The organism is Acerihabitans arboris (assembly GCF_010131535.1).
GTDB classification, from domain to species: domain Bacteria; phylum Pseudomonadota; class Gammaproteobacteria; order Enterobacterales; family Enterobacteriaceae; genus Acerihabitans; species Acerihabitans arboris.
Map to the genome: position 1 here is coordinate 115,344 of NZ_WUBS01000007.1, position 176,881 is coordinate 292,224.

163 protein-coding genes, 1 tRNA gene and 2 pseudogenes are annotated in these 176,881 nt (G+C 59.5%); 84 read left to right on the forward strand and 82 right to left on the reverse strand.

Going from position 1 to position 176,881, the window contains the following annotated elements:
* The first annotated feature begins 117 nt into the window (after positions 1-117).
* Positions 118-1,545 (forward strand): M20 family metallopeptidase, encoded by a 1,428-nt coding sequence (locus tag GRH90_RS11220; protein ID WP_162366037.1) that lies wholly within the window; start codon positions 118-120, stop codon positions 1,543-1,545.
* Between the two features lie 52 nt (positions 1,546-1,597).
* On the opposite strand, the gene GRH90_RS11225 is transcribed toward GRH90_RS11220, so the two are convergent.
* The 8 genes from GRH90_RS11225 to yghX form a co-directional block, all read right to left on the reverse strand.
* Positions 1,598-2,458, reverse strand: coding sequence for a ketose-bisphosphate aldolase (locus tag GRH90_RS11225; protein WP_162366038.1), 861 nt, complete (start codon positions 2,456-2,458; stop codon positions 1,598-1,600).
* Between the two features lie 95 nt (positions 2,459-2,553).
* Positions 2,554-3,405 (reverse strand): class II fructose-bisphosphate aldolase, encoded by an 852-nt coding sequence (locus GRH90_RS11230; RefSeq protein ID WP_162366039.1) that lies wholly within the window; start codon positions 3,403-3,405, stop codon positions 2,554-2,556.
* A 12-nt stretch (positions 3,406-3,417) separates the two neighbouring features.
* Entirely contained in the window at positions 3,418-4,509 is a 1,092-nt protein-coding gene (locus tag GRH90_RS11235) for a PTS fructose transporter subunit IIC (protein WP_162366040.1), read from the reverse strand.
* A 24-nt stretch (positions 4,510-4,533) separates the two neighbouring features.
* Entirely contained in the window at positions 4,534-4,848 is a 315-nt protein-coding gene (locus tag GRH90_RS11240) for a PTS fructose transporter subunit IIB (RefSeq protein WP_162366041.1), read from the reverse strand.
* Positions 4,849-4,871: 23 nt separating this feature from the next.
* Complete coding sequence (locus tag GRH90_RS11245) at positions 4,872-5,342, reverse strand: PTS sugar transporter subunit IIA (protein ID WP_162366042.1); 471 nt, start codon at positions 5,340-5,342, stop codon at positions 4,872-4,874.
* Positions 5,343-5,363: 21 nt separating this feature from the next.
* On the reverse strand, positions 5,364-6,938 hold the full coding sequence (locus GRH90_RS11250; RefSeq protein WP_162366043.1) for a BglG family transcription antiterminator: 1,575 nt from the start codon (positions 6,936-6,938) through the stop codon (positions 5,364-5,366).
* A 432-nt stretch (positions 6,939-7,370) separates the two neighbouring features.
* Positions 7,371-8,453, reverse strand: coding sequence for a 7-bladed beta-propeller protein YncE (gene yncE / locus GRH90_RS11255; RefSeq protein WP_162366044.1), 1,083 nt, complete (start codon positions 8,451-8,453; stop codon positions 7,371-7,373).
* 163 nt (positions 8,454-8,616) lie between these two features.
* Positions 8,617-9,504, reverse strand: a complete 888-nt coding sequence (gene yghX, locus GRH90_RS11260; RefSeq protein WP_162366045.1) for a YghX family hydrolase — start codon at positions 9,502-9,504, stop codon at positions 8,617-8,619.
* A 531-nt stretch (positions 9,505-10,035) separates the two neighbouring features.
* Here yghX and GRH90_RS11265 point away from each other — a divergent pair.
* The 10 genes and pseudogenes from GRH90_RS11265 to GRH90_RS11310 all read left to right on the forward strand — a co-directional run bounded on the left by GRH90_RS11265 (position 10,036) and on the right by GRH90_RS11310 (position 19,572).
* Positions 10,036-11,532 carry a UbiD family decarboxylase gene (locus GRH90_RS11265; RefSeq protein WP_162366046.1) on the forward strand — a complete coding sequence of 499 codons (1,497 nt, stop codon included), beginning with the start codon at positions 10,036-10,038 and terminating at the stop codon, positions 11,530-11,532.
* A gap of 14 nt (positions 11,533-11,546) precedes the next feature.
* On the forward strand, positions 11,547-12,152 hold the full coding sequence (locus GRH90_RS11270) for a UbiX family flavin prenyltransferase (RefSeq protein WP_162366047.1): 606 nt from the start codon (positions 11,547-11,549) through the stop codon (positions 12,150-12,152).
* Positions 12,153-12,155: 3 nt separating this feature from the next.
* A complete protein-coding gene (locus GRH90_RS11275; RefSeq protein WP_162366048.1) occupies positions 12,156-12,872 on the forward strand; it encodes a DUF554 domain-containing protein in 717 nt (238 codons plus the stop codon).
* A 104-nt stretch (positions 12,873-12,976) separates the two neighbouring features.
* Positions 12,977-13,831 (forward strand): LysR family transcriptional regulator, encoded by an 855-nt coding sequence (locus GRH90_RS11280; protein ID WP_162366049.1) that lies wholly within the window; start codon positions 12,977-12,979, stop codon positions 13,829-13,831.
* A gap of 439 nt (positions 13,832-14,270) precedes the next feature.
* The gene (locus GRH90_RS11285) at positions 14,271-15,029 is read left to right on the forward strand and encodes an IclR family transcriptional regulator (RefSeq protein ID WP_162366050.1); all 759 of its coding nucleotides are present in this window, start codon (positions 14,271-14,273) and stop codon (positions 15,027-15,029) included.
* A gap of 144 nt (positions 15,030-15,173) precedes the next feature.
* Complete coding sequence (locus tag GRH90_RS11290; RefSeq protein WP_218586239.1) at positions 15,174-16,448, forward strand: MFS transporter; 1,275 nt, start codon at positions 15,174-15,176, stop codon at positions 16,446-16,448.
* Positions 16,448-17,467 (forward strand): amidohydrolase family protein, encoded by a 1,020-nt coding sequence (locus tag GRH90_RS11295; RefSeq protein ID WP_162366051.1) that lies wholly within the window; start codon positions 16,448-16,450, stop codon positions 17,465-17,467. Before GRH90_RS11290 ends, GRH90_RS11295 begins: the two co-directional genes overlap by 1 nt.
* A 9-nt stretch (positions 17,468-17,476) precedes the next feature.
* A complete protein-coding gene (locus GRH90_RS11300) occupies positions 17,477-18,172 on the forward strand; it encodes a 4-carboxy-4-hydroxy-2-oxoadipate aldolase/oxaloacetate decarboxylase (RefSeq protein ID WP_162366052.1) in 696 nt (231 codons plus the stop codon).
* 192 nt (positions 18,173-18,364) lie between these two features.
* Positions 18,365-18,541 (forward strand): annotated as a pseudogene (locus tag GRH90_RS11305) (ABC transporter permease); the annotation flags it as partial.
* Complete coding sequence (locus GRH90_RS11310) at positions 18,538-19,572, forward strand: ROK family protein (protein ID WP_246235995.1); 1,035 nt, start codon at positions 18,538-18,540, stop codon at positions 19,570-19,572. The pseudogene GRH90_RS11305 and the gene GRH90_RS11310, both read left to right, overlap by 4 nt.
* A 15-nt stretch (positions 19,573-19,587) precedes the next feature.
* Here GRH90_RS11310 and GRH90_RS26680 read toward each other — a convergent pair.
* From GRH90_RS26680 to GRH90_RS11325, 3 genes and pseudogenes are all read right to left on the reverse strand, one after another.
* Positions 19,588-19,683 (reverse strand): annotated as a pseudogene (locus GRH90_RS26680) (GntR family transcriptional regulator); the annotation flags it as partial.
* 6 nt (positions 19,684-19,689) lie between these two features.
* Positions 19,690-19,899: a Rossmann-fold NAD(P)-binding domain-containing protein gene (locus GRH90_RS26685; protein WP_376766070.1), complete on the reverse strand. Its 210-nt coding sequence runs from the start codon at positions 19,897-19,899 to the stop codon at positions 19,690-19,692.
* Positions 19,900-19,992: 93 nt separating this feature from the next.
* Entirely contained in the window at positions 19,993-20,319 is a 327-nt protein-coding gene (locus tag GRH90_RS11325) for an NIPSNAP family protein (RefSeq protein ID WP_162366054.1), read from the reverse strand.
* A 345-nt stretch (positions 20,320-20,664) separates the two neighbouring features.
* Between GRH90_RS11325 and GRH90_RS11330 the strand changes: the two genes are divergently transcribed.
* A complete protein-coding gene (locus tag GRH90_RS11330) occupies positions 20,665-21,573 on the forward strand; it encodes an alpha/beta fold hydrolase (RefSeq protein ID WP_162366055.1) in 909 nt (302 codons plus the stop codon).
* Between the two features lie 82 nt (positions 21,574-21,655).
* Positions 21,656-23,086 carry an EmmdR/YeeO family multidrug/toxin efflux MATE transporter gene (locus GRH90_RS11335; protein ID WP_162366056.1) on the forward strand — a complete coding sequence of 477 codons (1,431 nt, stop codon included), beginning with the start codon at positions 21,656-21,658 and terminating at the stop codon, positions 23,084-23,086.
* A 93-nt stretch (positions 23,087-23,179) separates the two neighbouring features.
* On the opposite strand, the gene GRH90_RS11340 is transcribed toward GRH90_RS11335, so the two are convergent.
* Complete coding sequence (locus GRH90_RS11340; protein ID WP_162366057.1) at positions 23,180-24,634, reverse strand: DASS family sodium-coupled anion symporter; 1,455 nt, start codon at positions 24,632-24,634, stop codon at positions 23,180-23,182.
* 528 nt (positions 24,635-25,162) lie between these two features.
* Between GRH90_RS11340 and GRH90_RS11345 the strand changes: the two genes are divergently transcribed.
* The 9 genes from GRH90_RS11345 (at position 25,163) to GRH90_RS11385 (ending at position 36,032) form a co-directional block, all read left to right on the forward strand.
* The gene (locus tag GRH90_RS11345; protein WP_312857181.1) at positions 25,163-25,867 is read left to right on the forward strand and encodes a DUF2461 domain-containing protein; all 705 of its coding nucleotides are present in this window, start codon (positions 25,163-25,165) and stop codon (positions 25,865-25,867) included.
* 72 nt (positions 25,868-25,939) lie between these two features.
* Positions 25,940-26,815 carry an EamA family transporter gene (locus tag GRH90_RS11350; protein WP_162366059.1) on the forward strand — a complete coding sequence of 292 codons (876 nt, stop codon included), beginning with the start codon at positions 25,940-25,942 and terminating at the stop codon, positions 26,813-26,815.
* 228 nt (positions 26,816-27,043) lie between these two features.
* Complete coding sequence (locus tag GRH90_RS11355; RefSeq protein WP_162366060.1) at positions 27,044-28,378, forward strand: MFS transporter; 1,335 nt, start codon at positions 27,044-27,046, stop codon at positions 28,376-28,378.
* Positions 28,379-28,555: 177 nt separating this feature from the next.
* Complete coding sequence (gene manD, locus GRH90_RS11360) at positions 28,556-29,770, forward strand: D-mannonate dehydratase ManD (protein WP_162366061.1); 1,215 nt, start codon at positions 28,556-28,558, stop codon at positions 29,768-29,770.
* Positions 29,771-29,784: 14 nt separating this feature from the next.
* Entirely contained in the window at positions 29,785-30,798 is a 1,014-nt protein-coding gene (locus tag GRH90_RS11365; RefSeq protein WP_162366062.1) for a Zn-dependent oxidoreductase, read from the forward strand.
* Between the two features lie 97 nt (positions 30,799-30,895).
* Positions 30,896-32,185 carry an MFS transporter gene (locus GRH90_RS11370; protein ID WP_162366063.1) on the forward strand — a complete coding sequence of 430 codons (1,290 nt, stop codon included), beginning with the start codon at positions 30,896-30,898 and terminating at the stop codon, positions 32,183-32,185.
* A gap of 44 nt (positions 32,186-32,229) precedes the next feature.
* Entirely contained in the window at positions 32,230-33,705 is a 1,476-nt protein-coding gene (locus GRH90_RS11375; protein WP_162366064.1) for a mannitol dehydrogenase family protein, read from the forward strand.
* A gap of 277 nt (positions 33,706-33,982) precedes the next feature.
* On the forward strand, positions 33,983-35,338 hold the full coding sequence (locus GRH90_RS11380) for an MFS transporter (RefSeq protein ID WP_162366065.1): 1,356 nt from the start codon (positions 33,983-33,985) through the stop codon (positions 35,336-35,338).
* A 1-nt stretch (position 35,339) separates the two neighbouring features.
* Positions 35,340-36,032 carry a cyclase family protein gene (locus tag GRH90_RS11385; RefSeq protein ID WP_162366066.1) on the forward strand — a complete coding sequence of 231 codons (693 nt, stop codon included), beginning with the start codon at positions 35,340-35,342 and terminating at the stop codon, positions 36,030-36,032.
* Between the two features lie 113 nt (positions 36,033-36,145).
* Here GRH90_RS11385 and argE read toward each other — a convergent pair whose 3' ends face one another.
* The 10 genes from argE to GRH90_RS11435 form a co-directional block, all read right to left on the reverse strand.
* The gene (gene argE / locus GRH90_RS11390) at positions 36,146-37,294 is read right to left on the reverse strand and encodes an acetylornithine deacetylase (RefSeq protein WP_162366067.1); all 1,149 of its coding nucleotides are present in this window, start codon (positions 37,292-37,294) and stop codon (positions 36,146-36,148) included.
* Positions 37,295-37,348: 54 nt separating this feature from the next.
* A complete protein-coding gene (locus tag GRH90_RS11395) occupies positions 37,349-37,756 on the reverse strand; it encodes a RidA family protein (protein ID WP_162366068.1) in 408 nt (135 codons plus the stop codon).
* A gap of 79 nt (positions 37,757-37,835) precedes the next feature.
* Positions 37,836-38,588, reverse strand: a complete 753-nt coding sequence (locus GRH90_RS11400; protein WP_162366069.1) for an amino acid ABC transporter ATP-binding protein — start codon at positions 38,586-38,588, stop codon at positions 37,836-37,838.
* Positions 38,581-39,243 (reverse strand): amino acid ABC transporter permease, encoded by a 663-nt coding sequence (locus GRH90_RS11405; RefSeq protein WP_162366070.1) that lies wholly within the window; start codon positions 39,241-39,243, stop codon positions 38,581-38,583. Before GRH90_RS11405 ends, GRH90_RS11400 begins: the two co-directional genes overlap by 8 nt.
* Positions 39,240-39,914 (reverse strand): amino acid ABC transporter permease, encoded by a 675-nt coding sequence (locus GRH90_RS11410; RefSeq protein WP_162366071.1) that lies wholly within the window; start codon positions 39,912-39,914, stop codon positions 39,240-39,242. Before GRH90_RS11410 ends, GRH90_RS11405 begins: the two co-directional genes overlap by 4 nt.
* Positions 39,914-41,368 carry an MmgE/PrpD family protein gene (locus GRH90_RS11415; protein ID WP_246235997.1) on the reverse strand — a complete coding sequence of 485 codons (1,455 nt, stop codon included), beginning with the start codon at positions 41,366-41,368 and terminating at the stop codon, positions 39,914-39,916. The genes GRH90_RS11410 and GRH90_RS11415 overlap by 1 nt, the downstream gene beginning before the upstream one ends.
* A gap of 141 nt (positions 41,369-41,509) precedes the next feature.
* Positions 41,510-42,295, reverse strand: coding sequence for a transporter substrate-binding domain-containing protein (locus GRH90_RS11420; RefSeq protein ID WP_162366072.1), 786 nt, complete (start codon positions 42,293-42,295; stop codon positions 41,510-41,512).
* An 83-nt stretch (positions 42,296-42,378) separates the two neighbouring features.
* The gene (locus tag GRH90_RS11425) at positions 42,379-43,347 is read right to left on the reverse strand and encodes an agmatinase (protein WP_162366073.1); all 969 of its coding nucleotides are present in this window, start codon (positions 43,345-43,347) and stop codon (positions 42,379-42,381) included.
* A 47-nt stretch (positions 43,348-43,394) separates the two neighbouring features.
* Positions 43,395-44,270 (reverse strand): MurR/RpiR family transcriptional regulator, encoded by an 876-nt coding sequence (locus GRH90_RS11430; RefSeq protein WP_162366074.1) that lies wholly within the window; start codon positions 44,268-44,270, stop codon positions 43,395-43,397.
* 265 nt (positions 44,271-44,535) lie between these two features.
* Positions 44,536-46,647, reverse strand: a complete 2,112-nt coding sequence (locus GRH90_RS11435) for a TonB-dependent siderophore receptor (protein WP_312857182.1) — start codon at positions 46,645-46,647, stop codon at positions 44,536-44,538.
* A gap of 595 nt (positions 46,648-47,242) precedes the next feature.
* Here GRH90_RS11435 and GRH90_RS11440 point away from each other — a divergent pair.
* The 12 genes from GRH90_RS11440 (at position 47,243) to treA (ending at position 60,516) form a co-directional block, all read left to right on the forward strand.
* On the forward strand, positions 47,243-48,139 hold the full coding sequence (locus GRH90_RS11440) for an ABC transporter ATP-binding protein (RefSeq protein ID WP_162366076.1): 897 nt from the start codon (positions 47,243-47,245) through the stop codon (positions 48,137-48,139).
* A 74-nt stretch (positions 48,140-48,213) separates the two neighbouring features.
* A complete protein-coding gene (locus GRH90_RS11445; RefSeq protein ID WP_246236007.1) occupies positions 48,214-49,185 on the forward strand; it encodes a FecCD family ABC transporter permease in 972 nt (323 codons plus the stop codon).
* Complete coding sequence (locus GRH90_RS11450; protein WP_162366077.1) at positions 49,182-50,216, forward strand: FecCD family ABC transporter permease; 1,035 nt, start codon at positions 49,182-49,184, stop codon at positions 50,214-50,216. Before GRH90_RS11445 ends, GRH90_RS11450 begins: the two co-directional genes overlap by 4 nt.
* A gap of 35 nt (positions 50,217-50,251) precedes the next feature.
* Entirely contained in the window at positions 50,252-51,217 is a 966-nt protein-coding gene (locus GRH90_RS11455) for an ABC transporter substrate-binding protein (RefSeq protein ID WP_162366078.1), read from the forward strand.
* Positions 51,214-52,362, forward strand: a complete 1,149-nt coding sequence (locus tag GRH90_RS11460) for a PepSY-associated TM helix domain-containing protein (RefSeq protein WP_162366079.1) — start codon at positions 51,214-51,216, stop codon at positions 52,360-52,362. Before GRH90_RS11455 ends, GRH90_RS11460 begins: the two co-directional genes overlap by 4 nt.
* Before the next feature lie 49 nt (positions 52,363-52,411).
* Entirely contained in the window at positions 52,412-53,314 is a 903-nt protein-coding gene (locus tag GRH90_RS11465; protein ID WP_162366080.1) for a MurR/RpiR family transcriptional regulator, read from the forward strand.
* 213 nt (positions 53,315-53,527) lie between these two features.
* Entirely contained in the window at positions 53,528-54,280 is a 753-nt protein-coding gene (locus tag GRH90_RS11470; protein ID WP_162366081.1) for an IclR family transcriptional regulator, read from the forward strand.
* A gap of 66 nt (positions 54,281-54,346) precedes the next feature.
* Entirely contained in the window at positions 54,347-55,936 is a 1,590-nt protein-coding gene (locus GRH90_RS11475) for an OPT/YSL family transporter (RefSeq protein ID WP_162366082.1), read from the forward strand.
* Between the two features lie 66 nt (positions 55,937-56,002).
* A complete protein-coding gene (locus GRH90_RS11480) occupies positions 56,003-56,932 on the forward strand; it encodes a DUF1177 domain-containing protein (RefSeq protein ID WP_162366083.1) in 930 nt (309 codons plus the stop codon).
* Positions 56,933-56,943: 11 nt separating this feature from the next.
* Positions 56,944-57,624 (forward strand): AroM family protein, encoded by a 681-nt coding sequence (locus tag GRH90_RS11485; protein WP_162366084.1) that lies wholly within the window; start codon positions 56,944-56,946, stop codon positions 57,622-57,624.
* Positions 57,625-57,736: 112 nt separating this feature from the next.
* The gene (gene pepE / locus GRH90_RS11490; RefSeq protein WP_162366085.1) at positions 57,737-58,441 is read left to right on the forward strand and encodes a dipeptidase PepE; all 705 of its coding nucleotides are present in this window, start codon (positions 57,737-57,739) and stop codon (positions 58,439-58,441) included.
* A 386-nt stretch (positions 58,442-58,827) separates the two neighbouring features.
* Positions 58,828-60,516 carry an alpha,alpha-trehalase TreA gene (treA, locus tag GRH90_RS11495; protein ID WP_162366086.1) on the forward strand — a complete coding sequence of 563 codons (1,689 nt, stop codon included), beginning with the start codon at positions 58,828-58,830 and terminating at the stop codon, positions 60,514-60,516.
* 120 nt (positions 60,517-60,636) lie between these two features.
* Here treA and GRH90_RS25910 read toward each other — a convergent pair whose 3' ends face one another.
* Both GRH90_RS25910 and GRH90_RS11505 read right to left on the reverse strand, forming a co-directional pair.
* Positions 60,637-61,833 carry a hypothetical protein gene (locus tag GRH90_RS25910; RefSeq protein ID WP_178113120.1) on the reverse strand — a complete coding sequence of 399 codons (1,197 nt, stop codon included), beginning with the start codon at positions 61,831-61,833 and terminating at the stop codon, positions 60,637-60,639.
* A 74-nt stretch (positions 61,834-61,907) separates the two neighbouring features.
* Entirely contained in the window at positions 61,908-62,666 is a 759-nt protein-coding gene (locus tag GRH90_RS11505; RefSeq protein WP_162366087.1) for a hypothetical protein, read from the reverse strand.
* A gap of 465 nt (positions 62,667-63,131) precedes the next feature.
* On the opposite strand from GRH90_RS11505, the gene GRH90_RS11510 reads away from it, so the two are divergent.
* The 11 genes from GRH90_RS11510 (at position 63,132) to GRH90_RS11560 (ending at position 70,339) form a co-directional block, all read left to right on the forward strand.
* Positions 63,132-64,130, forward strand: a complete 999-nt coding sequence (locus tag GRH90_RS11510; RefSeq protein ID WP_376766071.1) for a sigma 54-interacting transcriptional regulator — start codon at positions 63,132-63,134, stop codon at positions 64,128-64,130.
* Positions 64,131-64,294: 164 nt separating this feature from the next.
* Positions 64,295-64,546, forward strand: coding sequence for a hypothetical protein (locus GRH90_RS11515; protein WP_162366089.1), 252 nt, complete (start codon positions 64,295-64,297; stop codon positions 64,544-64,546).
* A 96-nt stretch (positions 64,547-64,642) separates the two neighbouring features.
* Positions 64,643-65,008, forward strand: a complete 366-nt coding sequence (locus tag GRH90_RS11520; RefSeq protein WP_162366090.1) for an EscF/YscF/HrpA family type III secretion system needle major subunit — start codon at positions 64,643-64,645, stop codon at positions 65,006-65,008.
* A 5-nt stretch (positions 65,009-65,013) separates the two neighbouring features.
* Positions 65,014-65,784 carry a type III secretion system inner membrane ring lipoprotein SctJ gene (gene sctJ / locus GRH90_RS11525; protein WP_162366197.1) on the forward strand — a complete coding sequence of 257 codons (771 nt, stop codon included), beginning with the start codon at positions 65,014-65,016 and terminating at the stop codon, positions 65,782-65,784.
* Between the two features lie 2 nt (positions 65,785-65,786).
* The gene (locus GRH90_RS11530; protein ID WP_162366091.1) at positions 65,787-66,395 is read left to right on the forward strand and encodes a serine kinase; all 609 of its coding nucleotides are present in this window, start codon (positions 65,787-65,789) and stop codon (positions 66,393-66,395) included.
* Positions 66,382-67,110, forward strand: coding sequence for a type III secretion system stator protein SctL (sctL, locus tag GRH90_RS11535; RefSeq protein WP_162366092.1), 729 nt, complete (start codon positions 66,382-66,384; stop codon positions 67,108-67,110). The genes GRH90_RS11530 and sctL overlap by 14 nt, the downstream gene beginning before the upstream one ends.
* The gene (locus GRH90_RS11540) at positions 67,107-67,331 is read left to right on the forward strand and encodes an HrpF protein (RefSeq protein ID WP_162366093.1); all 225 of its coding nucleotides are present in this window, start codon (positions 67,107-67,109) and stop codon (positions 67,329-67,331) included. Before sctL ends, GRH90_RS11540 begins: the two co-directional genes overlap by 4 nt.
* A complete protein-coding gene (locus tag GRH90_RS11545) occupies positions 67,318-67,695 on the forward strand; it encodes a hypothetical protein (RefSeq protein ID WP_162366094.1) in 378 nt (125 codons plus the stop codon). The genes GRH90_RS11540 and GRH90_RS11545 overlap by 14 nt, the downstream gene beginning before the upstream one ends.
* A 98-nt stretch (positions 67,696-67,793) precedes the next feature.
* Positions 67,794-69,812: a type III secretion system outer membrane ring subunit SctC gene (sctC, locus tag GRH90_RS11550; RefSeq protein ID WP_162366198.1), complete on the forward strand. Its 2,019-nt coding sequence runs from the start codon at positions 67,794-67,796 to the stop codon at positions 69,810-69,812.
* A 12-nt stretch (positions 69,813-69,824) separates the two neighbouring features.
* Positions 69,825-70,010 (forward strand): HrpT family type III secretion system protein, encoded by a 186-nt coding sequence (hrpT, locus tag GRH90_RS11555; protein ID WP_162366095.1) that lies wholly within the window; start codon positions 69,825-69,827, stop codon positions 70,008-70,010.
* On the forward strand, positions 70,010-70,339 hold the full coding sequence (locus tag GRH90_RS11560) for a hypothetical protein (RefSeq protein ID WP_162366096.1): 330 nt from the start codon (positions 70,010-70,012) through the stop codon (positions 70,337-70,339). The genes hrpT and GRH90_RS11560 overlap by 1 nt, the downstream gene beginning before the upstream one ends.
* A gap of 56 nt (positions 70,340-70,395) precedes the next feature.
* On the opposite strand, the gene GRH90_RS11565 is transcribed toward GRH90_RS11560, so the two are convergent.
* The 12 genes from GRH90_RS11565 to GRH90_RS11620 all read right to left on the reverse strand — a co-directional run bounded on the left by GRH90_RS11565 (position 70,396) and on the right by GRH90_RS11620 (position 83,128).
* Positions 70,396-72,123, reverse strand: coding sequence for a hypothetical protein (locus tag GRH90_RS11565; RefSeq protein ID WP_162365942.1), 1,728 nt, complete (start codon positions 72,121-72,123; stop codon positions 70,396-70,398).
* Positions 72,124-72,338: 215 nt separating this feature from the next.
* On the reverse strand, positions 72,339-73,421 hold the full coding sequence (gene sctU / locus GRH90_RS11570) for a type III secretion system export apparatus subunit SctU (RefSeq protein ID WP_162366097.1): 1,083 nt from the start codon (positions 73,419-73,421) through the stop codon (positions 72,339-72,341).
* Between the two features lie 15 nt (positions 73,422-73,436).
* Positions 73,437-74,228 (reverse strand): type III secretion system export apparatus subunit SctT, encoded by a 792-nt coding sequence (gene sctT, locus GRH90_RS11575; protein WP_162366098.1) that lies wholly within the window; start codon positions 74,226-74,228, stop codon positions 73,437-73,439.
* A 1-nt stretch (position 74,229) separates the two neighbouring features.
* Complete coding sequence (sctS, locus tag GRH90_RS11580; protein ID WP_162366099.1) at positions 74,230-74,490, reverse strand: type III secretion system export apparatus subunit SctS; 261 nt, start codon at positions 74,488-74,490, stop codon at positions 74,230-74,232.
* 7 nt (positions 74,491-74,497) lie between these two features.
* Entirely contained in the window at positions 74,498-75,151 is a 654-nt protein-coding gene (gene sctR, locus GRH90_RS11585) for a type III secretion system export apparatus subunit SctR (RefSeq protein WP_162366100.1), read from the reverse strand.
* An 8-nt stretch (positions 75,152-75,159) separates the two neighbouring features.
* Complete coding sequence (locus GRH90_RS11590) at positions 75,160-76,407, reverse strand: FliM/FliN family flagellar motor switch protein (RefSeq protein ID WP_162366101.1); 1,248 nt, start codon at positions 76,405-76,407, stop codon at positions 75,160-75,162.
* Positions 76,404-77,012, reverse strand: coding sequence for a type III secretion system HrpP C-terminal domain-containing protein (locus GRH90_RS11595; protein ID WP_162366102.1), 609 nt, complete (start codon positions 77,010-77,012; stop codon positions 76,404-76,406). The genes GRH90_RS11590 and GRH90_RS11595 overlap by 4 nt, the downstream gene beginning before the upstream one ends.
* A complete protein-coding gene (locus GRH90_RS11600) occupies positions 77,009-77,578 on the reverse strand; it encodes a hypothetical protein (RefSeq protein ID WP_162366103.1) in 570 nt (189 codons plus the stop codon). The genes GRH90_RS11595 and GRH90_RS11600 overlap by 4 nt, the downstream gene beginning before the upstream one ends.
* Entirely contained in the window at positions 77,562-78,929 is a 1,368-nt protein-coding gene (locus tag GRH90_RS11605) for a FliI/YscN family ATPase (RefSeq protein ID WP_162366104.1), read from the reverse strand. The genes GRH90_RS11600 and GRH90_RS11605 overlap by 17 nt, the downstream gene beginning before the upstream one ends.
* Positions 78,923-79,828, reverse strand: a complete 906-nt coding sequence (locus GRH90_RS11610) for an FHA domain-containing protein (protein ID WP_162366105.1) — start codon at positions 79,826-79,828, stop codon at positions 78,923-78,925. The genes GRH90_RS11605 and GRH90_RS11610 overlap by 7 nt, the downstream gene beginning before the upstream one ends.
* A gap of 9 nt (positions 79,829-79,837) precedes the next feature.
* Positions 79,838-81,949: a type III secretion system export apparatus subunit SctV gene (gene sctV, locus GRH90_RS11615; protein ID WP_162366106.1), complete on the reverse strand. Its 2,112-nt coding sequence runs from the start codon at positions 81,947-81,949 to the stop codon at positions 79,838-79,840.
* A gap of 9 nt (positions 81,950-81,958) precedes the next feature.
* Positions 81,959-83,128: an HrpJ domain-containing protein gene (locus GRH90_RS11620; RefSeq protein ID WP_162366107.1), complete on the reverse strand. Its 1,170-nt coding sequence runs from the start codon at positions 83,126-83,128 to the stop codon at positions 81,959-81,961.
* Positions 83,129-83,419: 291 nt separating this feature from the next.
* Between GRH90_RS11620 and GRH90_RS11625 the strand changes: the two genes are divergently transcribed.
* The 3 genes from GRH90_RS11625 (at position 83,420) to GRH90_RS11635 (ending at position 86,493) form a co-directional block, all read left to right on the forward strand.
* Positions 83,420-83,962: an RNA polymerase sigma factor gene (locus tag GRH90_RS11625; RefSeq protein WP_162366108.1), complete on the forward strand. Its 543-nt coding sequence runs from the start codon at positions 83,420-83,422 to the stop codon at positions 83,960-83,962.
* Positions 83,963-84,199: 237 nt separating this feature from the next.
* Positions 84,200-85,801, forward strand: a complete 1,602-nt coding sequence (locus GRH90_RS11630) for a PAS domain-containing sensor histidine kinase (protein WP_162366109.1) — start codon at positions 84,200-84,202, stop codon at positions 85,799-85,801.
* 53 nt (positions 85,802-85,854) lie between these two features.
* Positions 85,855-86,493 carry a response regulator gene (locus tag GRH90_RS11635; RefSeq protein ID WP_162366110.1) on the forward strand — a complete coding sequence of 213 codons (639 nt, stop codon included), beginning with the start codon at positions 85,855-85,857 and terminating at the stop codon, positions 86,491-86,493.
* A 363-nt stretch (positions 86,494-86,856) separates the two neighbouring features.
* On the opposite strand, the gene GRH90_RS11640 is transcribed toward GRH90_RS11635, so the two are convergent.
* Genes GRH90_RS11640 through GRH90_RS11660 form a run of 5 tightly spaced genes read right to left on the reverse strand, consistent with a single transcriptional unit; the run spans position 86,857 to position 91,954 of the window.
* Positions 86,857-87,459 carry a KpsF/GutQ family sugar-phosphate isomerase gene (locus GRH90_RS11640; protein WP_162366111.1) on the reverse strand — a complete coding sequence of 201 codons (603 nt, stop codon included), beginning with the start codon at positions 87,457-87,459 and terminating at the stop codon, positions 86,857-86,859.
* Between the two features lie 35 nt (positions 87,460-87,494).
* Positions 87,495-88,223: a 3-deoxy-manno-octulosonate cytidylyltransferase gene (locus GRH90_RS11645; RefSeq protein ID WP_162366112.1), complete on the reverse strand. Its 729-nt coding sequence runs from the start codon at positions 88,221-88,223 to the stop codon at positions 87,495-87,497.
* Positions 88,224-88,247: 24 nt separating this feature from the next.
* Complete coding sequence (locus GRH90_RS11650; protein WP_162366113.1) at positions 88,248-89,255, reverse strand: alcohol dehydrogenase catalytic domain-containing protein; 1,008 nt, start codon at positions 89,253-89,255, stop codon at positions 88,248-88,250.
* Positions 89,252-90,673: an aspartate aminotransferase family protein gene (locus GRH90_RS11655; RefSeq protein WP_162366114.1), complete on the reverse strand. Its 1,422-nt coding sequence runs from the start codon at positions 90,671-90,673 to the stop codon at positions 89,252-89,254. Before GRH90_RS11655 ends, GRH90_RS11650 begins: the two co-directional genes overlap by 4 nt.
* Before the next feature lie 18 nt (positions 90,674-90,691).
* On the reverse strand, positions 90,692-91,954 hold the full coding sequence (locus GRH90_RS11660; protein WP_162366115.1) for a sialidase family protein: 1,263 nt from the start codon (positions 91,952-91,954) through the stop codon (positions 90,692-90,694).
* Positions 91,955-92,647: 693 nt separating this feature from the next.
* On the opposite strand from GRH90_RS11660, the gene GRH90_RS11665 reads away from it, so the two are divergent.
* From GRH90_RS11665 to GRH90_RS11675, 3 genes are all read left to right on the forward strand, one after another.
* The gene (locus tag GRH90_RS11665; protein WP_162366116.1) at positions 92,648-93,694 is read left to right on the forward strand and encodes a LacI family DNA-binding transcriptional regulator; all 1,047 of its coding nucleotides are present in this window, start codon (positions 92,648-92,650) and stop codon (positions 93,692-93,694) included.
* A 232-nt stretch (positions 93,695-93,926) separates the two neighbouring features.
* Entirely contained in the window at positions 93,927-95,228 is a 1,302-nt protein-coding gene (locus GRH90_RS11670) for an MFS transporter (protein WP_178113127.1), read from the forward strand.
* Positions 95,229-95,259: 31 nt separating this feature from the next.
* Entirely contained in the window at positions 95,260-96,420 is a 1,161-nt protein-coding gene (locus GRH90_RS11675) for an L-talarate/galactarate dehydratase (protein ID WP_162366118.1), read from the forward strand.
* A gap of 92 nt (positions 96,421-96,512) precedes the next feature.
* On the opposite strand, the gene GRH90_RS11680 is transcribed toward GRH90_RS11675, so the two are convergent.
* Positions 96,513-97,229 carry a Crp/Fnr family transcriptional regulator gene (locus GRH90_RS11680; RefSeq protein ID WP_162366119.1) on the reverse strand — a complete coding sequence of 239 codons (717 nt, stop codon included), beginning with the start codon at positions 97,227-97,229 and terminating at the stop codon, positions 96,513-96,515.
* Positions 97,230-97,317: 88 nt separating this feature from the next.
* Here GRH90_RS11680 and GRH90_RS11685 point away from each other — a divergent pair, with 88 nt between their 5' ends.
* The 3 genes from GRH90_RS11685 (at position 97,318) to GRH90_RS11695 (ending at position 98,920) form a co-directional block, all read left to right on the forward strand.
* Complete coding sequence (locus GRH90_RS11685) at positions 97,318-97,665, forward strand: cupin domain-containing protein (RefSeq protein WP_162366120.1); 348 nt, start codon at positions 97,318-97,320, stop codon at positions 97,663-97,665.
* Positions 97,666-97,746: 81 nt separating this feature from the next.
* Entirely contained in the window at positions 97,747-98,511 is a 765-nt protein-coding gene (locus GRH90_RS11690; RefSeq protein WP_162366121.1) for a class I SAM-dependent methyltransferase, read from the forward strand.
* Positions 98,512-98,572: 61 nt separating this feature from the next.
* Positions 98,573-98,920, forward strand: coding sequence for a DUF488 domain-containing protein (locus GRH90_RS11695; protein WP_162366122.1), 348 nt, complete (start codon positions 98,573-98,575; stop codon positions 98,918-98,920).
* Between the two features lie 5 nt (positions 98,921-98,925).
* On the opposite strand, the gene GRH90_RS11700 is transcribed toward GRH90_RS11695, so the two are convergent.
* Together GRH90_RS11700 and GRH90_RS11705 are read right to left on the reverse strand one after the other, a co-directional pair.
* Entirely contained in the window at positions 98,926-99,960 is a 1,035-nt protein-coding gene (locus GRH90_RS11700) for an ABC transporter substrate-binding protein (RefSeq protein ID WP_162366123.1), read from the reverse strand.
* Between the two features lie 57 nt (positions 99,961-100,017).
* Complete coding sequence (locus GRH90_RS11705) at positions 100,018-101,055, reverse strand: ABC transporter permease (protein ID WP_376766073.1); 1,038 nt, start codon at positions 101,053-101,055, stop codon at positions 100,018-100,020.
* 560 nt (positions 101,056-101,615) lie between these two features.
* Here GRH90_RS11705 and GRH90_RS11710 point away from each other — a divergent pair.
* The gene (locus tag GRH90_RS11710) at positions 101,616-102,434 is read left to right on the forward strand and encodes an ABC transporter ATP-binding protein (protein WP_162366124.1); all 819 of its coding nucleotides are present in this window, start codon (positions 101,616-101,618) and stop codon (positions 102,432-102,434) included.
* 40 nt (positions 102,435-102,474) lie between these two features.
* Here the strand turns inward: GRH90_RS11710 and GRH90_RS11715 are convergent, their stop codons facing one another.
* The gene (locus GRH90_RS11715) at positions 102,475-103,065 is read right to left on the reverse strand and encodes a carboxymuconolactone decarboxylase family protein (protein ID WP_162366125.1); all 591 of its coding nucleotides are present in this window, start codon (positions 103,063-103,065) and stop codon (positions 102,475-102,477) included.
* Positions 103,062-104,414 carry an MFS transporter gene (locus GRH90_RS11720; RefSeq protein ID WP_162366126.1) on the reverse strand — a complete coding sequence of 451 codons (1,353 nt, stop codon included), beginning with the start codon at positions 104,412-104,414 and terminating at the stop codon, positions 103,062-103,064. Before GRH90_RS11720 ends, GRH90_RS11715 begins: the two co-directional genes overlap by 4 nt.
* Before the next feature lie 271 nt (positions 104,415-104,685).
* Here GRH90_RS11720 and GRH90_RS11725 point away from each other — a divergent pair, with 271 nt between their 5' ends.
* The 10 genes from GRH90_RS11725 to GRH90_RS11770 all read left to right on the forward strand — a co-directional run bounded on the left by GRH90_RS11725 (position 104,686) and on the right by GRH90_RS11770 (position 115,197).
* On the forward strand, positions 104,686-105,402 hold the full coding sequence (locus GRH90_RS11725; RefSeq protein WP_162366127.1) for a GntR family transcriptional regulator: 717 nt from the start codon (positions 104,686-104,688) through the stop codon (positions 105,400-105,402).
* Positions 105,399-106,181 (forward strand): ABC transporter ATP-binding protein, encoded by a 783-nt coding sequence (locus GRH90_RS11730; protein ID WP_162366128.1) that lies wholly within the window; start codon positions 105,399-105,401, stop codon positions 106,179-106,181. Before GRH90_RS11725 ends, GRH90_RS11730 begins: the two co-directional genes overlap by 4 nt.
* 1 nt (position 106,182) lies before the next feature.
* Positions 106,183-106,956, forward strand: a complete 774-nt coding sequence (locus GRH90_RS11735; protein WP_162366129.1) for an ABC transporter permease — start codon at positions 106,183-106,185, stop codon at positions 106,954-106,956.
* A gap of 5 nt (positions 106,957-106,961) precedes the next feature.
* The gene (locus tag GRH90_RS11740; protein WP_162366130.1) at positions 106,962-107,942 is read left to right on the forward strand and encodes an ABC transporter substrate-binding protein; all 981 of its coding nucleotides are present in this window, start codon (positions 106,962-106,964) and stop codon (positions 107,940-107,942) included.
* A 13-nt stretch (positions 107,943-107,955) separates the two neighbouring features.
* On the forward strand, positions 107,956-108,972 hold the full coding sequence (locus GRH90_RS11745; RefSeq protein ID WP_162366131.1) for a quinone oxidoreductase family protein: 1,017 nt from the start codon (positions 107,956-107,958) through the stop codon (positions 108,970-108,972).
* Positions 108,973-109,087: 115 nt separating this feature from the next.
* Positions 109,088-109,504 (forward strand): PaaI family thioesterase, encoded by a 417-nt coding sequence (locus GRH90_RS11750; RefSeq protein WP_162366132.1) that lies wholly within the window; start codon positions 109,088-109,090, stop codon positions 109,502-109,504.
* A 9-nt stretch (positions 109,505-109,513) separates the two neighbouring features.
* The gene (locus GRH90_RS11755; protein ID WP_162366133.1) at positions 109,514-110,299 is read left to right on the forward strand and encodes a VOC family protein; all 786 of its coding nucleotides are present in this window, start codon (positions 109,514-109,516) and stop codon (positions 110,297-110,299) included.
* A complete protein-coding gene (locus GRH90_RS11760) occupies positions 110,296-111,846 on the forward strand; it encodes a class I adenylate-forming enzyme family protein (RefSeq protein WP_162366134.1) in 1,551 nt (516 codons plus the stop codon). Before GRH90_RS11755 ends, GRH90_RS11760 begins: the two co-directional genes overlap by 4 nt.
* Positions 111,836-113,458 (forward strand): gamma-glutamyltransferase family protein, encoded by a 1,623-nt coding sequence (locus GRH90_RS11765; RefSeq protein WP_162366135.1) that lies wholly within the window; start codon positions 111,836-111,838, stop codon positions 113,456-113,458. The genes GRH90_RS11760 and GRH90_RS11765 overlap by 11 nt, the downstream gene beginning before the upstream one ends.
* Before the next feature lie 173 nt (positions 113,459-113,631).
* Entirely contained in the window at positions 113,632-115,197 is a 1,566-nt protein-coding gene (locus tag GRH90_RS11770) for an ABC transporter substrate-binding protein (protein WP_246236009.1), read from the forward strand.
* Between the two features lie 93 nt (positions 115,198-115,290).
* On the opposite strand, the gene GRH90_RS11775 is transcribed toward GRH90_RS11770, so the two are convergent.
* The 3 genes from GRH90_RS11775 to sodC form a co-directional block, all read right to left on the reverse strand.
* Positions 115,291-115,941 (reverse strand): ATPase, encoded by a 651-nt coding sequence (locus tag GRH90_RS11775; protein WP_162366137.1) that lies wholly within the window; start codon positions 115,939-115,941, stop codon positions 115,291-115,293.
* The gene (locus tag GRH90_RS11780) at positions 115,941-116,288 is read right to left on the reverse strand and encodes a type II toxin-antitoxin system prevent-host-death family antitoxin (protein WP_162366138.1); all 348 of its coding nucleotides are present in this window, start codon (positions 116,286-116,288) and stop codon (positions 115,941-115,943) included. Before GRH90_RS11780 ends, GRH90_RS11775 begins: the two co-directional genes overlap by 1 nt.
* A gap of 190 nt (positions 116,289-116,478) precedes the next feature.
* The gene (sodC, locus tag GRH90_RS11785; RefSeq protein WP_162366139.1) at positions 116,479-117,003 is read right to left on the reverse strand and encodes a superoxide dismutase[Cu-Zn]; all 525 of its coding nucleotides are present in this window, start codon (positions 117,001-117,003) and stop codon (positions 116,479-116,481) included.
* A gap of 349 nt (positions 117,004-117,352) precedes the next feature.
* Between sodC and GRH90_RS11790 the strand changes: the two genes are divergently transcribed.
* Positions 117,353-118,990, forward strand: a complete 1,638-nt coding sequence (locus GRH90_RS11790; protein WP_162366140.1) for an ABC transporter substrate-binding protein — start codon at positions 117,353-117,355, stop codon at positions 118,988-118,990.
* Positions 118,991-119,096: 106 nt separating this feature from the next.
* Here the strand turns inward: GRH90_RS11790 and GRH90_RS11795 are convergent, their stop codons facing one another.
* Positions 119,097-119,255, reverse strand: a complete 159-nt coding sequence (locus GRH90_RS11795; RefSeq protein ID WP_162366141.1) for a DUF3309 family protein — start codon at positions 119,253-119,255, stop codon at positions 119,097-119,099.
* A 143-nt stretch (positions 119,256-119,398) separates the two neighbouring features.
* Positions 119,399-121,546 (reverse strand): phosphate acetyltransferase, encoded by a 2,148-nt coding sequence (gene pta / locus GRH90_RS11800; RefSeq protein WP_162366142.1) that lies wholly within the window; start codon positions 121,544-121,546, stop codon positions 119,399-119,401.
* Positions 121,547-121,777: 231 nt separating this feature from the next.
* Here pta and GRH90_RS11805 point away from each other — a divergent pair, with 231 nt between their 5' ends.
* Genes GRH90_RS11805 through GRH90_RS11820 form a run of 4 tightly spaced genes read left to right on the forward strand, consistent with a single transcriptional unit; the run spans position 121,778 to position 125,212 of the window.
* A complete protein-coding gene (locus GRH90_RS11805; protein ID WP_162366143.1) occupies positions 121,778-122,086 on the forward strand; it encodes a PTS sugar transporter subunit IIB in 309 nt (102 codons plus the stop codon).
* A gap of 8 nt (positions 122,087-122,094) precedes the next feature.
* Entirely contained in the window at positions 122,095-123,405 is a 1,311-nt protein-coding gene (locus tag GRH90_RS11810; RefSeq protein WP_162366144.1) for a PTS sugar transporter subunit IIC, read from the forward strand.
* Positions 123,406-123,407: 2 nt separating this feature from the next.
* Positions 123,408-123,761 (forward strand): PTS lactose/cellobiose transporter subunit IIA, encoded by a 354-nt coding sequence (locus GRH90_RS11815; protein ID WP_162366145.1) that lies wholly within the window; start codon positions 123,408-123,410, stop codon positions 123,759-123,761.
* 11 nt (positions 123,762-123,772) lie between these two features.
* A complete protein-coding gene (locus GRH90_RS11820; protein WP_162366146.1) occupies positions 123,773-125,212 on the forward strand; it encodes a glycoside hydrolase family 1 protein in 1,440 nt (479 codons plus the stop codon).
* 62 nt (positions 125,213-125,274) lie between these two features.
* Here the strand turns inward: GRH90_RS11820 and GRH90_RS11825 are convergent, their stop codons facing one another.
* The 4 genes from GRH90_RS11825 to ppk2 all read right to left on the reverse strand — a co-directional run bounded on the left by GRH90_RS11825 (position 125,275) and on the right by ppk2 (position 128,140).
* On the reverse strand, positions 125,275-126,327 hold the full coding sequence (locus GRH90_RS11825; RefSeq protein WP_162366147.1) for a LacI family DNA-binding transcriptional regulator: 1,053 nt from the start codon (positions 126,325-126,327) through the stop codon (positions 125,275-125,277).
* Between the two features lie 200 nt (positions 126,328-126,527).
* The gene (locus GRH90_RS11830; protein ID WP_162366148.1) at positions 126,528-127,070 is read right to left on the reverse strand and encodes a glutathione peroxidase; all 543 of its coding nucleotides are present in this window, start codon (positions 127,068-127,070) and stop codon (positions 126,528-126,530) included.
* A 40-nt stretch (positions 127,071-127,110) separates the two neighbouring features.
* Entirely contained in the window at positions 127,111-127,374 is a 264-nt protein-coding gene (locus GRH90_RS11835; protein ID WP_162365943.1) for a hypothetical protein, read from the reverse strand.
* Positions 127,328-128,140 (reverse strand): polyphosphate kinase 2, encoded by an 813-nt coding sequence (gene ppk2, locus GRH90_RS11840; RefSeq protein ID WP_162366149.1) that lies wholly within the window; start codon positions 128,138-128,140, stop codon positions 127,328-127,330. The genes GRH90_RS11835 and ppk2 overlap by 47 nt, the downstream gene beginning before the upstream one ends.
* Positions 128,141-128,482: 342 nt before the next feature.
* Here ppk2 and GRH90_RS11845 point away from each other — a divergent pair, with 342 nt between their 5' ends.
* On the forward strand, positions 128,483-129,295 hold the full coding sequence (locus GRH90_RS11845) for a Cof-type HAD-IIB family hydrolase (protein WP_162366150.1): 813 nt from the start codon (positions 128,483-128,485) through the stop codon (positions 129,293-129,295).
* An 85-nt stretch (positions 129,296-129,380) separates the two neighbouring features.
* Here the strand turns inward: GRH90_RS11845 and GRH90_RS11850 are convergent, their stop codons facing one another.
* From GRH90_RS11850 to GRH90_RS11895, 10 genes are all read right to left on the reverse strand, one after another.
* Entirely contained in the window at positions 129,381-130,436 is a 1,056-nt protein-coding gene (locus GRH90_RS11850) for a bifunctional transcriptional activator/DNA repair enzyme AdaA (protein WP_162366151.1), read from the reverse strand.
* A 114-nt stretch (positions 130,437-130,550) separates the two neighbouring features.
* Entirely contained in the window at positions 130,551-131,111 is a 561-nt protein-coding gene (locus GRH90_RS11855) for an RBBP9/YdeN family alpha/beta hydrolase (protein WP_246236011.1), read from the reverse strand.
* 182 nt (positions 131,112-131,293) lie between these two features.
* Positions 131,294-132,121 carry a triphosphoribosyl-dephospho-CoA synthase CitG gene (gene citG, locus GRH90_RS11860; RefSeq protein WP_162366200.1) on the reverse strand — a complete coding sequence of 276 codons (828 nt, stop codon included), beginning with the start codon at positions 132,119-132,121 and terminating at the stop codon, positions 131,294-131,296.
* 157 nt (positions 132,122-132,278) lie between these two features.
* Complete coding sequence (gene citX / locus GRH90_RS11865; RefSeq protein ID WP_162366153.1) at positions 132,279-132,818, reverse strand: citrate lyase holo-[acyl-carrier protein] synthase; 540 nt, start codon at positions 132,816-132,818, stop codon at positions 132,279-132,281.
* Positions 132,819-134,345, reverse strand: a complete 1,527-nt coding sequence (citF, locus tag GRH90_RS11870; protein WP_162366154.1) for a citrate lyase subunit alpha — start codon at positions 134,343-134,345, stop codon at positions 132,819-132,821. It abuts the gene before it with no gap.
* A gap of 35 nt (positions 134,346-134,380) precedes the next feature.
* The gene (gene citE, locus GRH90_RS11875) at positions 134,381-135,256 is read right to left on the reverse strand and encodes a citrate (pro-3S)-lyase subunit beta (protein ID WP_162366155.1); all 876 of its coding nucleotides are present in this window, start codon (positions 135,254-135,256) and stop codon (positions 134,381-134,383) included.
* Entirely contained in the window at positions 135,253-135,546 is a 294-nt protein-coding gene (gene citD, locus GRH90_RS11880) for a citrate lyase acyl carrier protein (protein WP_162366156.1), read from the reverse strand. The genes citE and citD overlap by 4 nt, the downstream gene beginning before the upstream one ends.
* Before the next feature lie 63 nt (positions 135,547-135,609).
* A complete protein-coding gene (gene citC / locus GRH90_RS11885) occupies positions 135,610-136,674 on the reverse strand; it encodes a [citrate (pro-3S)-lyase] ligase (protein WP_162366157.1) in 1,065 nt (354 codons plus the stop codon).
* 68 nt (positions 136,675-136,742) lie between these two features.
* The gene (locus GRH90_RS11890; protein ID WP_162366158.1) at positions 136,743-137,624 is read right to left on the reverse strand and encodes a fumarylacetoacetate hydrolase family protein; all 882 of its coding nucleotides are present in this window, start codon (positions 137,622-137,624) and stop codon (positions 136,743-136,745) included.
* 53 nt (positions 137,625-137,677) lie between these two features.
* Positions 137,678-139,048 (reverse strand): 2-hydroxycarboxylate transporter family protein, encoded by a 1,371-nt coding sequence (locus tag GRH90_RS11895; protein WP_162366159.1) that lies wholly within the window; start codon positions 139,046-139,048, stop codon positions 137,678-137,680.
* A gap of 473 nt (positions 139,049-139,521) precedes the next feature.
* Here GRH90_RS11895 and GRH90_RS11900 point away from each other — a divergent pair, with 473 nt between their 5' ends.
* Together GRH90_RS11900 and GRH90_RS11905 are read left to right on the forward strand one after the other, a co-directional pair.
* A complete protein-coding gene (locus tag GRH90_RS11900) occupies positions 139,522-141,168 on the forward strand; it encodes an ATP-binding protein (RefSeq protein WP_162366160.1) in 1,647 nt (548 codons plus the stop codon).
* A complete protein-coding gene (locus GRH90_RS11905) occupies positions 141,158-141,871 on the forward strand; it encodes a response regulator (protein ID WP_178113122.1) in 714 nt (237 codons plus the stop codon). Before GRH90_RS11900 ends, GRH90_RS11905 begins: the two co-directional genes overlap by 11 nt.
* 93 nt (positions 141,872-141,964) lie before the next feature.
* Here the strand turns inward: GRH90_RS11905 and maeB are convergent, their stop codons facing one another.
* Positions 141,965-144,244 carry an NADP-dependent oxaloacetate-decarboxylating malate dehydrogenase gene (gene maeB / locus GRH90_RS11910; RefSeq protein WP_162366161.1) on the reverse strand — a complete coding sequence of 760 codons (2,280 nt, stop codon included), beginning with the start codon at positions 144,242-144,244 and terminating at the stop codon, positions 141,965-141,967.
* A 308-nt stretch (positions 144,245-144,552) separates the two neighbouring features.
* Between maeB and GRH90_RS11915 the strand changes: the two genes are divergently transcribed.
* Complete coding sequence (locus GRH90_RS11915; protein ID WP_162366162.1) at positions 144,553-144,822, forward strand: helix-turn-helix domain-containing protein; 270 nt, start codon at positions 144,553-144,555, stop codon at positions 144,820-144,822.
* Between the two features lie 253 nt (positions 144,823-145,075).
* A complete protein-coding gene (locus GRH90_RS11920; protein WP_162366163.1) occupies positions 145,076-148,975 on the forward strand; it encodes a hypothetical protein in 3,900 nt (1,299 codons plus the stop codon).
* A 316-nt stretch (positions 148,976-149,291) separates the two neighbouring features.
* Here GRH90_RS11920 and GRH90_RS11925 read toward each other — a convergent pair whose 3' ends face one another.
* Positions 149,292-150,314, reverse strand: a complete 1,023-nt coding sequence (locus tag GRH90_RS11925; protein ID WP_178113123.1) for a zinc-dependent alcohol dehydrogenase family protein — start codon at positions 150,312-150,314, stop codon at positions 149,292-149,294.
* A 146-nt stretch (positions 150,315-150,460) separates the two neighbouring features.
* Between GRH90_RS11925 and GRH90_RS11930 the strand changes: the two genes are divergently transcribed.
* On the forward strand, positions 150,461-151,372 hold the full coding sequence (locus GRH90_RS11930) for a LysR family transcriptional regulator (RefSeq protein WP_162366164.1): 912 nt from the start codon (positions 150,461-150,463) through the stop codon (positions 151,370-151,372).
* On the forward strand, positions 151,360-152,094 hold the full coding sequence (locus tag GRH90_RS11935; RefSeq protein ID WP_162366165.1) for a substrate-binding domain-containing protein: 735 nt from the start codon (positions 151,360-151,362) through the stop codon (positions 152,092-152,094). Before GRH90_RS11930 ends, GRH90_RS11935 begins: the two co-directional genes overlap by 13 nt.
* A gap of 17 nt (positions 152,095-152,111) precedes the next feature.
* On the opposite strand, the gene GRH90_RS11940 is transcribed toward GRH90_RS11935, so the two are convergent.
* The 5 genes from GRH90_RS11940 to GRH90_RS11960 all read right to left on the reverse strand — a co-directional run bounded on the left by GRH90_RS11940 (position 152,112) and on the right by GRH90_RS11960 (position 156,917).
* Entirely contained in the window at positions 152,112-152,870 is a 759-nt protein-coding gene (locus GRH90_RS11940; RefSeq protein ID WP_162366166.1) for an ABC transporter ATP-binding protein, read from the reverse strand.
* Positions 152,867-153,880 carry a FecCD family ABC transporter permease gene (locus tag GRH90_RS11945; RefSeq protein ID WP_162366167.1) on the reverse strand — a complete coding sequence of 338 codons (1,014 nt, stop codon included), beginning with the start codon at positions 153,878-153,880 and terminating at the stop codon, positions 152,867-152,869. The genes GRH90_RS11940 and GRH90_RS11945 overlap by 4 nt, the downstream gene beginning before the upstream one ends.
* Entirely contained in the window at positions 153,870-154,946 is a 1,077-nt protein-coding gene (locus tag GRH90_RS11950) for an ABC transporter substrate-binding protein (protein WP_162366168.1), read from the reverse strand. Before GRH90_RS11950 ends, GRH90_RS11945 begins: the two co-directional genes overlap by 11 nt.
* Before the next feature lie 175 nt (positions 154,947-155,121).
* On the reverse strand, positions 155,122-156,393 hold the full coding sequence (gene fabF / locus GRH90_RS11955) for a beta-ketoacyl-ACP synthase II (protein WP_162366169.1): 1,272 nt from the start codon (positions 156,391-156,393) through the stop codon (positions 155,122-155,124).
* The gene (locus tag GRH90_RS11960; protein ID WP_162366170.1) at positions 156,390-156,917 is read right to left on the reverse strand and encodes a winged helix-turn-helix transcriptional regulator; all 528 of its coding nucleotides are present in this window, start codon (positions 156,915-156,917) and stop codon (positions 156,390-156,392) included. The genes fabF and GRH90_RS11960 overlap by 4 nt, the downstream gene beginning before the upstream one ends.
* A 312-nt stretch (positions 156,918-157,229) precedes the next feature.
* On the opposite strand from GRH90_RS11960, the gene GRH90_RS11965 reads away from it, so the two are divergent.
* The 3 genes from GRH90_RS11965 to GRH90_RS11975 all read left to right on the forward strand — a co-directional run bounded on the left by GRH90_RS11965 (position 157,230) and on the right by GRH90_RS11975 (position 160,295).
* Positions 157,230-158,033 carry a winged helix-turn-helix domain-containing protein gene (locus GRH90_RS11965; protein ID WP_162366171.1) on the forward strand — a complete coding sequence of 268 codons (804 nt, stop codon included), beginning with the start codon at positions 157,230-157,232 and terminating at the stop codon, positions 158,031-158,033.
* On the forward strand, positions 158,033-158,500 hold the full coding sequence (locus tag GRH90_RS11970; RefSeq protein ID WP_162366172.1) for a FidL-like protein: 468 nt from the start codon (positions 158,033-158,035) through the stop codon (positions 158,498-158,500). Before GRH90_RS11965 ends, GRH90_RS11970 begins: the two co-directional genes overlap by 1 nt.
* A gap of 223 nt (positions 158,501-158,723) precedes the next feature.
* Positions 158,724-160,295: a sensor domain-containing diguanylate cyclase gene (locus GRH90_RS11975; RefSeq protein ID WP_162366173.1), complete on the forward strand. Its 1,572-nt coding sequence runs from the start codon at positions 158,724-158,726 to the stop codon at positions 160,293-160,295.
* A gap of 9 nt (positions 160,296-160,304) precedes the next feature.
* Here GRH90_RS11975 and GRH90_RS11980 read toward each other — a convergent pair whose 3' ends face one another.
* The 9 genes from GRH90_RS11980 to GRH90_RS12020 form a co-directional block, all read right to left on the reverse strand.
* A complete protein-coding gene (locus GRH90_RS11980; RefSeq protein WP_162366174.1) occupies positions 160,305-161,069 on the reverse strand; it encodes a molybdopterin-dependent oxidoreductase in 765 nt (254 codons plus the stop codon).
* Positions 161,062-161,706, reverse strand: coding sequence for a cytochrome b/b6 domain-containing protein (locus GRH90_RS11985; RefSeq protein ID WP_162366175.1), 645 nt, complete (start codon positions 161,704-161,706; stop codon positions 161,062-161,064). The genes GRH90_RS11980 and GRH90_RS11985 overlap by 8 nt, the downstream gene beginning before the upstream one ends.
* Before the next feature lie 71 nt (positions 161,707-161,777).
* Positions 161,778-162,404 (reverse strand): hypothetical protein, encoded by a 627-nt coding sequence (locus GRH90_RS11990; protein ID WP_162366176.1) that lies wholly within the window; start codon positions 162,402-162,404, stop codon positions 161,778-161,780.
* A gap of 323 nt (positions 162,405-162,727) precedes the next feature.
* Entirely contained in the window at positions 162,728-163,861 is a 1,134-nt protein-coding gene (locus tag GRH90_RS11995) for a glutathione-independent formaldehyde dehydrogenase (RefSeq protein ID WP_162366177.1), read from the reverse strand.
* Positions 163,862-164,385: 524 nt separating this feature from the next.
* Positions 164,386-165,369 carry an acrylyl-CoA reductase (NADPH) gene (gene acuI, locus GRH90_RS12000; protein WP_162366178.1) on the reverse strand — a complete coding sequence of 328 codons (984 nt, stop codon included), beginning with the start codon at positions 165,367-165,369 and terminating at the stop codon, positions 164,386-164,388.
* Between the two features lie 46 nt (positions 165,370-165,415).
* Positions 165,416-166,048, reverse strand: a complete 633-nt coding sequence (gene acuR / locus GRH90_RS12005; RefSeq protein ID WP_162366179.1) for an acrylate utilization transcriptional regulator AcuR — start codon at positions 166,046-166,048, stop codon at positions 165,416-165,418.
* A 206-nt stretch (positions 166,049-166,254) separates the two neighbouring features.
* The gene (locus GRH90_RS12010; RefSeq protein WP_162366180.1) at positions 166,255-167,874 is read right to left on the reverse strand and encodes a DHA2 family efflux MFS transporter permease subunit; all 1,620 of its coding nucleotides are present in this window, start codon (positions 167,872-167,874) and stop codon (positions 166,255-166,257) included.
* Positions 167,861-168,997: an HlyD family secretion protein gene (locus GRH90_RS12015; protein ID WP_162366181.1), complete on the reverse strand. Its 1,137-nt coding sequence runs from the start codon at positions 168,995-168,997 to the stop codon at positions 167,861-167,863. The genes GRH90_RS12010 and GRH90_RS12015 overlap by 14 nt, the downstream gene beginning before the upstream one ends.
* The gene (locus tag GRH90_RS12020; protein ID WP_162366182.1) at positions 168,994-169,482 is read right to left on the reverse strand and encodes a MarR family winged helix-turn-helix transcriptional regulator; all 489 of its coding nucleotides are present in this window, start codon (positions 169,480-169,482) and stop codon (positions 168,994-168,996) included. The genes GRH90_RS12015 and GRH90_RS12020 overlap by 4 nt, the downstream gene beginning before the upstream one ends.
* Before the next feature lie 233 nt (positions 169,483-169,715).
* Here GRH90_RS12020 and GRH90_RS12025 point away from each other — a divergent pair, with 233 nt between their 5' ends.
* The 4 genes from GRH90_RS12025 (at position 169,716) to GRH90_RS12040 (ending at position 174,942) form a co-directional block, all read left to right on the forward strand.
* Positions 169,716-171,434 (forward strand): ABC transporter ATP-binding protein, encoded by a 1,719-nt coding sequence (locus GRH90_RS12025; protein ID WP_162366183.1) that lies wholly within the window; start codon positions 169,716-169,718, stop codon positions 171,432-171,434.
* A gap of 267 nt (positions 171,435-171,701) precedes the next feature.
* Positions 171,702-173,042: an anaerobic C4-dicarboxylate transporter gene (locus tag GRH90_RS12030; protein WP_162366184.1), complete on the forward strand. Its 1,341-nt coding sequence runs from the start codon at positions 171,702-171,704 to the stop codon at positions 173,040-173,042.
* Positions 173,043-173,188: 146 nt separating this feature from the next.
* Positions 173,189-173,264, forward strand: a tRNA-Asn gene (locus GRH90_RS12035).
* A gap of 229 nt (positions 173,265-173,493) precedes the next feature.
* Entirely contained in the window at positions 173,494-174,942 is a 1,449-nt protein-coding gene (locus GRH90_RS12040) for a tyrosine-type recombinase/integrase (protein WP_162366185.1), read from the forward strand.
* A gap of 1,071 nt (positions 174,943-176,013) precedes the next feature.
* Here GRH90_RS12040 and GRH90_RS12050 read toward each other — a convergent pair.
* Positions 176,014-176,881, reverse strand: an 868-nt coding sequence (locus GRH90_RS12050; RefSeq protein WP_162366186.1) for a threonine ammonia-lyase, incomplete at its 5' end; no start/stop codon positions are given.

A 176,881-nucleotide genomic window follows, 5' to 3' on the forward strand; every position in this document is an offset into this window, starting at 1 on the left:
GATCCCTTATCCGTCGGCCGGGCATATCGGCGGCGATGATGATTATTGTTTGTCGCGTAACGCAAAGTTTGTTTAGATAACCGGCATTCCCCCCAACCCGTAAACAGCGAGCGCAACATGACCGGCGACGAAGCGGTACAACGGGCCACGGCGTATTTTGACCGTGGTGAATTCAAGACAATCCTGGCCCGGCGCATTGCTTTTTGCACCGAAAGCAACGATGACGGCCGCGTCGACACCCTGAACGCGTATCTTGATCAGGAGATAGCGCCGGCGCTGGCGGCCATGGGTTTCAGCACCCGCAAGGTCACCACCCCCGAGGCCGGGAGCCGCCCTTTCCTGCTGGCGGCGCGAATCGAGGATGCCGCCCTGCCCACCATGCTGTGCTACGGGCACGGCGATGTGGTGGCCGGCGACGGTGAACACTGGCGGGAGGGATTGTCGCCCTGGCAGTTGGCAGAGGAAGGCGACTACTGGTACGGCCGCGGCAGCGCCGATAACAAGGGGCAGCACTCCGTTAACCTGGCGGCGCTGGAGCAGGTGTTTGCCGCGCGCGGCGGCCGGCTGGGGTTTAACTGCAAAATCCTGTTCGAGATGGGCGAGGAAGCCAGTTCGCCGGGCCTGGCGCAGGTGTGCCGCGATCACGCCGCCCTGCTGAGCTCGGATCTGCTTATCGCCTCGGACGGCCCGCGCCTCAACGCCCGGCGTCCCACCCTGTTCCTGGGATCGCGCGGCTGCGTTAACTTCCGCCTGAGCATCAACGCGCGCGCCAGGGATTATCACTCGGGCAACTGGGGCGGAGTGCTGAGCAATCCCGGCACCCGGTTGGCGAATGCCCTGGCCTGCCTGGTCGACAGCCGGGGACAGCTGCTGGTCTCGGCGCTGAAACCGCCGTTTCCCGACCCGGCGGTGCGCCGGATCCTGGCGGATGTGGACGTCGGCGGCAATGACAACGATCCGGATATCGACCCCGGCTGGGGCGAGCAGGGGTTGTCACCGACCGAGCGGCTGTATGCCTGGAACACCCTGGAAGTGCTGTCGTTCCTCACCGGCAATCCGCAGCGTCCCATGAACGCCATACCCGGCCGCGCCACGGCGGTGTGCCAGCTGCGTTTTGTGGTCGGCACCGATTGGGACCGTCTGGCCGATCATCTGCGCGCGCATCTTGACGCCCACGGATTTCAGTATGTCGAGATCGAGGTGATCCGCCATATGGTCGCCACCCGTTTTGATCCCACCGACCCGCTGGTGGACTGGACACTGGACATCATGCGGCGCGCCAGCGGCAAAAAGCCGGCGCTGCTGCCCAACTTCGGCGGTTCATTACCCAACGATGTGTTTACCGATATCCTCGGCCTGCCCACGCTGTGGATCCCCCACTCCTACCCGGCTTGCGGCCAGCACGCCGTTGACGAACATATGCTGAAATCCATCGCCCGCGAGGGGCTGCAAATCATGACCCGGCTGTTTTGGGAACTGGGGGAACAAGGGTCACGGATAATACCCCGTTGCCGCGACGGCAACGCCCACGCCGGCCCCGGTTGACCACGGGCCGGGTTATCCAGGGTGGGCGGGCAATCGACGCCCGCCCGGCGCCTCAATACAGCAACGCTTTGCCGGTGGATCCGAATAACGCCATCTTATAACGGATCACCTCTTTCGCCGCGTTAATGGGTTCCGGATAGATAGCGTTCGGATCCCACCAGGTTTCGCGGCTCAGGACCTCGCGCGCCTTCTTGAAATAGGCGAATTTCATATCGCTGGAGATATTGATCTTGCCCACGCCCAGCGTCACCGCTTCGGCAATTTCAGTATCGGGATTGGCGGAACCGCCGTGCAGCACCAGCGGAATCGACACGCGCCGCGAGATGTCGCGCAGGATATGCATCTGCAGCTCCGGCTTCAGATCCTTTGGATAGATGCCGTGCGCGGTGCCGATCGCCACCGCCAGCGTATCGATGCCGGTACGGTTAACAAAATCCTCCGCCTGGACGGGGTCGGTATAGATGACCTTGCTTACCCCGCCTTCAATCGTGGTGCCGGTATCGCCGATGGTGCCCAGTTCGCCCTCGACCGAGATGCCGACCGCGTGGGCCAGCTTCACGACTTCGCTGGTCAGCGCCACGTTATCCTCGTAAGGCAGCAGCGAGCCGTCAATCATCACCGAGGTAAACCCGCACTGGATGGCGCGCTGGACATGGGCGATGGACGCGCCGTGATCGAGATGGATAACGAACGGCACCGGGCTTCGCAGCGTCCTTTCGCGCACGTAGGCAAAAAAGGCATCGGTGACGAACTCCAGCTCGCTGGGATGAATCGAGATAATCGCCGGCGTATGGGTCGCCTCCGCCTCCTCGACCACCGCCCGGATAAAGCAGCTGTCGGCAACGTTAAACGCGCCGATGGCAAAACGATGTTCGCGGGTGGGCTTGAGCATCTCATGCATGGAAATCAACATAAATCTTCTCCTTCGGGGGTTATCATGGGTAAAACTTTCCCGCACCAGTGAAACGTCGCTGATGTGGCTTGCGTTAAATGGGTGGCCGGAGGGCGTTACGCTTGGTTGGCGGCGCCGGACCAGTCGAGATAGTCGACCACCACGTCCCGGCAGGCGGATTCCATCATCGCCAGCAGATCCGCCAGTTCGGCGGCGGGATGTTGCCCCAGCGCCTGCTGCAGGGCAGTTTTGCCGGCGTCGAACACCGCCGCGCCGACGTTGATTTTCGCCACGCCGTGCCGGCTGACGCGGCGGATGTCGTCGGCCCGGGTACCGCTGCCGCCGTGCAGCGCCAGCGGTACCGGCGACTCGCGATGCAGCTCGGCCAGGCGCCCGAAGTCAATCACCGGCGTCACGTCCGGCGGATACAGTCCGTGCGCGGTGCCCACCGATACCGCCAGGAGGTCGATGCCGGTCTGGCTGATAAACGGGACCACGTCCGCTACCTGCGTCATCTTCACCGCCGCGTCGTCGAGATCGTAGACCGGCGCGTCGGCGATATGCCCCAGTTCTCCTTCCACGCAGACGCCGGCCGTGGCCGCCATCCGCACCACCTGGCGCGTCTGGCGGACGTTCTCGTCCAGCGGGAAACCGGACGCATCGATCATCAGGCCGGTAAACCCGGCGCGGAACGACCGGCCGATCAGATCGAAGGCGCGGCCGTGATCCAGGCTCAGCGCCACCGGCACCGACGCCTGCTGTGCCAGCGCGTTGACCAGCGGCGCGGCGATATGCGGCGGAAAGTGCCCACAGTGGCCCTGGTACAGGTTCAGCACCAACGGGGCCCGGCGCAGTTCGGCGGCGGCGATGGCGGCGCGCGCGGTCTCCAGGTTAAAACAATTGATGGCCAGCACGGCGTACCGCCGTTGATAGGCATCGTTTATCAGGTCCTTCATCAAGGCATACATAGCTGCTCCTGTTTATTCGAGGGTGAATTTAATGTCTTCGTCACGCACGCTATGGTCTTCAACGTCATCGAAATCCTCATCAGCCTGGGTCACCGGCTTTTTAATCAGCGACAGCATGACGCCGCAGATCGCCGTGCCGATACCCAACGCCAGGCAAAACATCAGCGGCCGGGTAAACAAGGGAACCACGAACATGCCGCCGTGAGGCACCGGCGCCTCCACGCCCCATACCATAATCAGCCCGCCGGCCACCGCCGAGGCTACCACGCAGCTGGCGACCACCCGCAGCAGATCGCGGGCGGCGATGGGGATCACGCCTTCGGTAATCATGCAGATACCCATGGGAAACGCCGCTTTTAACGCCTCTTTTTCGGCCCTGGTGTACTTATGGCGCGTCAGCAGGAAAGAGAGCGTAATGCCGAACGGCGGAATAATGGAGCCGACAAACTTCACCGCCTCCGGGCCATAGATGCCGTCAACCAACATGCCGTCGGCGAACAGCGACATGGTCTTGTTAACCGGGCCGCCAAAATCAAAGGTGGCCATGGCGCCGAGAATAGCGCCCATCATGAATTTCGAACCGCCCTGCATCGACTCCAGCAGATGGATCAGCGCCTTTTGCAGCCAGACGATCGGCTGGCCGATGAAGGTCATCATCAGCAGGCCGGCGATAAGGGTGCTGAGCACCGGCAGGATCATCACCGGCATCAGCCCCTGCATCGCCGCCGGCAATTTGATGGTCTTGCGCAGCGCCAGCACCGTGTAGCCCACCAGAAAACCGCCCAGGATGCCGCCGATAAAACCGGTCTGGATCTGGCCGCAGATAAAGCCGACGATAAGGCCCGGCGCAAAACCGGGACGGTCGGCGATGGAATAAGCGATCGCCGCGCTGATAAGCGGCACGATAAGCCCCATTCCCCAGCCGCCGATTTGGTTCAGCATCCAGGCGAAACTGCCGGTTTTTTGCCCCACGTCGGCGCCGCCCAGCACCTGGCCGAGGGCGATACAGATCCCGGCGGCGACGATAAGCGGGATCATCCAGGAAATACCGGTAAGCAGATGCCCTTTTATCTCCTGGCCCACTCTGTTTTTGCTCTGGTTCATCACATCCTCCCCATCAGGTTATCCTCAGGCGCGGGCCAGCGAGTCAGCCACTTTTTCCAGAAATTTAACCGGGGACTTAATCACAATATCCGTTGTGACCCGCACCACGGGTTTGCCGATGAAGCGTTCCTCGCCTTTTATCTTGATATCGACGGCCAGGATCACGACGTCGGCCGCGGCAATATCAGCCGCGGTCAGCTCATTTTCGGTGCCGATGGTGCCCTGCGTTTCCACCTGGATGGCGAAATTCAACGCTTTGGCGCCTTTGATTAATTTCTCCCGCGCAATGTAGGTATGCGCGATACCCGCCGTGCAGGCGGCTACACCAACGATTTTCATTTTCTGCCTCGTCTTGTTTGGGTTTAACAGAGGTTGGATTCGGCATATTGGCTGAACAGCCGGATAATTTTATCGGGGTCAGACTCCGCCAGCAGTCGGGCAATCACCCCATCGTCGGCCAGCGCGCTGGCCACCTGGGACAACAGGCGAATATGGGTGGTGTTCTGATCTTCTAGCCTGACGGCGAAAAGAATGATGCAGCGCACCTTGCTGCCGTCCAGCGTCTCCCACGGGATATCCTGGCGCGTGCGGCCGATGGCCAGGGTGGTTTGTTTTACCGCGGAGGATTTTCCGTGCGGAATGGCAATGTGATTTTCAAAACCGGTGGAGCCCTCGGCCTCGCGCAGCCAGACATCGCGAATAAAGTCCTCTTTGTTGGCAATCGTGCCGTCAGCGTATAAAAGATCCGTTAACTCATGAATGACTTCTTTTTTACTCGTCGCCGTCATGCTTAATTTCACACGATTCACATTGAGAATTTTATTAATATCCATCCGCTTTACCTCACCACAACGTTAAGGAATCCAGTGCTCGGCCGCCGATAATTTATCTACCGCCTGATGCAATTTATTGGCAATCGCTTTTTCAGTGACGTGCTTGATGTCATCGTCGTTGAAAAATGCCGAGACATAGACGATGGGAACCTGCTGTTCCTCTAGATGAATGGTGGAAATCACCAGGTCGATCTCTTCCTGGCGGCAAAAGGCGGCCATATTGCCGGCCGACACCACGCCGACGATGATCCAGTCGGGAAAGGCGCGCAGGATGCGGCTCTTGAGCAGGTGGGAGGTGCCGACGCCCGTCGAGCACACCACCAGGATACGTTTATGGGCAATATTGCGCTCCATGGATGCCTGGAAATGCACCGTCAGGTACCCGACCTCGTCTTGCGCAATATCCTGCAGCGCAAAGCGCCGGCAAAGCTGCCCTACCGCTTTTAACGTCAGTTGGTAAATCTCCTGGAATTCACTCTTGATATCCGCCAGCAGCGGATTACGGATGCTGATATGGTATTTCAGCCGATTGAGCAAGGGTTTTACGTGAATTAATAATCCGTCGTAGAGCAACGCATCACCGCGTAAATCCAGGTTGATCAACGTGGAAAAAATATCGATCAAACCTAACGTCAGCCGCCGGGTTTCATCATTGGAAAATTGATAGTGCGTGGGTTGGTTATCCGCGCGCTCTTCTATTACAATACCGGAGGAAATAATATATTGGTAAATAAACCAGACTTCATCGGACGGCAGCCGATTATTGACGCGCTGCTCAATGTGCGCCACCATCTTCCCGGCAATGGAGAATATACGCCCGTCCATTTGTTGCGGCTGGCTTTTCTCATCCAGCGTCAGGGCATTCCCCAGCGCCATGCGATGCATCATAATTAAGATATGGGTGAAGATATTAATATAATATGGCTCGCCCAAAGGATAGGAGAGCTGCTGTTCCATTTGCTGTAATAATTGCTGGACAAACAACACGTCCCCTTCGCCAAAATGACGGGTCAACGCCTTATAGCTGCCGGGATCGAGACGGGAATGACGGCACTCCCCCGGCTCCTTATGGTTCATCACGTCATTGATCAGCGCCACCATCGCCTGGCGCACATTGCTCTCGCTGCCTTCGATATGAGTGCCGCTCTGGCCGCGCACCAGCGCCAGCCCGCGCGGCTGCATCCAGTTTTCGATGATTTTCAGATCGTTGACGATGGAGGCGCTGCTGATAAAGTAACGTTCGGATAATTTGCTGATGGACGTTTCGCGCGGGGTATCGCTGAGCAGCTGCGACGCGATTTTTACCCGGCGGGCGTTGTTGGTTAATGCGTCGGAGACGCTGTCGTCGGCGACAATCCGTTGGCCCAGCAGCACCAGGCGCTTGCCGTCGTCAGCGGTTAATAAAATCCCGGCGCCGACCTTTTTGTCAGGATAGATATTCCAGGCAGAAAGGAAAGCCTCGACAAACTGCATATCGCGATGGATGGTTTTTTCCGAAACATCCAGGTATGACGCCATGTTTTTAACCGTGACATGTTCCTGATGTTGCAGCAGGTATTTGAGCAATCTGTTTTGTCGTAAGGTAAGTGGTTGCATTATATGACCCTTTTTTGAAGCGTCAGATTTTATGTGTTCAGGTTTTCATCGGTAATGTAAAAGCGTTTCCTTAATCCGTCCGGCAATAATGTATCCAGGCCGTGCTGTGACAATGCGTGATTTAGGCTAATCCATCGTTGCGTGATGATGAATAGTTCTGTGATGATGAATATAATGGCTGCGCTAAACACCAACAATACTAAAGATTGTCCACCGGATGGGACAAAATTAAAACATCATCGGGCTGGGCAATTAATTGCCGGCCGGATCACATTTTGCCGCATTCTAATTAGTGTGATATTGGTCGCAGATTAATATTGTTATCATCTACGGCCGCCGGCGCAATAACAGGTCGATACGCGCCGGGGTCCAGCAGTAAACGGGCATTATGGGTGCGCGGGCGGGAACCAGGGCGCCATTGCGCCCTGCTGACTATTTCTGCAATGCAATACGCATGACATCATCCGGGCTGGTAGCTTCCTGCTCGCGGCTGGAGGCCTGTTTTACGCTGACATACAACGTTTGTCCGTCCGGCGACAGCGCCAGGCTGTTCGGGTGGGCCGGGGTGGAAATGACGCGCAGCACGTTATAGGTCCTGGCGTCGATCACGCTCACCTGTCCCGCCTGGCGGTGGGTCACGTACACTTCATTGCGCGCCGGGTTAAACAGCACCGCCAGCGATGCCGGCACGTCGATTTTTGCCAGGATATTACCGTTGCGGGTATCCGCCACCAGCATCTGCGGCTGCTTGGAATCGGTGATAAACGCGCGATGCGTCGCCGGATCCAGGCTGAGGTTCAGAAAAAAGTGTTCGGTAGCGGATTCATCAAGCTTCTTGCGCATCACCACCTTGTTGGTCCCGGTGTCGATGGACAACAGTTCGTTGTCGGCATTGGTCACGTACAGGCGTTTCGCCGCCGCGTCCAGCGCCAGGCCGGTGCCCAGCTTGCCAATATCGGCCAGGGTGGCGCGCAGGGTCAGGCTGGTGCCGTCCACCGCCCATATCACGCTGGCCTCGCCCAGTCCGGCGATATAGACGGTATCGGTATCCTGATCCACCACCAGCTCGCGCGGCGCCAGCGGTTTCACGGTTTCGGCGCGTTTGCGCCCGTCCAGCACCAGGCGGCCTTTCACCTCGCCGGTTTTGGCATCGATGGCGGTCACGGCGCCATCGACGGTGTTGCCGAAGTATAACGTGTCGGTCCTGGTGTTGATGGCGGCGCCAAAGGGCTTGATATCGTTGTGGATAATCTGGGTGATATCAAGCGTCGTCGGGTCAAGGCGATAGACCACGCCGCCTTTGTCCAGCTTGCGGCTTTGCGAGGTCGCCAGGTAGAGCGCGTTGCCTTGCGTGCTATACGCCATCTCGTAGGCGCCCTTGCCGACGGGTTTGCGCAGCGGCGCCTGTTCGGCCCGCCCCTGCAGGGTCACGGCAAGCAGCATCGCGGCCAGCAACCATAACGGGTAAGCGGCCCGGCGCGTCATCCGGCCGCCGGCGGTGTTGGTAAGGTTCATAATCTCTCCATTTCAAACGATTGAAGTTGCCGGCGGGTCTGTGCCGGTCAAAAGGGTTTCACATTGAATAAAAAAAACAGGCAATAGGGACATCATGGCGTCCCCGCTTTTATTTGAGAATAATAATCATTATTTTTTGAAAAAGGGAGCAATTTTGTTGCGTTCAGGCCAAATAACGGCGGAACCAGGCGATGGTGCGTTCCCAGGCCAGATCGGCCGCCGCTTTGTCATAGCGCGGCGTGGAGTCGTTATGAAAACCGTGGTTCACGCCCGGATAGACATAACCCTCATAGATCTTGCCGGCGGCTTTCAGCGCCGCCTCATAGGCGGGCCAGCCCCGGGTAATGGGGGTATCTAGCCCGGCATAATGGAGCAGCAGCGGCGCCTTGATGCGCGGCACGTCTTCCGTTTTCGGCTGGCGGCCGTAAAAGGGCACGGCGGCGCCAAGCTCCGGATAGGCCACCGCCGCCGCGTTGGCGACCCCGCCGCCGTAGCAGAAGCCGGTAATGCCCACCTTGCCGGTGGTCTGCCCATGCCCCATCAGGTAGTCGATCGCCGCGAAAAAATCATTCATCAGCTTGACGGGATCCACCTGCTGCTGCAATTCGCGCCCTTTGTCATCGTTGCCGGGGTAGCCGCCGACCGAACTCAGCCCGTCCGGGGCCAGCGCCACGAATCCCGCCTTGGCGACGCGCCTGGCGACGTCCTCTATATAGGGGTTGAGGCCGCGGTTTTCATGCACCACCACCACGCCCGCCACCTTTCCCCCGGCCGCCGCGGGCCGAACGCGGTAAGCGCGCACCCGGCCGTGGCCGTTGGGCGACGGATAGGTAATATATTCCGGGATAATAGCCGGATCGGTAAATTCGACCTGCTGCGCCAGCGCATAGTTGGGACTCATCAGGGCAAGAATACTGGTGGCGGTCAGACCGCCGATGGCAAATTGAGCGGCCTTGGCCAGGAATTCACGTTTGGTAATCCTGCCGTGGACATAGTAGTCATAGAGTTCGAGCAGCTGCGGGTGAAAATCTTTCGCGGTAAGACGGGTCATATTATCGCTCCTTCCATCCTGTTCCCGGATTTCAATCTAGCAGATACCGCGCGCGAAACGAAAACAGTTTGACCATTTTGTAACCGGCCGGACACTCTGGCCCGGCGTGGCGCCACCCGCGTCTTCGTCCGCTTATCGCGCGGCATCCGGCCCGGTCTAGTTGCGCCGCGCCGGACCGATGGCGACCGGCATATTAACCATGTCATTATTGTGGGTAATAATAAATAAAACGCTCCCGCTTATAATTTAATTGCGGTGAATTGTGGCATTTAATTCGCTAAAATTTAGCGGTACAGCCATTCATCTGGATTTGAAAATAAATTTTTTAATTTTGACGCATATCACTTTTATAGATTTTATTCGTCACCTGGGTGTTAACGACAGGTTATCACCGTGCTTAGAATATTGCCGATTTAAAAAACGCCCTGAACCAAAAAGGTTTACCCGCTGAATATAAACGGTACTTTATCGGTTAAATTGCCCGGGATATATTCTACGCAGGATTTAAATTATCGTTTTTCTGGAGGAAATATGTCAGAACATAAAAATAAAATCGATCAACAGCCGGTACAGGATCTCCGATCCGCCATCGCTTTACTTGAATCTATCGACGGTGAATTTGTCAGCACCGATGTCGCCGTGGACCCCCATGCTGAATTATCCGGCGTCTATCGTTACGTAGGCGCGGGCGGCACCTGTCAACGCCCGACGCGTAAAGGGCCGGCGATGATGTTCAACACCATCAAGGGATTTCCGGGCGTACGTGTGGTCACCGGCCTGATGTCCACCCGTCAACGCGTAGGCTACCTGCTGAACTGCGCACCTGAAAAATTAGGTTTCCTGCTAAAGGAATCCGTCAGCAAAGCCATTGCGCCGGTGGTGGTCGGCAAAGAAGACGCGGTTTGCCAGGAGGTGGTGCATTTTGCCACGGATCCGGATTTTGACCTGAGGACGTTATTACCGGCGCCGACCAATACCGAAGAAGACGCCGGCCCCTATTTCACCATGGGCATGTGCTACGCCTCCGACCCGGAAACCAAACAATCCGACATCACCATTCACCGCCTGTGCATTCAAAGCCGCGATGAGCTGTCGATGTGGCTGACGCCGGGCCGGCATATCGACGCTTTCCGCGAAAAAGCCGAACGGCTGGGCCAGGCGCTGCCGATCTCCATCAGCATCGGCGTCGATCCCGCCATCGAAATAGCCGCCTGCTTTGAGCCGCCGACCACTCCGCTCGGCTTTAACGAGCTCAGCATCGCCGGCGCGCTGCGCGGCAAACCGGTCGAGTTGGTTAACTGCGTATCCATCAATGAACGCGCCATCGCCCATGCCGAAATTGTTATCGAAGGCGAACTGCTGCCGAACGTGCGCGTGCGCGAAGACCAGAATACCAATACGGGCAAAGCCATGCCGGAATTCCCGGGTTATACCGGCGAGGCAAAAGCCGCGCTGCCGGTAATCAAGGTCAAGGCGGTTACCTATAGAAAACATCCCATCCTGCAAACCACGCTTGGGCCAAGCGGCGAGCATGTCAGCATGGCCGGCATCCCCACCGAGGCCAGTATCCTGGATATGATTGAGCGGGCCATGCCGGGCCGCGTGCTGAATGTGCATGCCCATACGTCCGGCGGCGGTAAGCTGCTGGCGGTACTGCAGTTTAGAAAAGCCTCCCCGGTTGACGAAGGCCGGCAAAGACAGGCGGCGCTGCTGGCGTTTGCCGCCTTTTCCGAGCTTAAACACGTTATCCTGGTTGACGAAGATGTCGACATTTTTGATACCGACGATATCCTGTGGGCGATGCAGACACGCTACCAGGGCGACGTCGACACGATATTTATCCCGGGCGTGCGTTGCCATCCCCTGGATCCGTCCCAGGTGCCGGAATATAGCCCGAGCATCCTGCAACAGGGCACGTCATGTAAAACCATTTTTGATTGCACCGTGCCGTTCCATCTCAAAGCAAGTTTTGAACGCTCTAAATTCAAAGACGTCGACGTGCGAAAATTCCTTCCCGATTTTAAATAAATGTGGTTTTTCTGATGAATAAGCGGCGCATTATTGTTGGTATCAGCGGGGCTTCCGGTTTCCAGTACGGAATGAAGGTGCTGGCGCTTTTACATGAGCAGGATATTGAAGTGCATCTGGTCATCAGTAAAGGAGCGGAAATCACCAGGGCGCTCGAAACACAGTATGAGCGCCAGGATGTTATCGAACTGGCGGATGAATTCCATAACGTCACCCATCTCGGCGCCGCGATATCAAGCGGCTCGTTCAAAACGCTGGGAATGATAGTTGCGCCTTGTTCAATGAACAGTCTCGCCTCAATTGCCCATGGACTGGCCGGCAATCTGCTGACCAGGGCGGCCGACGTTGTGTTAAAGGAGAGGCGCAGGCTGGTGCTGATGGTCAGGGAAACACCCTTGAACCTTACTCATCTGAAAAATATGCAGTCGGTGACTGAAATGGGGGGGATAATATTCCCTCCCGTTCCCGCCCTTTATCAAAAACCACAAAGCGTTGATGAGATTGTTCATCACAGCGTGGCCCGCGCGCTTGATTTATTTGACCTGGATGTTGGCAATCTTAAACGCTGGGGTGAAAATAAACCCGGCAAAAAAGAAAATAGCGATAAATTTAAGGAATAAATGATGTTGATTGGACCATTCGTTAACGGCGCCGCCGTCCTGATTGGCGGGCTGGTCGGCGCATTTTTTGGCGACAGGATACCGGAACGGCTGCGAATTGCCTTACCGCTAACCTTCGGCCTTTCCTCAATGGGGTTGGGTATTGCGTTGATTGTGAAAATCCATAGCCTGCCGGTAGTGGTCCTGTCGCTTATCCTGGGCGCGGCCATCGGCGAGTTAATTTATCTGGAAAGACGTATCGGCATGCTGGGTAATTTAGCCAAGGGCATTGCCAATCGTTTTTCGGCTGATGATGGAAAGCTGGATCCGGCGGTATTTACCGAGAAATTCGTGGCGATACTGGTGCTGTTTTGCGCCAGCGGCACCGGTATTATCGGCGCCATGACCGAGGGCATGACGCACGATGCCAATATCCTGTTTGTAAAATCCATTATGGATATTTTCACCGCCGCGATTTTTGCCACCGTGCTGGGTTACGCCGTCGCCCTGATTGCCGTGCCGCAGCTGATTATCCAGCTGTGCATCGCCTCGGCCGCCGTGCTGATTCTGCCCCACACCACGCCGGAAATGATGGGTGATTTTACCGCCGCCGGCGGATTTATCATGCTGGCCACCGGCTTTCGTATTGCCGGAATTAAATCTTTCCCCGTGGGCAATTTATTACCGGCGCTGGTATTGGTGATGCCGATATCGCATCTTTGGACGTTGTTTATCCACTAAAACAGCGTTATTCCACCCACCTGTACCACCGCGGCGCGTCTTATCCGTAAAGGGTTTCCCTGCTATGATATCATCAGTCTGGGCCAGGTAGCGGGGAGAGCGGGATGGATCTTAAAAGGTTGCGGTATTTTTGTACTATCGCGGAGCAGGGATCGATCAGCAAGGCGGCCGAGCTGTTGAATATCGCCCAGCCTCCGCTGGGCAAAAGGCTGCGCGAACTTGAGACGGAAATAGGTTCGCCGCTGTTTATCCGCACCCCGAAAAAAATGCAGCTTACCGAGGCGGGCGTGTTTCTGTACCGGCATTCCTGCGAGGTGTTAAGCCAGGTCAACACGCTTAAAAAACAAACCATCAATATCGCCACCCGGCAAAAAAGAGTGGTCAAGATCGGCGTGTCATATTTGTATCTGCGTTATTTTAATAAAACCCTGCTCGATTTTTACCAGCGGCAACCCGATTGGGATATCAATGTGCTGGTATCGGATTCAAGCCATCTTGAATCATTATTGGTGAAAAAAACGCTGGATATCGCGCTGATCCAAAGCCCCAGTGAATGCAGCTCTTTTTATGTGCGCGAGCTGGCGCCGGTAAACATTATCGTCGTGGTATCAAAAATATTCGCCGGCCGGTTTACCGATAAAAAAATCAATTTATCCGATATAGGCAAGCTGCCCTTGATATTGCATCATCGTATCGACGGCGAAGGGACTTATGAGTTTTTATTGAAAAAACTGTATGCTGAAGTCGAGGATGTGAACATCCTGATGAAGGTGTCCGAGCCCCGGCTGATTCTCGAGATGCTCAACGCCGGCCTGGAGGGGGTGGCGTTTATGCCTTATTCAGAATTTATCGAAAGCCGGGATGGGCATTATCTTCCCTTTGAAATTGCCCAGGATATCTCGATGTATAAACCCGCCATCGTCACCCTGAATACCGCCAAGAATTCGCTTATTCCGTAGTGCTTAGCCTAGCGCCTCTCCCTCTCCCGTTAATAAGCCCGGTTGCAGCGCGGTATTGACGGCCATACCGCGCCATGGGTCGCTCCGTCGGCCTGAGAAGGCCGCCTCACGCCCTTTCTTAGCACCCCCGGTTTACGTCCGGTGTTTGCGCCAGTTGCGGCAGCACCGTCCTTAATGCCTGCAACAGGTCGTTGGCCCAGAAACGTCCCTTGGCCGTCAGGCGTAAACAGGGCGAATTGTCCTTGGAAAGGTGATGGCTGTCTGGCGGTCGGCGTTGCGTCGCATGCGACGGCGGACGCGGCCGGCGAAGGTCTGGTTTGTCCACCCGACTTCCCGTCGAGCCTGTGATGAAAGCCACAGAAATGTTCCCCGTCACTGACTATAGTTGTTCTATCAGACGATATTGAGTTCTATCAGATAGAACAATAGGTGGAATAGCATGGCGCGAGCAAACGGCGGTAATCCACAGCCCCTCGGCGTAACCCCGAGCGGCGTCGATGTGATCGATCGGGCCATGGCGCTGCTGTTCGCCTTTAGAAAGGAAGATCGATCGTTAACCCTGTCCGAGCTCGCCAAGCGCAGCGGCCTGTATAAAAGCACGGCGCTCAGGCTGGCGGCGGCGCTTTGCCATCACCGGATGATGATCCGCCTGGAAGATGGCCGTTACAGCCTTGGCTCCGCCACCTTCAGCCTGGGGAATCACTACTTATCCAACCTGAATCTCAGCGACGTGCTGCTGCCGTTAATGCGTGAATTAAACGAACGGCTCGGGGAAACCATTTCTTTCCATATCCGGGAAGACGACCACCGTTTGTGTCTGTTTCGCATCAATTCGCAATTTTCCGTACGCGTTAACGTTCAGCAGGGCGACGTGCAGTCACTGGAGCGCGGCGCCGGCGGCAGGATTTTGTTGGCGTTTTCCGGTGAGCCCGGCGAGATCTACGACCGGGTGCGAGGGGCGTATTCCTATGCCTCGCTCGGCGAGCGCGACGAGGAAACCGCCGGTATCTCCGCCCCGGTGTTCGGCGCCGATCTACAACTTATCGGCGCGCTGGGCATAGTGGCGCCGCTGAGCCGGCTGGACATGGCGCTGATGGCGCAATACCGCCCGGTCCTGCTGGATATCGCCGCCCGGGCGACAGAGCGGTTGGGCGGCGACGCGCTGCCGCTGCTGCGTGCAAAAGAGATAGCTGTTTAATACGCGCTTCATCGTTTGGAGTTCGGTACCAGGCGAATCCCATGCCGTCGATAAGTGAAACGATATTGCCTGTAAAAGCCCTTTTTATACCTGTGAGGCGGCCTATCACGCCGATACCGGTAGCGAAGGCATAAAGGGGACATAATGATGTTTCAATGGTTCACATCGCTTAACAAAGTCGAAAAACGCACCTTCTGGGCCTGTTTCAGCGGCTGGGGGCTGGACGCCATGGATACGCAGATGTACGCCCTGTCCATCCCGACGCTGATTGCCCTGTGGGGCATGACCAAAGGACAGGCGGGCATCCTGGGCACCACCGTGCTGATCATGGCGGCGCTGGGAGGGTGGATAGCCGGCATCCTGTCCGATCGTTATGGGCGGGTGCGGATACTGCAGGTGACCATTGCCTGGTTTTCCCTGTTCACGTTCCTGTCGGCGTTTACCGACTCGTTCTGGCAATTGATGATTACCCGCGGCCTGCAGGGCATCGGTTTTGGCGGCGAATGGGCGGTCGGGGCGGTGCTTATCAGCGAGACCATCAATCCCCGGACGCGCGGACGCGTGGTCGGCGCGCTGCAGGCCGGCTGGGCCATCGGCTATGGTATTACCGTTATTATTTCGACCATTATCTTTAACTCTTTTCCCGCCGACACCGCCTGGCGCATCCTGTTCGCCCTGGGGCTGCTGCCGGCGCTGCTGGTCCTGTGGATCCGCCGGCATATCCAGGAAGCGCCGCTGTATAAAAAAGAACATGCCAACGTCCAGGATCAATCCAACAGCATCTGGGATGTTTTTTCCTCCCCATACCGCGCCACCACCCTGAAGGCCATACTGTTGACCTTTGGTATCTACGGCGGTAATTACGTGATGATCACCTGGCTGCCGGCCTACCTGAAGCTGGCGCTGCATCTGTCGATTACCAACGTCGGCGGTTATCTGGCCATCAATATCCTCGGGTCGTTCGCCGGCGCCTTCCTTAACGGCTGGATGGCCGACGCGCTGGGCCGGCGGAAAACTTTTATGATTATCGCCTGTTGCCAGGCGCTGGCGGTGGGCATCTATACGCTGGCGCCTATTAACCTGACGGTGACGCTGCTGCTGGGATTTGTGCTCGGCACGCTGCAATCCGGCACCGCGGCGGGCACCGGCGCCTTTATCGCCGAACTGTTCCCCACCCGGGTGCGCGGTTCGGCGCAGGGCCTGTGCGGTAACGCCGGCCGGGCGCTGGGGGCGGTGATGCCGACCATGGTGGGTTTACTGAGCGTTAATATGGATTTGGGACCAGCCATGGGCATTTGCGCCTGCGCGTCTTACGTAATTGTGGTGCTTGCCGCCATGATGCTCCCGGAAACCCGGGGACGCGACCTGAGCCAGATTGTAATGGATGAAAACCGGCCCGCCGAGAGGGCAAAAATTTAATGATTATCGATATCCACGGACACTACACCACCGCGCCGGACGCGCTTGAGGACTGGCGCAAGCGACAGCTGGCCGCCGACCCCGGCGTCAGCATCAGCGCCGCCGAGTTGCGCATCACCGATGGGGAAATCAGGGCAAGCATCGAGCAGAACCAATTGCAAAAAATGCGTGAGCGCGGCATCGACGTCACTGTGTTTTCGCCGCGCGCCAGCTTTATGGCCCACCATATCGGCGATGCCGCCACCAGCGCGGCCTGGGCCGGCGTGTGTAATGAATTATGTTATCGGGTAACGGAGCTGTATCCGGCCTTTTTTGCCGGCGCCGCCATGCTGCCGCAGTCGCCGGGCGTAGACACCCGCTCGTGCCTGGCGGAAATGGAGCGCTGCGTGCGGGAGTATGGTTTTGTCGCCGTCAATCTTAATCCGGACCCTTCCGGCGGCCGCTGGACGTCGCCGCCCCTGTCCGACCGTTATTGGTATCCGATTTACGAAAAAATGCAGGAATATGATATTCCGGCGATGATCCACGTCAGCACCAGCTGCAACCCCGCGTTTCACACCACCGGCGCCCATTACCTGAATGCCGACACCACGGCGTTTACGCAGTGCCTGACCTCGGATCTGTTTACCGATTTCCCCCGGCTGCGCTTTATTATCCCCCACGGCGGCGGCGCCGTGCCCTACCACTGGGGCCGCTTCCGCGGGCTGGCGCAGGCGATGCATATCGATGATATTGCGCAGAAACTGCTGAACAATATTTTCTTCGATACCTGCGTCTACCACCAGCCGGGCATCGACCTGCTGACCGGCGTCATCCCGGTCGGGAACGTGCTGTTCGCCTCGGAAATGATCGGCGCGGTCAGGGGTATCGATCCGCAGACCGGCTTCGCGTTTGACGATACCCGCCGCTATATCGAATGCGCCCAGCTCGACGACGCCGAACGCCGGCTGATATTCGAGGGCAACGCGCGCCGCGTTTACCCTATTCTCGATCAACGACTTAAGGCCCAGGGCCGCTAAGGAGAGTGTATGCATACCCGCGTTAATGCATTAGGTATTGTCAAACGCAACATCGAGCGCACCGATTTGGCCCTGGTGAAACGGCTGGGGGATTATGGTGTCGCCACTGTGCATGAGGCCATGGGACGCACCGGCCTGATGCGCCCCAACATTCGCCCGGCCTTTGCCGGCGCCCGGCTATGCGGCAACGCGGTAACCGTACTTGCCCAGCCCGGCGACAACCTGATGCTGCACGTGGCGGCCGAGCAGATCCGGCAAGGCGATATCGTGGTGGTGGCCTGCACCGTGGAAAACGGCGACGGTATGTTCGGCGAACTGCTGGCGACGTCGTATCGCGCCCGCGGCGGCGCCGGCCTGGTCAGCGAGGCGGGCGTGCGCGATGTCGGCGCCCTGCGCAAGATGGGTTTTCCGGTGTTTTCCCGCGTTATCAGCGCCAAAGGCGCCGCCCGCGCCACTCCGGGCTCGGTTAATGTGCCGGTGATTTGCGCCGGCGCGCTGGTCAATCCCGGCGACGTGATCGTCGCCGATGACGACGGCGTGGTGGTGGTGCCGCGCGAGCTGGCCCGGCAGACGGCCGACGCGGCGCAGCGGCGCGAAGATAATGAACAGGCCAAGCGCGAACGCTTTGCCAACGGCGAGCTGGGCCTGGATATGTATCAGATGCGTGAGATGCTGGCGCGGGCCGGACTGAAATATATAGATTAAACCGGGCCAATCGCCGTTTTAGCGCCTGTTTACGCCCGGCGAGCCGCCAGGGCAGGCGTTTTTGCTCCAGGCGTCGCAGGGCCGGGTTATCCATTGTCCGGCCATGGGCTGATTCATCATGTCGTTGGACGGCGGGCCGGGCGATGGGCGCCAGTTCCGGCGGCAGGTAGCCGGTTTGACCACCACGATCTTCTCGGCCCGGGGCAGCGGCCGATGCCGGAATGGGGTACCATGATAAGCGACGGCCGTAACTTCCTCGGCATTGATATTTACCTGTCGCTGTTCCCCGGTCTGGCTACCATGCCGACCGTGCCCGGATTTAACCTTTTGGGCGACGGACCGCGCGACCTATTGGATACCCGTTCATGAGTTTTGATGTCATCAGCTCCGGCAATAATGCTGAAATCGGCACCGACGTTGGCGCTGGGGTTAACGCCGAAATGAGTGTTGAAACCAGCACCGCGGGTTCGGCATCCGCTGCGGCGGTATTTTGCGCCGATATCGGCGGCTCCTTTATCAAATTCGGCGTCTCGCGCCATGCCGGCGAGGTGGAGGAAGGCGAAAAAGTGCCGATGCCCACCGCGTCATGGCCAGGTTTTGTCGTCGCCGTGCAAGGCCTTATCGCCCGCTACGGCAACGCATTTCCGCCCGACACGCCGCTGGCGATCGCCACCGCCGGCCTGGTGTCGCCGCAAACCGGCGAACTGTTGTCCACCAATATCCCGGCGTTTACCGGCCGGGCCCTGGCGGCGGAACTCAGCTGGCAACTGGGCCGCCGGGTGACCGCCGCCAACGACGCCGACTGTTTCACGCTGGCCGAAGCCCACGCCGGGCATGCGCAAGGGCTGCCGATAGTCGCCGGCGTTATCCTGGGCACCGGCGTCGGCGGCGGGCTGGTGATCAACGGCCAACTGGTGCGCGGCCACGGCGGCGTGACCGGCGAATGGGGCCATGGCGCCATCGTGCGTACCGAACTGACGCTGGAGGGCCATACCTATGCTATTCCACGCCGGCCCTGCGCCTGCGGCCAGACCGGTTGCCTCGACACCCTGGGCGGCGCGCGGGGAATGGAGCGTTTGCACCGGCACTTCCACCGGCGGGACAGCACCAGCCGGCAAATTGTCGCCGGCTGGCGGCGGGGACAGCCAGAGGCCGCGCTCACCATCGCGGCCTGGCTGCGCCTGGTAGCCGAACCGCTGGCGCTGCTGGTCAATATCCTCGGCCCGTCAAAGATAGTGGTGGGCGGCGGGCTGGCCTCGGCCGACGGGTTAATCGCGGCGCTGGATAAGCGGGTGCGCGCCGGTGTGCTGCATCGCTATCCCGATCTGCTGGTCATCGCCGGCAAATTCGCCCATAACGGCGGTCTGGTGGGCGCGTCGGTATTGGGGCGGTTAGCCTGAATCCCCGACGCCTCAGTGCGTGATATCCGCGTCGCCGGCAAGCCGGGCGAACTCCCCGGCGGAAAAACCTTCCAGCAGGCCGCGCAGCGCATGGAGTTCGGCGGCCTCCTTGTAACATTATGGACCGGTCCGCCGGGCTGGCGCGCGCTCGACGATTTCCGAGTTGTGCCGCATGGTAATCAGCGCGTCCAACGACGGCGCGGTGTTGATATCAAGCGGCGCGGCGCCGAGCCGGCCCAGTTGGGATTGGCGGCGCGCGGGGTCGACATCGCCGAGGTATAGCGCAAAGCCGGCCCGCGCCAGGCGCTCCGACATGGGCGCGCCCATCACGCCCAGGCCGCAAAAGCCGATTCGTTGCAGCGGTGTCGTCTGGTTTACCTTATCGGTGCCGGGGCCGCGAACCCACGGCCGCGGTTATCCTTAGCGCAGGGCGGAAAAGTCCGTCGGCGCTAAAAAGGAATTTTCGATACGTTCGACAATCGGTTTATCCGCTTCGCTGGCCGTACGTTTCGCGATCCAGTCCTTATCCGACTGGAAGGCGTTCCAGCGGGTTTCGCGATCGGCCAGGCTTTGCCATTTCAGCAGATAGGTCAGGCTGTGGTTGCTGGGGCCGATAAGGGTGGTCCAGAAACCGACCGGCTCGATGCCGTATTGTGCGAAAAACGCCAGCGTGGTATTCCTGAAGCGCTCCTGCAGGGCCGGCAGGCGCCCCGGCAGGCAATGATAAACGCGCATTTCAACAATCATGTTTTTTTCCTCGTGATGTTTTGCCCGGCAAGCGGGATTCCCCGACGGCGGGAACCTCGCCCGCCCACCGGGCTAAATGGCCGGCGCATCAAGATGCCCGCGGCTCGACATCCAGGCGGACAATCCCCCCTTCAGTATCCCGATCCTAGGCCGGATAGCGCGTAAGCACCAGCGGATCGCGGTCCGGGATGACATGCTCCGGGGATTGCGCCAGCCGCGAAACGGCCTGGGAGTGGAGTATAAGGGCGGCGTTTTGCCCGCCGGATACCCGATATTTCGCGCATCGTTTTTTGCCGCGCGCCTATAATATTAACCAGCATCCCGGATAACAGTCAGGAACGGCCGATGAAAACCCGCGATATTCTGCACGTGCGTACCCCCATGCTCGATCTGGCCTACGAGGAACACGGGCCGGAAGACGGCGCGGCGGTCATTTTGCTGCATGGGTTCCCCTACGATCCGCGCGCTTACGATAACGTGGCGCCGCCGCTGGCCGCGCGGGGATATCGGGTGCTGGTTCCTTATCTGCGCGGCTATGGCCCCACCCGCTTTGTTGACGCCGGCGTCATGCGTTCGGGCCAGCAGGCAGCCCTGGCCCAGGATTTGCTGGACTTGATGGACGCGTTGTCCATTAAGCGGGCCGCCCTGGCCGGTTATGACTGGGGCGGACGCGCGGCCTGCATCCTGGCCGCCCTTTGGCCCGCCAGGGTGAGCGCCCTGGTTACCGGCGACGGCTACAATATCCAGGATATTGCCGCCGCCGTGCAACCGCTGGCCCCTGAGGCCGAGTACCGCTACTGGTATCAATATTATTTCCACACGCCGCGCGGCCGGGCCGGGCTTACGGCCAACCGGGCGGCGCTATGCCGCCTGCTGTGGCGGTTATGGTCACCCACCTGGCCTATTACGGACGCCGTCTATGCGCAGTCCGCCGAGTCCTTTGACAATCCGGATTTTGTCGAGGTGGTTATTCATTCCTACCGGCATCGTTACGGCTATGCGGCGGGCGATCCGCGGTTACAGGCGATCGAGGATCGCTTGCAGCGGCAGCCGGTTATCGCGGTGCCCGCCATTTCCCTGTGCGGACTCGACGACGGCGTGGGCGTTCCCGAAACCATCGATCCACGGCGGGCACAATTTTCGCGGTTTTATGAACGCCGCCTATTGCCCGGCACAGGCCATAATATTCCCCAGGAGTCCCCCGGGGCCATGGTGGACGCGGTGCTGGATTTGCTGTCCGGCCGTAACATCTGATGATTAAAAAGACTTTGCAAATTCACAGGTCTTTTACCATCATCAATAAGGCGCCCGTCCTCTTCTTACAGCTGGAACTATCTTGCAAAACATCACGGTAACTTTGCGGCACGCCATCGAGCGTACGGCGTGGTATCCCAAACGGCATTCCTATCGGGTGTTGTTCTGGCGGGAAATCACCCCGCTCGCGGTGCCGATTCTGTTCGAAAACATGTGCGTACTGCTGATGGGGGTGCTGAGTACCTTCCTGGTCAGTTGGCTGGGCAAGGAAGCCATGGCCGGCGTGGGATTGGCCGATAGTTTTAATATGGTGATCATCGCGTTTTTTGCCGCCGTGGATCTCGGCACCACGGTAGTGGTGGCCTTCAGCCTGGGCAAACTCAATCCCAAGCGGGCCCGGGCGGCCACGCGCCAGTCGCTGGCGCTGATGACGGCGATCGCGGTGCTGCTGGCGCTGGGCATTGAATTTTACGGGCGGAATATTATCGATGTCATCGCCGGCAGCGCCGCGCCGGAGGTAAAAGCGCTGGCATTGAGCTACCTGAAAATAACCGCCTGGAGCTATCCGGCCGCCGCCATAGCGCTTATCGGCAGCGGCGCGCTGCGCGGCGCGGGCAATACCAAGATCCCGATGCTGATCAACGGCGGGATGAATATCCTCAATATTATCATCAGCACCATTTTGATTTATGGCGTGTCCTCGTGGCATGGACTGGGTTTTATCGGCGCCGGCCTGGGGCTGACCATTACCCGTTATATCGGCGCGGCGGCGGTGATATATGTGCTGATGATTGGTTTTAACCCGGCGCTTAAAATCTCGCTGAAGAGTTATTTTTACCGGCTCGATACCGGCATCCTGAAGGAAGTCTTGGGCATCGGTATCCCCGCCAGTATTGAATCAGTGCTGTTTAACGGCGGGAAACTGCTGACCCAGGTGTTCGTGGCGGGCATGGGCACCGATGTGATCGCCGGCAATTTTATCGCTTTTTCCATTGCATCGCTGATTAATTTGCCCGGCAACGCGCTGGGCTCCGCGTCGACTATTATTGTCGGCACGCGGTTGGGCAAACGGCAAAGAGGCCAGGCCGAACGCCAGCTAAAACATATTTTCTGGTTATCGACCCTGGGATTGTCGCTAATTGCGTTCCTGTCGGTGCCGTTTGCCGGCCTGCTCGCCGCGTTTTATACCCGCGATGCGGATGTAATCCACGTGGTGAAAATCCTGATCTGGCTCAACGCCGCGTTTATGCCGTTCTGGGCCGCGTCCTGGGTGCTGCCCGCCGGCCTGAAGGGCGCCCGCGACGCGCGTTTCACCATGTGGATATCGATGCTGGGCATGTGGGGGGCGCGCATCGTGGCGGGTTATACGCTGGGGATCGCGCTGGGCTTCGGCGTAGTGGGCATCTGGATGGGGATGTTCCTGGACTGGATCGTGCGCGGCGCGTTTTTTTACTGGCGCCTGGCCAGCGGACGCTGGTTGCAGAAATACCCGAAAATCAGGACCGCCTGCTGAATCAAGGCCGGCCCCGGAGAGCGGCCGTATAACGCCGCGCCCGGTGCCGCCGGGGGTACGGACTGCCGGATCCGCGGGCTTATACTTATAGACTTAGTACAGACCGAGCACCCGCCACCAGGCCAGCCCGACGCCCATAAAAATAACCTGGTTGATCACGCTGACCACAAAACCGGTGCGCCACCAGATACGGGTCGGCACATAACCGGCGCCGAATAAAATCGGCCCGCGCGCATGGGTATACTGCGTTAAGGAGCAATACAGGCTGCTGGTAAACGCCAGCATAAAGGCCATCGGCAACACCGGGATGCCGAGGGTGATGCCGACGGCCAGGAATACCGCATACAGCGCCGCGATTTGCGCATTGCCGCTGGCGAAAAAATAATGGGTATAAAGATAGGCGGCATTAAGCAGCAACAGTACCCAGACCCAGCTGGTGCCTGCCATCAGGTGACCGATGTTCGTACCGATTAAATCGCCGAACCAGGTGGTGAAACCCAGGTTTTTCAGCTGGTTGGCCATCATCAGCAGCGCGGCGAACCAGACCAGCGTATCCCAGGCGCCCTTCTCGCTTTTAATCTCTTCCCAGTTCAGCACACCGGTCAGCAGCAAAAACGACAGGCCCACGAAGGACGCGGTGGTAGGGTCGATGCCAAGCCAGGTGCCGAAAATCCACAGCACCAGCAGCAGCAGCACCGTGGCCAGCATTAACCACTCGCCCTTGGCCAGCGGCCCCATTTTTTCCAGCTCGGCGGCGGCAAACACCGGCGCGTCAGGCGTCTTTTTGATTTCCGGACGCACCAGGTAATAAATGCACGGCGGGACGATAATCAGCGATACCACGCAAGGTAGCAGGGCGGCCATAAACCAGCCGAACCAGGTGATATGGATACCGGCGTTGGCCGCCAGTTTTACCGCCAGCAGGTTGCCGGTATAGGCGGTCATGAACAGCGCGGAGGTGATATCGTTGACATTGCCGATGCAGACGATCAGGAAGGTGCCGATTTTGCTGCGCGACGCGTCGTCCGGATGCGAATTAAAACTCCGCGCCAGGGAGTCGGCGATGGGGTAAATCACCCCGCCGCAGCGCGCGGTATTGCTCGGCATGGCCGGCGCCAGCAGCAGGTCCGCAAAAGCCAGGCCATAGGCCAGGCCGAGCGTGCGCTTGCCCAGCAGGCGAATCAGCATCAGCGCCACCCGGCGACCCAGGCCGGTCTTGATAAACCCGCGCGCAATCATAAAAGCGACCACGATAAGCCAGATCAGCGAACTGTTGAGTTCGCTCAGGGCCGTCACGATGGCGCCGCTGGCCGTTTTATCGCCCGCCGCGTAGGTCAGGGCAAAAATAGTGATACTGATAATGCCGATGGCGCCGATGGGCAGCACATTGGCGACAATGGCGACAATGGTGGCGACAAAAATCACCGCCGAGTGCCAGGCGGCCGCGCTGAGGCCGGTCGGCGGCGTAAGCGGCCAGAGCGCCAGCGCAATGGCGACGATAATCGCCAGGGGCAGCCAGCTCAGGCCATAAGACGTTTTTATCTTCACCGGAACGCTTCCTTCATTTGATTTAAATTGACGATTGTTAGAATTAATTCAGATAATAATTTTGTTGAGAACCATTCTTATTTAAAGAAGAGATAGGTACCGAAATAAAAACGGACTGCTAAAAGGGTAGCGAATGCCGCTCAAAAATCATTAATCCCCTGGTTCATTAATTTATTTACTTCGTATTTTTGAAAATTAATCCTGGAGACGGCTCTGGCAACATGATAATGCAGTATTATTTCAAATTAAAATGGAAAAACTCCCCTCAGCCGTTAGGTTGATCTGCATCAACCCTTATCCCCGCGCTAGTCGAATTTTGATTTTAATTAGCGATATTTTATTTTTTATTGTAACAACATTTAACGTTCTTTTCCCCGGCGCCGACCTTGCTAGCGGTTATTTTAATTAACGACGCGGTTCAGTTTATTTTAATCCACCTGAAAATTTTGTTGAAAGGTCATGCCCGACTCGCCACAATGTCAGCGCCAATCACGGGAAAACCGTCCATATAACCTTAGGGTATCCACTGTGTCGTCGTCTTCTTTCCAGGGTTTTACGCAGACCGGGCTGAGCTTTTTGCAACAGGTGGTCAGGGAAAACAGCAAGGACTGGTTTGAGTCTCACCGCGGGGTGTATCAGGCGCACCTGCTGCTGCCCTTCCGCGCCCTCGTCGAGGACCTGGCGCCGGCGATGCTGGCGATTGACGACCGCCTCGAGACGCGGCCGGCGGTGGGCAAAACCCTATCGCGCATGTATCGCGATACCCGTTTTTCCCATGATAAATCGCTGTTTCGCAACCGGATGTGGCTGACGTTCAAACGCCCGTCGAAGGAGTGGACCGACGCGCCGGTTTTTTTCTTCGAAATCGCTCCCGATTTTTTTCGTTATGGCCTGGGCTATTACTCCGCCAGCAAGGCGACCATGGACCGTTTCCGCCACCTGATGCTGCGCCAGCCGGAAGAGTTCGCCAGGGCCGCCGCCTGCGCGCGCGCGCCGTTTGAACTGGCCGGCGAGAGCTATAAACGCCCGCTGATCAAAGGCCAGGATGCGGGGCTGGCGACCTGGTACAATCGCAAATCCTTTGCCGTCATGGCCACGGACAACCAGGTTGAATCCCTGTTTACGCCGGCGCTGGCCACCCGGCTGCGGCGAGATCTCGCCCGGCTGCAACCGCTGTACGATCTGCTGATGCGGGTGGAAATCCTCAAGCAGATCCCGTTGGACGATCTCTGAATTGCCGCCTGTAAGGAAATATCCGCCGGCTCACGGCGCCGGGGCCGAATCATTTTAGAAAGGGAAAACCTCATGCCATCGTCCACCACCAGCAGACTCGTTCCCTTCCTGTTGGTATTGGGTTCCATACTGTCGTTAAGCGTCGGTTCCTCGCTGGCAAAAGACCTGCTGTTCCCGCTGATCGGACCCACGGGCACCACGGCGCTCAGGACCGGCTTTTCAGCTATCGTGCTATTGGCGCTGTGGCGTCCTTGGAAAGCATCGATTACCGCCCGCGAGTACAAATTTATCGCGTTGTACGGCGTGACGCTGGGGGCGATGAACCTGTGTTTCTACCTGGCCCTGGAGAGCATCCCCTTCGGCCTGGCGGTGGCGATTGAATTTGTCGGACCCTTGACCGTGACGGTGCTTTATTCGCGCAAACTCAGCGATTTTATCTGGATAGCCCTGGCCGTTACCGGCGTTTTGTTGCTGTTGCCGCTGCGCGGCAACGACAGCGGGCTGCCGTTAACCGGCGTGCTGTTCGCGCTGGGCGCCGCGCTGTGCTGGGCGCTGTATATAATATTCGGCAAAACCATCAGCCACCTGCATTCCGGGCAAACCGTGGCCGTCGGCCTGGTGTTCGCATCGATGGTAACCCTGCCCGTGGGCATGGCGAACGCCGGCGCGATCCTCACCCATCCCCATCTGCTGGCCATGGGGCTGCTTATCGCACTGCTATCCAGTTCGCTGCCCATGACGATGGAAATGGCGGCGTTAAAAAGACTGCCGCACAAGACCTTCGGCATCCTGGTCAGCATGGAGCCGGCCGTCGCGGCGTTGGTGGCGTTTTTCATGCTGTCGGAGACACTGACGCTCATCCAGGCCATCGCCGTGACCTTTTCCATTACCGCAGGCATGGGCAGCGCCATCACCGCCCGTAGCCGTATCGATACCCTGGCGACCTGACTGCCCTCCCGCCAGGCCCATGGGCGGATTTTCATTATCTCCCGCCCTACTCATGGCTGGGTTTTTCGCTATGCTTCCTCTACAACCGCGCCCTCTTTCGCAAAAACGTGATCCCACCCGGAAAATCCGCATGGCCGTCTTGTATGGTAGTAGGTTCAGGTCTATTTTTTGTCTGCTTACCTGCAAATCATAAAACCCGATATACCTTTAAACCCTCAAGGCGGAAAAATGGCGAGTCAAACGGACATCCTTACTGAACAAGACAACCGGTCGCTTATCCGCCGCGTTGCCAGCGCGTCGGCCATCGGCACGGCGGCGGAATATTATGACTTTTTTGCCTACGGCACCGCCGCGGTGCTCTTTTTCGGCCATCTGTTCTTCCCCAGCACCGATCCGCTGATCAGTACCCTGGCGGCCTTCGCCACCTATGCGGTGGGCTTTTTGGCACGGCCCATCGGCGGTATCGTCTTCGGGCATATCGGCGATAAGGTGGGCCGCAAGAAAGCCCTGGTTATCACCATTCTTATCGTCGGCCTCGGCACGTTTTGCATCGGGCTGCTGCCCACCTATGAAAAAATCGGCGTCTGGGCGCCGGTGCTGTTGATTCTGATCCGTATCTTGCAAGGGTTCGGCGTCGGCGGCGAGCAGGCCGGGGCGGTATTGATGACCGCCGAGTATTCCCAACCCGCCCGCCGCGGCTTTTTTGCCAGTTGGGTGCAAATCGGCGCGCCGCTGGGCTTTTTATTGCCGCTGGCGCTGTTTGCCGCGCTGAACGCCACCCTGTCGCCCGCGCAGATGATGGATTTCGGCTGGCGCATTCCATTCCTGCTCAGCCTGCTGCTGGTGGTGGTGGGGCTGTTTATCCGCCTGCGCATCGACGAATCGCCGGTGTTCGCCAAAATCCGCGCTACCAAAGCCATGGAATCGCGCCCGGTGGTGGAAGTGATCCGCGATTATCCGGGCATCGTCGTCAAGGGCGTATGCGCCAAGCTGATTGAAGCCTGCGTTTTCGCCATGTTTACCGTGATCGTTTTAGCCTACGTGAAGGTCAATAATCTTGATACCAACCTGCTGATGGAAACCATGATTGTCGCCGTGGCGCTGGAGATCCTCGCCATTCCGCTGATGGGGCATCTGTCGGATCGCGTCGGACGCAAGCCCATCTATATGGCGGGCGCGCTGCTGCAGGTGATCATGATCGTGCCGTTTTTCCTGGCCATTAACCATGACAGCTATTGGCTGACGCAATTGGTGATGATCCTGGTGCTGACCCTGGGCCATAGCATGTGCTACGCCCCGCAGGCGTCCTATTTCCCCGAACTTTTCCCCACCCATATCCGCTGCAGCGGCATCGCCCTTATCTGGCAAATCGGCTCGCTGATTGGCAGCGGCGTGCTCGGGCTGGTGGCGGTCAAAATCCTGCAGGCCACCGGCGGGCATTATTACGGCCTGGCGATATATGTCGCGGCGCTGGGGGTGGTATCGGTTATCGGCCTGGCCATGATGCCGGAGACCGCGCCGCTGCGGCTGAAAAAAGAGTACCAGGACTGGACCAAACGTTAAGAGGCGCGCGCCCTTTGAACGCTTGATTTGAGTCCAGCGTCGGCGGGCCTGGCGCCATGGAATATTATGAGATAAAGGTAAAAATGTGATCAATGTTGCAAAATCTCACTAGCGCAACTTGTATGGTAGTATACATTGCTTATAGGTTAACCTTGTTTGTTGTTAAGGGACATATTGATGAAAATTGTTAAAGCGGAAGTATTTGTAACCTGCCCCGGCAGAAATTTCGTAACGTTGAAAATCACTACCGACGACGGCCTTACCGGGCTGGGCGACGCTACGCTTAACGGGCGCGAACTGCCGGTTGCCTCCTATCTAAAAGACCATGTCTGCCCGCAGCTGATCGGCCGCGACGCCCATAGGATCGAGGACATCTGGCAGTTTTTCTACAAGGGCGCCTACTGGCGGCGCGGGCCGGTAACCATGTCCGCCATTTCCGCCGTGGATACGGCGCTGTGGGATATCAAGGCCAAGGCCGCCAATATGCCGCTGTACCAGCTGTTGGGCGGGGCCTCGCGTACCGGCGTGATGGTGTATTGCCACACCACCGGCCACACCATCGACGAAGTGCTGGACGATTACGCCAAACACCAGGAAATGGGCTTTAAGGCGATTCGCGTGCAGTGCGGCGTGCCCGGCATGAAAACCACCTACGGCATGGCCAAGGGCAAAGGCCTGGCCTATGAGCCGGCCACCAAAGGCAGCTGGCCTGATGAGCAGCTGTGGTCGACGGAAAAATACCTCGACTTTACCCCTAAATTATTCGCGGCGGTGCGCGATAAATTCGGCTTCAATGAACACCTGCTGCACGACATGCACCATCGCCTGACGCCTATCGAGGCCGCCCGGTTCGGTAAAAGCGTCGAACCGTATCGCCTGTTCTGGATGGAAGATCCTACGCCGGCGGAAAACCAGGCCTGCTTCCGCCTGATCCGCCAGCACACCGTGACGCCGATTGCGGTAGGCGAAGTATTTAACAGTATCTGGGATTGCAAACAGCTTATCGAAGAGCAGCTGATCGACTATATCCGCACCACCATTACCCATGCCGGCGGCATTACCGGCATGCGTCGGATTGCGGATTTCGCCTCGCTATACCAGGTGCGCACCGGCTCGCACGGCCCGTCCGACCTGTCGCCGGTCTGCATGGCGGCGGCGCTGCATTTCGATCTGTGGGTGCCTAACTTCGGCGTGCAGGAATATATGGGCTACAGCGAGCAAATGCTGGAAGTCTTCCCGCATAACTGGACGTTTGACGACGGCTATATGCATCCGGGCGACAAGCCGGGACTGGGCATTGAGTTTGACGAAAGGCTGGCGGCGAAATATCCCTACGAACCGGCTCATTTACCGGTTGCCCGTCTCGAAGACGGCACCTTGTGGAACTGGTAACAGGAGAAACCATCGTGAACAGCGTAGTCATTGAACAACCGGGTAAACTGGTGATACAGAAACGCGAACTCCCCCTGCCGGCCGTCGGCGAAGTGCGCGTACGGGTAAAATACGCCGGCATTTGCGGCTCCGATGTCCATATTTACCATGGGCATAATCCCTTTGCCAAATATCCCCGCGTGATCGGGCATGAGTTTTTTGGCGAAATCGACGCGGTGGGCGCGGGCGTGGACGCGGGCCGTATCGGCGAGCGGGTCGCGGTGGATCCGGTGGTCAGCTGCGGTCATTGCTATCCCTGCTCGGTCGGGCGGCCCAACGTCTGTACCGAACTGTCGGTTATCGGCGTGCACCGTGACGGCGGTTTCAGCGACTATGCCTGCGCGCCGGCCAAAAATGCCTATGTTATCCCGGAGGCCATCCCGGATCCGTTGGCCAGCATGGTGGAGCCGTTTACCATCGCCGCCAATATTACCGCGTTCCTGCAACCTACGCCGCGCGATGTGGCCCTGGTGTACGGCGCGGGTCCGATGGGGCTGACCGCGGTACAGGTGCTGAAGGGCGTGTATGGCGTCAGCCAGGTAATTGTTGCCGACCGCATCGCTGAACGCCTGGAGATGGCGCTGGAAAGCGGCGCCGATCGGGTGATCGACAACACCAGCCTTTCGTTGCAGGACGAGCTGGAAAAGCTGGGCATCCGGCCGACGCTGATCGTGGACGCCGCCTGCCACCCCGCCATCCTGCAGGAGGCCGTTAAACTGGCCTCCCCGGCGGCGCGCATCGGCCTGTTGGGTTTTTCCGGCGATGCGAGCAGCGTGACGCAGCAGAGCATCACCAGTAAGGAAATCTCCATATTCACCTCGCGCCTTAACAGCCATCGTTTTCCACAGGTTATCGAGTGGATGGTACAGGGCAAAATCGATGTATCGAAATTAATAACTCATTATATGGATGCTGCTGACGTGGAAGCCGCATTGACGCTGTTCGAAAAAGATCAGCGTCATTGCTGCAAAGTCATATTGAAATTCTAAAGTAGTCTTCCAGGCGATGACCGCCGGTCATCGCCGCCTCTGTTTATTCCCAGCCGACAGAGCACCATAAATAATCAGGATACTGATTGGGGTATTTATGTCCAAAAATTTACGATGGGTTATTGTCTTATTGTTAGCCCTGGTCTACATGATTAATTATCTTGACCGTGTTGCCCTATCTATTACTGTGCCGATGATTGAAAAAGATTTAATGCTGAATGCCGAACAGTTCGGTATTATTTTCGGCAGCTTTTTTTTCGGCTATGCCATATTCAATTTCATCGGCGGCCTGGCGGTGGATAAATTCGGCCCCACGGTGGTGATGGCGGCGGCGGTGGGTCTCTGGTCGTTATTTTGCGGCATGACCGCCATTGCTACCGGCTTTTATTCCATGCTGATACTGCGCGTACTGTTCGGCATGGCGGAAGGACCGATTTGCTCCTCGGCCAATAAGATGATCAACGGCTGGTTCCCCAAGAAGCAGGCGGCGACGGCGATGGGCCTGCTGAGCGCCGGTTCTCCGCTGGGCGGCGCGGTGGCCGGTCCGATTGTCGGTTACCTGGCGCTATCGTTCGGCTGGCGCCCGGCGTTCATGATTATCTGCGCCGTCGGTATTGTCTGGATGCTGGTATGGCTGTTTGTCGTCGCGGATAATCCGGCAAAAAGCAAACGCGTAAGCGCCGAAGAAAAAGCCGTTATCGAACAAATGAAAATAGAGACCCATTCCGCCGAGGAAGAATTAGCACAGGCGCAACATGGTCTTGGATATTATTTACGTCAGCCGATTATATTGGCCACCGCGTTTGCTTTTTTTTGCTACAACTATATTTTATTCTTTTTCCTCAGTTGGTTCCCTTCTTATTTAGTACAGGCGCATGGCCTGAATATCAAGGAAATGAGCCTGACAACGGTTATTCCGTGGATCGTGGGCTTCTTCGGGTTGGCGTTGGGCGGCATGGTGTCGGATAGGATATTTAAACTGACCGGCAAGCTACTGCTGTCGCGAAAAATCGTCCTGGTGACCTGCCTGCTGGCGGCGGCGGTATGCGTGGCGCTGGCGGGAATGGTTGCAAGCGTGGTGCCGGCGGTTATCCTGATGTCGGTCTCGATCTTCTTCCTTTATCTTACCGGCGCGGTGTACTGGGCCATTATCCAGGACGTGGTGCATAAATCCCGCGTCGGCGGCGCCAGCGGTTTTATCCATTTGGTCGGCAGCGTATCGGGCATCGTCGGGCCGGTCGCCACCGGCTATATCGTGCAGAATACCGGCAAATTCGACAGCGCTTTCCTGCTGGCCGGCGGCATCGCCGCGCTGGGCGCGCTGCTGGTGCTGTTTGCCATTAAAGCGCCCAAACAGGCCGCGCACATACCGTTGCAACAATCTTAAGCGCGTTGGGTAATCCTTTTAATTCAAACATTGAGCGTACGATTATGCAGACATTATCAGCAACAAGTCCCGTCGCGGACGGCGTCCTTACACCGGCTTACGACCGCGAAGGCGTCAAGACGCGTATCGTCCATCTCGGATTCGGCGCTTTTCACCGCGCGCACCAGGGCGTGTACGCCGATCGGCTGGCGACGGAACACGACAGCGACTGGGGATATTGTGAAGTCAACCTGATTGGCGGCGAGAAGCAGATCGCCGATATCCAGCAGCAGGACCTGCTCTATTCGGTCTCGGAAATGGCCGACACCGGCTGGAACTGCCGCGTGGTCGGCATCGTCAGGCAGGCCATGCACCAAAGCGTCGACGGCATCAACGCCATACTGGACGCCATGGCGGCGCCGGACATTGCCATCGTATCTATTACCGTTACTGAAAAAGGCTACTGCCATCATCCCGCCAGCGGCAAGCTTAACCAGCAGCATCCGCTGATCCGGCACGACCTGGCCCACCCGGATGAACCGCAGTCGGTGGCCGGCGTCATCGTGGCGGCGCTGCGGCTGCGCCGCGAACGCGGTTTGCCGCCCTTTAGCGTCATGTCCTGCGACAACATGCCGGAAAACGGTCATGTCACGCGCAACGTGGTGCTGGAACTGGCCGGACTGCAGGATGCCTCCCTGGCCCAATGGATCGGACGGCATGTCACCTTTCCCTCCACCATGGTGGATCGCATCGTGCCGGCGGTAACGGACGAAACCCTGCGTAAAATCCAGTCGCTGCTGGGGGTGGCCGATCCGGCCGGCGTCGCCTGCGAGCCTTTTTGCCAGTGGGTGATCGAGGATAATTTTGTCCAGGGCCGTCCCGCCTGGGAAAAGGTCGGCGCGGAGCTGGTCAAGGATGTGCTGCCCTACGAAGAAATGAAGCTGCGCATGCTCAACGGCAGCCATTCCTTCCTGGCTTACCTGGGCTACCTGGCCGGCTACCAGCATATCAGCGACTGCATGCAGGATGCGCACTTCGCAGCGGCGGCCAGGAAGCTGATGATAAACGAGCAGGCGCCGACGCTGCGCGCCCTGGATGTCGATCTGGAGGCCTACGCGGATTCCTTGCTACAGCGCTACCGTAATACCGCCCTGAAACACCGGACCTGGCAGATTGCCATGGACGGTACGCAAAAGCTGCCGCAGCGTTGGCTCGATTCCATTCGCTGGCACTTAAGCCATGGCGATAGCTTTGATTACCTGGCGTTGGGCGTTGCCGGCTGGATGCGTTTTGTCGGCGGCGTCGACGAACTGGGCAATCCCATCGAGGTTAGCGACCCGCTGCTCGACCAGTTGCGGCAACGGGTAGCGCAAAGCGGGCAAGGGGCGGAACGGGTTCACGCCCTGCTCTCCCTGCAGGCCGTATTCGGCGATGACTTGCCCGATAGCCCGCGGTTTATTGAACGCGTGCTGCAAGCCTACCGGGCGTTATTGACCCATGGCGCCCGCAAAACCGTCGCGCTCTGGCCGGCGGCGGGCTGAACGCCCGATCGATGACGATGGGCTAACCGGCCGGGGCACGACGCCCCGGCCATTTACCAACGCCGGACAATCAAGGAGATGTTGCGCGCCCACCAACCGAACAGGGCCGTCCGCCATAACTTATGTACCGCTGTTGACTCAATTTTTAACCCTATTCTGTCTATATTGATGTCCCCGAGGCTAACGACAGACAGGCGTCACAGGCAGAAACCGCAGTAATCCATGTTGAAGTATCGCCCTGCAACATAATAAAAAATCATCATGAGGATTATTCAGAATGCACTATAAAGACAGTGATGACGCCAATCTGGCGAACGATAATACCATCCCGGACCGGCGGCCCGATAATGACGGGAACGGCTATCGCCGTTTCCTGCCGAAAGCGCACCCGATATCCTGGTGGATGCTGGTCATTACCACACTTGCCATCCTGATGAACTCCATCGACCGGATTATCCTGCCCACGCTGCTGCCGGCCATTATGAAAGATTTCGACCTGAGCGAAATGCAGGCCGGCTGGCTTAATTCCCTGAGTTTTATCGGGACGTTATTGGGCGCGGTTATTTTCGGTATTTTTTCCGATTATATCGGCACCGGTTATAAGCGCTGCTATAGCTGGACCATGGCGGTATTATTCGAAGTGGTCGCCGGGGTCGCTACCGCCTTTTGCAAAACCCTCGGAGCCTTCCAGTTCCTGCGGGTGATGATGGGCATGGGCACCGGCGGCTCCGAGCCGATAAACGTCGCCCTGCTCGGGGAGTGGTGGCACAAGGAGAACCGTGGGTTTGCCATCGGCGTGCATCATACCGGCTTTCCGCTGGGGCAATTTATCGGTCCGGCGCTGATAGCGCTGATCCTGGCGCTCGGCACCTGGCGGCAGGCGTTCCTGTTTATCCCGTTGATTGGGCTGAGCATCGTGGTGCTGCAGTTTTTTGTCGGCACCCGCAAGAACCAGGACAAGGTCTATACCTGGATTAAAGACAATGACCTGACGGTGCCGATTGAGGAACACCAGCAAAGCCGGCCCAGCAGCCTCAGGCATACCCTGAGGGAATCCTTTTCATGCCTGAAAAACCGCAACTGCCTGTTGGCCATCGCCCTGATCTTCGGCTTTACCTGGGCTGAAATGGGCATCGCCAATTTCCTTACCCTGCAACTGACGCGCGAAGTGGGGCTGGACCTGTCCACCGCGGCGATCATTTCCGGCGCGTCCGGTATCACCGGCTGGATCGGGCAAATCCTATGGGGCGGCTATTCCGATATCAAGGGCAGGAAAATCTCGCTGTGCGTCATTATCCTGGGATGGATCCTGGCGGCGGCGCTGTGCATGTTTATTACCTCTTCCACCGTCGGCTGGGCGATCCTTATTTTCTGGGGACTGTTCCGCAATTCGCCTTATCCGGTGGCCTATGCGCTGCTGATTGATTCCGCGCCCAAGGCGGCGGCCTCCAGCATGGGATTGATGATCGGCCTGGCCGTCGGCGTCGCCGGCATCCTGGTGGCGCCCACCGCCGGATGGATTATCCATCACTTCGGCTTCAGCGTGCATTATTTGGTGATTGTCGGCGTGCTGCTGCTCTCGTGCATACCGCTGTTGCTGATAAAAGAAACGGTAAAAGTGAGGAAGCTTTAACATGAATACTGACCTGACAGGCGGCTTGCTTGATAAAGATATTGTCGAACTGAGCCATCTCTATGAGGAACTGATGCCGGTCTGGCCGACCCATCCCAAGTTCCATAAAAGCGTCGAGGAAACCATCGCCGGCGGCGACGGCAGCTATAACACCCTGCTGCATATGGGCGATCACTGCGGCACCCATGTGGATGCGCCCGCCCATTTTATCGCCGGCGGCCAGACCATCGAGACGATTTCCCCGCGCAGGCTGCTGGGACGGGGAATCAAAATTGATGTTTCCTTTCTTCAGCCTAATCAGGAAATTTCATTGGCGATGATCAAGGATTGGGAAGCGCGATCCGTGGCGATCGGGGCCGGCGATATAGTGATATTTCGCACCGGTTATGACCAAAAATGGCGTAACCGGCCGCGCCATCAGGCGTTTATCGCCGACTGGCCGGGACTGTCAGGCGAAGGCGCGCGCTATTTGATCGACAAGGGCGTCAACGCCATAGGCACGGATGCCATGTCATTGGATGCCTATACCAATTCCAGCTACCCGTCCCACCAAATCGTACTGGGCGCCGGCGCGTTGATTATCGAGAACCTCGCCAACCTCGCCATCCTGCCGGACGCCTTTCTGTTCCTCGCCCTGCCGCTGCGCATCAAGGACGGCTCGGCCTCCCCCATCCGCGCCGTCGCCCTGGTGTGATCCCGCCGCCGTATCAGGGGATAATCCCTGATACGGCGGCGATGGCGGTATTCAGCGCCGCGTAGGAGGCGAAACCGGCCCACCGCCTGCCGGGGAGCGCGACGGCGGCGGGCTCAGCAGCCCACCACCTTGCCCAGGAACGCCTGGCACAGCGCCAGCTGTTCCACCGTCACGTATTCATCGGCCTTATGGGCCTGAATGATGGAACCCGGGCCGCACACCACCGTCGGGATGCCCGCCTGCTGGAACAGCCCCGCCTCGGTGCCGAACGACAGCGAGTCAAACGACGCCTGCCCCAGCGCGCCGGCGCAGCTTTGCTTGAGCTCATCGAGCGAACCGTCGTCGCGCAGGCCGGGATATTCCGACTGTTGCTCCAGCCGGATATCCGCCCCGCCGGCCACCTGGCGCATTTCGGGCAGCAGCCCCCGTGCAAAATGGCCCAGATCGCTTGCCAGCAGATGATGATGGGTATGCGGCAGCGGGCGGATTTCAAAATCAAACTCGCAGCGATCGGGCACCACGTTGACCGCGCTGCCGCCGTGGATGGTCCCCACCTGTACCGTCGACCAGGGCGGATCGTAACGCGTGTCGTTTTCGCCGTTGCGCCATAATCGTCCCTGGTTGCGTAAAAACAACACCAGTTCGGCGGCATAATCGATGGCGTTAACGCCCAGGTGGTTTTGAGAAGAGTGCGCCGCCTGCCCCTGCACCTGGCAGCGCCAGGCGCTTTTACCCTTATGGGCGGTGGCCACCCGCATCAGGGTCGGCTCGCCGATAATGCAGCCGGTGGGACGGGCCTGGTCGCGCGACAGCTCATCGAGCAAACCGCGCACCCCGACGCAGCCAATTTCCTCGTCATAGCTGATGGCGATATGCACCGGGCGGGCATCGGCGGCGCGGGTCGCCTGGATAAACCGCGGCGCCATCGCCAGCACGCAGGCCAGGAAGCCCTTCATATCGGCGCTGCCCCTGCCGTACAGGCGGTTATCGCGCCGGGTCAGGATAAAGGGATCGCTGCGCCAGGGCTGCCCCTCGGCCGGCACCACGTCCGAATGGCCGGACAGGCAGATACCGCCCCGGTCCATGGGGCCGATGGTGGCGTAAAGATTGGCCCGGCCGCCGTCGGCGCTGTACACCCGGCGGGAGGCAATACCGTAACCTGCCAGATAGGATTCGACGAAATCAACCAGATCCAGGTTGGAATGGCGGCTCAGCGTTGGAAAACCCACCAGCGTCGACAGCAGTTCTATGGCATCGCTCATTACGGCTCCTTTGGTTTTCACGGCATCAGGCTCGGCGCGCGGCCGCGTGCCTGGTTATGATTTGACGGCGATAACGTCGATTTCCACCCACCACTCCGGACGCGCCAGCGAGGTAATCATCAGGCCGGTGGATACCGGGAATACGCCTTTCAGCCAGCGGCCCATGATATTGTAGACCGTCTCGCGGTAGCGGACATCGGTCAGGTAGACGGTGATTTTACAGATATCCTCCAGCCTGCTGCCCGCCTCTTCCAGCAGCATAGCGATATTGTGCATGGCCTGCTCGGTCTGAGCGGCCACGTCGCCTTTGCCGACCGACTCGCGGGTGTCCAGGTCCTGGCCGATCTGGCCGCGCAGGAATACCATGTTGCCGGCCACCACCGCCTGGCATAAATCATTATCCAGCTTCTGTTCGGGGTAGGTTTCCTTGGTATTAAACGGACGAATACGGGTGTGGCTCATGACGCTTATCTCCATTGGTGCGATTTAGGGTTGCCGGCCGGGATTCGCCCCGGCCGGATATAACGCAATCCCTGCCGGATCAGGCCAGGAACTGTTTTAATTCGGCGGTCCGCGGATTATCGAAAATGTCCTCGGGCGTGCCCATTTCATGGACGCGGCCCTGGTGCATAAACACGATGCGGTCGGCCACCTTGCGCGCGAAGCCCATCTCATGGGTGACCATGATGATGGTCATGCCGTCGGTGGCGAGGCCCTCGATCACCTGCAGCACCTCGCCCACCAGTTCCGGGTCGAGGGCGGAGGTGATTTCGTCGCACAGCAGCACTTCCGGGTTCATCGCCAGCGAACGGGCAATAGCCACCCGCTGCTGCTGGCCGCCGGAAAGATTGCCGGGCCAGGTGGCGAACTTTTCCTCCAGGCCGACGCGTTTCAACAAGGCGCGCGCCGCGCGTTCCGCCTGTTCGCGCGGCATTTTTTTCACCAGGGTCGGCGCCAGCATCACGTTTTTGCCCACCGTCAGGTGCGGGAACAGGTTGAAGCTCTGGAAAATCATGCCGACGTTCTGGCGTAGCTCGCGCATGGCGGCCGGGTCATGCTGGCGGATGACCTGTCCGTCCACCGTCAGCGCGCCTTCCTCAAAACTTTCCAGACCGTTGATGCAGCGCAGCAGCGTGCTTTTACCCGAGCCGCTCTTGCCGAGGATACACACCACCTCCTGGCGTTTAATCTGTAAATCAATGCCCTTGAGCACCTCGTTGTCGCCAAAGCGCTTATGCAGGCCGCGAATATCGACCACCGCGAAGGCGGTTTCATCAGGAGTAATATCAGTCATGCCTGTCGGCTCCCTGGGTGAGTTGCTGTTCTAAATGCCGACTCCACCATGACAGCGGAAAGCACAGGATGAAATACAGCGCCGCGACGCTGCCGTAGACCAGGAAAGGCGCAAAGGTGGCGTTGGAAATAATTTGCCCCGAGCGGGTCAGCTCGACAAAACCAATCACCGAGGCCAGGGCGGTAGCCTTGACCGCCTGCACCAGGAACCCCACCGTCGGCGCCAGCGCGACCCGCAGCGACTGCGGCAGGATCACGTAGCGTAGCTGCTCGCCAAATGACAGCGCCAGGCTGGCGGCGGCCTCCCATTGCTGGCGGGGAATACTCTCCACGCTGCCGCGCCAGATTTCGGTCAGGTAGGCGCTGGCGTAAAGCGTCAGGCACAGGCTGGCGGCAAACAGCGGCGTGGTCTCGACGCCGAACAGCGCCAGGCCGAAATAGGTCAGGAACAACTGCATCAGGAGCGGCGTGCCCTGGAACAGATTGACGTAGAGGATCACCAGCAGTTGCAGCCAGCGCCGGTGCGATAGCCTGAGCACCAGCAGGATGGCGCCGACAATGCCGCCGCCGATAAAGGCAATGGCCGACAGCCCGACGGTCCAGCGCAGCGCCAGCAGCAGGTTGCGGTAAATGTCCCATAAAGTGAAATCACTCATGATTTTTCCCCAAGCGCCGGCCCAAAGATAAACCGCGGCCCGAACCAGCCGAGGAACTGACGCACCATCACCGCCAGCGCCAGGTAAATCACCGCGGCGATGATAAAGGATTCAAAATTGCGGAAAGAACGACTGGCGATCAGGTTGGCGCTGAACGACAGCTCTTCGGTGGAAATCTGGCTGCATACCGCCGATCCCAGCATGATGATAATCACCTGGCCGATCAGTGACGGCCAGACGCGGGCCAGCGCGGGCGGCAGCACCACGCGGGAAAAGATCTGCCAGCGGTCCAGCGCCAGGCTCTGGGCCGCCTCAATCTGGCTGCGCGCGGTGGTGGCGATGCCGGCGCGGGTGATCTCGGCCGCATAGGCGCCGAGGTTCAGCACCAGCGACAGCACGCTGGCGGTGATGGCCGTCATATGCAGTCCCAGGGCGGGCAGGCCGAAGAAAATAAAAAACAGCTGCACGATATAAGGGGTATTACGCACCAGCTCGATATAACAGCCGACCGCAAACCGCAGCCAGGACGCGCCGTTGGCCCGCGCCCAGCCGCAGGCGATGCCCAGCAGCAGTCCCAGCAGCGTGGAGACCAGCGTCATGGCAAGCGTGACCAGCGTGCCGCCAAGCAACAGCGGCCATTGTTCCAGTACCGAGGAAAAATCAAAAACCATTACCCATACTCCTTCGGTGTCGGGTCGTCCAGGATAAGAGAATGTACGTCGGACAGCGCCCGTAGCCGCCAGAGGGTCGCCAGCAGTTGCCCGGCCTGCCCGGGCGCCGGGCCGCGGGCGGCGCAGCGCAGGAATTTATCGCCCAGCGCCCGGTCGTCCAGCGGGCGGGCGGCGCTGCCCGCGGCCTTGGCGACGAAACACCGCAGGGTTGCGCCGTCGCGCAGGGTGATGGTCACGTCCGCGCCTTCCGGCGCGTCGGCCAGTAGCGCGGGGTCGGCCCAGCGCGCGCCGCTGGTCATGCTGACCCGACCCATCAGATCGACCAGGGCATTATCGGTCATCAGCCGATCGTCCAGGTGATCAAGCGTCAGCTCGCCGAACGCCAGCGACGCCGCGATGGCGAACGGCAGGCTGAATTGCCCTTCCCGGGCGGTGCGCGGAAACGGATAAATCAGGTTCGCCGCCACCACCGGCGGCACGTCGCAGGCGATGCCGGCTATCTGGCCCGGATGCAGGCCGTGGCGCGCCACCAGCTCCAGCACCCCGTCCACCGCCGCATGGGAAGAGAGACAGACCGGGATGCGTTTCACATCCACGCCCGGCGACAGCAGGCACCACCGCCCTTGCGCGGGCGTCAGCCATCCGGCGTCGAACACGCCGTCGTTGGTAAGCGCCGCCAGCCCGTAATCATGTTCCAATGCGTTGGCGGGTCCGCCCGCGCCCTGCTCCGCCAGCAGCGCGGCCATTACGCCGCTTTCGGCGGCGCGTCCCGCCAGCAGGGGTTTGGCGTCGCTGCCGAAGACGCATTTCATGCCGCCGCTGCCGGCAATGGCCAACCCCAGCGCATGCCCGGTGGCGCCGGTATCCAGGGCCAGCAGTTTGGCCGTCGCCGCGCAGGCGCCGATAGCGCCCAGCAGGCCGGTGGTCCACCAGCCGCGATCGTAAAGGGCGCGTCCCAGCGCCATGCCGACGCGGTACTGGCACTCCGCCCCGGCCACCAGCGCCGTCAGCAGCGCCTCGCCGCCGGCATGGCGCGCCTGCGCCACCGCCAGGGCCGCCGGCACGATCACCGCCGAGCCATGGACAAAACCGGCATAACAATTATCGTCAAAATCGAGTGCGTGGGCGGCCACGCCGTTGGCAAACGCCGCCGACGGCGCCGCATAACGCCCGGAGGCGCCCGCCACCGCCGCGCCGCCGTCGGCCGCGTTAAGCGCCGCGACCCGCCGGGCCATGCCGGCGACCGGGGTGGCGGCACCCGCCAGCATCACGCCCAGGGTGTCCACCAGGCAGCGCAGCGCCACATGGTTTACCGCGTCGGGGATATCCGCGGGTGCCAGGGCCGCCAGCCAGTCAGCCAGGCGCCGGGCGCCGCCGGTTGCCATTCCCGCCGGGGCTGGCCTGGCCGGCCCGTTATCCGGCCCATGCCGTCGCGGCTTTTTTGTCGTCGTCATCAACTCCGCCTGTACCTTGACCTGATGGTCGCCATCTTCAACAGCTCCGCGCGCGGCCTGGCCTGCTGGTCGCCATCTTCAACAGCTCCGCGCGTGCCTTGGCCTGCTGGTTATCATCATGCCGCGCGCCGCGGCCGGGGGTTATTCCGGCAATTCGCCCGCCGGCGCGCCCAGCCATTTTTGCGAAATGTTATCCAACGTGCCGTCGGCCTTGGCGGCGCGCAGGATCTCATTAACCTTGGCCACCAGCTCCGGCTGGTCTTTCGGCAGGCCGACGTAGCAAGGCGCGTTGGACAGGATCACCTTGAGATGCAAATCCAGCTGCGGATGTTTTTGTTTCATCGCGCCGGCGACCGTGGTGCCGATGGCCACCAGTTGCGTCTGGCCGGACAAGAACGCGGAGATGGTGCTGTTGTTATCCTCGAAGCGTTTGATCTCCGCGCCAGGCGCCAGGCGGGTAAGCTCTTCGTCCTGCATCGAGCCGCGGGTGACGGAAACGGTTTTGCCGGCGAGTTCGCCGAAGTTGGCCGCCGGGGTTTTTTCACCGCCGAATACCGCGTCGAAAAACGGCGCGTAGGCGATGCTATAGTCGATGACCTTGGCCCGCTCCGCGGTTTTACCCAGCGACGAGATGGTCATGTCCGCTTTACCGGTCTGCAGGTAGGGCACCCGGTTCGGTCCGGTGACCGGCACCAGGGTTACCTTGGCGCCGAGCTTCCGGCCCAGCAGGTTGGCCACGTCGATATCCAGGCCCTGCGGCACCATGTCGCCGCCCACGTAACCATAAGGCGGGTAGTCCACCGGCACCGCCACGCGCAGCGTTTTCTGGCTCATGATATTATCGAGCGCGTTGGCGGCGTTGGCGGTCATCATGGAGAAGGCGGCCAGCGCGCCGACCAAAAGCGGTATCACGGAATGTCTTTTCATAACGGTTATCCTATGTAGTCGAAAAAGGAATCAAAAATGCGGGCGGAACCTCCGTGCCGTCGCCGGCGGCGGCGGCAACCGGGCTATTTCTTGAAATATCCCGCCCTGACCGCCATGCCGATCAGGTTGACAAAGAAACGGCAGGCGGTAATGGCGGTAATGCCGTTAAGATCTTTTTTCGGCGTGATCTCGACGATATCCATGCCCACCACACGACCTTTTTTCACCAGGCCGTGGATGATTTTACGCGCCTCGGAATAGGTTACGCCGCCCAGCGCCGGGCCGTTAACGGCAGGCATAATAGTAGGATCGATACCGTCCGCATCCAGGGTAATGTAGTAATTGCCGCCGTCGGGGATACGGTCGAGCACCGACTGGGCACCCTCGTCGTGCAGCTCATGGGCGGTAATCAGGTGTGCGCCGTAGGCCAGCGCGGCGTCCACTTCCTCCTGGCGGGCGGAACCGTTGGCGCGCAGGCCAATCTGGAAAATCTCGCCGATATGGTCCATTTCAGAGGCGCGGCGGATGGGGCTGGAATAACCGTCGGTGACGCCGTTGACCTCCTGACGCCAGTCAAGATGCGAATCGATATGCACCAGGGTAATCGGCCCCAGGGTATCGAGCGCGCGCAGCACCGGGATCGGCACCCCGTGGTCGCCGCCAATCACCAGCGGCATGCCGCCAAGGGAGATGATTTTGCGCACCACCGCCTCGGCGGCGTCATAATGGCCGCCCAGTTCACGCGCGTCGCCGGCGATATCGCCGCAGTCCACCATATGGATCGGCCGGTTGTCCATCAGCGGGCCGCCGATATCGAAATCATAACGCTCGATGCTGCGCACGGCGCGATCGGTGGCCTGGCGCACCGCGGTGGGGGCGTTGGTCTGATCGTTGGTGACCTCATCGATGGAGTACGGCGAGCCGTAGGGAATGCCCAGTACGGCGATATCCACCGACTCGAGGGTATTCAGGTCGGTGACCACTTCCGAATACAGCAGGCTTTTATGACCGTGTTTCGGCGCGGTGGTGAGTTCCGGTTTATAACTTGTCATCTTTATGTCCTGTACCTGTTGTCAAAATTCCGCAATACGGCGGCGGGTTAATCCACGCTCCACCATTCGCCCATTGCCCATAATTTTTCCTCGGTCTGGCTGACCAGGGCGCGCACATCCACCTTCGAGGTGGCCGCCATCAGCGCCGCCAGCAGTTCGCTCACCATAAACGCCGGCGTCAGGGTGTCGAAAAAAGAGGCGGTCTGTTTTTTCACCAGGATGGCCTCGCCGGCCAATCGCGCCACCGGCGAGCTGGCGTTGTCGCTGATGGCGACGATTTTTACCTTTTGCTGGGACAGATAGCGGGTCAGGGCCACCGAGCGCCTGGAATAGGGCGACAGGCTGCACACCAGCAGGGCGTCTTTCGGCCCCAGGGTGCCCATCAGCGCCATGATGCCGCTCTCCCCCGCCCCTTCCACCAAATGGACGTTATTCTTGAAATAGGACGCCACGTGGCAAAAATGAAACGCCACCGGAAACGATGAGCGCAGGCCGAGACAATAAATATCCCGCGCCCCGGAAAGGATTTTGGCGGCGCGCACCATGGCGGCCAGGTTGTCGTCCCGGCACGATGCCCGGATATGGTCGGTGGTGGTATTGGCCAGGTCCAGCAACAGGGAGGTTTCCCCTACCTTTTGTTTCATTTCCACCAGCGCCGGCACCCGCGAGCCATATTCATAGCCTTTGGCGCGCACCGCATTGACGAAAATGGCGCGGATATCGTCATAACCCTTAAGGCCGAGGCGTTTTGCCAGGCGCGTCATGGTGGAGGGCGGGATCCCCGCCAGCCTCGCCTGTTCGCGCATGGACATTACCGCCACCTCCTGCGGGTGATCCAGCACAAAACTGGCCGCCTGCCGCACCTGTTTCGGCAAAGATTCATACTGGGCCTTAATGGCCTGACAGAGCGCGAGCTGATCCATGGGCTGGGTCCGTGATGAATTCGTCTTCATCACAATTGCAACGCTTATGCCAAAAATGATTGCCTATGATTCATTTGATTCATTTCTGCAACAGGTCTTTTTGGACGGAGGGAGGCGCCGGTGGAAGGGGGTTAAACGGGATGGTTCATTTGATTCATTTTTGCGGAAAATTAATTTTACCGCGCGGTGCGAGACGGCGACAGGACCGGCCGGCCCTGCCGCCGCCCCGCACGCAATTGAGGCAACGGCGCACCGCAGCGGTGCGTCAGAGATCGACTTTCACGGTAAACTGCATCTGGAACGGCTCGCCGATCTGGTTGGCCAGGTTGTTGGTGCCGATGGACGAGGTGTAATACGTCTTGTCGAACAGGTTCTTCAGGTTGACCTGCAGGGTGACCGGATGATCGGCCTTGATATGGTAGGCGGCGAAAGCGTCCGCGACGATATATCCCGGCAGGTAATAATCCGCGCCGCTGGTGCCCGAGCGCTTGCCTACGCCTCGCGCCCCGCCGCCGATGGTCAGGTCGTTGCCGCCGATGATGTCGCCGACATCATAGGTCAGGAACAGCGAACCGGTATGGCGCGGCACGTTAACCAACGGTTTGCCGGCGTAATCCGGATCGTCGAGGATTTTCGCGTCGGTATAACCGTAGCTGGCGATCAGGTTGATGTTATCGGTCAGGGCGCCGGAGACGTCCATTTCCACGCCGCGCGACCGCACCTTGCCCGCCGTGCGGGCATAGGTCTCGTCGCCGATGGCCTCGTTATACAGTACGTTGCGTTTGTCGATATCGAACAGGGCGATATTGGACGTCACGCCGTTAAACAGCTCGAACTTGGCGCCGACCTCATAGGCCGTCGAGGTTTCCGGCGGCAGGCTGCCGATGTAGTTGGCGATGGAATACTGCGGCACCACCGAGCGCGCCACGTTGCCGTAGAAAGACAGCTGCGGGGTGGCTTTGTACACCAGGCCGAATTTAGGCACCCATTTGCTGTCGCTGCTGTCGGTATTGACGTTGAACGGACGGCCCTTGCCGGCGTATTCGGTGAAATACATATAGCGCATGGCGGCCACGGCAATCCACTTATCGGTCAGGTACAGCGAATCCTGCGCGTAGCCGGAATAGGTTTCCTGCTGAATGCGTTGATCGCTGTCCGACGCGCTGACGCTGCCGCAGGTGGAGGTATTGCCGTAGGTCGGGTGGTAAATATTAAAATCCTGTACGTTCTTGCAGCGGATCATATCGGTGCGCAGCAGATCGTAGTTTTCATAGGCCACGCCGGTGAGGATTTCATTATAAAACCCGCCGATCTCCACGTTGCCCTGCAAATCCGCGCGCGTGGCGTGCATGCGCTGGGTCGAGCCGTTGGTGGCGTCGACGCGGCGCGTGACGTTGCCGGTGGCGGCGTCATAAGCCATGACCCGCGACTGGTTATCGGTATATTTATCCTGGCTGAAGCCGTAATCAAATTTGGCTTTCCAGGCATTATTCAAACGATACTCCATATTCAGCTGGGCCACGTCCGAATAACCGTCGGTAATATTAAACGGCTCGTCTAGCCGGGTCTTGCGATCGATATCAATGGCATGTTTGGTGGTCAAATCAAATATGGTGCCGCGATCGAACGGGATTTGATAATCGCGGTGGGAATAAAAGACGTTCACCGTGGCGTTATCGCCGTAATAACTTAGCGAGGGCGAGAAAAACGTACTTTTGGATTTGCCGAAATTGCGCCAGTAATCTTCATGCTGGTATTGGCCGATCAGGCGATAGGCAAAGCGAGTGCCTTCGATCGGCCCGGTTAAATCCAGCGTGCCGTTGCCGCCGCCGAAGCTGGTGGCGGTGGCGGACACCGATCCGGCAAAGGCGGTCTGCGGCCGTTTGGTAATGACGTTAACCAGGCCGCCGGGGTCCATAATGCCATACAGAGTCGAGCTTGGCCCCTTCAACACCTCCACTCGGGAGGTGGCGGCGTTGAAACTGCGCGGCTGCACGGTCTTGAGGCCGTTGGTCAGGATCGATCCGTCGCGGTTATCGCCGAAGCCCCGGCGGGAAAAGGAGTCCTGCGTGCCGCCCAGCGTATTGGTTTGCGCTATGTTGCTGACATTATATAACACATCGTCCAGCGAGGTGGCGTGTTGATCGGTAATCACCCGATCGCTGACGGTATTCACCACCTGTGGAATATCCAGCAACGGCATATCGGTAAGCGTGGCGGTGGAAGAGCTCAGCGGCTGGTAGCCGAGCGTGGCGTTATCGGAGAACCCCGGCGCGTCGCCGGTCACGGTCAGCGTCTCCCCATCGGCGCCGCCGGTGTCATCGGCTTGGGCATTGGCGGCAAGCTCATCCGGTGAATGTACGGGATTAACGGCAATCTTGCCGGTATCCCGCGCGCCGGCGGTTTCGCCCGCCGCCGCCAGGGCCACGGGAGCTGAAAGCAGCGTCCCGGCTAAACATAAAACGGTTAACACAAGGTCGTTATTTCCCGGAGATGTTTTTGGTAACTCGATCATTTTCCCTATCCTGCTTAAATATCATCGCCCTGTTTGGCTGACATGAACGGCTTGTTTTCATTGCTCGGGGGCAACGCGGTTTAACGCCGCGTTTATTATTGTGGTTATTTTGAGAATGCGGTTGAAACTGATTATCATTCAAACATGGCAACCTGTAGTAGTAAACGCCGCGCGCAATAAAAGCCCGCCGCTATTTTCCGGGCAACGCCCCTGCCGGGAGTGGGCAAATTATTATGGCTATCCCGCTGATATAAGGCCTGTTTGTATCCAGCTGCCCACGTTTTCCCCACCGCTGTCCCGCTGTCGGTTATCCGGGCTGTCGTCGCTTCATGGCGCTTGACTACTACAGTAGTAATGCGCATTATCACGAAAACGAATGAGAGTTATTTGCATTTTTGGTCGCGTATACTCGCTGATGGGATAACATCAGTCAATTGATTCAACGTGGGAGCAGTCAATGCCGCAGTCAGTGGATGCCGATACGCCGCCGTCGGGGCCGGAAACGGCACCGGCCTTAACGCATGGCATAACGCCCGGAACCGCGCCGGAAAGGCTAAAAACCGCACTTTCCCTGGACAATATATCGGCGGGTTATGGCGGCGCGCTGATGGTGGAAAACGTCAGCATAATCATACCCGCCGGGAAAATGACCGTGCTGGCAGGCGCCAACGGCTCGGGAAAATCCACCCTGCTGGCCACCATCGCCAGGATGTTGCGCCCCGCCGCCGGCCGGGTGCTGCTGGACGGCAAGGCCATCCACCAGATACCTACCAAGGCCGTGGCCCGCAGGCTGGGCATCCTGCCGCAGGCCCCGCGCCTGCCGGAAGGATTGACGGTATTTGAACTGGTGTCGCGCGGTCGTTTTCCCCATCAAACCCTGCTGCGTCAATGGTCGGCGGCGGATGAGCGCGCGGTTAACGACGCCATGCGCCTGACCGGCACCCTGGACTTCGCGCATCAGCCGGTGGACAGCCTTTCCGGCGGCCAGCGCCAACGCTGCTGGATTGCCATGGCGCTGGCGCAGGAAACGGAGATTATCCTGCTTGACGAGCCGACCACCTTTCTTGATCTACGCTACCAGGTGGACATCCTCGAACTGCTGTTTGACCTGACCCGACTCCATGGCCGCACGGTGGTGGTGGTGCTGCACGATCTTAACTTCGCGGTTAACTATGCCGACACCCTGCTGTTCCTCAAGCAGGGGCGGATCCGGGGCGTACTGGCCGACAGCGGGTTATGCACCCCGGAGCTGATCAAAGACGTCTTTGACGTGGAAGTACAGATGTCGGTGAATCCGGTGACGCGAAAACCTTTTTTTATCCCCTTCCGCGCCCGGGGTCATGACCTACCATGACCATGCTTGACGACGCTGCAAAGCCGGCAAAACCCGCGCGCGGCAAACAACACGCCGGCCGTTTCGGACCGGCCATGGCGGCGGGCCTGCTGCTGCTGCTGTGCCTTGCGCTTATTCATCTCGGCCTGGGCGCGCGTTATATCGGCCCGCGAGAGCTTCTCCGCGCCCTGTTTTTTTATAATGCGCATAATTTCGATCATAAGGTGATTATCGAGCTGCGTTTAGTCCGCCTGCTGGCCGCCCTGCTCACCGGGGCGGCGCTGGGTATGGCCGGGACGCTGCTGCAATCCGTTATCCGCAACCCGCTGGGCGAACCGCATATTCTCGGCCTGAACGCCGGGGCCGCCCTGGCGGTGGTCGCGGCTTCGGCGCTCGGCGCGTCCTGGGGAGGCCTGACGGCGGCCCGTCCGCTGATTGCCGCCGGCGGCGCGGCGGCGCTGTTTACCCTGGTGATGACGCTATCCTGCGCGGGCCGCAGCGGCCTGACGCCGCTGAAGGTGACCTTATGCGGCGTGGCGTTGTCCTCGTTTGCCTCCTCGGTAACCGCCGCCATCCTGATCCTTGACGAGCAAACGCTGCTGGCGCTGCGCACCTGGCTGGCGGGCGATCTGGCCGGACTGGATTACCCCACCCTGCTCAGCGCCCTGGGGCCGATGCTGGCCGGCGCGCTGCTGGCGCTGGTTATCTCGCCGCGGCTGAATATTCTCGCGCTGGGAGACAGCGCCGCCATCGGGCTCGGGGTCAATATAGCCCGCACCCGCCTGCTGGGGCTGGCCGCCGCGGCCCTGCTGTGCGGCGCGGCGGTGTCGGTCGCCGGCCCCATCGGCTTTATCGGCCTGGTGGTGCCCCATATCGCGCGGCGGCTGGTTACCGGGGATATCCGCCAGGTTATCCCCCTTTCCGCCGTCGGCGGCGCGATACTGCTGCTGGCGGCGGACATTGCCGCCCGCGCCCTGATTGCGCCGCGCGAGCTGGCAACCGGCGTCATGACCGCGCTGCTCGGCGCGCCGGTCTTCATCGCCATCGCCGCGAGGCGCTTTAAATGAAAACCTTTTATCCCCTGCGGCTGGGGCCGCTTTCGCTGCTGCTGCGCCCGCCCGTCCTGATGCTGTGCGCGCTGCTGCTGGCCGGCGTGCTGCTGGCCGCCGCGGCGGGCGTGACCCAGGGCAGCCTGCCGGTGCCCGGCAACGCCATCCTGCGCGCCTTGTTTTATCCCGGCGACGGCGCGGCGGAACAGCGGTATATCGTCTGGGATATCCGTTTGCCGCGCATGCTGACGGGGCTGTTGTGCGGCGCCATGCTGGGCATGGCCGGGGCGGCGATGCAGTCCATTACCCGCAACGGACTGGCCGATCCCGGCCTTATCGGCGTCAAGGAAGGCACCAGCGCGGTGGTGCTGACGCTGGTGATCTTCTTTCCCGCGCTCAGCCTGATATGGCGGCCGCTGGCCGGCATGGCCGGCGGCCTGCTGGTGGCGATGCTGGTGATGGGGCTGGCGCGCGATTTTTCCCGCCCGCGGTTTATCCTGGTAGGCATCGGCGTCTCCTGGGCGTTTTCCGCGGCTATCGGGGCATTTATGACCACCGCCGATATTCGCGACGTGCAGACCGCCCTGGTATGGATGGCGGGCAGCCTGCACGCGGCCACCTGGGGCCTGCTCGGCATTACGGCTTTTTGGGGCTTGCTGGGCGGCGTCACGCTGTACGCCACCGCTCGCGCGTCGGATGTGGCGTTGCTGGGCGACGAGGCCGCCACCGGACTGGGCGTAAGGCTGCGCGCGCTGGCGCTGCTGCGTTTTACCGCCCCGGTATTGATCACCGCCGCCAGCGTCGCCTGCGTCGGCAGTCTGGGATTTGTCGGTTTGATCGCTCCGCATATGGCGCGCTTCGTGCTGCGCGGCGGACAGGTGTCATTGCTCAGCGGCAGCGCCCTGCTCGGCGCCCTGCTGGTGCTGGTCACCGATAATGTGGGCCGGCTGGCATTTGCGCCGTTGCAGATCCCGGCCGGTATCGTAATGTCGCTGGTCGGCGGCCCGTTTTTTTTACTGTTGCTATGGCGGCGCCGGGACCGGCTGTAGCGGCCGGCGGTGAACCCTTTAGAGAGATCGTGGATATGCGCAATGTGCTCCTGTTAGTCATGTTAATGCTGGCCGCCCCGCCGCCGGCGCCGGCCGCCGATGCGCCGCAAACCCAGGAATTCAAAGACGATCTGGGCCGTTCGGTACGGGTGCCGCTGCATCCCCGGCGCATCGTGTCGCTGCACGATCTGGATATCACCATTCCGCTGATCGAGCTCGGCGTGCCGCCCATAGCCAGCCATGGGCGCACCCGCGCCGACGGTTCGCACTACCTGCGCTCAAGCGGCATTTTGACCGGCGTCGATTTCGATAACTCGTCGATTGCCTTTATCGGCACCGCCGATATCGATATCGAAGCCATTGTCGCCGCCAAACCGGACCTGATTATCACCGAGCCAAGCCGCAATGTGCCTATCGAACAGCTGGAGAAAATCGCGCCGACCGTCAGTATCGATCATCTGATCGGCGGCGCGCCGCGCATCTACGCCAGGCTGGCCGTACTGACCGGCAGCCGGCCCCGGCTGGCCATCCTGGAAAACCGTTACCAGCAGCAGATCAACGCGCTGCGGCAGGTGATGGATACCCGGGGCATCACCGTCTCGGTGGTGCAGGCCAATAAAGGCAAAATCACCGTGCATCACACCTACCGCGCCCTGGGGCGGGTGCTGCGCGACGCCGGGTTCCGCTTTCCGCCGATCGTCGACGGCATCCGGGAGGGCGACAGGATCGATGTCAGCGCCGAACGGCTGCCGGAGCTGGACGCCGACTTTATCTTTGATACCTACCGCTCCGACGCGGGAGGCAAACCGCAGGATGAAATAGACGAGATGAACAAAGTGATGCCGCGCTATTGCGACTTCCTCAAGGCCTGCCGGGAGGGACGGTACATCGTGCTGCCGCGCGAGGAGACCATCTCCAACTCCTTTGCCTCGCTTAACCTGATGGTTTCCCTGGTGCAATCCCACCTGTCCGGCCGTCCTCTGCCCGCGCCGAAGCCATGACGGTATCCGGGAACGCGCCCGGGGCGTCGCCCACCCGCGCGCGCGTCTTCTACCGGTTGCACTGGTGGCTTGGCCTCGCCCTCGGCGCCTTCCTGTCGTTTATGGGCTTAAGCGGCGCCGTGATGAGCTTCGAGGATGACATCATGTTCGCATCCAGTCCGCAGGCCAGGGTGACGGCGCCGGCAAACGCCGCCGCGCTGCCGCTGGGCATGCTGATCGACCGGGTGATGAAACAACGGCCCGGCGACAGGCTGCTGTCGATACAGGTGGAACAGGCGCCGGACCGCGCCTGGACCGCGGCCTTTTTGCGCCCGGAGGGCGGGCGCAACCACCGGATATGGGTCGATCCCTACGGCGGGCAACTGCGCGGAGAGGCCACCGGCGCGGCGTTTTTCGCGACGGTGCGCAACCTGCACCGCTATTTGGCGCCGGGCGGCAACAAAGGCGGCATCGGCCATGCCATCACCGGCGCCGGCGCGCTGGGCCTGGTATTTTTTGCGCTGTCGGGGCTGTATTTGCGCCTGGGCCAGGGCACCCGCACGCTGAAGGACTGGCTGCGGCCCGATTTCCGTCTGCGCGGCAAGGATCTTTACCGCATGCTGCACCGGGTGTTCGGCACCTGGCTGGCGGCGGTCTATCTGGCGATCGCCTGTTCCGGCCTGTGGTGGTCGTATGACAGCTACCGGCAGGGACTGACCTGGCTGCTGTCCGACGGTCCGCTTAATCATGAAGCGCCCGTCCGGTCGAAAAAAGCCGCCGCGCCGGACGCCCCGCCGGTTGACTGGGACGCGGCGTGGCGGGTGGCGCGGCAACGTTATGGCGATAATTATCAATCGGCGCTGATTTTTTTGCCGCCGCCGGGGCGCGATATCCATATCCGCGTGCTGCCGCGCCACGCCGCCCATGACCGCGCCGGCGATGACCTGATCCTTGACGGCCGCAGCCTGGCGATAAGGCGCTTCACGCCCTACGCCGCCCTGAAACCAGGCCCCTGGATAATAAACAATATGGATCCCATCCATACCGGCATGGCGTTCGGCCTGGCGGGACGGATATTGTTCGCCCTGGCAAGCCTTGGCCTGCCGATGTTTTTTATTACCGGGCTGCTGCTGTACCTGCGACGGCGACGGATCGGGGATAGTTAGCCCAACAGGGTGGCGCTCGCAGCGGCGCCATACGACAGGAGACTGGTTTATGCACTCGAAAGCCCGTTATAAAAAATTACCGGCCGATCTGTTTGGCGATCGTTTCCGCAGCCGCGAGCACCTGTTATCGCCGCGCCTGCACGCCGTGGCCAGCTATATAAACCAGCACCGCCAGGTGATCATGGAGAATACCGCGCTGGAAATCGCCGCCGCCACGCAAACCTCGGACGCTACCGTGGTGCGCGCCATCCAGGCGCTGGGATTCGCCGGCCTGCGGGATCTCAAACGCACGCTGGAAAACCTCCATGGCCCGGTGCTCTCCTCGGCGCAAAAGCTGACCACCACGGTGCGGACCCTCTCCTATGATGTCGACTCCAGTATTGATTTCGTCATTGAGGGTCACCGGCGCGGTTGTGACGTCTTGGCTGAAAAGGACAACCGCCTGGCCATGGCGCAGGCAGTCGAACTGTTGATGGCCGCCGGCCGGGTCGGCGTCTTCGGCATCGGCGCCTCCAGCCTGCTGGCCGACTATGCCGCGCGCCTGCTTAACCGCATAGGCACGCCCGCCTATCCGCTGAACCGCACCGGCGTGGCCCTGGCGGAGCAGCTAATCGCCATCAAGCGCGGCGATGTGCTGATCATGATGGCGCAAAACAACGCGCACCGCGAAGGGCGGGCTACCCTGCGCGAAGCCAGGCGCCTGGGCGTGCCGGTAATATTGCTGACCTGGGCCGGCGGTTCGCAGTTTGCCCGCGAGGCGCATACCGTCATCCTGGTGCCGCGCGGCGGCGAAGGCGGCAAGGTGCCGCTGCACGGCACGGTGCTGGTATGCCTGGAGATGATCATCCTGTCGCTGGCCTCGGCGGCGCCGCAGGTGTCCATCAAGTCCATGGATCGCCTCCAGGGCCTGTACCAGGCCATCATGGGCGGCGCCCGATCGGCGGGCAAATAACGGCCCGGCGAACGGGTAATATGCCTTATTTTAGTGCAATGGCACCCATTTAGTGCAAAAAAATATTTTTTTCTTATTCACCCGCCGTCTCTCCCGGAAATATAGCCTTACTTATCAGTGCCGTTTCCGTGCCATTAACTATTAGCGGCACTGGCACGCCATTTGCTTAATAAACCACTATAACGGAACCGAGTTCCATTTTATGAGATCAGCATGAGCATACTGAACAGCACCGCCGCGATTTTACGCCTGATGAGCACCCTGAAACGCGGCGTGACGGTGACCGACCTGGTCGAACACCTGCAGTTTCCCAAAAGCACCGCTTCCAGGGTGCTCAAGCAGCTGGCGGAAGCGGGCTTTTTAGATCGCGACGCCAGCTCGCTGGCCTACCAGCCCGGCCTGATGCTGCTGGAGGTTACCCATCTGGTGCGGCGCAACTCCTCGCTGACGGATCTGATCGAGCAGGCGCTGCGCGATCTGTGCAGGCTAACCGGCCACACCGGCTATTTGTCGGTGCTTGACGGCAGCGATGTGCTGGTGCTGCGCGTCATACCGGGCGTTCACGCGCTGCGGGTGATCAGGAACGCGGGATCGCGTTCGCCGGCCTGGGGCACGTCCACCGGCCGCGCGCTGCTGGCCAGGCTGCCGGATACCCAGCTGGATGCCCAGTTTCGCGCCGCGCTTTCGCCCGCCAACGACCTGCCGATGCATTTCACCCAACTGATGGAACAGCTGGCGGGCGTGCGCCGCTGCCATTGGGCATCGGCGGTCAATGAGGCGGTGGCCGGCGCGGCGTCGGTGAGCTGCGCGGTAGGCGATCCCCACAGCGGCGAAACCGTGGCGTTTTGCCTCACCTTTCCGGCCTCGATGGCGGACGACGCTGAGATCCAGCGCCTGGCCCGGCTGTTATGCACGGCGGCCACGCAAATCGGCAAGAAGATTGGCGATCCCTACTGGTTTCGCTAATGCCCGCGCTACCTATCCCGGTTAATCCGTATCGGTCTGTTTTGTTTCATTTTCCAGGAGTTATTTATGTCACATCCTCAGCACCCCAGCAGTTTTAACCCGGGCACCTTGCTGTTCCTGACGGTACTTAGCATATTCGGCGCGGTCATCGGCATCCAGCTGCTGACCACGCTTGGCGTTACGCCCAATACCTCGATTATCGGCGCCCTGGTGGCAATGATTATCGCCAGGGTGCCGTTGCAGCTGTTCAAACGTTTCCGCTCCATTCATATCCAGAACCTGGCGCAAAGCGCCATTTCCTCGGCCACCTTCGGCGCCGCCAACAGCCTGCTGCTGCCTATCGGCATTCCTTATATCTTCGGCCGGCCGGATCTGGTGCTGCCGATGTTTATCGGCGTGTCCCTGGCGATGCTGCTGGACGGCTATTTGTTATACCGGATGTTTAACACCACGGTCTTTCCGGCCACCGGCGCCTGGCCTCCCGGCGTCGCCGCGGCGGAATCCATCAAGGCCGGCGATCGGGGCGGCCAGCAGGCGGGCATTCTCGGCGCCGGCCTGGCGCTGGGGGCGATAGGCTCCTGGTTTAAATTTCCCATGGCGGCGCTGGGCACGGCGTTTATCGGCAATATCTGGGCGCTGTCGATGTTCGGCATCGGCCTGCTGATCCGCGGTTATAGCGTGCCGATAACCGGTTTCGATATTAATAAGAACTATATCCCCCACGGCATGATGATCGGCGCCGGGCTGGTGGCGCTGTGCCAGGTGATCGCCATGATCCGGGGTAAAAAACTCGATATCGCCAGCTGCACGGCCGCCGACCTGAGCGCGGCCGAAGCCGATCGCCGCCATATCCTCGGCTCCCTTGGGCTGGGCGCGGTGGGTTATATCCTCATTGCCGCGCTGATTGCGCTCGGCGGCGGGCTGTACGCCGAGATGCCGGTGGGCATGCTGCTGGCGTTTATTGTCTACGCCGCCTTTGCCGCCTTTATCCATGAATTGATTGTCGGCCTGGCGGCCATGCATTCCGGCTGGTTCCCGGCGTTCGCCGTGGCGCTTATCACCCTGATCATCGGCATTATGATCGGCTTCCCGCCGGTGGCGCTGGTGATGCTGTGCGGTTTTTCGGTGGCGACCGGACCGGCGTTCGCCGATATGGGGTACGATTTAAAAGCCGGGTTTATCCTGCGCGGCAACAACGCCGATATCGCTTTTGAGCTTGAAGGGCGGCGCCAGCAGCTGTTCGCCGCCATGATTGCCTTTGTCATCGCCATTCCGGTGGTCTACCTCAGCTACCGGGGCTACTTCGCCCAGGGGCTGGTGCCGCCGGTGGCCAAAGTCTATGCCGCCACCATCCAGGCCGGCGTTTCCCCCGATATTGCCAAATCCCTGCTGATATGGGCGGTGCCGGGCGCGCTTATCCAATGGATCGGCGGTTCTTCGCGCCAGCTGGGCGTGCTGCTGGCCACCGGCCTGCTGATTGCCAATCCGCTGGCCGGCTGGGCGGTATTGATCGGCATCGCGATACGCCTGCTGGTGCTGCGCCTGGGCGGAGAAAAACGGCGCAACCAGCTGGAAATTTTCGCGGCGGGGCTGATTGCCGGCGACGCGCTGTTTAGCTTTTTTAATTCGGTATTTGCCGGCAAAAGCGGTAAATAACGGCGGCGCCGCCAGCCGCGGCGCCCTGTCACACAGATTAACCTGACAATTATTTGAGAGATATTTATGACTTTATTACAGACCCTGCACGTATTCGAAGCCTTTGACTCCGCCTTTGCCAGCGGACAGACCGTGGCGCAACTGCTGGCCGGCTATCCGGCGGCGCAGGTCAGCATCACCGAAATCAGCGGTCCCAAGGGCAAGACCGATTTTGTCAAGGTCGTCATCCCCGGCACCGATGGTAAACGCGGCGGCGGCACGGCCCCGACGCTGGGCATTGTCGGGCGGTTGGGCGGCATCGGCGCGCGGCCTACCCGTGTCGGCCTGGTCTCGGACGCCGACGGCGCCGTTGCCGCCATTGCCGCCGCCGTCAAGCTGGCGCATATGCAAACCCAGGGCGATAGCCTGCCCGGCGATGTGATCATCACCACCCATATTTGTCCCGATGCGCCGACCCGGCCGCACGAGCCGGTGGATTTTATGGATTCGCCGGTGGAAACCGAGGATATGAACGCGCAGGAAGTGTTGCCGGAGATGGACGCGGTGCTGTCCATCGACACCACCAAGGGCAACCGTATTATCAACCACAAGGGATTTGCCCTGTCGCCCACCGTCAAGCAGGGGTATATTCTGCGGGTCGCGGAAGATCTGCTGCGCATTATGGAAATGACCAGCGGACAGCTGCCGGTGACCTTTCCCATCACCACCCAGGATATTACCCCTTATGGCAACGGCGTGTTCCATCTGAACAGCATTTTACAACCGTCGATTGCCACCGACGCCCCGGTGGTGGGCGTGGCCATTTGCGCGCAAAGCGCGGTGCCGGGCTGCGGTACCGGCGCCAGCCATGAAATTGATATTGCCGCCACCGCCAAATTCGCTGTGGAAGTAGCCAAGGAATTTACCCGCGCGACCTGCAGTTTTTATGATAAAACCGAATACGACCGTCTGCTGGAGCTTTATGGTTCCCTGGCCCATTTACAGCAACGTCGATAAACGAGGTGATTATGTCCGCATCATTACTGGGTACCCTGACCATCGGCCAGGCGCCGCGCGCCGATATCACCCCCATCCTGGAGGAGCACCTGCCCGCCGGGGTTGAATGCATCCATATGGGGGTGCTGGACGGCCTGGATCGCGACACTATCGCCCGCCGCTTCCCGGTGCTGCCCGGCGAGGCGGTGCTGACTACCCGCCTGCTGGACGGCAGCGCCGTCATCCTGGGGAAAAGCGCGGTGCGCGAGGCGGTGCAGGCCAAGCTTGACCAGCTTGAACAACTGGGCTGCCGGACCATCGCGCTGCTGTGCACCGGTGAATTCCATGGCCTGGGCTGCAAACGCGCGTGGCTGATGGAGCCCGACCTGCTGGTGCCGCCGGTGGTGACGGCGCTGACGGTGGAGCGCCAGGCCGGCATCCTGGTGCCGCTGCCCGAGCAGATGGCGAGCGAGGGCGCCAAATGGCGAGCCCTGGCGCGTCCGCCGGTGTATGCCGCCGCGTCGCCCTACGGCAGCTCCGCGGCGCAGCTAACCGCCGCCGCACTGGAACTCAAGGCGCAGCGGGCCGACGTGATTGTCATGGACTGCATGGGCTATACCGAACATCATCGCCGGATAGTGCGTGAAGCCACGGGGCTGCCGGTAATATTATCGAACGCCCTGCTGGCCCGCCTGCTGGCCGCCCTGCTGTAGCGGTTGCCGCATGGCGGCCGCTTCGGTCGCGACCGCGCCGCCGTTATTTTTATCGCATGGCGGCCACGCCACATGCGGCGTGGCCGCCATGGTTTTGTTAAGGAGTGTATTTATGGAACTGCTGTTATTGAGTAATTCAGTGCTGCCCGGCAACGGATATCTTGACCATGCCGTCGACCCGATGCGCGCGCTGTTGAAAGATCGCCGCAAGGCGCTGTTCGTGCCCTTTGCCGGCGTAACCGTTCCCTGGGACGATTATACCGCCAGGGTCCGCCAGGCCATGGCCCCGCTGGGCGTCGAGCTGCAGGGCGTGCATACGCTGGACAATGCCGTGGACGCGGTGGGTCGGGCCGAGGTGATTATCGTCGGCGGCGGCAATACCTTCAATTTGCTGAAATGCTGCCGTGAGCGCGGCCTGCTGTCCGCTATCGCCGGCCGTGTGCGCGGCGGCGCGGCCTATATCGGTTGGAGCGCAGGAGCTAACCTGGCCTGTCCCACCATCTGCACCACCAATGATATGCCGATCGTGGATCCCGGCGGTTTTGAGTCGCTGGGGCTGGTGGATTTCCAGATCAATCCCCACTATACCAATCAGCTGCCCGCCGGACACCAGGGTGAAACCCGTAACCAGCGCCTGGCGGAACTGCTGCGCGCCCGTCCGGAAATGACCGTTATCGGCCTGCCGGAAGGCGACTGGCTGGAAGTCGACCACGGGCAAACGCGGCTGGCCGGGCCTTATGACGCGGTATTATTCCGCGCCGGCCAAGAGCCCGTCACGCTTAAACCCGGCCCGACCCCGTTGCCGACGACGTTCTGATCCTCGCTTGCGGACCGCTCCAGGCATGTAATGACTGGAGCGGTCCGCCGCCTCGCCTATTCCCGCCCGCCCCCCCAATAATAATCATTTATTCACTCTTATTATTAAAATAAATAGTGATTGTATTTATATATATTGAAGCAGTAACGATTGCTTAATAATTTCTTCATTCTGTTATTTTATATTTTAATAATTTATGTACTGGCGAAAATCCTAACTTAACCAATAGTTTGAACCAGCCCTCATTTCCAGCCAAATATATCCTCACCAGCGGGAAATGCGGCTAAAATCGCTAAACCTTGCGGATTCAATGGCATATCCATGCCGTCAAGCGCCATGTTCAGTACCTCGACGAAGGCGCGTCTATAGATAAAAAGGAGATACCCATGCTGGTGCCTTATTCTGGTCGATTAAGGAACATGCTGTTGGCCGTAGTGCTGGCGATCGCAAGCGGACCCGCCGTTACCGCCGTAGCCGCGCCAGCGCAGGCCGCGTCCGGCCCCCTGGTGCTGGCGGCCGCGCCGCAGCCGCCCGATATTTTGTTTGGGCCGCTGTTCGAGGCGGTGCAGCAGGCCAAGATTTTCCCGGATCAGAAAACCTTTGCCGATGCCGTGCCGCGCGAAAATCCGGCCACGATCCTCGCGCAATACCAACAACAGCGCGCCCAGGCCGGTTTCGATCTCAAGCGTTTTGTCGACACCCACTTTATCCTGCCCACGGAAGGCAAACCCTACCATCCGCCTGCCGGACAAACCCTGCGGCAGCACATCGACGGACTCTGGCCGGTGCTGACCCGCAAAACCGACAGCGTACAGCCCTATGATTCACTACTGCCGCTGCCGCAAAGTTACGTGGTGCCCGGCGGACGCTTCCGGGAAATTTATTATTGGGACAGCTATTTTACCATGCTGGGCCTGGCCGAAAGCGGCAACTGGCGGCTGGTGAAAAACATGACCGATAATTTCGCCCATGAGATCGAGACCTACGGTCATATCCCCAATGGCAACCGCAGCTATTACCTGAGCCGCTCCCAGCCGCCTTTTTTCTCGTTTATGGTTGAATTGCTGGCGACCCATGAAGGCGAGGCGGCCTACGCCCGTTACCTGCCACAGCTGAAAAAGGAGTATGACTACTGGATGCGCGGCGCCGACGGCCTGGCGAAAGGCGCGGCCGGCGAACGTCTGGTGCGCCTGGACGACGGCAGCCTGCTGAACCGCTATTGGGACGATCGCGACGTGCCGCGCACCGAATCCTATATGGAAGATATCACCACCGCCGCCAAGGCGAAAAACCGCCCGGCGGCGGACGTGTATCGCGACCTGCGCGCCGGCGCGGCATCCGGCTGGGATTTCAGCTCCCGCTGGTTAACCGATCCCCAGGATCTCGCCACTATCCATACCACCGACATTATCCCGGTGGATCTCAACGCCCTGCTCTACCATCTGGAGCAAACTCTGGCCCGCGCCAGCAGGGCGGCAAGGGCGCCGCGGGATGGGGAGCGCTACGCCCGGTCGGCCGATGAACGCCGCCAGGCCATTAATCGCGTGTTATGGAACCCGCGGGACGGTTATTACACCGACTATGACTGGCGGCTGAAAAAAACCAGCGGTCCGATTACCGCCGCCACGGTATTCCCGCTGTTTGTGCATATCGCGCCCCGCGAGCGCGCGGTCAGCACCGCGCACGCGGTACGCGAACAACTGCTCAAGGAGGGCGGATTAGCCACCACCACCGTCAATACGGGGCAGCAGTGGGATGCTCCCAACGGCTGGGCGCCGCTGCAGTGGGTAGCGGTGCAGGGGTTGCATAATTATGGCCAGGACGCCCTGGCGCAGTCCATCGGCACGCGCTTTTTGCAGAACGTGCAAAAGCTGTATGACGCGCAGCGAAAGCTGGTGGAGAAGTATGTGGTTGAAGGCGAAGGACTGGGGGGCGGCGGCGGCGGCGAATATGCGCTTCAGGACGGCTTCGGCTGGACCAACGGCGTCACGCTCAAGCTGCTTGACGCCTACTGCGGCGCGTTGACGGGCTGCAAAAATACGGACAGCGCCCCGGCGCCGCAGCCGGCCCCTTAACAAGCAAGGAGCGCGCCTGGCGGCGCGCTTCCCGCTACCAGCACATCCAACTCAAGGTCCCACGGCACGGCAGGCCCGCTAACTCCCGTGTTCAAACCCGGCGTGTTAAGGGAGCTTGCGTCAGGATTGCGCTTTTTTCTTCTTTTCGTCAGCCACTTCCTCCACCACGATTTGGGCGGTATCCGTCACCGCCGTCATCGCCCATCCTACCGGCCCACGGCTGACGCTTAACGCTCCTTGCGCCAGCCCCTTCAGGCCGCCGGAGAACACCTCGCCCAGGTTCCTCGCTTCGCCGATATTATTGAAGAACGGCGCGGCAATGGATTTAAGTATGGGAATATGGGACAGGAAATCGCCAATCCGGCCCATCGCCCACTGGAAGTTATCCTTATTGGTGCCGTCAAGCCGCACATGGGTATCCTTGGTATCCGGCAGTTGCCCGTTCTGCGGCAAAGCCGACAGCCCCTGCTCGGCAATATCCTTCAATACCCCGGCCTCGGTGCCGTGACGCGCGTCGCCGCTTTTGGTAATACCCTCAATCTTGCCGTTGGTATGCACCTTGCCACGATCGCCGTCCTCACGATTTCTCAACGCCTTGATACTGTTCAGCACCTTCGCCATATTATAAGCGGCATCGGCGCGGCTTTCCGCATCCTTATTACCCGCTGTCCAGTCGCCAAAGCGCGCCTTAAGCTGGTCGACCTTGATATCCTTTTGGTTGCCCAGGTTTTTCAGCACGTCGTTCTCGTTAATGATCTGGTCGGCCGAACGGTTATCCCCCGGCGGCCTGCCGCGTAGGTTCTCATCGGTCGGCGCGATGCTTACATTCTTCTCACTGGCGCGCGTCGTCGCCGCGCCGGCGCCGATCTGCCCAACCGCTCCGCCGCTCTCCGCGGCTGCCGGGCACGCATCGCCCCCGGAGCAGGATAACGTCGCCGCCGGTAGCGGCGGCGACGCCGCGCCGGTGGTTTCACCACCGGAGGATCCCTGGCCGGACCGGGACAACAGCTGCGCCAATAGCCGGCCGACATATTGGCCTATCAGCGCCGCCAGGTTGCTTTGCCGCGCCGCGCCGTCATCCTCCACCCCGCGCGACATATCCCCACTCCCGCGGAAAGAAGCTACGCCCGCCAGGTTGTCCAGGTTACCGGCACCGGATAACGACGGCATACCCGCATACCCCACCGCGGTATTGCCCGGCGCCCCATCGGCATGCGGATCGTTCGCGGCGCCGAACGTCAACATCCGTTCCGCCCCGGGCTTGGCGCCGCCCGTGGGCGCGGTGGCTGCCGGACCCGGCGCGGCAGTTGAGGACAAGCCGGTTTTCCCCGGACTCGCCGGCGGTGCAGCGCCGCCATCAGGTAATCTTACCGCCATCATGTGCTCCCGCGCTATTTGCCCTGGCCGCCCTGCAACGCCGATAACAGCGCGCCCAGCCCCATCATCTGCAATGCGCTGCCCAGTTTCGCCATCAGCCCGCCGCCCTGCTCTTGTTGCGACTGCGGCGACGACTGCTGCGCCGGGGCGCTATCGGACGAAGGGGTGGATGAAGACCCGTCGTCGGCTTGACCGGTGAGTTTCTTCAGCATGGTCATCAGTTGGTTAAGCAGGCCGGTGAGGGAATTGTCGCCAGCATCGGCGTTGCCGGCGCCGGCAACGCTGCCCTGGGACTGCGGCTGCTGGGTGGCGGCATCGCCGTCCCCGGCGGTGGACTGCCCGCCGAGCAGTTTTTGCAACAACGCCTGCAACTGGTTCAAAATGCCGTTATTCCCCGGCTGCGAGCCCTGCGCGGCGTTTCCCTGCCCGCACCGATCGCCCTGTCCCGCGCCGTCGCCGGTTCCCGAGCCGCCGATTGTGCTTTTAAGCTGTTGCAGCATCTCCATCAGGCTTTGCAGCAGTTGAGACAACTTGCCAAGCGATTGCGCCCCCTGATCCCGGTTATTGGCCACGCCTTCCTGCGCCACCGCCGACGCCCGATCGGCCAGCGCCGCGCCGCGCGAGACGCCGGTTATGCCGTTTGCCTGCCGCGCCAGGCCGCTCTCCTGGCCCGGCTCCGGCGCGGCGCCCGTTAAAGCGCGGGCCGCCGTTCCTTCCCGCCCCACCAATGCCCCGATGGCGCCCGCGGCATTGCCGCCGATTGATAAACTCATTTTTTTTGCTCCCGATTGATATTTGCCGACGACCCGGGGCGGAGGTCCACGGTTAATGGCCAAACCATCGCGTGCCGGGTCGATTCCGTACTCATCAGGTAGGTGGCCGGGAGCGAAGGCGGGTTCCATGCGCCGTTGCAAAAATACACACTTGGTAAAAATAAATTTACTAAATGCTTTCATTGCAAAGATTTTTTTACGTTGGTTTTGATGATGATTTTGCAGTTAAAAACGCTTAAATGTAGGCAAATTCCTACAAAAATATCCTATTTCCTCACCTCAACTTCAGATGAAACTGATAGCCGCTTTGCTATGACATGATGGATAGTGCCATCAAGGGCGCTTATCAATGGCGCAAAAAAATCCTGCGCATAGTAATCAAAACAATAAACATAATTTCGTTTGAAGGGGGCTTTTAAGCTGCATTGGGGTTTACAAATGCTTATTGAAGTTACAGGAGAAAGCATGGTCATGAAACATGAGTCAAAGCCGGGCGGCCGCGCCAAGATTGCCGTCGCCGGCCATCCCGGCACGCCATTCGCCACGGCAAAACCCGCGCATGCCCCCGATACCCGCGACCCGGGGTATATTGATATTCATGCCCACCTGAGCCAGATGGTCCATACCCTGGCCCCTCTTAAGGTCGATGTGCTGCTCGAGGGCGAAACCGGCACCGGCAAAGATACCCTGGCCCGCCGTATTTACCAGTTATCCACCTGCCGCGGCCCGCTGGTGCCGGTCAACTGCGCGGCCATACCCGAGAACCTGGCGGAAAGCGAGCTGTTCGGCGTGATGTCGGGCGCCTATACCGGCGCCAGTCATTCGCGCGCCGGCTACGTCGAGTCCGCCGACGGCGGCGTGCTGTTTCTGGATGAAATCGACAGCATGCCGCTCACGCTGCAGGCAAAACTGCTGCGGGTGCTGGAAACCCGATCCATTCAGCGGCTCGGCAGCACGCGTCAGGTCGCGCTCAATTTCCGGGTTATCGCCGCGTCGCAAAAACCCCTGCAGGAGCTGATGGAACAAGGCAGTTTTCGTTGCGATCTTTTTTTCCGCCTGTCGACGATAAAAATCGAAACCCCCACCGTGCGCTCCCACGCCGATCTGATCATTCCCATGTTCCGTCATTTCACCCAGGAGGCCGCGCTGCGCCTGCAGATGGTGCTGCCCCCCTGCCCGCCCGCGCTCGATCAGGCGCTGCTGCTGCACAGCTGGCCGGGGAATATCCGTGAGTTAAAAGCGGCGGCCGTGCGGTTTGTCCTGGGCCTGCCGCCGCTCTGCCTCGAGGCGCAGCCGGAGCGCGGCACCACCTTATTAAAAGAACGCATGCGGCAAATTGAACGCAGCCTGATTAAAGAATGTTTGCATCGGCATGGACACCGCATTGACGAGGTGGTCAATGAATTAGGCATTCCCCGGCGCACGCTGTATCACCGGCTTAAATCACTGAATATCGTCGGTTGAATTAAATCACGGTGACCCCGCCGCCGGATAAAACGGCGCCATTATCAATCCGGCCCGTTGTTTATAAAAAAAATCTTTTTGCCTGGAACCCAAGGTTCGCTATTACCACTTAACTAGCGAAGGTTAGCGAATTTATTTCCCATCCAAAGCAAAAGGAGTTAATTATGGCAGGTTCAGTCAGCGGCACAGCGTCCAGCGCAATCACCTCGGCGTCCAATGCAGTAAATACAGTGGAGACCGGCGTAAGCAATGCCAGCGCGGAATCGCAAATGCAGGATATTATGTCCGGCATGCGCCAGGACAGCATTGATAATATGAAACTGCAGCGCGATATGAACAAAGTGAAACAGTTCAGCGACACCATGACCCAGGGTGCCAGCGCCGCCGCTTCGCAAAAAATCAACTTCGGCAGTTAATATCGCCTTTACGCAGTTGATAAATAACGTCAGGCGGGCGCTCGATTTATTATGCCCGCCGCTCTCATCCGCATTATCACCAGAAAACCCGCCATTATGAAAATGACCGAAATACCGCAAACGGCCACGCCGCCGGCGATTACCGGCGACGCCGGCCTGCCGCATCAGCCCGGACAGGCCGATATCCAGTGGTTCGCCGCCGAGCTGAACCGCGCTGATTCCTCCACCGGCGCGCCGTCGGCGCAGGGGTTTATCCCGGAACTGGCCGCCGCCCTGAAACGCGGCGGGCAGCGCAGGAAAAATGCCTTCGACGACCTGCAAAAAGCGTCGCGATCCACCAATATCCTGGTTCTGAACCAGGCGACGGAATCCTTATCGGATGCCTATGTGGAAACCTTGATGAATGCCAAGATCGTGTCCAAGGCGGTACAAAGCATCGATAAACTGACCAACCTGCAATAATCATGATGATAACGGTCCTGGTGCGGAAATTCCTGGCCCCGCTGGCACTGCTGGCGTTACTTGCCGGCTGTGGCGACAACAGCGTGTTATTTAGCGGACTGGCGGAAAACGACGCCAACGATATTATCGCGGCGCTTAACCAGCATCATATCGCGGTGCAAAAACAGATCGAAAAAACCGGCGTGGCTATTACCATTGACGCCAATGATATTGAGCGCAGCGTACAAATACTTAACTCCGCCGGCCTGCCGCGTAAAGCGCGCACCAATCTCGGCGAGGTTTTCCAGAAAAGCGGCGTGATCTCCAGTCCCATGGAGGAGCGGGCGCGTTATATCTATGCCCTGTCCCAGGAAGTGGAATCCACCCTGGCGCAGATTGACGGCGTGGTGGTCGCCCGGGTGCATGTGGTCCTGCCCGAACGCATTGCCCCCGGCGAGCCGGTGCAGCCCGCCTCGGCATCGGTGTTTATCAAATATCACGACACCCTGGATCCGGACAGCATCGAACCCAGGATCCGCCGTCTGGTTGCCACCAGCATTCCAGGGCTGTCGGGCAAGAGCGACAAGGATCTGGCAATTGTTTTTGTGCCGGCTCAGACCTACGAGGATCGCATCGAACAGGTCAGGCTGGGACCGTTTCAACTGACGCCCGGGCAGTATTCGCTGGTGAAATGGCTGGCGGGCGCCATGGTCGCGCTGCTGCTGACGGGCCTTGGGATTGTATTATTCCGGCCGGGCAGGAAAAAACCCGCCAAGCCCGCGGCGGCGGGTAAATAACCATGTCCGACGCCCTGCCCTCCCGGGATGATCGCGCGGCGCAGCTGCAATGGCTGGCATGGTGGAGCCGGGCCTGCTGGCAACGCGCCGATCCCGGCTGGCGCGGCGCCGCCTTTTTTGCTTATTCCCCGGATCTGCAGGCCAGGCTGGGACGTTATCATGCTCTGGAGATCGGGCCGGCTTGCGGCATCAGCCGGAATGCGCTGCCGGGGCCGCCCGAACACCTGGTCCTGGCGCTGTCGGCGCTGTCGGCGGATGAGCTCGGCACGGCGCTGGCGCTGGCGGCCGAAACCTGCGCGCCGCAGGGCGCGGGGTCCCGGCTTGGCCCGGCGCGAAAAATAGGGTGCCGCCGCCTGGCAAAAGCGCTGCGCCCCGAAGGCTGGCTGCCGGAAGAGCCGGCGATAAGCGCGCGGACGGCGGGCCTGTTCCTGCTGCGCGCGGCCACCCCCGCCAGCTGGCCGCGCCTGCGGCTGCAATTTCCACCCGGCGAGGTCGAACGGGCGGAACGGATGCCCATGCGGCCGTTGCCCATGGGCCGGCTACGCGCCCTGTGGGCGGCGGCGATCTGGCAAAGCCAGCAACCAGGGGAGCCCCACCATGTGGATAGTTAAAAAGATCGCGCTGCCCGCCGGCGCGCTGGCCGGGGCCGGGCCGCTGCTGCGCGCCGGGCAACTGGCCGGACATCTGCGGGCGCTGGATATCCTGGCGCAGGCGAGTCAACAGGCCGACGACATCATACGGCAGGCGCGCTCGCAGGCCGACGCGCTGTTAGCGGACGCGCGGGATGAAGCGCGCGCGCAAACCCAGGCCGCCGTTGCCGAACGCCAGCAGGCGTTTTTGCAACAAGCCGACGCCCTGCTGCTGGACTGGCAGCGCCAGCGCCGGGAGTGGCAAGAGGCGCTGTTGCCCCGCGCCGAACTCTTGCTGGGCCAGGCCCTGGCACAACTGGGCGGCGCGCTGCCGGCCGGGGAACGGCTGCACGCCTTGCTGCATCAACTGCTGCGGGCGCAGGGCGACGCGGAGCAGGCCACGCTGTGGTGCCATCCGGACCAGCAGGCATCGGCCAGGGCATGGCTGGCGGCGCGGCCCCACCTTGACTGGCGGCTTAAGACCCGTGCGCGCCAGGACCTCCAGTCCGTGCTGCTGGTGACGCAGCACGGCGAACTGTCCCTGGACTGGGGACAATTGCTGGCCCGGCTGCCGGGCGGCGGCGGGACATTCCCTACGCCCCCGGTTACGGCGCGGGAAAATTTATCCGCGCAGGGAACCGGCGAGGCGCCCAGGTTACTCAATAGTACCCCGTTTACTGAGGAGTACCCGAAATGAGTTCCGATCCCATTCAGCGCCGTTTAATCCAGGAAGTGGTCAGCACGCAAAACAGCATGGCCAGCGTCGCCCAGCAGGACGCCGGCCAGCCCTATGATATCGGCGATATGTACGCGTTTAACTTCGCCTTGCAGGACGTCGCCAACGCCAACTGGGCCAACTCGCAGTATACGCAATATAAATATGGCATCAGCAAGGCCATTATTAATGCCATCAACTGAACTGGCGTCGGTTATCGACGCCTGGTTCGCCCGCGGCGATCCGCAGTTGGATATCACCGTCGACGCCGTGCCGCTCAGCCTGTTGCGCCGCGCGGGCGGTTTTTTTTGCGTTACCCGGCTGACCCTGGATCGCCCGGTGGACGATCGGGTTATCCAGGCCGCGCTGCACCTCACCGGGCCGGCGCTCTCCCGTTACCCCCGCGCCGGCGCGCTGTCGCTGCATGATGAAATCCACTGCCTGTGTCTGATTGCATCGCTGCCGCGGGACAACGGCCGGTACGCCCTGGGCCTGATGGAAACCCTGGTCAACCAATGCGAAGCCTGGCAGGACATCCTGCGGCGGGTGTTAAAAACCCGTTACTGACTGAAATCGTTTTATTTTCCAAGGAGAACAGCGTGTCCGTATCGCCTGACCGTTCGCCAAACCGGATCCTGCCTGCGCGCAGGCTCCTGCCGTTGCTGATGCTGCTTTGCGCCGGCGTGCCCACGGCGCGCGCCGCGACCCCGGAAGAGTGGAAGGACGGCGCCTACGCCTATTCCGCCGACAATACCCCGCTACAGGGTATCCTGCGGGATTTTGCCGGCAGCCACGGCGTCGATATCAACGCCGTCCATCTGGCGCAAACACCGGTAAGCGGTCGCCTGCGCGCCGACAATGCCGAGGCGTTCCTCAACCGGCTGGCGCTGGAATACCGTCTCCAGTGGTTTGTGTATAACAACACCCTGTATGTCAGCCCGCAGTCCGAACAAGTTTCCCGACGACTGAAAATCGGCCAGGACACCGCGGACCTCAAGCAGGCGCTGGAAGGCGTGGGCTTGCTGGAATCGCGTTTTGGCTGGGGCGAACTGCCGGACGACGGCGCGGTGCTGGTCACCGGACCGCGGCAATACGTGGATTTGATTGCCGATTTCAGCAAAAAATCCGAGCCGGAACCGGCCGAGGATACCAATAAAATGATGATGGCGTTTCCTTTGCGTTACGCCGATGTGGCCGACCGCACCATTAAATACCGCGATCAAACGCTGGTGGTGCCCGGCGTGGCCAGCATATTAAATGAACTGCTGGGCCAGCAGGGCGGCGTGGGCGGCGGGCAGGACAACCAGGGCGGCCAGAACGCCATGGCCGGCGAGGCCCAGGCGCAGAGCAAAGGCATCATGGACCAGATGCTGCGCCGCTATACCCGCCAGGGCAGCGCGGCGACGGCCGGTCCCACCGGCGACCGGCTCGCCGGCAAGGTCTCGGCGGACGTGCGCAATAATATCCTGCTGGTACGCGACGATAAAAAGCTGCGGGCGGATTACCAATCGCTGGTCTCAAGTATTGACGTGCCGCAAAAGCTGGTGGAAATAGACGCGATTATCGTGGATATCGACCGCAGCCAGCTGGCCCGTCTGTCCAGCAACTGGTCCGGTCAGGCCGGCAATGTGACCGGCGGCGCCAGTATGCTCACCGGCAACAGCACGTTATTCGTCACCGATTTCCAGCGTTTCTTCGCCGATATCCAGGCGCTGGAGGGCGAAGGCACCGCGGCCATTATCGCCAATCCGTCGGTGCTGACCCTGGAAAATCAGCCCGCCGTCATCGATTTCAGCGATACGGCGTTTATCAAGGCGGTGGGCGAACGCGTGGCGGACATCCAATCGGTCACGGCGGGCACCAGCCTGCGCGTGACGCCCCGATCGATTGCCGGCGCGGCGACCCGACCCGCCATCCAGCTGATGGTCGACGTGGAGGACGGCAAGCTTAATACCGATGAAAACAATACCGCCACCGGCACGCAGAACGGCGTGATCAGCACCCAGGCGCTGGTGCAGGAGAGCCGTTCGCTGGTAATGGGCGGCTTCCATACCAAACACAGCGGCGACGATGAGCGGCGCGTGCCGATCCTGGGCCGGATCCCGTTTATCGGCAAACTGTTCAGCGCCAATAACCGCACCATCTCCCAGCGCGAGCGCCTGTTTATCATCACCCCCCATCTGGTCGGCGATCAGGTCGACCCATCGCGCTATGTCGACGCGGAAAACCGTAACCAGGTGAGCGATACCCTGCGCGATATCGGCCGCCGCCACCAGTCCGGCGACACCAAGCGCCTGATAGAAAGCGCGATGCGCGATCTGGTGGAAAATCGCGTGCCGGCGGGCATGGAGACCAATGCCAGCGGGCCGGCGCTGAGCTCGCTATGCGCTATTCCGCTGACGTTTCGCAGCGGCAACCGCCACCAGTGGTATCACAACAACAGCCTGCGCCTGACGGCGGGGGTTATCACCAATACCGGCCGGCAAACCGCCCGCTTTGACGAGGCGTCCTGCCGCGGTGCCCGCACGCTGGCGGTGGCCGCCTGGCCCCATTCCGAGCTGGCGCCCGGCGAATCCACCGAAGTGTATGTCGCCTGGGACGACGGCATTCCGTCATCGCCCGCGCGCGCGTCGCTGCTGTCGGCAACCGACGCCGGCGGCCGCCAACTACCATCACCACGCTGAGAGGGACCCCCAATGTACCGCATCATCATGCTGTCCGCGCTGGCCGCGTTGTTAAGCGCCTGCGCCCGGCCGGAAATGGCCGGTTGCAACGATATCAGCTGCCGCCCGGTCTCGGACCCGCATAGCCTGAGCGTGTGGTGGCAGCCCGACCTGCGCAACGGCGCGTGGGATTATACCCGCCTGTCGGTGAACGAATAATGGACGTTGACACCCTGCCGGCGTTTCTACAGGCCATCGGGCGGCGCCAGGCATGCCGGTGGCGCTACCGGCCGGATATCATTCTCGCCTGCGCCTTCCCGGCCAGGCCGGTGCTGACGCTGCGCATCGACGGCTATGCCCATTTGTGGGATCTGCTGCGCCAGATGCTGACCGATCGTTACCAGGAACCGGCGCGCTACGACGGTTTTTATGTCGGCGTGGAGGCCCCCGCCACCCTGGCGGTGTTTTACCGGCCGCAGGAGGAGGCAACGGACATTGATTATCGCGAGGGGATTATGCGGATGCTGGCCCTGGCGCGGCTGGATTGATTGGCCCGCGGGGATTACCGGCGCGCCCTGGCGCGCCGGTAAGGATCCTTATAACATTAGATATGGGTAGCGGGGTGAGCCTGCGGCCCCAGGGTATCGGTGGTATCCGTGGTGGCGGCGGTCGCCGTGGTTGCCGTGGTTGCCGTGGTTGCCGTGGTTGCCGCGGTGCCGCGCCGTTCCACCAGCGGGATATCCCGCTCGGCCCCCGGGCGGGGCTGCTGGCCCCGGATAGCGTTGCTCGCGCGCACGGCCGCCCCGCCGACCATCCGGCCGCTACCTTCAAAAAATCCACCCACGGCGTCAATGGCGTTATGTGTCACGTCAGCGATCATATGGCGCGCGGGCGCCGTACTCTCGGCTATATTCCTGCCGGCCGCCCTTACGCCCTCGTTAATATTATGCGGCGCATTGGCGATAGCGCGCCCGGTAGCCTGCACGCCGCTTACCGTGGCGTTATACCCCCGGGCAGCCCCGCTGATACCGGCGGTCACGCCCTGGTTGGCCCTTTGCCCGATAGCGTCCGCGCCGCTGGTAATTGCGTGTTCGGTTAATTTATCCAGGGCTTCCGCAATGGCCTTGACGTAGGTGCCGCCCGCGCCCTGGGCGGCATAGGCCATCCACGCCACCGAGGTATTGGCCAGTCCGCTGGTCAGGGCCTGCAGCGCCGGCGCGGAGTTTTCCATCCTTTTCGCCACCAGGTCGGTGATGGTTGATGAGCCGGCCACCCCGGCCGCCAGGATCACCGCGTCGGCAATGCCTTTCGGCGTCGCGGCGTTGCCCACCCCCTCCGCCCAGGTTTTAAGATTAACCACCCCCGCGAGGATATCGCCGGTACGGCTGATGCCGCCTTTAATCAGCTGATCCTGGCGCGCGGTAGAGTCCAGGCTTTTATAGCGTTGTTCCCAATCATCGCGCGCCAGCAGCCAGGCGCCCCCGACGGCGCCCCGATGATTGTCGTGAACCTGCACGATTTTTGCGCCGGCGCCCCCCGCGAGCCAGTTCCCCATGGCGTTCCAGGCCGCGTTGACCTTGTCGTTGCCCGCCATGGAAAACAGCGCCTGGCCCAGGTTGCGCCCGGTATACCCCAGCCCGCCGAGTATCGAGTTAAGCGCATTTTGATGCACGCCTTGATTATCGCTATGGATTTTTTTCATCGCGCCGCTGAGATGGGCTTCGTCAGGCACCCGCCATAACGTATCCTTGTTCGCTTTTTCAAACAGCTTGTCGCCGACGGCTTTTAATACCATCGCCGTGGCGCCGCCCACCGCGCCGGCGACCTGTACCGAGGGCGGCGAAGAGAGATCCAGCACTTTTGACAGCGTTTCAAGCACTTTAGGCGCCACCGACGGCGAGATAATAAAAGGCGTCGCCGACAATGCCCCGGAGCTGACGGCGGTCAGTTCATCCAATCCTTTCGCCTTAACGTCCAGATTGCCTTCTATCTGCTCGCGGTTATGCCCCAGGGCGAAAAGGCTTTCCGTCCGGGTATTGATCAGATCGTCGATTTCCGCTCTGTTTTCACCGTTGCGGTATGGACTAAATACGCCGGTAACATAGGTTTTGATGTCGGCGTGGCGGGTTTCGTCCGCGCTCATTGCCCGCACCGCGCCCGCGCCGGCGGCACGGCCCGAGCCTAGGGTATCGGCCGGTCCGCTGCCGCTGGCGCCCGACGTGGCGGCTCCCTGGCGTGGACGCAACTGCGGCCGGTCGGAGGTCCCGGGATGAATGGCTTCATGGGGAGGCTGGAATGCGCTGGTACTGCCCTTATGGATAGGGGATGTCATGGATAATCCTCATGGTATTTAATGGCGCCAGTGGTTATCGCCTCGGCGATAAGGCAAAAAGCGCGAATATAAAATCAGGATATAAGACGTCGAGCGTCTTGACGCCGGATGCCGTGGTGGTGCCTAACGGCATCCCTCGCTATTGAGTGGCAAGCCGGGCCATTTAGTTGCAGTGAGAAATAACTATTCTTGGGGAAATAACGGTTTCAACGCGGTTATTCATCTATTTCGATAATAGCGTCCAGCTGCTGCTCCTCCAGCTCGCGTAATACCCGATAGACCTGCGCCACCGCCTTGAGCGTTTCGCGCGGGATATATTGGCCTTCGTCCACCGTGCGGTACAGGGTGCGGGTCAGCCAGATAAAACGAATCACCGGCATGGGGATTCGCTGCGCCCGATCGATTAATTCCCGCGCCCGGTAGCCGTCGGTTTTAAATACCACGCGCGGCAGCGGGGTATCGCCGGGACGATAATATAACCCGACGGCATAGTGCGTCGGATTCACCAGCAGTACATCCGCCTCCTGCAAATTAATCGGGCGCGCGGATTTGGGTTGCTCGTTGAGGATATTTTGCGCCATCTGCCGACGATGCCCCTTCATGTGGGGATCGCCCTCGTTTTGCTTATATTCATTGCGTATATCCTCGTGGCTCATACGCTGCTGCTTGAGGAAAAAGTATTTTTGCACGCCAAAATCAATCGCGCTTAATACCAGCAGCACCCCCAGCGTCAGGCGGGACAGCCGGGTAAACAACGCCAGGAATTCCAGCCAGAAATCATCCAGGCTGCCGAACGCCAGCCGGGCCAGGGCCGCCAGATCCGGTTTAACGGCCAGATAGATCACCACGCTGACCGCCGCCGCCTTCAGCAGGCTGCCGAGCAGTTGGGTAAGCTGGCGCGCGGAAAACATATTTTTCAGGTGCGCGACCGGGTTCAGCGCGTCAAATTTCGGCGTCAGCGCCTCGGTGGCGAATAGCGGGCCGAACTGTACCCAGCCGCCCAGGATGCGTAACACCAAAATCAGCGCGCATGCGGTACCGCAAAAATAAAGTAGCGCCAGCGCGGCGTTTAGCGCCACCTCCCTGGCCGCGTGCTCAAACGGATCGCCCAACCGTTGCAGAGGCAGGATCATCATCGCCTCCAGGCGCTGCATGCCGTTTACCGCCGTGGCAAACAGGGTTTCCAGCAGGCCCACGCAGATAAAAAGCTTAGGTATATCCTGGCTTTGCCCCACCTGGCCCTTGCGCCGGGATTCCCGTAGCTTTTGCGGAGTGGCGTTTTCGGTTTTTTCGGCCATGGCGGGGGTCCTGTATCACTGGATAAGCCGGGGCAACAGGGCCGTCAACCCGGCCAGGCCGTATAACCGTTCGCCGCCGGCATGGGTCAGGATCGGCAGGTAGAGCACAAAAAACAGCATGCCCAGCAGGCACTTCAGCGGCATCGCCAGCACCGTCGCCTGCATCTGCGGGCTGTAGAGGCTGAGGATGCCGACGCTGAAATCAACCAGCAGCAGCAGGCCCACCAGCGGCCCGGCGTACAGCACCATATGGGTAAACAGATCGGAGAGCATGCCGAGCCAGACCTTAAAACCTTGTTCCGTGGGAAACGGCAGCCAGGCGGTCGCGGGCCATAGCCGGTAGCTGTCCCAGAGCACCTGCGTTATGGTCGACAGGCCAAGCCCGGTCATCAGCACCAGGATAAGCGTCTGCTGCATCAGGAAACCCAGCGGCGTGGCGTCGGGACCAAGCTGCGGGTTAAGCTGTCCGCCCATCAACGCGCCGCGCTGGTTGTCAAACAGCGCCCCGACCGATTCAAACAGCCAGAACGGCATCGCCATCAGCAGGCCCAGCGCCACCCCCACCAGCGCCTCTTTCAGTCCCATCGCCGCCAGGGTATAGAGCGCCGGATCTTCCGCCGCCAGCTGCCGCTGGATAACCGGCGCGGGAAACAGCGCCAGCGCCAGCACGATGGCCGAGCGCAGCGCGCCTTTGACCGCGTTAAAGCAAAACACCGGCGTCAGCAGCAGGCAGGGGAAAATACGCGCCATGCCGAGCGCCAGCGCCAGGATAAAGTGATAGACGTCAAACTGTATCGTTCCCCACATATCAGCGTCCCACGGTTTCCATCAGCGTAAAGGCGGTTTGCGCCAGCCCGATGAGCTCGACGCCTATCCAGCGTCCGGTCAGCGCCAGGGTGACGCCTACCGCCACCAGCTTGATGCTGAAGGGCAAGGTTTGATCCTGGAGCTGCAAAACCGCCTGCAGCAGCGAGATAATGACGCCCACCACCACCGCGACAATCAGCGGCGGGGCCGACAGGATCACCACCATCAGCATGCCCTGGCGAAACAGGTTCAGTATGTCCATCCGCGCCTCACAAATAGCTGTAGAAAAGCCCGTCGAGCAGGCGCGTCCAGCCGCTGACCAGCACAAACAGCAGGATCTTCAACGGCAGTGATATGGTCATCGGCGAGACCATCTGCATTCCCAGCGCCAGCAGCACGTTGGACACGATCAGGTCGACCACGATAAACGGGATAAAAATCAGGAAACCGATTTTAAATCCGCTTTGCAGCTCGGAGAGCACGAACGAGGGGATCACCAGCAGCGCGCTGTCGTGCGTAATGTCGCGCGCCATCTCTTTCGGCCACATGCGCTGCCCGTTATCCAGCAGATGGGACAGGATATCCGGGTCGGTGTGGCGCGCCATAAAGGTCTTCAGCGGCGCGGCGCCGTTTTGAACCGTGTAGTCGAGGCGTTCAACCGAGCTGGCGTCGAGCGGCATATCCCTGACGCGCTGCGCCATATCACTGAATACCGGGGCCATGACAAACAGCGTCGCCGCCAGCGCGATGCCGTAGATAGCCATATTGGGCGGGATTTGCTGCACCCCCATGGCGTTGCGCGTCAGCATCAGCACCATGGATATTTTCAAAAAGCAGGTGCAGACAATCATCAGCACCGGCACCAGCGACAGCGCCCCGAGAAACAGCGTTAGCTTCATCGGATCCAGTGAGATAGCGTCCATAACGGTGACTAAGCCCCCCCGCGCAGCGGATCGCGGCACGCGGAGAACACCTGGGTAATCTCTAGTCCCAGTTGGCCCTCCACGTCCACCAGCTCGCCTTTGGCCAGCGCATATTCCCCGTGACAGAGCACCGCCTCGCCCGGCAGCACATTTTCCACCAGCAGCAGCGCCCCCGGCGCCAGGCGCTGCAGCGCGCCAAGCGTCATTTTTAACTGGCCGCAGCGTACTGATAACAGCAGCGGCAGCGGCGCGAACGCCGACGCGTCGGTTAAAGGACCGGTTTCCCACTCCTCCCCCGCGTCCGATGCCTGGGGCTGGTCATCGTCTAGTTCATCCGAATTCATTGTCACGTCGGTATTCTCCATGGTTGTGATGTAAAAATGCGTCATTGTGTCCGCACCGGGCCGCAGTTGCCCCCGCAGCGTCAATAATCCGCAGCGCACGCGGCCTTCGCCCGCCGGCGAAAAGCAACGCCCGGTCGGCAGCAGCATGTCGCCCGGCCGCAGCGAGCCGACGTCGTCCAGGGACAGGGTCAGCGTGCCCAGGGTGAGCGGCAGGGCCAGCGCCAGATCCTGCGGCAGCGGCGCCTGAACCCGGCGCCAGCCGGATATATCCAGCAGCCGGCGCAGTGTGCCGGCGGACAGGCACAGCAGGCTGCGCGCGCGCCGATCGCCAAGCGTCACCGTCAGCTCCAGCGTTACCGCATCGCCGACGGACTGCGGCGGCACGGCCCGCAGGCTGCCGAACAGCGCCTGCAGCTCCGTGGCCAGCAGTTGGTTATAGAGCGACCAGTACCAGCCCGGACAGGACGCGGGATCGGCATTGTTTTCCGCTATCGGCAGCGCCGGGCAGTCGGCCATCAGGCCCAGCGCCGGCCCGGCGGCCGACAGCAGCAGCAGCCCATGCTCGCAGCGACAGCCGCTCATATCCCCAGGCCGCGTGCCCGCACCGGAGAACACCGGCGCGTCCTGGCCGTCGCGACCGCCGCTTATATCGCCAGGCCGCACGCCCGCAGCGGAGAGCACCGGCGCGTCCTGGCCGTCGCGACCGCCGCTTATATCGCCGGGCCGCACGCCCGAGGCTAACGGCGCCGCTGCCTCCGGCATGCCGCAACGGCCGCTGACGGCGGCGGCCGGCCTAAGGCGCAGCACGCCCTGCTCGCCGTTCAGCGTAAACGGGTAATCGCGGCCGCCGCCCAGACGACCGCGCGCCCGCGCGACGGCGCGGGCGATGCGGGGCAACGGCAGCGGCGTCATACGTCCGTGTCCCGGCGCGCAAACGACAGCCTGACCCGGCAAGCCAGGCGCTGGCGCAGCGCATGGCGACAGCGCTCGCGATGCTGCGCCAGCGAGGACCAGACGTCCGGATTAAACCGCAGCGCAATATCCCAGCCGTCGGGTTTGAGCGGGGCAAAACGCGCGTCCACCGCCCCCAGCTTCGGCAGCAGCAGCGTCATCGCCATACCGTCGGCGGGCGCCGCGGCAAGCGGCCGCGCCAGCTCCGGCTCCAGCGTTAGCCAGATAAGCATCGCGGACGCGCCGCCGCCCGCCTGCGCCTCGCCGGCCGTTCCCGCGTCCGGCATCTGCAAGGGCGCCATCAATAACGGTGCCCGCCGGTCGTCGACGGCGCCGCCGAGCAGCGCGCCGAACAGTTCATCTTCATGGTCCAGGGCGCGCCTGGCGTCCGCCTGCGGCCGGCACGCCGCGTTCACTGCGGCATTCCCCGCCCCGCGTTCGCGGCCGGCGCACGGCCTCGCGTCCGGCGCGCGGGGATGATGCGCCGTTTTTTTCGCCGCCGCGTCCGCCCTGACGCCTGCGTGCCCGGACGCCGGGACGTCGCGGCAGGCATGGGTTGTGCTCATAACGTCTCCTGTTGTTGCGTTAGCAGTTGGGTTAACAATAATTCGAGTTTTTCAACCTCGCGCTGCCGCCGGCGGGCGTCTTCCCGCGCCTGCGCCAGGACGGACTGCAGCGCCTCGCGCTCCCGCGCCAGCTGTTGCAGGTTGCCCTGATGCCGCGCCACCCGTCCGTGCTCCCGCCGTTCCTGCGCCAGCGTCCGGTCCAGTTGTTCCAGCCGCTGGCGCCGGCCGCGGTTTTCGCGCTCGAACCCATCGCGCAGCAGGGCATAGCGTTGGCGTTGCCCGGTCAGCAGGCGTTCTTCCTCCCCGGCCCGATCGACCGATAACCGCAGTTGGCGCTGCTGTTCCCGCAGCCGCTGCTCGCAGCGCAGCAGCCGCTGGCGGCGGATCGGCAGCAGCAGACGCAGCGCGCGCGACAGCGCCCGCTCCTGGCCGTCAGCGACGCTTTCCGGCTCCAGCGCGGGATGGCGTTTCTGTTTGCGCCGGAACAACACCGGCGTCAGGCCAGCGACGTTGTCCTGCCCGCAGCCGTGGCCGTGGTCATCATCCTGGCTACAGCGCCGGCGCATAATCGCTCACCTCCGCCAGCCGGCGCAGTATTTCAGCAAAATCGTCTGGCTCGCGCGTCCCCTGGCGCAAATAATCGTTAATGGCGTCCTGGGCCCCCACCGCCGCGTCGGTCAGCGCATCGAAACCCGGCTGGTATTCACCCAGGCGTATCAGCATCTCCACCTGCTGCCAGGCCGCCATCAGCCGCCGCACCGCCACCGCCTGCCCGCGCTGCTCCGGCCCGATAATATTGGCCATGACGCGGCTCAGGCTCGCCGGCACGTCGATAGCCGGATAATGCCCGCGCTCCGCCAGCTTCCGGCTCAGCACAATATGTCCGTCGATAAGCGAGCGCACCTCGTCGGCCACCGGATCGTTCATGGAGTCCTGCTCTATCAGGACCGAATACAGCGCGGTAATGGCGCCGGATGACGTTCGTCCCGCGCGTTCAAGCAGCCCCGGCAACAGGGTATACACCGACGGCGGCAATCCGCCGCGCCCGGGCGGCTCGCCCAGCGCCAACCCTATCTCGCGCTGGGCGCGGGCAAAACGCGTCAGGGAGTCCAGGATAAGCAGCACGCTTTTGCCCGCGTCGCGAAACGCCTCCGCTATGGCGGTGGCGGTAAAAGCCGCGCGGGCGCGTTCCATGCTGCTGCGATCGGACGTGGCGCAGATCAGCACCATGCGGTTGCGTAGGCCGGCGTCCAGTTCATGATCGAGAAATTCCCGCAGCTCCCGTCCACGCTCGCCTATCAGGCCGAATACGATGACGTCGCAGGGCGTATTGCGCGCCAGCTCGGCCAGCAGCGTGGTTTTGCCGCAGCCGGCGCCGGCAAAAATGCCCACCCGCTGCCCGACGCCCAAGGTCAGCAGACCGTCGATGGCGCGCAGGCCGGTGGGCAGCGGGGTATCAATCAGCGGCCGGTCGGTGGGCGACGGCGCCCCGCCCAGCACGCCCACCGCGCCGCCATAGTCGCCTGGTTCGGCAAACGCGCCGGTCCCCCCCGCCACGATGGGACGGCCGAATCCGTCCAGCACGCCGCCCAGCAACCGCGCGGACACGCGGATACCGTGTGGCAGGTACAGCGGCGTGACCCGGGCGCCCTGGGCGATGCCGTCCAGCGGGCCCAGGGCGGACAACAGGGTATGCTGTGGGTTGAAGCCGACAATTTCCGCCAGCACGTCGGCGTTATCCTTGCCCTCTATCCGGCAAAGATCGCCGATGCGGGCATGCGGCAGGCGGCTTTCCAGCAGGATGCCGCTGATGCCGGTAATGCGCCCCGTCGCCGTCACCGGCGCGAAGGCCGCCAGACGCGTTTGCTGCTGCCGGCACCAGCGGTCCAGCGCCTCGTTCCCGATGCCCGTCACCATTTCACCTTGATTTCATCCCGTCCGTTAAACACAATTTCATTGGCGGTAATGGCCACCAGCCGCAGCTGATCCACCTCGTCGCCGATAAACAGACGGTCGCCCTTATCCGTTACCACGTTGGCGCGCGCGCCGGAGGTGATCTGCACAATTCGAAACGGCAGGGTTGTCTCGCGCGGGCGGGTGTTGTTCACCAGCTTCGGCACCAGGGTATATTGCGCGCGAAAGCGCAGCAGCATCCTGGCCAGCAGCGCCTGCTGCTCTTTATCCAGGGAGCCGTACAGGATCAGCTTATTTTTATCCATATCGATCCGCACCGCCGGGGTAAGGCCGCGATCGCGCAGCATGGCCAGCAGCGCGGGACGCAGCTCCTGCAGGGTGGACAGATAGGGACGCTGGGGTTCCTGGGTGGAGATCTGCGCCATCGACGGCTGGAGGATCCAGCTCGCCACGGTAATGGTCAGCAGCACCATCAGGCTGAAGACGGTGATTTGCAGTGATTTGGGCCAGCCGCGCGCGTGTTTATCCCGGTTGGGCGGAACGTCCGCGCCCCCGGCCGCCGGCGGAGTGGTCGCCAGCGCTACCGTGGGAATGGCGACGTTTCCCCAAGGCGTCGCCGCGCCGCTGACACACAACCAGGCGCCGCCGGCGGCAAACGGCGCATCCACCGGCAGAACGCCCGGCGCGCCGATGGCCGCGCCGGATGCGTCGCGCCATCCGCCTTCCAGCGCCTCAAGCCGCCAGCCGTCGCCGGCGCTTAACAGCAGGCCGTGGCAAGACGCCACATCGTCATCGGTCAGTTGCAGATCGGCCTCGCCGGATCGGCCGATAACCCAGCGCTCACCGCAAAGCGGCAGCGCCGCTCCCTGGTGACGCCCCGTCAGGACGCGCAGCTCGAACATATTTTCCTCCTAAGCATCAAAGGCCGTTGGCGAATTGACCAGATCAAACCGTCCCATCACGTTGACAGACAAGGAAACCTGCAGTTCGGCGAACGACAGTACCGGGATGTGATGGAATTCTTCCTGGATCAGGCCGCGCATCGGGCTGCGCAGGTCCTGCGCCACCAGGATCACCGCCTGCCGCTCACTGCCCGGCGGGAAGGCCGCGCGCACCTGGCCGAGGAGTTCCACCGACTGTTCCTGCGTCAGGGCGAAAAAAATCTCGTTTTGCGTCTGGCGCAGCGCGTCGCGCAGCAGTTCCTCCGCTTCGGGCGTCAGCAGCCAGGCGTACAGCCCGTCTTCGCCGGCGTACTGATAACAGAGGTGTTCTTTTAACGTAATGCGCACCAAATCTGTCAGCAGGCTCACGTCGCGTTCGTGCTGGCCATGCAGCACCAGCGCCTCGGCGATGGCGCGCACCGAACGCAGGGGGATGCGTTCCGCCACCAGGTTTTGCAACACGCTGGAAAAGCGCGCAATCGGCATGACGCGCTGTAATTCCTGCGCCAGTTCGGACTGTTCCCTTTCCAGCCAAGTCACCAGCGATCGCGTCTCCTGTAGCCCGATAAACCGGGGGCTGCTGGCATGCAGCGCGTTTTCCATGCGCATCAGCAACAGTTCGCGCGGCGTCCAGCGTTTTACCGCCGCGTCGCCCAGCAGCGGATGGCCGGCGGGCAGCCATAACCACTGCTGTTCATGACGGTTTTCCATGCCCGCCGCCACGCCCGCGCGATCGGCGTCGGACAGGCTGTCCCCCAGGCTTGCGGCCACCGCCGTCATCGGCACGTTAAAGGTGCCCGCCACTTTGGGAATTTCATAGACAGAAAAACGCAGCTCATCGGCGGGCATATCCTCGACAAACTCAATATCGAAGGCGGGCAAGGTAAAGCCGAAGTGGTACACGATGCGGTTGCGCAGGCGACGGATTTCCTGCACCAGTTCCAGGGTTTCCGGCTCGGCGCGCGCGCTGCCGGCGAACTGGAGCAAATATGGCCGCGAGGCGTTAAACTCGCGCAGGTCTTCCTTGCCGTTTAATTCCGGCGGGACAACTTCGTTTTCAATCTGCGGCCTGGCCTTGCTGATTTCCCGGCGCGCGCGCCATACCTGGAAACTGCCGGTGGCCAGGGTGGCGGCGGCAAGCGTCAAAAACACCAGGGTCGGCATGCCGGGCAGCAGCGCAAACCCCAGCATGCCAAGGGAGGAGAGGATCCAGGCCTTGGGCTGGCTGGTCAGCTGCTCGGCGATTTCATGGCCGATATTGTTCTCCAGCGCGTCGCCGTCCGATGACACGCGGGTAATAATCATCCCGGCGGTCAGGGAGATCAGCAGCGCGGGGATTTGCGCTATCAGTCCGTCGCCGACGGTGAGGATGGAAAAGGTATGCATGGCGTCGCCCGCCGCCATATCCAGCTGCAGCAGGCCGATGCTAAATCCGCCAATCAGGTTAATGAACAAAATCACCAGCCCGGCAATGGCGTCGCCTTTGACGAATTTCATGGCGCCGTCCATGGCGCCGAACAGCTGGCTCTCTTTTGCCAGATCGGTACGGCGGAGTTTGGCCTGCGCCACGTCAATCAACCCCGCACGCAAATCGCTGTCGATGGACATTTGTTTGCCCGGCATGGCGTCGAGGGTAAAACGCGCCGCCACTTCCGCCACCCGTTCCGAGCCTTTGGTGATCACCAGGAAATTCACCACGGTCAGGATCAGGAACATCACCATGCCCACCGCCAGGTTGCCGCCCACCACAAAGTTGCCGAACGCCGCCACGATATGGCCGGCATCCTGCTGCACCAGGATCTGGCGGGTGGTGGAAATGGATAACGACAGGCGAAACATGGTGGTTAACAGCAGGACGGCGGGAAACGAGGAAAACGCCAAGGGTTTGGGCAAATACATCGCCAGCACCACCAGCAGCGACGAGAGACAAATATTGGTGGCGATCAGCGCGTCGATAAGCCCCAGGGGCAGCGGGATAATCAGCATAAACACAATGGCCAGCGCGAACAGCGCGCCGACGATTTCCGATCGCCGCATGGCGCTGATGGCAATCCGGTTAAGCAGCAGAAATAAGGTGTGCATGCCGCGCCCTTAGCCCCTGATTCGCGGCGGCACGGACGCTTTGGCCCGGTTGCCGCCCAACTGGCCGTTCAGCGCCCGAAGCGCCGCCAGCGCGGCGAAACGGTATTTACTTTCGCGCCATAACGAGATCGGCATTTGATTCACCAGGGTCAACAGGCCGTTGAACAGCAGCGATTGCGGATAGGGCTTATTGCCGACCAGTTTGCTGCCGAGATGTTTAAAATCATCGCGGTAAATACCCTGGTTACCGTAATTAAGCAGCTGACGGGCTAAATCCACCGCGCCCATATTGATCCTGGTCAACGGCAGTTTGGCCCTCAGCCGCTGCAACAGCTGTTCGCTCACCGCCAGCAGATGGGAAATCTGCACCGTCTGGTTTAGATCGGTGTGGATTTTTTGCAGCGCCCGGATGGTAATGGAGGGCGCCAACGCCACGATTTCATCCGCCAACGCCCGCTGGAAGGCGCGCAGCGCCGCGGGAAAATGCTGGCCGAAATGCGCCAGCAGTTGATCCAGCATGGCGTAGGCCGATTGTTGATGGACAATGCTCTCGTAATAAATGGCGCGCATCTTTTGCTTTACCTGCGGATCGGAGGTAAACGCGGCAATGGCCGCGGCGGTGTTCAAACCGGCGTTAACTTCCCGGCCGCGCTGCTGATGGAGCTGTTCCAGCGCTTCCCCCGCCAGGGCGGCAATCCGCGTATCGCCCTTCTCCCGGGCGTTAGTCAGCGTCATGCCCAGCAGCACATCGCAGCGCGCGGCGTCATTATCGGCCGCGTCGATCAGTTGCCCGACGGCGGGTGGCCGCGCCCCGCCGCCTGACATCAACGCCTGGCGTATGGCGACGAGCTGCTTTTCCAGGCGCCCCTGCTGCTGCCCATCCAGCAATTGATACAGGCCGATCAGGCTCTGGATACGCTCAACCGCGCCGCGGTTGCCCTTCAAATGCCGGATATTCACCTCCCGGCTCTCGAGACTCTTGCTTTTGTACTCTTCCCTTTCGCCAAACAGCATGCCGATTTCCTCTTTCGCGTCGTCGGCGGTGGCCAGGACGGAACGAAACGAAGCGGCATCGGATTTCACCGCGCCGCCGGCGGGCGGCAGCGCGGATTCATCCGGCGGCGCGGGAGATTTTCCCAGGCCGGGATTAAACGGAGCGGACTGCGGTACTTTTGACATAGTGGAAAGGTCACTCATCGTTTCACGTTGAGTTTCTGTGGTCGTTTTTAGCGAAGAGTTCCCATGATTGTGTATTCACCGCTGAGATTTCACCGCATTCGAAATAACGCCGGCGTGGGTTGTGAAAAAAATGGCACAAATCAGCCGGCACGCAGGAAAAAACATTCTCAGAATATTCTTATCCGCCATTAAATATTAATTAAAAACAACCGTTAACCTTGCATATGAATTTGGCATGTATATTGCCTTGGCTCTCCTGCAATATATAAAACTAATTTCAGGAGAATTTAAATGACTGATGCTCTTGTTGAAATATCATTTGATAGGGTTTGTCTCCCATTCGTTAACTGGGAAGATATTTTCCGTCAGCAACAAAAAAAACTGCAGAACTTCATCCGTAAACGTGTGGCTAATAAAGAGGATATTGAAGATTTGGCGCAAATGACTTATCTGGAGGTGTTAAGAAACTGTCATAAATTTTCCGGAGCCTCCAAGCCAGAAACCTGGGTATTCGGCATTGCGCTTAATCTGATAAGAAACCACTATAAAACCCATAAAGGGCAATATCTTACCGATGTACTAAACGAAGAGGACACCTATGACCTGACCCATGATAATGACCCATGCCATATTATTGAAAATGCCCAACTGCTGCGGATAGCCATGGCATCAATTGAAAATTTCTCGCCGCAGATTAAAGAAATGCTGTCAATATTGGTCGAGCGCGACGGCAGTTATCAGGACGTTGCCGCCGTACTTAATATTCCCGTCGGCACGGTGCGCTCACGATTATCCCGGGTGCGCGAGTCATTGAAAAACAGCACCGGTTTGTGAAGGGTATTGTTATTTTTTTAGACGTTGTTCGCTTTTTTTATAAAATATCAAATTTTAATGCTTTTTCTGTTATTTTGTGACGGTAACACCCTTATAACGGCAAGAAAAGGCCTTGCCGTTATAAACCGATGCTATAATACTTATCCTTAACACCCTTATAACCTGACATGCGATTTTTATTAATCTATCAAAGCAGAATAAAATATGAATTTATCCGAAATTTTTTGCGGAAACTCAATGAAAAACGCCGATATGGACATGATTATTTCTCCCTCTTTTGTCCTGGATCGCATCAATGATGCAATCTATCTGGTTAATCAAGAGTTAGAGCTGGTTTATATCAATAATAAAGCCTGCCGTATGCTGGGATATACACACCATGAAATGACGCAGCTACGGCTTTCGGATGTTGACCATGAGCTTAAGGATCGGGATGTCAGCATGCTGTGGTGGAAACTCAGCATGCAGCCGAACGGGATACGGTTTACCTCCCAGCATCGCGATCGGGCCGGTAATTTAATACCGGTGGAAATCAGCTCCAGCCATTACGCTGTTCATCGACCGGAACATATCCTGTGCGTGGTGCGGGATATTCGGGATATCAAGCAGCAAACGCTACGGCGACTAGAACAGGAGCAACAGTTTCGCTCGCTGGTGGAAAATACGCCGGAGCTGATTGCCCGCTTTGATCTCAACATGCGCTGCGTCTACGTCAACGCGTCGGTATTAGACCTGTTGGGCTGCGATCTGCGCCAGGCCGAAGGCTGGAAGCTGACCGATTGCATTCCCTGGCATGAGGCGGGCATGGGGTTGTTTAAACTGGTGACCAGCACCCTGCCCTCGGGTAAAAGCAGCGAGGGCGAACTGGCCCTGGAGATCGGCGGTACGCAGAAAGTGGTGCACGTGCGCTGCGTGGCCGAATTTGACCTGCTCGGGCAGATAAAAAGCATTTTGACCATCGGCCGGGATATTACCCAATTCCGGGAAACGGAAAGACAGCTGCGGGAAAGCCATCGCCAGTTGAGGATGCTGGCGCGCACGCAAAACGCTCGGGGCGAGCTGGAGCGCAAGCATATTGCCCGCGAAGTGCATGACGAACTGGGGCAGCATTTGACCTCGCTGCGCGTCGGCTTATCGCTGATGAATATGCAATTGGCAAAAAATGAGCGTGGCGCTGCGCATAAGAATGCCGGGACGAATGCCGATGCGGGCGTCAGTATGAATGCCGAGGCTCATACCGCGATGCAAGCCGGCAACCATGCCGGTATTGACGCCGGTGGGCGTATCGGCGCGAATGGCGGTACACGTGGCGCCGGCGGGCATACCGGCGGTCGGGATCCGGTCGATGATATCTATGCCGGACAGATGGCCAACCTGATGGCGCTGGTGGACAGCACCATTCACGTCGTGCGGGATATCTCGACGCGCCTGCGGCCGAACGTGTTGAACATGGGCCTGATCCCGGCGCTGGAATGGCTGCGCGATGAGTTTATCCGCCATAACCAATGCGGCTGCGTGCTGATTGCGCCGGATGAAAATGACGTCAGGCTGGACGAGGAAAGCAGCACGACGGTGTTCCGCGTGGTGCAGGAGTCGCTGACCAACGTTACGCGCCATGCCATGGCAACCAAAGTCACCCTTATCGTGCAGCTCAATCAAAAAACCCTGCAGATCCTGATTCGTGACAACGGCCGCGGTTTCCGGCCCGAGCGTATTGCTAAAAATGCGTTTGGCCTGCTCGGCATCCGGGAACGCGTCGCCATGCTTAACGGCGCGGTGACTATCGACAGCGCGCCCGGCAAAGGAACCTTAATCCGTTTGACGCTGCCGATCGGGTAGACAGCCTGTCCCGGCCACCGGACTTTTAAACGACGCAACGCAAGGTATGGCCTATGAGCGAAACAATACGTTTAATGATAGCGGACGATCACGCCATCATGCGTGAAGGTTTAAAACAGATTTTCCTGCTGGACAGCGATATCAAAGTGGTCGCCGAGGCCGCCGACGGCGAACAGGTGCTGGAGAAATTGCGCCCCGGCGCCGTTGATCTGCTGCTGCTGGATATTTCCATGCCCGGCATCAGCGGCGAGGATCTGATCCACCGCATCCTGTCGCGTTATGCGTCTTTACCCATCCTGGTGCTCAGCATGTTCAATGAGCCGCAAATAGCCCACCGGATGCTGAAATGCGGCGCCCTGGGATATATCACCAAAGACAAAAATCCCGATGAGCTGCTGGTGGCTATCAGACGCGTCGCCAGGGGATCCCGCTATATCGACCATGATTTGGCGGAGCAAATCGTCTTTGCCGAATATATTCACGGCGGCCGGTTTGCCCATGAAAACCTCACCATGCGCGAGCGGCAAATCATGATACTGCTGACCCACGGCGAAACCATTAACGCCATTGCCGAGTCCTTGTCCATCAGCAATAAAACCGTCAGTACCTATAAATCGCGCATGATGGAAAAAATGAAATTCGCCAATAACGCCGACATAATTAAATACTCCATAACACATAAGCTGCTGTAGCCCTGAAGCAGGCCGCCGCCGGGGCTGGTTTGCATGCGCGGCCGCTACGATCGCGGCATCTGGCCGGCGGTTGCGCATGCTCCGCCGCCCCGGCTATCGGCGGGTGGTTTTGCGTGCGCCGTCGCACCGGTCCCGGCCATCGGCGATCCTTTGCGGCGCCGCTGAAAAACTCCCGGGCATCGCCAGCGCCGAACCACCTAACCGCATATCCATCGCATCCCCCTCATCCCTAAATGGTTATGGTAGGTGGCGTTTTTAGACCGGGAGTTCCCTGCGGCGATGACCCTGCGGAGCCTTGAGCAAAAAGATTACGTCCATCAGCGCCTCAGCGGCTTTGCTAGGCAATGCCGTTAAGCAATCCTCTTATCGTGTTGCCAGCCGCCTGCCCAGATTTCCCGCCGGATGGTTTTTAGAAAAATCCTTATCTGAAAATCCCTTTAATTCCATCAGCGCGATAGCGATGGCGTCCCCGATGGCCAGCGTGGCGCTCGCGCTCACCGTGGGCACGATATTAAATAGGCAGGCCTCGCCCTTGATATCAAACGAGATATCGATATCAACGCTTTCCGCCAGGGGAGACCGGCTATTCCCGGTGATGGCTATCATCGGGATCCCCCGTTGTTTTAAAAAAGGAATCAAATGCATGATCTCATCGGTTTTGCCGCTGTAAGAAATTAATATAATAATGTCATTAGCCATTATCATGCCCAGATCGCCATGTTTCGCTTCGACCGGATGGATAAAAAAGCTTGGGGTGCCGGTGGATGACAGGCTGGAGCAGATTTTGCGGCCCATATGGCCGCTTTTGCCCACGCCGAGGATCACGACATGGCCGGTGGACGAATGAATCAAATTAACCGCCTCATAAAACCCCGTGTCGCACAGTGAGTCGGACATTGCGTATAACGCTTCGGCTTCCTTAAGGACCACCCTGCTGCCAATTTGTATTATCGATTGCTTATTCATGTGTTTCCTCATCCCGATGAAAAGACGATGATGTTTTAGGCCAGCAGGCGCCGCGCTGTATCAAGGTCGTCCTGGGTATCGACGCCGAGTGGATTAACGTCCACGATGGAAATATCAATGCGCATGCCGTTCTCCAGCGCACGCAGTTGTTCCAGCTTTTCCCGTTGTTCAAGCGGACCGGGCGGCAATTGGGCGAATTTTATCAGCGCGTCGCGCTTATAGGCATAAAGGCCTATATGGTGATAGTGCCCGCCGCAGCCCCAGGGGATGGTGTTGCGGCTGAAATAAACGGCCCGCCCGGTCTTGCCGCCTGCCTGCAGGGAAATCGCCGCCTTGACCACGCTGTCGGAAAGCCGCTCGGCCGGGGTAGCGATAAGGGATGCCAGCGTCGCTATCTCGGTATCGGGATCGCATAACGGCGCCACCAGCGCCGTCAGCATCGCGGGGTCGGCGGTCGGCATATCTCCCTGCAAATTAACGATCACCTCATACTTTCCGCCGGGATCGATCGATTTAAGCGCCGCAAATACCCGATCCGAACCGCTGATAAGCCGTGGGTCCGTTATGACGGCCTCGCCTCCCGCGCCGCGAACGGCATCGGCAATCTGCTCATCGCCGCAGGCGACAATGACCGGGCCGAGATTGGCTTCCATTCCCCGCCGCCAGACATGAACAATCATGGGTACGCCATGAATATCGGCCAGCGCTTTGTTCGGTAACCTGGATGAAGCCAACCGGCTGGGGATAATAGTGATAACGTCCATATTTACCTCGTTTGAAGACCAGGGTCAGAGCTGCTCATGAGTGATGATTTTTTTATTTGATTTTATCTTTCCATAATTAGCAAAGACATTATTGATATCCTCGAAAGAATGAAAACTGAGCAGATTATCATGCTGCGCGCTCCAATTATCCGCCAGCAGCAATGCCGCGTCGGTCATATTAATGATGTCGCCGTTCAGGTGACAAAGCGTTATTTCAGGCTGTTTCCACGGCAGTCTTTCCGGAATAAACGGCTCGTCGGCATGATATCGGCTTAACAACATCAGCCGGGAACATTTTTCAAGTAAATCACACGCCAGCATAAACCCCCCGGCGGCCCCGGTGGCTTCAAAAATGAGATCAAAACGTTGCCCGGCCTTGGGGGTCCTGATCCTATCCGGATAAAGGCTGCGGATATGGTCGGTTTTAAATTCGTTATGGTCATGGATATACAGGTCGGCCGCGGTGGTTTCAAGCAAGGCGAATGCCAGTAAGGTGCCCAATCCGCCGCAGCCGAGCACCAGTATTTCGCCTTTGCGGTCCGACAGGTTGCTTAATGCCAGGGCATGGAGCGCCACCGACAGGGGTTCGACCAGCGCGCCGATATGGTCATTCCGATAAGCGGGTAATTTATGCACGTAGGAATGATGGATGTCAATGTAGCCGGCAAAACCACGGTTGGAATAATGCTGTTCCCCGCCGTTGATGCAAAGATGGCCTTTTTTTTGCCGGCAAAAATGGCATTGCCCGCAGCGAAAATTAGGATCGATCACCACCTGGCACCCTGCCTGCAGGTTTATTACGCCGGCGCCGATGGCTTTGATAACCCCGCAATGCTCATGTCCTAAGGAAATCGGATAACCTTCATTCCTGTGGCCGAGATAAAATGATTTATCTGTTCCACACACGCCGCAATAACTTATTTTTATCCTGACATAACCGGGTAAAATATCTTCTTCAAGCTGATGGCTGGCAAAAGAAAACTTTCCTGGTTCGAGGAGTACGGCCACGGTATTCACGCACTGGTTGCTCATGATTCCCTCCCTGCCTGTTCAAGATCCCTAACCGCGGCGGCGGCCTGTTCCAGGGTATAGTCGATATCGGCGACGCTATGGGCCGTAGAGACGTACCACAATCCTTCCGGGGTAATCCTCACGCCTCTTTCCTGCAGCGCCGCATGCCACCCGATGACCAGCGGTTGATTAACGCCATCGCGCGCCGTCCGGTAATCGCGGGCCACCGCCGGCGTCGCCCTGAAGGTAGTGGTGACCGCGCCGGGGCTTGCCCTGACCTGCATGGACAATGCCGTGCCTCCGGCAATGTCCTGCAGTCCCGCGCGCAGGGCCTCGCTCAGCAGATGGATTTTGTTCAGCGCCTCGCCGCCGTTTTCAGCCAATATGTCCAGGTTCATTATTGCGCCGGCCAGAAATGGCGGGAACGCGTTGTAGGTGCCGGTATGCAGGGTCCCGGCGCCGGCAAGCAGGCGCATATGCCGTTCTTTGCCGGCGACGGCCGCCAGGCAAACCGGACCGCCCATCGCCTTGGCGAAGGTGGTGATATCAGGCGTCACGCCATAATAGCCCTGGGCGCCGCCGAGAGCCGTCCTGAAGCCGGTCTGTATTTCATCGAATATCAGCAGGATGTGGTATTTATCGCACAGCGTTTTTATCCTGGTTAAATAATTTTCTTCCGGCCGGATATTGCTCCAGAAGCTGTTGAACATGATGGGCTCGGTCACCACCGCCGCAACCTCATGCGCCCGGCTGGATAACACGCGCTCCAGCGCGTCGCCGTCGTTCCAGCATAACGAGATGATATTGCGGGCATCGCCGGCGGGCTGGCCCTGGGACATGGCGATCGGGGTGTTGTCCTGGCGGGAGTTATTTCCGTCGACGTCATTGCCGTGGGCATTGTTTACCGGGACGCTGTTTTCATGCAGGTCGCCTGGTTGGGCAACGTTACCCTGTACTGCGCCTTCAGGGGCGCTGAATCCCCATGCAATATTGTCGAACCAGCCGTGGTAATGCCCCTCGAAACGTATGATTTTTTCACGGCCGGTGGCGGATCTGGCCAGGCGAAGAGCCACATGGATCGCCTCCGACCCTGAGTTGCAAAATCTGATCATTTCCGCGCCGGGCACCAGGTGTCGTATCTTTTCCGCCAGGACCACCTCCAGTTCGGTTTGCCCGGCAAAAAACTGCCCCGCCTGATACTGCCGGTTAATGGCGTCAAGGATACGGGGATTGGAATGACCGGTAATCAACGGACCCCTGCCCAGGACATAATCCAGGTATCGATTGCCATCCGCGTCCCAGACATGCGCCCCTTGCGCTTTTTTATAAAACAGGGGATGCGGCCGCCAGTTTGCCCGGTTATTACTTGAAATACCGCCAGGAATAATATTTGACGCCCGTTTATGCAGCGCGTGGGATATAGCATAATCATTTTGCATCCAGCCCCCTTGTTATTATCAAATTACTAATGAACGAAAATTCCTGATGGTGTGGAACGTGACCAGATTTGCATATTGTCCGTCTTTTGCAAAGCCGTCGCCGGAGCGCGCCACCAATAATATATCCTGTCCGGAAAACACAAATGCGGGATAGTTCCTGGCGTGATACTCTGTTTCACCTTTGCTGATGATATGTGCCTGCATCCAATCAACACAGTTCGATGAATAATACAATCCCAGTATGTTTCTTTGGTTTGATGGCAAATTATATCTTCCGGTTGGAGTTTCCGATAATTTACACATTGAGTCCATGATAATGGAGCTCGCCATCCAATATAATTGAGTAATTGCATCATATAAAATATAGAACTTCAGGCTCCCGCCGGGAAAGGGGATATACGACAGTACCTTGCCCGACGGGGCCTTGACATCATGCAGGGTAATGCCGCCGTCCTCTTGCTCTATCGCCTTGAGCACCGAGGCATAACCGCTGCCGTTGGTGTTGGCGCGCAAGATGATATAGAGCGTCGCGTTATTTGGGTCGTGCCAGATATGTTTTGGATCCGTTATCCTGACCAGGTTTCCCTCAAGCCAGCCCGGCGGCGAGGCGCAAATCGTCGGCGTAAGGGATCTTGGCCCCGCGTGCTCCGAAGGATAAAAAGGGATGCCGAAATTTTCGCCGAAGCTAGCCGCGCGGTAGTCAAATTTGTCTTTGAAGGCGAAACCCGCGGAAAATGTCCAGGCCGGGCGTTCCAGCAAATTGCCGCTGTCGTCGCCGCGCAAGATCACCGGCGTAAGCCCCGCGACGTTCCAGCCGGTGATAGCCAGATCCGTTCTCAGGTCCATGCACATATAGATGGCGCCGTTTTCCTGCAGGATATTGGTCGCCGAACCATGCCATAGTTCATTGCGGGTCAGCGGCGCGGGCGCGGTCCAGGTCATGCCGTCGTCCCGGGACCTGATGATATAGAGATCGCCCGCGTTGCCGATAATATACAGGCAGCCCCGGCATTCAAACGGCCGCGCGTGCCAGAAGGGAAAGGATCCGCGTTCAACCCAGCTTTGCCCCAGGTCGTCGGAGATGAAAATCTTGCCGACGCCGCGGCGTTTCGTGCGTTTATTGATGCTTTTTTGCTGGTTATCCAGGCCGGGGCCGCCGAGATCCAGCGTGACCACCAGCCTGCCGCTGGACGTTTTCAGTATTGCCGGCGTATAACACCAAAGCTGGGTTGGATTGCCTGATCGATAAATGACGTGCCCATCATTTCCTGTATTAGCCATGCGCCGCTCCATTGCTTCCATGTATTGTTGCCGGCCGTTACCCCAAGCCCGTTTTACACTCTTGCCGTTGACGCCTTTGCCGGCGAAAAGAGTCTATAGAACCGATGCATTGAATTATTTTAAACTAGTTATAACTTAATTAATTATTAAAACACTATTATTAAAATACAATTATTCAAACAAATAGTCACTCAAAAAATCTCAGAGAAAATAATTCATGTAAATTTAATCGCCGGGAGACGTAATTAAAAAATAATTAGATTGTTTTATAAATTCATCCAGAATGAGTTACTTGAATCAATCAATACACTCTGGTACATAAACTGGTATAATGTCAATGAATATTACGTCGGTAAAATAAACGTATGCTCAACACCGATAAATGAAAAAGCACGCTCACCTTATTGTCATCGGTGAACAACCCGCGGCCAGGAACGACGGGAGTCGATTAACGCGCCGGAACCCTGTTTTCCGGCGGTGGAGCCCGGCAGAGTGCCTGCGGGCGGCGCGGTTAACAAGCGTTATCGGACATTTTTCAACGGGCGATTCCATAATGATAAAGTCAAATGCAAGCGTCTGATATTCATTGGATCGATGCCGCATAAATGGCACCATTGCGCTGATACTCTTCCCGGCATGTGTTACCCTTTTTACCGGTTTGGGTGAAACGATAATTTAATCAAGACGGTAATCATGGTAAAAAAATCCACTAAAAACGCGGCCCATCATGTCCCGGCGCAAAATCCCACGCTGATTGATGTCGCCCGTATAGCCGGCGTTTCACCCATCACCGTCTCCCGCGCCCTGAACCGTCCGGAGCTGGTCTCCACCGCGGCGCAGGAAAAGGTGTTCGCGGCGGTGCGCGCCACCGGCTACGTGCCAAATATGCTGGCGGGCGGGCTGGCCACCAATAAAAGCCGGCTGATTGCGATTTTCGTCCCGACCATCGCCAATTCCATTTTCGCCGATACCGTACAGGCGCTGATGGACAGCCTGACCGCCGAGGGTTACCAGACCCTGCTGGGCCTGACGGGCTATTCCAGTGAGCGTGAGGAGCAGCTGCTTGACGCCATCCTGGGCCGCCGTCCCGACGGCATCGTGCTCGCAGGCACGCTGCATACCGATGAAAGTCGCGAGAAGCTGTGCAAGGCGGGAATACCGGTGGTTGAAATCTGGGATTTAAGCGCCTCCCCCATTGATATGCAGATCGGGTTTTCCCATGAGCAGGTGGGTATCGACGTGGCGGTTCATTTGTTCCGCCAGGGCTATCGGCGCTTCTCGCTGCTCTCCCTCGACGATGCCCGCGGTTTGCGCCGCGGCCGCAGCGTGATAGCCGAGCTGTCGGCGCTTGGCGTGCACGACGTGCCGATCGAGATCATGCCCGCTCCCGCCACGCTCTTGACCGGCCGTGAAGGGTTGGCGCGTATATTGGCCCAGGGCCGGTCGCCCGAGGTTATCGTCTGCAGCTCGGATACCATCGCCGAGGGAGTGCTCGCCGAGGCGGCCAGCCGGGGCATCAGGGTACCGCAGGAGCTGGCGGTGATGGGGTTTGGCGATCTGTCCAGCGCCGCGCAGGTCTTTCCCGCGCTATCAACCGTCAGGGTGGACGGCGCCAGGATCGGCCTGCTGGTCGCCCAGGCGCTGCTGGTGCGTTTTAGCGGCAAAAGCCCGGATCCCGCCCCAGTGCGCATCGACACCGGTTTCAGTATTATCGATCGCGCCACCACAAAATTATTATGAATTGGCTCACAAATAACAGGTCTTTTGATTGAATGATTGCGCAATCATATTAGCATTACGCATGTTAATCACCGGACCTGGTGTTCATTCGATCGTAAATGATTGCGCAATCATGGCGAACCCCACTTCCTTTTTAAATTAACCAAACCGTGCCAGTACCCGACAAAAAGGAAATAACGTGAACAATAACAAAGTCCCGGCGAAGACGAATGTTCGCTATTTGATACTCTCGATGATTTTTCTGGTCACCATCTTCAATTATGTCGATCGCGCCACCTTGTCCATTGCCGCGCCGATACTGCGCAAAGACCTCGGTTTTGACGCCGTGTCGATGGGGATTGCCTTTTCCGCCTTCGGCTGGGCCTATACCGGCATGCAGATCCCGGGCGGCATTATCCTCGATCGTTTTGGCTCGCGCCTGGTGCTCGGCATCAGCCTGATCCTCTGGTCGGTGCTGACGTTCCTGCAAGGGTTTGTCGATATGTTCAGCTCCGCGCTGCTGGCGTTGTTTGTGCTACGCTTCCTGATGGGCATTGCGGAATCGCCGGCCTTCCCCGCCAACAACCGGCTGACGGTCATGTGGTTTCCCCGCCATGAGCGCGGCATGGCCACCGCCATATTCCAGTCCGCGCAATATGCCGCGCTGGCCGTCTTTACGCCCATCATGCTGTGGCTGCTCAGCACCTGGGGTTGGCAGCATGTATTTTTCTTTACCGGCGGCGCCGGCATCCTGATTGGCCTGCTGTGGTTTTTTGTCGTGCAGGAACCGCGTAAGCATAAACGGGTTAACCAGGCGGAGCTGGATTATATCGAGTCCGGCGGCGGCCTGCCGTCCATCGGCGACGCGCCCACGCCGTTCAGCTGGAGCCAAATCAAGGCCATCGGCGCCAATCGTATGATGCTGGGCATCTACCTGGGGCAGTTTTGCCTGACCTCCATCACCTGGTTTTTCCTCACCTGGTTCCCTACCTATCTGATCGAGGCCAAGGGCATGACCATCCTCAAGGTAGGTATCGCGGCGGCGATCCCGGCGGTAGCCGGCTGCCTGGGCGGCATCGTCGGCGGCACCTGGTCCGACTGGATGCTGCGGCGCGGCTTCAGCCTGACCGCCGCCCGCAAAACCCCCATCATCAGCGGCCTGTTATTATCCAGCAGCATTATCGTCGCCAACTATGTGCAATCCGTTCCGCTGATTATCGCGGTGATGTCGCTGGCCTTTTTCGCCAAAGGCGTCGGCAACCTCGGCTGGTGCATCGTGGGCGATGTGTCGCCCAAACACGCCCTGGGCATCAGCGGCGGCATGTTTAACCTGTGCGGCAACCTGGCCAGTATCGTTACCCCTATCGCCATCGGCCTGATGATCAATAAATTCGGCTCGTTTGACTGGGCGCTGGTGTATGTCGCCGCCATGGGCCTGCTCGGCGCCTTTGCCTATCTGGTCATCGTCGGCCGGCTGCGCCGCCTGGATTCCGACGGCCCGGCAATGCCGGGCGTCAAGGCTAATCGCGCTGTCGCCGGCTCAAAACAATCCTAACCCTAACCCTTATTCAACAGGAGAATTAATTATGGCTACTACCCTGCCCACCCCGGACAGCGCGGATAACGACACTATCGCCTGGGTCCGCGTTTCATCGGTGTTCCTGCCGCTGGCTAATCCGATAAGCGACGCCAAGGTGCTGACCGGCCGGCAAAAACCGATGACCGAGATCGCCATTTTATTTGCCGAAATAGAAACCCGCGACGGCCATAAAGGCCTGGGTTTCAGCTACTCAAAACGGGCCGGCGGACCCGGCCAGTTCGCCCATGCCAAGGAGATTGCGCCGGGGCTAATCGGCGAGAACCCCAGCGATATCGCCAAGCTTTGGGATAAGCTGTGCTGGGCCGGCGCGTCGGTCGGGCGCAGCGGGCTGGCGACCCAGGCCATCGGCGCCTTTGACGTGGCGCTGTGGGACCTGAAGGCCAAACGGGCCAACCTGTCGCTGGCGCGTCTGCTGGGCGCCCAGCGCGACTCGGTGCGCTGCTATAACACCTCGGGCGGCTTTTTGCATACGCCGCTCGACCAATTGATGAAAAACACCGATATATCGCGGGAGAAAGGCATCGGCGGCATCAAGCTCAAGGTCGGCCAGCCTGATTTTGCGCTGGATATCCAGCGGGTCGGCACGATACGCAAACATCTGGGCGACAATTTCCCGCTGATGGTGGACGCCAACCAGCAATGGGATCGTCCCACCGCGCAGCGTATGTGTCGCCATTTTGAAGCGCTTAACCTGGTGTGGATCGAGGAGCCGCTCGATTGTTATGACGCGGAAGGCCACGCGGCCCTGGCGGCGCAGTTTGATACGCCTATTGCCACCGGCGAAATGCTGACCAGCGTCGCCGAACATTGGGAATTTATCAAAAACCGCTCGGCGGATTACCTGATGCCCGATGCGCCGCGAGTCGGCGGCATTACCCCTTACCTGAAGGTGGCCGCGCTGGCCGAGCATGCCGGACTAATGCTTGCCCCGCATTTTGCCATGGAGCTGCATGTGCACCTGGCGGCCGCGTACCCGACCGAACCCTGGGTGGAACATTTTGAATGGCTGGAACCGCTGTTTAATGAACGCCTGGCGATCAAGGACGGCCGCATGCTGGTGCCGACCCGCCCGGGTCTCGGCCTAACGCTCAGCGGACAGGTGAAGGCCTGGACCGCGCAGAGCGTGGAAACCGGCCGGCGCGCCTGAAGGGTATCAGGGTATCATGCCGGGGAACCCAGTCCTGGCCCACCCGGCATGGTTTATGCCGCAAGAGCGGCCAATCGGGTAGCGGGGAAGGATTAAAAATCGCGTTTACCTGATTGGGTCATCATCATAAGCCGGTCGGCGGCAAGAATACTCAGCTGCCTGCCGTGCAAAGCGATATCGCCCCGCCGACGCCACTCGGAGAGCATGCGGCTTAACGTCTCCAGGCGCACGCCAAGCTGGGTGGCCAGCTGCGCCCGGCTTACGGGAAGCGTCAGGTGAGGGCTTCCCGCCGTTTCGCTGAGCGTAATCAGATAGGCCGCCAGCCGTTCCGCGGTGGAGCTCGAGGTCAGCCAGTCGACTTTATTGATTATGGCATAGAGCTGGTTGCAAAAATAACTCATCAGCCGCAGTGAAAATTGCGGATAACGCAGGCAGATATCCTTGAGCAGCGTATTGGGAATCAGCAGCGCATTGCCCGCCTCGACGACCTGGGCGCTCATCGGAAAACGTCCGTGGCGCATAAACACCGCCGCCAGCGCCACCACGTCTCCCTGCCGCAGCTGGCCGAATATTTTCTCCTCTCCGGTCAGCGTAAAACGAAACACCTTCACCATGCCGCTCTCAAGCAGCAGGCAATGGGTCATTTTGTCCCCTTCCTGGAAAAGAGTCTGGCCCTGAACCAATTTTTTGCGCCTGCAATGTGCCGATAAATCAGCAAGTTCGCTTGCCGGCAGCGTACCGATCCACTGTTGGCCGGCCAGCGACGCCAGGGCAATGGCATCCAGCGGGGCGTTTTTGACATTTGTCATTGGGGTTGCGTTTCCAGCGTCTTAACATGACTGAAGCAAATGATAATCATTACTGACAACATACGCTATTTCCATTGTGGAGAACATTATGACAACCCCAAATATCGCGGCTTCACAGGCCCATGACCTGCATAATTTGATCACCCCCACCGAACAAGGCATCGCCAGCCGCGTCCTGGCGCGCGCCAGCGGCGGCAATATTACCCTGTTTGCCTTTGATGCCGGCCAGGGCCTTAGCGAGCACGCCGCCCCATTTGATGCCCTGGTCATGGTATTGGCAGGCCGGTTGACCCTGATTATCGACGGCCAGGCTGTCGATGCGCTGCCCGGCAACATTGTGCGCATGCCGGCCAATATACCGCACGCGGTGGAAGCGCCCGAAGCGGCGCGCATGATGCTGATCATGTTGCGCGAACTGCCGGGTTCCGCCGGATAAGGCCTCGCCGCAACGCCGGCCGCAAGCGTCGGCAAACAACCGGATCGCGCTAATTCGATGTATCGGACGACAGGAGAGAGCATGTCAGGCACTGAAGCAGGTCATAAATTCCTCGCCCGAATGGGTAAGACCCGGCTGCGGCCGGGCGGGAAACGCGCCACCGAGTGGCTGATAAAACACGGCGGGTTTAATCAAACGTGCCGGGTGCTGGAGGTGGCGTGCAATATGGGCACCACGGCTATTGAGATAGCAGGCCGGTTCCGCTGTCATGTTACCGGCGTGGATATGGATAACCAGGCGCTGGAGCAGGCGCGGCGAAACGTCGCCGCTAAGCAAATGCAGCAATGGGTGACCATTACCCAGGCAGACGCCCTGTGCCTGCCGTTTCCGGATAATCATTTTGATATCGTCATCAATGAAGCCATGCTGACCATGTACGCCGACAAGGCCAAGGTCCGCCTGGTCCAGGAGTATTTACGGGTGCTGAAACCGGGCGGGCGGTTGCTGACCCACGATATCATGATTAACGATCCCCTCTCCGCCACCAACGCGGTGATGCAAATGCGCCGGGCGATCAATGTTAACGCCCAACCCATGACACAGCAAGGTTGGCTGGCGTTATTCAGGGAGGCCGGCGCGGAACGCGTTGATTTCCAGCAGGGCCGGATGACCCTGCTTTCGCCCCGGGGATTGATTTATGATGAAGGTCTGACGGGTACGCTGCGGATAATCCGTAATGCGTTGCAAAAGGCGAACCGGCCGATGTTTTTAACCATGTACCGCACCTTTCGCCGCAATCGCCGACTGCTGCGCTATATTGCCCTATGCGGCACCAAACGCGGGTAACGCCTGCCGGCGGGGCATGGGTTGCCTGGCCGATACCAGGCGTTACGCGTCGGGAGGCGGGATGATTTATTGTAAACGCGTATATGAACCGGCGGAACCCGGCGACGGCTACCGGGTGTTGGTTGACCGGTTGTGGCCGCGCGGCGTTAAAAAAAACGCCCTGCGGATGGATTTATGGTGTAAAGACGTGGCGCCGTCGCAAGCGTTGCGGCGAGCGTTCCACGCCTCGTTGCTTGGTTATGACGACTTTCGCGCGGCCTACTGCCGGGAACTCGGGGCCAACGAGGCCGGGTGGCGACCCCTGGCTTCCCGCGCCGGCAAAGGAAATGTTACGTTGCTTTATGCCGCGCGGGATAAGGTGCGCAACCACGCCATGATATTGGCGGCGTTTTTACTTAGCGCGGGGTGACCAGGTTACGCGCTCAGGATATCGGGCACCGTTTTATCGATAAATGCCCGGGTATCCGTATCGGGCCTGATGACATTAATCGTTTTCAGCTCATCCACATAGGCCGCCAGTTCGGCGCGCAGATGATGCCCGGTGCTGTGGTGGCCGTGGGTATGCCCGGCAAGGATGGCCTTGACCTGCGCGGCGGTGATGGTGCTGGGCAGGAAAGGCGCAAAAATCTCGGCCGTTTCGTCGGGATTATCCACCGCCCACTGCTGTGCATCGACCACCGCCTGGGTTATCGCCCTGGCCGTCCGGGGATCGTTGCGCACCAGCGCGCCGCTTAACGCCAGTACGCAGCAGGTGCGGTCGTGGTAGGCGCCGCTCAGGTTGGTGGCCACCTCGAACAAATCATCCCGTTCGCGAATCAGCCAGGCCTGCGGGTCGGTGGCGGCAATCGCCTGCACCTCGCCCTTGCGCAGCGCCTCGCCGGACAGTTGTTCGGGATACTGCACCCAGTTGACGTCGTCGTCGGGATGAAATCCCTGCCTGGCCAGCTGGATGGCGAAAAAATTCTTCACCGGGCTGGCCTGATCGCTTACCGCCACCGATTTCCCCACCAGATCCCTCACCTGGGTTATGCCGCTGTTCCTGGCGGTGATAAGCCGCATGCAGCCGCCATGGGTGCCGACCGTCAGCGCAACGTCAAAACCCTGCTCCAGCGGTTTCAACCAGCGCAGCGCCATGCCGATGCCGGCTTCGGCCTGGCCGGTGGACAGCGCCACCAGCGGGGTATCGCCGTCGGTAAAGTTGACCGTCTCCACCTGCAGCCCGTATTGGGTGAAAAAACCCTTTTTGTAGGCCACCGATATCGGCGCCTGGCAAATCCCGGCCTGATGCCAGGCGATACGCACGGTTTTCAACGGCGCCGCGGCCGCGGCAGGCGCGCCATAGGCCGAGGCCGGGGGTAAGCCGCATAACAGTCCGCCGCCCATGGCCGCGCCGCTTAATATCCCGGCCGATTGCAGAAACCGTCGTCTTGTTACCCTAATATCCGCCATAGTCTCTCCAGAAGAATAAATAGAAAGCCACATTGTCTTGGCATCCGCCCGGGACGCCTACCATTTGACCGCCCCGCTCTGCCAGGCCAGCAGACGATCGCGCACGGCAAACAGCACCGTGATTAATGAGGAAAACAGCAGGGCCATCACGATCAGCGCGCCGTACATATTGGAATAAGCCGCCCACCCCTGCGCCCACTGCAAATACCAGCCCAGTCCTGATTTAACCCCCATCATTTCAGCGGCCACCAGTACTGAAAAAGACGCGCCCAGGCCCATGAACAGGCCGACGAATACATGGGGCAACGCCGCCGGAATAACCACTCGGGTAATCAGGAACAGCGGTTTGGCCCCCAGGGTGCGGGCAACGTCAAAATAATTTTTATCGACGCTTGCCACGCCGGACCAGGTCAGCACCGTTACCGGAAACCAGGTGGCCAGCGCAATCAGGAATATCGCCGCCGAAAAGCTGGAAGGGAAAAAATAAAGCGTCAGGGGTAATAAAGCCGTCGAGGGTACCGGACCGAGAAAGCGCAATATCGGGTGCAGCCAGTACCCCAGGCTTTTTGAACAACCGATGGCGACGCCGGTTAAAAAACCGCTCAGGCTGCCGAACAGGAAACCGAAAAACAGCAGGCGCAGGGAATGCAGCAGGCTATCGCCCAGCCGTAGCCAATCGGTGGCGTAGGCTTCGACCAGCGCATGCGGCGGCGCGAAGAACGGCGCCGGCAGCCAGGCGAGCTTGGCGGTGGAAATCTCCCACAGGGCGACAAACAGCGCCAGAGCGAAAAACCATTGACCGCCGGACCTGACGTAACGCGTTACCGGGGCGATGATAAAACGCAGCAGCGGCAAGCGTTCTCCCAGCGCCAACAACAGTAAGATCGCGGCGATGCCGACCGCCAGCCCATGGGTTTGGGCGATATACCGCGGGCGGGCAAAACCGACCGATTTATCCGGCCAGACGATCATCAGCGCCGCCACCGCCCCCCAGGCCACCGCGGCCAATAAACCCATGGTCCAGAATGCCGCGCCCGGCGGGTGACCCGATAATCCGCTGGCGGATAGGGCGACGGATGGTTCGGACGGTTCCAGCGCTTCGGATGACATAGCACCTCCCTAGATAATATATTAATAAATAGCTTCGCCGGAGAACGAAATAAACACGCGCGACCCGATTATCCGGTTTCGGCATATGCGTTTTTATTCTTTATAAACGCGTTAGCAACAAATATGCTCAACCGATATTTTAATTTAAACAGATCAATCAAACTCATTCTCATTCAATCAGCAATATAAGGTTATCTTCGCCAGATTAGTTCAAATCAATTACCGATATTTAGCATATTGTTAACTTTTATCTTTACAAGCCGGCGCATTCAAATCCAGCGGGTCTATTAATAATATAACTACGCCACAAAGAAAATTATGTAAATATTATTCTGGAATTAAATATAATTAAAAAAACCATAGCCAGGCTTGTGAGCAGGTGGTTACCGCGCTACTTTAGCGGCTTGATAGTTTATAAAAAAATACCTTATCCACTCATGGAGGCTAAACCTCGCGTTATTATCTGACGCCATTGTTATGCGCTAATTTAATATCGTTATGTGGCCACCGGCTTTTACGGTTTATTTTATTTAAGGACCTGGATCATGACACTGGCCATAGACCGGATCGACAATCTTAGCGCCGTTGCCCCGACGGGCAACGGCGCCGGACTGAGTCTGCAACTCAACGATGTAGGCCACGGCTTTGATTTTGGCGGTGAGATATTGCCGGTATTGGAGCAGATTTCGTTCAGCGTGGCGCCGGGTGAGTTTATCGCCCTGCTGGGGCCTTCCGGCTGCGGTAAATCCACCCTGCTCAGGCTGGTGGCCGGCCTGGAAAATCCGCTTTCCGGCGAGTTGCTGGAAGACGGCGTGCCCATTCGCCGGCCGGATCCCGCGCGGGTGGTGGTATTCCAGGACCCGACCCTGTTCCCCTGGCGCACGGTCTGGGCAAACGTGGCGCTGGGCTTGCAGGCGCAGGGGTTGCTGGATGACCACGGCCGGCGACGGGTCGATCGGGTGCTGGAGCGGGTGGGACTGGCGCAGTTTGCCCATGCCTATCCCCGGCAGCTTTCCGGTGGGATGGCGCAGCGCGCGGCGCTGGCTCGCGCGCTGGTCAACGATCCCAGGTTGCTTATCCTCGACGAGCCGCTGGGGAAACTGGACTCGCTGACGCGCATCCGTATGCAGGGGGAACTGGTCGGCCTGTGGCGGGAAAAACGCTACAGCGTGCTGATGGTCACCCATGACGTGGAAGAAGCGCTGCTGATGGCCAACCGGGTATTGGTCTTCGGGCCGCGCCCGGCGCGCATCCTGCAGACCATTGATGTTGAACTGCCCTACCCGCGCCGCCGCAATCACCCGGATATGATTGCCTTGCGCACCCGGGTGCTGGCGTTATTGGGCGCCGGGGCCGATAGCTAGGGCAAGCACCGGCGGGGTGCCGTTGCCGTTGCGCGAACGGTTATGCAAACGCCCTGGCGATGCCCAGCGTATGGGCGTATACCGCTCCCGCCCGGATAACCAACGCCACCGCATACCCCTCTTCCAGCGCCCGCGGTAACGCCCCGGCCCGCAGCGCGGCCTGGTGAAACGCCAGCCGCAGCCCTTCCCGCTCCTTTGCCAGCCCCACCGCCGCGGCTATCGCGTAACGCAGCGTCAACGGCAGCGTCGGCTCGCCCAGGATTGTATTGACGAACAGGTTCCGGTCATGCTCCACCGGCAGCCCGCCCAGCGCCGGCGATTGCGTAACCACAGCGCCGTCCGCGCCGATATCGATAGCGCCGTCCAGCAGGGTCTCCAGCGCCGCGGTAATATAGGCGGCGGCCAGCACCTCATCCCGCGACGCGCCCAGCCGGCGGGCTATTCGCGCGTGATGTTCGATGCAATAAGCGCATCGCGTCACCTGCGCGGCCGCCACCGCCACCAGGTGTTTATCCCGGCTGCTTAGCGCCCCGTTGTTCCAATGCCGGCGGGACAGGTTCCTGAAGGCGGCGGCATGGGGGCTGTCGGCTTCCAGCGTCGCTAATATATCGACATCATGCTGATGGCTCATGCGGGATCCTTGGCATTTAACGGGACGGAACCGGCGCCGGCCGCCGCGGCACGGATTTCCCGCACCGGGTCTTGCGCGGCATAGGCGGCGATCAGGCTTAACACGGCATAAAAAGAGATATAGCCGCTGATAAGCCAGGGCGAACCATCGCCCACCGAAAACAGCCAGGTGGCGATAAACGGCGTCAGGCCGCCGGAAATCAGCGTGCCGACCTGATAGCCGATGGATACGCCGCTGTAGCGCACCTCGATGGGAAATTGCTCCGAAAACCAGGCCGCGCCCGGGCCATACACCGCGGCGTCGAATACGCCCAGCGCCACGGCCACCACCAGCGGCAGGTACGCCAGGTCGCCATGGTCGAGAAACAGAAAGAACGGCCACACCAGGATGCCGATGCCCAGGATGCCGAATACCGCCGGCGCCCGGCGGCCGATGTTATCCGACAGCAGCGCCCACAGCGGCGTGGCGACGATCGCCGCCGCGGAGCCGGTCAGCACGGCGGTCAGCGCCATGGTGGCGTCGCCGCGTTTTAATACCAGGTAGCTCAGCGCGTAGGTGGTCAGGATGGCGTACATCGCCGGCTGCGCCAGCCTCAGTCCGATGGTGACCAGCAATCCGCGCGGATGATGGCGAATGACCTGCGCCACCGGGAAGCGCCGGATCTTGCCGTCGGCCTTGGCCCGCAAAAAAGCCTCAGGCTCATCAATGCGCAAACGGACAAAAATACCGATGGCAATCAGCACGATACTGAATAAAAACGGCAGCCGCCAGCCCCAGGCGGCAAAGGCGTCGGCGCTCACCGACGCCCTGACGGCCAGAAACGTGCCCGACGCCAGCAGCATGCCGGCCGCCGAGCCAATTTGCGTAAAGGAGCCCAGCAAGCCCCGATTTCTAGGCGTGGCATGTTCGACGGACAGCAGGGAGGCCCCGCCCCATTCCGCTCCCGTCGCAATGCCTTGCAGCAGCCGCAGCAGCACCAGCAGCACGGTGGCCCACAGCCCCGCGACGGCATAGGTGGGCAACAGACCGGTCAGCAGGGTGGAGACGCCCATCAATATCAGCGAGGAGACCAGTACCCGTTTACGGCCGATGCGATCGCCGAAATGCCCGGCGATAACGCCGCCCAGCGGGCGGGCAAAAAAGCCCACTCCATAGGCCGCAAAAGATCCCAACAGGCCGGATAGCGGATTGGTCGACGGCGGAAAAAAGGTATGGCTGAAAATCAGCGCGGCGGCGGTGCTGTAAATGTAAAAATCATACCATTCAACGGTGGTGCCGATAAATGCGGCGAAGGCCACTTTGCGGCGCCGGGATCCCTCGCCGCCGGGTACATCCAAAATCTGCGTCATTTTTTCTTGCCCTTTAGCTTGCGTACTAATACTAAAGCGGCTGACGGCCCCGGCCGTCAAATAACAATCATCGCTGAGGATAGCCGTTATTTATCTTAAGCCCCATCGGAGGAAGACGTTATTTTGTGAGCCGCTCAGTTAAGCTAATTTCCGGCAATAGATATCAGTTTTTCATATTGGATCACAGAAGTTGACTCATCCTACACTGCCTGTATTAAGCGCCCCAGTGATTATCTGTGAGCGGCTCACAACCACAGGAAAAGAGGGTCAGATGCTATTATCCAACGAGGCTACAGCGGATTTATCCTTGGGTGATGTCGCCTATATTCGCATCCGGCAGGATATCCTTTGCTGCCGCCTGCTGCCGGGCTCGATGATTACCGAACCGGAGCTGATGGAAAATTACGCCATCGGCAAAAGCAGCTGCCGCGTGGCGCTGGCCAGGCTGTGCCATGAGCATCTGGTGGAATCGCGTCCGCGCAAGGGTTACCGCATCGCGCCGATTACCGTGCAGGACGTGGAGGAGATTTTCACCCTGCGCGTCCAGCTGGAGCCGCTGGCGGCCCGGCTGGCGGTGGGCAGGGTGGATATCGGGGAACTGCGCGAGCTGGAGGCCGCCTGCCGGGTGGAGCTGCGCGCGCCGCTGCCGGAGCAGATCGACGTGTTCATGAACGCCAATAAGCGTTTCCACCTGGCCATCGCCCGGGCGTCGGGCAATAACCATCTGATCCGCACCCTGTCGAGCCTGATGGACGAGATGTCGCGGCTGGTGGCGCTGGGCTTTAACGTGCAGAAAACCAAACCCGAGATCAAGCACGATCATAACGCCATGATCCAGGCGTTTATCGATGGCGACGCCCGGCGGGTGGAAATTATCGCCCGCCGCCATATCGAAACCTTCCAGGTGATGACGATGGAAAAAGTGTATGCCACGTTAAGCAAAGGCGGCGCGGTGCTGCCTATCCTCGAAAGGAGCATGTCTTCATGAACCATGCGCTCATGAGCAATGCGGCGCGGGCCTATGACGCCGCCGCGGCGGACATTATCCGCGCCGACGGCATCGGCAAACGTTTCGGCCAACTGCGGGTGCTCGACAATATTTCCCTGGCGGTGCGCGAAGGTGAAATCCTCGCCCTGCTGGGCGCGTCGGGCTGCGGCAAAAGCACCCTGCTCAATATCCTCTCCGGCCTGCTGACGCCCGACGAGGGCGAGATCGTTATCCAGGGCCGGCCCGCCGGGCAATACGATCGTTGGGAAAAAGTGGCCTATCTGTTCCAGGAGGATCGCCTGCTGCCCTGGCGCACCGTGCGGCAAAACGTCAATTTCGGGCTGGAGAACACCCGGCTTACGCGCGCGCAACGCGCGAAAAAGGTCGACGACGCGCTCAGGCTGGTGGGCCTGCATGATTTCCGCCATTCCTGGCCGCACCAGCTTTCCGGCGGCATGCGCAGCCGGGTGGCGCTGGCGCGCAGCCTGGTGGTGGAGCCGGAAATTTTATTGATGGACGAGCCGTTTTCCAAGCTCGACCCGCAAACCCGCGGCGTGATGCATAACGAACTGCTGCGTATCCAGCAGCTTAAAGGCGTCACCGTGGTGATGGTCACCCATGACGTGGAAGAGGCGGTGGTGCTGGCCGATCGGGTGGTGGTGCTGAAACCCAATCCCGGGCGGATCCATAAGATCATCGACATGTTCTTGCCCCATCCGCGCGTGCCCACCGAGCGGGCGGTGGCGGAACAATCGCGCCTGCTAAGGCTTGAGGTGTGAAATGAAATCATCCACATCCTTGCTTACGCTCATCGGCCAGCGCCTGGCGCTGCTGGCGATCTTCCTGGTTATCTGGTGGCTGGCGTCGCAGTGTATGCCGTCGTTTGTGCTGCCTGGCCCGCTGAAGACCTGGCGGGCGCTGGAGGCGCTGTGGCATGGCGACAGCCTGCTGCATGATATCGGCATCACCTTTTCCCGCGTCTTGTCCGGTTTCCTGTTGGCGACGCTGGTGGGCACGGTGTCCGGCCTGGCGCTCGGCGCCAGCCGGCTGCTGGCCCAGTTCTTTGAACCCTTGCTGGCGGTATTCAATACCGTCTCGTCGGCCATTTGGGCCATTTTCGCCATTATCTGGTTCGGCATTTCCGGCGCCACCACCATTTTTGTGGTGTTCATGACCGCCATGCCGCTGATTCTGACCAATGTCTGGCAGGGCGCGCAAACGGTGGATGCGCAGTATGTGGAGCTGGCGCGCAGTTTCCGCATGGGCCGCTGGCAAACGCTGCGCAAGATTTACCTGCCGACCATACTGCCCTACTTTTTCTCCGGCGCCCGCCTGGCGTTCGGTTTCGGCTGGCGGGTATCGCTGGTGGCCGAAACCCTCGGCGCCTCCGACGGTATCGGCTACCGTCTGCGCCAGGCCGGGGATCTGGTGCAAACCGATCAGGTCTTCGCCTGGACCTTACTGCTGGTGGCCATGATGCTGTTACTCGAAGGGGGACTGCTCAAGCCGCTGGAACGTCATCTTTTCCGCTGGAAACAACGCACACAGGAATAATCGCTATGAAAAAAATACTGATGGCGGCCGCGCTGGCCGCCGGAACGCTGTTGGCCTTCGGTTCCCAGGGGGCGGAAAAAGTCCGCATCGGCTACTGGACCAGCGGCGTCAGCCTGGGCTACGGCGCGGTGCTGGAAAGCCGGGATTTCCTGGCTAAACGCGGTATCGACGCCGAGTTCGTGCACTTTCCCGACGTTAACGCCCCCATCAAGGCGCTGGCGTCCGGATCGATAGACCTGGCCTTCGGCGCGCCGCTGGCCGGGGTGTTCAGCACCGCGTCCGAAGGGGTGCCGATTAAAATTTTTGCCGCCACCCAGCCGGCGGACGTGCAGTTCGTGGTGCCGGCCGGTTCGCCGATTACCAGCCTGGCGCAGCTGAAAGGTAAAAAGGTCGGCATGTCGCCGGCCGGATCGTCGGTGGCGGTGATCGCCAGCACCATCCTGCAGCAGAACTACCATATCAAACCGGCGGATTTTTCGCTGATTGGCGGCAATGAATCACGGCTGGCGCAGTTCCTGGCGCAAAAGCAGGTGGACGCCGCCGCCCTGCGCTCGCTGACCATCAGCCAGCTGGACGAGCTTAAGGTCACCCCGATCGGCAGCTTTGCCGACGAGTGGAAAAAGCTGACCCATACCGACGCCCTGCCCTATATCGGCGTCGGCGCGGTACGCGCCGATCTTATCAACCAACATCCCGATACCGTGGCGCGGGTGATTGCCGCGCTGCGCGACACCCTGGCCTGGGGCAAGGCAAATCCCGACGCGGTGGTGGCCATCCTGCAAAAACAGGCCAATCTGCCGCAAAAAGACGCCCGGGTCTATATGAGCCGTTGGGATAGCATGAACCGTATCGACTTCGAGCCGGCGGACATCGATACCCTGAAACGCGAGCATCAGGTCTTTGTCGCCAGCGGCGCCATCAAAGGCGACCTGGACGACAGCCTGTTTGATAACCGCCCTTACCAGGCCGCCAAATCCATCAAGTAATCAGGAGCATGTTGTGAGTGACGTTATGAAAGCATTAGTTCTGGAGCAGCACGGCGACCTCGACCAACTGCGGGTCGTTAATGATAAACCGCGCCCCGCCGCCGCCGCCGGTCATGTGGTGGTGCGCGTCGGCGCCTCGTCTTTCAATTACCATGATGTGTTCACCGTCAAGGGCATGCCCGGCATCAAGGTGCCGCTGCCGGTGGTGATCGGCCTGGACCTGGCGGGCACCATTACCGAACTGGGCGCGGGTGTCGACGGCTGGTCGGTGGGCGATCGGGTGCTGGTGAATCCGTTGAAGCCCGGCGTCGGCCTGATGGGTGAAATGACCGACGGCGGCATGGCCGAATATGCCGCCGTGGACGCGCTCCAGCTTATCCGGCTGCCGGACGGCGTGAGTTTTGCACAGGCCGCCGCGCTGCCGGTGGCTTACGGCACCGCGCACCGCATGCTGATAACCCACGACACGGTCAAAAAAGGCGATCGGGTGCTGATCCTCGGCGCCAGCGGCGGCGTGGGCACCGCCTGCGTGATCCTGGCCAAGCATCTGGGCGCCGAGGTGATCGCCTGCGCCGGCAGCGAGGAAAAGGCCCAGGCGCTGAAAGCGCTTGGCGCCGATCGCGTGGTCAACTACCGGGAAACGGATTTCTCCAAATGGGCCATCGGCCAGTACGGCAAGCCCCAGCGCCGCACCACTGAAGGCGGCGTCGACGTGGTGATCAACTTTACCGGCGGCGATACCTGGCGTCCGTCGCTTAAATGCCTGAAGCGCGGCGGCATCCTGCTGGTGTGCGGCGCCACCGCCGGCTACGATCCGCAGGAAGACCTGCGTTATGTCTGGAGCTTCGAGCTGACCATCAAAGGCTCCAACAGCTTCTACCGCGATAACCTGGAAGACCTGCTATCAATGATTGCCGACGGCCGCATCGATCCGGTCATCGACCGGGTATTGCCGCTGGAACAGGCGGCGGAAGGCCTGCGGCTGATTCGCGATCGCGAAGTGCTGGGCAAGGTGATCGTGGCCCCGTAACGCAGTCCGCGGCAATTACGCCCGTGACGACACCGCGCGTATTGCCCCGGCATCCTCACCGGGCCCGCGCCGCCCGGCCCTTTTTTCCTGACCGCATGCCATTAAGGAATATGTTATGACCGATATTACCGTACCTACCGCCGCCGAAGTCCAGGAGCGTTTATTAAAAGGCCCCTATCATCAATGGCTTGGACTGGAAGTCCTGACCGTAGGCGAAGGTGAAATCACCCTGAAGGCGCGCTGGCGCGAGGAATGGGTGGTCAACCCCGCCGGCGGCTATACCCACGGCGGCATCCTGGCCGCCCTGGTGGATTTAACCGCCGACTGGGCGCTGGTGGCCTTTACCGGCAAAGGCGTGCCGACCCTGGATTTGCGCGTGGACTACCACCGCCCGGCAAAAGGGGATTTAACCGCGGTCGGCACCGTGATTAAAGCGGGCAAGCAGTTTTCCAGCGCCGAGGCGCGGGTGTTCGACAGCGAAGGGCGGCTGGTGGCCAGCGGGCGGGGACTCTACGCCACGGCGACCGCCTAGGAGGAAACCATGACCATCCCGCTGGACCATCTGGTTATCAACACGCATTTCGCCACCGACCGGACGGCGGACCACTTCCGGGCGCTGGGATTTACCCTGACGCCGCGCGGTTACCATTCGCTGGGATCGATAAACCATCTGCTGATGTTTGCCGAGAGCTATCTCGAAATCGTCGGCCTGCCCGCCGACGGCGGGCGCCTGCGCCAGGAATTGCTGGACAGCCCGGCCGGTATCGACGGACTGGTGTTCGCCACCGCGGACGCTAGGGACACCGCGCGCGGGCTGGCGGATGCCGGTTTTGCCCTGCAGCCGGTACAGGATTTTTCCCGCGAGGTGGTCAGCGGCAACGAGAGCGGGCTGGCCCGGTTCACTACCGTGCGCCTCGCCCGTGGGGAGTTCCCGGCCGGGCGCGTCTATTTCTGCCAGCATCATACCCCTGAATGGGTATGGCGCCCTGAATGGCTATCCCATGAAAACCAGGTTGGCGGCCTTGCCGGGCTGACCATAATCAGCGACGACGTGGAAACCTGCGGACGGCACTATCGCCGGTTAGGCGATACCGACCCGCATTTTTCGCTGGACATCGTCGATTACCCGGCTTTTGCCCGTCGGTTCGACGGCCTGCCGCTGCCGCCGCCGGGCCGGGAGATGTTTGCCGCCGTGCATTTCCAGGGCGGCGACCTGATGCGCATCGCCCGCGGCGCCGAGGCGCAGGAACTGCCGCTGCGCTGGTTTGCGGGACGGCTGCAGGTGGCGTTGCCGGAATTAACGACCTTACTCGAGTTCTTACCATGACGCAGACAACCAATTTAGGCGCAACGATCGATACCCGGCAGCCGGGAGGGCAGATAGCCTTTATCGCCCCGCGCGAAGGAGAGGCCGTCCAGGAAATCACCTTTGGCGAGCTCGGCGCGCGCGCCGACGCCATCGGCCGCGCGCTGCTGGCACGCGGATACCGCACCGGGGAGCGCGTCGCCATCCTGGGGCGCAACTCCATTGATTATGTCGCCAGCCTGCTGGGCATCCTGCGCGCCGGACTGGTGGCCGTGCCGATTAATTTTAAATTCCCGGTGGAGACGCTGGACAATATCCTGCGGGACAGCGGCGCGCGTCTGCTGCTGGGCGACGGCGACCAGTTGTCCCGGCCGCAAAACGATCTGCCGCGCGTGGTGTTCAACTCCCCCGCCGCCGACGGACTGGCGGCCTTTATGGATCCCGGTGAGCTTTCCCCCTTCGCCGCCGGACCGGACGCCCTGGCGTTGCTATTGTATACCTCCGGCTCCACCGGCATGCCGAAAGGCGTGCGCTTGACCCACGCCAGCCATGCCTGGGTGGTGCGCACCCGCCTTGAAAACCATGAGCTGGAGGGCGAGCGGGTGCTGATCGCCGCCCCGCTGTATCATATGAACGCGCTGGCGCTGGCACTGTTAACGCTTGCCAGCCATGTCGCCACCGTGCTGCTGCCGCAGTTCAACGCCCGCGACTATATCAACGCCATCACCCGCTACCGCTGCAGCTGGCTGACGGCGGTGCCGCCGATGATCGCCATGATGCTGCGGGAAAAAGCCTTATTGGCGCAAAGTGATTTAACCTGCGTCAGGGTGGTGCGCATGGGATCGGCGCCGGTAACCGACAGCCTGTTCCAGCAAATCGGCCAGTTGCTGCCGAAGGCGCGCATCATTAACGCCTACGGCACCACCGAAGGCGGACCGGTGGTATTCGCGCCTCATCCCGACGGCATTCCCACGCCACGTCTGGCCGCTGGCGCCGCGCATCCCCAGGTCAGCCTGCGGTTGCGCGATCCAGCGGGCCATGAGGCCGCGCGCGGCATCCTGGAGCTGAAAAGCCCGGGGCTGATGCAGGGTTATCACCAGCGTCCCGACCTGCGGCCGCCGTTCACCGACGACGGTTATTATATTACCGGCGATGTATTCGAGCGCGACCACCAGGGCTTTTACACCTTTATCGGCCGGCTGGACGATATGTTTGTCAGCGGCGCCGAGAATATCTACCCAAGCGAAGTGGAACACCTTATTGAGCGCCATCCCGCGGTACAGCAGGCCTGCGTGGTGCCGGTAGCGGATGAGATCAAGGGCACCAAGCCGGTGGCCTTTGTGATCCTGCGCCCCGGCCGGCAGGCGAGCGCCGGGGAGCTGAAGGCGTTTACCTTGAGCCACGGCGCGGCCTACCTGCATCCGCGTCATATCTGGCTGGTGGACGGTTTCCCCCTGGCCGGCACCAATAAAATCGACCGCCGCGCGCTGCTGCTTGAGGCCGGGCGGCGCATTCATCAGGATAGCGCCTCCCCCCAGGCCAATCCGGGAGCACAGCATGGCATTTAACTGGCATAACCCCTATCCCACCGTACGCGCGCCGTTGTTTGCCCGCAATGTGGTGGCGACGTCCCATCCCATTGCCGCCCAGGCCGGCAATAGCGTCCTGCTGGACGGCGGCAACGCGGTGGACGCGGCCATTGCCGCCGCCGCGACGTTAACGGTGGTGGAACCCTGCTCCAACGGCCTGGGCAGCGACGCCTTCGCCATGATCTGGGACGGCGACCGGCTGCACGGCCTGAATGCCTCCGGTCCGGCGCCGGCCAGCTGGGATCTGGCGCATTTCCGCCGCCGCCATGGCGAGGACGGCAACGGACTGGCCAAACGCCCGGAACGCGGTTGGGACTCGGTCACCGTACCGGGCGCCGTCGCGGGCTGGACGGCGCTGCACCAGCGCTTCGGCCGGCTGCCGTTTGAACGTTTAATGCAAACCGCCATCGAGGTGGCCGGGCGCGGCGTAACCATCGCGCCGATTGTCGCGGCGAAATGGCGGGCGGCGGTGCCAATCCTGGCCGGACAGCCCGGTTTTGCCGAGGCCTTTATGCCGGGGGGACGCGCCCCCGAAATTGGCGAAAAATTTGTTTTTCCCTCCGCCGCGCGCACGTTGCGACTGCTGGCTCGCGAGGGCGGACGCGCTTTTTATGAAGGCGAAATCGCCGAAAAAATCGTCGCCTGGTCACAGGCCAGCGGCGGCAGCATGACGCGTGCGGATTTAGCCTCCTATCAGCCGGAATGGGTGACGCCCATCAGCCAGGACTATCGCGGTTATACCGTGCATGAAATGCCGCCCAACGGCCAGGGCATCGCCGCGCTTATCGCCCTGGGCATCCTGGAACATTTTGATCTGTCCGCGCTCGCGCTTGACGGCGCCGACGCCCAGCATCTGCAAATCGAGGCCATGAAGCTGGCCTTCGCCGACGTCTATCGGTATGTTGCCGATCCCGCGGGCATGGATGTGACACCGTCACAAATGCTGGATAAAGCCTATCTGGCCGGACGGGCGCGCCTGATCAACCACCGGCGGGCAGCGGATCCACAGCCAGGCATGCCGGCCAGCGGCGGCACCGTTTACCTGTCCACCGCAGATGAAAGCGGCATGATGGTGTCCTTTATCCAATCCAATTATATGGGCTTCGGCTCCGGGGTGGTGGTGCCGGATTACGGCATCAGCCTGCAAAACCGCGGCGCCGGGTTCTCCAGCGACCCGCGTTCGGTTAACGTGGTCGCGCCCGGCAAGCGCCCGTTCCAGACCATTATCCCGGCATTTTTGACCAGGGACGGCCAGGCGCAAATGAGCTTTGGCGTCATGGGCGGCGATATGCAGCCGCAAGGCCATGTGCAGACGCTGGTGCGGATGCTGGATTTCCATCAGCAGCCCCAGGCCGCCTGCGACGCGCCGCGCTGGAAGGTCAACCGGGATTTTACCCTGGACCTTGAAGCCACCGTTAACCCGGAGCTGGTGGACCAACTACGCGCCATGGGCCATCGGCTGAAATCAGTTAACGATCCCTATATGGATTTCGGCTCCGGTCAGTTTATCTGGCGCTTATCCCAAGACCGCGATCACGGCTACGTTGCCGCCAGCGACAGCCGGCGCGATGGCCAGGCGGTAGGATTTTAGTATCAAAATGGCTTTATTTATTAGATGCATACTGATAAAAATGGGGCTTATAATTCATCGAGTCATTTTGTAACTGGGGATAAAATATGCAGCCAGGGATATATAACGTGCCAGATAACGTAATCAGGAAAAAAACGAGGCGCCCGACACTATTAAAAACAACCCTTTCGGCTTTGACGCTGGCGCTGGCGGTCAGCGGCGCCGCCTCGGCCAAAACGCTGGTGTTCTGTTCTGAAGGCTCGCCGGAAAATTTCAACCCGCAGTTGTATACCTCGGGAACCAGCGTGGATGCCAGCGCGGTGCCAATCTATAACCGGCTGGTGGATTTTAAAACCGGCACCACCGAACTGCAACCCAGCCTGGCTGAAAGCTGGGATATCAGTGCCGACGGTACGGTCTATACCTTCCATCTGCGCCAGGGCGTAAAATTCCAGGGCAATAAATATTTTAAACCCACCCGTGATTTTAACGCCGACGACGTGATTTTTTCATTTATGCGGCAAAAGGATAAGCAAAATCCTTATCACAACGTGTCCCACGGCACCTATGCCAACTTCGACAGCCTGGAGTTCGGTACGCTGCTGACCGCCATCGACAAGGTGGACGACCATACCGTGCGGTTTACGCTGGCCCACGCCGAGGCGCCGTTCCTGGCCGATCTGGCCTGGTATTTCGCCTCGATACTGTCAAGCGAATATGCCGACGCCATGCTGAAGGCCGGCACGCCGGAACGGGTGGATATGGACCCGATCGGCACAGGGCCGTTCCAGCTGGCCCAATATCAAAAAGACTCGCGCATCCTGTTCAGCGCCTTCCCCGATTACTGGCGGGGCAAGGCCAAGCTTGACCGGCTGATTTTCTCCATTACCCCGGACGCCTCGGTGCGTTTTGCCAAGCTGGAAAAAGGCGAGTGCCAGGTGATGCCGTTCCCCAATCCGGCCGACCTGCCGCGCATGCGGGAAAATAAAGATATTACGCTGATGCAGAAAGCCGGGCTTAACACCGGTTTTCTGGCGTTTAATACCCAAAAACCGCCGCTCGACAACGTAAAAGTGCGCCAGGCGCTGGCCATGGCCATCAATAAGCCGGCGATTATCGAGGCCATATTCCAGGGTACCGGCACCGCCGCGAAAAATATCCTGCCGCCCGGCGTCTGGAGCGCTAAGCAGGATCTGCGGGATTATGATTTCGACCCGGACAAAGCCCGGTCATTGCTGAAGGATGCGGGGTTTCCCGACGGCCTGGCGATCGATCTGTGGGCGATGCCGGTGCAGCGGCCCTATAACCCCAACGCCCGTCGCATGGCGGAGATGATCCAGTCCGATTGGGCGAAGATTGGCGTCAAGGCCAATATCGTCACCTATGAATGGGGCGAATATCTGAAGCGGGTCAGGAGCGGCGAGCATCAGGCGGCGCTGATGGGCTGGACCACCGCCACCGGCGATCCGGATAACTTTTTCGGCCCGCTGTTCAGCTGCACCTCCGCCAATGGCGGCTCCAACTCGGCGAGATGGTGTTACGCGCCTTTTGATAAGCTGATTTCCGAGGCGCGCGCCAGCGGCGACCATAACCGGCGCATGGCGTTATACCAGCAGGCGCAGGAGATAATGCACGAGCAGATGCCGGCGGTGATGATTGCCCATTCAACTATTTTTGAACCGGTGCGCAAGGATGTGACCGGCTACGAAGTCGATCCGTTCGGCAAACATATCTTTTATCAGGTCGACGTTAAGAAATAGCGATCAGAGACCGCAACGCCAGCGCCGGTTGTCCGTTCACTCGAGGCGGGTTACCGGCACTTTTGCCTGGGCCGGTAACCCGCCGCCCCACCCTCACTCCGCCATTTGCATGGCCGCCTCCAGCAGCGGCCGTGCCCACTCGGGGGTGGCGGCCAGCGCCCGGGCATCATCCGCCGCCGGGAAAACCATCGTCCCCCACGTCACTTCAAGCACCAGCACCGGGTCCGGAATATCATCGCCGGGCGCCGCGTCCACGCTGTTGTCGAACACCTGCACATGCGCCAGCAGCGGCAGCAGCCTGATCAGGTTGGCGCGCGACGTTATCCACCTTTCGCGGATTTTTTCCCCGGCGATGGCATGGCCGCCATGGGCCACGCGCAGCTGTACGCGCCTGATATGCTGCTCCGGTGACGACAGCCCGCAGAACAGCATGATCACGTCATGGGTGCGGACGGCCTGGGCCAGCAGCCGGGGTATGGTATTGCCGCCGAGAGTGGTTTCAAACGCGTAGCTGGCGCCTTCGGCCAGTGCGGCCTCCAGCCGCGATCGCCCGGCAGCCCAGGCCCGTCCGTTAGCCTCGGCAAGCTCCAGCCCAAGTTGACTCATTAATTCCCGGGCATAGGTATCAGGGTTAAACCATGCCAGGCCGTGCCCGGCCAGCAGGCTGCCGCCCACCGAGCTTTTGCCGCCGCCGTTAACGCCGGCCAGGACAAAAATAAACGGCCGTGATTGGGAACCGGACATCAAAAGCTCTCTCCCGCCTTGGGACGCCGTTTAAGCGTGCCCCGTTGCGCCAGCACCGACGCCACATTTTTGGCGGCGTCCGGGCGCTCCAGCACCGCCAGCCGCGCGTTGAACCTGGCGGTCAGCTCATCCAGCACCGACTGCTCGCGGGCCTTGAGCAGCAGGATAGATTCGGTCAGTTCCCGATAGGTGGCGACATCCAGCAGCACCATTTCCACGGTGGAGTGGTTGGTAATGGCCAAGGTCCCGGCCTGATGCACCAGCCGCACCACTTCCCCCCATTTATTTTTCACCTGCGAGGCGTTCGCCTGCGGCAGTTCGTCAAAATTAAGCAGTTCAGTGATCATGGCCTACTCTCCGCTAACGGGCTGATATTGCCATTATGGCAAAAATGTCCACAAATGGCTATTAATACCACGCCTAAAGGCCCAGCACGGAAATCACCAACAACGGGTTAAACAGCGCTTGGATAGGGGGGATTGCACAGGACGACGGGCGGCATAATATACGGCCGGCAAACGCCGGCCGGTTAACCGGTTATTTTATCACCGCGCAGGCCACGCGATCGCCGGCGCCGCCGATGGGCTGGCTTTGGTAATCGTCTGGATTGGCATGGATCACCACCGAGGAACCGTCGCCGTCCAGCAGCGCGGGACGCGGCGTGCCGGGCGTCACCGACACCAGCGTCGAATAAATCTCCGCGAAGGCCTTGCCGTCGGCGCCGGCGTAGATATTGGTCAAGTCGCCCTGATCGTTGGCGTTGCTGCTTAACAAACCATGCACCACCGGCATGGTGGAGTGGATATGGCCGCCGGCGTCCTTGAACTTATCTTTTGCACCGCAGGCGCCCTTTTCATGGAAATGGATGCCATGCCAACCGGGGGTAAGCCCCGAGGCCTCCACGCGCAAAATCACCCCTTTAGGAGCGTCCGTCAGGGTAATTTTACCCATATCCTTACCGTCGGCGCCAAGCAGGCTAGCGGTATGCACCGCCGGCTGGGGTTGGGCCAATGCCATATTGGCGGTCAACGCCGAGGCTATGAAAAACAGAATACGCCGCATAATAAACTCCTGTAACAGAACCTGCCGACAGCGGAAGTGCAATGCCGGTCAATGTAGATAAGCGTAGACAGTCAAGCGCATATTGTCCTGATTGGCGGCGTTTTTCTTGACGGACGTCATGCCCGTCGGGCCGTTATGCCGCACGATACCCCAGTGGGCATCAGCGCGCCGGCGGCGGCGCATTTATCCGGGGTTAAGCGCCACGGGGCTAGGCTGGAACGGCGCAACATGCTAATGGTAAGGGTTACCGTCACGGCGCGATATCACATCTGGCGGCGGACTGCGCCCGCGGCGACGGGCGTTGCCGGGACATACGCCGTTTTTCACCAACATTAAGGAGTCGATCGCGATGAAGTCAGCAAAATCACCGGGCGTCAAACGGGCGGGATTTACCCTGGGCGCGGGATTGGCGTTATTGCCGGCCTGGGCGGCTATCGCCGCCGTGGTTCCCGCCGGCACTGAACTGGCGGTCCGGCAGGAGGTCGTGCGCAATAACGGCAGCGAGCCGGCCTCCCTGGATCCCCACCGGGTCGAGAGCGATGTGGAATTTAATATTATCAGCGATTTTTTCGACGGTCTGATTGGCATTGACAACCACGGCGGCGTGGAGCCGCGCCTGGCCGTCAGTTGGGACAATACCCGCCCCGAGATCTGGACCTTTCACCTGCGCCCCGGCATTCGGTGGTCGAACGGCCAGCCGATTACCGCCGGTGATGTGGTGTACAGCTGGCGGCGTTTAATCGATCCCGCCACCGCCTCGCCTTATGAAAGTTATCTGGCAAGCATGCATGTGCTGAACGCCGCCGAGATCATCGCGGGCAAAAAGCCGGTGGACAGCCTGGGCGTGCGGGCGCTGGACGACACCACGCTGCAAATCACCCTCACCCAGCCGGTAAGCGCGTTTCTCAGTATGCTGGCGCATCCGTCGCTGGTGGCGATTAATCCCAAGGTCATCGCGCAGTTCGGCGATAAATGGACGGCGCCGCAGAATTTTGTCGGCAGCGGCGCCTTTACCCTGTCGCAATGGGTAGTAAATGAAAAGGTGGTGGGCGTCAGGAACGGCCGCTACTGGGATAACCCGCACACGGTGCTTAACCAGATCACCTATCTGCCCATCGTCTCGGAAACCGCCGATATGAATCGCTACAAGGCGGGCGAAATAGATATTAGCAACAGCGTGCCGCAAACCCTGTTCCGGGCGCTGCAAAACGACCTGGGCGCGCAGGTGCATATATCGCCCAAGCTGGCGGTCTATTATTATCAATTTAATACGAAAAAACCGCCGTTTAACGACCCGCGGGTGCGGCTGGCGCTTAACATGGGGCTGGATAAAACCATTATCGCCGAAAAGGTGCTGGGGCAAGGCCAGAAGCCGGCCTATCTGTTCAACCCGGATAATACCGGCGGTTTTACGCTTAACTATCCCGATTATGCCGGCTGGACCCAGCAGCAGCGCGTGATTGAGGCCGGGAAGCTGCTGGCGCAGGCCGGGTTTACCCCGGCGCGGCCGCTGAAGTTTTCACTGCTGTACAATACCAACGAATCGCACCAGCGCATCGCCATTGCCGCCAGCTCCATGTGGAAAAAGAACCTGGGGGTGGAGGCCACGCTTAACAGCCAGGAGTGGAAAAGCATGCTCGACACCATGCACGGTCCCAACTTCGACGTGGTGCGCTACGCCTGGATAGCCGACTATAACGAACCCTCCACGTTCCTCAATAACTACATCACCAACGATAGCAACAACACGGCCAAATACGGCAACGCGGATTACGACCGGGCGTTAAGCAGCGCCGCCGCCGCGTCGTCCATTGCCGACAAGGCCCGCTATTATCAGCAGGCCGAGGACATCCTGGCCAAAGAATCCCCGGCCATCCCCATTTATCAGTACGTCTCGGTAAAACTGGTCAAACCCTATATCGGCGGCTTTCAGGAAAGCCTGCTGGGGTATGTCTATGCCAGGGACCTGTACGTGATTAAACATTAACGCGGACCCTGCGTTTTCGCCGCCCGGTCCCGGGCAAATAAAACGGGGGCTTGCCGTAAAGCAAGCCCCCGTATAAAACCTGATAATCAAAGAACCGGATTTACCCTCAAATCCTGCCCAGCAATACCAGGATCAGCAGAATCACTACCACCACACCGATCAGGCCGCTCGGATAATAACCCCAGCTACGGCTGTGCGGCCAGCTTGGGAAAACACCGATTAGCAGAAGAATTAGCACGATTAATACGATTGTTCCGATGCCCATGGAAAACTCCTGTGTTTTTTAATAGCTGTCTCCAGCGCATATGCTTTGTTCAAAACAGAGTTTACGTCCTGCTACAGATATGAGCTCAGTCAGGTATAACGTAATGAGTATAGTCATCTTTTCACGTTCGCTTCGGCTAATTTTCAGCTTTGGGCGCCAAGCTGCATGGACTGAATGGCCGTCAGGGCGATGGTGTAGACAATATCGTCCACCAGCGCGCCGCGCGACAGGTCGTTCACCGGCTTGCGCAGTCCCTGCAGCATCGGCCCGATGGAGACCAGCGCCGCCGAGCGCTGCACCGCTTTGTAGGTGGTATTGCCGGTATTCAGGTCCGGGAAAATAAATACCGTGGCCTTGCCGGCCACCGGCGAATCGGGCGCCTTGGTTTTGGCCACGTCGGCCATAATGGCGGCGTCGTATTGCAGCGGGCCGTCGATCACCAGGTCCGGACGTTTTTCCCGGGCCAGCCGGGTGGCCTCGCGCACTTTATCCACATCGCTGCCGGTACCGGACGTGCCGGTCGAGTAGGAAATCATGGCCACGCGCGGCTCGATGCCGAAGGCCGCGGCCGAGTCGGCGGACTGGATGGCGATTTCAGCCAGTTGCCCGGCGTCGGGATCGGGATTGATGGCGCAGTCGCCATAAACCAATACCTGCTCCGGCAGCAGCATGAAAAACACCGACGAGACCAGCGAACTGCCCGGCGCGGTCTTGATCAGCTGCAGCGCCGGACGAATGGTATTGGCGGTGGTGTGGAGCGCGCCGGACACCAGGCCGTCCACATGCGCCCGCTCCAGCATCAGGGTGCCCAGCACCACGTTATCCTCCAGCTGTTCCCGCGCTATCAGCGCCGTCATGCCTTTGCCCTGGCGCAGTTCCACCAGCCGCGCGAGGTAGTTCTCCCGCGCCGCCACCGGGTCGATTAAATCGATGCCCTCCCCCAGAATCACCCCCTGCGCCGCGGCGACCCGGCGTATTTCCTCGGGATTGCCCAGCAATACGCAGCGCGCGATGCCCCGCTCGGCGCATATCGCCGCGGCCCTGATGGTGCGGGGTTCCTCGCCTTCAGGCAATACGATGCGTTTCGCGGCCCGCCGGGCCAGCTCGGTGAGCTGATAGCGGAAGGCGGGCGGCGACTGGCGGCGCGGGCGCTCCGAGACGGCGGTCAGCGAGGCAATCCAGTCGGCATCGATGTAACCGGCGATATAGTCCTGCAGTTTTTCCACCCGCAGGTGATCTTCCGCCGGCACCTCCAGGTTGAAATTCTGCAGGTTAAGCGAGGTCTGCCAGGTATTGGTGTCCACCATCAGCACCGGCAGGCCGGTGCGGAACGCGCGCTCGCACAACCTGCCGATGGAGGGCGAGATGTCATAACCGCCGGTGAGCAGGATGGCGCCGATATCCACGCCGTTCATGGCCGCCAGGCAGGCGGCCACCAGCACTTCGGGACGATCCGCGCAGGTCACCAGCAGGGAACCGGGGCGGAAAAGATCAACCATGCCGGTCAGACCGCGCGCGCAAAAGGTCACCGATCTGACCCGCCGCGTCTCGACGTCGCCGGCATTGACGATACGGGCGTTAAGATGGCGCGCCATATCGATAACGCGCGTGGCAATCAGTTCCATGCTCCAGGGGATGACCCCCAGGACCGGCAGGGGGATATCGGCAAACGACGGCGGCGCGCTTGCCGCGGCGCCGTCCTGGCCGGCCTGATCGAAGATTTCCGATAGGTCGGGACGGGTGCGGCCCTGTTCATCCAGCGGCGCGTTCAGCTTGTTGACGATAACGCCGACCACGCCGTTATGCCTGCCGCCGCCCGCCCCGGCGCGCGCGAGTTCCAGCCGCTCTTTCAGCTGCGCCGGCGTGCCCGTTCCCAGGGTGGTGACAAAGACGATATCCGCGTTCAGCGCCTTGGCGATATCGAAATTGAGCGCATTGGCGAACTGATGGCGCCGCGTCAGCATCAGTCCCTCGATCAGCACCACTTCCGCCTGGCCGAGGTTTTGGTGATAACGCGCCACGATCTCCTCCATCAGCACATCGCGCGCGTTCGATCCCAGCAGCGCTTCCACATAATTCATCTCCAGCGGCTGCGCGGCGGGAATACTTGAATTGGCGCGGATAATGGCGGTGGTTTGATCCGGACGGCTGCTGCCGTCGCGCGGCTGGGCAACCGGCTTAAATACGCTCAGGCGCACCCCTTTCCGCTCCATGGCGCGGACAACGCCCAGGCTGACGCTCGTCAGGCCGACGCTCAGGTCGGTTGGAATCAACATAATGGTACGTGGCACGGCTAAACCTCTTGATGATATGAGTTGGCGCTATTTTCCGCTATTTTGGGCGAGAAATGCCGTGAGGTGGCCGACAGTTGTCGGCATTGGGATGTCATCCCCGCTTTTTTGCCGCGAGCTAAGCGGTTGATTGACAGGCATCACAAAACTGCAACCGGTTTCTGAAACCGGTTGCAGAAAAAAAGGCCATCAGGTATTAATCACTAAACGCTATGTTAAGAGGTCCGATATATGACAAAGATCCTGCTATGTTGCGCCGCCGGAATGTCCACCAGCATGGTGGTTAAAAAAATGCAAATAGCCGCTGAAATAAAAGGTCTGGATGTCGACATTAAGGCTGTGGGGCTGGAAGAGTTCGCCGCGCAATTACCGCATTATGACTGTTGCCTGCTCGGGCCGCAGATTAAATATAAGCTCAAGGACTTTAAAATTATCGCCGATGAGCAGCATAAACCCATCGCCGTCATCAACAGCATGGATTACGGCATGATGAACGGCGAAAAGATATTAAACGAAACGCTGGCGCTGCTTAACGCCTAGGAGGGATCATGTCCGGAATTAGCGCATCGGTATTTGGCGTTATCGAAAACACCATCAGTCCCATCGCGGGCCGGTTATCCAGCCAGCGCCATGTGATGGCCATCCGGGATGGTTTTATTTCCGCCATGCCGTTCCTGATCGTCGGCTCCTTTATGCTGGTGTTCGCGCATCCGCCCTTTTCCACCACCAGCGACTGGGCGTTTGCGCAGTGGTGGCTGAGGATGGCGGCGCAATACGAGTCGGTTATCCTGATGCCGTACAATATGACCATGGGTATTATGTCGTTATTTATTGCCGCCGCTATCGCCTATAACCTGGCCCTCAGCTATAAAATGAACGGGTTTATGGCCGCCATGCTGTCATTAATGGCCTTTATGGTGGTGGCCGCCCCGCAAACCGATAAAATGCTGCCGGTCTCCTCGCTCGGCGGCACCGGTATATTCACCGCGCTATTAGTGGCGATATTTGCTACTGAACTGATGCATTTTTTGCAGGTAAGGAATATAGGTTTTCATTTGCCGGAACAGGTGCCGCCCAAAATACAGCAATCCTTCGATTTACTCATTCCGGTGCTGGCCATATTTTTTACGCTTTATCCACTAAGCCTGCTAATTCAATCGCAGTTCGGCATGTTGCTGCCCCAGGCCATTATGGCGTTGTTCGGTCCTATTATTTCCGCCGCCGATACGCTGCCGGCAATATTAATCGCCGTGCTGATTTGTCATTTATTGTGGTTTGCCGGTATCCACGGCGCGGTCATCGTCGGCGGCATGCTGCAGGCCTTCTGGCTGACCAATCTCGGCATTAACCAGCAGGAGCTGACCGCCGGACAGCCGCTGACCCACATCTTTATCGAGCCATTTTGGCAATTTTTTATCGTTATCGGCGGCTCCGGCTCCACCATGGGGCTGGTGCTGCTTTATCTGCGCAGCCGTTCCGCCCACCTGCGTTCCATCGGCAAACTCAGCCTGGTGCCCTGCATGTTTAATATTAACGAGCCGGTGATTTTCGGCTCGCCGGTGGTGATGAATCCGACGCTGTTCATCCCCTTTATTACCGCGCCGTTGATTAACGCTACGCTGGCTTATATCGCCACCCGCGCCGAACTGGTCGGCCGGGTGATTTCCATGGCGCCGTGGACCACCCCGGCCCCCATCGGCGCGGCCTGGTCCACCGGCTGGGATATCCGCGCGGCGCTGCTGGTGGTGGTGCTGCTGGCGGTGTCGACGCTGGTGTATTTCCCCTTTTTCAAGATATATGAACGTCAGCTGCTGGCGCAGGAAGTCCCGCTGCCCCAGGCCCAGGCGCAGGAGGCATGACCATGAACCCAGGTTCAGATCTGGAAACCCAGGTAATGGAGCTGATTATTCATGCGGGCGCCGCGCGCTCGGACGCCATGGAGGCCCTGCGCGCCGCGCGTAACCGCCAGTGGCCGCAGGCCGAGGCGCTGCTGGCCGAGGCGTCGGCCGCCGCGCGCCTGGCGCACCGTATCCAGACGCGGTTAATCGGCGAGGACCAGGGCCAGGGCAAGATCCCGGTCAACCTGATAATGGTCCACGCCCAGGATCATCTGATGAACGCCATGCTGGCCCGCGAGCTGGTGGATGAAATTATTGCCCTGCATCGCGATATCGACGCGCTGCAACGACGGGAAAATCACGACGATACGCTTTAAGGGAGATGGCTATGCACTATCAGACGTTGGCACCTTTTCCACCGGGATTTCTCTGGGGTGCGTCCACCTCGGCCTATCAGGCGGAGGGGGCCTGGAACGAGGACGGCAAAGGCCCGTCGGTAATAGATCGGGCGGTCTTTCCGCCTGAACTGAGCGATTTTACCGTCGCCAGCGATCATTATCACCGCTTTGCCGGGGATATTGCCCTGTTTGCCGAACTGGGATTGAAGACCTACCGCTTTTCCATCGCCTGGAGCCGCCTGTATCCCGAAGGGGATGGAGCGCTGAACCCGGAGGGCGCGGCGTTTTACCACCGGCTGATTGATGAAATCCGCCGCCACGGCATCGAGCCGCTGGTCACGCTTTATCATTTTGATCTGCCCTGGGCGCTGCAGCAGCGGGGCGGCTGGTCGGACCCACGCACTATCGGGGCATTTGAACGCTTTGCCCGCACGGCGTTTAAACTCTATGGCGATCGGGTCAACTACTGGCTGACGATCAACGAACAGAATATGATGATCCTGAAAGGCGACGTGATCGGCACCCTGCCCCCCGGCACCCCCGATCCGCAAAGGACCCTCTACCAGCAAAATCACCATATGATGCTGGCGCAGGCCAGGGCGATGATCGCCTGCCATGAGCTTCTGCCCGCGGCCAAAATCGGCCCGGCGCCCAACATCTCCTGCGTCTACCCGGCCACCTCGCGGCCGGAGGATGCCGTCGCGGCCAATAACTATGCGTCGATCCGCAACTGGCTTTACCTGGATCTGGCCTGCCATGGGCGTTATAACGCGGTGGCCTGGAGTTTTATGGCGGAAAAAGGCTTCTTGCCACACATTACCGCTGATGAAATGAGCCTGCTTGCGCAGGGGCGTCCCGATTTTATCGCCTTTAATTATTATGCCTCGACCACCGTGGCGGCGGACCTGCCGCTGGATAACCACAGCGCCGGCCGCGGTCGTGAAATTGAGGATCGGCAGCTTCCGGGCATGGATCGATCGGTCTATATCGGCGTGGATAACCCGCATCTGGAACACAATCAGTTCGGCTGGTATCTCGATCCGGTGGGATTTCGCGTCACCTGTCGGGAAATTTATGAGCGTTATCACCTGCCGCTGATCGTGACCGAAAACGGCCTGGGCGCGTTCGATACGCTGGAGGCGGGCAATAAGGTGCATGACGATGAGCGTATCCGGTATCTCAGCGACCATATCCGGCAACTGCAGCTGGCGATTACCGACGGCGTGCGGCTGTTCGGCTATTGCCCCTGGTCGGCAATCGATTTGGTGAGCACCCATCAGGGCATCGGCAAACGCTACGGCTTTGTGTATGTCAATCGGGACGAGCGCGACCTCAAGGATCTGGCCCGGTTCAGGAAAAAGAGCTTTTTCTGGTATCAGCGGCTGATTAAGAGCAACGGGCGGCGGTTGGAGACGGATATCGAGTATTAGGCGGCGCCTTGGGCGCGTCCCCCGCCGTCGCGCGGCCCCCAGCGAAACGCGCCGGCCGGATGCTATCGATGTCCGGCCGGCGTTTTATTGGCCCGCGAAACCGCGGCGAAGGGGCCGGCGATAACGGAGTCGCGCACCATCAATTTGCCGCGGAAGGGTTTGAGCGGCGACACGCTGTTGCCGTCAAGCACGTTGACCACCTGTTCCAGAGCGCTTTTAATCATCTGCGCCACCGGCACATGGACGGTGGTCAGCGGCGGATTAAAATAGGACGCCACGGGAATATCGTCGAAACTCAGCAAAGATACGTCGCCGGGCACCGCCTTGCCCCGCTCGCGCAGCGCCCTGGCGGCGCCAATGGCCATATCGTCGTTCCCGCAGACCAAGGCGCTGAAGGGCGCCGCGCGCCGCAGCAGCGTCGCGCAGGCGTTAAAACCGCTGTCTAACGACCAGTGTCCGGCGGCCACCAGCGACTCGTTGATCGGTATGCCGGCGGCGCCCAGGGCCTGCCGGTATCCTTTATCGCGCGCGGCGGCGGTGGGCGACCCCCCGGCGCCGGTGATAAAAGCAATGTCCCGGTGCCCGTGGCCGATTAAATAATCCACCGCCTCGCAGGCGTCACGCTGATGATCGGCAAATACGCAGTGCTCGCGGGCGTGCGGCAAATCGCGGTTAATCACCAGGAAGGGGATATCGTGCCGGGCTATCAGGCTCATCAACTCCTTTTCGCCCAGGAAACTCGGATAGATAATGATGGCGTCGCAGCGGCGGTCCAGCAGAAACTGTATCGACTCCAGCTCGCTGTCGACGCTGTGTTTACCGTCCACCAGAATCAGCTGGCGACCATAGTTTTCGGTCATTTTGGCGGTCTGGTACAACAGTTCGCTGAAATAGGGACCGTTAAACAGCGTGTTGGTCACGATCAGGCCGATACTTTGCGAGTTTTTGGTCGCCAGGCTCCTGGCCAGCAGGTTGGGACGATAACCGGATTCCTCGATGGCCTGGAATACCCGCTGCCGGGTCGTTTCCTTGACATAACTATTACCGGCCAGGACACGGGATACCGTGGACTTGGACACGCCCGCCTTGATCGCAACATCCTGCATGGTAATCATCGCACAACCCTATTCGTCCCATGCCTGGGGAGAGAAGACCGCATGGCGCTGATTTTAGCATACCGGCCTTCCCGGGATAAGATTTCCGCGTGGTCCGGGGCAGCTTTTCCCGCCGGTCAGCCAGCGCCTTGATGCGGCTTTTATCAGGCCAGGCAATCTTCCCCACGGCGGCCCCGTCCGGGGCCGGCGGAGGGCGCCAATCAGCCGAGCGCGGCGTCGATGGCCCGGAGCAGCCTGGGATCTTCGGCGGTGACGTCCGGCGCGAAACGCGCGATGACTTTACCCTGCCGGTTGATCAGGAACTTTTCAAAATTCCACAACACGTCCTGGCGATTGGTGGGATCGACCCCATAACCTTTCAGGCGTTCGCGAAACGGGCCGTCGCCGGTAGCCGCCGGCTGCGCCGCCGTTAACTCCGCGTATAGGGGATGCTGATCTTCGCCCAGCACCGATATTTTGGAAAACAGCGGAAAATGCACGTCATAGTTAACGGCGCAAAAGTCGCTGATTTCCGCGTCGCTGCCCGGTTCCTGGCCTTTAAAATTATTGGCGGGGAAACCCAGCACCTCCAGCCCTTCGGCGTGCCGGTCCTGATAGAGCTTTTCCAATCCTTCATACTGCGGCGTCAGGCCGCATTTGGACGCCACGTTGACCACCAGCAGCACTTTGCCGCGATACGCCGCCAGGCTGCCGGTAGTACCGTCAATTTGCTTGAGCGGTATATCATAAAGAGACTCGGTCATGTTTTATCCTTTTCACGATAAATGGGCTGCGGTTTATCGATCATCCCCGCGCCTCGGCGCGCTGCCAGCGATGATAGCGGCGGACGATGCCGGGAGCCGATCGCAAACAGAGTATGACAATAGCGCGCCGCGGCCGGCGGCGCAAGGCGGCGCTCGGTCGCCGGGGCGCGGGATGCCAGGTGATGCGCGGCGCCGTGCTGGCCCCCGCCTCCGGCGGCCAGGGCGGATTGCCGGACGCCGCCGGGCCGACGCGGGCGCTAGGGCGCCAGCCGGCCGTTTTCGATACAGACGGTATCGAAGGCATACAGCACTTCCGGGTCCGGCAGGGCCAGGTTTTTATCTTTGCCCTGGTATTGCAGGCGTCCAAGCAGGTCGCGCAGGATATTGATCCGCGCGGCGTGCTTGTCGTCGGTATGCACCACGATCCACGGCGTGGTCGGGGTATGGGTACGGGTCAGCATAACGTTGCGGGCCTGGCTGTAAGGCTTCCACAGCTTGGTGGCCTGCTGGTCGATGGGGCTGATTTTCCATTGTTTAAGCGGATCGGTGAGACGGGACTCCAGCCGTTGCTTTTGCTCATGCTTGCTGATATCAAGATAATATTTGATCAGCTTGATACCCGAGCGCACCAGCAGCTGTTCGAAATCCGTTACCGTATTCATAAATTCTTCGTACTGCGCGTCGGTACAAAACTTCATCACCCGCTCGACGCCGGCGCGGTTGTACCAGCTGCGGTTAAACAGCACCATCTCCTGCGCCGCCGGCAGCTGCGCCACGTAGCGCTGGAAATACCATTCAGCCTGATCCCGCTCCGAGGGTTTGCCGAGCGCCACAACACGGATTTCGCGCGCGCTCAGGTGTTCGGAAAGGGTTTTGATGATGCCGTCCTTGCCCGCCGCGTCGCGCCCCTCGAAGATCACCACGATTTTGTCGTTGGCGGCGATAATTTCGCGCTGCAGCTTAACCAATTCAATTTGCAGCAAATGCAGGTCCCGATCGTACTCCTTGCCGGACGGCGCCTGTCCGGACGGTAATGCAACATCGTCGTCATGGTGCTTTTTTTTAGCCATTGTCGCTCCCGGTGGATTGTTGTTCCTGTCGATCAATCCTCAGTATGGCATTCAAATGCCTGTTGTGTAGGGTGATGCGCTGTGTATTGGCGCGTCGACGCGAAGGCGGTATCATTTTCGCCGTGTCCGTCGGAGTGATGCTCATGCGCCAGCTCCCGGCGGGCAGGGCGTTGCGCTGCCGTAGGCTCAACGGTCTTTTGGCGCAAAGTTGACCACCAGGCGCGCTATTCTGCCTTATTGCTGACGGTGCCTGGCATCGGGCGCTTGACAGGTACGGGGAACCGCTATAATTTCCACTTTATAAAAGTATTTTATTAAGTATCGATTTGCCAAGGAGTGTGTATGAGCATAAGAATGATCGCGGTGGATATGGACGGCACTTTCCTGGACGATCGGATGCGTTACGATCGGCAATGGTTCAGCCGGCAGTATGCCTTGCTTAAGGCGAGGGGGATAAAATTCGTGGTGGCCAGCGGTAACCAATATTTCCAGCTGATTTCCTTTTTCCCTGAGATTGCCGGCGAAATAGCGTTTGTCGCCGAGAACGGCGCCTATATCGTCAACGGCGGCCGGGAGGTGTTCTGCGGTGAAATCAGTCGGGAGCATTATGCAAGGATTATACATACGCTGGCGGAGATACCTTATCTTGAGACCATCGTGTGCGCCAAGGAATGCGCCTACCGGCTGAACAACGCCGAACCAGGGTTTTACCAGCAAATGGGCAAGTATTATCATCGCCTGGCAGGCGTAGATGACTTTTTAAGCGTATCCGGCACGATATTCAAATTCGCCCTTAGCCTGCCCGATGAAAAATTAGCCGGTTTTATGCGTTTCATCGACACCGAACTGGCCGGCGTCATCACCCCGGTATCCAGCGGGCATGGTTCGGTCGACCTGATCATCCCCGGCGTGCATAAGGCCAACGGGCTGCGCATACTGCAGCGGCTCTGGGACATACAAGATCATGAAGTGGCGGCGTTTGGCGACGGCGGCAACGATATTGAAATGCTGCAACAGGCGGGTTTCAGTTATGCCATGGCCAATGCGCCGGATCGCATAAAGACCGCCGCCCGTTATCAAACCAGCTCGAATAATGATGCCGGCGTATTGCGGGTTATCGATAAACTACTTCAGCCCGTCCCGGGCCGCAGCTGATATCGGGGAGCGCCCGTTTTATCAGCGACGGCGCAGTTGCCCGGCGCTAGATTCCCCAAACGCAGCGATTATCGACTGCGCCGGGTTAGCGGCTGAACATTCTTTTTTCGTGCTCGATTAGCCACTTTTTGCGCCATAGGCCGCCGCCGTAGCCGGTCAGGGAGCCGTCGGCGCCGATCGCCCGGTGGCAGGGAATCAAAATGGCAATTTGGTTGGCGCCGTTCGCCCGCGCCACGGCGCGCGTGGCGCGGGGGCGGTCGATGGCGGCGGCCACCGCCGAATAGCTTCTTACCTCGCCCGCCGGGATAGCCCGCAGGGCGTCCCATACCCCGCGGGTGAAAATGGAGCCGTGTTCCACCAGCGGCGTGGCGAAGCGGCAGGATTTGCCGGCAAAATAGTCCCCCATTTCAACCTCAAGCCGGTCGGTGACGGGCGTGCGATCCATGATTATCTCCGAAGAGGTCAGGTTCCTGAGCCGGGTCAGTTCATTGGGCAACGCCGGACGATCGACGAACTCCAGCAAATGCAGCGCCTGATGGTCCGCCACCGCCAGCATGGAACCGAGCGGCGTTTCTATCCAGTGGCTTTTCAGGAAGCGGTGCTGGCGGGCCTGGCTGGGATTCATGCCCAGATGGCGAACGATGGCGGCCCGGAATCCGCTACCCGACTCAAAGCTGGCCTCCAGTTGCGCGTCTATCACCTCCCCTCCCGTGGTCAGTTGGTTGACGCCTTTGCCGATGCGGCGCAGTCGCGCCATTTCAAGGAACGTCACGCCAAACTGGCGTTTAAAGGTCCTTCTTACGGTGGAAGGGTCCAGGCCCGCGGTTACCAGGTCTTCTTCCGACCATTTTTTCTCCGGGTCGTTTTCCAGGCTGGCCAGCAGGATGCCTAGGGTGTTATCCCTGGCGCCGAACAGCGACAGCGGCTGGCAGCGTTTGCACGGTCTGAACCCGGCTTCCATGGCTTCCACCACGGTGGAATAAAACACCGAATTTTCTTTTTTCGGTTTGCGCGCCGGGCAGGTTAGGCGGCAAAAAACGCCGGTGCTCCTCACCCCCACAAAGGCAAAACCATCATACCCCGGGTCGCGCGCCAGCAGCGCGGCGTAGAGCGTATCAAAATCAGGCAGATCGAAGAACATGGCGGTCGGCACCGTTAACCCAACATAATGGCCATCTTAAAGGAATGGATTTTCACCGACGACAATTTTCGGGCGTTGATTTTTACTCCCATGCCGTTTTCCGGCAACACCGGCTTATTGACCGGCGGCCAGCGCCAGCCGGCGGGCGAATTGTTCAACGCAGCCCAGGCCGTGCGGCCATTCGCCGAATCCCGATTGGGCGTTGATATGGCCCGCCTCCCCCACATCCACCAGTTCGCTGCCCCAGGCGTCGGCCCAGTATTGCGCGCGTCCGAAGGTCAGCAGCGGATCGTTATGGCTGGCAAACATCAGGCTCGGCACCGGCAGGCGCACGGGCAGGATGCGATCCTCGATCTCAAACCGTACCGGCTCGGCGGGCGCCACCAGGACCACCCCGGCGATCCGGCCGGTAAAACGGCTGGCATAATACCAGGACGACAAGGCGCCAAAACTATGGCCAATCAGCAACGCCGGCGGCGAAGGCTCGCCCAGCGCGCGCCTGATGGCCATCTGCCAGCCGTCCAGGTCCGGCTGCAGCCAGTTACGCTGGGCAATGCGCCGCCAGGCGGGGAATCCCCGCTGCCAGCAGGTTTGCCAATGTTCCGGCCCGCTGTCGTTAATGCCCGGCACCAGCACCACGCGCAGCGATGCGTAAGCGGCATCGCCGCCGGACAGGCCTGGGTCCCGCGCCGGCGGCGGGTTACCGCCCGGCCCCTGGCGCACCGGGACATCGGGCACGGGTCGTTCGCGGGCGGGTCGATCGGACACAGGCCGTTCGTGCGCGAAACGATCGGGTACGGAACATTCAAGTACAGGCCGTTTGTGCGCGGGTTGTTCGCGCGCCGGCCGATCGCGGTTCATGCCGGGAACCGCGCCAGCACAGCCGTTACCGCCAGCAAATCCGCGCTACCGCCGGGGCTGAGGTTGCGTCCGATAAGCGCCCGGTCCATATCCTCAAGCGCCCGTGGGCGCCAGCCCTCGTCCAGCAGCCGCCGCGCATAGCGCCGGACAAACTGCAGGCCGTCGAGGCCGCCACGCGATACCAGGTTGGTATCGGGATTATGGGCCATCAGCACCAGCAGGCAGTGCAGCAGCGCGGTTTCGCGATCCGCGCCCGCCGCCGACAGCCGATCCCAGGCCGGCAGCGCATACCGTCTTACCGTGGCAAACCCGCCTGCGGCCTCGCCGCGCGCGCCGGTAAGGCCATGGCGCAGATAGAGACGCTCGCCCACGGTGGCCGGCTTGCGGCGGCCGGCCAGTTCCGTTGCCACCAGCCGGGCGCAGATTGCCGCCACGTCGGCGCATAATCCGCGCCGGGTCAAGGCTTGTCCCCTGCCGGCCAGGCGTCCGCCGGCGGCGCATAACAGCCCGAGGGAAAACACCCCCCCTTTATGGGTATTGACGCCGCCGGTGGCGGCAAACATGGCCTGTTCGCAGGCCAGGCCGGTGGGGCGGATTTCAGCCAGTACCCGCTGCGCCGGCATATCGGCGCAGCGCTCGCCCAACGCGGCAAACCGGCCGAACCAGGGCGCGATGGCCGTTATGCTTTGCATAAACAGCGCTAAGTCCATATCCCGGTGCGCGCCGTTGTTGCGGCTGTCCACCAGCCCGGGTTTCGGCGTCAGCATCACCTCCTCGCGCAGCGCGGCCGTCGCCAGCAGATCGATGGCGGGCAACGGCATCATCACCGCAGGGCCGGCGTCAGCGGCTCCCGGGACGGCCGGCGACGCGCCACGCCACGCCGGGCCAGGAGCCGGGCCGGCATCACCCGCGCCATCCCGTGCCGGGAATACCGGCGGCGCACTCCCCGCCGGCTCTCTGTCACCGGCGTCCCAGTCACGATTATCGGCGGGCAAAATAGCCATCCAGCAAACCCTCGATTTTATCGGTAAGTTCTTCCTGGCCATGCCGTCGCGATCGCGCGCAGGCGTGGGCGGGCTGGTCGCACAGCAAACACGGCCTCCCCGGCCGGTCAAGGGAGCGGCGGCCGATAACGCCTACGTCCGGTGAAAACACATCGATATCCCACAGGCGCCCGAGAGCATGTTCCTGCTCCAGCGCCACCGTGGCGGCCTTGATTTCAACGGCGGCGTGATCCACCGCCCAGAAGGCCTCCGGCCCGGTATCGGGCCAAAAGACCGCCCGTTCCAGCACTGGCCAGCCGCGCGCGCGCAGCAGCGCGTCGCAGGCCGCCAGGGCGGCGCGCATCGACCGCCGGTAGCGGGCCGAATCCTTCACCGGCCCCGGCGTGACCAGCGTCAGCGAGATCAGCGGCCGGCGGTGCCGGGTAAGCCAGTCCACCTGGCGCGCGGCGCGCAGATCCCTGGCCGCCAGCAGTTCCTCAAGCGAAACGGCAAACTGCAGTGAATCGGTTACGGTCATTTAGCTGTCCTCTTTAACCTGGCGCACCACGTCGATCACGCTGCCGTCGCGATAGCGGATAACGCCGACAATCCGCTGAGTGAACTCGATGGCCTTCGGCTCGCCGGTCAACGCCACCGCCCGTTGATAAAGCTGCTCGATATCCATGACCTCAAGACCGGCCGCCGCCAGGCGTTGGCGCACCTCGGGGCGCGCCGGGTTCACGGCGATGCCCTGATCGGTCACCAGAACGTCGATGCTCTCGCCCGGGGTGACCAGGGTCGTGACCCGGCGAACCACGGTGGGGATCCGGCTGCGCGTCAGCGGCGCCACCACGATGGTCAGGTTGGCGGCGGCGGCCACGTCGCAATGCCCGCCGGACGCGCCGCGCATCACGCCGTCGGAACCGGTTATCACGTTGACATTAAAATCCAGGTCGATTTCCAGGGCGCTTAAGATCACGATATCCAGCTGGTCGCAGCAGGCGGCCTTGGCGCCGGGGTTGGCATAGACGCTGGTGGAAATCTCGATATGGTTGACGTTGTGCTCAAGCGACGCCGCCGCCTGGCCGTCGAAGGATTGGGTGTCCAGCAGCCTGGCAATCAGGCCCTTTTCATGCAGATCGACGATACTGCCGGTAATGCCGCCCAGCGCAAACCGCGCCGCGATGCCGTGACGCTCCATTTTCTGCGCCAGGAAGCGGGTGCAGGCGGTGGAGGACGCGCCGGAGCCGGTCTGGAGGGAAAAGCCATCGACAAAATAACCGGAGTGCTCGATGACGTCGGCGGCGGTGCGGGCAATCATCAGCTCGCGCGGATTGCTGGTAACCCGCGCCGCGCCGACGCTGATTTTGGCCGGATCGCCCACCTGGTCCACCCTGACGATATAATCCACCTGATCCTGTACCAGGCTGGCCGGCATATTGGGAAAGGGTACCAGCGCCTCGGTCAACAGCACCACCTTGCGGGCAAACTGCGCATCCACCATGGCATATCCCAGCGAACCGCAGCAGGATGTGCCGTGGGTGCCGTTGGCATTGCCGAACTCGTCGCTGCACGGCACGCCGAGAAACGCCACGTCGATCTTCAGTTCACCGTCCTGCAACAGTTTCACCCGGCCGCCGTGGGAATGGATCTGCACCGGTTCTTCCATCAGGCCATGGGAAATGGCGTCGGCCAGCTTACCGCGCATGCCGGACGTATAGATTTTGGTGATAACGCCGGCGCGGATCGGCTCTATCAGCGCGTCGTTGCAGCTCATCAGCGAGCTGGAGGCCAGCGTCAGGTTTTTAAATCCCAGGCGGGCGAGCGTTTCCACCACCCGGTTGATCACCATATCGCCTTCGCGAAAGGCATGATGGAAAGAGAGTGTCATGCCGTCTTGCAGGCCGCTGCGCTCGATGGCCTGTTCCAGGCTGTCGCACAGCTTGCGCTGGTATTTGGCCTGGCCGTCGGCCAGCCAGGGCGTAATGCTGTTGGCATGGCTAAACGGCGCCAGCTGCCGCAAATGGCGGTACTGCGCCAGTAGATCGTCTGTTACGTTACTCATTACGTATTCCTGTCATTCGGTTAACGTGAAAACCCTTACCGACGCACACCGGAAGCCCGGGCGCGCTCCAACACCACCTGGGCATGATTGATAATCGGGCCGTCAATCATCTTGCCGTTGAGCGAGATCACGCCCAATCCGTTGCGTTCGCCCTCTTCGGCGGCCAAAATCACGCGTTCGGCATAATCCACCGCTTCCTGGGTGGGCGCGTAGGCGTTATGCAACAGCTCAATCTGGCGCGGATTGATCAGCGATTTGCCGTTAAAGCCCATTTTGCGCACCAGCTCGACTTCGCGCAGGAAACCGGCATCGTCGTTAATATCGGAATAGACCACGTCGAATGCGTCGATACCGGCGGCGCGGGCCGCGTGCAGTACCGCGCAGCGGGCATAAAACAGCTCGGTGCCGTCGCCGCGTTCGGTTTGCATATCCATCACATAATCGAACGCCGCCAGCGCGATGCCGATAAGCCTGGGGGAACAACGGGCAATCGCCACCGCGTTAATCACCCCGATGGCGGATTCGATGGCCGCCATGGTGCGGGTGGATCCGACCTCGCGCCCGCAGGCGCGCTCGATACGTTCGATATGGGTTTCCAATTCATGAATATCCTCGGGACCGTCGGTTTTCGGCAGCCGCACCACGTCGGCCCCGGCGCGCACCACCGCTTCCAGATCCTTCAGGCCGAAGGGCGTATTGAGCGGGTTGATGCGCACCACGGTTTCGATCTCGCGATACATCGGGTGTTGCAGGGCATGGAACACCAGGATGCGCGCGCTGTCCTTTTCGCGCAGGGACACCGCGTCCTCCAGATCGAACATGATGGAGTCGGGACGATAGATAAAGGCGGTGGACAGCATGGCGGCGTTGGCGCCGGGGATAAACAGCATACTGCGGCGAAGCTTTTTCATGACAATTGTTCCCATTGGATCTGGTCGGCCCGGGCGGCGCGTAACACCGCCGTCTGCACGCGGGCGCGGATTACGCAGTCCAGCGCCCCTTTATCGTCGATAATAATCAGCCCTTCGTCGATGCCCATGGCGGTCAGCGTCTCGTCAATCACCCGGCGAATCTGCGCGCCGAACTGCTTCATCACCTCGCTGTTGACCACCACGTTCAACTCACCGTCGGCGGGGGCAATCTTGACCAGCAGGTCGCTGGATTCAAAGGTGCCCGCCAGGGCCTCCTGTACGATTTTCATAGGTGCGTTCCCAAATAGTTGCGTTCACAATAAAGTCTGATAAAAAACAGGTCACGGGCCGGATCACGCGCCGGTCGCGCAGATCCCAGCCGGTTCCGGCATCTCGCGCCGGGTCAGGTAAGCGAAGGTGCTGGGCGGAACAATGTCCTGGATGCGCGCCATTTGCCGCTGCTTAAGCAGCGCCCGCACCTCCGAGGCGGAAATCGCCCGCCCCGAGGCTTGGCATTTGCGCGGGATCTCCACCACCCGCAAAGGCGGCTGCGCCGCGCGATCCGGGTCTTCGAGCCAGTGGCGCATATCGCGGTTATATTGATTGGTCACCGGACAGTAAGGCTCGGTGCCGACAAAACGATGGGTGATGCCCAGCGGCGGAGCAATATGATTGCGGAAAATCAGCAAATCAATGGCGCTGTAGGTCTTGCTCACCAGATTGGTATCGCGCAGGAAATAGCCGGGAAAGGTGGCGCGCGAGATCAAATAATCGGACCCCTCGTGCACCTGGACGTTGGCCAGATGCGCCACGCCCCGGCGCACCATCTCCAGGCGCGCGGCATAAGGAAACAGCGACACGTCCTCGCGCACGACAAAGATATGCAGCCAGTCGCAGGCGGCGGCGGCCTGCTCCGCCAGGTACCGGTGCCCCAGGGTGAACGGGTTGGCGTTCATCACCACCGCGCCGATGGGATTGCCGGGCTGGTAATAACGCTCCAGCGCCCGGCTGTAGCGCCGGATGCCCACCGGCGTATTCTCCATCAGTACCGCCACCTGGTCCCATTGGGCAATCGGGTAAAAACCGCAGCCGCGAAATACGCCGATATTCGACGGCCGGGTATAAAGGAACAGATGGAAATGGCCCTCGCTTACCGCCAGTTGCTCCACTTCCCCCACCAGGCGTGCGCTGAGATTATCGCCGCGATAATCCGCCGCCACCGCGACGCATTTAATCACGTTGCCCGCAATACCGGCGCATCCCGCCAGCCGTCCGTCGCCGCGGGCCACCACGAACCGGGTGATATCCGCGTCCATGCCCAGAAGGCTGGCCTCGAGCAGCGCGCGCACCCCGTCCAGGTTATCGCGCGGGTGGTCGACGGTCAGCACGGAAAAATCCAGCGGGTCCCGATCGTACATAACGTGTTCCTATCGTGAATAGAGATGGCCGGCGGCGGGCGGCGGCGGGTTCAGCCTTAAATCCAGGTTCAGCACGGCGCGGCGGCATGGGAGGTTGCGCTTACCTGGGGCCGGTCCGCGTCAATAATCATATTGCGCAGATGGCCGATGTTTTCTATTTCGACCTCGATGCAGTCGCCGGCCTTCATAAACAGCGGCGGCGTGCGTTTTTTGCCCACGCCGCCCGGGGAACCGGTAATGATCACATCGCCCGCGTTCAGTTGGGTAAAGGTGCTGATATATTCAATCAGCTCGGCGATGTTGTGGATCATGCTGCGGGTATTGTCGTCCTGCACCATCAGGCCGTTGAGCCAGGTGCGGATGCTGAGCGCGTGCGGATCGGGTATTTCATCGGCGGTGGTCAGGTACGGCCCGAACGCGCCGGTTTGCCGCCAGTTCTTGCCGGCGGTAAACCAGGTGTGCTGCCAGTCGCGGGCGGAACCGTCCATATAACAGCTGTAGCCGGCGACATGGGACAAGGCGCTCGCGGCAGGAATATCCTGTCCGCCCCGGCCGATAATCACCGCCAGTTCGCCCTCGTAGTCGAATTCCACCGAATGGCTGGGTTTTACCACCGGGGTGCCGTGCCCGGTCTGGGAATCGGCAAAACGCACGAACAGGGTGGGCGCCGGGTTCATTTCACCAAACTCCCGGCGTTTGGCGGCGTAGTTCATGCCGACGCACAGTATTTTATCCGGATGCTCGATGACCGGTAAAAAAGTCACCGTGTCGACGGACAGATCCGCCGGCAGGTCCGCCAGTTCACGTGCCAGCGGCAGCGCATCGCCCGCAAGCAGAGATTTCAGGTCCGTATGGAGATGGCCGAGACGACGCCCCAAATCGATAATGCCGCCGGGCGTGACGATGCCGTAGCTTTTGACGCCCTGGTGAAGATAACTTGCGAGTTTCATAGCGTTTCCTAACTGTCTTCACCGACGCGGGATATTTCCGGGCCGGTGGCGGTTCAGAGAATAAAATTGCCCAATACCAGCAATGAGACCGAGACGTTTATCGCGCCGCCGATACGGGTGGCGATTTGGGCAAACGGCATCAGCGACATACGGTTGCCGGCGGTGAGGATGGCCACGTCGCCGGTGCCGCCCTGCCCGCTCTGGCAGCAGGAGACGATAGCCACGTCGATGGGATGCATGCCGATTTTTCTGCCCACCAGGAAACCGGTGCCGACCAGCGTGCCGACCGTGCTGACAATCACCAGCAGGTTGGTCAGGGTGAAGGCGTTGACCAGTTCCTGCCATGGGGTGATCGCCACGCCGACGGCAAACAGGATCGGGTAGGTCACCGAGGTCTGGAAGAACTTATAGACCACCTGGGATCCTTCCAGCATGCGCGGCGATACGCCGTGGGCCAGTTTGATCAGCACCGCGATAAACAGCATGCCCACCGGCGCCGGCAGGCCGATCAGTTTGTATCCCAGCATGCCCACCATATACAGCAGCACCGCCAGCAGCGCGCCGGCGGCAATGGTGGTGACGTCGGTTTTGCCGCTGGAGGCCTGGGCCGGTTCAGCGTCGGACTCATCACGCGCGCCGGGTTTGACCGGCATCAGGTTGCCTTCGCCGGTCAGGTGCGGATAACGTTTACCCAGACGGTTCAGGCAACCGGCGATGACGATGGCGGTCAGGCCGCCGAGCATCACGATCGGCAGGATGCGGCCGAGCGCCACGCCCTGCTCCATATGCAACAGCGCGGCGTAACCGATGGACAGCGGGATGGCGCCTTCACCGACGCCGCCGGCCATGATAGGCAGGATCAGGAAAAAGAAGATTTGGAACGGCGGCAGGCCGAGCATCAGCCCGACGCCCATGCCGACCAGCATGCCGGCCACTTCGCCGCACAGCATCGGGAAAAATATCCGCAGGAAACCCTGGATCAGGGTGCGCCGGTTCATGCTCATGATGCTGCCGACGATAATGCAGCAGATATACAGATAAAGGATATTGGTGCTTTTGAAGAACGTGGTGGTGGAGGCAACCACGACATCGGGTAATAATCCGTAGTGCACCAGCGCGGAAGGAATAAAGGTGGCGCAGATGGCGGCCGCGCCCATTTTGCCAATAATCGGCAGCCGTTTACCGAACTCACCGCAGGCAAAGCCAAAAAACGCCAGCGTGGCAACCATCACCACGATATCGCTGGGCAATTTTCCGCTCAGGCAATCAATACCGATAAGCGCGCCGGCCAATAAAAACAGCGGCAGTGGAATAATACCGATTTTCCACGTATCGAGGATATGCCACCATTTTTCCTTTACGGAAACTTTTTTTGCGTTTGTTGTATCCGTGACAACAATATAGGTATCATCTGTCGTGCTCATCATCAGCCCCTTTGTCAATTTGTGCAGGCATATTAAGCAGCAACCGATCGAATTTATGTGATTGCATTCAAATTAAAACCGCTATTTTAAAGGCATTTAAGTTTTTAATGGTTTTTATTATTTCATACCCAGCTGGCCGGTTCAATTTAGCACAAAGAAGTTTTAATGGATTCTATGGCGTTAATGGTTTTTATTATTTTGCCGCTCATAAGATATCGTTATCATCATGAAATGGTTTTTTGATTCTTCATGGTTTTTATGGTTTTTATTGTTCGATGCGTTATATGTTAATGGGAGGTAATGGAAATGTATTTAATTTATCCGGCGATATTACTTTCATCCAATCGGTGAATGGCATTCACTGTCCATGCTGTGTTTGTGATCACACTTTGCGGGCCGCGGCCTTACAGTGCCAGCCATTCATGATAGGCTGAATAATCAAGCATTCATTTCCCACATGGCCGAAGTATATTATGCGCGCGAGGATCTCATTTCATATAAAGCTTTTCATGAGCCTTATCGTATTCTTCTCGCTGCTGCTTACGCTGATCGGCATTTATTATTACTACGACCTGGACAAACAGCTTTATGCGGAAATCGGCGCGCGGGCGCGGGTACAGGCGCGGGAAATCGCCATGATACCGTCACTGATCGACGCGGTGAAAACCAAGGACACCGCCGCCATTGCCGCGCTGATGGATAAATTAACCCAACGCAGCGACGCCAGTTATATTGTCATTGGCGATCAGTTGGGCTTGCATTTATATCACTCCCGTTATCCGGAGCAGGTGGGTAAGTCGATGATAGGGGGTGATAATAGTGAGGTGCTGGCGGGAAAAACCATTATTTCCGTTCGTAAAGGCGGGCTGGGGATATCCCTGCGCAGCAAAGCGCCGATCATCGATCGGCAAGATAATGTTATCGGCATTGTTTCCATTGGTTATTTAAAAACCCATATTGATAACCTGAGCGCCGGTAAATTATTTAATATTCTGGCCGTAGCGCTGTTGTTGCTGCTGGCGTTATTTATCTTTTCATGGTGGTTTTCCAATACCATGAAGAAGCAGATGTTTTCCCTGGAGCCACGGGAAATTGGGTTATTGGTGCGGCAACAGAAAGCCCTGTTGGAATCTATTTTCGAGGGGGTGATCGCCATTGATAAAACATCCCGTATCGCGGAAATCAACCACGCGGCCAAATCATTATTATCCGTGAACGTCTCCTCGCGCGAACTGCGCGGCACCCCTTTATCGACGGTGATCAAGCCCATCGTTTTCCTTGAAGAGCGCATCATGCTGGCCGGCGATACCCACGATGAAATATGCCTGTTTAACGACCTGACGGTTATTGCCAGTCGGGTACGCATCATGCTGGAGGACAAGCTGCAGGGCTGGGTCATCAGTTTTCGCGATCTGAAGGATATCGATAGCCTGAGCATGCAGTTAAGCCAGGTAAAACGCTATGCGGACAGCCTGCGCATCCTGCGCCATGAACAGCTGAACTGGACCGCCGCGCTGGCCGGTTTGCTACATATGAAACGCTACGACGAAGCAATCAGGTATATCGAGGCGCAATCGGAGAGCGCGCAGGAAATTCTCGATTTTGTGTCCGCGCGTTTTTGCTCGCCGACGCTGTGCGGCCTGCTGCTGGGGAAATACGCCGGCGCCCGGGAGAAGGGGGTGCAGCTGCTGTTCGACCCGGCCTGTAATTTAACCCGCCTCCCTCCCAGGCTGCGGGAAACCGAGCTGATGTCGGTTATCGGCAATATCCTGGATAACGCCATCGAGGCGACCTTGCAACGCGAGGGCGAACATTACCCTATCGAAGTCTATATCGTCGGCGGCGATCGGGAATGGGTGATCGAAATAGCCGATCAGGGCGCCGGCATCGCCGAGGACAGCTATGAGCAAATATTCAAGCTGGGCGTAACCACCAAAAACCACGGCGACCATGGGCTGGGCCTGCATCTGGTTGCCAGCTACGTCCAGCAAGCCGGCGGCGCGATAGAAGTCTCCGCCAACCAACCGTACGGGACGGTATTTTCCGTATTTATTCCTGTAACAGGCCACGCGACCACGGCGGGCCCCATCACCCCGGATGAACCTGATTATGCAACCTGAAATTTTTGACGTGCTTATTGTTGAAGATGAAAGCTCGCTGGCGCAGCTGCACGCCGATTTTATCGATAACCACGCAAAGCTTCGATTGGTAGGCGTCGCCGGCACCTTGAAAGAGGCGCGCGAACAGCTGCTGCAAAAACGTCCCCGGCTCATGCTGCTGGATAATTATCTGCCGGACGGCCAGGGCATCTCGTTAATCGACAGCGAACTGCTGCGCGGGCTGGAATGCTCGGTCATTTTTATCACCGCCGCCAGCGATATGAACACCTGTAGCCAGGCCATCCGCTGCGGCGCGTTCGACTATATCCTGAAGCCGGTATCCTGGAAGCGCCTGCGCCATTCCCTGGAGCGCTTTATCAAGTTCGCCGTCACCCAGCGGGCGTTTAAGGTGGTGGATCAGCAAAACGTCGATATCCTGTATCAACTACAGTCCAAAACCTACGGCCAGGAATCCGGCAGCAAAGGCATTGAAGAGAATACCCTCGGGCTGGTAAAGCAGATATTTACCGCTGACGACGGCGAACCGCACTCGGTCGACGATATCGTCGGCCGTACCGGACTGAGCAAAACCACCGCCCGCCGTTACCTGGAATACTGCGTTGAAACCGGGTTCCTCGGCGTGGAAATGCGTTATGGCAATATCGGCCATCCCAGGAGGTTGTACCGCTGCGCGCGCCCATCCCCGGGACCCGGCGCGCAATAGCGCCCATGCCACGGCAGGCCCGCTCACACCAACCCCAAGGCGGACGTGTTAAAGGGCGGGCCTGCCGATGGGGCAGGCTCGCGAGCTAAGGTTTTATAGCGGTTCGGTCTGCGCCTCCACCACCGCCAACGCCACCATATTGACGATACGCCGCACCGAGGCCACCGGCGTCAGGATATGCACCGGTTTGGCGACGCCCATCAATACCGGCCCGACGGTCACGCCCTCGGACGAGGAGACGCGCAGCAGGTTGTAGCTGATGCGCGCGGCTTCCATATTCGGCATGATCAGGATATTGGCCGCGCCTTTCAGCGGGCTGTCCGGCATCAGGTCGTGGCGAATGCTCTCCACCAGCGCCGCGTCGCCGTGCATTTCGCCGTCGATTTCCAAATCAGGCGCCATCTCGTTGACCAACCGCAGGGTCTTGCGCATCTTGCGCGCCGCCGGGCAATCCGAACTGCCGAAGCTGGAGTGGGACAACAGCGCCACCTTGGGTTCGATACCAAAGCGCCGCACCGTTTCGGCCGCCATCAGGGTGATTTCCGCCAGCTGTTCCGGCGTCGGGTCGTCGTTGACATAGGTATCGGCGATAAAGGTATTGCCACTGGGCAGCAGCAGCGCATTCATCGCGCCGGCCACATGCACGCCCTCGCGATAGCCGAACACCGATTCCACCACCTTAAAGTGTTCCTGGTAACTGCCGACGGTGCCGCAAATCATCGCGTCCGCCTCGCCGCGCCGCACCATGATGGCGGCAATCAGCGACGGATTGCCGATAAGCGTCCGCTGTGCCTGCTCGGGCGAGACGCCCTGGCGTTTCATGATCTGGTAATATTCGCCCCAGTATTCTTTAAAGCGCGGATCGGATTCGTTGTTCACCACCTCGAAATCCTTGCCGGCAATAATTTGCAGGCCCAGCTTTTGCAGCCGCATATCGATAACGCTTGGCCGGCCCACCAGGATCGGCCGCGCCAGTTTCATGGTGACCATTTCCTGGGTGGCGCGCAGTACGCGCTCCTCTTCCCCTTCCGCCAGCACCACGCGTTTGAGCTGTTTGCGCGCCTGGGAAAATATCGGCCGCATAAACAGATTGGTTTTATAGACAAATTCGGTCAGTTTTTCGGTATAGGCGTCGAAATCCTTGATCGGCCGGGTGGCCACGCCGGACTCCATGGCCGCGCGCGCTACCGCCGGGGCAATCTTGACAATCAATCGCGGGTCGAAAGGTTTGGGAATAATATATTCCGGCCCGAACGACACATCCTGGTCGCCATAGGCGGAGGCCACCACGTCGCTTTGCTCGGCCAGCGCCAGATCGGCGATGGCGCGCACGCAGGCGAGTTTCATCTCTTCATTGATGGTGGTGGCGCCCACATCCAGCGCGCCGCGAAAAATAAACGGGAAGCACAGCACGTTATTGACCTGGTTCGGGTAGTCGGAACGACCGGTGCAGATAATCGCATCGGGCCGCACCGCCTTCGCCAGCGGCGGCAGGATTTCCGGCTCGGGGTTGGCCAGCGCCAGGATCAGCGGCCGTGGCCCCATGGTCTTCACCATCGCCTGGGTCAGCACGCCGGGCCCGGAACAGCCCAGGAAAATATCCGCGCCGGGGATGGCGTCCGCCAGGGTGCGCATGGCGTTATCCTTAATGGCGTAGGCGGCCTTGGTTTCCGCCATGTTCTCTTCGCGTCCCTCGAAGATCACGCCGCGCGAATCGCAGACAATGATATTGTGGCGCTGTAGTCCCAGCGCCACCAGCAGGTTCAGGCAGGCGATGGAGGCGGCGCCGGCGCCGGAGACCACCAGCCTGACGTCGCTCATGTTCTTTTCCACTACCCGCAGGCCGTTTAACACCGCGGCGGTGCAGATAATGGCGGTGCCGTGCTGGTCGTCGTGGAATACCGGGATTTTCATGCGCTCACGCAGTTTTTTCTCGATATAGAAACATTCCGGCGCCTTGATATCCTCCAGGTTGATGCCGCCGAAGGTCGGCTCAAGCGCGGCAATCACCTCGATAAGCTTATCAGGGTCCAGTTCATCCACCTCGATATCAAACACATCGATGCCGGAGAACTTCTTAAACAAAACGCCTTTGCCCTCCATCACCGGCTTGCCCGCCAACGCGCCGATATTCCCCAACCCCAGCACCGCGGTGCCGTTGGAGATTACCGCCACCAGGTTGCCGCGCGCGGTATATTTAAACGCGGCCAGCGGATCCTTGGCAATTTCCAGGCAAGGCGCAGCGACGCCGGGAGAATAGGCCAGCGCCAGATCGTGTTGGGTGGCCAGCGGTTTGGTGGGGGAAACCTGGATCTTGCCCGGCTGCGGGAACTGATGAAAATCCAAAGCGCTTTGTTTTAGCTGTTCGTCCATTGTAGGATTCCTTGTGACGTTCTTAAGACTTGTAAAGGAATGGTTCGACGTTAAATCTCTACCAGTATAAAGAGAGCGCGCAATCAAACTATGAAGCAGGGCATAGTCTGCATAACATTATGTGACGGGTGTCACGTTCAGAAAATAAAACACTTTTTCATTATAAATTTCTCAGTTAGAGAATATTTAACAGCTAAACCACTGGAAACGCACCATGAAAAAATGTCGTATTACCCTGCATTTTTGCCTTTTCTTTTAGCGGTTTCAGCCCGAACCCCGCCAACCCGAATCCTGCCCGGAGGTGCGCTATGAATGAAAAACAAGATTGGCATCCGGTGGATATCGTGATGGGCCTGCGCAAAAAAGGCGCCGCCATGGCGGCATTGTCACGTTCCGCCGGCCCGAGTTCCTCAATCCTGGCCAACGCGCTGATCCGGCCCTGGACTAAAGGCGAGGAACAGATTGCCGGTGCACTGGGCATACCGCCGGAGGATATTTGGCCGAGCCGGTATTTTGCACCGGACGGCATGAGGATCGCGCGATTGAGAAGAGCCGGCATCCCTGTCAATCCACTTTGAAATTAACCAAATTATTGCCTCATATTTATACCTAAAATATTAAAAACGACCTGTTCTGTAAAACAATCCGGGCAATATACCTTGCCAGATTGTTTGTTTGCTCTTTATTGCCGTTACGGTTGCATTCGGCATGATACCCGCCGGTATTAAACCGCGCTTAACGCCGGCAATAGCATGTTGGTTTTCCTTTGGTTTTATGTGCGCATACTAATATGTAATGCTTCGCCTGATATCGACCAGAGGGAAATGACTTATGCATAAGATATCCCAGTCCACATCATCACATTACCCTGGCTGTTACCAGCCTGTCTCCGCCGCCCCCGGCAGGGAAGAGAATAAACAACAGCCCGGTGCTCCGGCATGGTCACTCTCTATTCGCTCAGTCTCATCCACGGCAAAAAAAGTTGACGGGGATGGTACCCGCCAGGCCCGGCAACCGGCCGGCCACGCCGCGAGCCGTTGGCGGGCCTGGTTAATAGGGGCTGCTGTTCTGGGCGGCGCGACCTGTGGCTACGGGTATACCCGCTGGCGATCGGGAGATACCGATGGCAATAGTATCGACGCCCTTATGCAAAACAGCCGCCTCCCCACCCCGGTAGCCTTACTGGCGGCACAGGACGCTTACCTGAATAATCTGCCGGCGGAAGACGCTAGGCCGGGAGATCGACCGCTGGAAGGAAGCAGGGTTGATCCCTATCGAAGTTATTGCCCAAGGAGCAAGTATCAGGCTAACCGTATTAAGGGAACCAAGTCGCGAAAACAAAACAAGGAAATTATCCGTTTCCTTAAGAAAAATTTGCTGCTGAATGATGTTAAAAAACCTAATAAGTTCAGCGTAGAGGAATTAACGGCCGCTGTGGCTAAATACCTTGAAGCAGAAAAACCCCTCAGTGAAAAAAATATAGCCAGGCTCATTCTTAAGGCCTCGAATCTTTATGGCGGAAACAAAAATGAATCCTTATCACAGACGCAGGAAAAGTCGGCGATAATAAATTGGCTTTTCGAAAATGTATTGGGCTCGCCACCCGATATTATGCTCGCGAAAATGGCAGCTGAAGATAATTATCCATTCATGTTAACTATCGATAGCATGAATTTCTTGCTTTCACCTGAGGGGTTGCAGGCCGAGGGAAAACTTTGTTTTAATCTATTGCCTGAGCCTGAACAGACTGTGCTAAAGAGCATATGGCGCAGTTCGCTGCAAAAAGAAATACCCCTACTCTCTTATTACGGAAGTGACCCGCTGGTAAAAGGAATCTCCCTAAATGACGAGGAATTCGCGTATTTATTTACCGGTTCTTTGTTTTTGTACGATAACGGCATAAACCTCATGGAAATCAGCAGGCAGGAGGCTAACAGCACCGGAGAGCTTTTATGGGAAACGGCGCTGCGCGACGGTGCCGGCGTGGATATGCTGAAATATTACTCATTGCCTGCATTGCTGTTCCTGGCCATTAACTACCCTGAGAAAATAACCGCCATGAAAAATGATAATTATTTTCATCTCCAGACCATTGCGGTAAATGAATATCTCGAATACAAAAAAATAGTGCAGAATGCTCTGGAAGATCTTGATTTAAAATTAAACACCTATGAGAATGCGGTAAAAAAATGGCTTACCCGGGGGCAGCTTGCTGACAGCATAATAGAACGTTGTCCGCAAAACGCTATTTTTCCCCTGCCGAACATTGCCAGCGCAATCATGACGAGGGAGCAGAGATATGCCCAAGGTAAAAAAGGGGCTAAAGAAGAATATTTAAATAGCATGTCGAAACCCTGTAAGACGGCTCCTGACAGCGTTAATGATGAGTACATGAAGCAAACAACAAATGTAGCGGACCGGTTTGCCGATCTGGATGAGTTCCTTATTAATTTCGCGCTGGCGACGATAGAAAAAACAGAGCAGGACTTTATTTTATCAGAGAAATCCATCATTCACAGCTTAAGGATAGTTCCCATTATCAAGGCGAACGGTATCTTCCCTGGTGTGCATGACCATGGCGATTATCAGTATGATTTCGACAGCATCAAAGCCGCAGATGTCTTTTCCGTAACGGTGGACAAAGGAAAACGGTGCTACGCTCTAAAGGGAAAACCTGCACAGGGGTATGATATTGTCCGGTTTGACCAGGCTATACCCGATGATGACAGCGTAAACCATAATAATTTTCACCCATTAATTACCTATGCCGGAGGTAAGCCTGAAAATAGTTTAATTAAGGATAAAGATCAAAAAATACAGATGCTTGTTAGTTTTCTGAGAAATCGACACCGAGCGGTTTTCTATGGTGCTCTTTATGAATCGGGATATACCCCCTCTGACCTGCAAAAAATATGGGGTGTGGTTAAACATATTATTCCTTTCCATGACTGTGTTGCATATGCATCAAATAATGACCTTGAACAGGCTATTCCCGCCTGTTTGCTGGACGCTGTTTCTTTTTTCGTTGTGGCCGGCAAGGCAGCCACTTTAAGCGGTAAGTTCGGTTCCAGCATCATAAAAGGGTTGAATAAGGGCGCTATTGTATTTGCCGGAAATGCGGTAAATAAAAATACATTAAAAGCGACAGGCGCACAATTTCTTCAGCACATCAGCCTTCCCACGGTTAAGGATATATCGTCTCTAGGGGTACACGTATTGAGGGCTGCCGATCCGGGATTTGAGCTGATGCCTTTGTTGGGAAAAAAATCCTTCAAGAAAATCATCACTCTCCTGGAAAAATATAAAGGCGAGATAAAACTCGATGGAATTATTACCAAGCTCAAAGCCGCTGAGTTGAAAAATATACTGCCGTCATCCATTAAACCCGATCATAAGCTTAAGCTCCCGGGTAGTGAAATCCCGATCCCCGTTAAAAAAATAGGTCATAGTGACGGACAGGATATTGTTGCCGCGGTAAACTGCGCAACCGGAGAAGTTTTTGGCAATAGATATAAAATTGATATTGATAGAAGGCTGGTATTGATGGAAAACAAAAAAACCGGTTCTTTAAAACCCGCTAGCAATTCTCCATCCCGACAAATGTCCAGGCTTGACAAACCGGATATGCCAAAAATTAAATTCATGGAACAAGATAACATTAATCACGGCATTCACTTTGCACATAACAACAATCAATTAGTTGACATTACCCATATACCTGGTCCAACTACATTCATGCAGCCTATGGATCATTATTATGCTTTCTTTTACCCCAATAAACTCGATCGGACTCAGGACATTATAAAGTACATCAAGGATTCTTACCATTCAGATACTATTTATCTGCACCGCTATGGGGAAAATGTGCAAAATATTCCGCTGGGATTTGATCTTCTGAAAAACAATATCAATATATTCTATAATGAATTAACTAAAGCACATGATAACGCTAAGGCTGTGTTAGATAAGTTGCAAAGAACGACAATGCCCGTTAACGAAAAGTTGCAGTATTATAAAAACAATCCCATAAAGTCTTATTTATCGGGAGTTTTGCAGACAAAAGATGAAAAAATACTTGTCGAGGCAATGACAAGACTAAAGCGTCACTCTGATAAAATTGTAAATTACTTCAATAACTATGCCAATAACGTTATTTTTGCAACTTCTTCTACCGCTACAAAGCCTTACATACACCGCATCGAATGCCCTATGGGATTTACCTATGCTGACGATGTGAATCGCAGGGTTATTATTATGGTGGATAATTTTAACACCGCGCCAATCGTTAGCACGAAACCACATCTTACTATTTTACATGAAATATCCCACCACTCTGGTTCATTAGACTTTTTAATTTCGCCATCAACCAGTCTTGTAGGAGATGCGAGCGAATTTAGGGAAGTATTTGATGATGCGCTACATTCTCGTAATGGTGAATCAATTACAATTGATCCCGATTTTATCAGGGCATATAACCATGATCATCAAGGTGCCGTCATCAGTGAACAGCAGTTTATTGCACTGATGAGAAGAGATCCGATGTTGCAGGCAAATGCTTTTATGGACAATGCTGATTTTATAGCAAAGATCATATCTGATATCGCCGTGAATAGGCCGTTTAATCAAGATTATCTGTCGCTAAGACATAAAAGAGATGCTCTGGAAATAAGCTTTAACAATATGGTTACTCTGCTTTACAAAACGGCCATGGTCAATACCGATAATCAATAGCCGGGCATCATCATTGAAGGCTGAAATGACTATATGACTTTTATTATCGCCGATAAATCCGGATTATCCCGGGAAACCTTATACCGCACTTTCTCGCCACGGGGAATCCGGCATTAAGGACCATGAAGCAGATTTTGCCTGCGGCTGGGCTGAGATTTGTTACCCTAGCGTACCGGGCAAAACCTTAATTAATCATGGCCCGGTAGCCGCCAGAGCCGGTGTATTGATCCCCGCCCGGGCTGCCGTCCAGGCGAGGTTTATTGCTCAATAACGCCGCTTTCCCGGGCAAAACAGCCCCGCCTTTACGTTGCCCCCCTCACCCCATTTCAACCACGATCTTGCCGAATGCCCCGCGGTCGAGATGATCGAACGCCGCAGGCAGATCGGCGAGCGGATAACGCGTGTCGACCACCGGCTTCAGCCTCGTCCGGTCCACGGCCCGCACCAGATCCTCAAGCGCGCGGCGATGGCCGGTGCCGATACCCTGGATGCAGACGTCCTTGAGCATCAGCGGCATGGCCGGCGCCGACACCTCGAAGCCCTCCAGCGCGCCAATCTGGTAGATGCGCCCGCCGACGGCCGCCGTCTGCACGGCCTCGCCGAGGTGTGATCCGCCGACCAGTTCAAGGATATGATCGGCACCGCGATCGCCGGTGATCTCAAGCACGGCTTCGACCCAATCGCCATGCCGGCGGTCGATGCCATGGTCCGCGCCCAGCGCCTTGGCGCGGGCCAGCTTGCCGGCGCTGCCGGAAACGATCGCTAAGGCTCCATGCATCTTGGCAATCTGGAGGCCGAACAACGCCACTCCCCCAGTCCCCTCCACCAGCACCGTTTCACCGGCGCGCAGGCGGCCACGCTCGACCAGCGCGAACCAGGCGGTAAGTCCGGCGCAGGGCAACGTGCTGGCCTGCGCGTCATCCAGCGTCGCCGGCGCGCGGACGAACCAGTCCTGCGGAAATGCCACATAGTCCGCCAACACGCCGGGATAAAAGCCGCCAAGGGTACGGTAGGATGGCGTACGGGCATTACCCTGGCGGGCGCCGTCGATCCAGCCGGGCGTAAAGGTCGAGATTACGCGATCGCCGGTGTCAAAGCGGGTAGCGCCCTCGCCGCGTGCCACAACCGTGCCCGCAAGGTCTGAACCGGGAGTGAAGGGAAACGCGATAGGCAAGCCCCGGCCGCTCTCGGTCACCATTTTGTCGCGGTAATTGAGCGAAACGGCCGCCACCTTCACCAGAACTTCGCCCCGCCCAGGCCGCGGGATGGGGACGTCCCTCAGCTCCAGCCGATCCCGGCCGATAGCATCCATCTCCCAACGTCTCATTGTTTCTGTCATCTTCTGCTCTCATTGCGGGTTGTCGGAAACCGGGCGTCTCTTCCGATAGCGAGACCCGCCGGTTATACAACCCACAACCTAACACAACCTATTGTGTACGATAATGCGCTATAATCGGCACAGGTTATTGAATCGGGAGCATCTATATGAAGGGCACGGAATTCTCCGAACTGGTAGCCTTTATGGCCATATTAGAGGAAAGGAGCTTCCGGCGCGCCGCCCTGCGGCTCGGCCTATCGCCTTCCGCCCTAAGCCATACCCTGCGCTCCCTCGAGGAACGCCTCGGCGCAAGGCTGCTCAACCGCACGACGCGCAGCCTTGCGCCGACCCAGGCCGGTCAGGCGCTGTTTGATCGCTTAAGTCCCGCGATTGCCGATATGGAGGGCGCCATTCGGGACGTCGGCGCCTTTCAGACGCAACCCAGGGGTAGGGTCCGGATTAACCTGCCGCGCCTCGCCGCCCGGCTGGTGGTCGGTCCGGCGCTGGGTGATTTTGTGCGGACCTATCCCGATATCCAGCTCGATCTGGTAATTGACGATAATATTACCGACGTCGTGGCCAAGGGTTTCGATGCCGGGATCCGCTTGGGCGAACTGGTGCAGCAGGACATGATCGCCGTCAGGCTGACGCCGGATTGGAGAATGGCGGTAGTCGGGTCGCCCGCCTATTTTGCAGGCCGTTCGCTGCCGCAAACGCCGGCGGATATCCGCGAACATGCCTGCATAAACTATCGGTGGAACGAGACCGGCGCGCTGTATCGCTGGAATTTTGACGGTCCGGACGGCCCCCTCGATGTCGGGATTGAGGGAGTGATTACCGTTAATGAAATGGATCTGCTTCTTGAGGCCACGCTGCAAGGCGCCGGCCTTGCATTTCTGCCCGAGAGTTTTGTCGCCGACGCCATCAACCAGGGACGCCTCGTTCGCGCGCTGGGGAACTGGTGCGGGCCGTTTGCCGGATTCTATCTCTATTATCCCAACAAACCGCATATGCCCGCGGCGCTGAGGGCGTTTATCGACTTTATCAAGCTGCCGGTGTCGCCTCTGTGTCGCCACTAATTGTCCTGGCCGCCGGCAGCCTGCGCCCGGCGCTGACGCCGCTGCTGGCCCACTATCGCGCCGTTACCGGTCTGCCGGTTAGGGTGGATTTCGGCCCCGCCGGCCTGCTGCGCCAGCGAATCGAGGCGGGGGCGCCCTGCGATCTTTTTGCCTCGGCCAATACCGAGCATGCCGCGCGGCTGCGGGCGCAGGGACTGGCGTTCGACGTCAGGCCTTTTGCCCGTAACCGGCTGTGCCTGACGGCGCGGCGCGGCGCGCGCACGGATCACGCCGACTGGCTGGCGCTGCTGGGTAATCCTGAGCTGGCGATCGGCACCTCGACGCCCGGCTGCGATCCTTCCGGCGATTACGCCTGGCAATTGTTCGATACCGCCGCCTCCCTGCTGCCGGCCGGCGCGGGGGATCTGAAGCGGCGCGCCAGGCCGCTGGTGGGTGGCACGGATACCCTGCCCGTGCCCGCTGGCGAGCTGGCCGCCGGCTGGATCCTTCGCCAGGGCCTGGCCGACGTGTTTATCGGTTATGCGCATTATGCGGCGAAGCTTGAACAGGATCCGCAACTGCGGGTGGTGGCGATCCCGGATGAATATAACGTTTTTGCCACCTACGCCCTGGCGCTGCGCTCGCCGCGGGCCGGCGCGCTGGCGGATTTTATCCTGTCGGCGCCGGGGCGGCATTTTCTGCGCAAGGCCGGATTCCTGGCGATCGGCGACCCTATACGCTGAGGGCGCGCGCCGATTTTTTAGTCGCGCGGATCAAACAGCGGCACCAGGATCCGGTGCCGCCGGCCCTGGTGATCGACATCGACCCGCTTGACCACGATATCATAGGCGCGCTTCAGGTTTTCCTCGCTTAATACCGTCCGCGTGGCGCCATGCAGCCACTCCCGGCCCGGCAACAGCAGCAGGGTGTTATCGGCCAGCAGCGACGCATGGGAAGGATCGTGGGTGGTAAACAGCACGCTTACCCCCTCCCTGCCGGCCAGCCGGCGGATCAGGCGCATTACCGCCTGTTGGTTAAACAAATCCAGCGCCGACATCGGCTCATCCAGCACCAGGATATTGCTGCGGGTCGCCAGCGCCCTGGCTATCAGCACCAGCTGTTGCTGCCCGCCGGACAGCGACGGGAAAGCGCGCTGCGCCAGCGCGCCGATACCCAGCGCGTCCAGCGCCTCAAGGGTAATGGCCTCGTCCCGGCGCGACGGCATGTGCAATAACCCGACATGGCCCGCCCGCCCCATCAGCACGATATCAAACACCCGGTAGGAAAACGTCGGCGTAAAACGCTGCGGCACAAAACCGATGCCGCCCATGGCGCGCACCTCGCCGCCCAATGCCGGCAGCACGCCGGCCAGCGTATGCAGGAGCGTGGTTTTGCCGCGCCCGTTGGCGCCAAGGATGGCGCACACTTCACCCGGCGCGCAGGCAAAATCCAGCGGCCTGAACAGCGGTTCCCCATAGCCGTATTCCAGCCGCCGGGCCTCAAGCGTAGCGGCGGTCATCGTTTTTCCTCGCGGCTGTCGCGGATCAGCTGCCAGGCGAACAGCGGCGCCCCCAGCAGCGCGGTGAGGATGCCCAGCGGAATTTCAGCCTCGCTTAGCGTACGCGCCAGATCGTCCACCAGCACCATAAAGGCTCCGCCCAGCCAGAACGCGGTAGGCAGCAGACGCCGATGGTCCGCGCCTACCAGCATGCGCGCCAGATGCGGGATCACCAGCCCAATCCAGCCGATGCTGCCGCTGACCGCCACCTGCGCCGCCGTCAGCACCGCGCACAGCACCAGCGTCAGGCGGCGGAGATTGACCACCGGCATGCCCAGCGCGCGGGCATCGGCGTCGCCCAGAGAGAGGATATTGACCCGCCAGCGCAGGCGGTACAGCAGTCCGCCAGCGCACACCGCCGGCACGAACAGCATCAGCAGTTTATGCCAGTTGGCGGTGGCGAAGCTGCCCAGCAGCCAGAACACAATGCTCGGCAGCTTTTCCTCGGTATCGGCCAGATATTGCAGCAGGCTGACCAGCGCGGCAAAAAAACCGCCGAGGATAATCCCGGCCAGGATCAGCATCAGCCGGTTTTCGCGCCCCAGGGTGGCGGCAATCAGGTACACCAGCAGCAGCGCCAGCAGGCCGAAGCAAAACGTGGACGCCAACAGCAGCGGCGGCGCCAGGCCAAGCAGAATAGCCAGCGTGCCGCCAAAGGCCGCGCCCGCGCTGACGCCGATAATATGCGGATCCACCAAAGGATTATGGAAAATCCCCTGCAGCGTGGCGCCGCACAGCGCCAGCGCCCCGCCCGCCAGGCACGCGGTGAGGATACGCGGCATCCTGATGGCCCAGATAACCTGGTTCTCCAGCGATCCCGCGTGGAAAGGATGGGCCAGTTGATGCAGGACCCGCAGGGGCGACAGGCTGAACTGCCCGACGCCCAGGGACAAGAAGACGATGGCCAGGGTCAGCGCCGCCAGCAGCCAGGGGGCGGCGGCGTTAAGGCGTACCGGGCCATTACTGACCATCGGGACGCGGACGCCATGCTACCCGATAGAAGCGTTGATAGTACGCGTCGGCCTGTTGATCAATATCCACATCGGCAAAGCGCCGCGGGTAAAGTTTTTTCGCCATCCACAGCTCGCCGACGGCCAGGGCCTCCGGCATCGGATAGCCCCAGGCCTTGGCATATTCCGGCATCAGGTACACCCGGTGATGTTTAACCGCGTCGACCGATTGCCAGGCCGGATCGCCGTTAATCTGTTCAACCACCTCGGGATAACGGTCCTGGACAAAAATCACCTGCGGATCCCAGGCCAGCACCTGCTCCATCGACACCTGCTTAAAGCCGTTGATACTGGCGGCGGCCACGTTGAGCGCGCCCGCGTGCCTCATCATCAGGCCGGTATATTTGCCCGAGCCGTAGGTGGTTAAATCCGGGTTGGCCATATAGACTCGGATTCGTTTATCGGCGGGAATATCCCCCAGCCGCGCGTCGGTCTGCGCCCGCGCGGTAAAGGTATAGTTGATCAATGCCTCGCCCTGCTTCTCGCGGTTAACCACCGCGGCCACCAGTCGGATACCCTGGCGTAGGCCCTGGTTATACGCCTGTTCCTCATCCGTCATGCCGGGGTTGAGCTTGCCCTGCTCGCCCGGCCGGTCCTGGCGCAGCGACACCGCGATAACCGGGATGCCGGCCGATTCGATCTGCCCGATCATTTCCGGCGGCGCGTAGTTGGCGACAAACACCACCTGGGGATGGAGCGCCAGCAGGCTTTCGATATTCACCTGGTTAAGATCGCCGGGCATCGGCAGCGATGCCAGCCGGGGCGCAAACCGGACAAAATCCGGACCCAACTGCTTTTTCCAGCTGGACAACAGGCCGACCAGGTCGTCCGCCGCGTCCAGCTGCACCAGCAGATTCAGGGTTTGATGCTGCAAAACCACCACCCGGTCCACCCGATCGGGAACGGTAACGCTGCGCCCCAGCTGATCGGTCAGGGTACGGGCCGCAAGCGCATCCACGCTGGCCAACGACAGGGAAAGAACGGCAAGCGGCAGAAAGGTTCGTAGACGTGCTGTTAAAAGGGACATGGCGTTCGCTATGGCAGGGAGTATTCGATATGCATTGGAATATATAACGATTGCCGCGGGCTCACAAGGACCGGCGTGGAAAGATCGTTATCGTGCCGCAGCGACCGTCCACGTCGTTTATCCCCTCCAGCCTGCGCTGGCCTTTCCCGCTATGGATAGCGGGAAAATGGCGGCATCACTCCCAGCGTTTTAATAAAATACTGGCGTTGACGCCGCCGAAACCAAAGCCGTTGGAAATGGCATAGGTCATGGCGACCGGTTCCGGTTCGCCGCGCACCAGGTGCAGCCCTGCCGCCGCCGGGTCGGGATTGTCCAGGTTAAGGGTGGCGGGCACGATTTGATCGCGCAGCGCCAGCACGGTAAAGATGGCTTCCAGGCCGCCGGCGGCGCCGAGCAGGTGCCCGGTGGCCGATTTGGTCGAGGTAATGGCCAGCTCGCTGTTTTCGCCAAACAGGTGCTTGACGGCGTTGATCTCGCCCAAATCCCCCACCGGCGTGGAGGTGGCATGAGCGTTCAGGTGCCGCACCTCCCCGGGGGTGATATTGCCCTGGCGCAGGGCAATTTTCATCGCCCGGTAAGCGCCGTCGCCATCCTCCGCGCCCGAGGTCATATGGTAGGCATCGGCGCTGGTGCCATAACCGATAATTTCCGCCAGCGGCTTGGCGCCGCGCGCCAGCGCGTGATCCAGCGCTTCAACCACCAGCAGGCCGGCCCCTTCCCCCATGACAAAACCATCCCTGTCGCGGTCGAACGGGCGTGACGCGGCGGAAGGTGTGTCGTTGAAATGCGTGGAAATCGCCCTGGCGGCGGCAAAGCCCCCCAGGCTGACGGTATCGATGGCGGCTTCGGCTCCGCCGCACAAGGCTATGTCCGCCTCGTCATTGCGGATCAGCCGCACCGCGTCGCCAATGGCCTGGACCCCAGCCGCGCAGGCGGTAACCGGCGCGCCGATCGGCCCTTTGAACCGGTGTTTAATGGAAACGTGACCGGCGGCCAGGTTGGCCAGGAAGGAAGGCACCGTAAACGGCGACAGCCGCCCCGGGCCGCGGCTATCCGAGGTGCGCACCGCGTTGGCGATGGCCGGGAAACCGCCGATGCCGGTGGCGATAATAGTCGCGGTGCGCTCTTTCTGCTCATCCGTGATCGCCGTCCAGCCCGCCTGGCGCAGGGCTTCATCGGCCGCCGCCATGGCAAACAGGATAAAGCGGTCCATTTTCTTTTGATCCTTGGGCGCCACGAAACGATCGGGATACAGCCCGCCCGCCGGGTCTTGCTCAGGATCGGGCACCTGGCCGCCAATTTTCACCGGCAGCTGGGCAACCATCGCCTCAGGCAGTGGGCGAATGCCCGACTGGCCCGCCAACAGACGCTGCCAAACGGTTTCGGTGCCGCAGCCCAAAGGCGATACCGCGCCCATACCGGTAATGACGATTCGACGGTTACTCATAAAAATTCCTTGTGGGGGTGTGCATCATAATGGTGTTGCTTTTCCTGTATTTGTTCCAGCCGCCGCGTCACCCTTTCACCGGCACGGGGACCGGCGGCCATGGCGACATTCAGGTGGGTGAGCGGTTCACAGGTTTCCCTGTCGACGAGCACCGGCGCCACCCTGGTGGCGCGCTGGCGGTTTATCGGCACGATGGCGATCGCCTCTTCGGCGAGGGACTGGTTGCCCCATTGCAGCAAGGTGAGCAGCACCGGGAAAAACGCCTGGCCGCGCTGGGTCAGTAAATATTCAAAACGCGCCGGACGCGTGCTGTAGGCTTGTTTATAAAGAATACCGTTTTGCACCAGGGATTTTAGCCGCCGGGTTAACATTGTCGGCGACACCCCCAGGCTGCGCTGGAATTCATCAAACTTGCTCAGTCCTTGGAAGGCGTCCCGCAAAATCAGGATGCTCCACCATTCCCCCACCAATTCCAATGATTGGGCGATGGGGCAATCCATAGCGCCGATATGGGTTCTTTGCATGGTTTTTATGCTCCGCATGCCCGTGTCCGACCTGTTTTGAATCACTCACTACAATTATTGTAGTCATTGCGGACCTAACTTTAGCGTACAAGTGTACGCTGAACAAGTCCGATCAGTATGGGTCTTTTGCCATCCGGCACCCGGCACGGGAATGACGGCTTTTTATGCTGTTATACATTCGTTATTTAGCTGTTAACGCTATTTGCTATATTTTTCAGCTGGTACAACCTTTCCATTCGCTGAAATAGCTATAATCCGCCTGAAAATGGAAACGGATATTGGCGCGCCGACTCTGCCAATAGGGAGAATACAATGAAGTATCTTATCAATAACCGTCTTTTATTTAACACCCGGGAATACCGATTATCATTATTGGCGGATAACGAAACCGCCGTAAAACTCTCTAATTCAGCAGGCCGGGTATTAGAAGAACTGATTATTTCACACGGCATTGGTGAAACTGTCAGCCGCGAATCGTTATTTGAAAAAGTATGGGAACGGCAAGGCCTTCAACCGTCCAACGGCAATTTAAACCAACAGGTCAGCCTGATAAGAAAAGCGCTGCTGTCGCTGGGGCTGGAGGCTACCGCCATCGTCACCTTGCCCAAACGCGGGCTAAAGCTAAATGATAACCTGGAAATTATTGTCTATTATGAGCAGTCAGGATCGGATGAATCCAGCGCGGTGACGGCTGGGGACGGCGACGCACCTAGCGCCATAACGCCGGCTTTGAATAATTTCACTAAAGAATTAATGATTAATTTCTTTTTGGCTTTAGCCATTATTATCGCCTCGGCGACCGCCTATGTTTATTTCAGGCAGGATGACCGGCAACCGCTGTTTTTTTTTAATAACATCGATGCCTGTAATATTTATACGCTGCGCGCGATTAACCCACGCGAGCGCCCGGATCTGACCGCGCATATCCAACGCGCCATGGCGGGAAATATTGAACGGTGCGATGGCAACGACATGGTGGTTTTTTCAAGGACCGCCGCCGCCGCCCAGATAAGGAACAGCATTAACCAGCGCGCTTTTTTGGCCAAATGCGCGCGGGACGCCGACGGCAAACTCACCGATTGCCTGAATTTTTATTTTTACAACTGGGGAGTGTAATGAAAAGAATCTGGGTTATCCTGGCGCTGCTCCTGCTGTCCATTACCCTCTTTTACAGTAAACATTACCGTAGCGGCTTCGCCGGTTTCCAGTGTGGCGCCATGATGGTCTACCGATCGAACAGTCCCGCCGGATCCTTTACCTATACGCTGGAAGCCAAGATGTTTTTCACCAGCCCGCGCGAAGGTTTTTATGCCGTTAACGGCACGCTGGCCCACGACGATAGCATTTATAACCTGCATCGGACGCGATTCTTTACCTTTGCGCAGAAAAACCAACAGGGCCTGTACGAAATAACCATAACCCGCGAGATTGTCTCGGCGCTGGATACAACCCCCAAAGATATAGCCAGCCCGGTATTATTGCCGGTGGGTGAGTCTCTGCTACCCCGGTTTAAGCGAATAGATAATAAATCCATTTTGGTCAGCCTGCTTTATTCGCCATTTTTTATCTGCGCAAAAGATTAAGCCAGATGAATAATTTCCCGCGGCGCTGCTAACATCTCCGGCCACCGAATACGCGTCAGGCGCAGTCCGGCTGACAGGCGGATCAATTATCTCCGTCCGGACTTTGACTAACCGCCCGCAAGCATAAATACTTCTAATGCAACCAAGCCATTTTTTATCATCACAATGGAAACCATTGTCCAGCACGATAGTGAAAGTTCAGGGATGTCATCGATATAGCCTTATGAGAAAAACCAGACGCTCCGGATCCGCCCGCCAAGATAAGCCTGACGCCATTTTGCATGGCCGCCATCGATTTTCATTGGTTTTCGAACTGGGCGCCTCGGCCGCGCTGCTGATAGCGGCCCTGATAACCATTAACGGCTGGCATGTATGGCAGACCTATCATTCCGCGCTGGCCAAATCCCAGACCGCGACCATGAACTTGACCCAAGCCTTATCGCAGCATGCCAGCGATACCTTTTCCCAGGCCGAAGCCACCCTGGCGGAGCTGGCGCGGCAGATAGACACCCTCGGCGCCGGCGCGGCGCAGCGACCCCGGCTACATCAGCTTTTCCAGCAAAAAGCCCAGGGGTTGAAGCAAATAGGCGCTATTTCCCTATTTGACGACGCCGGCCATATGATTGTAACGGAAGCGGACCACCTGCCGGCCGTGAATAATTACGCCGACCGCGATTATTTTATTTATCATCGCGACCATCCCGAGTTAACCCTGCGCATCGGCAACGTCGTTCGCAGCCGCATGACCCACCAGTTGATTGTGCCCATCTCCCGGCGCCTCAACCATTCCGACGGCAGTTTTGCCGGGGTAGTGCTGGAAAGCATCATGCTCGATCATTTCCGCAATTTTTATACCAGATTCATGATTAGCGATGACTCGACGTTAATGATGCTGCTCAATAACGGTACAGTGCTCTACCGACATCCCTATGATGAAAAAATCATCGGCACCACCATTGCCGGCTCGCCGCTATACCAGGACAATATCCGGCAAAACCATTCGGGCATCGTAACCAGCGTCCTGTCGGCCGACCCGGAGCAGAAGGTCTATAGCTATACCCACCTTAAACAGTATCCGGTGATTGTCACCACCGGCCTGTCGCTGGACCAGACCATGTCCGACTGGCGACAGGACGCGTTTAACCATGCGGTGATGACCCTGATTTTTGTCGTGATGATCACCACCGTCTGTTTATTGCTGATGCGTCAGGTGCGCGCGCGAATGCGCGCCGAACAGGAGCTTATCCACGCCCAGCGGGAGCTGCGCACGTTAAACCGGTCGCTGGAGAAGCTGGCGCGTTCGGATGGGCTGACCGGTCTCTATAACCGGCGCCATTTTGATCTTGCGCTGGACAACGAATTCAAGCGCGCCATGCAATCGCGCAGGGAGCTGGGGCTTATCCTGCTGGACGTGGATTATTTCAAGCAGTTTAACGATCTGTACGGCCATGTGGCCGGTGACGAATGCCTGCGGCTTATCGGGCAAACCCTGCACAACCTGCCGCTGCGCCACCGTGACCTGGTGGCGCGCTACGGCGGCGAGGAATTTATCATTTTGCTGCCCGACACCGATCGCGCGGGCACCCTGGCGGCGGCGCAGCGCATCCGGCAGGGGATTATTCAATTAAACATACCCCACGAGGGCAGCCCGACCGGGATCCTAACCTCAAGCCTCGGGGTGTTTGTCGGCCTGCCGGTGGCCGGGCAGGACACGCCCACCCGGCTGGTGGTCAAGGCGGATTCCGCCCTTTACCAAGCAAAACGCCAGGGACGCAACCAGATCTGCCAGGCCTGAATCCGCGTTTCAGATTCCGCTGAACCAGTTATAACCCTGATCTTCCCAATATCCGCCGGGATTGTCATTGCCCACCGACAGGGAGACGATATGCTTGGCGTTCTTAAAACCCAGTTTGGTCGGCACCCGTAGCCTGAGCGGATAACCATAGGCGTCCGGCAGCGCCTTGCCGGCAAAATCCAGCGCCAGCGTGGTTTGCGGATGCAGGGCGGTGGCCATATCGATACTGGAGTAGTAGCGGTCGGCACAGCGAAAACCGACAAACCCGGCGCGCAGATCGGCCCCGACATGCTCCAGGAACGTGCGCAGCGGCACGCCGCTCCACTGGCCGATGGCGCTCCAGCCCTCGATGCAGATAAGCCGGGTCACCTGGCTGCGCCTTGGCAACGCCCGCAGCATGTCCAGCGTCCAGGGCCGCTTATCGGCCACCCGCCCGGCCACCTCCAGCCTGTAGGCGGGAAGATCGATTTCCGGCACGTTGTATTCGGGATAAAAGGCGTTAAAGGGGAACGGCTTGGTCACCTGATCCAGACGATAGGTTTGCGCCAGGCGCCGCCCGCTGAACAGCCACCCCTGCACCCGGTCGTTCCAGCGCGACATGGCCCATAGCGCTTTATCCACCTCATCGCCGTCCTGCAGATTGCAGCCGGTCAGCAGGGTCAGCGCGCCCAGCGTCAGGCCCGAGCGCAGCAACAGGCGGCGCTGCACTCGGTACAGCGTTTTTTGCTGCGCCGGCTCGAGTTTGAGGCCGGTCTTTTTCTGCTCGTTATTCATCGGAGGTTTCCCGCGGCTTGCGGCGTATATAACCGGTAATCATGGGCAAAAAGGTCGACGGCACGGTAACTACCATCGCCACATGGACCACGGCAAACATCACGATGCCGCCCATGGCGAAAAAATGGACATAACGCGCCCGGTCAAATCCGCCGAACAGCGCCACCAGAGGGTAAAGCTGCACCGGTTTCCAGATAGACAGGCCGGACAGGACCAACAGCAGCCCGCACAGCAGGGCAAACCAATAAAAGGCTTTCTGGATGGCGTTATAGCGTCCCAGCCGATGCTCCAGGCGAAAGGTCAACGCCAGCTTCACGTCACGCAGCGCCGAGCGCGGCGTCAGCGGCAGGAAGTCGCGGCGAAAGTGACCGCTGAACAGTCCCCAGAGAATATAAAGCAGCCCGTTCGCCGCCAGCGCCCACATCACCGCCAGGTGCCAGGCGATGGAGCCGCCCAGCCAGCCGCCCAGGGTCAGCGCGGTGGGAAACGTCAACGCGGGGAAAATCGGCGAGGCATTGTAAATACCCCAGCCGCTCATCAGCATGGCGCACAGGATCGGCACGTTCAGCCAGTGCATAATCCGCACCGGCGCGCGATGCAGACGGATTTTGGATAGAGACGCGGAGGATGTCTTCACAAGCTCTCCAGGGGCGGGGGCGCGTCGGGGCCGGGCGAACCTTGCCGCCCGGCCCGAACCGCCTATCCGTTTCACATGGGGGGGATAGTGCCGTTAACACCGGCGACGATACGGCCCGCCACCAGATGATCCGCGCTGCCCGGCGCCGGGAACAGGATAATATGCGCGCCCGGCTTTAGCAACGAGCGGTCGCCTGGTGACAGTGTCACAACAGGCACGTCTTCCGGCACAATCACCTTTTTCTCGCCGTTCTGGTACTTCACCGTCATGGTCCGGCCGTTGGCGTTAACCAGCGTGCCGACGGTGCCGTTGGTCATGGTGCCCACCTTGCCGTCGGCGCCCTGCCATGGCCTGAACCCTTCACCGGAACCGCGCAGGCTCGGATCAAACACATGAACCTCCAGGGCTTTCAGCGTGCCGTCAGGCTGCGGCGCCGCGGCGGTGCCGATAAAGCTGTTGGGTTTGATATCGCTGATTTTGCCCTGCGCCACCGCGGAGATGGTGGTTTTATCGTTCAGGGTGGCCGTCAGCTTTTCGCCCCGGCGATCGGTTAGCTGTAATCGATCGCCGCTGAATTGGGTTACCGTGCCCCGCACCGCCATCGAGGGTTTGGCGGGAGCGTCCGCCGCCATGATCATGGGGCTGGCAAACGTCAGCATGCCCATCAGCATACCGGTTAAGACTGTATATCGTGCCATGTCCTTCTCCTGTGCTTATTATGCTTATGCGGCCACTTGTGCGCCGGAAATAACATCTTTGACACTACTTTATAACATTACGCGTGTTTTTGGCATTTGGCTTGGACAAAAAGCGCTTTAGGCCGGGGAAGATGTTGAAAGATATTTCAACGCGGGTGACGTTAAACGTGGCGGAAAATGACTCAACGAGGAACGCGGGCAGGACAGGCAAGCTAATAAAGACGCCGTGAACACACCCCGCCGTTCCAGGGATGTGACGAGGGTGCGCGATTACGGCTCACATCCTTGCGGGCCACCCTGCGGGCCAACCGCAGGACAACTACTCAGGGTTTGAGGATAACCTTGGTCCAGCCCGCGTCGCGATCGTCGAAGTGTTTATAGGCGTCCGGCGCCTCGGCCAGGTGGAGGCGATGGGAAATAATTTGTGACGGCGCGGCCTTGCCCTGATGGATCAGGCGCGCCAGCTGGCGGTTATAGGCCTTGACGTTGGCCTGGCCGGTGCGGATCTGCTGGCCCTTAAACCAAAAGCTGCCGAAATCGAACGGCATCTTGCCCTCTTTCGCCAAATCCGTACCGGCCCCCGGATCCTGCGGCACAAATACCCCGACCACGCCGATGCCGCCGGTGGCCCTGGTGGAGGCCACCAGGCTGTTCATGGTGGCCGAGTTGTCCTCATGGCCGTGCTTATCACAACATTGATAACCGACGCATTCGCAGCCGCAGTCGGTGCCGCGCCCGTCGGTCAGGTTCATGATTTGCTCCACCGCCGCGTCGCCGACGCCGTTGATCGCCGTGGCGCCGAGTTTTTCCGCCAATGCCAGGCGGCTGGGATGGGTATCCACCACAAACACCTGCGAGGCGCCTTTGACGACGGCCGAATGGGCGGCCATCAATCCCACCGGGCCGGCGCCGTAAATCGCCACGCTATCGCCGGGGCGCAGGCCCGCCAGTTCGGTGGCATGCCAGCCGGTCGGGAAAATATCGGACAGCATGACGTAGTCATCTTCTTTTTCCCGGGCGTCTTTCGGCAGTACCAGGCAATTAAAATCACCAAAGGGCACCCGCAGTAATTCCGCCTGGCCGCCCTCCCAGGGCCCCATTTCAGCAAAACCGTAGGCGGCGCCCGCCGAGCCGGGATTGGCGGTGAGGCAGAACCCGGTCAGGCCGCGTTCGCAGTTTTCGCAAAAGCCGCAGCCGATGTTAAACGGCAGGCAGACATAATCGCCCACCTTGATCCGCTGCACGCCCGCTCCGACCTCGATGACCTGTCCGAGGTTCTCGTGGCCGAAAATGCGCCCGGTTTCAAAACTGGTGCGCCCCTCATACATATGCAAGTCCGAGCCGCAGATATTGGTGGTGGTAATGCGGACCAGTACATCGGTAGGCTTGTCAATTTTCGCGTCCGGCATATCTTTTACCACGACATCGCGTGGACCGTTATAAACGACTGCTTTCATTATTTCCTCCGGCGTATGTCACTGTGGAATGCGGAAAATCCGTTGAATTGCCTATTTAACGGATAGACCAAAACTGATAGGACCGCTATCAATGGTGAGTTTATTTACACAATTAACCTGAAAAAAAAACACAACAAACAAGGCAAGGCGGATTTACAGGCAGGACGGATAGAAGAATATCGGACTGGGCGCCGTTGATTAATAAATATTAATGATGATTTAGCATATTGGACTGCGCAGCGCCGACCGTCGGCGTATTATGCGGCGAGGCGCCGGAGTGCTCGATGCAGGAACGTTGCGCTAGGCATTAACTATCAAAACAGGCACGATGAAAGGGCGCGAATTAACAGTGATAGGGTCAGAAAAAACTATAGAACCCCCAAGTTGACGTGACGGCATCACAACAGCTATAACGTCGTGTTATTTTTTACTAAGCAGTTGATTTTGCGGTTAAAGGACCGGGCGCGTGGCCTTAGGCACACCCGGCCCCCCGAAGTAAACCAAAACAGGGCGCTAACGATGAGTTAACGGTTAACGTCGACGATGATCCTGCCGCGGATTTTGCCGTCCATCAGCGCGCCGGCGGTTTCAATCACTTCGCCCAGGCCGATTTCGCGGCTGACGCTGTTTATCAGGCCGTCGTCAACCAGGGTGGCGATGCGGTCCCAGGCGGCCAGACGGTCGGCCAACGGGCGCATCACGCTGTCCACGCCGGCCAGGGTTACGCCGCGCAGAATAAAGGGCGCCACGCTTGCCGGCAGATCCATCCCCTGCGCCAGGCCGCAGGCGGCCACGGTACCTTGATATTGCAAGCCGGCGCAGACGTTGGCCAGCGTATGGCTGCCGACGCTGTCGATTGCCGCGGCCCATTGCTCCTTGCCCAGCGGCCGTCCGGGCGCGGAAAGCTGTGCCCTGTCGATAACCTCAACCGCGCCAAGCCGCTTAAGATGCTCAGCCTCTTCCTGGCGTCCGGTCGACGCCACCACCTGATAGCCCAGGCGCGACAAAAACGCGATGGCAAAGCTGCCGACGCCGCCGTTGGCGCCGGTAACCAGCACCTTGCCCCTGGCCGGGGCCACGCCGTTTTTTTCCAGCGCAATCACCGCCAGCATCGCGGTATAACCGGCGGTGCCGACCGCCATGGCCTGCCGGCCGGTCATCCCGGCGGGCAGCGGGATCAGCCAGTCGCCGTTCAGCCGCGCCTTTTGCGCCAGGCCGCCCCAGTGTTTCTCGCCCACGCCCCAGCCGTTCAGCAGCACCGCGTCGCCGGGTTTGAACCCGGCATGGCCGCTATGCTCGACAATGCCGGCCAAATCAATGCCCGGCACCATGGGGAAAGAGCGTACCACCGGGCCTTTGCCGGTAATGGCCAAGCCGTCTTTATAATTGAGCGTGGAATAACCGACGTTCACCCGCACGTCGCCCTCCGGCAGCTGCGCCTCATCCAGCCGGGCGCTGCGCGCGCGATAGCCCCGCTCATCTTTCTCGATCAAAATTCCGTTGAACATACCCTCTCCTCACATAGTCACCGCATAGTGATAAACCGCCGCCCGCTCAGCGCGGCAAACCGGCAAAAAACACCTCGGCGAAGCGCTGCAGCGGCTGGGCGCTTTTTGCCAGCCGCGCGCGCATGACCGCGCCCTCCCAGCCGATCCAGAAAAATTCCGCCAGCCCCTCGCAGTCCGCCGAGGGCGACAGCTGCCCGGCGTCGCGCGCCAGGCGCAGGCAGCAGGCGACCCGCCCTTGCCACTCTTGCAATATGCCGCTGAGCTGACGGCGGTAACCGTCCGGCAGCAGATTAATTTCCTGCCCGAGATTGCCCACCAGGCAACCGCGTTTAAAATCATATTTAGCCATGCCGAGGCTGGCGTCGCGCACAAACGCCCGCAGCCGGTCCAGCGGCGGCATCGTCTCGCACAGCAGGCAGCGATCGAGCTTACGGGCAAAATAACGGCCGTAATAAGCGATAATCTCCTGCCCGAACGCTTCTTTGCTGGCGAAATAGTAATAAAACGAGCCTTTGGGCACGCCCACCTGTTTCAGGATGCCGTCGATGCCCGAGGCGCTGAACCCCTGTTCGGTCAGGATCGCGGTACCGCAGCGGATTAAGCTCTCGCGGGTATCGGGATGGTCCCGGGCAATTTTTGGCGGCCGCCCGCGCCGCGCCGTAAATATAGGTGTCGTCATGAAATTAATATAGACCGACCGTCTATAAAATACGAGTATAATGTTAGCCGGCGCGGGTTTTATTGCGCCGGATCATTATTACGGCAAACGAGAGAAGCCTGAACCGGGGATAGAAAAGACAATGGCCTCGGGCGACACATGCTGTTAGACAGGGGGCAGGCGCCCATTTTTGCCGGCGTCGGCTTCCAGGCGTTAAGTTACCAACGTTATTTTACGGAATAGTCCGGTTCAGGGGGAGCCGCTTTCGCCTGCAACCGCGTGGCCGGGCGGGTCCGGCCGCGCATAAACCAGGCCGGGATGATAGCCGCGAAGAAAAACACCGCCACGATATAAAACCCATCCTGATAAGCGAACAGCTGCGCCTTGGGCACCAGCATGCTTTCCAGGTAGGCCATCGAGCCGGGGTTTACCCCCTCCGGCAGCCGGGTGCCGAACGGATTGCCCCAGTGGGAATAAAGCAGCGCAAGGCGGGAAATAGACTCCGCCGCCGCGGCGTTGGCCGCCGTTAGCGCCTGGGCCAGGGCGTCGCCATGAAAAATGGTGCGCCGGTCGATAACCACCGACAGCAGGTTAACGCCAAAGGCGCCGCCCAACTGGCGCACAAAGTTCAGGCTGCCGGAGCCCTGCGCCAGCTTATCCGCCGGCAGCGCGCGCAGCGCCCCGGCATTAAGGGCCGGCATGATGACGCCCAGACCGACCCGGCCCAGGACCACCCAGCCGGCCATGGTCCAGAACGGCGTGTCCACATCCGCGCCGCCGGATAACCAGCACGACAGCGCGAAGATTGCCAGGCCGGCTATCACCGGAATATGGGGCGGCAGCCGGTCGCTCAGCATGCCGGCGATAGGAAACAGCACCCCCAGCATCAGCCCGGACGGCATCAATAACAACCCGGAACGGGTGGGGGTATACCCCTGAATGCTTTGCACGAACAGCGGCACGATATAGGTTGAACCGTAGATACCGGCCCCCAGCGCGAACGCCACCACGCAACCGGCGGAAAACCGCAGATTGGTGAACACCCTAAGGCTGAGCAACGGCTGGGGCGCCACCAATTCCCAAATGATAAAACCGGCGGAGGTGAACGCCGCGGCGACGAACATACCGATAATAAAAAACGAATCCCACCCTTCCCGCTGGCCGTTGGACAACCCGGTCAATAAGGTGGTCAGCGCGCTTACCAGCAACAGGAATCCTATCCCGTCAAACCTGCGCCGGGGCGCGGAAGCGCTACGATCCAGATCCGGCAAAATGAACATCGAGGCCGCCATGCCGGCGACACAAAACGGCACCACCACCAGAAACACAAAGCGCCAGTCGTACTGATCCACCATGATGCCGCCCACCGTCGGCCCCAACGCCGGCGCCAGCACCACGCCGACCCCGTAAATGCCCATGGCCTTGCCCCGCTGGGCGGGAGGAAAAACCTGCGACAGGACCACCATGGCCATGGGCTGGATAATGCCCGAAGCGCTGCCCTGCAGGATGCGGGCTAAAATCACCTCGGTGCCGCTGCTACTGACAAACCCCAGCAGGCTGCCGGCAATAAACAGCGCCAAGGCGCCAACAAAGGCGCGACGGTAACCGAACCGGTCCAGCGCCCAGGCGGTAATCAGCATGGTGGCGGTCATGGAGGCCAGGAATGCCGTGGATAACCATTGCACCTGATCCTGCCCCAGGCCGAAGGCGCCTGCGATATCGCGCATGGCGATATTCACGATGGTGGCGGTGGCGGTAGTGGCGATCGTCCCCAGCATCACCGTACCCGTTGCCAGCCAACGATAAGAGGGACCAAATCGTTCTATCTGCGCTTCAATGGGCGACATCGATCGCCACCTCAACCATCAAGCCGGGTTTGATTCGTCCGTCCACGGTATCCAGGGCGATGCGCACCGGAACCCGCTGGGTGATTTTGGTAAAGTTGCCGGACGGGTTCGGGCTGGGCAGCAAGGCGAACTGATTGGTGGCGGTATTGCCGACCCGTATCACATGACCGTGGCTCACCAGGCCGGGATACGCATCTACCGTCACATCCACCCCTTGTCCCACCGCGACATGATCCAGTTCGGTCTCCTTGACATTGGCTTCCACCCAGACATTTTTCGGGTCGTGCACCATCATCACCCATTGACCGGCCTGCACATAATCCCCCACGTCCGCCAGGGTACGGTCCACTACCCCGTCCACCGGCGAACGCAGGGTGCGGTCGGCGATCTCCTGGGTAATCTGCTGCGCCTGCGCCGTAAGCGTCACCACCTGCTGGCGCTGCATATCGATTTGCCGATCCAGGACCTGCAGCTGCCCGCGCTGCGCCCGGGCATTGGCCAGCGCCGCCCGTTGCGAGAGCAGTTGCGCTTCGGCCTCCCGCAGCTGATCCTGGCGCTGCAGCACGGCGGTGTGGCTCTCATCCCAGGTTTTACGCGGCGTCAGCCCGCTTTTGACCAAACTGTCGTCACGCTGGAAATTGGCCTGGGCCAGCGTCAGCTGATGCCCGGCGTCGGACAGCGTCGACTCCGCCACGGTTAACTGCGCCTGCGCCTGTTCCAGTTCCGCCTGGGTGGTTAAATCGGCGGTCTGGCGCTGGGCCTGGGTATAGAGTATCTGCGCGTTGGCCGAGGCCAGATCGCCCTGTACCGCCGCCAGCCGCAGCTTGGCGTCACGATCGTCAATCCGCGCCAGCATCTGGCCTTTTTTAACATGATCGCCATCCATCACCGGCCGCGCCACCAGCCAGCCGTCCACCCGGCTGGCCAGGGTCACCACCTCGCCGGCGATATGGGCATCGTTCTCGGCCACATGGGCAAAGCGCCAGTCCAGCCAGCTGATAAGCCAGATAATCAGCGCAATCAGCACCACCACGCCCAAGATAAACCCGGTTTTCTGGCGCCCCCTGAGGTTGTTGAACCGTCTTGGCGACAGTATCCGTCGCTGAGGTAACGCACTGTTCATGACGGTTCCTTGTCAACCACGGCCAGGCTGGCCAGCACCTGTTCCAGCAGGCGATTCATCTGCTCGAGCTCCTGTGCGTTAACCCCGCCCAGCACCCGGTCGCGCACCTGCAGGGCCATGCCCTCCACCTGCTGCACCCGTTGCATGCCGGATTCAGTCAGGTGAATTTCCTTGGCGCGGCGATCGGCGCCCTCGCGACGCTCGATAAATCCCTGGTTTTGCAGATTGTCCAGCAGGCGCACCACCGAGGATGCATCCAGGTAAATCGCCTCGGCCAGATCTTTTTGCAGCATCGGCTTATCCGCCCGGGCAAGATACAGCAGCGGCACCCAGGTGGCTTCGGTCAGGCCATACGGCTGGAGTTTACGATCGATGACCCGGCGCCATTGACGCGCGGTCTGGGCAATCAGGTTGGCGAAATGGCGGCGGGACGAAGGCGCGGGTAACGATGGATTCGTTGGGGACGACGTAGGTGTTGATGACATGGGAAAATAGATTCCAACACAATAGTTGATATATCAATAATAACCTATGGCACCTATATATTGTCAATACCTTACCGGCTGGCAAATCCATACCCCCGGAACCCATCGGCTTTGGTCCATTGAACTTCAGTTATTGACCTTCCCGGCCGTGACAAGGCATTATCATTTGATCAACATATTAATAATCGTCGTAAAAGTGATCCCGCATCGCGATTTTGTCAGAGGACGCATTGATGCTCCGCCGTTTTTTTAATTACTATATCCCCTATAAAGGCTTGTTTGCGCTGGATTTCGGCTGCGCAATCCTCGCCGGCCTGCTGGAACTCGGATTTCCCATGGCGGTTAAGCTGTTTATCGATAAACTGCTGCCCGCCCAGGACTGGATGTTGATCGGCGCCTCCGCCGTCGGCCTGCTGCTGATCTATTTGGTGAATACCGGACTGATGGCGGTGGTCAACTACTGGGGCCATGCCCTGGGCGTGGGCATTGAAACCGATATGCGGCGCGAAGCTTTCAATCATCTGCAAAAGCTTTCGTTCCGCTATTACGATAATACCAAGACCGGCCATATCATCACCCATGTCACCAAGGATCTGGAAGAGGTCGGCGAAATCGCCCATCACGGCCCGGAAGATTTGTTTATCGCCTTCATGACATTTATCGGCGCGTTTATCCTGATGGCGACCGTTCATCTGCCGCTGGCGTTGCTGACCATTATTATCGTGCCGTCGATGACCTGGCTGGTCAGCCGGCAGGGCTCGCAGATGACCGAAACCTGGCGCAAGCTGTTCCGCCAGGTGGGCAACTTTAACGCCCGGATTGAAGAGAGCATCGGCGGCATTCGCGTGGTCAAGGCTTTCGCCAACGAGCGCCAGGAAGAAGCGCTGTTTGCCCGCGATAACGACAGCTACCGCACCACCAAGCTGCGCGCCTACCGGATCATGACCGCCAGCCTGACCCTCAGTTACCTCAGCACCCGTTTGGTCCAGCTGATCGTGATGGTTGCCGGCACCTGGTATGTGATCAAGGGCGATTTAAGCTACGGCGGTTTTGTTGGTTTCCTGCTGCTGGTGGAAGTGTTTTTCCGTCCGGTGGCCAAGATTTCGGCGGTGCTGGAAAGTTATCCCAAGGGCATTGCCGGGTTTAAGCGTTTTACCGGGCTGATGGATACCGTGGCCGATATCGTCGATCGCCCCGCCGCCCTGGTGGTGAACAGCCTGCGCGGCGATATCGTTTACCGCGACGTGAATTTTGGCTATCGCCCCGATAAACCAATCCTCAGCGATTTGAACCTGACCATCCGCGCCGGGGAAACCGTGGCCTTTGTCGGGCCGTCCGGCGCGGGTAAAACCACGCTTTGTTCGCTGCTACCGCGCTTTTATGAGGTCGACGCCGGCAGTATCAGCGTGGACGGCATCGACATCCGCGATATGACCCAGGCCTCGCTGCGCGGCAATATCGGCATAGTGCAACAGGATGTATTCCTGTTCGGCGGCTCGATTCGCGAGAATATTGCCTATGGCAAGCTGGGGGCGGACGACGATGAGATTTGGCAGGCGGCCCGCCGCGCGCGCCTGGATGAGCTTATTTCCGCCCTGCCGGAAGGACTGGATACCCTGGTGGGCGAGCGCGGGGTCAAGCTGTCCGGCGGCCAGAAGCAGCGCCTCTCCATTGCCCGTATTTTCCTGAAAAATCCGCCAATCCTGATTTTGGACGAAGCCACCTCGGCGCTGGATACCGCCACCGAGCAGGCCATCCAGCAATCCCTGGCCGAGCTGTCCGAGGGCCGCACGACGCTGGTTATCGCCCACCGGCTGGCCACCATCCAGCATGCCGACCGCATCGTGGTGGTGGATACGCAAGGCATCGTAGAACAGGGCAGCCACAAGGAACTGCTGCTGCGCCATGGCACCTATGCCCGGCTGCATCAGGCCCAGTTCGGCGCGGCCTAAGCGCTTTACGCTTTGAAATAAGTAGCGTTGACGTTATGGCAGGAAATTAACCTCAACGCCGCCGTCTTGTTCGCAGCGCGCTTATCAGCCGCAAAATTACCAGGCTATAGTATTATCACCCGCGTTATCAGATCATGTGATCGATCTCTCCCATCTCTTAAATTTTTCTGAATAACCCTCCTATCTTAGATTTGACGCAACGAATCCTGTGATTAACGAGACGATATTAGCGGTTAACACATGACGTTAACTTTCTCTGAGGAATGTATGGACTTTTTTATCCAATTGGCCGTTATCCTGGCCTGTCTGTTATACGGCGCCAGAAAAGGCGGCATCGCGCTGGGCCTGCTGGGCGGCATCGGCCTGGTTATCCTGGTGTTTGTTTTTCATCTCGAGCCCGGCAAACCGCCGGTCGACGTAATGCTGGTGATTATTGCCGTGGTGGCCGCCTCCGCCACCCTACAAGCCTCCGGCGGGCTGGACGTGATGCTGCAAATCGCCGAACGCCTGCTGCGGCGCAACCCGAAATATGTCTCGATCGTGGCGCCCTTCGTCACCTGCTGTTTGACCATCCTGTGCGGCACCGGCCATGTGGTCTACACCATTTTGCCGATTATCTACGACGTGGCGATTAAAAATAACATCCGTCCCGAACGCCCCATGGCCGCCAGCTCGGTCGGCGCGCAGATGGGCATCATCGCCAGCCCCGTCTCGGTGGCGGTAGTCTCGCTGGTGGCGATGCTGGGCAATGTGTCCTTTAACGGCCGCCATCTGGATTTCCTCGACCTGCTGGCCATCACCATCCCCTCCACCCTGTGCGGCATCCTGGCCATCGGCATCTTCAGCTGGTTTCGCGGCAAGGATCTGGACAAGGACGAGGTGTTCCAGAAATTCATCTCCGACCCGGAAAACCGTCACTACGTTTACGGCGATACCGCCACGCTGCTGGACCAGAAGCTGCCGCGCAGCAACTGGGTGGCGATGTGGATTTTCCTGGCGACGATTGCCGTGGTGGCGCTGCTCGGCGCGGTGCCGCAGCTGCTGCCGGCGTTCGGCGGCAAGCGGCTGTCGATGGTATTGGTTATCCAGATGTGCATGCTGTTTTCCGGCGCGCTGATTATTATCGCCACCAAGACCAACCCGGCGGCCATCTCGAAAAACGAAGTGTTCCGCTCCGGCATGATCGCCATCGTGGCGGTCTACGGTATCGCCTGGATGGCGGAAACCATTTTTGGCGCGCACCTGGCCGAAATCGAGGCCAGCCTCGGCGCCATTATCAAGGTACATCCCTGGGCCTACGCGCTGGCGCTGCTGGTGGTGTCGAAGTTCGTCAACTCCCAGGCGGCGGCCCTGGCGGCAATCGTGCCCCTGGCCCTGGCCATCGGCGTCGACCCGGCCTATATCGTCGCCTCGGCGCCGGCCTGCTACGGCTATTATATCCTGCCGACCTATCCCAGCGATCTGGCGGCAATCCAGTTTGACCGTTCCGGTACCACCCATATCGGCAAGTATGTCATCAACCACAGCTTTATCCTGGTGGGCCTGATCGGCGTCGGTGTCTCAAGCGTCATCGGCTGGATCCTGGCCGCCGCCTACGGCTTTTTATAACCATTTTTTATCGCGAGACACGATAAAAACCCGCCGGAACGCGGCGGGATGCGGGCGAATGAGCAATCTATGAGCAAACAGACCTTTTTCGCCCCTCCCCCCTTTGACATGGCACCCCGCCATCGCTATTATGCGAACCCAACAATTCCTCTGTAGTTCAGTCGGTAGAACGGCGGACTGTTAATCCGTATGTCACTGGTTCGAGTCCAGTCAGGGGAGCCAAATTCTGTTCTGTAGATGTCTACTGACATCTACAGGCTATTGAAATATGGATGAAATCCATCATTCTCTGTTCCAGCGACGTCCACTGAAATCCACCAGTATCCGATGCTTTTAAGTCCATTTTTAAGTCCATCGGAAATGCGGGGGAGTTTGATTCCGGATTGTTGCTAGATGACTCTACGATTGGAAACCAAAATCCAGCTCTGACCAAAAATCAGGAGCTACGATCATGGCACTTTCCGATACCGCAGTCCGCCGGGCCAAAGCGACCGGCAAAGCCTATACCCTTTCCGATGATGCCGGCCTTTCGCTTGCTGTTTCACCCAAGGGTGGAAAAACCTGGCACTTCCGCTATTACTGGGGAGGAAAACAAAAGCGCATTTCCCTCGGTTGCTATCCAAGCGTAACACTCCGTGAAGCTAGACAGTTAAGAGATCAAGCTTCTGCCCTGTTGGCAAAAGGCATTAATCCAAGGACTGCCCGTGAGCAGCAACGTTATTCCACCTTGCTGGCTTCTGAGAACAGCTTTGAAACTGTATTCAAGGAATGGACTGAATACCGGGCACTAACGTCGAAAGAAGGTAGAAAGTCGCCGCTTTCTCAATGCAAGCGAGTTTTCAACAATGATGTCCTGCCGAGAATTGGGAAGACATCTATTTATGATGTCCGACGGACCGACCTGTTAAAAATCCTGGGCAGAATTGAACATCGCGGCGCATTCACCGTTGCCGAAAAAGTCCGCGGCTGGTTGAATCAGTTATTCCGCTTTGCTTTAGTAAAGGTCGAAGGATTGGAGAATAACCCTGCTACCGACCTGAAGGTGGTTGCACTGCCTAAACCACCTTCTGTCCATAACCCCTTTTTATGGATGCATGAGATCCCCGCTTTTTTACAACACCTACGGCGTTATCCTGGCCAACAGAACACCCAGATGGGGCTTCGACTGCTGCTGCTGACCGGTGTTCGTACCGGCGAGCTACGCCTGGCTACGCCAGAGCAGTTTGATCTGGCGCGCGGGTTATGGCTTATTCCGCCGGATAACGTAAAACAGCTAAAAAAACTTTTGCGCAAGAACGGCAAACACACGCAAGATATTCCTCCCTACACCGTCCCTTTATCTGTCCAGGCTACTGAAATTATCCGCCACCTGCTTGGAAATTGCAGACCGGCGCAGCGATTCCTTTTACCCCACAGTTCTGACCTGAAAAAACGCATGAGTGAAAACACACTCAACCAGGCTCTAAAACGAATGGGATATAAAGATCGTCTGACCGGCCACGGTATCCGCGGCACAATTTCAACTGCACTGCATGAAATTGGTTATCCAAAGACATGGATAGAAGCACAGCTTTCTCATACCGACCCGAACAAAGTGAGCGCAGCCTACAATCATGCGGCCTACGTTGAACAGCGACGGATCATGATGCAGGACTGGGCGGACCGTATTGATTTGTTAGAGCAAGGGCATGTAGAAGCCGCGAATAGCCGGATGGTTATTCAAATAGCCGGTATTCCAGCAATGCCCAGCGTCAATTCTGGCATGAGTGCAGTGCCCCTGCAGACAACCAGCGGCAACAAAGAGATGACCATTACCTTATCCGCCCCTGTTGAGAATGGAACACGTCGGACAACGTTTTATCAGCCACAGCCATTCCCACGAGAAAATTATACAAAATGAGCGAAGGAGGCCCTTACAGCAATGACTCTACAGTGAGACTAACTCACCTTTTCTGAACGGCTCAAGATAACAATCTCCCGGCAAGGCCGGGGCATTCATAGCGTGAGCCGCTCAAAAAGTGGCTGGCGTGTATGCTAATGCGCGTCCATGAGTTAGCGCCATTTGGTGGTGGAAGGCATATCACAGTAGGTGCGACTGATTCAGGCGATCATATTTCGACGGCATCAGCAACATCATGTGCACATGACCTGCGTACAAATTCATCTTCCTAAAATCGGCTCTCCTTTTCCACAGCCAGTCGCTGAAACACCTCGCCCAAGTGGATCCGATTCCCCCTTACACAACATCCATCGTCCCCGCTTTGGAATGAACACGACGTGATACGAATACTCCCATTGGCTGTGACTTAAACTCTGATACTTGTCCATCTCTGTTTGTGTGTTTAGTGGCTCACAATCGGAATCTCCACGATGGACTCCTGTAAGTGTTAAACGGCTGCCGCCCCGAGAGAGTCGGGGAAATTATCTGGGGGCGGCCTTCTCGCTGGCTATCCAGATAATCAGCACACGCCTGCGTCATTTTCCGGCGTTCAGCCCGGTGCGTTGTGCGGTTATAGGCCAGGTCCATGGACGCGCACCGCATGCCCCAGTTGGTGCTCGGTGTAGTCAGGGCGAAAGCCCAGCACCTCATATAAGATCGTGCGCGCCATCGCGCGTAAGCCGTGCCCGGTCAACCCACAACTATCCCCCGGGGATAGATCCGACACCGTTGGCATCTGGGTATGGAAAGGCGTCCGTTAAGCGTTGGCGGCCTATTCCGCGCTATCCCCTGGGGATAGCCGATTGAAGCCACATCGCAATTACATCGGCCCAACAGTATCGCTACTCAGGCACCACGCGCGACGATGTCGCTGCGAACAAAGCCGCAGGACGTGCTCGAAGGCACCCGACGCTCACGCTTCGCCCCATCACTGCTGCGTCGTCCGCCGCCAGCCATGACCACACGCTCACGCAGCTCGGCGATTGCAAAAGTTGGCCCCATGCGGTTAAAAATATTGTCAGATGTTGACGCTTAGCCACATGCTATATTCGCTCCGGTCAGAATAGCAGCGACCGGGCCGGGGCATGGCGCCGGTTCCCCTGGCGAATGTGACAAAATACCAGCCAGGGATACCGCGCCGGATGGCTCCAGGATAAGCCCGGCATATTTAAGCGCATAACGTGTCGCCTCGGCTATCTGCGCCTCCTCAACCAATATCATTTCGTCCACCACATCGCGCATATCGTCCAGCGCTTGCGGCACCGGCACTCGCACCGCCAGGCCGTCGGCCTGGGTATTCACTGATTTGGCAACCACCACTCTATTGGTCAACCAACTTTGGTACATGGCGTCAGCGCCGCGCGGACACACGCCGATAATGCGGATATCCGGCGCCGACGCCTTGATCCAGCGCGCCATACCGCCAATCAACGCACCGTTGCCGACCGGGATATAGATAGCTCGGAACGGAACGCGGACTGACAACAGTTCCAGGGCGATAGTACCGGCCCCTTCGCTTACTTCCGGCTCCAGGCCGTCTTCGATAAACCAGCCACCGATGGTAGCGCAATATCGCTGGCCCTGTTCCTTGGCGCTATCGAAATCGGTGCCGACCTGCCTGATATCGGCGCCATAGGCGGCAATGGCCTCGATTTTCAGCGGGTTGGCATTTTGCGCGGCAAATACCGTCAGCGACAGGCTGGCCTTATGGCAATAGTACGCCAGCGCCAGCCCCCAGTTGCCGGCGCTGGCGCAGACCAGCGGACGCGATTCGCCGCGGGCGACCGCGCCGGCGATAACCAGGCCCGCGCCGCGCCCTTTAAAACAGCGCAGCGGATTAAGCGTTTCCACTTTGAGCCATATGGCGCGCCCGAGCTGAGCCGATAACTGGGGGCATTCG

Excerpts from the sequence above, each read along its gene's own strand:
- citG (WP_162366200.1), bottom strand. The coding sequence starts at position 132,121 with ATGATGCCGTTGCCCGCCATCGATCTGCTGGCGACGGCCGCGCTGCGC.
- GRH90_RS12010 (WP_162366180.1), bottom strand. The coding sequence starts at position 167,874 with ATGTCGCCCATTGAAGCGCAGATAGAACGATTTGGTCCCTCTTATCGT.
- GRH90_RS11295 (WP_162366051.1), top strand. The coding sequence starts at position 16,448 with ATGATTATCGATATCCACGGACACTACACCACCGCGCCGGACGCGCTT.
- GRH90_RS11510 (WP_376766071.1), top strand. The coding sequence starts at position 63,132 with ATGGTCATGAAACATGAGTCAAAGCCGGGCGGCCGCGCCAAGATTGCC.
- GRH90_RS11905 (WP_178113122.1), top strand. The coding sequence starts at position 141,158 with ATGCAACCTGAAATTTTTGACGTGCTTATTGTTGAAGATGAAAGCTCG.
- GRH90_RS11505 (WP_162366087.1), bottom strand. The coding sequence starts at position 62,666 with ATGAGTTTATCAATCGGCGGCAATGCCGCGGGCGCCATCGGGGCATTG.
- GRH90_RS11980 (WP_162366174.1), bottom strand. The coding sequence starts at position 161,069 with ATGAATAACGAGCAGAAAAAGACCGGCCTCAAACTCGAGCCGGCGCAG.
- GRH90_RS11690 (WP_162366121.1), top strand. The coding sequence starts at position 97,747 with ATGTCAGGCACTGAAGCAGGTCATAAATTCCTCGCCCGAATGGGTAAG.
- GRH90_RS11350 (WP_162366059.1), top strand. The coding sequence starts at position 25,940 with ATGCCATCGTCCACCACCAGCAGACTCGTTCCCTTCCTGTTGGTATTG.
- GRH90_RS11795 (WP_162366141.1), bottom strand. The coding sequence starts at position 119,255 with ATGGGCATCGGAACAATCGTATTAATCGTGCTAATTCTTCTGCTAATC.
- GRH90_RS11270 (WP_162366047.1), top strand. The coding sequence starts at position 11,547 with ATGAATAAGCGGCGCATTATTGTTGGTATCAGCGGGGCTTCCGGTTTC.
- GRH90_RS11485 (WP_162366084.1), top strand. The coding sequence starts at position 56,944 with ATGTCCGCATCATTACTGGGTACCCTGACCATCGGCCAGGCGCCGCGC.
- GRH90_RS11540 (WP_162366093.1), top strand. The coding sequence starts at position 67,107 with ATGAGTTCCGATCCCATTCAGCGCCGTTTAATCCAGGAAGTGGTCAGC.
- GRH90_RS11655 (WP_162366114.1), bottom strand. The coding sequence starts at position 90,673 with ATGCAAAATGATTATGCTATATCCCACGCGCTGCATAAACGGGCGTCA.
- GRH90_RS11805 (WP_162366143.1), top strand. The coding sequence starts at position 121,778 with ATGACAAAGATCCTGCTATGTTGCGCCGCCGGAATGTCCACCAGCATG.
- manD (WP_162366061.1), top strand. The coding sequence starts at position 28,556 with ATGAAAATTGTTAAAGCGGAAGTATTTGTAACCTGCCCCGGCAGAAAT.
- GRH90_RS11680 (WP_162366119.1), bottom strand. The coding sequence starts at position 97,229 with ATGACAAATGTCAAAAACGCCCCGCTGGATGCCATTGCCCTGGCGTCG.
- GRH90_RS11445 (WP_246236007.1), top strand. The coding sequence starts at position 48,214 with ATGGCGGCGGGCCTGCTGCTGCTGCTGTGCCTTGCGCTTATTCATCTC.
- GRH90_RS11415 (WP_246235997.1), bottom strand. The coding sequence starts at position 41,368 with ATGACGACGACAAAAAAGCCGCGACGGCATGGGCCGGATAACGGGCCG.
- sctV (WP_162366106.1), bottom strand. The coding sequence starts at position 81,949 with ATGCACACCTTATTTCTGCTGCTTAACCGGATTGCCATCAGCGCCATG.
- GRH90_RS12040 (WP_162366185.1), top strand. The coding sequence starts at position 173,494 with ATGGCACTTTCCGATACCGCAGTCCGCCGGGCCAAAGCGACCGGCAAA.
- hrpT (WP_162366095.1), top strand. The coding sequence starts at position 69,825 with ATGTACCGCATCATCATGCTGTCCGCGCTGGCCGCGTTGTTAAGCGCC.
- GRH90_RS11600 (WP_162366103.1), bottom strand. The coding sequence starts at position 77,578 with ATGCGCCGGCGCTGTAGCCAGGATGATGACCACGGCCACGGCTGCGGG.
- GRH90_RS11735 (WP_162366129.1), top strand. The coding sequence starts at position 106,183 with ATGAAATCATCCACATCCTTGCTTACGCTCATCGGCCAGCGCCTGGCG.
- GRH90_RS11625 (WP_162366108.1), top strand. The coding sequence starts at position 83,420 with ATGACTGATGCTCTTGTTGAAATATCATTTGATAGGGTTTGTCTCCCA.
- GRH90_RS11640 (WP_162366111.1), bottom strand. The coding sequence starts at position 87,459 with ATGAATAAGCAATCGATAATACAAATTGGCAGCAGGGTGGTCCTTAAG.
- GRH90_RS11425 (WP_162366073.1), bottom strand. The coding sequence starts at position 43,347 with ATGACAAGTTATAAACCGGAACTCACCACCGCGCCGAAACACGGTCAT.
- GRH90_RS11740 (WP_162366130.1), top strand. The coding sequence starts at position 106,962 with ATGAAAAAAATACTGATGGCGGCCGCGCTGGCCGCCGGAACGCTGTTG.
- GRH90_RS11685 (WP_162366120.1), top strand. The coding sequence starts at position 97,318 with ATGACAACCCCAAATATCGCGGCTTCACAGGCCCATGACCTGCATAAT.
- GRH90_RS11715 (WP_162366125.1), bottom strand. The coding sequence starts at position 103,065 with ATGAGCCATCAGCATGATGTCGATATATTAGCGACGCTGGAAGCCGAC.
- GRH90_RS11850 (WP_162366151.1), bottom strand. The coding sequence starts at position 130,436 with ATGTTCTTCGATCTGCCTGATTTTGATACGCTCTACGCCGCGCTGCTG.
- GRH90_RS11915 (WP_162366162.1), top strand. The coding sequence starts at position 144,553 with ATGAATGAAAAACAAGATTGGCATCCGGTGGATATCGTGATGGGCCTG.
- GRH90_RS11385 (WP_162366066.1), top strand. The coding sequence starts at position 35,340 with ATGAATACTGACCTGACAGGCGGCTTGCTTGATAAAGATATTGTCGAA.
- citC (WP_162366157.1), bottom strand. The coding sequence starts at position 136,674 with ATGTACGATCGGGACCCGCTGGATTTTTCCGTGCTGACCGTCGACCAC.
- maeB (WP_162366161.1), bottom strand. The coding sequence starts at position 144,244 with ATGGACGAACAGCTAAAACAAAGCGCTTTGGATTTTCATCAGTTCCCG.
- GRH90_RS11375 (WP_162366064.1), top strand. The coding sequence starts at position 32,230 with ATGCAGACATTATCAGCAACAAGTCCCGTCGCGGACGGCGTCCTTACA.
- GRH90_RS11475 (WP_162366082.1), top strand. The coding sequence starts at position 54,347 with ATGTCACATCCTCAGCACCCCAGCAGTTTTAACCCGGGCACCTTGCTG.
- acuI (WP_162366178.1), bottom strand. The coding sequence starts at position 165,369 with ATGTTCAACGGAATTTTGATCGAGAAAGATGAGCGGGGCTATCGCGCG.
- GRH90_RS11245 (WP_162366042.1), bottom strand. The coding sequence starts at position 5,342 with ATGGATATTAATAAAATTCTCAATGTGAATCGTGTGAAATTAAGCATG.
- GRH90_RS11230 (WP_162366039.1), bottom strand. The coding sequence starts at position 3,405 with ATGTATGCCTTGATGAAGGACCTGATAAACGATGCCTATCAACGGCGG.
- GRH90_RS11280 (WP_162366049.1), top strand. The coding sequence starts at position 12,977 with ATGGATCTTAAAAGGTTGCGGTATTTTTGTACTATCGCGGAGCAGGGA.
- citD (WP_162366156.1), bottom strand. The coding sequence starts at position 135,546 with ATGAAAATCGTACAGGAGGCCCTGGCGGGCACCTTTGAATCCAGCGAC.
- yncE (WP_162366044.1), bottom strand. The coding sequence starts at position 8,453 with ATGAACCTTACCAACACCGCCGGCGGCCGGATGACGCGCCGGGCCGCT.
- GRH90_RS12020 (WP_162366182.1), bottom strand. The coding sequence starts at position 169,482 with ATGTCATCAACACCTACGTCGTCCCCAACGAATCCATCGTTACCCGCG.
- GRH90_RS11835 (WP_162365943.1), bottom strand. The coding sequence starts at position 127,374 with ATGCCTTCGATACCGTCTGTATCGAAAACGGCCGGCTGGCGCCCTAGC.
- GRH90_RS11750 (WP_162366132.1), top strand. The coding sequence starts at position 109,088 with ATGACCGATATTACCGTACCTACCGCCGCCGAAGTCCAGGAGCGTTTA.
- GRH90_RS11975 (WP_162366173.1), top strand. The coding sequence starts at position 158,724 with ATGAGAAAAACCAGACGCTCCGGATCCGCCCGCCAAGATAAGCCTGAC.
- GRH90_RS11665 (WP_162366116.1), top strand. The coding sequence starts at position 92,648 with ATGGTAAAAAAATCCACTAAAAACGCGGCCCATCATGTCCCGGCGCAA.
- GRH90_RS11605 (WP_162366104.1), bottom strand. The coding sequence starts at position 78,929 with ATGGTGACGGGCATCGGGAACGAGGCGCTGGACCGCTGGTGCCGGCAG.
- GRH90_RS11845 (WP_162366150.1), top strand. The coding sequence starts at position 128,483 with ATGAGCATAAGAATGATCGCGGTGGATATGGACGGCACTTTCCTGGAC.
- GRH90_RS11465 (WP_162366080.1), top strand. The coding sequence starts at position 52,412 with ATGCACTCGAAAGCCCGTTATAAAAAATTACCGGCCGATCTGTTTGGC.
- GRH90_RS11970 (WP_162366172.1), top strand. The coding sequence starts at position 158,033 with ATGAAAAGAATCTGGGTTATCCTGGCGCTGCTCCTGCTGTCCATTACC.
- GRH90_RS11480 (WP_162366083.1), top strand. The coding sequence starts at position 56,003 with ATGACTTTATTACAGACCCTGCACGTATTCGAAGCCTTTGACTCCGCC.
- GRH90_RS11430 (WP_162366074.1), bottom strand. The coding sequence starts at position 44,270 with ATGGATCAGCTCGCGCTCTGTCAGGCCATTAAGGCCCAGTATGAATCT.
- GRH90_RS11995 (WP_162366177.1), bottom strand. The coding sequence starts at position 163,861 with ATGAAAGCAGTCGTTTATAACGGTCCACGCGATGTCGTGGTAAAAGAT.
- GRH90_RS12025 (WP_162366183.1), top strand. The coding sequence starts at position 169,716 with ATGCTCCGCCGTTTTTTTAATTACTATATCCCCTATAAAGGCTTGTTT.
- GRH90_RS11410 (WP_162366071.1), bottom strand. The coding sequence starts at position 39,914 with ATGGTTTTTGATTTTTCCTCGGTACTGGAACAATGGCCGCTGTTGCTT.
- GRH90_RS11560 (WP_162366096.1), top strand. The coding sequence starts at position 70,010 with ATGGACGTTGACACCCTGCCGGCGTTTCTACAGGCCATCGGGCGGCGC.
- GRH90_RS11990 (WP_162366176.1), bottom strand. The coding sequence starts at position 162,404 with ATGGCACGATATACAGTCTTAACCGGTATGCTGATGGGCATGCTGACG.
- GRH90_RS11395 (WP_162366068.1), bottom strand. The coding sequence starts at position 37,756 with ATGAGCCACACCCGTATTCGTCCGTTTAATACCAAGGAAACCTACCCC.
- GRH90_RS11455 (WP_162366078.1), top strand. The coding sequence starts at position 50,252 with ATGCGCAATGTGCTCCTGTTAGTCATGTTAATGCTGGCCGCCCCGCCG.
- GRH90_RS11720 (WP_162366126.1), bottom strand. The coding sequence starts at position 104,414 with ATGACGCAGATTTTGGATGTACCCGGCGGCGAGGGATCCCGGCGCCGC.
- GRH90_RS11930 (WP_162366164.1), top strand. The coding sequence starts at position 150,461 with ATGAAGGGCACGGAATTCTCCGAACTGGTAGCCTTTATGGCCATATTA.
- GRH90_RS11940 (WP_162366166.1), bottom strand. The coding sequence starts at position 152,870 with ATGACCGCCGCTACGCTTGAGGCCCGGCGGCTGGAATACGGCTATGGG.
- GRH90_RS11790 (WP_162366140.1), top strand. The coding sequence starts at position 117,353 with ATGAAGTCAGCAAAATCACCGGGCGTCAAACGGGCGGGATTTACCCTG.
- GRH90_RS11300 (WP_162366052.1), top strand. The coding sequence starts at position 17,477 with ATGCATACCCGCGTTAATGCATTAGGTATTGTCAAACGCAACATCGAG.
- sctJ (WP_162366197.1), top strand. The coding sequence starts at position 65,014 with ATGATAACGGTCCTGGTGCGGAAATTCCTGGCCCCGCTGGCACTGCTG.
- yghX (WP_162366045.1), bottom strand. The coding sequence starts at position 9,504 with ATGACCCGTCTTACCGCGAAAGATTTTCACCCGCAGCTGCTCGAACTC.
- argE (WP_162366067.1), bottom strand. The coding sequence starts at position 37,294 with ATGAGCGATGCCATAGAACTGCTGTCGACGCTGGTGGGTTTTCCAACG.
- GRH90_RS11530 (WP_162366091.1), top strand. The coding sequence starts at position 65,787 with ATGTCCGACGCCCTGCCCTCCCGGGATGATCGCGCGGCGCAGCTGCAA.
- GRH90_RS11250 (WP_162366043.1), bottom strand. The coding sequence starts at position 6,938 with ATGCAACCACTTACCTTACGACAAAACAGATTGCTCAAATACCTGCTG.
- GRH90_RS11695 (WP_162366122.1), top strand. The coding sequence starts at position 98,573 with ATGATTTATTGTAAACGCGTATATGAACCGGCGGAACCCGGCGACGGC.
- GRH90_RS11565 (WP_162365942.1), bottom strand. The coding sequence starts at position 72,123 with ATGACATCCCCTATCCATAAGGGCAGTACCAGCGCATTCCAGCCTCCC.
- sctL (WP_162366092.1), top strand. The coding sequence starts at position 66,382 with ATGTGGATAGTTAAAAAGATCGCGCTGCCCGCCGGCGCGCTGGCCGGG.
- GRH90_RS11590 (WP_162366101.1), bottom strand. The coding sequence starts at position 76,407 with ATGACGCCGCTGCCGTTGCCCCGCATCGCCCGCGCCGTCGCGCGGGCG.
- GRH90_RS11450 (WP_162366077.1), top strand. The coding sequence starts at position 49,182 with ATGAAAACCTTTTATCCCCTGCGGCTGGGGCCGCTTTCGCTGCTGCTG.
- sctR (WP_162366100.1), bottom strand. The coding sequence starts at position 75,151 with ATGGACGCTATCTCACTGGATCCGATGAAGCTAACGCTGTTTCTCGGG.
- GRH90_RS12030 (WP_162366184.1), top strand. The coding sequence starts at position 171,702 with ATGGACTTTTTTATCCAATTGGCCGTTATCCTGGCCTGTCTGTTATAC.
- GRH90_RS11325 (WP_162366054.1), bottom strand. The coding sequence starts at position 20,319 with ATGATTGTTGAAATGCGCGTTTATCATTGCCTGCCGGGGCGCCTGCCG.
- GRH90_RS11470 (WP_162366081.1), top strand. The coding sequence starts at position 53,528 with ATGAGCATACTGAACAGCACCGCCGCGATTTTACGCCTGATGAGCACC.
- GRH90_RS11405 (WP_162366070.1), bottom strand. The coding sequence starts at position 39,243 with ATGAGTGATTTCACTTTATGGGACATTTACCGCAACCTGCTGCTGGCG.
- citF (WP_162366154.1), bottom strand. The coding sequence starts at position 134,345 with ATGAGTAACGTAACAGACGATCTACTGGCGCAGTACCGCCATTTGCGG.
- GRH90_RS11830 (WP_162366148.1), bottom strand. The coding sequence starts at position 127,070 with ATGACCGAGTCTCTTTATGATATACCGCTCAAGCAAATTGACGGTACT.
- ppk2 (WP_162366149.1), bottom strand. The coding sequence starts at position 128,140 with ATGGCTAAAAAAAAGCACCATGACGACGATGTTGCATTACCGTCCGGA.
- GRH90_RS11380 (WP_162366065.1), top strand. The coding sequence starts at position 33,983 with ATGCACTATAAAGACAGTGATGACGCCAATCTGGCGAACGATAATACC.
- GRH90_RS11925 (WP_178113123.1), bottom strand. The coding sequence starts at position 150,314 with ATGACAGAAACAATGAGACGTTGGGAGATGGATGCTATCGGCCGGGAT.
- GRH90_RS11290 (WP_218586239.1), top strand. The coding sequence starts at position 15,174 with ATGATGTTTCAATGGTTCACATCGCTTAACAAAGTCGAAAAACGCACC.
- GRH90_RS11950 (WP_162366168.1), bottom strand. The coding sequence starts at position 154,946 with ATGTCCCTTTTAACAGCACGTCTACGAACCTTTCTGCCGCTTGCCGTT.
- GRH90_RS11275 (WP_162366048.1), top strand. The coding sequence starts at position 12,156 with ATGTTGATTGGACCATTCGTTAACGGCGCCGCCGTCCTGATTGGCGGG.
- GRH90_RS11815 (WP_162366145.1), top strand. The coding sequence starts at position 123,408 with ATGAACCCAGGTTCAGATCTGGAAACCCAGGTAATGGAGCTGATTATT.
- GRH90_RS11700 (WP_162366123.1), bottom strand. The coding sequence starts at position 99,960 with ATGGCGGATATTAGGGTAACAAGACGACGGTTTCTGCAATCGGCCGGG.
- GRH90_RS11635 (WP_162366110.1), top strand. The coding sequence starts at position 85,855 with ATGAGCGAAACAATACGTTTAATGATAGCGGACGATCACGCCATCATG.
- GRH90_RS11235 (WP_162366040.1), bottom strand. The coding sequence starts at position 4,509 with ATGAACCAGAGCAAAAACAGAGTGGGCCAGGAGATAAAAGGGCATCTG.
- GRH90_RS11460 (WP_162366079.1), top strand. The coding sequence starts at position 51,214 with ATGACGGTATCCGGGAACGCGCCCGGGGCGTCGCCCACCCGCGCGCGC.
- GRH90_RS11515 (WP_162366089.1), top strand. The coding sequence starts at position 64,295 with ATGGCAGGTTCAGTCAGCGGCACAGCGTCCAGCGCAATCACCTCGGCG.
- GRH90_RS11220 (WP_162366037.1), top strand. The coding sequence starts at position 118 with ATGACCGGCGACGAAGCGGTACAACGGGCCACGGCGTATTTTGACCGT.
- GRH90_RS11265 (WP_162366046.1), top strand. The coding sequence starts at position 10,036 with ATGTCAGAACATAAAAATAAAATCGATCAACAGCCGGTACAGGATCTC.
- GRH90_RS11760 (WP_162366134.1), top strand. The coding sequence starts at position 110,296 with ATGACGCAGACAACCAATTTAGGCGCAACGATCGATACCCGGCAGCCG.
- GRH90_RS11765 (WP_162366135.1), top strand. The coding sequence starts at position 111,836 with ATGGCATTTAACTGGCATAACCCCTATCCCACCGTACGCGCGCCGTTG.
- GRH90_RS11900 (WP_162366160.1), top strand. The coding sequence starts at position 139,522 with ATGCGCGCGAGGATCTCATTTCATATAAAGCTTTTCATGAGCCTTATC.
- fabF (WP_162366169.1), bottom strand. The coding sequence starts at position 156,393 with ATGAGTAACCGTCGAATCGTCATTACCGGTATGGGCGCGGTATCGCCT.
- GRH90_RS11755 (WP_162366133.1), top strand. The coding sequence starts at position 109,514 with ATGACCATCCCGCTGGACCATCTGGTTATCAACACGCATTTCGCCACC.
- sctT (WP_162366098.1), bottom strand. The coding sequence starts at position 74,228 with ATGTGGGGAACGATACAGTTTGACGTCTATCACTTTATCCTGGCGCTG.
- GRH90_RS11920 (WP_162366163.1), top strand. The coding sequence starts at position 145,076 with ATGCATAAGATATCCCAGTCCACATCATCACATTACCCTGGCTGTTAC.
- treA (WP_162366086.1), top strand. The coding sequence starts at position 58,828 with ATGCTGGTGCCTTATTCTGGTCGATTAAGGAACATGCTGTTGGCCGTA.
- sctC (WP_162366198.1), top strand. The coding sequence starts at position 67,794 with ATGCTGCTTTGCGCCGGCGTGCCCACGGCGCGCGCCGCGACCCCGGAA.
- GRH90_RS11675 (WP_162366118.1), top strand. The coding sequence starts at position 95,260 with ATGGCTACTACCCTGCCCACCCCGGACAGCGCGGATAACGACACTATC.
- GRH90_RS11670 (WP_178113127.1), top strand. The coding sequence starts at position 93,927 with ATGATTTTTCTGGTCACCATCTTCAATTATGTCGATCGCGCCACCTTG.
- GRH90_RS11965 (WP_162366171.1), top strand. The coding sequence starts at position 157,230 with ATGAAGTATCTTATCAATAACCGTCTTTTATTTAACACCCGGGAATAC.
- GRH90_RS11240 (WP_162366041.1), bottom strand. The coding sequence starts at position 4,848 with ATGAAAATCGTTGGTGTAGCCGCCTGCACGGCGGGTATCGCGCATACC.
- GRH90_RS11310 (WP_246235995.1), top strand. The coding sequence starts at position 18,538 with ATGAGTTTTGATGTCATCAGCTCCGGCAATAATGCTGAAATCGGCACC.
- GRH90_RS11775 (WP_162366137.1), bottom strand. The coding sequence starts at position 115,941 with ATGTCCGGTTCCCAATCACGGCCGTTTATTTTTGTCCTGGCCGGCGTT.
- GRH90_RS11620 (WP_162366107.1), bottom strand. The coding sequence starts at position 83,128 with ATGTCAAAAGTACCGCAGTCCGCTCCGTTTAATCCCGGCCTGGGAAAA.
- GRH90_RS11810 (WP_162366144.1), top strand. The coding sequence starts at position 122,095 with ATGTCCGGAATTAGCGCATCGGTATTTGGCGTTATCGAAAACACCATC.
- GRH90_RS11225 (WP_162366038.1), bottom strand. The coding sequence starts at position 2,458 with ATGTTGATTTCCATGCATGAGATGCTCAAGCCCACCCGCGAACATCGT.
- GRH90_RS11945 (WP_162366167.1), bottom strand. The coding sequence starts at position 153,880 with ATGGTCAGTAATGGCCCGGTACGCCTTAACGCCGCCGCCCCCTGGCTG.
- pepE (WP_162366085.1), top strand. The coding sequence starts at position 57,737 with ATGGAACTGCTGTTATTGAGTAATTCAGTGCTGCCCGGCAACGGATAT.
- GRH90_RS11595 (WP_162366102.1), bottom strand. The coding sequence starts at position 77,012 with ATGAGCACAACCCATGCCTGCCGCGACGTCCCGGCGTCCGGGCACGCA.
- GRH90_RS11710 (WP_162366124.1), top strand. The coding sequence starts at position 101,616 with ATGACACTGGCCATAGACCGGATCGACAATCTTAGCGCCGTTGCCCCG.
- GRH90_RS11420 (WP_162366072.1), bottom strand. The coding sequence starts at position 42,295 with ATGAAAAGACATTCCGTGATACCGCTTTTGGTCGGCGCGCTGGCCGCC.
- acuR (WP_162366179.1), bottom strand. The coding sequence starts at position 166,048 with ATGACGACACCTATATTTACGGCGCGGCGCGGGCGGCCGCCAAAAATT.
- GRH90_RS11520 (WP_162366090.1), top strand. The coding sequence starts at position 64,643 with ATGAAAATGACCGAAATACCGCAAACGGCCACGCCGCCGGCGATTACC.
- GRH90_RS11355 (WP_162366060.1), top strand. The coding sequence starts at position 27,044 with ATGGCGAGTCAAACGGACATCCTTACTGAACAAGACAACCGGTCGCTT.
- GRH90_RS11650 (WP_162366113.1), bottom strand. The coding sequence starts at position 89,255 with ATGAGCAACCAGTGCGTGAATACCGTGGCCGTACTCCTCGAACCAGGA.
- GRH90_RS11545 (WP_162366094.1), top strand. The coding sequence starts at position 67,318 with ATGCCATCAACTGAACTGGCGTCGGTTATCGACGCCTGGTTCGCCCGC.
- GRH90_RS11370 (WP_162366063.1), top strand. The coding sequence starts at position 30,896 with ATGTCCAAAAATTTACGATGGGTTATTGTCTTATTGTTAGCCCTGGTC.
- GRH90_RS11960 (WP_162366170.1), bottom strand. The coding sequence starts at position 156,917 with ATGCAAAGAACCCATATCGGCGCTATGGATTGCCCCATCGCCCAATCA.
- GRH90_RS11285 (WP_162366050.1), top strand. The coding sequence starts at position 14,271 with ATGGCGCGAGCAAACGGCGGTAATCCACAGCCCCTCGGCGTAACCCCG.
- sodC (WP_162366139.1), bottom strand. The coding sequence starts at position 117,003 with ATGCGGCGTATTCTGTTTTTCATAGCCTCGGCGTTGACCGCCAATATG.
- GRH90_RS11780 (WP_162366138.1), bottom strand. The coding sequence starts at position 116,288 with ATGATCACTGAACTGCTTAATTTTGACGAACTGCCGCAGGCGAACGCC.
- GRH90_RS11730 (WP_162366128.1), top strand. The coding sequence starts at position 105,399 with ATGAACCATGCGCTCATGAGCAATGCGGCGCGGGCCTATGACGCCGCC.
- GRH90_RS26685 (WP_376766070.1), bottom strand. The coding sequence starts at position 19,899 with ATGGGCGCGCCCATGTCGGAGCGCCTGGCGCGGGCCGGCTTTGCGCTA.
- GRH90_RS11440 (WP_162366076.1), top strand. The coding sequence starts at position 47,243 with ATGCCGCAGTCAGTGGATGCCGATACGCCGCCGTCGGGGCCGGAAACG.
- GRH90_RS11400 (WP_162366069.1), bottom strand. The coding sequence starts at position 38,588 with ATGACTGATATTACTCCTGATGAAACCGCCTTCGCGGTGGTCGATATT.
- citE (WP_162366155.1), bottom strand. The coding sequence starts at position 135,256 with ATGAAAAAGCTTCGCCGCAGTATGCTGTTTATCCCCGGCGCCAACGCC.
- GRH90_RS11890 (WP_162366158.1), bottom strand. The coding sequence starts at position 137,624 with ATGAAACTCGCAAGTTATCTTCACCAGGGCGTCAAAAGCTACGGCATC.
- GRH90_RS11630 (WP_162366109.1), top strand. The coding sequence starts at position 84,200 with ATGAAAAACGCCGATATGGACATGATTATTTCTCCCTCTTTTGTCCTG.
- GRH90_RS11645 (WP_162366112.1), bottom strand. The coding sequence starts at position 88,223 with ATGGACGTTATCACTATTATCCCCAGCCGGTTGGCTTCATCCAGGTTA.
- GRH90_RS11610 (WP_162366105.1), bottom strand. The coding sequence starts at position 79,828 with ATGTTCGAGCTGCGCGTCCTGACGGGGCGTCACCAGGGAGCGGCGCTG.
- citX (WP_162366153.1), bottom strand. The coding sequence starts at position 132,818 with ATGACCGTAACCGATTCACTGCAGTTTGCCGTTTCGCTTGAGGAACTG.
- GRH90_RS11660 (WP_162366115.1), bottom strand. The coding sequence starts at position 91,954 with ATGGCTAATACAGGAAATGATGGGCACGTCATTTATCGATCAGGCAAT.
- sctS (WP_162366099.1), bottom strand. The coding sequence starts at position 74,490 with ATGGACATACTGAACCTGTTTCGCCAGGGCATGCTGATGGTGGTGATC.
- GRH90_RS11330 (WP_162366055.1), top strand. The coding sequence starts at position 20,665 with ATGAAAACCCGCGATATTCTGCACGTGCGTACCCCCATGCTCGATCTG.
- GRH90_RS11725 (WP_162366127.1), top strand. The coding sequence starts at position 104,686 with ATGCTATTATCCAACGAGGCTACAGCGGATTTATCCTTGGGTGATGTC.
- GRH90_RS12015 (WP_162366181.1), bottom strand. The coding sequence starts at position 168,997 with ATGAACAGTGCGTTACCTCAGCGACGGATACTGTCGCCAAGACGGTTC.
- sctU (WP_162366097.1), bottom strand. The coding sequence starts at position 73,421 with ATGGCCGAAAAAACCGAAAACGCCACTCCGCAAAAGCTACGGGAATCC.
- GRH90_RS11825 (WP_162366147.1), bottom strand. The coding sequence starts at position 126,327 with ATGATTACCATGCAGGATGTTGCGATCAAGGCGGGCGTGTCCAAGTCC.
- GRH90_RS11820 (WP_162366146.1), top strand. The coding sequence starts at position 123,773 with ATGCACTATCAGACGTTGGCACCTTTTCCACCGGGATTTCTCTGGGGT.
- GRH90_RS11895 (WP_162366159.1), bottom strand. The coding sequence starts at position 139,048 with ATGAGCACGACAGATGATACCTATATTGTTGTCACGGATACAACAAAC.